Genomic DNA, 230,686 nt, shown 5'->3' with positions numbered 1-230,686 from the left:
ACATATTGTTTAACAAACTTAATCGTCGCCTCGGTAGCATCGGCTAGCGTACTAACACTTTCACGACAACGTGTAGTTAAGCCTGATTGACCATGGTGTTCGATACACCACTGACTCATATTGTCTAACACCTCATCACTTTGGTGAATAGCAAAAACAGGTCCTTGAGCTAAAATATTTAACTGACTGTCAGTCACTATGCTGGCAATCTCTAAAATCACATCTGTATTGGGTTCTAGGCCTGTCATTTCTAAATCTAACCAAATTAAATTTGTCTCGTTACCTGTCATGCCGCTTCCTTAAAAATGCCAACTGTTTTACTGATACCAATATCATTAAGTTATCACCCACTTGTGCCCCCTAAAGTACGCCAAGGCTAAGTTGCTCTTAATCGTAATAGCTCACGATTATTCAATCAAGCGCCTTATCTTCATTTGTTTTCTTCGCCACAGCAAGGTAACAAACTAAGTGAGACTGATATTACTATTACAAGTATATTAGATGAATGGTGATTTAGTCAGTATAATACGTGACAATGAACTGTGATTAAAACTTTTTGTCGCATTACCCTTTTAAAAGACGAGTGAAACTCCATAATTATCATGATAAAACTCCATGTCTAAGCTAAAAAAACTGACTAAAGGTCAGACAAGGCGCATTAAAGATAATCAAGCTAAAAAACTGCGTAATAAACCAGAGCAAGTGCAATGGCAAGATACTGAGTTGGGAGAGCCTGAAAACGGGACTATTCTCAGTCGCTTTGGCCAGCATGCCGATGTAGAAGCAGAAAATGGTGATTGCATACGTTGTAATATACGCCGCGGTGTTAAATCTTTGGTCTGTGGTGATAAAGTTTTATGGCGCAGAGGTAAAGAAACACAACACAGTATTTCAGGAGTCATTGAAGCGGTTCATGAGCGAACGTCAGTATTAAGTCGTCCAGATGTTTATGACGGTGTAAAACCCATAGCGGCAAATATCACACAAATATTAATTGTCTCTTCGGTGTTACCTGCCTTTAACCCTGATATTATCGACCGGTATTTAGTGGCGGCAGAGCAAACAGGTATCACCCCCGTTATCTTACTCAATAAAACTGATTTACTTGATAAAGCCAGTAAAGCTGAAATTGAGCAACATCTCGATATTTATCGTGAGATTGGTTATCAGGTGATTTATGTCAGTAATGAATCTCAACACGGTATAGAAGAGCTTAAGAAACAACTTAGCGAACATACCAGTATCTTTGTAGGTCAATCTGGCGTGGGTAAGTCAACACTTACTAACACCTTGATGCCTGAACTGGGTTTAATGACAAAAATAGTTTCTGAGAACTCTGGTCTAGGTCAACACACAACAACAGTTGCTCGCTTATACCATTTTGAACAAGGTGGTGATTTAATTGATTCACCCGGTATTCGAGAGTTTGGCTTATGGCATTTAACGCCAGCAGAAGTTTATGGTGGCTTTATTGAATTTGAAGATTACTTGGGTGGTTGCCGATTTAGAGATTGTAAACACCAAAATGATCCTGGTTGTGCATTAATAGCCGCCGGTGAAGAAATGAAAATACATCCAAAACGTTTAGCGAGCTTTCAACGAATTTTAGCCAGTTTAGGCGATAATAAATTAACCTCTCGTTTTAACGACTAAATTAATATTAATAATATAAAGGAAATTCAGTGCTTTTAAATAAATTAAAAATCACCCTTCAATACATTATGCCTAAACATTTGATTTCGCGTTTAGCTGGAAAATTTGCCGCTGCAGAATGTGGCCGAGTAACCACAAAAGCCATTGAAGCATTTATCAAGCATTACGGCATTAATATGTCAGAAGCAAAGCTTAAGAATGCCGAAGACTTTACCACCTTCAACGATTTTTTTACCCGCGAACTTGAAGATGGTGCGCGCCCTATTGATAACAATGAAACAACCCTCTGCTATCCCGTTGACGGTGCTATTAGTCAGCAAGGCGATATTGAAGACGGACGTTTAATACAAGCAAAAGGTTTTGATTATTCATTGGAAACCTTGCTGGGTGGTTCATATAACACCGCAAAGCCTTTTCAAGGCGGAAAGTTTTCTTGTATTTATTTAGCACCAAAAGATTATCATCGTATTCATATGCCGATGGCAGCAACATTACGCGAAATGATCTTTGTACCCGGTGATTTATTTTCTGTTAACCCATTAACCGCTAATAACGTGCCTAACTTATTTTCTCGTAACGAACGTGTTGTCGCTATCTTTGATACAAAATCAGGACCTTTAGCTATGGTCCTTGTTGGCGCAACCATAGTTGCCAGTATAGAAACAACCTGGGCAGGTACGATTACTTCACCTAGAGCCAAGGGAATTTTCAGAGAAAGTTACCCGGCTGACGGCGCTGATGCGATCACTTTTGAAAAAGGTGATGAAATGGGACGTTTTAAACTTGGCTCTACGGTAGTGTCAACGTTTGGTCCTGGCATGATCGAGTTTGATGTTGATGCTCATCCAGGTACAGTGACCCGTTTAGGTGAACTCTACGCCAATATTGTTAACGCTGATTAACCAAAAGTTATTGCTCATTAAAGAGCCAGTAGTGAATTTTCCTGAAATACGCTATTGGCTTTTTGCTAGATTTTAGTAAATGTTATGGAGCTTGACGTTCAGTAAGACCAGCAATCAGGGCAATAAGTCTGGGGCGAATATGCCTTCGTGATTAATAACATCGCTAACCACTCTCTTTAATGTCTTTTCTAGATCGGAATTATCACGATTCCCGATAAGTTCACGGCACCCTGTAATCACGGCGCTTAGCCAAACACCATCGAAAATCACCGGTCGATATTTAATTAATATCACACTAAAAATCGCTACCATTTTTACTAACTACCTCGCTCGTACTACATTAAACCTTGAGCAAATAAAAAATAAATTCAATTTAAAAACCTTTGTTATCATAGTGATATTTTAAAACAAAGCCACTAACAACAAAAGGTGTTGCTCATTTTATCAACACAAGATACGATTGCATTCGTATATAACTTATAATTATTCATAGTATTAAGGATTTTAGATGGCTCGAGATAATACAAATATCAAGCCTACAGAAGCAGAGTTAACTTTGCTTAATGTTCTCTGGAAAGTCGGTCCAGCAACAGTTCGTCAGGTACATGATGTTGTCAGTAAAACGCAAAAGACAGGTTACACCACTGTTTTGAAGATTTTACAAATTATGCATGAAAAAACCTTGGTCATTCGAGACGAAAGTAATCGTGCCCATGTCTATGCACCATCAAATAGTGAAACCTTTACACAATCTTCATTATTAAAAGACCTAGCTTCAAAGGCTTTTGGTGGCTCAACGTCAAAATTAGTGATGCGAGCTTTAGATGAATCAACCAGTAAAGAAGAAATTGCCGACATTCGTCAATTACTTAATGAGCTAGAAAAGTAAAAACTGCTACACTTGTTATAGTACAATCTAAAAAGTGCTATAACATGGAAGGATAATGTCAGATTAATTTAATGAGTAGTCCATTTTTATACAATTTATCGTTAACCCTTATCCATTTTCTTTGGCAAGGGATTTTCGTTGCGCTTGCGCTAAAGTTGGCATTAACGTTTACTTCTTATAAAAAACCACAATGGCGTTATGCGATGGCGTCATTGGCTATGGTAGCTAATTTATTACTGCCTTTTTTCACTTTCTATATTATCTCTCAAGCTGACTTTCCACAATTTGGTCCTTTATTAAATAACAGCATCTTGCTGGGCGACATCATAAATAATGACGCCCAAAACACTGCTGCTTGGTACTCCAATGCGGTTGAATTCTTACCCTATTTATCATTAACATGGGTAACAATAAGCTTTGCCTTAGCGCTAAAGCTGTTCATCGAATTATATAATGTTAACCAACTACCAAAAATAGGCACCTCGCCGGCAAATGCTGAACTTGAAGCCAGATTTCAGCACTTAGTTGAACAAGTAAAATTAACCTGTTCACCTCGACTATTAATCTCACTTAAAAATGATGTGCCTATGGCAATAGGTTGGTTAAAGCCGATAGTACTTGTTCCCGTTACTATGTTGACAGGTTTAACACCCGCACAACTTGATATGTTGATATTGCACGAACTGGCACATATTCGTCGACATGACTATCTAGTTAACTTCATTCAGACCTTGGTAGAAATCTTTTTATTCTTCCACCCCGCTGTGCGTTGGGTGTCAAAGCAAATGCGTAATGAGCGTGAATATTGTAGTGATGATATTGCTGTGCAGCATTGTGGTAACCCTGTTGCTTATGCGCACACTCTGGCAGATACCGCTTCAATATGTGACAGCCACCGTCATCATTCTATTCCCGCTATGGCAATGGCGGCATCGGGTGGTGATTTAAAGCAACGCGTTCTGCGTTTAGTTGACCACGACCAACACTGCTCAACAACGACTCACTCAGGAAAATGGTTAGCGTCTATCGTCATTATTTTCTCAATTATTGCTGTGGGCAGTAAAAAATACATCCAAATTCCTAGCTTAGATATAGGCACTGATACCATTCCTTTATACCGCAGCGCCGATGATGACTTCAAAACATACACAGATAGTGGCGATGAAATAGCGTTACCTTCTTTGGCGCAGCAATTATTACACCGAGGCAATGAAAGTAATGCCTTAGAAAACAAACTACCCGCAAAGATGATAGCGCCATTTTTTCCTAAAAATACCAATAAAAATCCAGTAAATGCTGAGCTCGTAGTCGCACAAGCTTACTTTGAGAACAACGACAGTACTAAAAACACGGGTAATGCCAACAATCCCCAAGAAAAGAATACTGTCGATACCTTAGCGACAGTCGTAAACAATAAATTAGTCGGGCTTAAAAAGGCTAAATCTGAACCTTTAAGTAATTTTACTGAATCTTTGGCTGTTCAAAAAAATCAAGCTGAACAGCCTAGTACTCAAGTAAAGGTAAACAAATCTTTAGCTCAATTGGCATTAAGTCAAACGGTTACTATGGGTAAATCGCCAGCAGAATTAGCCTTTGAGCGCACTGACTCAACCAAAAAAGCTTCATTATTAAAAAACCCATACGCTGCACAAATAGCTGATTTGACTAAGCAGCCATTAGCCATAAATTCGCACTTAGCGCTACCAACAACTCGTCGTTCACAGATGATAGAGCAAGTACTTTCCTCGACAAGTGAATCGACAACTAACTACATGCCAGAACACGCACCCGCGCAATTACTGACATCAACATACCCGAAATACCCTGCCAATGCTAAGCGAAAAGGTATTGAAACAGATGTAGAAGTTACATTCACCATAGATAAAAATGGCTATGTACGTGATATTCAATACGATGGTGAAGGCAGAGTCAGTTATTTTCGTAATACTATTCGTTCATCATTAGAAAAATGGCGTTTCACCCCGGCAAGTTATAATGACCAACCGGTAGAAAGCACCATGTCTAAAATATTTTCTTTCAGTATTGCTAGATAATAAGATTACTCAGCAAGATGCTTTCTTCTCCCATCATGCTTTTGATGTGACTGCATTTTTTCTTTTTGTGCCTCCGTTAATATCATCATAAAACTGTGTTCTTTCTTTGCTTTAATTAAGGCTTTTTGTGCAATAATATCTTGGTATTGACTTTGTAAATCAACAAAAGCTTGTTCATTAAAGTGCTCTTCCATCAGTAACGCTTTACGTTGTTGATGAAAACCTTGCATGCTCTCTTTCAATACTAAACCACTTGTTTTTGCCGTTTTATTTATCACCTTTGCCTGCTCACGTTGTTCATCAGTAAGCGCTAGATACTTCGCCATTCTTTTAAAGTCACTTTTCATGCCACGCTTTGATTTGTGCTGATGGTTACCGGTATGCTTGGCATCATGACGGTCATTGTTAACGCCATCGCCGTTATTAATGGCCAACGCTGCGGTACTTGCTAAGGATAAGGTTAATACTGCACTTGCTAATAAAACTGATAGTTTACTTTTCATAAGATTTACCTCTGGGTTAAATTGATAATAATATCGAATAAGTTAATCAATCAATTACTGAGCGAGCCCGGTGAATCGATTCATTCATCTAAGTGAGGTAACTATAAACCTTGCAACGCAAAGAAACGCAAGGCAGTGTAAAGTTTTTGTAAAGGCAACAACAAAGTCAGTTTTCTAATAACACTTAAGTTAATATTAAGATACGCCAAATACCGACACTAACAAAAGATAACAAAACCTCATGAGCAAACAGAAAATATTAATCATCGATGACGACAAAGAACTCACTGAGTTATTAACTGAGTATCTCTCGTATGAAGGATTTGAATTAGAAGCCTGTCATGATGGTGTTAGTGGTCTGGCACGTGCTTATGATGAAAAATTCTCACTGATATTACTTGATGTTATGATGCCAAAACTAAATGGCTTTGAAGTATTAAAAGCCTTAGGTGGCCAGCATAAAACGCCAATTTTAATGTTAACAGCTAAAGGTGATAACGACGACAGAATATTAGGCTTAGAGCTAGGCGCCGATGACTATTTAGCGAAACCTTTTCAGCATCGTGAATTACTGGCACGCATTAAAGCTATTTTACGACGTATTAAAATAGTTAAGTCCAATGAAAGTACTATCAGCCATCAGCAAATTAATGAGGTCAGGCTTGAACATAGCACTCGTCAGGCTTTTTGCCATCAACAGTTAGTTGAATTAACCGGTACCGAATTTCAAATATTGGCTTTGCTGATGAATAATGCCAGTCAAATCGTCAGTAAAAATGAAATATCAGAACAAATTTTGAAACGTAAACTGAGTGCTTTTGATCGCAGTATCGACATGCACATCAGTAATATTCGTCGTAAGTTACTCGAGTTTTCTGCAAGTGATAAATTAAAAACCATTCGCGGCGCGGGTTATATCTTCCTCACAGGAGAGAGCACGGGGATAAATGACTAATGCTCAATAAAATTAGACAGTCATTTTCATCGATTGGCTTTAAGATATTTTTATGGTTTTGGCTGTTCGCCTTAAGCTCTATTATAGCAACACGATTTATCTCAGCGCAGTTAGCACAGAACAGTATTGTTTTGCCTGCGCACCATGGTGACCTCAAAAAATTGAACCGTATCGCTAAACATATTGAAAGGAATAATACTTCAGCCGATGGACTTTTGCGATATCGAGGAAAATCACCTAATGAAGCTATTATTATCAGAAATATTGATAGTGGTCAGCTCACCACCGATAGTAGCCGTTTTTTAAAAGACTTGGTTAGCTACCTAGAAAAAAATCGCTTTTCAGCCATCACCTCGATTCAATTTCCGAGATCTCGTATTACCGGCCCTAAAAATATCATTTTAGATAATCAACCCGTCGAACTATATTTAGCCATTAAAGGTCAGTCTCGACATTTTGATTCTTTTATTATGCAACTGCCCAATTGGTTGAAACTTGCCATCCCCATTGCGGTCAGTGCTCTATTAGCCTGGTTATTAGCACGAACATTAATTAAGCCAATATTGGCAATACGACGTGCGGCAACCGATATTGGTAACGGTCAGCTTGATGCCCGTATCGAACATGCCAATAAAAGAAAAGACGAACTGGGTTCACTTGCCACCAGCTTTAATACTATGGCCGACAAGTTATCATTAAATCTAACCGCTAATCAGCGTTTATTAGCCGATGTTTCTCATGAGCTTCGTTCGCCGATGACTCGCTTACAACTTGCGGTTGGCCTAGCTCAGCAAGCGATTAACAAACCCGAGCTGCAAAAAAAGCATCTCGCGCGCTGTGAACTAGAAGTTAGCCGTTTAAATGAAATGATAAGCGATGTGCTTTCTCTTTCTCGATTAGAAAACACCTTTCAAAAAATTAATTTGCAAACCGTTCATCTCGATGAATTATTAGCCGATATCTGCCAAGACTGCCAGTACCTTGCTGACGAAAAACATATCTTAATTACTATGAAGCACTTTTTCTCTTTGGATCTACCCGGAGATCAAAATTTATTAAGCAGTGCTTTTAGTAATGTCATTATTAATGCCATTAAATATAGCCCAAAGCACAGTGAAGTGGTCATTTCTATGGCGAGTGTTATTCTCAATCAACAAGACAGTATCAAGATTATCATTAGCGATAGCGGTAATGGCGTTCCTCAAGGTACCATCGAAAAACTTTTTCAGCCTTTTTATCGTGTCGATGAAGCCCGAGATAGAAACACGGGTGGCACCGGCTTAGGCTTAGCGATAGCGCAGCAAGCAGTATTAGCACATAATGGTGAGATAAGTGCTAAAAACAACGACTCTGGTGGCTTATCTGTAACCATTACTTTGCCGATAAGCACAACACTGACATAAAACTGATGAGCATAAGTGAATTATCACCGCTAATGTCATGCGACCTTAGGATTAAACAACATGGCTTTAGCGAAAATCAATTGTAATGACTATGGCAAAGAAAGTGAGCTTAGTGCTCGCTTATCAACTGAAATAAAACAGTTTTGGCAACAAGGTTATTTTTCATCTTTTAGTGGCGTCGATAAAATAAGAATAAATTACGCAACCTTTACTGACTCCAAAAACCAAGAAAACCTTGTATTAGTTACTGGACGGTCTGAAAGCTATCTAAAGTATCAAGAGCTCGCCTTTGACTTATATCAGCAAGGTTATAATATATTTATCGTCGACCACCGTGGTCAAGGTTTGTCACAACGTTTGTTGAATGATAGCCAAAAAGGCTATGTAAAAAAATTTGATGACTACGCCGAAGATCTTAAAAAATTTATTGATGAAGTTGTTTTAGAAAGTGCCACAAATAATGCCAGTAAAACGCCCGCTAAAAAACCACATTTATTAGCACATTCGATGGGGGGAGCCATTGCTGTGCGCATGATGCAGTTATATCCACTGTCAGCTAAATCTGCGGTGTTAACCTCGCCAATGATTGCAGTTAACTACGGCAATATCGCTAACTGGCTTGCCAAAGGGATTATTTATTTAGGTGATTTCTTTAACGCTTACTTAGCTACTGAAGCTAATTTTTTTATTGGACAAACAGCCTTTAACGATACACCTTTTGCTAAAAATGAGCTTAGTCAATCGACTGTTCGCTACCAAGTTTTTGTGGAACTTTATCAGAAAAATAAAGAGATACAATTGGGCGGCGTCACCACTCATTGGCTCAAAGAAGCCATTATCGCTAAGAAAAATATTTTTGCAGATTTAGCTAAATTGACTACACCTATCTTAGTCATGCAGGCAGGTAACGACACGATCGTTTGTAATAAAGCGCAAAACACTTTCTGCCAGCAATTGCACCAATACCACCAACAGTCTTGCCCTGAAGGCAAACCTTTCACTGTCGACAATGCGCGGCACGAACTTATGTTTGAGCAAGACCAGTACCGCAGCCCCGCCTTAAGAAAAGCACTGCAGTGGTATGATACACATTCAACTTAATGTTATTTCTATTGCGGTTCTTGGTCGACATTAACCGTTTTAATGGCTACCACTGAAGTGGGATCATGATGAATAAACACTTCGCAAGGCGAGAATTTCGCTTCAATTTCTTCTTCTATCGCTTCACCAATATCGTGAGCTTCCAGTAAAGACAGTCGGTCATCGAGCTCTAAATGAAATTGAATAAAGCGATGTGGGCCTGATTGTCGGGTTCTCAAGTCATGAACACCTAAGGTCGAATCATGAGCAATGACAATAGCGGTAATTTCAGTCTGCTCTTCTTCACTCAGTTCATGATCCATTAAGTTGTGCACACTTAAGTAAATAATTTTTAAAGCGCCACTCAATAGCAACACTCCAACAAGACAAGTAAAGATGCCATCTGCATATAGAGAGTAGCCACTGCTTAAAATCAACGCCGCTAATACGCCAAGGTTTAATAATAAATCTGACTGGTAATGCAAAGCATCGGCACTGATGGCAACGGAACGGGTTTTGGCAATCACAAAACGTTGCAACACCACTAATAACAGTGTCATCACGATAGCTATAATCGTCACCACTATGCCTATTTCTGTTTTAACAACCAGTTTGGGGTGAATAATTCGGTCAAAGCCATGAAAGATCAATAACAAGGCAGAACCGGTCACAAAAGCGGCTTGTACTAAACCCGCTAAACTCTCGGCTTTACCGTGACCAAATTTGTGTTTTTCATCGGCGGGTGCCAAAGCATAATGAAGAATAACCACATTCATCAACGAAGCAAATAAATCCAACATCGAATCGGTGGCTGAAGCCAGCATTGAGCTAGCATCTGTTACCACCCAAGCATATAGTTTCAAAAGAAAAAGTAATAAGGCCGTTCCAGTAGCAGCGAAAGCAGCTATTCTTACCCAAAAACTGTAATCATTTTTTTTTGATAAAGCTTCACTCATAGTCATTACTTTTCCATGCTTGCTACTTAAGCGCTAATTTGTACAATATAGTAATTCGTTTGGTATAATACCTTATCATCTTCGAATTTAAGTACATTTTTATGTTAGACGTCGTTTTGTTTCAGCCACAAATTCCGCCGAATACCGGTAATATTATCCGCCTCTGTGCGAATACAGGCTTTAGGTTACACCTTATTGAACCCTTTGGCTTTGACCTAGACGATAAAAAACTTCGCCGCGCGGGTTTAGATTACCATGAGTTTGCAGCCATTAAGCGCCATAAAGATTACCAAGCTTTTGTCGAAAGTGAACAACCTGAGCGAGTTTTAGCGGTAACCACTAAAACAACCAATTACTATGGTGATATTGCCTTTAAACCTGGGGACTATTTACTTTTTGGCTCAGAGACCAGTGGTTTGCCAGAAGAAGTAAGACAGCAAATACCCGATGAAGATAAAATTCGTATCCCCATGCTAAAAGACAGCCGGAGTATGAATTTATCGAATGCCACCGCAGTGCTTATTTTTGAAGCTTGGCGACAAATGGGCTTTGAAGGCTCAGTTTAAATTTACAATAGTAAAGATAAACGGAGCCAAACAAAGTGTAAAATTATTCGACAGTACGGTCGCGGGACAGTAAATCAGCAGCGGCTAGCTTTGCTGATTTGCCGCAATAAAGTACCTGATAGACTTGCTCGACTATCGGCATTTCTACGCCCATACGTTGTGCTAACATATAAACTTCTTTGGTATTACGATAGCCTTCAACAACTTGGCCAATATCAGCCATCGCTTTTTCAACATCAACGCCGCTGCCAAGTGCTAAACCAAATCGACGATTGCGTGATTGATTATCAGTACAAGTTAAGACTAAATCACCTAATCCAGCCATCCCCATAAAAGTACTTGCCTCGGCATTAAGTGCACAGCCTAAACGTGTCATTTCAACTAAACCACGGGTAATCAACGCAGTACGAGCATTGGCACCAAAGCCAATACCGTCGGCGATACCAGCACCGATAGCGATCACATTTTTAACCGCACCACCAAGTTGTACACCAATAAAGTCTTTATTTGCATAGACCCGAAAGGTTTTGCCACAATGTAATAGATCAGAAATTTCAGTGACAAAATCATCATCAGTTGACGATAATGAAATAGCCGTTGGTAAGCCAGCCGCCATCTCTTTTGCAAAGGTTGGCCCAGAAAGCACGGCCAATGAAATATCATCCCCCAGAATATCACGGGCAACATCTTGCAGTAATCGTCCTGTTTTATGATCTAAACCTTTGGTTGCCCAAGCTATTTTAGCCTTTGGTAATAAGTAGGGTTTAATTTGGCTGAGCATTTCGCCGAAGGCATGACTCGGTACAACCACTAAAATGTTTTCACTCGCTTGAACAGCACTTTCAAGATCGTTAGTCGTTGTTAGTGAGGGTGGAAACTCACTACCCGGTAAATATTTCTCATTTGAGTGAGACGCTTGCATTTGCGCAATATGTTGAGGATCTCGTCCCCATAATACGGTTTTGTGACCATTTCGAGCGAGACAAATAGCAAGGGCAGAGCCATAAGACCCTGCCCCCAAAACCGTGATTTTTGCCGTTAATTTCGACATATCATCACTTCCATTTTATTGTTACTACTAGCCGATTTTGAAGAAAAACCGTTAATTAGTGAGTTTCACTGCTCGCAGGCATCTGTTCAGTTTTTGCTTGTGCGGCACGTTGTTGAACATATGAAGCAAATAGTGCTTCAAAGTTTACTGGTGCTAAATTAATTTGTGGAAATGAACCACGACTCACTAAATTCGCCACTGACTCACGTGCATACGGAAATAATGTTGTTGGGCAGAATGCACCAATAGTATGAGCAAGTTGTGCTTCAGGTAAATTACCAATAGAAAAGATACCGGCTTGTTGGACTTCAGCTAAAAACGCCGTTTGCCCTTCAACAGTCGCGGTAACGGTTACTGAAAGAACAACCTCATAAGTATCTTCAGCCAATTTATTTGATTTAGTATCTAAATCTAATTGAATTTCAGGCTTCCAATCTTTTTGGAAAATAGCAGGAGAATTTGGCGTTTCAAAAGAGATATCTTTTGTATAAATACGTTGAATAGCAAATTGTGGTGCGGCTTGTTCAGTAGCGGCTTCTGGCGCATCAGCGTTGTTAGTGTTCTCATCAGACATAGTTTTTTCCTATTGTATTTATTATTTTATATAATGATGACTTTTAATCTTTTGCTAAAAGTTCATCTAATTTATTAGCGGCGTGAAGTGCGAATAGTTCATCGCAGCCCCCGACATAATGATCACCAATAAAGATTTGTGGTACGGTTACACCGCCACTACGCTTGATCATGGCATTGCGCAATTCTGCATTATTGTCGATTTTAATTTCATTAAAGCTTACTTGTTTCTCTTCGAGTAAAGCTTTTGCTCGCATACAGTAAAAACAAGTTACTTTAGTATAAATATCAACTGTCATATCAAACCTTTATTAGTTATTAGCTATTATTTTTTAACCAGTGGTAAACCGGCATTAACCCAAGAATTCATACCACCCTTTAACAAGCTTACTTTAGTAAAGCCTGCTTTAAGTAATTGATTAGCAACCGGGGTAGCAGTAATTCCTGCGGTACATACAACTATGATGGGTTTATCTTTATAGTTTTCAAGGGTAGCAAAATCATTATTTGATACTTTCTCTTTCACTAAATTTTTCGAATCGATGATACGACTCGCTTTAAATTCTTTTTCGGTACGAATATCAACTACTACACCTTCTTCACGGTTTACTAAAAAAGTAAGTTCCTGTGTAGATATTTGCTTAATAGGAGACATTTGAATACGAATAGTCGTCACAATAATAAGAACGACAATAACTGCCCAAGCAGCGCTTAGTGCTGGATGATTACCAGCAAAAATAATTAATTGATCCATAAAAATAATAAATATTGGTTGAATAAAAAGTTGACGATAGTATACAGAATTACCAAGCAAACCCAAAAAGAACTTTACGTGATAAGCGATTAAATCAATGAAAAGGTTTTTTTTGTTGATACAACCGATTGATAACGAATAAAAGCACACAATTCATTTGAAATATTTTGTCTAATACCACACAAGCAATTCTTGATTTGCCTTGGTATACTGGTGAATAATTAGCTAATTTCACCGTTATGGAAACTAAAATGCCAAATAAAAAACCTACCGTATTACTGATTTTAGATGGTTGGGGATACCGAGAATCTACAGAATCTAATGCTATTTTTCATGCAAGAACGCCGGTACTCGACGATTTAAATGCTCGCTATCCACATATGTTAATTGGCACCTCAGGCATGGCAGTAGGTTTACCTGACGGACAAATGGGCAACTCAGAAGTGGGTCACGTTAATTTAGGCGCTGGTCGTATTGTTTATCAAGACTTCACTCGTATTACCAAATCGATAAAAGATAAAGAATTTAACAGCAACAAAGCACTTAATGATGCGGTTGACCAAGCCGTTAAAAATGATAAAGCCGTACATGTTTTTGGCTTATTATCACCAGGTGGCGTTCATAGCCATGAAGATCATATTTTTTCAATGCTCGAACTGGCTAAAGAAAAAGGTGCCCGTAAAATTTACTTGCACGCTTTTCTAGACGGTCGTGATACACCACCACGTAGCGCAGAAGCGTCATTGATTAAAGCACAAGAAAAATTCCAACAGCTAGGCTGTGGCCAGATAGCTTCAGTAATTGGTCGTTATTATGCCATGGACCGTGACCAACGTTGGGATCGTGTCGAATTAGCCTACAACTTAATGGTTAGTGGTGAAGCGCAGTATAAATATTCAAGCGCAACTGAGGCATTAGCCGCAGCTTATACCCGCGATGAAAATGACGAGTTTGTTGCCGCTTCAGCGATTGTAGACGAGAACAACCAAGCCATAGAAATTGATGATGGTGACTCCTTAATTTTTATGAATTTTAGAGCCGACCGTGCCCGTCAATTTACCCGCTGCTTCACTGAACAAGACTTTTCTGGCTTTAAGCGTAAGAAGTGTCCTGCTATTGCTGACTTTGTCATGCTCACCGAATATGCCGGCGACATAAAAGCCAATATCGCTTTCCCTAAAGTGGCACTTGAGAACGTACTCGGCGAATGGTTAGAGAAAAACAATAAAACGCAATTACGTATTTCAGAAACAGAAAAATATGCGCACGTTACCTTCTTCTTCAGCGGTGGTAAAGAAAGTGAATTTGTTGGCGAACAGCGTATTTTAGTACCTTCGCCACAAGTTGCCACCTACGATTTACAACCAGAAATGAATTCAGCATTACTCACTGATAAATTAGTCGCCGCCATTGAAAGCGGTGAACACGACTTTATCGTTTGTAATTATCCAAATGGTGATATGGTGGGTCATACTGGAAAGTTTGATGCTGCCGTAGCCGCTTGTGAAGCGGTTGATGCTAGCGTAGGCCGTGTTGTTGCCGCTCTAGAAAAAGTGGGTGGCGAGTGTTTAATTACTGCTGACCATGGCAATGCTGAACAAATGGTTGATAACAATTCAGGGCAAGCACACACAGCGCATACCTGTGAACCTGTGCCGCTAATTTATATTGGCCGACCCGCTCAACCAGCAGAAAATGGCGCATTGAGTGATATTGCGCCAACAATATTACAGCTGATGGATATAGAGCAACCCGAGCAAATGACCGGTCATTCGTTAATGAAGTTTATCTAAGAAAATTATTATTAAAATGAAATTTACCGTGAAAAAAATATCTTTATTTGCATCAATATTCAGCCTTAGCTGCGTATTGATGTCGGTGAACGCCACTGAACAGTCGTCGGATAATGGTGATACGACCAATAAAACCAATCAAGCATTGTCGAAAGTTCAGCAGCAAATAGTTGAGCAAGAAAAATCGATTAAACAAACGAGTAATAAACGCTCATCTTTAGAAAATCAATTAAGAAATGACGATATTTCAATCGCTAAAATCGTAAAGGCGATGATTAAAACCCAAGATGATTTTGAAGATACTCAGCAAACATTAAAAGAACTCGCGCAAGAAAAAATAACCTTAACGCACAAGAAACAACAGCAAGAAAAAGTATTAGCCCAACAATTAAGAGCCGCTTATACATCGGGACATCACGACTATATTAAATTATTACTTAACCAGCAAAGCCCTGCTAGCGTAGAACGTACCGTTACCTATTATAAATATTTGAACGATGCTCGCATCAAAGAAATTGACCAATTTCAGATTGTCTTAAGTGATTTGCTCGCCGTAACAACACAACACCAAGAGCAAGCCAAAAAGTTAAATCTTATAAAACAACAACAAGCCGAACAAAAAGTCGTATTTCAAAACACTAAGCAAGAACGAAAAAACACCATTCGCGCATTAAATAAAGAGCTGCTTGGTAGCAAACAGCTGTTAGCTCAATTAGTGGCAGAAGAACAAAATTTAGTGGTGGCATTACAACGAATCGCAGCATTAGCACAGCAAAGTGCGGAGTTAGTTGGCCTAAAAAAACTCAAAAGAAAACTTTCTTGGCCGGTTAAAGGCAAAATTAGCCACAGTTTTGGCTCTCGTAAACAAGGTTACTTAAAATGGAAAGGTATTTTGTTAGCCGCTCCTGTTGGTAAACAAGTTAAAGCCATTCATAACGGTACGGTATTGTTTTCAGATTGGTTAAAAGGTTATGGTTTAGTCACAGTGTTAGATCATGGCGCCGGCTATATGAGCCTATATGGCTATAACCAAGCGTTATTAAAGTCAGTAGGAGACCGGGTAGAAACCGGTGAACCCATAGCGCTTGTTGGACAAAGTGGTGGGCAGAGTCAATCTGGATTATATTTTGAAATACGTAGCGATGGTCAGGCAGTAAACCCTAAAGCTTGGTTTAAATAAAGTAAAAATATAGCGCCTACTGAGTCTTATTTTTTCTGCTAATAAAAACAGTCAATCCGCTGTAATTATTTTGAAATACGTAGCGATGGCCAAGCAGTTAACCCTAAAGCTTGGTTTAAATAAAGTAAAAATATAGCGTCTACTGAGTCTTATTTTTTCTGCTAATAAAAACAGTCAATCCGCTGTAATTATTTCGAAATACCCAGCGATGGTCAAGCAGCTAACCCTAAAGCTTGGTTTACATGAAGATAAAAAGTTAACTTCTCCTCGATTTTAACTTTTTCTACTGATAATCTCGGTCAATAATGATGTTTTCCAAATTAAGAGTTCTTTTGCCTTTATTCCCACGACTAATTATTTTATTGACGTTACTAAGCATAACGCCTTTAGCTACCGCTAAAAACGCACAAGTTGCCATTATTATTGACGATATTGGTTACCGAAAAAGTGATGCTGCCGTGCTAACCTTACCCGGCGCAATAACCTTCGCTATTCTCCCCCATACGCCTTATGGTAAAAGACTGGCTTTAGAAGGCTATCATAAAAATAACGAAATTATTTTGCATATCCCAATGGAAGCAGAAAATGGTAAAAAGCTAGGACCTGGCGCACTAACCGTTAAAATGAATGAAGAGTCAATCCGCCATCAGTTAGCACTTGCTTTCGCTGAGATACCTTTTGCTATTGGCATCAACAACCACATGGGGAGTAAACTAACTAAACTTTATAATCCAATGATGTGGACCATGCGCTTTTTAAAAGAGCGAGATTTAATTTTTGTCGACAGTGTTACTACCAACAAAACCAAAGCAGAACATATCGCCCTTCAGGTAGGCGTTCCAACAACCCACCGACAAATATTTTTAGATAACGAATTAACCACTGACTATATTGATCAGCAATTTATGCAGCTTATAGAGCACGCCCAGCAATATAAATCAGTGGTGGCTATTGCGCACCCTCACCCTGAAACGATCGCTGCACTCAATCGTTTAATACCGTTACTCGCAGCCCTTGATATTGACTTAGTGCCCGTTTCATCCTTAATAGACTCACCCAAAATCCTGCAAGACCTGACTGTCATAACTGAAGACTAAAAATTACTGATGAGTACCGAGATAATCAATATTATCTTTTTTTAGTAAGGCTAATAAATATTTAACCGGAATCGCGTATGTTATGCCACTAGGATTAGTAATAACCGCTTCCTTTGACTCCTGCACAAACACCTTATTAATAATACCAATCACTTCTCCTGAATCAACATCATATAAAGCACTGCCACTATTGCCAGGGTAAGCGGTAGCATCAAGTTGATAAACCAAATAAGGATTACGTAACATTTTCAACATCTTAATACTAATTTGCTGAGCATTATCCACCGGGATTATCGTTGGCGTAATACTGGCAATAATACCGCGGTGGGTCACTGGGTATAGGCCTAAAACAGCGCCTATAGGAAAGCCCGTAAATGCAACATAGCTGCCCTCTCGACTAAATTCTTTATTTGCAAGTTGCATCGCGGGCAGTGGCGCGCCATGGATTTTTAGTACGGCGATATCGTGCAACTGCGAACTAGCAACAATATCAGCGGTTCGCACTTTCGCCGCTTTCCCAGAGCCAGTAAACACCGCCATCTGTTGAAGAATATTTGCATCAAGTTCTTTGGGTAAAACGTGAAAGTTGGTGACCACATAGCGGCCATTACCGATAACAAAGCCACTGCCATTCAAACTATTTTGCTGGCGACCCGATGGTGTATGAACACCAATACCCACTACTGACGGTTTTATTTTTTCAACGGTATCCGCTAAATCGGCTATTACTGAGCTGGTATAAAAAATTAAATAAACACTTAATATTATTTTCAAATAACGCATCTTAAACCCTCCATTCATTATAAATATTATTTATCGTCAATAAGTTTACTGCGTTTTACTCGCAAAAACAGCTATGATTACTCATAATTAAAATAATCATAACAATATGTTATATCCCTGTAGGCAGCTATTTCTTAAGGTCGTTCAACAATATGACAAAAAAAACAGTAGTTCCTATCTTCGCAGGTGGCGGCACAAGACTGCCTGCGCACGTTGGTATCTTACATGCGCTACAAGCTTATGACATCGACTTCAATCACTTAGTAGGGGTTTCAGGTGGCAGTATTGTTAGCAGCTTATTTGCAGCTGGCTTAAGCCCAGCTGAAATTAAAGATATCGCTTTAAATACTAACTATAACAAGTTCCGAGAATTTTCATTATTAAAATTAATTCGCAACGGCGGTTTAAGTTCAGGAGACCGTTTTGAGCAATGGATGGATGGCCTACTCAATGGAAAAACATTTGCCGAGCTTGATTATAACTTACATATTGTTGCAACAGATGTCGCTAAAGGTACCCCCGTGATATTCAACAAAGAGCTCACCCCTGATGTAAAAGTATCACTGGCGGTACGATTCTCGATGTCTATTCCCTTAATATTTAGTTTCAAGACTTTTGGCGAACATGTCATGGTTGATGGCAGTATTTTATCTGAAGACGCCCTGCATAGAGACTGGGCAAAAGACGGGACACCGGTCTTATGTTTTCGCCTTAAGGGTGAGCATGAAAATAACGAAGTTAATATTAAAGGTTTTTTCCCAATTTATAAGTACGTGACCCTGCTTATTCGTACCTTTATGACCACGATCTCGCGCGAATATATTAATGAAGCCTTCTGGCACAATACCGTAGTAGTTAATATTGGCAATTACTCTGCCGTTGACTTTTCCATGACAACAGAACAAAAACAAAGCTTATTTGATATTGGCTTTAAAACAGCAGAGGAAGTATTACCGATAAAACTGGGAAAAAAATAAATTTTTTAACAGTTAATAGTAATATTTCTCCGGTATTAGGTTATATTAATAGTATGTCTCGTGACGCAATGGCTTCTATCACGAAATAACATGAAGACAAATGGATGAGAAAATGAGTCTAAGCAAATTAATATTAAATTCCCCTATCATTGGCGATGTCGCAAAAAAAGTGGCGTCGTTTAAGGTCAATCATGATGCCGGAAATATTGCTGAGCACTTTACCAAGTTTCTCAAGCCACAATACGCCTCTACTAACAGCCTTCGTAACGAAGTATTTAAAATTCGTCATAATGTTTATTGTGAAGAATTAGCCTTCGAAAATCAAAAAGACGATGGCATGGAAATGGATGATTTTGATTCTCACTCTATTTTTGCTTTAATTCAGCACAAACCAACCAATAATTACACCAGTTGCGTACGTATAGTTCGCTCAAGCAATGAAGATGAATTGTTACCGATTGAAAAGTTTTGTTATGACGCAATTCAAAACAAAGAATACGATCCTAAAAGATTCAAACGTGAAGAAATTGGTGAGATTTCTCGCTTGGCCGTAAAAGCTGACTTCAGGCGTCGTAAATCAGATCGTTTTAAGGGTTCTGCCATCGGTGCCATTAGTGAAAGTTCATATTCTGAATCAGAACTGCGCTGCTTCCCATTTATTGCGATTGGTCTATATATGGTTGCTGGCACTTTAGCTATCGATACCGGTATAAAACATGCCTATGTAATGATGGAGCCACGTTTAGCCCGTAGTATGAAGTTTGTTGGCATTAAGTTTGTACAAATTGGTGAGCCCATTGAATATCATGGCTTACGTGCTCCTTATTATATTAATGCTGAAATATTTTTAGAAAACCTAACAAGTGGCTTTAAAAGCTTGTATAAAGAAATACAAAAAGATATCCGTAGCCAGTTTTAATTAACTATGTCGAATATTCACTGTTCATAATATCATCAGAGAAAATACTGATAAAAGTAGCGAAAATAAAATGTACTTCTTCTCTTTTCGCTACTAATACAACAAACCTTCAACTATTCAGACAATTTCCTTTTTTTCTCTATTTGCTCCGCTGATACCACCGTTATTTCGCTCAATATACGTTGGGCTTCTACTCTATTATTATTTGCTAATAACGTTTCTACATAGTTTAAAGCAATATCAGTATCTTTCCCTTTAGACAAATCATAAGCTTCTTTTGCTTTTGCTAATGCTTCGACTTTATTATCTAACTTTAATAAGACCTGAGCGTAAGTATCAACAACATTCGGTATTGTCGAATTAATAGCGTAGGCTTGTTTCGAATATTTCAGGGCTTGTGAATATTTTTTATCTTCCATATACAGCCATGATAAATTATTTAATGCCACAATATTTTTCGGGCTAGCTTTAATAAGTCGTTCATATTCAATAATAGCTTTGTCTTTATGTTCAGCTAAATACATATTTGCTAAACTCAGGCTAACGCGAGGATCAATGTTATTTTCTATGCTTTCCTTATCAGAAAACTGCTCTAACACCTCAATAGCTTGCGATTTTTGATTATTCCCTTCCAAAGCAAAAGCTAAAAACGTCGCATTATTACTAGTAGGCCTGGCCTTATACTGCTGCTCAAGTTTAGGTATTGCATCAATAAAATTTCTTTCCAGTAAGAAAATCCTACCTTCTATTCCTGCTTTTAAATCTTCATTAACATCAAATTTTTCTAATGATTTAAACAAATCTTTCGCATCCGCTATTCCACCACTATCTAATAAAACCTGCATTTTCACCAAATTAATCATTAGATTGTTAGGATGCTTTTTAGAGGCTTCATCTAATACACCCAATGCTCTGTCAGGAAATTTTTTGCTCGTCCAATAATTTGCTAATAAAAAGGCAGGTTCAATATGATAAGGATTATTCTTAAACCACTTATCTAAAATTGAATAGACATCTTTAGCATCTGGCTGTTTAGCATTAGCCATAAGTACTAACTGCCAATAACGTTTTGGGGTTCTTCCACTTAATTGATAACCATTCAATATCGTACTAGCTTGCCTAAATTGATCTAACTGTATAAGAGCTTCGGCTAAAAGCATTCCATGTTTAACATTATCGGCATTACTTTTTTGAGCCTGAGCAATCACCTCTAAGCCTTCTTCATTTTTGTGAAACTCAAAGTATAGGCGAAGTACTTCAATATTATTCGGATGTGCTTTAAGTGCCTGCTCTGTCAATAACGTAGCTTGTTTGGTATCTTTTTGATAAGCAGCCAACTTTACAATTTCAGTTAATGCGTACACATTATTAGGCTCTAATGCTAAGCTTTTCTCTAATGCAGCCTTTCCTTCCTCAAATTTATTATTTTTGAATAAGATTCTCGCTTGTAAATTATGTCCCCCTGCTTTATTTGGGTATAACTCCAACCACTTGTCTGCAATTTTAGTAGCTCTAGCCAAGTTTCCAGACTGAATTGAAGCAAAGGCCAGTGCAAGCTCTGCTGAAATCAATTCAGGGTCTTGCTGTAAAGCTAATTCTAATTTTTCAATGCCAGAAGGATCATTCATCATTAGTTTTAAAATACCGGCTCTTGCAACTTCTTCAGCCGTCATATCCTCCGCACTAGAGGCATAATTAGCCATTTCTTGTGCTTTTTCGTAAGCCCCTACTTCTAATAATTCATAGCTTAATGTAGATAAAAACTGTGCGTTTTCTTTATTATTTGAGTCGTAACCATTTAGTGTTTCACTAATATCATCAATCAAACCTAACTGTAATTGACTTAACGCAAGCATTCTTTTGACCGGATGTTCTGCGGGTAAATATGAAATCAAATCTTTCAGATGACGATGGCTTTGCTCAAAGTTTTGCAAATAAAAAGCACTTGCCCCGGCAACTAATTTCAAACTAAAAGAATTAAACCCTGAACTTAACGATTGATTAGCAAGAACGTTTGCCGTTTTGTAGTCTTTATTTTCAAAGCGTGCCATCGCCTTAATATATTGTAAAAAAGGTTGAGTCGGAATTCTTGCTAAAATAACATCAGCAATGGCCTCAGCCTCATCATATTGGCCATTTTTGATGAGTGAATCAGCGATAAAAAATTGCACTTTACCTGAATTAGGTTGTAATACTTGATATTGCTTAAAGCTATCAACAGCTAAAGCATAGTTATTTTCAACCGTCGCAATCTGACCTTGTAACATAAGTGCATCAGCATTGTTTGGCGTTGTCGTTAAAATTTGCTTCACAAGAGAACTTGCGTGATCAATATTTTGTGTTGAAAAAGCTAAATAGGCATTCGCTAACTGGCTGTAGCCATCTGATCCAAATAGAGAAAGTGCTTCATCAACTATTACCTGGGCAAGCTCATTTTTTCCAGATCTCAATGATGCTAAAGTTTTATAGGCGAGGTATTGAGTATTTGGCATTGATAAAGACTTTTCGTGTATTTCAAGCGCTAAAACATCGTCATCAGATTCTGTCAATATATAGGCACGAGCGAGTAAAGGGAGAACTTTATCAAAGTCATATTTTAATTTATTAGCGCGTTCTAACTCCTTCACCGCGTTTTCGGCATCACCATCGTTTAAATATAACCGGCCTAGTAAGAATCGCGCATGTGCATTTTCACCATCAATTTTAAGGGCATTTTTTAATGAAATAATTGCCGCGTTGTTTTGCTTTTCTAAAATTGAGCTCTCTGCTTTGGTTATATAGGTTTGTGCCGACTCATTGTCAGAACATGCAGATAAAACCATAACAACACTTATACATATTATCGACTTTAAAAATTTCATTAAACTTCCTGTATCTTTTTGCTGGATTAAATACTTACATATGATACTAAAGCATTAAGTCATCTTTTTATATGAAATATAAATAATCACACTTCAGTATAAATATATATGACAAATGCTTTTATCGTGTGTATTGTTATTTGATAAAAAAACTCTCTAAATAAAAAGGAATTTATTATGTTTAAAATATTAGGCTTTATTGTATCTGTACTCTTATGTTCACTTCCCGTTTCTGCAAAAATTAAAATTGAGAAACACCAGCTCCCAATCATTAATTACGTAAGTATTCCCGTCCAAACACTTGAAGATAGCTGGCTAGTATCGGCAAAATTAAGAATTCCACGAACAGATAACGCATCAAAGATGCCTGCAGTAGTCATTATGCATAGCTCAGGCGGTATAGATAGCACGGGTGATTTTTACGCAAAGTCGCTTAATAAAAATGGGATCGTAACCATTGAACTTGATCTATGGGGCGCTCGCAACCTAGCCGGAGGAACCGACAGACCAGCAAGTCCACAAGAAACTTTACCCGATGCTATTGCTGCATTACATTATTTAGCGTCAAGACCCGACATAGACTCATCTAAAATAGGTATTATTGGATTTTCTTGGGGTGGAGTTTTATCTATGCTAACAGCTACTGAACAATATATGGGTATGACAGGTAGCTCTCTTCGATATGCCGCCCATGTTGCGCATTACCCTGTTTGTTGGGTATACAATAATGTTCCTGGTTTTGAATTTGAAAAACTCACCGGTGCACCGGTATTGATTCAAACCGGGCAATATGACGATTACGACTTACCTGACACCTGTTCAAACATGGTGAATAATTTGCCTGATATAGATAAAGAGTTAACTGACCTGAATGTATATAAAAAAGCTTACCACGCATGGGATAGACTTGAACCGACATTAATCGTTGAAGATCCTTTTGCACATTTAGGACAAGGCGGCACTGTTACCTTAAAGCCGAATAAGAAACTTGCAGTTAAATCTCGTCACAAGGCTGTAAAGTTTTTCAAGAAAGCTTTTGATCTTAATGAGTAATAATATTTAAAAATATCAGCAAATATAATAAATACCCTGTGATGCCGGTAGCTTTCAAAATAAAACGACTGGCATCACAATACGAGTTTTAAAAAAGCAATAACTCCCTCTACAAAATTTTATGAAACTGATGCAAGATCAATAAAAACACGAATTTATTGTCATAAAAATACAAATAAAATTGTAATCAAGCCTGCAAATACAGCGCAAGTTCAGCAAATAGTTAAAAAGATTAACCAGTATAATTTATCCAATGACGACTCAAAGTTTTCAATTAGCACGGTAAGCTCAGGAAAAAATTGGGGATATTCAGCGCAAGAACCAAGTTTTGATAATGCCATATTAATGAAACTTTCACGTATTAAAGAACTCGATAACTACGACGACAAGCAAGGTACGATTACCTTAACTCCAGGTGTAACCCAACAAAATCTTTACGAATACTTACAAGAACAAGGTGGAAAGTTCTGGATGGACGCCACAGGGTCGTCTCCGGAGTGCAGTATTACTATCAGTTTTTTTATCAATTGACGATAAGTGTCACTAAGGCAATATATACAGTAGCCACAATTTTACTCGTCACCTTTAACATAATTAACCACCAATGTTGGATGATAATCACAGTCGCAGTAAATTTTTCAAATCAAATTATAATTCAAATACCAATACTCTTCTCTGTTATTTAATTCGCTTCTGCTATGCTCCATTTAGGTACGTAACTGTATATTCAAAATTTATATAAAATGCATAGGTATTTAAAGTAATGGACACTCTATTCGAAAAACTTAGTAATATAATATCCTCAAACGCTAGCCTTCTAACGACTACAGAGCAAAAAGCGCCTTATTTAAGAGGCACAGAAGGACTAACCCGTAATATTACTGCAGTTGTAAAGGTCGCTTTAATTCAAGATGTTGCCGCGATACTTAAACTTGCCAATTATTCAGCTATAGAAAAACAAGACCAGTTTACAGTACATCCAATATGTTCAGGAAGAAATTGGGGGTATGGTACCGGTTTACCCCCAACAGATATACTGCCTGTTATTATTATTGATTTATCTCGACTAAAAAAAATACACCTTATACCTGAACTTGATTTGGTTACTATTGAACCGGGAGTGACTCAGCAAGATCTCTATGAGTTCCTACAAGAAAATAATACCAATTATATGGTTCCTACCACAGGGGCAGGGCCAGATTGTGCCATTTTAAGTAATGCTATCGAACGTGGTTACGGTATAACGCCTAATACTCAGCATTTTGATGCTGTTACTTCATTGAAAGGTTATTGGGCATCAGGCGAGTTATTTCAATCAGCCATTAGTGATCTCGATAAAAGTACACACCCTGACGGTAGTCATCGAGACTTAGTGGATAAAACCTATAAATATAGTCCAGGACCATACATCGATGGTTTATTTACACAATCAAGTTTGGGTATAGTTACTGAAATCACTATCAGATTGGCTAGAAAACGAGAAGCTTTTAAGTCTTTCTTCATCAAAGTATACAATGACGATTTACTCACTGATATTGTGCCGTTAGTACAAAAAACGCTTCGTGATTATGAGGGTATTGTTGGCTCAGTAAACCTAATGGATAAAAGTCGCATATTATCAATGTTTGCTGATAATCCCAATGGAACTGAACAACATCAAGTAATGTCTTCGCAACAAATTAATAACATTGCAAAACAGCAAGACACGCCTTGCTGGACAATCGTTGGCACAATATATGGAACGACTTCAGTTGTGAATGTTGTAGCGAAAGAAATTAAAAATCTTTTTAAAAAAATAGAATGTAAATTTATCTTTTCAGATAGCGCTGTTATTAAGTTAGGTAACTTAGTTATTAATAATATGCCTAATTTTATCTTCAAAATAAGCAATAAATTAGTTGATGTTAAAAAGCAATTAAATTCATTTAATTTAGGTGAAGAAATAATGCTCGGTAAGCCAAATCGAGTTGCTTTAAAACTCGCTTATTGGAGAAATCCCCAACTCCCTAGTTTCAATAAAGATACAAATCATATATTTTCAATTGCTAAAGACAAATGTGGTTTGCTTTGGTATGCACCGCTTATACCCATGATACCTGCAGAGATGGAGCGTTACGTTAGCTTTATTAGAGAAACGTGTCCTAAATATAATATAGAGCCTTTTATAACCTTTACTAATTTACGACATGATTGTCTCGACAGCACTATTCCGATCGTTTTCGACAGCTCTAACCCTCAAGCAGTTAAAGACGCGCATGATTGTTTAAAAGAACTGGTGCTAGAAGGGGCAAAGCAAGGATGGGTGCCCTACCGGTTGAATATTGATCAGCAGCAATGGGTACTCGATAAAGATAAACCGTTTTGGAAAGCCGTACAGTTATTACAAGATAGTTTTGACCCAAATAATATACTTAGCCCCGGTCGATATAATCCAAGATAAACTCATTTAATATTCTTTATTATTAGAAAAGCAAAAGGCCTCCAATTGGAGGCCTTTTAATATATAAACTTAGTTTATATGAATAATTAAGACTGCTTACGACGTGATGCCGCTGCAAAACCTAATAAACCTAAACCAAAGATTGCAATAGACGTTGGTTCTGTAACAGCGAAGCCATGGGCAGTTCCCGAACCACCAATAGAATATGTATCATATTCGCCATTTGTTTTAGCAAATTCGCCTGACAAACCGAAGCCAATCATATCTACAAAGGTAGTTAAGATAGGATTATTACGAATATCTCTTGCAAGTAGGAAACTATCAGCAGCAGTACCACCTGTAACGTCCAAACCAAAAGATGAATCAGCTCGGTTCAAACCAGCCACAGCTAAATCAGCTGCACTTGCAACAACACCAAAATCAACTTGTGTAAATGACAACTCTAACCATGCTTGACCATTCATTGCATTAGTTTTATTACCGACATCAAGGCCTAAATCTAAATCAGGGGTATTATCAAGATAAATATTCATGCTAGCGGTAGCCAAATCAAGACCTGGTGTGAAAGTAATTATTGTAGCAGAAGGGTTACCAGCAGCATTATCTTCTGCAGAACCAGGGAAAGTAGCCAGCGAACCACCAGCCAGAAAATGATTAAATAAAGCATCATTATAAACTGGATTAGCAATCTCTGAAGGCGTTAAAGATAAACCTAAACCTTCAAATGTAAATGTCATCTCACAGCCATTACACTGAAATGAACCTGTTGCAGAGTTAGTATTCAATTCACCGTAGCCAGTAAGGCTGTAATCAGTAAGACCATTAACATCTGTAGCAGGAATACCTCCACCAAACATAGTTGATAGGCTAGTAGCATTATTACTGCTGTCTTCCCACCACTGTACGAAGTCAAACGATGTTGAGAATGTGCCTTTCTTATGATCAGCATCAATATCGGTTAACTCAGTAAATGTAACTCCACCAGGTAGAGAAACTGTCCCTGCATTCGCAAAACTTGCTGTAGCTAGTATTGCTGCTGCTACCATTCCTTTATATAAATTTTTCATATCAATACCTTTATGTTGTTCGTTATATAATTATGTTTTAACTTCTACAGATTACAATGCAATTCGCCCGCCAACTTTTCAAACACTTGTTTATTATAGAATTATTTTACATCCATCAGATTAAAAACATATGATTGTAAAAAAACCTGACATCTTATTTATTAACATTCGTTAATAAAGCTTTGGCTTCTTCAGTTCTATTCATTTTAAGTAAACAATCTGCCATATGTTTTATGATACCTTTATCATCTGGTGCAAGCGCATTTGCCTGTTTATAGTAACCAAGAGCTTTAGAATAGTCTTTTTGTATATAACTCACAAAGCCCAGAGTATCTATAACTTGTGGATTTTGTGGTGCCAATTCAGCTGCTTTATTTACATGTTGAATAGCTAAATCCATATCATTAGTGTTAACCGCAGCATAAGCCAAATTATTATGAATTAGATAATTATTCGGCACCTTCTTAACAAGTAGTAGATATTGCTCTTTTGCTAAAGCAAGATCTGTCGACATATATACTTGTGCCAAATTTGCTCTCACATCAATATTATCTTCTTGTTCAAGAAAAGTAGTCAGTGTTGTAATAGTGCCATTAAGATTACGACTACCCGCATAGGCCATAGCTAGCATCAATACATTTTTTTTATTACTTTCTAATTTTACTAACTCTTCTAAGTAAATAATCGCCACATTAAATTTTTGTTGTGCTAAAGCAATTTGCCCACCTAATCGAGTGAATATAATGGGTTGATTATTGTCTTTAATCTTGTAACTGTTGAACTTAGTTTCAGCGAGTGCGATTTGATTGGTAAATAATAAATAATTGACTTCTAATAATTCTAATACACCAATTGAATTAGAATTATTTAAGCCCTTTTGAATAACTTCTAGTGCTTTTTGATATTTTTTCTGCATTTCAAGTGACAAAGCATATTTAGTAATCGCTTGTATATCTGCACTATTTTTGTCTACAGCCATACTATAAGCTTTTTCAGCTTCAACAATATCTTGAGCGTCTAAATAAATGTCTCCCATCAAAATATAATGGAGGCTACTCTGCTTGTTATCGACTTTGTCTAATAACGCAATCGATTTGTCATACTCTTTAATTGCAGCATAAGATTGTGCCAAAGCAGTTGAAAGTTCAATTGACTCATCTGCGGTCCACTTAGACAAGAGGTATTCTTGTACTTTTAGCTCTTTATCTTTTGATAAAGTAATCAAATTACTTAATGCACCACCGTGCTTACTATTAATTTCAATAATTTGTTTCAATAAGGCTAGTGCTTCGAGGTTATTGTTTTGCTTTTGTGCAAGTTGGGATAACCTAAAACGTGACGAAATATTCTTAGGGTATGCGTTTATTACTTCTTTAAGCTTAGACTCTGCTAAATCAAAACGTTGTCGTCTTATGTCAACTTCAGCCAATGCTACTTTTAAATCTGGCTCATTTGGATAACTCTGTATCCAAGTTATCAATAGCTTTTCAGCTTCATCCAATTCATTTTTTGAAATCAAAGATACGGCTAAAATGATTTTTGATTCTATATTCTGTGAATTTAAATCAACTGCCTTTCGTAACTCTTCTAAGCCTTCGGCATTATCTAGGGACAATTTAAGTAGCCCTAACTGAGTAAGTTTATCAGTATTGCTTATTTGGGTAATGTCTATATTGCGTAAAACTTCCTTTGCTTTTAATAGGTCACCTTTTTTTGCTATGGCTTTACTGGTCGCGGTTAACATTTTTATATCAAAATCTGTAATATCAGTGTCAACTGAATATTCACTGGCAATATCATTTAAATACCCTAATTTAAGACGAGTAATTGCCAATATTTTCTTGCCTATGTGTCCATGTTCTAGTTTTTTATCTAAAGTAACTAAATAACGATATGCTTGCTCAGTGTTGTTTAGTTTAAAGGAACTGATACCACCTATTAGCGTTGCTAATGATCTATCGGGATCAGCATTCATTGATTTTCGCGCATAAGCTTCTGCTGATTCAAAGTCATTATCATAAAATCGAGTAACCGCTTTTAATTCATTCAAAATAGGGTGATTGGCATATAAATTTAAAAGAAAATCAATTTCGCCTTCCGCTTCTTTAAATTCTTCTCCTTTTACTAATGCCGATGCTTTAAAAATTCTCACATGATGTGCTAATGGATGTAAGTTTAAATAGTCGTTATATACTGAAGCAGCGGCTAAATCGTCACCTTTTGATCTTAATAGATGCGCTTTCAATAATATTGCCTCACTTAGGGTATTATCAACTTTTAGCAGTTCTTCAACCGCAGCCAGCGCACCATCAGAAGAAGTACTAGACTTCAGCCACAACATACCCAACTTTGAATATAAGTTATCTTCACTTAGTTCACTTGCCTGTGCAATATAAGACTGTGCTTCTTCAATTTTACTGTTTTGAATATACATCATACCAATATATATATTGACTATAATTTGTTGTTGTTCATTCAAATTATTAATCGTTAACAATTCTTTAAGTTTATCTTCTTTATTTAATAATAAATACGTTCGAGATAATTCATGAATAATTGATTTAGCTTCTAGGCCACTAGTTATTGCTTTTTCAAATTCACTTTCAGCAAACAACACGTCTCCTGTTTGTAAATAGGATTTCCCTAATAGCCCCCTAATTTCAGCATTATTTGGATCTAATCTATGTGCATTTTTTAATTCTACAATGGCTGCCTTATATTGCTTGTTAACAATTAATTGCTTAGCTGAATCAATATATTCTGCAGGGTTGTTTTTATCACCGCAGGCTACAATACCGATCAAACACATGGATGTTACAATAATTGCTTTTTTTATTTTTAGATTATTTCTCATGCTTGTTCCCTGTTAATAAGTATTTTTCATAAACGATATTTATTTTGTCGAAAGCCTATTTCATTAACGTTAATAGTCCACAGCTGTCTATGATTGATTTTTGTGGCTTTAACGTTTTATAACATTCATGTCCAGTAACAAGCACAATCACATCTGCCCATTCGAGTATTTCCTCAATATTGTCAACTCGATCACATTCCCACGCAGGTACATATGGATCATGGTAACGCACCTCAACACCTGCCTGTTCAAAATGTTTTAATATAGGCTGTGCTGGAGTTTCTCTACAATCATCTACATTGGCTTTATAAGCAACACCGAGGATACCTATTTTGGTCCCCCCATTTTCTTTTAGTCGTTCAAGCACTTTTTCTGCCACAACAATTGGCCTTTCGTCATTAACTTTGCGTGCTAACCTAATAAAATCACCTGCTTTAGTATTTTCAACTAAAAACCAAGGGTCAATTGGTATGCAATGGCCGCCAACCCCTGGCCCCGGATTTAATACATTAACTCTAGGATGACGATTAGCTAACTTAATAACTTCATTCACATCTACTTTAAGCTCTTCACACACTTGTGCTAACTCATTAGCAAAAGCAATACCTACATCACGCGAGGTGTTTTCAACTAATTTGACACACTCCGCTGTTGTTAAATCGGTTAAAAACACCTGACCATCAACAAAGCTTTGATATATAGCTTTAACTTTTTGCTGAGCATTAGGATTCGACGCACCAATAATTCTATCGTTATGCACTAACTCATATAATGTTTGCCCAGGTATAGCTCTTTCAGGGCAATGAACAACATCAAGTTGTAAGCCTTTAGCTGCTAATCGTTTTTCAACTTCTATACTGGTTTGCGGTGAGATAGTAGATTCAACGATGACTGTTTGCCCGTTCTTAGCGACTTTTGCAATCGCATCAACCGCTGCAAAAACATAAGAGCGGTCACATTGCTTATTTTTATGAGGTGTTGGAACTGCCACTAAATAAGTTTCACAAGAAGGAATAGTCATTGAAGCCACTAAAAAACCTTGTTCTACAACTTTTTTTACCAGCTCTGGCATGCCGTCTTCATCAAAAGGACACTCTCCTCTATTAATTGAATCAACCTTGTCCTTACTTAAATCAACACCCGTTACAGAATAGCCTGCTTGAGCAAGTAAACTTGAAATAGGCAAACCCATATATCCCATACCAATAACAGCGAGCGTTTCATTCTTAGCAACTATAGGTTGTTCAATAAATTCAGTATTATCAGCAATCACTATATCAAGAATAGCCTCGGCTACATGACCATCACCAAAAGGATTATCCCAAGAGTAACTGTCACGGCTTAACCATTTTGCTGCCGCCTTAACCGCTTTTACAGCATCACGCCCAACAAGCTCACTTGCGCCAACTTCAACCGCTTCTGGGCGTTCAGTATTCTCTCTTAAGGTTAAACTCGGAACGCCTAACAAACATGCTTCTTCTTGAATTCCACCAGAATCAGTTAAAATTAATTTAGCGTGTTTCTGTAATTGAATAAAATCTAAATATCCAACAGGGGCAATTAATTGCAGGTAGCTAGGCACTTCAATATTGAATTCTTTTAATTTTGATTGCGTTCGAGGGTGAATTGGCCAAACAATGGTACCTGTATAATGCTTATGCATTTCATCAAATAAATGAAGTAACTCTAAAAGGTTTGATGCTATATCAACATTAGAAGCGCGATGAGCTGTAACTAAAAAATATTCACCTGCATGCAAATCTAACTCAGATAAAATATTGCTTGTTTTAGCCGAAATATCTAAATGCTGAAATAGGGAGTCAGAAACAGTATTACCTACTGTATATATTTTATCGCTAGCAATACCTTCAGACTTCAAGATTTTTTCTTGATTAGGACCTACTGCAAATAAGTACTCACTAATATGGTCCGTCATTATGCGGTTTGTTTCTTCGGGCATAGAACGGTCATAACTACGTAGACCCGCTTCAATATGGCCTACTTTAATATTTAACTTTGAAGCGGTTAGTGCGCCGGCTAAAACAGTATTAGTATCACCTTGTACTAAAACAACATCAGGCTTTTCTTCTAATAAAATAGGTTCCATTTTTATTAGAATGTTACCCGTTTGATTACTGTGTAACCCTGAACCAACCCCTAAATTATAATCAGGAGCAGGAAGGTGTAATTCGTCAAAAAAAATACTGTCCATTTCTTTTGAATAATGCTGATTAGAATGAATAATAAAGAAAGGTATTTCACGCTTTTGACATTCCCTTATCACAGGAGCCATTTTTATAATTTCTGGACGAGTACCAACGATAATGCCTATTTTCATTTTGATTTCCTATTCTCAACTATAGAGTATTTATCCATGTACGCTTTAACCATTTCTTTCATAGCGTACTTTTCATTAACCAACTGATAAGCATTGTTAACTTTTATTAATTGGCTTTCTTTATTATTTTTAACTTCATTTAATTTATTTGTTAGTGCATCACAATTATTAGACTCTACAAACCAGGCCTGTTCTTCCGTAATAAATTGAGAAATACCCCCAACGTTTGTACATATAACCGGGGTTTTATTCGTCATGGCCCCTAAAATAGTCATCGGCATCGCTTCATATACTGACGAAAATACAAATATATCTGAATTGTTAAGAATAGTAGTTATATCATCCCTAAAACCTAATAGATGTATATGCTTTTGCATTTTCAATGCTTCTATTTGCAGTTGTAGCTCATTAAATAAAGGACCATCCCCAACAATATTCAAACTACAGTTGCCAAAACTTGGTATCGATTTTACTGCCTGAGCAAAAGCATTAATTAACAATTTCTGATTCTTTACTTTGTCTAAACGGCCAACGGTAACAAACACTTTAGGCTCAGCGCTTACAAATTCTTTAGCTTGAGGTACGGCAACACCATTAAAGATCAAGGTAAGTTTTGACGACTTCACGTTAATATCGTTTAAAACCCATTGGTATAAATCATACGAAACAACAATATATTCGGTGATGAAATTCACAATGAATTTTCTAAATAGGTTGTGGGGCTTACTTTTACCCGCAGGATCATCGCCCCCTCTACCATGATCACTATGAACACGGATAGGAACGCCTGCCATTTTTGCCACTAAATGATATTCAATGGTGCCGAAGTTATATGTATTTACTACCCGTGGTTTAAGCTTTTTCAATAAAGAATATAACTTAACGTGTGTTTTAATATCGTTACCGGGCTGTTTATCAAGAACAAAAACTTTAATTTTTTCGTCTATTTGATCAACCATACTCATGTCATCAGTTAAAGAGACAAGTACATGTTCTACATCATACTGGGAAGAATGATTGATTAAATTGGCAATTACTTTTTCAAGGCCTCCACAGCCAAAAATATAGACAAGATGTACTATTATATTTGCCATTTTAAAATATCTGCTTTTCTCTTTAATATTTATGCTTTACATTCCAATAAACTAACAACACAATAAAAGGTAAGATTAATAAGTGTGACTATATTATCGTAATAGGTATCTAAATTGAATGTAAAAAATAAACAAACTCAGTTAAATACCGTTCAAATAACCATCAATCCACTTTTATCTAAACAAGTTATCGCTTTAAAAGAAAAGTGGCAAGCGCTAGAAGCTAAATCTTCACCTTTATTCTTTTTAAGTTGGAAATGGATTGGGCCTTGGTTAAAACAACTAGACGCGTCTGAAAAGTTAATATTAGTGCAAGCCACCCGAAACAATCAAATCGTTGGTTTAGGTGTTTTTGTTGAACAAAAAGTAACACGTTACACTGTACTTAAAAGTACACAATGGTTTTTAAATAGAAGCGGAGTTGGTAGTAGTGATCAAATATGGATTGAGAATAATAACTTTTTAACAACCGATGAAAACAAAGAACTAATAATAGAATCTATATGGCAAACCTTACTTTTACAACACAACAAAGTAGATGAATTTATAATCGCAATGTACCACAACACACCCAAACAATTTAAATTACCTGCATCATCAAAGTACAACATAACAAGAGCATACACTGAAAATGGCTACTATCTTAATCTAAAAGATACAGTCAGCCTTGATGATTATTTGTCTTCTTTATCTAAAAACACTCGAAAACAAATTAAACGAAGCTATAAGTTATTATCTCAGCTTGGAGCGTATGAGTTTTCGATAGCAGAAGATCCAGAAAAACAAAATAAAATATTAAAAAAGTGCAAGCAATGGCACGTAGAGAAATGGCAACGAACAGAGACACCAAGTGGTTTTATTAACCCTAGTTTCACCAGTTTTCATCACAACCTAATGAATGAAGCACACCCTACAAATAAAACCGTTATTGCTAATTTAAAAATTAATGGTGAATTACTGGGGTGTTTATACTGCTTTATTGATAACAATTGTGCTTACTTTTATTTAAGTGCCTTTAAACCAATTGAAGACAATCGCATAAAGTTAGGGCTAAGCCTGCATACCTTATTCATTCAGTGGTTAATTGAAAATAGACCCGCTATTTATAAGTATGATTTTTTGGCTGGAGAAGCAAGATATAAAAAGTCGTTATCAAGCCACCAAGATAATCACAGCTATGTGGTAGTACAAAAAGACTTAATAAAATTTAAAGTTGAAAATTCACTAATACAATTAAAAAACAAGCTAAAAAAACTATTCTCATAGTAAATAATTAGATGCCAGCTACATTCATCCCTACATCTAATTGTTCCTTCATACTTAAGAAAAATAACTCAATCACGAAAATATTTTTTAAGGTAAATTTTTAACCAAAAATGGACCTAAAGTATTAGCAACTGACAAAGGTAGTTTTTTCCACATTTTAATCGCCAAATCAAACTTTGCATTACTAGGAGATAAATTAGGTAATTCACCACCTTCAGGCACCCAATGATACCAATAGCATTGCTGTGGTTCGGCGCCCCACTGTTTTTTAAACTTATATGTTCCTGCATCAATAGTTGAGCGACCAAAATCAAATTCAGTACAGCCACTTTCAATAGCGTGAGACAGTATTTGCCAATAGATATACATATTTACTGAAATTCGGTTCGCATAAGAAAGCGTACTTGCCCAAGGTATTTCCATACGGTCTTTATAGCGGATTAAAAATCCAGTAGATACGGGTTTTCCTTGCCAATAAACAACAACTAAAGAAGCATTTTCACTAAAAGTTGCAAAAATATTTTTAAAAAATGATTTACTATAAACAGGTGTTCCAAGATCTCTCATGTTTTGACAAAAAACAGAATAAAAATCATCTAATAGCTCGATACCGCCAATTTTATGTTCAACACCCTCACGAATGGGGCGTTTAATTTGAGATCGTCGTTTAGAACCAATTAATTTCCCTAATGCATCAGCAGATTCAGGTAAAGTAAGTACCATATTCACTTTATCGGTGGATACGGCTATAGCACTATTTTTTCGTTCTGTTTGTTCCCGATACTGAATATGACTAACGCTGCTTTCACTGCCTTGTTGCTGCAAACGTGTATTTAAGCTATCGGTAATTTCTTGATTATCAGCCAGTACACCGCCATAATTAAAAAAAGGCATTGATACGATGTAATGTCCAAATAATATACTTTTTAAGTTTACGCTAGGTAGCACACCACAAATTTCATTATGTTCGTTAACGGCATAAAAATAATAGCATTTATGATTAAACGTTTTTTCTATTAATCCTTTCCAAGCGGATAGATGATAAATAGAAGCCCCTTCATGCTTGTTCACATAATCATCCCAACGCTGATTATTTTCAGTATCAAGCAGATTAAGTTTATAATTGAAAATGTAGTTTTTGAACATTTTTTTTCCGTAATTAGTTGTATTAAAACTAAATAATTATTGACTGGCCATTCTGGCTACTTTATAAATGTAATAATTCAAAAGATATAAACACTTCTTAAAGCTTAAGTCTGCTTAGCGAAAACTAACATGGTTAACGAAGCTATAATATATTTCCATGGTGTAATCGCATATGGTTTGAATCTTAGCGCTTGTAATTGTGCTTTAATACATTGGCTATACAGTTTGCCAGAATGATACAGTAAGTAACCATGACTAAACCATGCATCGTATAAATAACCACTAAATTCACTTCTACTTATTTCTTCACCGTTTTTACACTTTAAACCAAATTTCATTACATTTCGTTCTAAAACTATTGCGTGATAACATTTATTTTGAGGCTTTGTCATTATGCTATTTGGATGCCTTCTATAGTACGCTAAACAAGCGTCAAGAAAGGCAATTTGATAGTTCGCGGTAATTCTTAGCCATAAATCATAATCTTCAGCAATTTTAAGACCGCTATCAAAATAAATTTCATTTAAAACGTTTCTTCTAAACATTAAAGTAATAATATGAATATGCATCCCTTTGAGTTGTTTGCAGTAAACCCAGCCAGATTTTTCTAAATCTAAATTTTGAGATATAATAGACGCACTTCTTCCATTTATTTGAAAATCATGATCTACTTCAAGGTAATCACCACAAACAAAATTATATTGAGGATTATTTTCTAAAAACTCAACTTGAGCAGCTATTTTGGTAGCTGGCCAAAGATCATCCCCATCAAGAAAACAAATATAATCACCATTGCATTTTGTTAAACCATTATTTCGTGCTGATGAAACTCCACTGTTTACTTGTTTGAAATAAAAAACATTAAAAAACCTTTGAACTAGCTTCTGACTTATTGTTTCAGTTGAGTCAGAAGAGCCATCATTAATAATAATTATTTCAATATTATTATATGTTTGTTCTATTATACTTAATACAGTGGCTTTTAAATACTGTTCGCAATTATAAGCAGGGATGACGACAGAAATTAATGGAGATAAACTCAAAATTAAACCTTATCAATGTTTAGTAATGCTAAAAAATTTCTCACGCTTTTAATTTAGCTAAAATTGTTTTCAATTTATTCACCTGTTTATCTACTATTTCTCTATTCGTAATTACAAATAAATCATTATCAATTAAACTGGAAATTTGTTGACATATTTTATATATATCAGATTTTGAAGTTTTCCTAGGAAGAGGGGCATCCCAATTACTCGACCAAATTTTACAAAATTTAAGTAAATGTTTAACTTCACTTTTTATAATTTCTTTAGTATTTAAACTACTATAGCCTCTATAAAGGCTATTAATTTCTGTAAGAGCAACTTCATGATCTAAAACACTCAACCAATCATTCCACTTGGTGCCGTTAATATGCTCATATGCAGTATAGCCTTGCCAAGGTACACCAAAACAATCCGCAACAATCGCCCCATGCATTGCTTCAGTAATGATTATTTCACTTGCTTTTATTTCATTAACAAAATGCTCAGTATTATTTGTCCTAATATCAATTAAGTGAATACCTAGTAAATCACACACTTCTTCCCATTGACCAACACCTAAGCTAATTGCATGTGGAATTATAGAAACTTTATATTTTTTTTCTACATTTTCTTCAAAAAAATCTTTTAATAAATATGCAGGGTCAATTACGGCTTTATCTTCAGATACTCCTAATGCCTTACAGGTTATCTTTCCTCTTACACAGAGAATATTCCAGTTATCATTAACCTCAGGTGCAGAACCGTAGCCCCAACCTGAGCCAATAACTGTATACTTATCTGCTTTTGGGAGTTTATCATTTAAAATAGATCCAATACCAAGCACTAAATGAGAGCTATCATCGTCGAAAGCATTTGGTAAAACTTTAGGCCATATCCACTCATTTAGGTCATCACCAAAGTTAGCAATGTCCTCTTTATAAAAAAAAAGTTTCATTTTTCTATGTCTTCCACTTAGTAAGTTATTGTACTATAAAATTTTATCATAATAGTTAATCAGAAACACCGATGCCGCTATATTTTGTTATTCAAGAATAAAGAACAAAATTTAAACTACCTATATTGTCGACTTAATATGCTTAAAAGCATTACAATAATATGACTTACTTTTTAGACCTTCTCTTTAAGGAAGACAAATGCACTTATATAATGACCAATTCTCAAAAGAACACAATTTTAATGAGAATAACTCTCCTAATAAAGTTTTGATAATATGTTCAACACAAAGATGTGGCAGTCATATGCTAGGTCATGCCTTATTTGAAACAAAAGATTTTGGATTTCCCCTAGAATACGCTAATGCTGTAAATTTAGAAGAATGGAAAAAAAGATTAAAAACAAGTTCTATTGGAGAAACCATTAGCAAATTAAAAAAAATCAGGACTTCAAATAATTCTGTTTTTTCCATAAAGTTGCATTATCAACATATTGAACAGTTTGGTACTTTTGAACAAGTCCAAAAAGTCTTTCCTAACGCATATTATGTTATTCTTTCAAGAAAAGAACTTTTAAAACAGGCTATTTCATTAGTCATAGCTGATCAAACGGGTGTTTGGATTAATGGTCAGGAGCAAACATCTTCTACTGTAACGTATGATTCAAAAGAAATAGATAGACAATTACGTGTTGTAATCAAAGAAAACGCCTCTTGGCGATATACATTGGCACTCACTGGTAGTAATTATATTGAAATGAACTTTGATGATGTGAAAATTAATATGCCACAATCTATCAAAAAGATTGCAGACTTTATGGGCTTAAACATTACCAAGACCATAATACCTGAATCCCCTACCACTAAAAAACAAAGTTCAGCTATCAACAAAGAATGGGAAAGTCGTTTTTTAAATGAAAAACACTTAGTAACGCCTCTACACCATCCTAAATCATTTAGTAGTAAAGTCTTGTCAAAGATAAAAACTAGATGAATAAGTCCATATTATTAATCGCTTTTGATTCTTATCCAAGCCAAGCTGTATCCACTCAACGAACAATGGCTATGTTCAAATATTTAAATAAAATGGGCTATCACACGATATTATTAACAGCAAAAGCAAATACTTACCCTTTCAAAAGTGCGGATAACTCATTTGAAGTAAAAGAAAATCAGTATATATATAGAGCAAGTGCATTTAACGTTAAAGAAAAACTAGCAGTTAATGGGAAATATATTGGTGCTTTAGCTACTCCAGATCATTTTTCACCATGGATAATTTCTTCAATTTTACTTGGAAAAAAAATAATTAAAAAACATAATATTGATTTTATTTGGTCAACCTATCCGCTCCCAAGTGCACACGTAATAGCTAGTTTTTTATCCATAACTTATAAAAAAATCTGGTTAGCTGATTATAGAGATCCTGCTCCTTATATACATACAACTAATGGTAAGTGGTTAGATATGATCCACAAAAAAATAGATAATATTACTTTTGAAAACGCAAAAAAAATAATATTTACTACTAAAGAAAGTAAAAAATCATATGAAAAACACTTTGGTGTAAGTAATAAATTTTGCGTAATTGAAAATGGCTACGATGAATCAACTTACATAAAAGCATTAAAAATATTTAACTCCTCTCCTCAAAAAGAAAAAGAAAAATTCACTATCTACTATAGTGGTAGTTTATATAACAATGGGAGAAGCCCTGATAAAGTTTTTCACGCTATACATAAATTAAAACAAAATAACGTCATCAGCCAAATGAATTTTCAGTTAATATTTCAAGGTAATATAAATTTTGATGATTATTTGGAAATGATAACTGAACTTGGTATATCAGATGTTATAAAATTTAAATCACCTGTTTCTCATATTCACTGTATTGTTGAAATGCTCAATAGTGATTTATTGCTGCTTATCCAAGGAGAAAATTTTAATATTCACGTGCCTACAAAAATATATGAATACATAAGAACAGGAAAGCCTATAATTATAGATAGTCCTAGCAAAAGTGCAACAGCTCAACTTGCTAATAAATTCTCTCAATGTAATTTAGTTGACGGTGTTGATGAAATAATAGAGGTTATTACCACAAAAATACGTAGGAAAAAAACATCACATTTAACCAATATTTCTATTTCTAATCAAATTAACATGACCAAAGAATATTCAAGAGAATATAAAGCAGAGCAACTAGATAAAATTATTAAATCAATAATCTAAATTATTAGCCTTCCTTATTGTGAATGATTTTCATTACTTCACCCGCACACCAATCCCAATTATATTTTTTAAATAGCTTTGCTTGTAGTTTATTATCATGAGGCTTGGATAAGACATTAATTAATCCGTCAGACATTTCCTTTATATCCCCAGACTTAATTATATCTCCTAAACCTGGCTCTGACGCCATTATTTCTGGCACACTGCCCACATTTGTTGCTACTGCAGGCGTCCCACACGCTAAGGCTTCAGTTAAAACATTTGGACTCCCTTCTCCACGACTTGATAAGCAAAAAACATCTGCTGCGTTATACCAAGTAACTAATTCACTATTTGCAACAGAGCCAACAAAAACAACCTTATCATGCAGAAAATATTTTTGAATTATGTTGTTTATTTGGACTCGGCAATCCCCTTCTAGACCCTGAGAGCCTACTATATAAAATTTAGTGTTTTTTAGGTGTTCATTACTTATAACCTGAGGTAAGGCGTTTATTACAACGTCAAAACCCTTTCTGAAAATCAACCCTCCGATACCCAGTATTACTTTTTCGTTCGGTGGTAGGTTTAGTTTTTCCCGACATTCCTGCTTATCTTGGTAATAGAATTTTTCAGTATCAACTCCATTTCGGATCACATGAGTTTTCTTCCCAGTATCCGATAACTCATCGGCCTTTTTGGCCATTTCGTCGCTTAATGAAATAATACGGTTCGCTTTTTTAAGGTAATGGGCAACAATATACTTCCTTATACCTGTATCCCCTAGATGAAAAGCTTCCATACCGCGTAAGGTTACATTAAAAGGACAACCTATTTTATTTGATAACCAGCTCCCTGTAGGTAAATCAGGAAATGTCCAATGTAAATCAATTAAGTCAAAATCGTCGCCTATTTGCTTTATTATAGATTGAACAGCTTTACGGTATGTTAAAATCTCAATAGATTTAAGATGCCCTGGAATAGATAAAAATCTAGGATGATGAATATCAATACCTTGCAGTTGCTCAAATTTTGGAATCTTTGAAAAGTGCGAAAATTTATCTACATATTTATGTAGCGGCGAATTTGGGATTGGGTTAATTACCGTAATATCAGCGTATTTACTCATGGCTTTAAGCCGATTCAACACAAATATCCCATGATTAGGCTGAAGTGCATTAGGAAATAAGTAACTAATCGCTAATATTTTTAATTTTTTCATAGTTAATCTGTGTTTTTTCTTAACCATTCTTCAAGAACTACTAATTGCCATAAAACTCGATGATGATCGAATTTATCATTGTTATGCTCATCTATTAGCTGTTGGATGCGTGACAATTTAAAATATTCAGTCAAACGAGTTTCATCTGATAGTAACAAGCCTGCTGTATATTCACGTAGGTCATTTTGAAACATTAATTTTAGCGGAGTTGGAAAACCCATTTTTTTACGATAGATGATTTTTCGTGGCAAGATCCCCTCCATCATTTTCTTTAAAGGATATTTACCTTCGCCATTCTTAATTTTATGCTTACTTGGTATTGTTGCTGCAAATTCAACAAGACGATAATCGAGAAAGGGAACACGTAACTCAAGTGATGCAGCCATACTCATACGATCAGCTTTTATTAATAAATCGTCTGCAAGCCATGTTTTAGTATCAAAATATAGCATTTTACTTAACAAATCCTTCCCTTGGGTTTTATTAAATAACGAAGAAGAAAAATTTCTACTGCTAATCTGGCTTGAATGCTCTATTTCAGTTTTAAATTCTGATTTATATAGTGCCTCTTTATGATGTTCTTCATAAGTAGACATTCCTTTATAACGTTGTTCTATAGGTAAAGTTGCCATATTTAGATATTTAGATATTTTATGGCTTTTACTTAACAGCTTATTTGAAATACCGGCAAAGAGTTCACTCCCTTTTTGCCCGACAACAGCACGGTACTTTTCCAATACATTCATATATTGGTATAAATCGTATCCCGCAAAAATTTCATCTGAACCTTCACCAGATAAAGCAACAGTTACTTTTTCCTTGGCTAATTTTGAAACAAAAAATAAAGAAATAGCCGCTGATTCTGTAACAGGCTCATCCATTAAGCTTATAAATTCAGGGATAAACTCTTTAAATTGAGCTGGCGTAATTTTTATCTCATGGTGCTCGGTATTAAATTTATCAGCAACTTGTCTAGCATAAGGGGTCTCATCAAAATTTTTACCAAAATCATATCCTATAGAAAAAGTTTTAAGTGGCTCTTTTACTCTTTCCGCTAGCAAACCGACCACAGCACTAGAGTCAAGACCTCCGCTGAGGAATATTCCCAAAGGCACATCACTTCGTAAGCGTAAATCAATAGCGCTTTCCAATAACTTTTTACTCTCTTTTAGATAGAAATCAAAACCTTTGTCATCTTTAGGATCATTATCAAAGGTTAAATCCCAATATTGAGTAATATTTAACTCATTACCCATATCAGTATTTTCTTTGAGTACGGCATAATGACCAGGCATCAATCTTTTAATACCTTTGTGTAATGTATTCTCTCCGGGAATATAGCCAAAACTCATATAACTATCAATTAGCTGTAGGTTAAGGTCTGGTTTCTTATCTAAGCCTTTTAAAATAGCTTTAGTTTCTGATGCAAAAATGAACTCATTATCGGTATGAAGATAATAAAGAGGCTTTATACCAAGACGATCTCGCGCCAAAAACAACTCTTTTTTATTACCATCCCAAATAGCAATAGCAAACATACCATTAAAATGTTGCAAGCATTCATGACCATATTCAATATATGCTTTAAGAACAACTTCAGTATCGGTATGAGTTTCAAACTGATGACCTTTTGCAATTAATTGCTCTCGAACTTCAATATAATTATAAACTTCTCCATTATACGAAATAACACAATTTGAAGCTTTATCTTCCCTTGGTTGGTGCCCTGCAGGTGTAGGATCAATAATACTTAACCTAAGATGGCTTAATGCTAATTTTTTATCATCATCAAACCAAAACCCACTATCATCAGGACCTCTATACGGCATGGTGTCCAGCATAGAAGAAAATCTATCATTGTTTATTGTTAAAAACTTACTTTTTATTCCTAAAATACCGCACATGAACAGAAAACCTTATTAATTTAATTAAACCAATCAGTAAAAAACAGCCTCATAGATAACAAAAGAATAAATACCTACACCCATAACTTATGTTAATTATCTGACTACACCTTTAAAGGCAAATGCTAACCTCAAAACAAAGAAAGATTCCCTATCTTCCCAAGGTGTAAATCGAGGCAAAGCAAATAAATTACTTTTATTTTTATTTATCACCCCCCAATCAGAACTTAATGCTGCTTTAAATTTTAATTTCTTTAGCATATCAATATGACGTTCATCAAAGTCCAAGTTTAATTTTCCATTAGGATAGGCTAGAAGTTGTATGGGTTTTTGTATAATACTCTCAAGTATTACCTTACTTTTATTAATTTCTTGTAATGCCGTATCATCTGACTCTTTCATTAAAATAGGATGTTGATGGGTGTGTGCACCTATAAGCATTCCATTATCACTCATTTCTTTAATTTGGTCGTTAGATAAAAATCTATGGGGGATGTTGGGGTGACCACATTGATTATATATTATATCGATTAAATGATGACGCTCTTCTATCGTTTTATATTTTATTATTTCAACTAGCTTTGTTATTGATATTTTTTTATCTTCTTTTGTGCTGATGTTATAATTAATATTTAATAGTTTAAGTTTGGGTATATTAGTTTGATTAATTGCTTCTACTATTTTATCAAACCAAAGGCAGCCTTCATTTATGCCTGCTGTAGAAATAAAAAAAGCCCCTGAAATTCCATTTTCAATAAGAATAGGAAATATAATGTCATAGCTATCAACGTACCCATCATCAATAGTTATAGCGACCGCTCTTAATGGTAAGTTTCCATTCTCTTGAAGCTCTAAGGCTAAATCTAGCGGAAGGATATTGAAGTATTCTTTCAACCAAAAAATCTTTTTTTTAAAAAATTCTTCATCAAGAGCGTCAACAAAACCACAATTCATCTGCTTTGAGGGTAAGACACGATGAAAGTTTAAAACAATTAACTTTCTAGTCTGTTTCGAAGAAAAAGTATCTGAAATTAATTTAGTAACAATTTTAAGCCAATTCATTTCAATTTTGAACTAAAGATTTATAGAGAGGTAAATAATGATTCACGCTTTTTTCCCAATTCCTCTCTTTTTCAACATATTTTCGTCCCTCATATTTCATAGATGCTTGCAAATCGACATCATCAAAGATACACAACACTTCACTTGTTAAAGATTTAACATTATCACTTTCAAACAAACACCCATTTATTTTGTGAGTGATTAATTCCTGGTGTCCATCAACATCAGATGCTAAGACTGACTTGCCTTGTGCCATAGCTTCTAAAGGTTTCAAAGGTGTTACTAACTCGGTTAAACGCATTGATTTCCTTGGGTATACTAATAAGTCAATTAAGCTATAGTAGTCTGAAACAGTATCATGTGGCACACGACCTGTAAAAATTATATAATCATCAAGTGATAATAAGGCGACTTGTTCTTTTAACTTTTGTTCTTGCACGCCTCCTCCAACTAAGAGTAATCTAAAGCTATCATCTTCTTTAATTAATTCTGTCATTGCACTAATTAATAAATCTAAACCTTCATAATCATAAAAAGATCCAATAAATCCTAAAACTTTGCATTTGTTTAACCGTAGACTATTTTCTAAATCAGTTTTCTTTCCTTTGATTAAGTCGAATTGCTCTAAACTTACCGCATTGGGAATAATTGTTACTTCTCGTTTTGTAATTTTCCGCTTTTCTATATCATTCTTTAAGCCTTGGCAAATAGTTGTGATTGCGTCAGCCCCTTTAAGAACTTTGTTTTCTAATGCACGTGTTAGTTTATATCGAAAATCACCTTCTTTACACGAACCGTTATCAACAGCAGCATCTTCCCAAAAAGCTCTAATTTCATAAACAAATGGTAAGCCAAATTTCTTTGCAGCCATCATTGCAGCCATACCATTTAAAGAAGGTGAATGAGCATGAATAACATCTGGTTTTTCAATTTCGATAATATTCAAAATTCTTTTCTTTAAGGCTATAATCACCAAAAACTGATTGAATATAGGTATTGAATTCATGAAACCGCCAACAGGCTTGGTTCTATAAAAATGAAAGTCTTCAACTTTTTCTACTCCCTCCAAATAGTCGCCGTGCTTAGTGCTAGTTACATGGCAGGTATGCAGACCTAATCTTCGTTGCATTTTCAGTATAGAGCGTGTACGAAATGAATATCCATCATGCAATGGAATTGAGTGATCGAGTACATGTAAAATTTTCAAATTTACTTCCTTATTATAGCTCTCCTAGTTTTAAACTATGAATATGGAAAACTAAAGTTCCTAACAATTGATAACTACAGCGCTAACAAGATACTATCTTTCATGAAAGATGTATTATTAAATTTAATTAATTACAAATATTTTAACAAGTTATGGTCTTATTGAAGTGGCCAACTTATTTTGGCTACGGATTTGTACACAAGCTAGTATGTTACCTCTAATTCTTTTGGTATCTGGTGCACAACTGCACTACAGATAATGCTTTTAGCATTTACGATTTCATTGAATTCAATCCAGTCTTACACAAATTTGTCATGATAAAAGAACTTAATTTATTGAACAAAAAAAACTTACTCAGCTTATTCTTTAGAAGTTAGTGACTTTTCATAATATCCTGATATTTGTCGATAAGCGCTACGTATTGCTATTAACGATGGTTTCTCTACAAACCTAGTGGTGAAATAAGCTAATAATATAGAAACACAAATTGCTGTAATAATAGATATAATTGGATCAATACCAAGCCCATAAAACTTATTAATTATTACGTAACCTATATTCTGATGTAATAAATATAAAGAATAGGATATACCTCCTAAAAATATTAATGGCTTTACTGATAAGAACTTTAACCTTCCCGAAATTGCAAAAAAGAAAAACACATAAAACGCTAAAGAAATTAAAAATACCTTTTGAGAAAATACAAATAATGTAGATATTAAACATAAAGCAAGTATAGCGTATGTAAGCTTATTGGCTGATTTATTGACTACTTTGTAAAAACATATACCAGCAAGAAAATAAGATAAATATTCAAGAATAAAAAGTTTATTCAGCCAGAATGAAATTTCAATAAAACCTTGAGATTGTAATATAGAAATTAGAATTAACGGACTAAATAGATACTCAGTATACCTTAGTATACCAGTTACGAAGAAAGTGAATATCCAAAAATAGAAAGTTAGTTCAATCGTCAAAGTCCAATATACGCCATCAATATGCTTGCCCCCTATATACTCATGAAACATAAAGATATTCATGATAGCTTGATGTATATTAACTTCCCTTCCTGGCAACCCCCAAATAAATACAATAGTAAATGTTAATATGGCTGAAAACCAAAATGTAGGGTATAACCGAGAAAAGCGTGAAACTATAAAGTCCACTGGCTTATTAACCCTATTCAATGTCCAATAAATAACGAAACCACTAACCATAAAAAACAGTTGAACTCCGAACTTTCCTAGTGCTGCCCACTCTACTGATAAGGCCTCATGACCATAAATATTGTTATAGCGATAAAAGTAGTGAAATATAACTACAGCTAGTGCAGCTATCCCTCTTATAGCATCTAACTCTACAAGCCTATTATTTTCCATAAAATCCCACCCCCCATTGGTGTTGAATATACTGGCCTGTAGTGATAATTATGTTATGAACAACAATAATTAACACTACTATATTTTAACCAATTACACTACAAAATTGGTGTAAAGTAGCTATGCACACCCATTCAAAATTTTTGGTATCATAATATCACCCAGTTCTCTTTTGTAATGAGCAGGCTCCCAAAAATATTTTAATTCATTCTCTGTAAGCTTATCATCTGATTTTTCGTGGCCTAAATTAGTGAAATCGCAATAACTGATCTTACTGGAAAAAACATTTTTCATTAAGGTTCGCCAACTATTGAAAGAATCTAAAAGGTCATTTTCGGCCATTATTGTGTAGTATTCTCTATGGTAAGGGTTAATGAAAATGTTAACTTTAATACCGTTTTCCATCCAAACTCTTATGTATTTTTGTAATATAGATAAGTGGCTTTTTTCGTGTGTCAGCATTGATTTTTCATCCCAAACCTTATTTTTAAACATATTATTTAACATCTTAATTTTCTGTTTAAATAGAACGCCTTGACCTTCAAACTTGATTATTGGTTGGTAGTCGTTAGCTGGATTAAATCCATTTTTTAGTCTGTTGGCTGCAAATTGATTTTGTTTAAATATAGTTATTATAGAAGCTTTTAGTGAATCTAAAGACCAAAGCGCACCATATTTGTCAGATAATGGGCTAATATTTAATGAGGGTGGGGTGAACTTATAGTTCTTAGTTGTTAAAAAATCAGCAAAATCAATTGCTATAATTAATTCTTGTATATCAGAGTTTTCAATAACATTTTGAGTATATTGTAGTTGTGAAATCACTCCTATACCTGGAATACCTAAATTGTAAACTATTAACTTGTCATTAAAACTTCCATGCATTGGGTCTAGCCCCATTTCTACTCTTGAATTACCAACTATCAGTAAATTTGGATTAGCATATACAGGTTGATATTTTTTGAATATTCTAATTCGTTTCGAGGATTCAGGTTTGACAGTATTGAACCCAATAAATCTTTCTATATTAAAAATATTATATGGGTTAATAAAATAATTGAATGTACCAAATATAATAAATAAAGCTAATGAGATAGTAATTAAGTTTCTTAAGTAACGATAATGTGTCATATAAACATCCATATCAAAATTGAAAATAAAGAAATTCAGATACTTGAGACAATGTCATTATACCTGTAATTAATGCAACAGAGATTATTGTTGCCCATACTATATTTTCTTTCCATTGAATATCCTTACCTATTGAAAAATATAGCCAATAGGTGTTTTTTATCTCGTATGCTCTTGGGCTTAACGACCCTTTGTGTTTAGAAAACAAATCCTGTGTATTTGGCAACAATAAGGTCATTGGTAGTAATATTAATATCCAAATCCAAGTAAATACAAAGCTATTCCCACCACCTAAGTGTGCTTTTATACCTAAACTTGTAACTACTTCTTGTAATGAACCTAATCTAGTCATTATGGCATTCGGAATTGAAATTCCATTCACTCCACTCATACCTTGTAAAATAGTAATGGCAGCATCGAAAGTAGTGGCTCTAAAAAATACCCAACCTACGACTACAGCTGTGAAGGTTAATCCCCATGCAATTAATTTTTTAAATGAATTAGGAATAGGTATTGACCAATACTGAGTATACTTTACCCAAGCAAGATTACTCATTAAATAGAAACCATGTAAGGCCCCCCAAAATGCAAAATTCCAGCCAGCACCGTGCCAAACACCTCCAATAAACATGGTAAGAAATAGATTTTTATATCTAGAGAAAGTTCCTTTTCTGTTACCACCTAGAGCAATATAGACATAATCTCTTAAAAAGTTGGAGAGTGTAATGTGCCATCGCCTCCAAAATTCGGAGATATTTATTGCCTTATAGGGAGAATAAAAATTCAATGGTAAAATAATACCAAATAAACGCGCTAGTCCTATTGCCATATCTGAGTACCCAGAGAAGTCAAAATAGAGTTGAAATGTATAAGCTAAAGCACCTCCCCAAGCTATGAAAAAAGTTATAGGATCACCAGTGGTCGCTGCTGCATCGAATACTATATTTGAATATGGAGATATTCCATCAGCTAGTACCGTCTTTTTGAAAAAACCAATAGAAAAAATACTTAAGCCAATAACAATGTTTTTTAAATTGATCTTAAACCTATCATTTTGCATGAATTGAGGTAGCATTTCTTTATGATGAACAATAGGGCCTGCGATTAATTGCGGAAAAAAAGTTACAAATAAACAATATTGCAAGAAATCATATTCGTTGGTTTCATTTCTATATGAATCAACTAGAAAAGCTACTTGCTGAAATGTAAAAAAGGATATTGCTAGTGGTAATAATATGTATTCAAAGTTAAAACTTAGTTCTGTAACATTCTGCAATTGTTCAACAAAGAAATTAGCATATTTAAAATATGCTAATGATCCTATATTAACGGTGATTCCAAACCATAGAGTACATTTTCTTAATAAGGGACTATTTCCATGACCTAAGACGGTACCTAATGTATAGTTAAATATTATAGAAAATAAAATTAAGCTTAGATATGCAGGATTCCACCATCCGTAGAAAAAGAAGGAACATAGTACAAGCCATGCCATAGCTGGCCGGTGTTTATTCCGATTTCCTAGAGCAAAGAAAATAATAAGAGTTATAGGTAAGAATAAAAAAATAAATTCGAATGAATTGAAAAGCAAGTGAGTCCTTGTCCATTGTAAAAAATGTAAAACTGAAACTACTTTATCAGATAACAAAGGATTAGTAAGCCTTTAATATACCACATACGAGTATATGCTTCTGACGATTATCACTAAACAATTGTAAGCGTATAGCTAACGGCACCTGCTGTTAGCTATACGCTTACGATCTTGGCTGCGCATAGTTCCCATAAATTTCTCCAAAATTGTTTTGAAGTAATTTACGTAACCCAAGGATCATTTGTTAGATGCATTTAGCCAGACGCTCACCGTCAAAGTGACGATGATGATTTAACAGATTTAATGCCGTGGAATGTGCAGCTAGACTTCGATTATAGCTAAGCGCACTGCTTAATTGTGCGCTTACGAAGTAATTAGATGCAAGTATCTTTGTCTTATAGGGATCTAGTTAGGCAATTCGGCATAGTTTTTCTTTCGGTATAAACAGTAAAAGCCAACGGTTTGCTGGTCGACAACTATTTACAATTTTGTCTAGATGAACTTGCTAACAAGCCTGAAAGCCTTACTCATCTGCTGCCTTGGAACTTCAAGTAAGGCTAGATGCACTTCCCCAGACGCTTACTTTATATTAATATTAAAGTTCAAGTTCAAGTGCAAGTTGAGAGATATAGTAGTCCGTTATTGAGATTTTACAGACATACCACAACATATTAATTTGAGGTATTCTCTCTTAGGGTTTGCAAACTATCTTAGCATTACAGACTTATAATAGACTCTACTTATCAAGTTATATTGTTACTTTTCGCCCCCACTTACGTGCGGGTTGCTCTATATATCTAAATGAATAATGAGCAATAATGACCGAAACAATGACCAGAGAGAAACACTCAAAATAAACAATATAGTTGTCAGAGGTAGTATATATCCCCACAGATTTTAGCCAATTATTGATTTGAATAACTAACCAGTGCCACATATATAACGAATAAGATATATTGCCCAAATAAATACATGGACGATATGAAAGTACTTCCCCAATTTTACAATCCATCACAGATAAATATACTATCAGCATTACTGCAGAAGGTAAAAAAAAGAACCACAATTGCTCTATTAACATAGCGCTTACCATTATTGGCAAAATGAGGTAGCTTAACTTGAAAGTACAACATTGGAAGTACGTCTTTAATTTTAACCTTAAGAAAAAAAACAAAAAGCCCAAACTGAACTCAAAGAATACTCGAACCATTCCGCCTAGAGACATACCGCCATAGCTACTCCAATCGAGTACAAAAATAAACAAATGGTGTGCAACAAAACATAACAACGTCAGCATTATTATATGATTTGTATTGTTAATAAACGATTTAAAATAAAGCATAAAGGGAAATAATAGATACATGAAAAATTCAGCACTTATCGACCAAGATACTGTATTCCATGAAATATCTACCAATCCCCAGTTTTGAATCAAAAATACATTTAGTATGAACGATTGTAATGTGAAAAAATGTTCCGAATAACGCTCACTAAAGCCACTTAGCGTTAGCACAATTAATAATGTGAATAACAAAGTAACAATATGTAAAGGATAGATTCTTGCTAACCGTGCGCTCATAAAAGTCACAAAAAATGATTTAATTCCTAACTTACTAAAATTTTGCTCTTCATATACATAAGCAAGAATAAACCCACTAAGTATAAAAAACAGGTCGACTCCCAAGCTTGAATATTGAAATAAACTAAAAAATAACAAGCCTTGTTCTGCATACGTTGAGTTTATATGCATAAGTACTACCGCGATTGCTGCAAAACCACGTATGCTAGTTAAAGCTGGAATATTTTTTTTTGTTTTCTGGGGAGTAACCGTCATTAATCCAATCTTCCATCATATGAAGCGCCAATACCTTGACCTTGATCTAATCGTACCTCACCACCGCGGTCTTCATTGTATTGAAATAAAACAGGGTAGAGGGTTTTAGTTTTGATAAAGGCTTCATGGTTTAAGCTGTTAAATAAATTAAATTCCGTTTGGACAGAATTAATAATATTGTCATGCCCATCTAAAAAAAGGTTATTCATACCACTAATTCGAAATCTCTTACCCACCTTAGGGTATTTATCTGAAATAAGTTCTCCTGCACTAGGAATAGAGAATTTAAAATGAAATGAGTTGTTATAGGCGATCAATTTTATATTCTTTTCATCTAACTGAAAAAGGTAACTTTTATCAGTATTTGAATAAATACTATTATTATAGAAATATAAAGTTCCACTTCTAGGTACTTTAGAGTTATCACCACCAAAGTGTATAATTCGATAATTATTCACAGGGTCTTTCTTTATCAATGTATTGCCATATACATAGGCATTGGAAATTTTGCTTTTAGGACTCTCTACTAAGTCTAGAATGCTATTTTTCCCACCCTCAACCCAATTATATCTAAAAATCAATGTCTCGGCACGGGACTTAAACTGTTGTCCATCATTTAGAAGTTCTCCTATATAATTAAACTCTACTATTGCAACAGAGCCTTTTATGTTATCAAAATAAATATTGTGTGCTTGAGTGCTGTATTTCGATACACCATTATTATAAATCTTACTATTTTTTAACGTTATGCTGTCATAGTGACTAGCAAATAAACCATTCTCATTGTTATAACTTATAATTTTGTTCAGGGTAATTGCGCTCGCAAATCCAACTCGAATTCCTGCCGCATTATTTAAATACTTCATAGGCTTAATTGTACCTATAAACGGAACATTCTTAATTGCGTTTCTAACCTCAATATTTTCGACATAGATATGTTCTGCCTTCTGTCTGCCGTATTGACCAATTAGAATGATTTGGCGGTCCTCATTCCACAAGTACTTTCCATACATATTATTCGCAGATGCATTTTCACCATCGAAAATAGGCGGATTACCATATTTATCTGATATACCTATAACCAATATAGGCTTAAATTTTGTGCCCGTGCCAGTTATATAGAGTTTCTCATAATAAGCTGCACGGTCTTCTCTAGCAAAAATACGAACTACATCACCAGAATTGAGTTTATGTAAGGGTACTTCATGAGTAGAGTAATATTCTTTATTCGGTCCAATATTATATACACGAGCTGTTGGTTCAGTAATGACCACAACACTTTCAGCAACTTTCGAAAATTTAACATTTCCTTTATAAGCAGATATTTTAACATTATAATTACCCATTTTTTTGTAAATATGGATTGGTTTTTTTTCTGTAGAATCTATGATGCCATCATTTTCAAAATCCCACTCCCATCTACTAAATTCGCTTTCAGAAGTGTAACCAAATTGTATAGGATTATTTATTATTCCTTGGTCTTTATCGACGGTAATATTTATACTGAACTGATTAGGAATGAAGTTTGCGCTTATTTTCAAGTCCTTATTAAAAACAAATGAACATTCTGAGTTTAGACTACATAATGATGACCCTTCCCATTTATCAAAAATGCTACTTGATAAATTATGAACTGCCAAACTTACGTTCGAGTTTGACGGTATCAAATATGCACACTTTTCCCTACAATGTTCTTTTTTATTTCCATAAGAAACAACAACCTCGCCCCCTGACTGCACTACTAAATATAACTCATTGAATTCAAATTGATCTTTACTACACCCTAACAATATATTTAGGAAAACGAAAAAACATAAAAACTTACCGATTCTTTTCATATTAGTTATCACTACACCGATTTTTCTTTAATAAAAAAGTTAATATAAGTTTTTCTATTGTATTTGGCTTTCCAATAAAGAACCAAAATAGATAGATAATTACAGGATACACCACAAGCCAAAATATAAAACTAAACGTCAGGCTCATAAGGGAACTATCAAAAGCAAAATACTCTTTCATAACAAAAGCTAAATAATAAATTAATATACAAGCAAAAAAAGACGAAAGCACTTGATAAAGGGCTTGTCTTATATTGAAGTTCAAGCATTTCGACACTCTATAAAAAAAAGCGATTCCCATTACTATACTGCTTATCAATTTAAAATACAGCATCATATCTATACTTGTGTAATACATAGCCAATGGGAAACTAAATATATAATATATAACTAATATCCATTCACATTTTACTGCGAATAACAATTTCCCCTCTAGTATTAATATTTGTTTACTATATCCGGCAATTACATCAACAGAGAGAATAAGTGTTAAAATAGGTAAATATAAAGTAATTGTTTCCCACTTACTCGACAATGCAATGTCGACAAATTCAGAGCTTATGGTCAATAAACCAAAACAGGCAGGCCATACAATTAAGCTAACAATTTGTAGCCCTCTAGTCACATTTTCAATATATTCTCGCGGATATTTTTTATTTTTTGAAAGCGAAGGGATTAAACTACCAATAACGGGTGTTGTTACTTCCGTTGAAGGAATAGAAGCGACTGTTTGGGCCATTGTATAAGAGCCCAATTCTTCCGATGAATAATATTTACCAATTAAAATAGAGTCGAGTTTGTTTTTTATAAAGATAGCAAAGTTACTTCCAAGACTTAATTTAGAGAATTCCCATATTTCATTTTTACTCTTAAAAGAAAATTTAGGACGAAATGGGTGGATGAAATAACTAACGATTAATGAAGTAATTCTTATAGCTATTGTTCCATATACTAAAGCCCAATAACTTTCTAATAAAACGGCTAACGCTATATTAACAATCGAGCCAATTAATTTTGGAGTGATAATGTAAATTGAAACTCGGTTGAATTTGAGCTCTTTTTTAAGAATATCTGCACTTATATTTTCAAATCCACCTATCATTATTGATACTGAAATGAGCTTTATTGGGAGCACTAAATCTGGTGTGTCATAAAACTCGCCGATAAGAGGAGCAATTAAAAACAATGCACTGCCAATAAAGATCATTTTTAAAACATTAAATGTCCATGCAGTGTTTAAATCATCGGTAGTCAATGACTGTTTTGCGATGATAAACCTACCAATTCCAAGGACAAGTACAGTTTCTAGAAAACTCACGCTAATGTTAATTAGCGCCATTACCCCATAATCACTCGCAGAAAGGTAGCGAGCCAATATAATTATACTAAAGACACCAAGAAACCTAACTAGCCATTGACTCAGTCCAAGCCATACGGCTCCTGTAGCAGCGTCCTTTAGCATAATAAAATACGCATTATGTCAATAACGATTTATTTTTAAAGATATGTTCAGATAAGCCTTTAGCTTGACTGGCAATAGAAAAATTTTGCTTAACGTGAGCTGGCCCCTCGGTATAACAAGTATTCGCTAAAATATCATCATCTAAATATGTTTCGATCGCCTTAACAAATTGTGAAACATCCAATTCTGTTAGTATTGTCCCAGTTTTATCTACAATTTGATCTAAAGCACCTTGGCTATTAATTGTTACCACTGGCTTACCCATAGCCATAGATTCTGTAATAACATTACTTAGACATTCTAAAAAACACGCATGGATTACAACGTCGGCGACTTCAAAAAAAGGAAAAATGTTATCCTGTTTACCAGCAAAGGTGCAGCTATTAGTAAGCTGATTCATTTCTACGTAGCTTTTTGCTGCCTCCATTGTCTGCCCTTCACCAACGTGAATATATTGAATATCACTTCTTTTTTCATTTAGCGCTTTAATGACTTTCAAGATAAATTCTATATTTTTTTCTGGCCTCATTTGAAAAACACTTAACACTACTTTCTTCTTAGGGTCTTTTACGTAGATTATTGATTCTTTCTTAGCGTTTTCTAAATTAGAAGTATCAATACCATTTCTAATTAAGGTGACCTTAGAATCACTTATTCCTAAAACATCAGGAAAATTATTTTTTGCTTCCGTATTAATTACAATATATTTATCAAATGAAAATATTGACAGTTTATGTATTACTTTTTTAACAAAAGATTTAAATTTAGAACTTCGTAAACTTTCATAATCTACTGCATAACGGCTATACATAGTTACTCTGATATCTCTAAATTTGAAAAACAATACGTGAAGCCAGAAAAAACCTCTATCAATGTATATGACTTCCTTAATGTTTTTATCTTTAATGAACTTATCTAGTTTATTCTTGTTTTTCAAATCAAATTTATGACAATCTAATTCAACCACTTTTAAATAAGATTGATCATGTTCAAGGTTTACTTTAGGGTAAGCAATATAACAATCAATCCCCCTATTCCTCAGAATCTTAGCTACTTCGCTATACGACTGATGAGCTCTTCTAAGCATTAAGCCCGTACTATCAGCCCAATTCATTGCAAATAAAACACCCTTCATGGAGCATTCCTCTTTATCTAAAAATGTTATTAAGTAAATTAAATCAGCCTTATTAAACTACACTTTACTCTTTAGTTCACCGATCACTTTTTCGATATTTTTCAAATACTTAAGTGATGCGTATCTTGTTGGCCCTATATAATGTACGAACGTCTGGTCTAGGGTGTTTTGGTGAGGTACATCATAATGCGCGGTATTTAATACACTATTAGGTTCTATGTTAGAGACCATTACATTACTTGAAAATTGCTCTGTTCCCCACTCTTCCCATCTATTTCCAAGCTTTGAATAGTAGTGTTGACTAAGGTCTACAAGCTTTGTTTTATCTAATTTCCCTTTAGGAAAACCCGCAAAACCAGAACACCCTCTGACATACATTGAAAAATCTTCTGGTAAAGTAGTTAACAATGATTCACAGAGTAGTTGTATGTGCTTATTGCTGTCTTTTCTAGATTTTGCAAATTCCACACTTTCTTGAAGAGATTTAAATGCTTTCCCTTGGTTAGTACCCAAAGTGAAAGCTGTTTCTGATAAAACAGCCTCTATTACCTGTTCTGGTTTTTGGTTTGTAATTGTATCTGCATCTATTTGTATTATATAACCGTTGTTATTATTACTTGCGATAGCAAAAATACGTTCCCAAGTTCCTCCTCTTGGTATATTTGAATCAACCATTTCATCAGCTTTAATAAAAGTTACGTTTACTAAGTGATGCTTTAATAACTGTTCATCTAAGTCTGTAATATCGGGATCTTTTACAATCAGAACACCTTTGATAGGAACAAACCTGACAAAGCTCTTTAAAGCGATTAAAAGCATATTGATATCTTTGGATCTTACCATTGATAATATATATAAGTCGCTTTTATCATTGAAGTTACTTAATGGATTAGTTTCTAATATTTTTTTCGCTTTATTATTAAACCTAGACTTGATCAGCTCTTCTTTTATTCTATTTATTATTTTCAACATAGTTTTCAAAATCACCTAGTTATTCGTTATTTTACTATCTGCAATAGCTTCTATATTTATTCTTTCAATACAGACAAGAATACCAATTAATACATAAATTAGATCATAATATGCAAAGCTAAGCAAAGCTCCAGATGTCATATACACTAATAAAATTGTCTTTATAGCTTTAGCCAATTCCCTAAGCCAACTATGGGTCCCATTTTTGGCTAACCTTGCACTAAGCCGAAACGACTTATACAAAATCAAAAGAAATATGAAAAGACCTACAAAACCGGCATCCCCTAATACTTGAAAATATATGCTATGCGCGGCTTTCCCTTTTTGACTGGTTGTATTTTCTGATGTGATAAAATCAAATTTATGAATATCTATGTAATATAATTGCCACACGGCTAAATGCTGAACTGCATTTTGGCCTCCACCAAAAACTGGATTATCAATAGCTAAAAGTGTTGCCAATTTCCAAGCAGTTGTTCGACCAAGAAAAGACTTATCTTCTTCTGCATGCTCAATTGTTTGCATTCTACTCGTCCACTGGTCTGAATTAATAGTTAACGCTAGAGAAATAAAACTAAATGCAATAATTAAAAACAAGAGTTTTCGTTTCACTTTTAAAAAAATCTGCCATCCAACAATAATTAGACCAACAAATCCACCTCGTGAAAAAGAGCCAATAACACATACAACAGATAACCCGGCGAGTCCCAAGAATCCTAATTTGACATACTTGTACCGCACTTGAGATGCCATATAAAAATATAATGGTAGAACCATCAATATCGCTAGAGCAAACAAATTATTATCTGTCATCATCGAGTTCTCGATACCAACTATTGTATAGTTGCCAGCAGAAACTACATATTTCAACCCTTCAAAGAATATATTAAAACCAACCCCAATCAATAGAGCGATTAAAAATGTTTCTATCCGATTTTTTGTTGTCAACAACGTCATGACTAACATGCTAAATATGATAGCTTTAAAAAAGTCTGCCCATACCTGCCAAGTTAGATCGCTACTGCCCATTCTTAATGTATTCGAAATTGTAATATGAATTAAAAACAAAATAAGTAAATAAAATAAACTAGTAAAAGGAGGTTTTTTTAATGAATCTTTGTTAATAAGCATGGAGATAATAGTAATAATAGCTAGTAAAAGCGTGTAACGAATGTCTGTTGCAAAGCCCCATAGCATATTTTTAGGAACGGCCATAATGGTCCATATCCAGGCACATAAACCAATAAAAGGATTTCTAAGTGTTAAAAAAACAAATGGTAAAAATAATAAAATAAAAATTGTATCTTTCATTTACTTATCTTTCTCAATAACTTTTTTTTGATCTTTCCTGTCTTGTTGATCACCTTTAATTAAAAAAAAGATAACAAACATCATGCTTATAAGAAAAACTATTGAACTCATTTTAATTCACCAAATAATGCAAAGGAGTGATTTTTATAATAGCCTGAACATAGTCGAATATTGTATTATTTCGAAAAAAAATATTCATACTACTCATGATTTTGACCAGAATTTTTTTCGAGAAAAGAGCTAAAAACAAGTAATGACCATAAGGCTGTATCATTATTTTTTAGTCCACTGATATGTTCCTTAATAATTTTTTCAATATAGACCATATTAAAAAGCTTTGATTCTTTCATTACTTCAGAGGTTAATCGAGTTTGTATCATGTTAGATAAGGGCCCCCTAAACCAATCACATAAAGGTACGCAAAACCCCATTTTTTTACGATATAAAATATCATTTGGCAATCTTTTTTCTAATTGTTTTTTAAATTCAGCTTTAGTTTCTGAGCCAACAATATTTTTTGATGAGTCAATATTAAATGCCCATTCAACAAATTTATGATCAAGTAGTGGAACTCTAACCTCTACACTATGTTGCATACTAGCCCGGTCAACTTTAGTTAAGATATCGCCGGGTAGATAAGTTTTAAAATCTATATATTGCGCTCTTTTTAGAGAATCGTTCCCTTTAAATTTATTTCCATAATATTGAAATAGCTCCAAAGAAGAATACCCATTAAGGTTTTTCTTTAGAACATCAGAATAAAGAATATTGAGCTGGTCTTTTCTTTGAATTGACATTGTATTATGAAAAGCTTCAATGTCATCCATAGCCAAAGATTGGAAAGTAGTTTTTGCCCTTAAAAATCTAGGTGCCCAATCAAGTTTAGGATATATTTTAGCTAGAGTGCCAAAAACTATCTTTCTTACAGAACGAGGAAACCTATCTCTTATCTTTTGTTCGTTATTATGCATCAAATGGTTACGATATCCTGCAAACAATTCATCTCCTCCATCACCAGACAATACGACGGTTACCTTTTCTTTGGCTAATTCACAGACTCTAAAAGTGGGCAAGCTTGAAGGGTCTGCAAAAGGTTCATCATACCAATCAATAATTTGGTCTATCAGTTCAAAATCATCTTCATTAATCGTTCTAGTATGGTGACTAGTTTTGTACTGCTCAGCAACCTGTTTAGCGTATTCTAATTCATCAAACTGTTTATTATCGAAACCAATAGAACAGGTGTTGACCGGAGTCGTTTGTAGAGAAGCCATATGCGCTACAATAGCACTTGAGTCTATTCCACCAGATAAAAATGCACCAATAGGAACTTCTGATTCCATTCTAATACCCACAGCTTCAGATAAACGTTTATCAAACTCTTGCAGCTCAATTTTTTGTTCACTACTTTCATTTAATTGTAAATCCCAGTATTCATGCTGTATGATTTTTGTTTTTTTTCCTTGTTTTAAAAGAAGAAAGTGACCTGGTTTCAGTTTACTCACTTTACTGTATATTGTTTTAGGTTCAGGGATGTATCCTAAGGAAAAATAATCTTCTACTGCTTGATGATTAAACTCTTTATTAACTTTTCCACTTTGCAATAATACTTTAAGCTCAGAACCGAAATACACGGTCCCCTTATCTTCAAAGTAATACAATGGCTTGATTCCTAGTCTATCCCTAGCAATAAATAAGGTTTTTTTCTTGTCATCCCATATTGCAAATGAAAACATGCCCCGAAGTTGATGAACACATTCTTCTCCCCATTCAACCCATGAGTGTAAAATCACCTCAGTATCACTGTGGGTTTTAAATTGATGTCCTTTAATTTTAAGCTTTATAGCTAATTCTTTATGGTTATATATTTCACCATTAAAAACAATAGTGACAGTTCCATCACCAGTTGTTATCGGTTGATGACCAGAAGAAATATCTATTATAGATAAGCGTCTGTGTGCTAATCCAATCCCGTTATCATAAAAATATCCCTCATCATCAGGCCCTCTATGTGATTGAGCGTCATTCATCTTCTCCAATAAAGATATATCTACGTCAAGAGAAGAATAGTTAAATATACCAGAGATTCCACACATTTTAATTTACCGACTCATAAAGTTTTTTATAGTTTTCAGCCATAGCTTTACAACTATAATTACGTACCGCATCCTCTCTAGCATTAGCTGCTAAGTAGGTTCTTTTGTTTTCATTGTGATACAAATATATCACTCTTTCAGCCAATGCTTCTAAACTATTAGCCTCGAACAACAAGCCGTTTTTTCCATGATTGATCACTTTAGGAATACCACCAACATTAGAAGCAATAACGGGTAATCGACATGCCATTGCTTCCAATACGGTCATTGGCATTGCTTCATATTTTGACGGCTGAAGAAAAAGAGAAAAAGTATTCAGCTTTTCCACTATATTAAAGCTTTTACCTAAAAATAATATTTTATCGTCTAGCTTTTCTGAAGCTACTAAAGCTCTCATTTTAGAAAGTCCTGGTCCATCTCCAATTATTTCAATGGTAATATCTTCGAAAATAGATGGTTCATTTTCACGTAAATACTTACCTAAACGAATCAGTAACTCGTGATTTTTTACATCATCTATCCTACCAACAGCACCTATGACAAACTCATATGGTGTAACATTTTTATAACAAAAAACATTTGTGTCTATCCCGTTAGCTATAAATATAATTTTTTCAGCTTTTATTTTCAAAGTATCCTTTAACCAATTAGTTAAATCATTTGAAACTGAAACAACTTTAGTAGCAAAGGGGAGAGAGATTTTTCTTAAAAGGTTCCGTTTTCTATTTAATCCATCAATATCATCTACCTCTCTACCATGTTCAGCATGGATTCTAAGAGGAACTCGAGCTAACCATGCAAGTGACTGATATTCAACGGCTGGCAAATTATATGTTTGAACAACTTCAGGCTTATTCTTTAACAACCAAAAAAATATTTTCCTGTGAGTTTTAAATTCTCTTCCTGGCAGTTTTTCTAGCTCAATTATATCAACCTGTTTATTTAAAAGCTTACCAAAATCTGTTGCTATCTCTAAGCAAATAATACTGTGCTTAAAATTGTTAGGCATTGTATTTATTAAATTTATTAATACTCTTTCTAAACCTCCGACATCTAACCTCAAAATAATATGGCAAATATGAAATTGTTTCATCATTTGACTAACCAAATCTATTTAATCGTTTGTAAAGGTTGGTTAAACCCCAGAAATATTTATGCTTATTCATTAGATAAAAAAGTCCTTTTAAATGAGAAAAATGAAAAATTGAAAGCTTGAAACCACGAGACAACTCTTGGGCGTCATGAATGACTTTAGCTGAAGGAATATAAGTAATTTTAAAACCATTTTCCCAAACACGTAAACAATAATCTACGTCTTCTGGTGAATAGAATATATTCTCATCAAACAAGCCGATTTTATCAACTGCCTCTTCCGTTAAAAGCCAACAGGCTGAAATGGCATAGTCTACATTTGTAGGTATAGTAGTTGACTGTAATACATGTGGTTTTGATTCAATTTTTTTCAAAAATAAGAAACGCTTTAACTTATGAATAAGCGTTGGAAATACGTCGCAAGACAATTGAAAATTACCACTATTGTAAGAAAGTCTTGGTACGGCCATACCAACACCTTTGTTAGCTTCTAAGTAAGTAATTAAGCTTTTTATGGCATCGTGGTTAATATAAGCATCAGAATCTAATACTAAAACAAATTTTCCTTTGGCTTTTTTTAATGCGGCATTTCTAGAATAGGTAGTACCTGTGTTTTCACTAAAAAAGATAGGTTTAATTAACTCTGGATGTGATTCTTGATATTTATTCTCATATTGTTTAATTAATTCGACACTGCCATCTTTTGAGCCATTATCTACAATAAAAACTTCACTTTCTTCATCAAATTTTAAAAGCGAACTTATTAGTTCGTCTAAACATCGCTGTATTGGATTAACAGAATTATAAGAAAGAATAACGGTAGAAATGAGCATAATGTATATAATCCCTTATTTAGCCAAAGTTAGCTGTTGTTTAATATCAAAAAAGTGCTGAAACATAAATAAATCTAATTGTTTATCTGCTTCGTGCTTACTCGCTGAAGACAATACAATAACCTCTCCGCCAAAGTCAGTCATCATTATTTTATTCATAAGTTGTAATAACTTAAATTTAATTTTATTTGCTGATAAAATACTATTTACTTTATATATAACCCTAACCTTACGCTCTTGGCCTTGCATGTTTACAATAGTAAAAGAGCTATAAGGTATTAGCTCACCCTTTGCAGTTGTTATTTCATTAGCTGAAATACCTTTAATTGACCAGAAATCAACATCAAACAATCTGTTTTTATAACTGATAATTTCTTTATCATCAGTTTCATAAAGGTATTTAGCGACGAATATGTCGATATTACTTTCGGTTGATGATGAGATATAAGTAGCATCGGCATCAGGAAAGGTTGGCATCCAATTATGATTAAACTTAGTAAGAATCATTGAGCTCAAAGGAGAATGAGAAGCCGATTTATTGATTTGCTGAGAAGACAATTCAGCTATATGATTTTCATATTTATACTTTAATACGGGACCAATAAGTAAAAATGATAAAGCTATAGCGATGAAGGGTAATGAAGGAAACTTTTGAGAAGCGCATTTCTCGTTGGTGTTAATGGGCTTTTCTATTTCGTTTATTGGATCCGACATATAGTAGCCGATGATAAATAGAACAACTAAAATAATACTGAAAAACACCCCACCATAAACGAAGTGATCAAAACCTACGGCGGCTTGCATGTTAGACAAATGGCCAATAAGTATCATTAAAAAAGCTCTAAGGCCATTACCTACAATAGAAACAATGCAACAGAGTAATACAAAGAGTATTTGCTTATATAATTTATTAAAATTTAGGTAAGAATATAAAACACCAATGGTAATTGTTGAAATCAAAAAGCGTATGCCACTACATGCTTCTGCTACAAGAAAGTTTCCATTAGGTATTTGTATGTACATACCGTCTCGAAATACTGGTATACCAAATACTTTAATCATAAAAACAGATATATCGGCAGTAATAAACTGCAGATAAGGGATTAAAAAATCCCCTATAGGAATTGAAAGGTATAAAAATGCTAGAGGAAACTTTAACGATAGCACAATTTTCCAGCCAAAAAAGGCCCATGTTAAAACAATGAACAAACTGAATAAGGCAAATTGCTCAACAACATTAATATAAGATAAAGCACTAATAAACCAAAAAAATGAAGTTAAACCAACAAAGAACAGTGCTAATACAGAAGGTTGAGTGCCTACTTTTGCAAGCAAGTGTTTTTTGCGATACACCAACCATAAAACGATGGGTAAAATTAAAAAACCATGCCCATAGGTATTAGAGCTTTGCCAAATATCAATAAGTTTACTAAAAGAGCTATTAAAAGCAAAAAACATGCATAATATTATGCCACTGGTGAGTGAAACATTAGTAACAAACTTATTGTTTAGCATAGTTAAGTCATTCCATTTTCTTTGGTATTTTTATTTAAATAAACACTCTTCATTGTGTCCCACTGATAATCCTTTAGCAGTCGTTCTAATTTACCTTCCATACGCGACAAATTTATGTAGTGCCTGAACTTTGATTTTAGTGGCGCATCTTTCACTCTTGGTTGTTCTGGATCTATTTCCCAAGGGTGAAAGTAAAAGCTGTAAGGTTTTTGTTCCTGTTGGTGGAATTTATCAATACGTTTCTTAGAAAGCCAATATGGATATAAACGAAAATAACCGCCACCACCAATACCTGTATTGATATTATTCTTACGCAGGGTTGGTATGGGTATTTCAATTATTTTTTGTCCACCAAAGCTTTCTGAACGTTCATGTATAAAACGAGGCCAATTCGGCACCCCATATAAGTCGTGTTGAATGGGATAAGTACTCGAGCTATATTGGAAGCCTAATTCAATTAATTTTTCATAAACCCATGTATTAGTATCATTAAGTGAAAAACTTGGCGCACGATAACCTATAACTTCAGTGCCAGACAATTGTTCTAAAATATTTTTACTTTTTACAACATCAGTAACAAAATCGTCTTTACTCATTTCAGTGATACGCTGATGTGCAAAACCATGGCTTGCTAATTCATGTCCTTGGTCAACTATCGCTTTAATCAAGTTAGGGCAACGTTCTGCGACCCAACCTAATGTAAAAAAAGTACTTTTAACATTATGCTTTTCAAATAATTCAAGTAACCGATAAGTATTATGTTCAACACGTAATGGCGTTTTTTCCCAATCGGCTTTAGCAATAGTATTTTCAAACGCAGATACGTGAAAGTAATCTTCAACATCGACTGTCATCGCATTAATAATTTGGCTCACAAATATAACCCTTGTTCCAATATAATATTACTCACAGCAAGTAGAGAGAGCATTTTATTTATCTTCCTTTGCCAAATAAAACAATTTCAACCGTTCTAATTAAAATTAATAAGTCCAACATAAAGCTACGGTGCTTAATATAATACAAATCATATTTAAGCTTCTCTAATGAGTCTTCTTCTGTTGAACCATAAGGGTACTTTAATTGTGCCCAGCCTGTTAAACCTGGCTTAACATTATGACGTTCGTTGTAGTAAGGTAAGTTTTTAATAAGCTGCTGAACAAATTCAGGACGTTCAGGACGCGGGCCAACAAAGCCCATATCGCCACGTATTACATTGAGTATTTGTGGTAATTCGTCGACACGGTATTTACGAATGAATTTACCAATACTCGTAGTCCGATCATCATTTTCGGAGGCCATTTGAGCACCATTTTTTTCGGCGTCAATACGCATACTTCTGAATTTATAAATATTAAAAGCTTGTCCATCTAAGCCAACGCGCTCTTGTAGATAAAAAATAGGGGCTTTCATGCCTTCGTCTAATTTAATAAGTATGGCTGTTATTAGCATAACTGGCCAAGTAACTAAGGTTAAAGCAATAGCAATAGCCGCGTTAAAAACCCAATCTAAGGTATTGCGTAAATGGTTACCTGAAGCAAAACCATTTGAATAGATCACCCAACTTGGATAAATAAGGTTTACGGCAATTTGACCTGTTTCACGCTCGATAAAATCGAGAATTTCGGTAATTTCTACGCCACGTATTTTACAGGCAAAAAGTTCATCAACCGGTAAATTATCACGACGTTCATCACTAGCAACAACAATTTCGTCGATACCATGCTCTAGTGCATAATTAACCAGAGAACCTTCTAATGCAATCCTGTTTTCGTTAACTATGCCTGTTTCGGTGTCACCTGGCATAATAACAAAGCCGTGCATGTAAAACCCCTGCCTGTCGACATCTCGGCGCATACGTTTTTCGATAATAGAGGCTCGATCACCTGCGCCAAGCACTAATACCACTCTTTTACTGAAACCAAAAAAGTCAACTTGCAGGGTAAAATAACGAAAAGCACTATCAATAATAAGACTAAATAATGCCGCCAGTGCAAGTAATTCAATTTTTAAAGCGTGTTGACCATATAAGGGATTAATTAGGGTCACAATAAAGAAGCCAATCGCTACAGAAACAAGCAAACGCCTGACAATACCACGGTAATTTTCACGAAGCTTCGAGTTATATAAACCTAGAGCTAATAATGATAGTTGTACCATTAGCGCGAAAACAATCGCGCAAATAGCCAATAAATTAGTAGGTATGTTTTGATGCTCGACAAATAAAAACAAGCTATTTAAATAGACAGTCAGTAATAATGAACCCGCGAAAAAAATCAGTTCAATAATAACTAAAGATTTACTACCCGAAGATAGATCTCGAAACTTTGGGCTAGACATATGAATTAATTATTCCCTTTATTATTAACAGATTCAACTTGTTCATTTATGATTTTTAGTAAAAAACACCCAAAACATAAGCGTGTAAGATAATAGCAATAATCATAAGTTTTTTACACCTATTAAATGTTGTGCAACCTTTGTAAAAATCACATACAATCAGATAGCTTAGTATCAATTTAATAAATTCGATGTATAAAGAAGGTTATAACCATGGAAAAGAATATGCTCGGTCAACTAAAAACAGCAATACTACTAACTATAGCTTATGTTATTTCAGGTTGTAGTACATTAACCTTACCACCAGCCACCATACACCAATCGAATACGGTTGATGTTAGCACTTATAAATATTTAATTGGTGCCGGTGATGTTGTTAATATATTCGTATGGCGTAACCCTGAAGTTTCAGGCACATTTGTTGTGCGTCCCGACGGAATGATAACCACCTCTTTAGTTGAAGATATACCTGTATCAGGCAAAACACCTACCGAACTCGCGCGAACTATTGAAGAAATTCTAGCAACTTACTTGAGAGAGCCCGTAGTTACCGTAACCGTAAATAATTTTGTTGGCCCATTTAGTGAGCAGATACGTGTTATTGGTGAAGCTGCAGAACCTAAGTCAATCAATTATATTCAGCAAATGACATTGCTCGACGTAATGATTCAGGTCGGTGGCTTAACTGAATTTGCTGATGGTAATGATGCTATTTTAGTAAGAGTGGAAAATGGCAAACAAAAACAATATGAAATTTATATTGAAGACTTAATTAAGAATGGCGAGATAGCGGCTAACGTTGACGTTTTGCCCGGTGATATAATTGTTATCCCTGAAACTTGGTTTTAGTTTTAGTTAAATAAGAAAACAATCGCCTATTTTATTAATTGCCTGTATTTAGAGGTCAGGAATGCAAGAAACACTTGAACAAATTTTAGATTATTTAAAAGGTATGTGGATAAAACGCCGCTATCTTATGATTGCTACTTGGCTTATTTGCCCTTTAGGTTGGTTAGTAGTTTCACAGCTACCAGATACTTATGAGTCAGAAGCGCGAGTGTTTGCTGATACCCAATCAATTTTAAGACCTTTATTAAAAGGTATGACCGTTGAGTCAAATCCGGATGTACAAATTCGTTTAATGGTAAGAACTTTATTAAGCCGACCCAACTTAGAGCGTATATCTAGAATGACGGATCTAGATGTACAAGCTAATACGCCACAAGAGTTTGAAAATTTAATTCTTCGTTTGAGGGACAATATTTCCATAAATAAAACAGGTGGTAGTAAAGATAATATATTCACCATAAAATTTACCGATAAAGATCCAATAATGGCGCGTGATGTTGTTCAGTCTGTGATCACGGTTTTCATTGAAAATACCCGTGGCGAAAATCGTCGAGACTCCGATTCAGCGCAAAAATTTCTTGATAGCCAAATTAATGAATATGAAAATCGCTTATTAAAAGCAGAAGCACGGCTTACGAATTTCAAACAAAAGTATAGTGAAGTACTGCCTAATCAATACGGTGGCTATTACCAAAAACTTAATAATGCAAAAGAACAATTAAAGACTATTGAGCTTATTCTACTCGAAACAAAAACGCAATTAGCTGGTTCAAAAGCCAAGTTAGAGCAACCTGCTGCCGCTAACTCTTCTCAACAAAGTAATATCGTTGATTCGAATAGTGTTAAAACTACCTACGATGATCGTATTGCAGAGTTAGAAGGCCAATTAGATTCTTTACAACTTAGGTACACAGAGCAACACCCTGATGTAAAAGAAGTTCAGCGTCGCCTTGAGCATTTATCAAAGAAAAGAAATGAAGAAATTGAACAGTACTTATCGAGTAACAATGATGATAACAATGACTACGCACCAATTAGTCAGAACCCGGTAATTCAAGAAATTCAAATTCAAGTTAATCAGCTTGAAGGTCAAGTTGCTTCGATGGAAGTTAGAGCGAACGACTATAGAAATACGGTTAAGGAACTTGAAAATAAGATTCATACTCTGCCTGAAATCGAAGCTGAGTTAGTAGGCCTAGACCGTGGCTACGATATCACTAAAAAACAATATGAAGATTTACTTAATCGTAAAGAAAAAGCGCTGATCGGACAATCTGCTGATGAAACAACCAGTAAAATCAATTTTAAAGTGATTGATCCTCCTCTTGCACCATTAAAACCAGCGGGACCTAAACGTATTTTATTTTATGCCGTTATCACCTTTTTAGGTGTTGGCGTGGGTTTAGGGATTTCATTTTTATTCAGTCAAATAAACCCAGTGGTCACTTCAAGTAGCCAAGTAGCTCGGGCAACGGGCATTCCTATTTTTGGTATTGTTTCTGCTACTGAAAATATAGGCCTGCAAAGTAAAGATACTCGTAAAACTATTCTATTTTTTGTTTCTAATAGCTTGCTGATTTTACTGCTGTGCTTTTTTGTGGCTTACACGTTATTTCCCGATGTCATACAAGCGCCGATACATAGGATTTTTAATTTATGAGTACCATAGAAAAAGCGCTCGCAAAGCAAAAAATTGCTCAACAAGGAAATCCGACTATAGTCACTGAGGATGCAGTTATAGCTGCACCACAAAAAATAGCAGAAAGTGTAGCGAAGGATACAAGCTCAGAAAACCATAGCAATAATGAAATTTTAGAACTCAACAAAAAAGACCTAGAAAGTCGTGGTTTCTTAATCGATAACGGTACCAGAAAAAGTATTAAAGATGAGTTTAGGCTAATTAAACGTAAGCTCTTAAACAATGCCTTTGGCTCAGGCTCTAAAACGCTTAAAAACAGTAATTTGGTTATGATAAGCAGCTCTAAACCGAATGAAGGCAAAACTTTTATTTCAATTAACTTAGCGCTAAGTATCGCTTTAGAACAAGATAAAACAGTATTGCTAATAGACGCAGATGTTCTACGCCCAAGCATAAATAGAGAATTAGGTTTTAAGCAAGTCCCTGGCTTGATTGAATACTTACTGGGTGAGAAGCGCGATATTTCTGAAATAATGTACAGTACCAATATTGATAAGCTTAAAATAATACCTGCAGGTGAACCTCATCATCTTTCTAATGAGTTACTCGCCAGTGACCGTATGGAGTCTTTAGCTAAAGAACTTGCAGAGCGCTACCCTGACCGTATTGTAATATTTGACTGTCCACCGTTAATTGGCGTTACAGAAACGATGGTCTTAGCCAATTTAATGGGCCAAGCACTGGTCGTAGTTGAAGAATCAAAAACGCTCTTAGCAGATATTCAAAAAGCGACAGAAAACCTCAACGAAGATTTAGCACTGGGTTTAGTGCTAAACAAAGCAATCAGATCTCACAAGGATATGTATGGCTATTATGGTTATGGATACGGCACTAAATAAGACAGTATTAGCTGCAGCAATCTTTGCCATTTTATCTGCAAATACTTTCGCAGGGGAATGGCAGTTTACACCACAGTTAATTATTGATGAAACCTATACAGATAATGTTAATTTATCTGTTAACGACACAACAGCAAGTTTAGTTAGTCAAACAGGTGTTGAATTAAGTACTCTGTTTTCATCAAAAAAATTAGATTTTACCTTTGATGCAAAAAGTCTTTATGCAATTTACAGCCATGACCATGATTCCGATGATGACTATCATACATTGGACAGTTCTTTTCGCTTAAAGCTAGGCCCTAAAGGACTTGCTTTAATCGGTAGTGCTGCAATATCAAACCAAGCACGTAATAATTCCAGTAATGCGCTCGCAGATATTGTTTCTGGTGACACCATCAGAGTTGAAAATTATTCGGGTGGTTTTCAGTACACGATTAATAATAGTGATTTTATTGTTGGGTCGGGCATTCAATACCAAACAACTAAATCACAAGACGGTATAGGTGAACAAGAAGGCTATGCTGTACAGTTTTTAAGTGAAAATGGCTCTGCTGCTCGAAATGTATATTGGGATATGTCATCTGAATATTCTGATGCGACTAATCAAGGCAGAGACGGACAGTTATTTAAAGGCGAAGTTAAAATCGGTTTGATTACGGGCTATAAGATAACTCCGTTTATACGATATTATGATGAAACTAATGATGGTGATCTTGTTGATAATAGTTCATCACTTGAATCAGACTCTTATGGCGGCGGCTTACGCTGGTTAATAAGCCCTAGGCTCCTATTAGACCTATCTTATAACACACCTACCGGTACTCAACTAGACCTTGATGGTAAAGAACAACAAGACTATGCTGCGGCCACAATTCGCTGGGAGCCTAGCCAAAGAACGACCTTAATAATTGATTACGGCCAACGCTTTTACGGAGAAAGTTATGGGTTTGACTTTGTACATAAAAACAAGCGTTTAACCAATACCATTACTTATGTCGAAGAGGTTCAAGCATTTACCCGTAATAATTATGAAAGTGTCGCCTTAGGTAGCTTTTGGTGCCCACAAGGTGATATAGCTGACTCTTCAACCTGTTTTGTCAATAATAATGATAATATCGATTTTGATAATTATCAGCTAGTCAACTTAAATGATTTTGTTTTAGTGGAAGATTTAGGCCTTTCATTAAACAAACAGTTACTGTGGTCTTCAGAATTAGCACTACCGCGAACCACTTTCAGCGTTGAGCTATCAAAATTGACCCGCGAAAATTTAAATACCCGTACCCAAGATGAAAATAAAAAGGCATCATTTGCGATTAAACGCAAAGTGAGTGGTAAATCAAATATAAATTTCATGCTTGAATATACTGACACCCACTTTTTACTTGGGCAAGAAAATGGCCGTCAAGACCGCTACCGACGTTATAGTCTTGAGTATGACAAATCCTTAAATAGTAAACTGACCGTTAAATTAGGCGTAAGCCATCTTAACCGCAGTTCTACGACGCAATCATTCAATTATGAGGAAGACAGAATCACCCTCAAATTCAATAAAGGTTTTTAGCAGTATGTACGAAAATTATTATGGTTTTAAAGAGCGTCCTTTTCAGTTAAGTCCCGACCCACGTTTCTTTTTCGCGTCAAGCAACCACCAAAGAGCAATGTCTTATTTACAATATGGCTTAGATCAAGGCGAAGGTTTTATTGTAGTTACTGGGCCTATAGGCACGGGTAAAACAACAATAGCGCGTAACCTTTTAAACAATATTGCTGACGATTCAATTGTTGCCGCTCAACTTGTCACGACTAAGCTCGACCCGCAGGAATTACTTGAACTTGTTGCTTTTGAATTTAAGATCTCGGTTAAAGGTAAAAGCAAAGCTGAGTTACTACAGTCAATTGAACAGTTTCTTATTGATTTGAATCGCCAAGGTAAGCGGGCTTTGTTGATTGTTGATGAAGCACAAAATTTACCTATAGAAACCGTTGAAGAACTCCGCATGTTATCGAATTTTCAGCTGGATAATAAACCATTGATACAAAGTTTTCTTCTCGGACAAGAAGAACTTAAAGATATTATTCAAGCGCCTAATATGGAGCAATTTCGTCAACGTATTATTGCATCTGCGCATTTAAAACCACTGACTAGTGACGAAGTTAAAGAATACATTAATCATAGATTGCAGCAAGCAGGTTGTATTAAAGAGGCACTCTTCTCAGATGAAGGCTTTAACGTTATTCATGAAAAAACGTTAGGCGTTCCAAGAAAAATCAATATTTTTGTTGACCGTTTATTATTATTTGGGTTTTTAGAAGAGCTAGCTTGTATTGATGTTGACGCAATTAACGAAGTCGCGTTAGAGATGCAAGTAGAGTTAACCGGTTCACTTCATAAAGTACAATTAGCCAGTAATGAACCTAGCCAGGCTAGCGCACAGCTCATCGTTAATTCAACTGAGAATGTTGAAAACATGAAAGAAATATTAAGAGAAGTAGAAGAGATATTAGAGTCGTCGATTAAGCAGAAAATTAAAATGGCGCGTTATGTTGATAAACTCCTTAAGCAGAAGAGTCGTTTATATGCTGAAAGTAATATCGATGAAAGTATTGAAGCTAACTCAGAACTAACGGCTGATACAATTGCCGATACTAATTCTGAACGAAGTAGTGAAAACGATAAGAGTTAACATCCTTAATTAGTGGAGAAGATTTTATAACAAAACCTTCTCCGTATTTCAAATCATCTAGGTTTCGTTAATTGTTAGGCCATATTTTTCAATTAATGAATACAATGTTGGTCTAGTAACACCCAGTAATTCTGCAGCTTTTGACATATTGCCTTCGGCTAGCGCATAAGCTTTTTGAATAGCCAGTGACTCTGCTTTTTCTCGCACCGAACGCAAATTCAAAGACAACTCAAGTTCAGTATTCGTATGATCAAAAAAGCCTAAGTCAAAAGCAGTCACTTGTGTGCCAGTCGTCATAATTACCGAACTTTTTACTTTATTTTGTAACTCACGAATATTACCCGGCCATTTATGAGCCTTAATAGCACTTAAACCGTCTTCTGAAAAACTTTTTACATTACGTTTATATTCAAGTGCGTACATCTGTAAAAAATATTGAGCCAGAATTAATACGTCTTCATCTCGATCACGAAGAGGGGGTATATTTAAGGTTATTTCACTAACGCGGTAAAATAAGTCTTCACGGAAAGTTTTATCTTTAACCATTTGTTCTAAGTTTTGATTGGTTGCACAAACGACTCGAACATCCACATTAATTTCTTGTCGACCACCAAGGCGTTCAATCGTTTTTTCTTGTAAGAAGCGTAATAGTTTTGCTTGCAAGCTAAAGGGCATATCACCAATTTCATCAAGAAATAAAGTACCGCCTTCTGCACACTCTATTTTGCCTTTAGTCGCACGATGAGCACCGGTAAAGGCTCCTTTTTCAAAACCAAACAATTCACTTTCTAATAAGTTTTCAGGGATAGAAGCACAGTTAATAGCAACAAAGGGCTTATTACTGCGCTCACTGGCAATATGCACGGCATTGGCGGTTACTTCTTTACCTGTGCCGCTTTCGCCCAGTAATAAGGCAGTAATTTGGGTTGGCGCAATACGTTTTACCATCATGCGGAGGCGGTCAATAGCTTCACTGTTTCCAATAATGCCAATATCACTACCCGCAACTTGACGCATCTTACGGTTTTCTTCTTCAATTGCCGAAACACTAAAAGCCCGAGCAATAATGACATTGATCACATCAGCATCTATTGGCTTTTGATAAAAGTCGTAGGCACCCGCAGAAATAGCTTTTAACGCATTAGTACGATCATCATTGCCGGTGATCACTATCACCTTAGTATGAGGCGCTATGGTCAAAATTTCCTGTAATGCCGCTAAACCTTCAGTGGCATTAGCTTCATCTGGCGGCAAACCTAAATCAAGCGTAACAACTTTGGGTTCAAAGCGACGTACTGCAGCAATAGCACTTTCACGATCACCTGCTAATACAGCCTCATAATCAGATAAGCTCCACTTAAGTTGCTTTTGTATTCCTTTATCATCATCAATGATCAGTAACTTTTCCATACGACTAAAACCCTTTTATTATGTATACGCTTTATTTGAGCGCGTGACCCTGAATTCATGAACGCCGTACTCAATCTACGTACGTCATCCTGAATTTATTTCAGGATCTCAACCCAGATACTGAAACAAGTTCAGCATGACGGGAAAAAACCTGACCTATCGTCAGCCTGAATCCACAATCGTCATCCTGAACTCACGTACGTTATCCTGAAACCACGAACGTCATCCTGAATTTATTTCAGGATCTTAACCCAGATACTGAAACGAGTTCAGCATGACGGAAAAAACCTTACCTATCGTCGTCCTGAAACAACATATGTCATTCCGAATCCACGAGCGTCAGCCTGAACTCATGAACGTCATCCTGAATTTATTTCAGGATCTTAACCCAGATACTGAAACGAGTTCAGCATGACGGAAAAAACCTTACCTATCGTCGTCCTGAAACAACATATGTCATTCCGAATCCACGAATGTCACTCTGAAACCACAAACGTTATCCTGAATCCACAAACGTCATCCTGAATTTATTTCAGGTTCTTAACCCAGATACTGAAACGAGTTCAGCATGACGGAAAAAACCTTACCTATCGTCGTCCTGAAACAACATATGTCATTCTGAATCCACAAACGTCAGCCTGAATCCACAAACGTCATCTTGAACTCATGAACGTCATGCTGAACTCGTTTCAGGATCCCAGCCCAGATACTGAAACGAGTTCAGCATGACGGGGAAAAACAACCTTACCTATCGTCGTCATGAAACCACATATGTCATTCTGAATCCACGAGCGTCAGCCTGAACTCATGAACGTCATCCTGAATTTATTTCAGGATCTTAACCCAGATACTGAAACGAGTTCAGCATGACGGAAAAAACCTTACCTATCGTCGTTCTGAAACAACATATGTCATTCTGAATCCACGAACGTCAGCCTGAATCCACAAACGTCATCTTGAACTCATGAACGTCATCCTGAATTTATTTCAGGATCCCAACCCGGATACTGAAACAAGTTCAGCATGACGGGGAAAAACAACCTTACCTATCGTCGTCAAGAAACCACATATGTCATTCTGAATCCACGAGCGTCAGCCTGAACTCATGAACGTCACCCTGAATTTATTTCAGGATCTTAACCCAGATACTGAAACGAGTTCAGCATGACGGGGAAAACAACTTTACCTGTCGTCGCTCTGAATCCAGGTACATCGTCCTAAGTCCACGCACGCCTGCCTGATTCCGCGTACGTCATCCTAAATCCATGAACGTCATCCTGAATTTATTTCAGGATCTGTATTCCACCGTAATATATCATTTATAAACTTGGATTTATTGGTAAGTCTATTATAAAAACAGTGCCTTTATTTTCAATACTCTCGACTTTAATTATTCCGGCAATACCTTCAACAAATTGCTTGGCCTCGAATACACCAATGCCCATACCCGCATTACCTTTAGTGGTATCAAAAGGTTTGAATAGTCGATTATTAATAAAGTCTGCCGACATACCGCAGCCATTATCAGAAATTTTAATTCCTATATGGTTTTCTATCTGAGTAAGCTCTACTTTAACCCAGCCATCTTTGCTTGTCGCTTCCTGTGCATTCTGTATTAAGTGATTGAGCACTGAATGAAACGTTTCATTATCAATAGCCATTTCGCAATGGTTGATTTTATTAAAGCTCACTTTAGGTAACTCAATATTTCTCTGCTCTATTACACTGTTAATGATTGCTGAAATATCAACCAACTCACTTTTAGATTGAGCTGCTTGTTTATTACGTAATTGCGAAAGCACTTTAGATAAGCGTTCTGTCGCTGACTCTACCGTTTCAAAAACATCAGCAATAAACTCTGGGTTATCCCGGTGTTTTTCTTCATTAGAGGTAATAAGTGCTAACTGAGCTTGAACATTTTTCAAATCATGCACCAAAAAAGCGGACATACGGTTAAAGGCATCAAACTGTTTTGATTCTGCTAATTTATCATTAGCTTCATGTAAAGAAACGAAATTCCCTAACTGTTTAGATATAGCAAAAAGTAAATCTCTGTCTTCCCAATTTAATTGCTTAACTTGATTTTTTCCCGCTAAAATAAACATCCCATAGAATGCTTTACCAATAAAAATAGGGACTATAATTCTGATACTTTTGGTATCGAACAATGATAAGTCCAGAGATAAGCCAGGATAAACAGTTGGTGTTTGGCGATATTCTTCAACATCAATGATCCAGCCTTGGCGCTGACAAAAAAGACTGCACTCGACCAGTTGCTGATTAAAGGTATCATCTAGAAGCAATTTTTCAGAATATTGAACACTGAAACGTTGACCTGTTACTTTTTTCAAAATAGCGCCAGCATATGCATCTACTTTTGACATCATTATTTGAGTTGCCATTTGATAATAGCTTTCAGCATTGGTGGTTTCTATTTTTTCAATAAGGTTTAACCATTCATCGCGGTATTCGTATTTATTAGCAAAAAAGTTTTTTGCTATAAACACTTTTAATTTCCGGCGCAACGATTCGGTAATAAATAAAGCGACTAATACTAAAGCACTTAACATTAGAAAGCCGATACTAACAACGCTGCCCCACTCTCCACCTATGTAGTTAATAACATAGCCAGCAAAGGCCATAACCAACAAATATATACCGGCAATCATCAACATTGAGCTATAAAAAACAACATGTCGAGAAACAAAAATTCTTACTGCTCCATTACGAATCCGTCGAGTACTAATGAGTAATAGAGGCACAACAATAAGAGAGATAAAGCCACGACTAAACCAAAAATCAAAATCAATACCGTCAACCATAGTGGCTTGTGCATATAAAACAAAGTCAAAAATCGCAACGCTGGCTAATGCAATAACCATCGGCCAAATAGCCCAGCGCACTTGTGAATCAGCACTTCGGTATAACTGCTCTAGTAGCACTAAACTCCATAAATTAAGCACAATAAAAAGTAGAAATAAATACTCATAGGAATAATTCAATAAGACACTCGCCAACCAGCAAGCAACCATGAGTATGGTCCAAACTTTGATATATTGACGAATATGTGAATTAGCAATAACCGCCCGAAAAGAGCGTTGTTCTGTGTTACAAAGCAAGATTAATAACGACCAGCAAGCTACTTTAAAGCCATCTGCAAGCATCGCCCACTGCAGGCTAAAGCCTAACTTTATTTGTAAGGCAGCAACCCCATTAGCAATAACCGTGACTAATACAGAAACTAATACCCAGCGAGCGAGCGTTGTCTTATTTCGTGCAGCAAAAATCAGTAGCGCAAAAACTAAATATGCAATGCCAGCTAATGAATAACCAAATAGACCTAATGAATCCATAATATAAACTTCTTGTTGAGTTTTTGTTTAGTCGTTGTTTTGTTTTTTATCTTCAGTAAATACGTCGGTTAATACCGGTACTAATAAAAAGCTCGCGATAGCCGAGACACATAAGCCTGAAATAATAACAGTGCCTAAAGGCTGCCATAACGCACCACCAAAAATAGTTAAGGGCAACAGTCCACCAATAGTTGTTAGCGTTGTTAATAATATTGGGGTAAAACGGCTTGCGCTAGCCGTTATAATGGCTTCTTTTAAGCTAGCTGACTCTGCAAGGTTTCGATTGGTGGTATCAATTAATATAATGGCATTATTGACCACTATCCCAAACAGACTAATTAAACCAATAAATGCCATCATTGAAAAGGATTGTTCGGTTAAATATAAACCTATTATCGAGCCTGCCATAGCAAAGGGAATTGAAGTAAAAATTACGATGGGTTGTAAAAAAGACTTAAACTGTAAGACCAGCACCGCGAAAATACCAATAGCGGTAACAAGCATGATTTGAGTGAGCCCAGAAAAATTTTCTTGACGAGATTCTTCTTCTCCTCCCAAATTATAACTAACGCCGTTTGGCATTTTATACTCATCTAAGTACGCAATAACGTTAGCCGTAAGCTCACTTACCGTATAATTTTTATCTACATCTGCAGATACTTTTGCCATACGTAATTTTTGATAATGATAAAACTCAGTGCGACCTTTTTGCAGTTTAGTACTAATAAATTGATTAAGCGGAATAGCTTCACCTAATCGATTAGTAACATTAATATCAGCTAAACCATCAATATCTGGATTTTTACGACGCACAATAATGGGATAATTTTCACCGTTATCGTCATTAAATTGCCCTATGGATGTTCCAGAAAGTATCGTCTGTAAAGTAGTATCAAGGGTATTGATATCTATATTGCTTAAACCTGCTTTTTCATAATTGATATCCAGCAGAAGCTCTGTATTAGCAACACCAATTGGGTTATCAATATTTATGATGCCTTTTGTATTTGCCATCATATTGGCAAGATCATTAGCAACCAGCTCTAAGTCAGACAGTGACTCACTCATTAACCTAACGCTTATGGGTAAGTCAGTAACCGGACCTTGCGTAAACTCACTAACCGTAATTTTAGCTTCCTGCCACTGACCGAACTCTTCGCGCAGTTCACTAACAAAACTAGAGACTCTTACCGCGTCATATTCAGCCAATACAACAATAACCTGGCCATAAGTTGCCACACCACGTTTAGGAATTTGATTGTAATAAATACGAGGGTTGGCACTACCAACATTTAAAGCAACTTTTTCTACTAAATCATTTTTTTCGATGATTTTAGTCATTTTTTGCATAACTTTATCAGTATAAGCTAACGATGAATTAGGCGGTGTTTCAACATCAAGCATGATCATTGGCTTTTCCGCTTTAGGGAAAAGACTCACGCCCACCTTGCCAAATAATGACAACATGCCCACTAAGCATAAAACTGCAATAACAATAACAATCCAGCGTAAATTGATAAACCGACTTAACCATTTTGCATAAGTCTGCTCGGCAAATATATTCACATAATGCTGCAAAGTCTTTATTTTAGAGGTGTTTTTCTCTGTATTGGCTGCAAAAAATCGGCTCGCTAACAGTGGCGTTAACGTTAGTGCAATTAACAAAGAAGCGAGTAACACTAATACCACAGTAACAGGCATTGAGCGAACAAAGTCACCGGTACTGCTTGCTAACATTAGCATAGGTAAAAACGCTAACATCGTGGTAACAGTGCCACTGGTTATTGCCCAGCCAACCTTGCTTGTACCAGATGCTGCCGCGTCACTAAGAGGCGTGACTTTTTTCTTTTCGCGATGAATACTCTCGGTAACAACAATGGCATTATCAACTAGCAAACCTAATGCAATGATCAATCCAACAATCGACATTTGTTGTAAACCGAAGCCAATAAAATCTAACCAACCTATTGCCACTAAAAATGACAACGGAATCACCGCAATGACCACTAAAGATTCACGTAACCCTAAGAATATTAGCGACATAATGCCAACTAAGACTAGTCCTTGCCAAAGGTTATCAAAGAAACCATTTACTCTTGATTCAACACTATCCGCTTGTTTAAACAACACATCAACATTCATGTTGTCAGGTAAACTTTCGGTAAAACTTGCTATTTCATTATCGATATTTTCAGTTAGCGCAAAAATATTTGTATCGGGTCGTTGCTCTACGGTTAGAAAAATAACCGGCTTATTGTCATAATATGCTAAATAATTAGGCTCTAATCCAGAAAATTCAATTGTCGCAACATCTTTTAAACGTAGTATAAAACTGTCATCAGAGCGAATAACCGTTTCACCTAACTCGGCCAATTGCACAAAATTCCCACTGGCTTTTACATTAAAGCGCCTTGAACTTGCATCAACATAACCCGGGGTAATATTTACGGCTCGACCTTGCAAAATTGCGTTGATATCGGTAACAGATAAACCGTAATGCTTTAACAAGGCTAAATTAACGTCAATCGCAACAATTTGCTGAGGGTATCCCCAAATATTCGCTTTTCGAACGTCGTTAATCGCTTCTAAACGTTTTTCTAACTGTTTGGCGTAAAACTCCATATCTTTATAATCAATCGGCTCACTCCAAAGTGCCAGTTGCATAATAGCGACACCAGAGGGTGTTGCTTTTAAAACAAGTAAGTCATGAACACCTTGAGGTAAACTGGGTTTAACGGATGAAACCGCTTGCTTTACTTTGTTAAAAGCAGCTTCGGAGTCCGTGCCATATAAAAAGGTAATTTCAATACGAGCCCCACCATTTTTGACCTGAGATTCAATTTTTTTGATATTTTCTATATCAGAAAATTCTTCCTCAAGTGGATTTATCACTAAAGTTTCAATATCTGCGGGTGAGGCACCAGGATAAATCACTTCAATTAAGGTGATGGGCATATCAAATTGCGGGTCTTCTGAACGTGGCATTTGAAAGTATGAAACAATACCAACCAGTACTAATAGCACCACTATCGTTAGAGTAAACTGAGCGTTTTTTATGGCGAGTTTAGGTAGTAGCATAAAATTACTTACCTATTGAAATATGTTGCCAACCACTCGTCACTATTTGTAAGGGTTGGTCATCAACCGAAGCAAACAGATAAACAAACTGATTATCTAAACGGTAAATATCATAAGATTGATACTTAAGGTCTTGCTCATTCCTTACAATAAAAACGGCCTGACCATTATTATTAACAGTTACCAATGCCGATATCGGTAAGCGATAAACAAAGTTATCACTGGTAAAGTCGATGGTGATTTCAGCAATTTGCCCAGCAACAATACCATTGTTCAAATTAATATTTGGCAGTAACACTTCTATAATAAACATATTGCCATCGGTATTAGCAATAGCAGGTATTTTGCTTACCTCGCCAATAACACCGCCAAGTGCTTGTAAAGAAACATTCACCTTTTGACCTAAACGCACTTGGCTAACTTCGTTACCTGTTAAGGCAACTTTTACCACCCAATTTTGTTCTAAAGCGGCTATTTTTAGTACATTACTGCCTGGTGATTGTAGTTCACCTAGTTCAGTATAACGATTTAATACTACACCTGAAAATGGCGCAAAAATTTGTGCTTTTTCAAAATGATAAAAGGCGACTTGATAGTTAGCTCTGCTTGTTTCAACACGAGTTAAGGCCACATCAAGATCTTGTTCTGAGCTTAATTTATTTTCGAGTAGTTTTTTTTGGCGGTTAACTTCGCGCTTTGCTTGTAATAATTGAGCATAAGTAGCGTTTTTATTTTGCAGTAATTCACGAGTGTCTAAAGAAGCAATGAGCTGATCTTTTTCAAAGTACTGCCCTTCATCAACGGCTAACTTAGCTAAATATCCACTACTTTTAAATGACAAATTTAACGTTCTTTTAAAATCAAGTTTCCCTGTCCGTTTTATCGTGTCTGCGTAGGGCTCAACAATGATCTGTTCAAAATCGTAACTCTGTGACAATGTAAAAAATGATACGGAAAGTGTTATTCCAATCATCAAAAACTTAATAAAACTATTCCATGATTTCATATTCAATTCTATAACGCGTTAAATTAACTGATTTTATTATAGCCAATACTTTAGGGTTGTTGCGGAATAAAGTACATCTTTTTCCATTATTTATCCTTAGCTTGACTAAGAACCATAAAATTCCCTGCTGTACAGAAAATAAAGACGACAAAGCTAGACAATTTTCACGATTAATTATAGTATTTGCCGCGCTTAACACAGCAAACCACCCGTAGCTCAGCTGGATAGAGTTCACGCCTCCGAAGCGTGAGGTCACAGGTTCAAGTCCTGTCGGGTGGACCACTTTTTTCCTATAAACAAAAAACACGTTAAATAAACAGTTTCATTTTTACAGTGACCGCTTATCTATTTTATCACGTCACTCATTCGCTATAGTAAGCTGCTACTGCGGCTAAAAACGCTTCAATCTTATCTTTAGCAAGCGCATTGATACCAGCGGCAGCCGCACGTCCTCCACCTGTAGCAAACTGACTACAAATATCACCAGCACCTTGTTTATTCGCTAATGGCGCTCTTAAAGAAACCGTATAGGTGTTATCAGTATTTATTGTAAAAATAGCGTGTGCTTTCTTTGGGTTTATATTGGCTAATTCATTACCAAAAACACCACTTATTCTTCTGGCCCATGTTTCATCCGGTAATTCAAATGCGGTTAATAACGCTGTGTCATAAAATGCTTTGGTGTTAACGGCTTTTAAATGGTCTTGGTTATATAGTTTTTGCAAAATATAATAAGGAGAGTCTGCATCTTTAATCGCATCAAAAGGGCTAGAATAAGCTAACAGTAATTCGTATAACCTTGCCGGATGAAAATGCAAATCGTCAATATGTGAACCATAACCATTGTAGTTAATTAAGGTACCTAACGTTTCTAACTGCTCGCATTCGTTATCGTTTAAACCGGCTAAATTGGCTAACTTAGTCGCCTTAGCAATAAGATTGTCACCAAAAGCGGCACAAATTGCCCAATGATGAAACTTCCCAGCTAAAATCTTATCAACGATTAAAGCCGTACAAGTATTTGCATCTAAATCAATATGCGTTTGTAAATTTACATGTTCCGGAATGTCACCCGCACGGTGATGATCGATATAAGTTACGTTGACGCCTTCAGCTAATAAGGTATTCAATGCGTCTTTATTTTTTTCCATTGAAATATCTAAAGCGCGTATAACACTCTCGTCTCTACTATTGCCTTGGGCATTTGTTATTTCAACGACCTGTTGCAGTAAAGCAATATCACGTTTAACGCCGGTAATTTTGACACTTGCTGTCGGATTGGCTAATTGCAATTGCAGCAAGGCGATAATACCGTCGGCATCACCATTAAATACGTCATAGTTCACAGATAAATCCTTTATTTTTAGTCTTTACAATTATTTTTTTTCGATAAAGCCATGGGTAAAGACTATGATTTTATAATTTGTTTTTTTATTAAAGCGTTTATCACTAAATCAGCACATTGTTCAATAGACAAATGCGCTGTTTCGATATGTATTTCAGCAGTTTCAGGGGCTTCATAAGCCGAACTTATACCAGTAAAATTAGCGATTTCACCCGCTCTGGCTTTTTTATATAAACCTTTAGGATCACGGCTTTCACAAACATCTAAAGGCGTATCAATAAATACCTCTAAAAATAACGCGTCTTTAAGTAAGGCTCTGGCTTGGTCTCTGTCTTTTTGAAAAGGAGAAATAAAGGCCGTTGAAACAAGCAAACCTGCGTCTACAAATAACTTAGCCACTTCACCTATCCTACGTATATTTTCAATACGGTCTTCGTCAGTGAACCCTAAATCGTTATTTAAACCGTGGCGAACATTGTCACCATCAAGTAAATAACTGTGACAGCCACGTTCCAGTAATTTTTGCTCAACTGCGTTGGCAACGGTAGATTTACCCGAACCACTTAGGCCGGTATACCATAGCAATACCGCTTTATGGCCTTTTAATTGAGACTTTTGCTCAGCAGTGACACTCTGTTGATGCCAAACTACATCTGACGATTTTTCTGTGTTGTTTTTTTCTATATAAGGACTTGCTGGGTTATTTTTTTTCATAATTCACATTTATCATTGGACGCTATTAATAGCTAAAAAGGGAAGAAATATAAAATACTACAAATCGCAGTAGTGCAATATATAACGCTAATGGGCACACCTATTTTTATAAAATCTATCAACTGGTATTGCCCGGCACTAAAGACCATTAAATTGGTTTGATACCCATATGGGCTAATAAAACTAGCACTGGCACCAAAGGCTACGGCCATAATAAAGGGAGTAATATTTACACCATAGTTCAACGCTATACTATAAGCTATTGGGAATATTAGCGCGGCTGCGGCATTATTAGTGACCAACTCGGTTAATAATACCGTTAATAAAAATATAATAATTAAGGCGACGGTCGGCGTTATACTGCCCGACAAAGAAGTAATCGTTTCAAGAGACGTTAGTAATCCACTATTTATTAACGCACTGGCAAGCATTAGCGCCGTAGAAATAATCAGCCAAATTTGTATTGGAAAACGTCTAATCACTTCATCTTTAGACAAGCAATTCGACAATAAGAAAAAAGAAAATAGCACTAACATTCCTTTGAATAAAGAAATAATCCCTAGTGCACTTAATGCTACGGTTAAGAAAAAACTTATAATAACAAAAGGTTCTTTTTTACCGGTAAGTTTTGATTCTGGCTCAACGCCATTGACAACAATAAAGTTTTTATCAACATTATTTCTGGCTTTAAAATCTTGGCCAGTTGCTAACACTAAGTAATCACCCGGACGAATGCTAACATCGCCAAGCTTACCTGTAACGGCTTGCCCGTCTCTTTTCATTGCTACCACAGCAGCGTCAAACTTAGCTCTAAAGCCAACGCCTTTTAATGTTTTATTAATGAGTACACTTTCAGAGCGAACGAAGACTTCCGTTAAGTTGTCATCAGACAAGCCTTGTTTGTGTGCAAAAACAGTTAAACCATCAAACTGCTTAAGTTGGTTTACTTTAGTAACGTCACCATTAAAAATAAGCTTATCGTTGGCACTAATAACTTGGTCGGGAGAAACAGGCGTAATCGTTTGTCCCGCACGAATTATTTCAATTAAAAATAAAGAGTCTAAATGTCTTAAAGCGTTTTCTTCTACTGTTTTGCCAATCAATGCCGAATTAATTTCTACTTTAGCATCTAATAAATATGAACTTTCTAGCGTTGAATTAATATCTGTCTCGGGGAGATATTTAGATAAAAACCACAGCGCACAGCCACAAGTAATAACGATAAAAACACCTACCGGGAAAAAATCAAAAAAGCCTAAGGCAGGTAGATCAGCATTTAAGACTAAACTGTTAACAATTAAGTTAGTAGACGTGCCAATTAAGGTTAGCGTACCGCCAAAAATAGCCGCATAAGACAAGGGTAATAATAATCGACTAGCAGAATGATAAGGGTTGTTCCGAATCGGCGCCAGCATGGTAGAGACAACGGCGGTATTATTTAACAAGGCTGAAGAAACAACCGTTAAACTAAAAAGCCTGATCCAGGTTTTGCCATAACTTGAGAATAAAACTTTGCTGGCGAGTATACGCAGTAAGCGAGTTTTTTCTAACGCTAAAGAACACAGTATTAACAAAATAAGCGTTATTAAGCCTTTATTAGACATACTGGCTAACACCGCTTCATTTGAAACTTGTCCGCTAATAATAAGGGCAATAAAAGTAAAGCCAAAAACCTTTCCAGGCTGCTTCTGAAACTTTAATAAACCTATAATTGTACTAATAAATATTAATAGTACAAACGCTGCATCTATATTCAAATATATAAACCCTGTTAACTTTTAACAGCTAATCTTAAGAAAAAATTAAAGGCAAATAATAACTAAGAGCAAAGCGGCTGAGTAAAAAACTGAGATATTGCTAGCTGTTTTTTACACGAACCTCATTGCCCTTAGTTTACATCTTTTAGCCTCGTTACTTTTTAGCTAAACTTTTAGCTCCCCAATGAGGAAAGTGCTTACAAACAAAAGCATTAAGTTCAAGTTCGTAATCACTGTACTTTTTAGGCTGTCCTTTTTCCAATTGCGTCAGTTGTGAAGCTATCATGCCCGCGCCAACCGTTGCATTGGTTAAACGGTCAATAATAATAAAAGCACCTGTTTGACGGTTCTCTTGATAAGCATCAAACTGCACAGGTTCGTTTAACGTAAAGTTACAACGCCCTATTTCATTCAACGCTAAATGCTGTACGTCTTGCTTTTCCATGGTATTAACATTAACGCTATATTCTATTTTATCAACAGAGCCAAACGTAGCATGAGTGCCCACTTTAATAATGTATTCACGGTCTATTTGTAGTGCCGCTTCATCCATCCACACAACATCTGCACTAAAGGTATTAGAAGAAGCGGGTTGCTCATGCGGTCGCACAATCATATCACCGCGACTAACATCTATCTCATCTTCAAGCGTCAGTGTTACAGCCATATCGGCATAAGCCGTTTCAAGTTCGCCATCAAAAGTTACTATCGACTTAATTTTACTTTGCTTACCTGAAGGTAGCGCAACAATAGTATCACCAACACGAATTTCACCTGAGGCGATCGTACCGGCAAATCCTCTAAAGTCTAAATTAGGACGGTTAACGTATTGAACAGGAAAACGAAAAGCACTATTTTTTTCACCGCTAATTTGCACGGTATTCAATAACTTAAGTAAAGGTGACCCTGGGTACCAAGGCATATGCTCACTTTCGTTGACTACGTTATCGCCGCGTAAAGCTGAAATAGGCACAAAGCGAACATCTTCAATGTTTAATGATTTAGCAAATTCACGGTAATCACTTTTAATTTTTTGGTATGTCTTTTGATCATAATCTACTGCATCCATTTTATTAATAGCAATAACCACGTGCTTAATACCTAATAATGAACAGATATATGAATGACGTCGTGTTTGCACTTGCACGCCATGACGCGCATCAATTAATATAATGGCTAAGTCACATGTAGAAGCACCCGTTGCCATATTACGTGTGTACTGCTCATGGCCTGGAGTATCGGCAATAATAAATTTACGTTGCTCTGTAGCAAAGTAACGATAAGCAACATCTATAGTAATACCCTGTTCGCGTTCAGACTGTAAACCGTCAACGAGTAACGCTAAATCAAAATCACCATCTGTGGTATTAAACTTTTTAGAATCTTTTTCAATAGCAGCCATCTGATCTTCAAAAATCATTTTGCTATCAAAAAGTAAGCGGCCTATTAATGTCGACTTTCCGTCATCTACACTGCCACAGGTGATAAAACGCAGCATATCTTTGTTTTCATGCTGTTTTAAGTAGCCTTCAATATCTGTTGCCAATAATGTTTGTTCAGTGTTCATTAAAAGTACCCTTCCATTTTTTTCTTTTCCATTGAACCGGCTGAATCATTATCAATGACTCGACCTTGTCGCTCAGAAGTGGTTGTTAAAAGCATTTCTTGAATAATTTCAGGCAATGTTGTTGCAGTCGATTCAATAGCGCCGGTAAGTGGGTAACAACCTAGCGTTCTAAAACGTACTGATTTCATTTCAGGCACTTCGCCTTCGTTTAATGGCATGCGTTCATCATCTACCATGATTAACGAGCCATCACGTTTAACAACAGGTCTTTTGGCTGCAAAATAAAGTGGAACCATTTCAATATCTTCTTGATAAATATACTGCCAAATATCAAGTTCGGTCCAATTAGACAATGGGAACACACGAATACTTTCGCCTTGATCAACTTTAGAGTTATAAATATTCCAAAGCTCTGGACGTTGGTTTTTAGGATCCCAACGATGATTTTTATCGCGAAATGAATAAACACGTTCTTTAGCACGAGACTTTTCTTCATCACGACGGGCACCACCAAAAGCGGCGTCAAAACCATGCATGTCTAATGCTTGTTTTAAACCTTGTGTTTTCATGATGTCGGTATGTTTGGCACTACCATGGGTAAACGGACCTACACCCATAGCAAGCCCTTCAGGGTTTTTATGGACAATTAAATCGAAGTCATACTTTTCTGCTAGATTATTACGAAATTCAATCATTTCTTTGAATTTCCAATCCGTATCAACGTGCATTAATGGGAAGGGAATTTTACCCGGATAAAAAGCTTTACGCGCTAAATGCAAAAGAACAGAAGAATCTTTCCCTATTGAATACAACATAACAGGATTATCAAATTCAGCAGCAACTTCACGCATTATTTGAATTGATTCAGCTTCCAGTGCTTTTAAATGTGTTAATTTATTCTTATTCATATATGCCCTATTTTACATTTTTTATGTCAAAATCTTACAAAAAATTATATCAAACCAAAACGATATAGCGAAATAACTAAATAACTTAGGTTATAACTAGCTTGCAATAAACTAACTATAGATAAACTAAAGCTAACTTAGACAATTAAATTAAAACGACTAAACAAGAGTGAAAGCACGACTATTACAAACGCTATGCTAGAATTATTAAATATAGCTACCTTGCAATGATTATGGCGGTGGCGGAGTTATTCTGCAATTAAATATTTAGCTGATTATACTGATCTATTCTTCTATATTTAGCATTATTATTGAGCATTTCTGGCAAAAAAAAACCGATAGATAAATCTATCGGTTTTTATTCAGATAATAGTTACTGGGATTAGTTACCGCCAGTACCACCTGTACCACCTGTACCGCCAGTACCACCAGTAATGTCGTCATCTAAATCAACAGAAGCTGCGATATCATCAGGATTGATTACGTCAGGAATATTTACAATACCGACAGCATTACCTGTATCGCCTGCAATAACTGATGCTAAATCTTTAATTGCTTGCGAAACTTTAGCTTGAACAGCATTAATTCTTGCCATTGCCGCTACTGAGTCAGCATCTAATGCTGCACCAGGGTTATTAATAATCGCTTTAGTAACTAGTTTAACAGCAGCGATATAAGTTTTAATTGCATCAGCAAGAGTTTCATCAGTGCCTGGCTCTAAACCTGAAAGCGAACCGTTAATAAGCGTTAACGTTGCTGCTATCATATCGTCTGTTGATACATTTGCAGATACAGAAGCATCAACAATTACAACGTCAAAAATGTTAGTTTCAGATAAATCTAAACCTAAAGTAGCACCAATCACTCGAGAAGCATCTACTTGAAACGCTTCAAAAACTTCTGGGTCAGAAAGGTCGATATCTGCATCGTCTTCAATTACCGCTAAAATAGTTTCAGTTGCAAGTGTTGTTAATGCGTTAACTTCAGCAGAGATTGCACCGCTACCGTCAGAATTACTCATGGTTGAAAGTTCTAAGCCCACTAATTGTGATGCTGGAACAACTCCACCTCTAACTACGTCACCACAAGCTGGAGCATCACAAATCATTGTAGTATCTTCGTCAGCACTTACGCGTACGAAAAAAGTACCTGTGATTGCTTCACCAGAAGCATCAGTTAATGAAAGTGTGTAATCACCATTTTCATCTGTTTGAGTGTTAGCTAGAGCAGTTTCTACATCTGAGCTATCAAAAACTTCAACTAAAGCGTTAGCTAATACACCTTTGATACCAGAACCTGATACATCTAATGTAGAAGGTGTTGGTGGAACCGGTGGCGCTTGGTTTGGCGCAAGAACAGTACCATCATCTTGGTAACATGCCGATAAAGTCAAAGAAATTGCCGCAGCAACTGTTGTAAGCATAATTTTATTCATTGTTAATCCCTGATTTGAAAGTAAAAAACCTAACATTCCTTGTTATATAGATAAACAACAGAATGATCTTTGTAGTAAATATTAGCATCGACATCACGCCTGATCAACAAAAAGAATAACAATAAAATAAATATTTAACGGCTGATTTGCATTATTAAAATCTTAAGCCTTTATTGCATTTTTATTACGGTACCGGATGTTCAATAACTTAAATAAATCACCGTGATACAAAAGTAACTTCACGATATAAGTTGATATAAACTACTAAATAGTCAGTAACTAAATTCAATAGAGCTACTTTATAAATAGTAGCTATTACTGAGTAAATTACTGAGGATAATAAAGATAGTACAGATTAAAATAATAATGTTATTTTTTCTGTTAACAAGCCTAATTGGTCAAAAAGTACAAACTGCTGGTGTGCCTTAGCCATTAATTTTTGCGCTTGCTTGTGTTGATAGCCGGCCTCGAAGTACCACAAGCCATTAATGAGATAACAACAAGCGAGATATTCACACACTTTTTCTTTATCAATCGTCGCATTAGTAAATTGCAGATAGTCTTGTATTAAAGCATCTATATCGTTAACACTGAATTCGTTAATCGCGATAAACATAGCGAGATCATATTCGGCTTCAGCTAAACAACTGCATTCGAAATCGACTAACCAAGTATGCTTTTGCGGATTTTCATTATTAAACAGTGCGCTTACACGAATGTTTTCATAATTAACATCACCATGACAAAGTACTAAGTGATTATGCTTGGCTTGTGGAGGTGTTATTTCGCTGATTATTTTCTGTAGCGCGATATGCTGAGACTGCGAGAGTTTACTATTGGAGGCTTGGTGGTAAAGCAGCTCTTCAATGGCTAACACCGGATGATTTTCTGGCGGTGTTAGCTGATGAGTTTTTACCATTAAGTACATCGCCACCGTAACTTTGTTATTAGCTACACTGTCAGTTTGTTGCTTATAAATATCGCTTAATGAATCACCGGTAATAAATTCGGTAACAAGCCATGATGCTGAATGATAAATTATAGCCGGTGCTACACCGATTTCTGCTACTAATAAGTGACTGGCAATCTCGGCTTGTGCTGTTTGTTGATGGCCCGCGAAAGACTTTACAAAAAAATTTTGCTCAATAGTATTTTTGTTAACCGTCACTTTAAAACATTGATGACTTTCACCCCCTGTTAATCTCTCAATTTTACAATCGCGATGAATAAAACAAGGTAAGGCTTTAATCTCTTCACAGCTGCTGTTACTTTTTTGATTGATTAAAGCCGCCACTCAACTACTCAGTCGCCGAGGCTATATTGCCTGCTGCTTGTTGATGACTTTTTTGATATTTACTATACCAAATTGCATAACCGACCATAGCCATGACTACATATAAGCCAAATAACACAGCGGTAGGTTGCAAGCCTTTTTCTAAATAGAGATAAATGGAAACAAAATCGATGACTATCCAGTACAACCAATTCTCTAAGACCTTTTTAGTGACTAAATAGGTCGCAAACACCGCAAATACCGTAGTTGCAGAATCTAAATAAGGGAAGTGTGTTGGCGTGTAATTGTCCATTAACCAGCCAACAGCCAAAGAGCAAGCAGTTAGTAAGACCACTATTTTGATATGAAGGAATAGCGGCCAGCTTTGGATGGCCAATACCGTGCTTGTATTACTATTATTTGTTACGTTATTTTGCGGCGAAGAAACCTGACGCCAGCAATACCAGCCAAAGATGGCCATCGCTAAATAATAAACCTGCAATAAGGCGTCCATCCATAAATAAACATCATAAAAAATAACGCTATAAATAATGGTACTCACGAGCGCTGCTGGCCAACACCAAATATTTTCTTTTGCCGCTAACACCACATAAAATAATGCTGAAATTACCGCTAATAATTCCCAGAGAGGCAAATGCGCAAAATAATTGACTGTTGCTGATAAAGATTCAACCATTAGCTTTCAGCTTCGACTTCTGAGCGATCACCACCAATAAACTTACACACAAAAACAGCAGCATTTAAGGTTTGATGGACATGTTTTATTTCTGCCATAACATGATGGGTAGCTAAGTCGTAGTCTCCAAATACTTGTGTACTCATGCCATTAGTCACTACATTTAAGCCCGCTACATTTCGAAGGCGCTTAATGAATGCCCAAATTTCAGTTTTAAACTTTTCTTCAGCTAGAGGATACAAACTAATTTCTATAGATATTTTCATATTATTTCCTAATGGTATGCCACTTTTCCCAGTGAACAAAAAAAACCGTCATCCTGAACACCCCCCGTCATCCTGAACTTGTTTCAGGATCTCATTACTTTAAGTCACTAATACAGATACTGAAATAAATTCAGCATGACGACGTGTTACTTCATCATGACGGCATGTTAGTTCAGCATGACGACATGTTAGTTCAACATGACGGCATGTTACTTCAACATAACGCCAAGGCGCTTTTAATAACTGCTCTGCCAAGCTAAAAATCCCGTCATCCTGAACTTGTTTCAGGATCTCATTACTTTAAGCCACTAATACAGATACTGAAATAAATTCAGCATGACGACATGTTAGTTCAACATAACGGCATGGCGGTTTTTAACAACTGCTCTGCCAAGCTAAAAAACCCGTAATCCTTAACACCCTCCGTCATCCTGAACTTGTTTCAGGATCTCATTACTTTAAGTCACGAATACAGATACTGAAATAAATTCAGCATGACGACGTGTTAGTTCATCATAACGACATGTTACTTCAACATAACGGCATGGCGGTTTTTAACAACTGCTCTGCCAAGCTAAAAAAACCGTCATCCTGAACTTGTTTCAGGACCTCATTACTTTAAGCCACGAATACAGATACTGAAATAAATTCAGCATGACGACGTGTTAGTTCAGCATAACGGCAAGGCGGCTTTTAACAACGGCTCTGCCAAGCTAAAAAACGTCATCCTGAACTTGTTTCAGGATCTCATTACTTTTAGCAACGAATACAGATACTGAAATAAATTCAGCATGACGACATGTTAGTTCAACATAACGGCGTGTTGCTTCAGTATTACGGCATGTTACTTCAACATGGCGGCATATCAATTCAGGATGACCGCGTGTTAGCTGAAGAGCGCTTAGCTTTAAAAGTTATAATCAAACGTTACACCAATTTGTCTTGGTGCGCCAAAACGTTGATATTTTTTAGCTACCCAATCTAAATCAGGCTCATTGCCGAAGAAGAAGCCGCGTGTTGCGATTTTTTCATCGGTAATATTTCTAGCCCAAAGTGAAATAGACCAATCAGCGAGTTCATAAGCAACTTTCGCATTCAATAAGTTTGAACTTGACGCTTTTTCGTCATGGCTATCAGAGAAGAAAAATTCATCTTTTCCTGACCAGTTCACATTGAAAACAACGCCATTATCGCTTCGATACGTAGAGCCAAGGCTAAAGGTATAGCTTGGTGCGTGTGCTAAATCGCGTCCTGAAATGTCAATGTTTGTACCGTACTTGTCAGAATAGCCATAAACATCATATGTTGCGTTTAGGTAGCCCACTGTCGAGTCGATCGTTAAATTATTATTAACTTGGTATGTTAACTCAAGTTCCAAACCGTAACTGCTTGAACTGGTGGCATTTGCCGTGTAAATGGTAAATTGCTGTGGCTTATCAGGGTTCTGTTGAGAAGCATTAACTTGTTGATCTTGTCTGTCCATATAAAATAAGGCTAGTCGACTGACTAAGGTATTATTTAGCATATTCGATTGCAGACCTAATTCATAATTGACTAAGACTTCGGTATCAAATTCTTTAAATTGGATTAATTGCTCGGGTAAGTCCATATTAAAACCACCCGCTTTGTAGCCACGCGCGACACGAACATAAGCAGAATGCTCATTGTTAATGATCTTACTTAAGGCGATGTGTCCGCCCCACATGGTTTCAGACGGGTCAAACTCATCGCCAGCACTATCGCTATAATCGGTTGAACGTTTTTCAACGCGCAAACCTACTGATAATTCATGGCCATAGCTAAGAACACTGTCTAACTGGGTAAAAATTGCATAATTATTAGCTGAGTATGTAGAGTCGAGTATTTCGTCTTCCCAACCATTATAAAAAGAGTCAAGGTCGTTATCTTCATTCATTTTGCTAATGTAAGTACCCACTAGCCAAGCAGTTGTATTGTCAAAAATTCTTGAGGCGTCATTTGATGATAATCGAAACTCTTGTGACCAAACATCTCTATCGGCGCGTTTATCCCACAGGTAACTGTATTCACATGGCGCACCATCACAACTTTTACTTGCCCAATAATCTGCGTTTGCCCAATCACCATCATAAGCGTGCTGATGCTCTGTCGTGGTATAGCTGCTTATCGCTTCGAATTTTGCGAATGACAAACCTTCAAAACTAAATTTTAGTGCCCCGCCATGCGATTTTTGATTATCAACACCTGGGTTGTCCGTGATCGTATTAAAGCCGTTGTTATCTAATGTCCATGGGTCGAAACTATTATCGTTATCCGCAAATATATAAGTAAAATCAACACTTAAATCTTCTGTTGCCGTATATTGCAATTTGAACTTTCCAGAAAACTCGTCAATGCCATTAGTATCATCTCTATTTAGATAAAGATTGTCGCGATAACCGTTTTGTTGATGTTGCTCTAATGATATGCGGTAATTTAAGTCTTCGGTGACAGCACCAGAGCTATAACCGGCAACATTAATTAAGTCGTCATTGCCTAACGTTACTTTAAAACCATGCTCGGGTAATTCTGTTGCGTCTTTTGATTTTATGTAAATTAAACCCGCAAGTGCATTGGCACCAAAACGTGTACCTTGTGGACCTCTTAAGACTTCAACTTGTTGAACATCGTACATAGAAGCTGCCATGCCCAAGCCTGACAAATCGATATCGTCGACAATGAAGCCCACTGATGAGTTTGGCGCACCGCGGTATTCAGAGCGCTCACCGACGCCTCTAATTTGTAAATATTTCGGACGAGATGTTCCACCAGAGAAATTTAAGTTGGCGACACCATTAATAACTTCTTCAAAATGTTGAATGCCCTGCTCAGCTATTTTTTGTTGGTCGATGATTGCAATACTAGTAGGAGCTTGCGCTAAAGATTGCTTATTAAAACTGGAAGTGACGGTTATACGTTCAATATCAGTTGATTCATTTGCCTGCGTGACGCTAGCAAAAGTCAATAAAGTCGTAGTTACCGCAATTGAAATAGGAGATTTTATAAAATTCATACTGGGCTCTTTTTATGGCATGCAAGCAAAAAAGAGCAATAAGGTAAATACACCGTAAGTAAGCACTTACACAAAGTGTTTACGATAAGTATTCAACATATTAACCATTCCTACGCCGGCATTATCCGTTTCAGGTATTAAGGGTAAAAATTCTCAGCAATACAAAAGCCTATTAACAACAGCTTTTTATTGCACCCCTTGGTTTGTTCGGCATACTAACAATTTTATCATCAAAGTACAGAGAAATTATGGTTATTTAATGTCATGTATTTGCTTAATCTGATGATTTTCAGTAAATTAGCACTATAGTTTTTTTTATTAAATTGCCATGACAAATCATCTAAGCCAAAATCATTTATGTTCAGTAACCTTATTAGGAAATTTAGTTGCTAAGCCTGATATTCGTTATCAAGCAAACCCGGTCCTTGCTGTTGCTGAGTTAGTATTAGCGACCCATAGCCGATGGTTTGACAAAACGAGCCAACAGTTTAAAGAATGGACGAGTTATCATACGGTTAAAGTTATTGGTGATATTGTTGATCGTTCACTTATTCACTCGCAAAAGGGTGATGTTATTTTAGTGCAAGGCTATTTACTTAATAGTAAAAAAGCTAACCGTGAAATATTACACGCCACTTATGCACAAACATTTGCAAAGGGTTACGCCCAATCAATAAACCAAGTGCATATGAGTGGTGAAATAAGCAGCGATATTAATTTAGTACTAACCGAGAATAATAAAGAATTAGTCGCGCTTAACTTAACCGTTAATAATTTAGTGTATTCGCCTATAACACAGCAAACCCAAAATATTTCTATCGAACGTTCGGTACATATCTGGGGAAAACAAGCACATTATATTAAAGATAAGGCCGAGCTAGGCGACCAATTAGTTGTCGACGGAAGATTAAGCTATCTCAATGATAGTAAAAAATCACAATTTATTGATTCACACCAAGTCATTTTATTGAAACATTAAAACGGATTATCTATAATTTTATAAAATTAGGATTGTTGGCAAAATATGGACGTTTTTCATTATATAAAAAAAATAACTACGCAAACACTTCCAGTGTTGCTGGCTTTTTGCTGCCTATTAACGCCCTTAACAACGATTGCTGAAGAAGTTCAACTCGAAGTTTTAGCGCAGCTACCTAGCCTAAGTTCAACCAATAAAATAACCGTTATTGCATTACCTGTTAATAATGAGAATAAGCAACAATACTTAATTGCAGACGCTGCTGGCGAATTGTCTTTACTTAATAATGCCAAGCTCACTTTTTTAGCAAGCTTACCTCTAAATAATCATACTACCGATAAACAAGTTAAATTAACCGCGCTAACGTTACACCCCAGTTTTTCGTTAGCAGATAAAACTGGCTTCCAAAACTTTTTTACTGCACATATTGAGCCCGCTAAAACAAATAATAATGTTGCGCGATTAACGCTGTTAGCCGATCCCGTTGCATTGCCATTTGACGCTGTGATAACACAGTGGCAATACGACAACACAGCGGCAATTAAAATTGATGTGCAGCAACGCAGAGAAGTGCTGAGAATTGCGGTGCCAACTGCCACACATCAAATACAGAAAATTGCCTTTAATCCATATAATAAAGTATGGCACGATGATTATGGCTTAATGCTTGTTGCTTTATCTGACAGTAACGCTAGCTCAGCCAACGCTAGCGAAGGTGCTTTATATTCTGGCGTTGTGTTACGCATTAACCCTGAGAAATTTGGCTTAAGAAATTATAGGGTGCCCAGTAGTAACCCTTTTATGAAAACAAACGACGTTAACAATGAGATCTTTATTTTAGGCGCTCAAAGCATTAGTTCTTTTTCGTGGTCAAAAAAACATTATGGCGCATTACTCGTAGAACATGACTACGATGGCGGTCACCAAGTTGTTGTTGCTGATAAAGGTGCTGACTGGCGAGACTCTTACCAAAATAACCTTGTTTTTCCGCTGAAATCTACTCAAGGAACTGATGGAAATATTTTCCCTTATTATGGGCGAAACCTAGAAGCGTCAGTGGGAAGTGTCTTATATCTTATTAACGATGCAAAAAATTGGCAACTTGCCCAATTGAATACCACGATGGTAAATAGTGAGGCTCAAAGTCGCGCTGCATTACCTATTTTGTCGTTTAGTCGTGATGAGCTTTCTCCAAAAAATAAAGTGTCATTACTCTTTGATCACAACGGCGAACCCTTACTGTTAGATTTAACCAATAAACAATTATTATCGGTAAAGGCTATCCCGTTAAAAAGTGACAATAGTAAGAGTATTCAGTTAGAGAATAAAAGTGATGAACAATTGTTGCCACTCAACAATAGCGCTTATGGCAAACTACTGCTTACCCTGTTTATATTAGTGGTTGCGGTGGTGCTTTATCGAGTACGGCTAAAAACGGTCAATCAAAAAGCAAAATTAAGAGGTATGTTTGCACGCTTTGAACTCGATACTAGCCAAACAACCGTATCGTTTTACAAGCGCCATCAGTCAGAAATAGACAGTCAATTGGCTACTGCCGATATAGTTAAAAGTGAAATTTGGGTAAACGATAACAACGTCAGTATTATTAATGAAGATATTGACCATGGTTACAATGAGCAATGCGAGAACAAACTGCGCTTGTCATTTGATCAAGCGCATCGCCATAAGCTTATTGATGATGAAACTCGACAAGTCCTGCTTTATTTAACCGATAAAAACGCTAAAACATATGTTGTATGCTTATATTTTAGAAAAGGTAACCAGCGTCTAACCAAAGCTAAATATTTTGATATTTTAGAGTCATTAATTGATTGGAGTTGGTTTATTGCCAGCCAGCTGAATCCAGAAGCAACAACGGTACGACCGCTGAAAGTAACCATCGCTAAGAGCGCGATAAAAAAAGTTTTTAAGAAAAAAAAGGCCGAGCCTGAAAGCATTGATGCATCCGTAATAGAAGAACCGCTACCTAGTAAGCAAACCGCAGCGGTATTGCACGACATTGTTGTTCATGACTCCGAATTAATAAGTTCGCTAGACAAGCTTGTTGATTTAAAGCAACAGGGTTTTTTAACCGATGAAGAGTTTAGTTTAGCTAAAGCGAAAATTTTATCAGATATGATTGTTTAATATGGATAGAGATGCTGAGCAAACAAACTAAAACACTTTTTTTAATGACCACATTAATTAGTATTGCCATTCTTTTTAGCGTGTTATTTTCTTTAGATGTATTGAAAAACAACAACCTACAGCCACTACTTGACCAGTTTATTCCTCAAGGGTATCTGGGGGTGTTAATGGTGTTAAGCCTATTGGCATTACTGACCAGTATCGGTTTACCCAGGCAAGTCGCTGCTTTTTCTTGTGGTTACATCTTTGGCATTGTTTATGGGACGTTGCTGGCCACTTTAGCGGCAACACTCGGTTGCATGCTAACGTTATTTATCGCAAAAACCTTTTTTAGACAAAGGGTGCTTGACGCTTACCCCGACAAAGTAATGGTGCTGTCTGCTTTTTTCTCAACGGACACCTTCAGCAAAGCCCTAGTCATTCGTTTGTTACCTGCGGGCTCAAACTTTTTAACCAACATATTGGCAGGCATGGCTAAGGTAAAGTTTATCCCATATGTTACAGGCACTTGTGTTGGCTTTATTCCACAGATGTTGATATTTTCATTACTGGGCGCAGGTATTAAAGTTGGTGAGGAACAGCAAATATTACTGAGTTTATCTTTACTGGTTGTTGCGTTAATTTTTGGCTATTTATTGTATAAAAAAGAAAAAAAACGCAATAAAAAAGGAGCTGTTTAGCTCCTTTTTTATTGTCTTGCTAACGGTCATTTAGTTGAGTGTTAACAAGTACTTCACTAAGTTATTATAGTCAGCTTCAAAGTTGTTTTTGTCTAAACCTGCATTTTCAATTTTGTAGCGGCCATTAACAATAACGGCTGGCACACCTGTTAAACCACCACTTTTTGCGTAGTAGGTTTGCTTTTTCTTCATTTGTTTTACTTGGCTATTTACACCAAAGCTTTTCATTAATTTGTCAAACTTTTCGCCATCAGCGCCATTCAAAACAAAAACATTACGAATATCTTTTTCAGAAGTAAAGACTGCGCGCTGCACATGAATATAATTAAAAAGTGCGCCCATTAGCTTACTTTCCATGTCCATTTGCTCGGCAACAACTACCGCTTTACTTAACGTTTCCTGCATAACTTGAGAAGCGCCGCGTAAAAAATCAACGTGATTGAATTCAAATTTAACTCCTGCTGGTAACTGCTTTTTAACGCTAGTCATGAAAGGTGAAAACTTGAAACAATGTGGACAGTAAAATGAAAAGAATTCACGTACTTCAGGCTTTTTGGTCGCCTGTTCGCTCACGATCGTGTAATGCGTACCTTCTTGATAATTTGCTGCTGATGCCATTAATGGCAATAATAACATCACAAATAAACTCAATAATTTTTTCATTTAACGTTTTTCCTCAAACAATAGCCCTGCGCTATTAATAATTATGCAGGTAATAAACTTAATGGTGGCTGTTGAAGGGCAGACACTTGCTCTTTCAACATTAAAATTTGCTGTTCCCAATACTTATCGGTATTAAACCATGGGAAGTTATGCGGGAACGCTGGGTCTTGCCAGCGCTTACATAACCAAGCCATATAATTAACAACACGCATGGTACGTAATGATTCTATCAAAATAAGTTGCTTGGGTTCAAATGAATAAAACTCTTCGTATCCCGAAAGCATAGTATCAAGTTGTAATAACCGTTGTTGGCGATCACCTGAAAGCATCATCCATAGGTCTTGAATAGCAGGTCCCATGCGACAATCATCTAAATCGACGAAATGTGGACCTTTGTCTGTCCATAAAATATTACCGGCATGACAATCACCGTGTAAACGTATTTCATGGCTGGGTTGATATTGTTGCGCAGCAATATCAACCACTTGTTCTAAAATAGTAAAAAAAGCTTTGCTTAGGTAATGTGGCACAAAACCAGAGTCTTTTATAATATCGGTGGCCTGAAAAAGCATTTCTTGCTTGTTATAGGTCGGGCGATGTTTAAAAGGTTTTGTCGCCGCAACGGCATGAATACGCCCTAAAAATCGTCCCATCCATTCAAGCTGATCTAAATTGTCTACTTCGAAAATACGTCCGCCCCGACAAGGGTAGATAGCAAAATGAAAACCTTGATGAGAAAAAAGCGATTCACCACCAATTTTTAACGGCGCAACTAAAGGTAATTCATGTTTTGCTAACTCAAAAGAAAAGCTATGCTCTTCTCTAAGTTCAGCTTCGGTCCAGCGTTGTGGTCGATAAAACTTGGTGACGTATTTTTTCTTATCTTCGTCGTGAAATTGATAAACACGGTTTTCATAACTATTTAAAGCCAGCAAGCCACTGTCAACAAAGAGGCCAGTACTTTCTAGGCCATCTAAGATCAAGTCGGGTGATAGGGTAGTAAAATCAAATACAGACATTAGCGTTTATTAAAAAACCTGCTTTCATGTTCAAGAGAAACATCATCTTCCTCTGAAACCAACTCAATAACAAATGAAATATCGGTCATGTAACCTTTTAATTCATAGGGGTCTACGGACAGACTCATTGGTAACGTATACACAGCGGCGGCTTTTACCATGACTTCTTGTTCGCCATGCCACTTAGTGTTTTCAATACCCTTAACAGACAAGCGATAAACGTTATCAGTTTGCGATTTATTTAAGATTTTTAAGGTGTACACATTTTCTATATCACCGTTAAATTTTTCTTTGGCCAGTTCATTTCTGTCGCGAATAATGTCCATAGTGACCGGAGCTCGATTAACAATTTCTAAAACTAACAAGCTACACATTACTACCAGAACGATGGCATAACCCACTAATTTTGAACGAATAAAATGAACTTTTTTACCTTGTAACTCATGTTCGGTGGTGTAACGTATTAGCCCTTTCGGGTAATTCATTTTGTCCATAACCCCGTCACATGCGTCAACACATGCACCACAGTTTATACATTCATATTGTAAGCCGTTACGAATATCTATACCGGTTGGACAGACCTGCACACAAAGGTTGCAGTCAATACAGTCACCTAATTCTAATGATTCATGTGCTACTTTACGAGAGCGTGCACCACGGCTTTCACCGCGATTAAAGTCATATGAAACCGTTAAGGTATCTTTATCAAACATCGCTGATTGGAAGCGTGCATAAGGACACATATGTAGACACATAATTTCACGCATCCAGCCAGCATTACCATAAGTACAAAAAGCAAAGAACCAAACAGTCGCTGCTAAAGCAAACGAGGCCTGAAAAGTAAAAAAGTCAATAAACACTTCATCAACCGGTGCAAAATAACCGACAAACGTTAGTGCCGTTAGTATTGAGAAAAATAACCAACAAGTATGTTTTAAGGCTTTACGCCAGAATTTGTCAAAATCAAGTTCGCGGCTGTCCAGTTTTTTACGCTGATTAGCGGTACCTTCAATTTTTTCTTCAAACCAGATAAAAATAAAGGTCCAGACAGTTTGTGGGCATAAATATCCACACCAAACACGCCCTAAAAAGGTGGTAACAAAAAACAGTAAAAAAGCACTAAGAATACAGAGCCAAGCGAGTAAGGTTAAATCTTGTGGCCACAAGGTTAGTCCAAAGAGCGTGAAGCGTTGTTCGGCAATATCAAATAAAATGGCTTGATGATCGTTATATCGCAACCAAGGCAGTACCGCAAAAAGTGCTAAGAAAAAAAAGTTCATCCGCTGCCTAAGTAATTGGAAAATACCACTTACTTTGCGCACATAAATTTGATCACGAGGCTGGTAGGTTTCTACCTGATTGGGTTGATGTATTTTAATGTTTTTAACGGGAATTTGTATCTGCGCTTTTTTGATCTTGTCTTCTGATTTCACGATAAATCCTTGATATACGAGAGCCTCAAGATTATAACGATATTTATCTAAGAATACGTTATAAAACAATTAATATTAGTGAATAAGCCGAAAATTGATTATTCTTATATAATCATTCAATTATATAAAGAATTATGAAAAATTTATTGATCTTAATCGTCGCAGCGGCATTATTTTTACACTTTTATCCTCAACCAGAAGTAGACGAGTGGTTTTCAGAACAGAAAAACGTCATTTCTAATGCCTTTTCAGAAGCTACAGATACCAAAGTAAGGTTGAAGGCCGATAAAATTTATACTGACTTAAAGAGTCAGCTTGTCAATTTTAGTCTTGAAGAACAACAATTTTTAAAAGAAATAACCAGCGATAGAAAGTCGGTAAAAGCTTTTTTTACTGATTTTTGTAATGCCGAACAACAATCCCCACATTTGCACCGAGACAACCAAGCGAAAGTTTGTAAAACAATTGCTCAGTATAGTTCGTTGTTATAGGTAAATTAAAAAATTAATAACCTATAAAAGATATAAAGCTGTTATCGAGCAGTTCTAAAACTTAGATGTTCGATAACCGTTTAATGCTAAGCAGAAAGACTGGCCAATAGCTTAGAGAATGCTTGTTCAGACTCTTGCTCTAGGTGATGAACACCGCCGTTAATCACCCAGTGGCCATTAACCATAACGTCGTTAATCATATTATGCTGACTTGCAAAAATCATACTGTCTAATAAGTGTTGGTCGTGGTGGGCAAACAAAGCCACTTTTTTGGCATTAAGTACCAGTAAATCGGCTTGTTTACCTATCGCTAACTCACCGGTATTGCTATTTGTACTTTGAGCGCCGCCTAAAGCTGCTTGTTGCCACAAATTACGACCCACTGAAGGTTGATTTTCTGTTGCTAAAATAGCACGTTGTTGCTTAATTAAGCGTTGTGCGTATTCTAACCAGCGTAACTCTTCGATAGGATTCACTGAAATATGGCTGTCAGAGCCAATCGCTAAGGTGCCATTTTCTGCTAAAAATTCACTGGTGGGGAAAATACCGTCACCTAGATTTGCTTCAGTGGTTGGGCAAATTCCTGCAATCGCTTTACTGTCAATAATTCCTTGGCGTTCTTGTTCATTGATATGTGTTGCATGAATCAAACACCATTGCGGGTCTAATGTGACATTATTTAATAACCATTCCACCGGACGTTGACCATAATGCGCTAAACAATCATTGACTTCTTTTTGCTGCTCAGCGATATGAATATGCACTGGCGCTTTATGATCTAAACTACGAACATGTTTTACTGCTTGCTCTAACGACGTTTTGTCAACCGCTCTTAATGAGTGAGGCGCAATGCCAACATTGGTATTTTGATAATGAGCACTTAAGGCAAAGCAGTCACTGACCAGTTGATTGAATTGTTCTACTGAATTAATAAAGCGCTTTTGGCCGTCATTTGCCGGTAAAGGACCAAAGCCGCTGAAACGATAAAGTACCGGTAATAATGTTAAACCAATTCCCGATTGCTGACTGGCCTTAAAAATGGCTTTTGCCATGGCAGCAAGTTCATCATGGTTTTCACCATTAATTTCATGATGTAAATAATGAAATTCTGCAACACGGGTATAACCCATTTTAAGCATTTCAATATAAAGCTGTCGGGCAATTATTTCGGCATCGTTTACCGTCAGTTGATCGATAAATTTGTACATGATGCTTCGCCATGTCCAAAAACTGTCTTGCCCTTCACTACCTTGTTCACTGAAACCCGCAAAGGCACGTTGAAAAGCATGGGAGTGGCAATTAACCATACCAGGAATAACAACCCCTACTTGCTCAGCGCCGTCAATATGGCCTGATGCTATTGCGGTGATCACACCATTTTCTATGGTTAATGTTTGCTGCGTGTGCCAACCGCTGCTTAATAAAATACGTTCTGCAAATAACTTCATCGAAAATACCCTTGCTAATTTTTGTTGTAAAACCCAATCTACATTTACTGCCTTTGCCTATTCACCACTGATTAATGACTACGGCTAAGAAAATAGTTACCGCGACTCATTCATACGAGCACACTTACACTAGGCTTTTTGTTGTGAAAACTTAATCAAGGTTTCTACTAACTGTTTAAGCTTAGGAATAACCTCACTTGCCAACGCTTCATTATATTCTGGACTGGGCTCACTCATGTAAGTACGTTGTGAAAGCTCTAACTGTACCGCATGAATATTTTTTTGCGGTTGACCATACTCTCGGGTAATAAAGCCGCCTTTAAACCGCCCGTTAGTGATCATGCTATAAGGTGAGTAATCAAGTTTTTGTAGTGCAGTGATTAATTCAGGCGCGCAGCTTTTACCATCAGCTGTACCAAAATTAAAATCGGGTAATTGGCCTTCAAAAAATCTCGGCACGGTCGACAAAATAGAATGAGCCTCTAGTAAAACGGCTTTACCAAATTCATTCTGCATGTCAGCTAGAGTGCTTTTTAATGCTTGATGATAAGGCTGCCAATACGTGGTTACTCGATGTAATATTTCATCTTTGTCTGGTGCTTGTCCTTCAAGGTAAAGTGGCGCAAGGTCAAATGAAGTCGTCGGACACAATTCAGTACTGTTGGCACCAGGGTATAAATCAACACCTGCTGGATCTCGATTTAGGTCAATGACATAGCGGCTATATTTGGGCATGATAATATACGCACCAAGCGCTTGAGCAAACGCGTAAAGCTTGTCTTTATGCCAATCAGTATCAGCCACTTTCCTGCCTTGTTCAGTCATTTTATTGGCAATATATTCAGGTAAAGCCTCACCGTTATGCGGCATGCTGATAAGCAATGGAATTCGACCTTTTATTAACGTGTAAGTGTTAGACATCTTCAACCTTTTAATTGTATATACAACTTTAGGGGTAATTTATCATGCTGTTACTGTAGCAAGCAAATTTATTGCGTTGTGATGCTGATCTTTTTAGTTGCTTTACTTGTTGGCCGCTAAGGTTTATTTAATAAGCCCCCGGGCAGCAGTAGATCGTATTACCTAAAAAACATCTGATTTTCATTATATTAAATCAATCACTTATTTATTAAAATTTGCTGGTTTGCTACTTATAGCATAGAGTGTATTTATTAATACTTCACTTCTGCCTTCATAGATAAACTTAAATAAAAATCTAAGTTTTAAACCATGGATGATGACATTATAAGCGATATAAAGAGTATGTTATGGCCCTTGTCTACTTGGCTTAAGCGCACATTATTGTGCAGTATTTTGTTAGTCACTTTTAGTGTCTATGCAGAGCAACTATCCCACAATAAAGCGCCCCTTCGAATAGCTTTACCTGATAGATCGTCAATCAATGCAGCTTCTGGAGAGAAGTTTCAACTGCTGGTTAACTTTCTTAAAGAATATTGGCAAATTTGGGCAATAGATAATCAACGTGAAGTATCGTTTAGCTACATGCCAACAGAAAAGGCTTATCAATCGCTTGCTAATAAAAGTATTGATGTAGTCGCCGTTACTCGTTACCAGCAAAATCAAACAGGCGTATTTTTTAGTATTCCCTATGCTAAATTCAAACAAAAAGTGTTTCGTCGCATTCAAAGTAATAAAAGTAACGGCCTGCAAATAGGTATCTACTCTGACGATCAGTCAACTTTAAATTTTCTTAGTCGTCATATTGAACGCTATTATTATCAAGATATTGATAAGCTGCTTGGCGATTATCAAAAGTATGATGCCTTATATGCAACAAAACCCTGGTTACTTAATGAAAAGTTAAACGAATATAAGCTCAGTGGTGATTTTCATATTACTGAAGATGAAGCACCAGAAGCTTACTTTCGCTTTGCCGTGAATAAAAACAATAGAAGCTTGATGCATAAAATTAACGATGGCATTCGCTCAGTGAGTCGACAACAAGCCGAGTTGTGGAATAACAAATATATTACCTTAAATGAAGGAAATATCTCGTTAACTTTTGGCAGCTATTTTACAAATTTATCTGTTGCTGAAAAAGATTTTATTATTGACCATAATCAACTTTCCTTTCCCGTGGTGTCTGGAGGTTTTCCGCCCTACATTATTACTAAAAACTTTAATCACATTACCGAGCGAGGCTTCACCATTGATTTATTTACGCTTTCAACTGAGCGTACCGGTATTATCTATAAACCTGTTTATGTAAATAATATAGAGCAAATTTTTTCGTCTTTAGCACAGCAAAAAATTAATGTGCTGCCGTTGGTTGAGCGTAATAAAGACCGAGAGAAAAAGCTTATTTTTTCTGAGCCCTATTTGCAAGCCAGTTATAGTATGGTTTATCGCCATAATGACACGATAATAGATGGCTTAAGTGGCATAGGTGACAAAAAAGTTGCTGTGGTTAATAACTTTAATGCCACCCAATTATTAATAGAAAAACTTCCTTTTGCGCACCTTAATTATTTTGACTCGATGAATGCGGCCATTACTTCAGTATCCTTGGGTGAATCTGATGTCTTTATTGGTGGCTCTCTGATTTCTTCTTACTTGGTTAAAGAAAATCAACTCTCTAATCTCACTAGCCAACCATTAATAAACTTTAATGATAATGCTCAATTTTTTTTCGCGAGTAACCCCGGTAACGATATTATTATTAGCTTACTTAATCGCACCATTAAAAGTCTTTCTGCCACAGATTACGAAAGACTTTATGCAAAATGGAGTCAAACGGCTTTCCATGAAAATAATGCCGATAAACAAATTGCTAATGCTTATCGAAATGTTAGTTATTTGTTTGTCGCTATTATGCTTTTTGGGCTGATTATTTTTTGGATTTATTATCGACAGCTTAGGGTCAGAAAGCTTGCCCAACTAAAAATTGAACATGCATTATCAATTGCTGAGTCTGCAAAAATAGAAGCTGAAAAATCAGCTCAAGCGAAAATTACTTTTCTTGCGCGGATGAGTCATGAAATTAGAACGCCGATGAACGGTGTATTAGGTATGGCAGAAGCCCTTGCTTTCACACCTTTAAATAAAGAGCAGAATGATTTACTTGAAACATTACAAGGCTCGGCAACCAACTTACTCGCTTTGCTCAATGATGTGCTCGACTTTTCAAAGATGGACGCCGGCAAACTGACTTTAGAGTCGGTGCCAGTGAATTTTAATTTACTTTGTAAAAATATTATTAGTGGCTTCAATCACATTGAACACCACAAACCATTAGAAATTAACTTACACATAGACAATAAAATAAGCCACTGCTATTTAACCGACCCGACACGCTTTACTCAAGTGCTTAATAATTTGCTTAGTAACGCGATTAAGTTCACCGATAAAGGGCAAATCGATTTAATTGTTACGGTGGCTAGCAGTGAGGTTATCAATAAAAATACCTACGACACACTTTATTTTGAAGTAAAAGACACCGGCATGGGCATAGCGGCGGAAAAACAAACGTTCTTATTTACTCCCTTCATTCAAGCCGATGACGACATTACGCGAAAATATGGTGGTACGGGTTTAGGATTAAGTATTTGCCAAGAAATAATATCAGCGATGGGCAGCGAAATTAAGATTGATTCAACGCTAAACCAAGGGAGTTCTTTCCATTTTAGCTTAAAGCTAAAACAGTCAACTTTAGAAAGTTCCACCGATAACCGTCGCAGTAATACGCGTTTAATTAATGCCGCTGACGATAACCGTTTTCAAGATCTACGTATTCTTATTGCCGAAGATAACCTAGTAAACGTTAAAGTACTCTGTGCGCAACTTGCGCGTCTAAATATTAAAGCCGATATTGCTTACGACGGCCAAGAAGCTTTAGATTTACATGAAAAACAGGCTTATGACATTATTATATCTGATTGTCATATGCCAAATGTTGATGGTTTTGAACTCGCTCAAACGTTAACAGCAAGCGAGCAAAGCCGACCGCTTTGGTTAATTGCTGTAACCGCAGATGCTTTGAGTGGCGCGGCAGAAAGGTGTATTGCTGCAGGTTTCAATGACTATATGGCTAAACCTTGCCCACAGGAAGAAATAACCAACAAGCTCAACAATGCTTATCGACAGTTATTAAAGAAGCAGCAAAAAAACGACTTAACTAAACAAAATTTCAGCCTTTTTGATTTAGACATGCTGCTGAAAAATAATGAGCACGACATCGAACTGAGTAAAAATGTTGGTCGACTTTTTATCGCTTCATGGCAAAAAGAAAAAAAGCAGTGGCTAAGCGCCACCGAGAATTTTGATCATAAATATATACAAGCACTTGCTCACAAGCTAAAAGGCAGTACACGGTATTTTTCCCACCCTGAAATAGCTAAAACGCTCAATGAGGTTAGCCAGCAAGCCAGGGCTGAAAATAGTAAAGATATAAAAGCATCTGCTAGCCACCTTTATTTACAACTAGATATAATGACCGAAGAAATTAAACGTTGGCTATTGTCATAAGTCATGTGATTCTTTCATCATCAATCTAGATTAATTTTTTTATTATCAATCGCTTTAATCAATCATTGTGAATTGTTTTTATCACTTTATTAAATCAAGTTATTCACCCATACTAGTGCCACTTAATCGATTCAAATCAATCAAAGCGAGTGACTATGTTTACCAATAAAGAAACACAGCAAGTTCCAAACACTACTTTCCCTATTATTACTGCCGATGGTTGGGCAAGTCGAAACAGTGATGAAATTTTTGCTAATAAAACCGTCATTGTATTTTCATTACCAGGCGCATTTACACCGACTTGTTCATCTTCACATTTACCAAGATACAATGAACTAGCGAAAAAATTTAACGCTAATGGTGTTGATGAAATTGTTTGTATTTCTGTTAACGATACCTTTGTAATGAATGCTTGGGCACAAGACAAAGACGCAGCCAACATTAGTTTCATTCCTGATGGCAATGGTGACTTTACTCAAGCGATGGGTTTATTAGTTGATAAAAAAGAAATTGGTTTTGGTAAGCGTAGCTGGCGCTATTCAATGCTAGTAAAAAATGGCGTTATAGAAAAAATGTTCATTGAACCTGATTTACCTGGCGACCCATTTGAAGTATCTGACGCCGATACCATGCTCAATTACATTAATCCTGAAGCGGTACAGTCTCAAGAAATTACAATTTTCAGTAAGCCCGATTGTCCATTTTGTAAAAAGGCTAAAGCATTATTAACAAGCCAAGGTTTAAAGTTTGAAGAATTGATCGTTGGTAGCGACGTAAATACTTCAATGTTCCGTGCTATTACTAACTCAGATACCGTACCACAAGTATTTATTGATGGTAAAAACATTGGTGGTAGTGAAGATTTAGCCGCTTACTTTGGTTAAACTTTATTATTAGCCAGCACTCAACACTTATTGTTGGCGATACAATAAAAAAAGCTAGATAACTCACGTTATCTAGCTTTTTTTTACACTTGCTCGTTAGACTTTAAACTTACCCACTATATCATTTAAGCCGGTGAATTCTTGTTGTAAACTGTCACAAGCTTGCTGCGTTTGCTGTAAATTTTGTACGCCTTGCTGATTTAAATCCATCAAATTTAATATATCTTCATCAATTGATCTGATCACATTAACTTGTTGTTGAGTAGCTTCAGTTACTGCATGATTTTCATTATCAACCTGTTGTAACATATGAATAATTAATTGCATTTTTTCGTCAGCTACTTTGGCTTTTTGCACACTACTGGTACTATTTTTTTGACTTTCGTCCATAGAAATAACCACCGCGTCGGTGCCTGTTTCTAAGTTATCAATCATGGTTTCGATTTCAAGTGCCGCTTCTTGAGTGCGTTGTGCTAACTGTCTAACTTCATCAGCTACCACAGCAAAACCTCGACCTTGCTCCCCTGCTCGTGCCGCTTCAATAGCCGCATTTAACGCGAGTAAATTAGTTTGTGAACTAACCCCTTTAATAACATCTAAAATGCTGACTATATTTTTAGTTTCACTGCTTAATTTTTCGATTTCGCCGCTTGACTGCGTCATTATTTTCGACAAATGTTCAATTGACTGAATATTTTCATTGAGTGCCTCCAGCCCTTCATTTGACTGCGCTTGCATGCCTGATGTTAAGTTAGAAGCCGTTAGTGCGTTAGTCGAAATTTCTTGTGAAGAGTTATTTAACTCGGTTACCGCTGTCGATACACTTTCACCACGATTAAGCTGTTGATCGGCCATATCAATACCGACTTGTGAGCTTTGTCGAACTTGGCCAATCTGCTGTTCTAAATTTGCCGCTGACTCTTTAACTCGTCGCATCGAATGATGCATAGTTTCTATAAAATCATTAAAGTTTTCTGATAGTTCACCAAACTCATCGTGGCTCTCAACCGATAAACGTTGGGTTAAATCACCGTCGCCACGAGAAATACCTTTTATGGCAAGGTTTAAGGTATGAATAGGTTTCATTAAATAGCTAAACAATAAATGCATAAGAATAATCGTTGCAAGTAAGCTAGCTATAACCACAATAATGGCAATGTTTCTCGAATTCACCATGGGTTGGTAAGCTTTTTCGCTGTCAAGTACCACACCTACATACCAGTTAACCGAGTCAATGCCTTTAATGGGGATAAATGAAACTATGGTGTTATTATTAATCTCATTTAAGTCACTCGAAAATGGCGGTGTTTGACCTAATAATTCACTCACATCTTTATCGACATATTTCACATCAGGATGACTGAGAATCTTCCCTTTTGAAGTCATTAAATAGGCATAGCCTAAATCAAGAAAATCAATTTCATTCAGAATCGATGAAATCTCATCTAGAAAAATATCACCTCCTGCTGCACCAACAAATTGTCCATTTTTCAAAATAGGCGCTACAGCAGTCAATACTTTTTGATCCGTCGTGGCATCTATATAAGTTTCAGTAAAAGAAGACTTACGTCCTTCTTTTGCAAGCAAATACCAAGGGCGCTGACGAATATCAAAACCTTCTGGGAGTTGTATCGTTAAATCATCAAGAATAAATTCGCCGGTACTGGCTAGTCCAACAAAGGTATTTTTCATCTTCCCGGCTTTTACTGCTTGCTGAACCGCATGAAAAATTTCTTCATTACTATTAATGTCAGTAATATTAAGCGCCACTGCATCGATTATTTGTAGACGATTCGTTAACCAGTTCGCAATATTTCCAGAAACCGAACGGCCTATTTCATCGATGGCATTGTTAAGATTTTTTTGGGTGTGATCTTTTAAGAATATATAATTAATTGATGTAGATACCGACAAGGCTATTAGTAATAATACCGTAGTCACCATAATAATTTTATGGGAAAATTTTAATTTAATCACTGATGATCTCTCTTACTTTATTAGCTAACTTCATGGCATACCATAGCACTGGAAATATCTAGAACCAACTTCACGTTGCATTTAATCTTTTGAAAGCAACTTCAAAATTAATCTGATAAAATAACGCTATATTTTTATTGATAGTATCGCTAATTACTCTTATGGACAATCAACCTTTCAACCCATTACACGGCATTACCTTAAAAGCACTTGTTACCGAACTTGTTGAATATTTTGGTTACCCTGCGCTTAGTCAAAAAATAAAAATTAAATGCTTCACTGAGGATCCTAGTATCAATTCAACCTTAAAATTTTTACGTAAAACACCTTGGGCACGTGAAAAAGTTGAAGCACTTTTTATCAAAAATTATCATAAAGTGCATCAAGCAAATGATGAAAAAAATAGCGGTCAATAATCTCACAAGTTACTCATACTCAATAAAAATTTTAGCTTATAGCGCAATAAACTAATTGCTTGATTAAAAACCTGTCACACTGACTCCATATTCATTATTTTTTGGAGTCAGGTATGAAACCCATTAATCACTATATTTTAACTTGGCAATGCCCTGATACTTCAGGAGTATTAGCAAAAGTTTCTCAGAGCCTTTATCAACACGGCGCTTTTATTACTGAAACCTCACAGTACAGCGACCCGTATACCTCTATTTTTTTCTCGCGTATCGCATTTGATGACAGAAACTTAACCGTTTCAATTGCACAATTCCGTCAAGCCATAGCCGAATTAGCCCAACCGCTTGCGATGAACTTTCAATTAAGAGAACGTGATGATTTTCCAAATGTCGTTATCGCGGTATCTAAAGATGACCATTGCTTGGTGTCGTTATTAACTAAAGTTAAAGCCGGTGTTTTACCTATTAATGTTGCTGCTGTGGTTTCAAACCATCTGGACTGCCAAGCTTTAGTTGATTGGCATAAAATTCCTTTTCATCACTTACCTATTTCTTCTTCGACAAAAGCCCAACAAGAAAGTGAACTACAAGCCTTATTAATAAATTACAAAACAGACTTATTAGTGCTTGCGCGTTATATGCAAATTTTGTCTGATGATTTTTGTCAACAATGGCAAGGTCGAGCGATTAATATTCATCATTCTTTTTTACCGAGCTTTAAAGGCGCAAAACCTTACCATCAAGCCCACCAACGTGGTGTGAAAGTGATTGGCGCAACCGCCCACTATATTACTAGTGACTTAGATGAAGGACCTATTATTGTGCAAGAAGTAAAAGCCATTAACCATAGCCTGACGATAGAGCAGATGGTTCATAGTGGTCACGACATTGAAGCAACAGCTTTGTCTCATGCGGTTAGAATGCATGCCGAGCAGCGTGTCTGTTTGAATCAGGGCAAAACAGTTATTTTACTTTAGCGGTTAATTTATAAGGTAAACGTAACGAGTAAAGCACCCAATACGCTGGGTGCTTTACTGTTTTCATTCACTATTTCTGCTACATTAACCCATAACCTTTTGTCTTAATTAGTTGTCTTTTCCGATGATCCACTACCAAATAACGCCTCAAAATCTAAACAGTCATTTATTTTTGGTTACGCTTTCTTTTGCCACACAAGTGGATAAGACTTACCATTTATCGCTACCCGCTTGGTTACCGGGTAGCTATATGATCCGTGACTTCGCAAAAAACATTACGGAAATTAGCGCTTATAACAGCGATCAAAAAGCAGCTCAAAATACTGCGGCAATTGCGCTGAATAAAACCGACAAACAAACTTGGCAATTTACCGCAACAAGTGTCAACACTTCAATATGTTATCAAGTATTCGCTTTTGATTTGTCGGTACGCACCGCTTACTTAGACAGTGAACGTGGCTTTTTTAATGGCAGTTCAACTTTTTTACAAGTGCAAGAATTGCCAGATGAACGCTGTCAGTTAACTATTGCATTACCACAAGAATTAACGACTAAATCGTCGCCACAGTTAAAGAGTTGGCGAGTTGCCACGGGCTTAAGACGCGCTAAAGGCACTGATAAATATCAATTAGGTGATTATATTGCTAAAGACTATCAAGAACTTATCGATTGTCCTGTTGCCATTGGTCACTTCGATGCTTTTGAATTTGTTGTCGAAGGTGTCACCCATCACTTAGTCTTTACTAGCCAACATTTTGGTGATCGGGAGCGCCTAAAACGAGATATAGCTAAGCTTTGCCAGCATCATATTAACTTATTTGGTGAGGTCCCTTTTAAAGAGTACTGGTTCATTACCCATTTGTTAGGCAGCGGTTTTGGTGGGCTTGAACATAAAAACTCGACAATTTTACAAGCCAGTCGCTTTGATTTACCCAACTCTAATAGACCTGATGAAACGTCTGAAAATTATCAAACTTTTCTCAGCTTATGTTCACATGAATACTTTCACGCTTGGAATGTATGCCGCATTAAACCGAAAGAATTTATTCCCTACAACTTACAGCACGAAGTTCACACGAGACAATTGTGGGCCTATGAAGGCATCACGTCTTATTATGATGATTTTTCATTGTTTCGCAGTGGATTGATCAGTTTTGAAGACTATTTACTGCAATTATCTAAGACAGCTACCCGAGTATACCGGGGTAAAGGCGAACTAAAACAAAGTGTCAGCGACTCCAGCTTTGATACTTGGACCAAGTTTTATCAACAAGGACCAGATGGCGTAAATAATATTGTTAGTTATTATACTAAAGGCGCTTTAATTGCACTCTGGCTAGATTTAACGATTAGAGAAAAGTCAGCAGGTGTCTACAGCTTAGACACATTAATGCGTGAATTATGGATACATTTTGGTAGAACAAATATTGGTACCTGTGAGGAAGACTTTATAAACATTGCCAATATTCTCTGTAATGACGATATTACAGTAACTTTTCAAGCCTTACTTAACAATGCTCAACGTATTGAATTAGCCCCGTTACTTAAACAAGTAGGTATTGCCTTTACTGCTCAAAAGTTCAAAAAATTTAATAGCTTAGAGACTACTGACAATAACGCTTATTCTCCTTATATCGGTGCACAATATAGCGCGCTACCTTCAGGCGTGAAGATTACTCAGGTTATTGAAAACTCTCCTGCAGCTGGAGCCGGCTTGGCAGTTAACGATATTTTACTTGCCGTAAATAATATCAAAGTGACTGAAAAATCGTTGCAGCAACTGGCTGATCATTTACCAGAAAATACTGAGCTAACCTGCCACTATTTTCGTGATGATCAGTTAATGACCGGTCACATTGTTTTTATTGATTCACCACTGGCGGCCATCGCTATTACAGAAGTAGACAGAACGCTTAGCAAAAAATGGCGCTGTAAAAATTAACTGTAAATTTTTTGCCACAAAAAAGTAAAACGCTAGTGTAATTAAAAAACCACAAACTAGTAACAAAAGTTACTTTGTGCAAAAATAACCTTATTGCTTTCAAAACTAGAATATTAAGGGTTTAAAATGATCAAAATGAAACGAATTCACCACGTCGCTTATCGTTGTACTGATGCAAAAGTTACTGTTGATTGGTACAAAGAACATTTGAACATGGAGCTAACGGTAGCCATTGCTGAAAATGAGGTACCGTCGACTAAGGCACCAGACCCTTATATGCACATATTTCTAGATGCGGGCATGGGTAATGTTTTAGCCTTTTTTGAAATTCCTAATTCTCCAACCATGGGCCGAGATGAAAACACACCAACATGGGTACAGCACATCGCATTAGAAGTTGAAGATGTTGATGCACTTGTCGCCGCAAAAGAAGAGTTACAAAGTAAAGGTGTTGATGTATTAGGCCCAGTTCATCATGGTGTATTTAAATCAATTTATTTCTTTGACCCGAGTGGTCACCGCTTAGAATTAGCAGCGAATACCGGTACAGTTGAACAAATGAAAGAATTAAAAAGGGTTGCTCCTTTAATGATTGAAGAGTGGGCTGTTACTAAAGTTGCACCAAAACACGCGGCCTGGTTACACGAATAAAACTATTTTGCCCCTCGTTAATGGTCAAACAATATCCAATAAATAAAACTAAGCTATTATTTCTATTTAGCTTAGTTTATTGCGCACATGGTATAACCTAAAAATCACAACAAATTTCTCTCATTAACTGAACGAAATAGGACATTAGTACATAAAACGAAGGATTTCGTATATAAAGCGAGCGTAACAATGTACTCTATTTGTGATTATTTATGTAAGACATTAACCATAGAGAAAACATGTTTTTACCATTCATTAACTTTTAAATAAATCAATAGACTTTAAAAACAATAAGTTAACCTTTTACACTCAATGAATTGTAAATAAATGTATATTTATAACTTGCGACATTTATAAACTAAGGTAAAGTATTGTCCAGCTACTTTGTAGCCAAATAACAAAATGGATTGAATTGCACGGAAAGCCTTAACCTTCTCTTATGAGAGGTTACTTTTAAAGAATACGGATGATTAAGTTAATATCAGGATGATTGTTAATATTTAGGTCAATAGACCGATAAGGACAACCCAATAAAGTGTCAGGATGACCGATAAAAAATGAACCGAGTATTTAACGCAACATAAAAAATAATAATACGTTAAAGCTTATAAACGGAATTGCTAATAGGTTAGGATAACCACTTAAAGTTTGATGAAAACGATGACTTGTTCATCGTTTTTTTATGTCTGAAAATTAATCATGAAAAACACTATCGCTGTTTCCTACAATATAACGTAAAATAGAACCATTGAATTTAAAAACGAAATTATTTTATGTCTCGTACCAAAAAATCTAGAAAACAAGGCAATGGTCCTATCGGCGCAGTAAAAGATGATAAGAAAAAAGCCCTAGTTCCTGTTGATAGAAAACCAAAGAAGAAAACAGGAAAGCAAGCCGGCAACCGACAAAAAGAAGCTTTTGATGCAGGTAAAGAATCTCACTTACCTACAGAAAAGAAAGATCCGCGCATTGGTAGTAAAAAACCAATAGATCTTGGCGGACCGGTAACAGCGGCGGTGCAACCTTTTAAAGCCAAAAACAAAGTAAAAGCAGATAACTCTCCAATTGCTGCTATTCGTGTTGTTGAAGCTGATACCTCATTGCAACAAGAACTCTTCGCTATTGAAGAAGATAGCCGCTTGCAAAGTATCCTTGCCCAGCAAGATGAAGATATTTCGCTAAGTAACGAAGATGTTGATTATTTCAATGAAAAAATGGAACGTCATCAACAGCTACGTGAGATACTCGGCATAGAAGATGAAGATGACGACGACGAATCACCTGAAACGACAAGCAAAGCAAAATCTGGTGATGATCTTTGGGATAAATTTGACAACAGTGACCTGTCAAAATTCGAATAAGGCTTTATCATGTTTTCAACTCCTTGGATTTATATAGTAGTTGGCGGAGTAATTATTATTGCTGCGCTTGCTTTTTATGCGGTGAAATTATTAAACCAGCTAAAAGCGCAAACAGCTAAAATAAAACAGGCAGAGCAAGATAAAAAAATTGCCTTAGCAAAGCACGATAGTAAGATCCTTAGTAGTGTCGTGATTATTGCCCACGCAATGAAAGAAGAGCAATGTGATATCGCTGAGGGTTGTTGGCGATTGAGTGTATTGCTCGATTCTTTAAAGTTGAGCAGTGGTTTATCAGCAGAGTTTCCTGCAGTATTTGAACTTTATGATAAAATTAAACATATGCCTATTCTTGATGCAAGAAAGAAACTTGCCAAAAATGAGCGTATGAAACTTGATTTTGAACGTATGAAAGCAGAGAGCGATTTATCCGCACAGATAAATATTGACGTTATCTCTTTGCATCAATATGCTCAAGAACGTATGAGTGCACTAGCAAGTTAACTTTTTACTAAGTTAACTTTTTACTAAGTTAATAACGCTTTGTTGCGCTCGATCAATATTGTTAATGTTTGCATTGTTAAACTGTTGCTTAGCATATACCCGTTACCATTCAATCTATATTTTGATTGATAACGCGTATATAAGTAATGGCTAACTCGGTAACCAACCATGCAAGCAAATCAATTTTTTGACCCTAAATTACTGTCTAAATATAATACCAGTGGACCTAGATATACCTCTTATCCAACGGCATTAGAATTTCATGATGAATTTTCTGAACAAGATTTCATCCAAGCAGTGAAAGATTCACCCAACCGTGAATTGTCCTTGTATGTACATATTCCCTTTTGTCATAGCCTTTGCTACTACTGTGGCTGTAATAAAGTTATTACCCGCCACCGTGACAAGGCCGATACCTACTTAGAGTTTTTAGCGGAAGAAATTAGTTCACGAGCTGAATTTTTTACTGACTACACCGTTAAACAACTCCATTGGGGTGGCGGCACACCCAGCTTTTTAACCCATATCCAAATCACAAAATTAGTCTCTTTATTAAAAGAAAAATTCACTTTTGCTGAACATGTAGAAATGAGTATAGAAATTGATCCGCGTGAAATTGAAATGAACCTTGCTGAACACCTCTTTGATTTAGGTTTTAATCGTCTAAGTATTGGCGTACAAGACATTGATAAAAAAGTACAAGAAACAATTAATCGTGTGCAATCAACCGAATTTATTAGCGACTTTATTGCCCATGCAAAGGCAGTGGGCTTCAAATCAGTTAATATCGACTTGATCTATGGTTTGCCTCACCAAACTATAGAAACCTTTACAAAAACGCTTAACAAAGCTCATGAGATGGATGTCGACCGTATTTCATTGTTTAGCTATGCACACATTCCAAACCGATTTGCTGCCCAACGTAAATTACGTGACGAATGGTTACCCAGCGTGCAAGAAAAATTTGCCTTAATGAAACTTGCCATCGAAAAGCTTTGTGGATTTGGCTACGATTTCATTGGTATGGATCACTTTGCTAAACCTAATGACGAACTTTCTATTGCACAAAAAGAGGGTTCCCTACACCGTAATTTCCAAGGTTATACCACTAAGGGTGGTTGTGACTTGTTAGGATTAGGTGTTTCTTCTATTAGTAATATCGGTACTTCTTTCAGTCAAAATATTAAAGAATTGCAAGCCTATTATAAAGCGATAGATACTAGAAAAAATGCACAAGTGAAAGGGGTTAGCTTATCAACAGATGACGTGATCCGTGGCGAAGTTATTCGTGAATTAATGTGTAATTTATATATTGATAAAAAACAGATCAGTAAAAAGTACGACATTGATTTTGAAGAATATTTTGCTGAAGATTTACCACTACTGAAAACATTTATCAGTGATGGTTTGGTTGAAAATACGGCTGATTTTATTAAAGTAGATCAGAAGGCACGCTTGTTGATTCGTAATATTTGCATGAGTTTTGATGCTTACATGAAACAGCACGTTAACCAACAGCGCTTCTCGCGGGTTATTTAAGCGGAACTCTCACCTTTATAAAAAACAAATAACTATAAAGGTGAGAAATTTAATCAATTTTTCCTAAACTAAACTTATGGCCAGCACTTGAAAAAATTAATTCAACGCCTTTTTCTGTAACCTCTTCTTGTGCTAAATCGGCCCATTGGTAATAAACATTACGGTGAACTTTTGCCAATAAATTACGACGCACTAAAACATACAATTCGCCGTTAGCATTCATCGTTAACGGATGAGTTTCATCAAGCACGAATTCGTCATCTACATTGGTACTAACCGTCATTATTGATTTGTTATCATCTTGCCAAGCCCATTGCGTTAATACAAAAGGGGCGTCTTCAACGATAATCTTAACTTTTTCAGCGGGTGTCACTAAAAAGTACTCGTCGCGATCACCAGCGACTTCTCTTAATAAAACCGAAGCAAAAAGTTTAACTAACGATAACCGTTTAAATATTGTGCCGCCATAAAACCAGTCACCATTACCTTTGACCTGTAGATCAATTTCGCCACAATACGGTGGGTTCCATGATTCTATCGGCGGTAATTTTTTAGTGTTACCTGGTGTTAGCTTATTTAATTGTTCAGAAATTTTGTCTAGTGACATTTATACCGCCAAATTATCCGCTGGATAGTAATTTTAAGACCTAAGGTAAAAATACAGTATGAGGAGACATTAGTAAAACAGCATCTAAAATTAAGTTAATAATCAGCAAAAAGTACAGTTAAGCAGAATGTTGCCCATAAAACGCTTAAAAGCAAAAATTTTTCTTGTCAATCTGCTTAAAAATACAATATACTCTCCGCGCCTTATCACTGGGCGCTTCAAGTAATATCAGTGGTGGCTATAGCTCAGTTGGTAGAGCCCCGGATTGTGATTCCGGTTGTCGAGGGTTCAAGTCCCTTTAGCCACCCCATTCTTTATAAGTTTATCTCAAAAAAAACATCCATCCATCAGTGATGCCATTTTCGCTTACCGTGGATTCAAGTCCCTTTAGCCACCCCATTTCTGTATAAGTACACCTATAACATATTAAATAAAACCATCAGTGATTCCATTTTCACTTACCGTGGGTTCAAGTCCCTTTAGCCACCCCATTCTTTATTAGTTTATCTCAAATAGAACACACATCCATCAGTGATTCCATTTTCACTTACCGTGGGTTCAAGTCCCTTTAGCCACCCCATTCTTTATTAGTTTATCTCAAATAGAACACACATCCATCAGTGATTCCATTTTCGCTTACCGTGGGTTCAAGTCCCTTTAGCCACCCCATTCTTTATAAGTTTATCTCAAAGAAAACATCCATCCATCAGTGATTCCATTTTCGCTTACCGTGGGTTCAAGTCCCTTTAGCCACCCCATTCTTTATAAGTTTATCTCAAAGAAAACACACATCCATCAGTTATTCCATTTTCGCTTACCGTGGATTCAAGTCCCTTTAGACATCCCATTTCTGTATAAGTACACCTATAACATATTAAATAAAACCATCAGTGATTCCATTTTCACTTACCGTGGGTTCAAGTCCCTTTAGACATCCCATTCTTTATAAGTTTATCTCAAATAGAACACACATCCATCAGTGATGCCATTTTCGCTTACTGTGGGTTCAAGTCCCTTTAGTTATAGGGTTTTTCTAAATTTCTCTTTAAAACCATCTAATAACGCCTATTTAGGTAATTTGTCTAGGTGTTGCTGTTTTTTTTGATTAAACTAATAGTAATTAAAGTAAGAAGCACACTGTAATGGAAAAACATCAACAATTATTAATTGCCTTAAGGAAAGTCATCAGGGCAATCGATTTACATTCAAAACACCTTAATAAAACTTCGGGTTTAACCAGTCCACAATTATTAATTATGCTAGAAATAGATAAAGTTTCTGGTATAAATTCAAGCCAAGTAGCCAAAAATGTTAATTTAAGTGCTGCTACCGTGACCAATATTTTGGACAGGCTAGAGAATAAAGGCCTAGTTTCAAGAATACGTAGTACCCAAGATAAACGTAGAGTGAGCTTATATTTAACCGAAGATGGTAAAGCACTTTTACTCAATGCTCCCCAAGCTTTGCAAGAGCATTTTATTGATAAATTTTCGAATTTAGCGCAATGGGAGCAATCACAGTTGCTTTCATCTATGGAACGATTGGCTGGAATGATGGATGCAAATGAAATAGATGCGGCTCCGTTATTAGAGCTTGATGCGATGAGCGCCAGCAGCAGTAGTAAAGCTGACGCATCTAATAAGTAAATACAGCTCGGTTTAACCCGAGCTGTTGTCTATTAGCGTAACAAATGTAAGAAATGCAAATGCTTGTGGTATTGATCAATAATATTATTGATCACTGCCGTTTTCGACCAGCCCATAATGTCATAGTCTTGACCACCTTCGCCCAAGTGAACTTCAGCACGATAATAACTTTGCTCATCTTCCGCTTCATTGGCTTCAATAACATAGTCAGGTTGAGAGTACTTACGAGCTAACACCCGATAAACAAACTCTTGTGCTTCACCATGGTCGACAATTAACGTCAGCCCATCGTCATGTGAGATTTCAACATTGATTTGATTGGCTTGTAGCTCTTTAGCGACAGAATCAAATGCTGGAACGACTGTCTGCGTAACAAACTTACTGACATTAGCTTTGTTGGGGAAATCAACAACATTCTTTAAGCGCATTTGCCAACTATCACTATTCTCATTACCTGAGTGAGGTATTGCTGTGATTAGCTGACTATCCTGCTTAAAAGCTTCAACTCTTAACGATTTAATCAAGCCTGCAATGGCCAGTAATAATACGATAGTAAAAGGTAGAGCACTGGCAATAGTCATGGTTTGGAGGGCATTAAGACCACCAGCCAATAATAATATTGCCGCAACGATACCAATACCTACCGCCCAATAAACACGTTGCCATAGCGGCGTATCATTTTTGCCATGCGAGCAAAGCATATCAACGACCATAGCGCCTGAATCACAGGAGGTGACAAAAAATATCACAATCATTAAGACACTAAAGAATGACAACACCGAAGATAATGGGAAGTTTTCAAGAAAGACAAACAAGGCAACGGATGAGTCTTTACTGACCATCTCTCCTAATTCGACAATGCCTTGATTATAAACCAAATCAATCGCACTATTACCAAAAATAGTCATCCAAAATAAAGTGAAGACCGTGGGTATTAGCATAACGCCGATAATGAATTCTCTGATAGTACGGCCACGTGAAATTCTGGCAATAAACAAACCAACAAAAGGTGCCCACGCCAACCACCAGCCCCAATAGAAGATTGTCCAGCCACCTATCCAGTCAGTCTTTTTGTAAGCGAATAAATTAAAGGTGTTATGAACAATATCCGCTAAATAATCACCAATATTTTGTAAATAGGCTTGTAATAAAAAGACTGTCGGGCCGAGCACAAAAATCAAAAATAACAAGATCACCGCTAAAACCATGTTGGTTTCAGAAAGTATTTTAATGCCCTTATCTAGCCCTGTGGCAACTGATATAACCGCAAGTGACGTGATACCAAACATAATAATTATTTGATTAGTGACTGAGACTTCAATACCGAATAAATAACCAAAACCCGCATTAACTTGTGAGGCACCTAAGCCCAGCGAAGTAGCAACACCAAAGACCGTACTCACCACAGCAAAAATGTCGACCAAATGTCCTGGCCATTTATATATTCTGTCTCCAATCAAAGGATATAGTGCAGAGCGTAACGTTAATGGTAAATTATGACGATAACTAAAATAGGCTAATACTAAGGCAACAATGGCATAGATAGCCCAGGCATGAAGTCCCCAATGAAAAAATGTCATTTTCATTGCTTCTTGCACGGCTTCAACCGTACCTGTTTCTGCTGTTGGTGGTGACAAATAGTGCATTAAGGGTTCTGCGACACCAAAAAACATTAAGCCAATGCCCATTCCAGCAGCAAAGAGCATCGACAGCCAAGAGACTAAGGTGTAGTCAGGTGTTGAATGATCTGGACCTAAGCGAATATCGCCATAACGAGAAACGCCTAAAAAGATAACAAAAAAGAAGATGAATGCGACAGTCAGTACATAGAACCAACTACCATTTTCAATAATACTCGTTTGAATAAGTGTGAATAAACTTTGCGCCTGTTGAGGTAGTGCAGCGGTATAAACTAACAAGGCAATAATAATAGCGGAGGCACTGCCAAATACCTTCTTGTTTAATTGACTCTTAACGGTTGTAGGCAAATTCTTCCCCTGATTTTAATTAGTATTGATATTATATCGACTTAAGCCATGCTGTAAACAATTCTGTATACAACACAAGAAAATTTAAAGAGGAACAAATGCTCTATTAGAAACACAAATACACCAACTAATATATAAAGATTTGTAAAAATTATCTATAAGTCCTATTTTTTGTTAAGCTATACGCGAATAAATATAGTTAGAACTCTAATAATATCAACTCAAAACATAATTAAACACCAAGGGATACTTAATATGAAATTCACTAAGTTGCATTATGCTGTGCTTACAGCACTAGCTGCATCGAGCGCTCTCTCTGCTGAAGAAGTCACAAAGCAACAAAAAGCAACGATAGAAGTTATTGAAGTTACTGCAACTAAACGCACAGAGTCTATTCAAGATGTTCCTGTTACCGTTACCGCCTTAACGGGTGCTAGTTTAGAAAAACTTGGGGTGTCAAATTTTGACGAATATGTAGAATTTTTACCTAATGTTGTTTTTCAGGGCACTGGCCCTGGACAAAATGAAATATATATCCGTGGTGCAGCTACCGCACAAACAAACATATCTGTCTCGTCAGTACAGGCATTGCAACCGTCAGTTGCTTTTTACTTAGACGAACAACCCGTTTCCATGCAAGGACGTAACTTAGATGTTTACGCGACTGATGTTGAACGTATAGAAGTTTTACCTGGGCCACAAGGCACACTCTTTGGTGCTAGCTCGCAATCGGGCACAGTTCGCTTGATTACCAAAAAACCAAACCATGATGGTTTTTCTGCCGGTTTTGATACCAGCACAAGTACCACAAAAGGTGGGGACTTAAGTAATTCTGTTGAAGCTTATTTCAATATGTCTTTAACAGATTCACTTGCTGTTCGTGTTGCTACTTACAATGATCACCAAGGCGGTTGGATAGATAATATTCGCAATGTCCCTGGTCAAGGTGGTTACAACGGTAGTGCAGTAGTTATTGATAGAATTTCAGCTAATTTTGCTAAACTAGCTGATCCAGAAAATACTCCAACTACCGCACCACAAAACGATGCTTTAGTAGAAGACGACTTTAACACTGCTAATTATGCTGGTGCACGTTTTGGTGCCTCATACTTGATCAATGACGAATGGAACCTTTTAGTTCAACACACTCAACAGTCTCTCGATACTGAAGGTGTGTTTTCTTATGATCCAAATCTTGAAGGTCAAACATCAACAAACCGTTTTGTACCAGAAAATAATAATGATGATTTTGGTTTAACCACCTGGACACTAGAAGGTCGCCTTGAGCAACTTGATATCGTTTATACTGGTGGTTACTTAGACAGAGATATTAATTCAACGATTGATTACACCGGTTATACCAATGGTGGTCAATTTTCAGCTTATTATGTTTGTAACTATGCAAGTGCACCTGAAGCACAAGAGTGTCTTGACCCAACTAAGTATTACAAAGAAGAAACTAGTACCTCTCGTATGACTCATGAGCTACGTTTCAATACGCCTGCTGATAAAGACTGGCGTGTTACGGCTGGTGTTTTTTATGACACGCAAGAAGTATCATCAGTGGGTCAATTTAAAATAGCCAATACTGAACTTTTTCCTGATTTACAAAGAACTCTTGTTGGTAGTGAAGGTATTAACAGTAATGGTGGGCCTTTCCCTGCTGAAGTCAGCTTTGTTAATGATGTTACCCACACGATAGATCAAGTCGCGGTATTTGGTCAGTTTGCTTATGACATAACCGACACAGTTACCGCAAGTTTTGGTGCCCGTTGGTATCAAATTGATGACATTTATAAAGGGTCGACAACAACCGCTGATGTTAGTGGTCGATTACGTGCCTTTGGTGACGGAAGTGACGCTGCCTTAAACGAATTTTTTGGTGAAGAAGAAGCAACGGCCATTAAAGAAGCTATTGCTAGCGGTCAGTTAGACACAAGTTTACTTGATAATAGTGGTAAATTAACCGTAGATGATACGATTATCAAAGCCTCTGTTGATTGGAAAGTAACGGACGATGTGATGGTCTTTGCCTCATATTCAGAAGGTTTTAGACCGCCGGTTACTAACCGTGTAGGTGGTGGTTCTGCTGCAAACCAAGAAGGCGCTTTTGAAGGCTTCCGTATACCCGTATACTCAACTACCGATAGCTTAGATAACATTGAAGTTGGTTTTAAATCAACCTTATTTGACCAATCACTACGCTTTAATGCCACAGCTTATTATTCAAAAATATCTGATCTACAGACCTCACGCTATGACCCAACCAATATCAGTTTCTTAGTATTTACTGATAACGTAGGTGATGCAGAGATCAAAGGTATTGATGGTGATTTTAGCTGGGTAGTGACTGACAACTTAGTTATCTCGGGCGCGTTCAGCTTAATTGATACTGAATTAACATCAGTTAATGACGTACTTGATGGCATTGCACCAAGTGTTGGTAGTAGATTACCTTATTCAGCTAAATTTTCAGGCAACCTACAAGCAGAATATTACTATAATATCTCTGGCGATTTAACCGGTTATATTAACGGTTCAATCAGTTATACCGGCGAAAGACTTGCGGGTATGGCGATGGATGCTTACATGGTCGAAGATGCGACTAATTTAGTTTATGGCACAGGTTCAGGTTTAAGTATTCAAAAAGAAGCTGATGTCTATAAAGGTGTTAACTATCAAAGTAGTAACGGAGAAACCTTTGCCGGTGGCCGTTACATTCAAGATAGTTACATTTTGGCCAACTTAAGCTTTGGTGTGACTAACGACGAATGGAAAGCAGAATTTTTTATCGATAACTTAACTGATAAAAGTGCCATTCTATACGTAGATACACAACAATATACGCCAAAAGTTGTTTCTAACAGACCTCGTACTGTAGGTTTTAGATTCTCGTATGATTTTTATTAAGCGTTAATGTTAATTAACTTTTAACTAAAAACTAAATAAAGCCGCTTGAACTTTGTATCAAGCGGCTTTTTATTGATAGAGTATCTCATCAGAGCAAGACCACTTGTTAAACTGCCTTGGAGCAAAATCGTTGAACAACACAACTGTCCCCCCGATTGAAACACACTTAAAATCGATTCAAACCTTAATCCAAACGGCAAAATTTAGCGAAGCGATTGCACAAAGTAAAGCACTGCAACAACAAGTCACCGAACAGCAAGACCACATTGAATTATGGTATTTAATGGCTATTGCCCAGCGCTATAGCAAAGAGTTTACCCAAGCACTCACCAGTATTAACGCGTTACTTAAACTTGATGCCCTGCACAGCCGAGCAAATCAAGAACAAGGTTATACGCATTTAGCCTTAAACAAGGTTAAGCAAGCTAAATTATCCTTTGAAAAGGCCGTACAACTTAATCCAAGTTTAGTGGGTAGTTGGCATGAGCTAATTCAACTTTATCGACAAGACAGTCAACAAGAACAAGTGCAAAAGGCAGCTAACCATCTCGAAAAATTGAAAAAATTACCGCCGGCATTACTGGCAGTTACCGAATTAATGTATGAAGGGAAATTATTAAAGGCAGAGCAAATTTGTCGACATTTTTTACAGAACAACAAGCGTCATGTCGATGGCATGTGCCTACTTGCTGAAATAGGTATGGAGCTAAAAGTTTATGACGATGCTGAATTTTTGCTGGCTAGCGCCCTTGAATTAGCCCCTGATCATATTCATGCACGCTCTCAATATCTAAACCTTCTTATCCGTTTAGGAAAATATAAAGCCGCAGAGCAGCAGGTTGAAATATTACTACTGACACAACCAGACAATCTTAGCTATAAGATCGCCAAAGCCAATACGTTGACCGGCTTAGGTAAAATAGAACAAGCTATAACTTTGTTTGAGCAAGCCATCAGACAAGATAGCAAGATCCCCGGTTTCTATTTACAACTTGGTCATGCGCTAAAAGCTCAAGGCGATATCAAAAAAGCGGTTACTGCTTACCAAAAAGCTTATCAATTAAACCCCAGCTACGGTGATGCATTTTGGAGTTTAGCCAATACGAAAACCTACCGCTTTAGTGATGAAGAAATCACCAAAATGCAACACCAGCGTACGGATGAGAATTTGGCGATAACCGACAAAGTGCAATTACATTTTGCTACTGGTAAAGCCTTTGAAGACAGAGAAGACTATCAGCAAGCCTTTGAAGCTTATCAGCAAGGTAATGAATTACAGCATGCTAGCAATGGCTTTGACATTAATAAAATAGAACAACAAGTCGCTGAACAAATAAAATACTGTACCCACGAGTTATTTGAAGTTCGTCGCAATTTAGGCCTTAACTCACCTGATCCTATTTTTATTGTGGGTTTACCCCGTGCAGGTTCAACCCTGCTTGAACAAATACTGGCTTCACACAGTCAAGTTGATGGCACGATGGAACTGCACAACATTTTAGGCTTAGCGTCGAGGTTACGCGGGCGCGAGAATAATAAAAATGAGCAGGAAAGCCATAAAGAAAGCCAATACCCCAAAAATTTAGCTGAAATTAATCCGACATATTTTAAACGCTTCGGTCAACAATTTATTGATGAAACACGTGTCTATCGTGAACAGGCACCCCTTTTTATTGACAAAATGCCCAACAATTTTTTACACATAGGTTTGATTAAATTAATACTGCCAAACGCGAAAATTATTGATGCAAGACGCCAACCAATGGCTTGTTGCTTTAGTGGTTTTAAGCAATTATTTGCCGAAGGACAAGATTTTAGTTACCGCCTTGAAGACATTGGCCGTTACTACCAGGCTTATCTGAAATTAATGTCTCATTGGCAGCAAGTACTGCCGGGATTTGTTTTAACGGTTAATCACGAAGATGTTGTTGATGACTTAGAAAAGCAGGTCAGAAGAATACTTGATTTTTGTGGCTTAAGCTTTGAACAATCTTGTGTTGATTTTCATAAAACCAAACGCACCATTAAAACGCCAAGCTCTGAGCAAGTCCGTCAGCCGATTTATAAAAGTGCTACCGAGCAATGGCGTCACTTTGAACCTTACTTAGCACCATTAAAAAAAGTATTAAACATCGAATAAACGGTTGTTATTAAGAGATTAGTAAATATTTAAAACCATTATACAAACTGTTATAGTGAACAAATAAACAGCGAAATAACACCTTCGCTAAAAAGGATTTTGTGAGAATAAGCTAAAATGAACCACTTTGATAACGAAAAATTTCATCAACCTCATGTCATTTCATTATTTGCATTAGTAGGTATGTCGATAACGGCTGTTATGGGAATTGTTGGTCTTTTTAACAAAAACTTTGTTTTAGCGATATCATTATTCATCGCCAGCTTGATTTATTTCATCGGTTATTATGCCCACAAAAAATTTAACAACATTAAATTAAGTTCTGCAATTATTCTGTATTCTTTATATATATTAATGTTTTACCTTATATATACTGGTGGCGTTGAGAATACAGGTCCACTATGGATATTTATTGTTGCTCCTGTCTCAGTATTTGTTCATGGCCTAAAACGTGGTCTGATAGAGATTATGTTCTTTGTAATAATATCTATTGCAATCATGAGTATACCTACGGAAATCATTCCTCATACTGCCTACAGTACTGAATTTAAATTACGCTTATTATACTCTTTTTTAACCGTGACTTTTCTTTCTGCTCTATATGAATATTCAAGAGATCAATCTTATCAGCACACCTTAAAACTAAGTGAAAAATATCAACGCTTGGCGCATTTAGATCCCCTAACCCAATTATCTAATCGCCGTGCTGCGCTTACTCTGTTAAAACGAGAACAAGCACGTGTCATTCGAAGTAAAGAATCTTTATCTATTATTTTATGTGACATTGACCACTTTAAAAAAATTAATGATAAGTACGGTCATAATGCGGGTGATGCAGTATTAATTGAGTTGGCAAAAATATTTACCAATGGTATGAGGGAGCAAGACTGTATTGCTCGTTGGGGTGGAGAAGAGTTTTTATTTATTTTACCGCAAACCCAAGCCAAAAGTGCCCATGTTTTAGCAGAAAAAATCCAAGAAAAACTCCAACACCATATTGTTCATTATGAAGGCCATGATATTAATGTCAGGATGAGTATGGGCATTGAGCAATTCAAAGACAACCAAACCATTGATGAAATGATCAACTGTGCAGATAAGCAGCTTTACCAAGCGAAAAATGCTGGCAGAAATCAAATTTTTCCAAAGTTTTAAATTTGCTGTTTTATCACAAGATAATCAAAGGATTATCGCGCCTGCTCAACATAACTTAAAATCGAAATATGCCCATCATACAATGTATTTAGTACAAGCCTCGTAAAGCTCTTGTAGCTGTACAGGTTTACTTAGCACGCGATCAAAGCCTATCTCTTTGTATAACTCAACATCTTCACTCATAACATTTGCCGTTATCGCAACGATCGGAATATTAGAGCTTGCTCTAATAATTTTACAGGCTTCAACACCATCCATTACCGGCATTTGAATATCCATAAAGATAACCTTAGGATGATGAGTTTTAAACAGCTCGATACATTCAGCGCCGTTTTTCGCCATTAATATATTGGCACTGGTTGGCGCCATTAACTTATTAAATATGGTGCGATTAATAGCAGTATCCTCAGCAAGTAAAATAGTGATGTTTTTTAATTGCGGTGTCGCCAAAAGTGCTTTTTCTTTCAATATTTTCTGTTTATTTGTTCGAGTCAAAGGTAAAGAAATAACGAAACAACTCCCTTCACCTAGCTTGCTTTGTACCTCTATATTACCCCCCATCATTTTAGCTAAATTCAAAGCGATATTAACACCTAAACCGGTGCCACCGTATTTTCTGGTCGTCGACTTATCCGCTTGTTCAAAACGGTCAAAAATACTGTTCAATGCATATTCAGACATGCCTATGCCCGTGTCGATCACCTTAATAACGACTTCTTGTGAGCCACTAATATTAATATTTACGCTACCTTGATGAGTAAACTTAAGTGCATTAGAGATAATATTAATCAAGACCTGCTTTACTCTCGTTAAATCACCTAGCCAATATTGATGAAAATGATCATCAAAATTCAATGCTAATGTGATTGAGTTTTCGACCGCTATCGGTTTAAATTCATTATAAAGATTGTTGAGCAGTTCCTTTAAGTCAAAAGAATTGGCCTCAAACTCTACTTTGCCTGCCTCAATTTTAGAAAAATCCAAAATATCATTCAAAATGGTTAACAAGCTTTTACAAGATGACAATCCGGTTAAAATAATCTCATGTGATTCTTCATTGTCGACAGAGTTTTGTAAAATCTGCAGCGAGCCAAAGATACCATTCATTGGAGTACGTATTTCGTGACTCATGTTTGCTAGAAACTGTGATTTATAATTACTTACCCTTTCTAATTCTGACGCTTTTTGTTCAATTTCTTGATATGAACGTTCAAGTTCCAAGGTACGTTTTTTTACTTGAAATTCCAAATATTGTTGATTATCAAGCTGAGTAAAAATTAGCACCAAAAGTTGAGTCAAGGTTTCTATATATGAGTGATCAGCCAAAGATAGTGGGGTTTCTTTTAATAAGCCTAGTGTGACGACACCCAATAGCTGGTTTTTTGACATTAAGGGAACAACAAGCTCAGACGACATCTCATTTCTCACCATAAAGGCCTTTGCTGCTAACGCTTGATATTTTACAGGCAGTTGATCAGTGGTCTCTTCACTACATTTAATAAAATGAAGTAATGAATGGCCTTTTATCACTTCAGCGCTTAATTGATAATTTACATGAGTAAATTCATTGGCACTTTTAGTGATCCGATTCAAATAAGTAATCGTTAACTGACTAGATTGCAAGGTGTCGACACCTTTGTGTAAAAACTGTACATACTGCTTAAATAACGCTTCTTTGTCATTTACCTGCATCATTTCTTGGGCACTTAACAGTAATTGTTCTAGGTAATTATTTGCATGATTAAGTGCAAAGGCACTTGCTTTTATCTCTTGAAGTGAACCGTTAAGGCGAAAAGCCATTTGATTAAAACTATCGGCAAGTACATGTAATTCATTTCGTTTAGGAGAGTCTATTTTCAACTTAAAGTCGTCTAAATCATCAACATTTAATTTTTCTACGCCATGGCTAAATTCTTCAAGGGGTTTAATTAACATGGGTCTTACTAGCCAAAGAAATATCCCCCAAAGCGCCAGCGTTTTAATAATTGAGTTAATAATAATTAGCGTAAAGCCGGTACTTAACTTACTCAGTATGACATCTCTATCTGAATAGAATACGCCAACACCCACTAATGAATTTTCGTCTTCACGACGATATTCAATATCAAAATAATGATCGATTAAAAAATCAACCGCAATGATTTCGTTAGAAGCAAGATGAACGTCACTTGTTCGTTGAGCAATAATATTATTGTTTGTATCAAATATCTGCACCGATGTTATCGAAGGCAGTTTAATAACGCCATCGATGATGGTGTTTATGCGGTCTTCGTCAAGATCCCACAGAGCATCAGATAAAGGCTGTTCGTAAGTGGATTGATAAAGCACGAGATCATTTTTAATCATTTGTTTTACATTGAAATATTCTATTGTCATATGTGTCAAAGTGACAACAATCGCGACAATAATATAAATAGAAAAAACACCACGTAGTAGAGTAAAACCAATGGAATGATTAATTGAAATTTTATTTTTTTTCACTCGAATTAACCTGTTATTTTATTTGTTATTTGGCACGATGGTGAAATCCAAGACTGCCAAAGCTGTTGATTGTCTGCCAGCCATTGTGTTGCTGCTTCTTGATAGGTCGATTTGTTTACATCTACTTCGTACGCCAACTTAGCTAACATTGCGTTACTAAAGTTAATTTTAGTGAGTGTTTCGAATGCGCACGGCCATTTTATTGGCATTTCATGCCAAGCGACTTTTTTTAACCAACCATCGGTAGGATTTCCGCAATCGTGCAAAAAATTCTTATTTGCGCCCCATTCAGGTTTTGTTTCACAGTCAGAGTGGTAGCGTGGAAACTCAACAAATTGACCTTTATATTTTGCTTCAATCCAATTAGGTGTCCAATTAAATAACACTATGGGTTGCTTATTACGTATCGCTTTATCGAGTATTTCCCAAAGCTCATCACTATTGTTAGCAGTAACTACTTTAAATTTAAGGTCTAGTGCTCTTATTTTCGCCCCATCGGGTTTCTCCCAAGGTCCTCCAAGATAGCGTCCCCTCGGTGAGGTTTCTTTAGTTTCAAATAAGTGCGCACAACTATTTAGCGCCCGCCAAGAGGGTAAACCCGGACAGAGGTCCAGCACATAATCAGGGAACCACCATTCTTCACGCGTTGTCGCATCATGAGAACCTGCATCGATAATGCCACCTTCATCTATCATGCGGGTATACATTTTCTCCATGGTGCCTTGCCACACTTCCATTTGTACATGTGCTAAACCACGTTGCAGTGCCCCCCATTGAGCACCTGTGGTTTTTTTTGAAAAAATAACAGAGTAGCCCATGCCCTCAAATAATTCTGCTGTAATATGAGATAACACCAACTGACTTGTCCAATCGTTTAAGACAATTTTTATCGGTTCGTCATTACGAAGGGTCTGCGCTTGTGGGGAAGTAAACGTCAGTAGGTTAAAAATAATGAATAACAACAGTATAAGTTTTTTCTTGCTATACATGTGAGCCCTAGAGTTTTGTTTTGTTTCAATATTGCACTAACTATAGACAGGTTTTCAATAAATCATAGACAATAATTATGTGAAAACCTGACTTTTAGCGCTGATAACAACACAATCTGTCTTTGGTCGTAGATATTTGATTGTTTGCCGATTTTACTTTTGTGTAATGGGCCATATCAAGCTAATCTAGGATCACACAAAAATAGGATAGTACTTATGAAACAGTCGATGATAATCAACGGAAAAGCCCATGAAATTACGGTAGATGGTGATATGCCACTTTTATGGTTTCTTCGAGACAACTTGGAGTTCACTGGCACCAAATTCGGCTGTGGTAGTGGTTTGTGTGGTGCTTGTACCGTTCACGTTGATGGCCAAGCCATACGTTCATGTATTACTCCAGTAAGTACCTTGGTTGATAAAAAAATTACCACCATTGAAGGACTATCCGAAAAGGGTGACCACCCGTTACAAAAAGCTTGGTTAAATAATAATGTTCCCCAATGTGGATATTGTCAGGCCGGACAAATTATGAATGCGGCGAGCTTGTTAGCGGTTAATGCTTCCCCCACTGAAGCTGAAATTGATACGGCAATGCAAGGTAATATTTGTCGTTGCGGTACCTACCAACGCATTAAAAAAGCCATCGTTGAAGCTGCTGACACGTTAAGTAAGGAGGTTTAGTATGACCATTTCAAACGTAAGCCGTCGTAATTTTTTAAAAACAGCCGGTCTAGCCACCGGTGGTTTAGTGATAAGTGTTGCTTTACCGATGAATGCCTTAGCAGAAAAGGGCATTATCAAAGACAGTGGTGATGGACTTAACGCTTTTATTCACCTGGCTGAAAATGGCGATACTATTATCTATTGTGGCCGCTGCGAAATGGGCCAAGGTATTAGTACTGCCCTGCCTTCTGCTGTCGCTGATGAAATGGAAGCTGATTGGCAGCGTGTTACGGTAAAGCAAGGTGACGCCGACGAAAAATATGGTCCGCAAGCAACAGGTGGCTCAGCGAGTATCCGCGTAATGTACCAGCCTATGCGTGAAGCTGGAGCGACAGCAAAAGCGATGTTAATTGCCGCAGCAGCAAAAGTGTGGAAAACCTCTCCTGAAAACTGCTTTGCTCAAGCACATTTTGTTATTAATAAAACTAATCAACAAAAACTCGCTTATGGTGAATTAGCAAGTATTGCTGCCAATATGCCGATACCTGAAAAACCTGTGCTTAAAAAGAAAAGTGATTTTAATTACATAGGTAAAGAATTACCTCGTCATGATCAGGCAGCAGTGGTGGTCGGTAAACGTATTTATGGTGTCGATACTAAACTACCCGGCTTAAAATATGCGGCCATGATCCATTGTCCTGTTTTAGGCGGCGCCTTAAAAAGCCTTGATAAAACCGAGGTTTTGAAAATGAAAGGTGTTATTGACGTTATCGAAATTCCACGTTTTAACATCCCGTTTGGTTCTATTGGCGGTGTTGCCGTAGTGGCTGACAATAGCTGGACGGCACAACAAGCGGTGAAAAAGTTAAAAATAACTTGGGATTTAGGCGAAAATGCTATTTACGACACCAAAGAATATAAACAGCAACTGGTTAAAAATGTTGAAAAACCAGCAACGTTAGCCGCTGAACGTGGTGATATTGAAAAAGCGTTTGGCGCAGCAAAACATAAAATGTCAGCCACTTATACCGGAGGACATCTTTCACATGCACCGATGGAGCCTAATGCGAGTGTCGTATGGGTGCAAAAAGACTCCTGTGAAGTATGGGCGTCAACACAAAGCCCTGCCGATATTCAAAAAGTATTAGGGCAATACTTAACACGCGAGCCAAAAGATATCGTGGTGCATGTAGCAATGGCCGGTGGTGCTTTTGGTCGTAAATTTAAGTGTGACTACGTTCATGAAGCCGCTGTTATTTCAGAAAAGACTGGTGTGCCAATTCAGCTAACGTGGACCCGCGAAGAAGATATGCGTACGGGCTATTATCACTCGATAAATGCCCAACACATTGAAGCATCTATGGACGACCAAGGAAACGTGACCGGTTGGTTACATCGCGCCGCCTTTCCGTCAATATCAACCTTATTTGACCCTTCGTTAGTTAGAACACCGGCGAATAGTTTAGAAGATATTACTAATCATTTATTTGGTATTGAGAATTGTCGTGTCGAATCAGGCGATGCCAAAGCTCATACGCGTATTGGTTGGTACCGGGCAGTTTATGCTATTTTCTATGGTTTTGCTTTTAGTACCTTTGCCGACGAATTAGCGTACAAAGCAAATAAAGATCCTTTGTCTTTTGTTAATCAACTTTTTGATAACAATAAAAATAAAGAACAGCAAGCAAACGTCAAACGAGCTAAAGATATTCTCGCCATTGCTGCTGAGAAATCAGGCTGGGAGAACCGTAAATCACTACCAAAAGGCCAAGCTATTGGTTTAGCGGTGCACTATAGTTTTCAAAGCTTTGTTGCCATGGCAGTACATGTTGAAGTCAACGGTGATGATATTAAAGTATTAAATGTAGACTGTGCGATAGATTGTGGCCAAGTACTTAACCTTGATGGCGCAACAGCGCAAATGGAAGGCGCCGTTGTTATGGGCATGTCATTAGCATTAAGCACCGAGATAACCTTTAGAGAAGGTGCCGTGGTTAATTCAAATTTTCATGATTACCCCGTTATGCGTATTACCGATATGCCAAATGTTAGGGTTCATATTCCTGATTCAGATGAAAGCCCAACAGGATTAGGCGAACCCGGTGTTGCTCCTTTTGCACCCGCATTAAGCAATGCTGTCTTTGCCGCTTCAGGTAAGCGCTATAGAGATTTACCTTTTAAACCGATGTCAGTGTAAGGATTAAATGAACGTTTTATTGTTAATTTTTTTATATTGTTGTAGCAATTTCGAGCAACAACACGTATTGCTCAGCAAGGACTTTTTCCTATGAGCAATCATTTATCGCACTTATTAGCGCAATGGTACCCGCATCGAGATAACGCTGATTGGGTACTTGCTACTATTTACCAGACCGAAGGCCCGTGTTACCGAAAACCCGGAGCTATGATGTTATTTAGTAGCCAAGGTGATCAATTAGGTATGCTAAGTGGTGGCTGTTTAGAGTCAGATATCGGTGTTAATGCCAGAAAAGTTATGCAAACAAACAAGTCAATGTTGGTTTGCTATGATGGAACTGACGAAGATGATTTATCTTTTCATCTGGGTATTGGTTGTGGCGGCACGATTTATATAATGTTGCAGCAAGTCCATGCCGCTAATGCCTATTTATCATTGGCGCAAGTTTACGACGCACTTAAGCATCGTATTTCTGGCTACCTTTATCAAAGTATTGTCGAGCAAGGCAATGATGCGCAAGCTTATTTCGAAGCGAAAAAAGTCACGAATATAGCGGCAACAGCGACATTAATTCCCTCCCCCTTAAATAACGATGACAAAACAAACTGGTTAGCAACCCCGATTGTACCCGAACCTCATCTGCTTGTTGTTGGCGGAGGTATTGACGCACGTCCGCTGGTCAATATGGCTGAACAGTTAGGTTGGAAAGTATCGTTGTGGGATCCACGTCCCGCCAATGCTCGAAAAGAATATTTTTCAAATGTTAGCCATATTATAAAAGGCGAAGCCGAAGTACTGACCACCTTTGCTGCAGAAAAAGATGTTAACGCCGCCATATTGATGAGCCATAATGTCTCGATTGATGCCGCGGCGTTAAAGGCTTTAGCTAACACCAATATTCAATATTTAGCTTTGCTTGGTCCAAACAATAGAAAACAGCAAGTTATTACTCAGGCTGAAGTTGTCGAGCAATCTTTATCGTTTACATTCGCTGGCCCTGCGGGTCTTGAAATCGGTGGAACCTTGCCTGAGAGCATAGCCTTATCGATACTTGCCGAGTGCCATGCCAGCCTATTTAACAAAAGTGCTCAGTCGATTAGCCATGTACTTTAGTCGTCGCCATCGAACAATAACACCATGAAACGCCCTGATTATAACTTGAAAATAGTGCTACTGGCGGCAGGTAAAAGTGAACGCTTTAACGGTATTAAGGTACTCGCAAAAGTACAGCGACAAGAAACGTCAATAACTTTACTCGAGCATGCTTTACAACAACTGTCTTTGGCACTTAATACACTGAATATCAGTAACAAAAATATTCGTGTCGCCACAGGGCGTTATCATCAACAAATAAGCGAATTATTAGACGACCCCGACCTCTTAGATTATTGCGAAGCCGCACATTTAGGCTTAGGGCATACTATTGCACAGTCTGTTGAACACATGCTAAATGATGCACAGGATGATGAAAGTAGCATCAGCCATATTTTGATAGCATTGGCTGATCAAGTTGCTTTAACTGCAGATGACTATATCGCATTAATAAAACAGTCTTTAGCGTTACCAAACACGTTAGTTTGTGCAAAAGCAGGGCAAGAATTCATGCCACCAGCTATTTTCCCCTCAGTTTATTTTACCGACTTAATGCTCTTAAAGGGTGATAAAGGCGCTAAGTCCGTTTTATATACTAATAAAGAAAACCTTCAAACAGTAAACCTTCCTCATACCGAAAAAGATATCGATACCCAGCAAGATTTGGCTGATTGGTATAGCAATACATAAACGTTCTAATATTTAAAACACAACCTCTTACATTATATAAGCCTAATTTTTCGACAATTTAACGCTTTGCTGTTTTAATAAACTCATCTATTGGTTAGTTTAGAGTAAACCGATTAATTAGCGGGCCAGCCAAAACAGCAGGAAAATTTATGAACGCTTTTATAAAAATAATATCTGCCGCGTTATTTGCAGTTACCGCATCAAGTCAGGCAACTGACCTTACGTTAACCACCGACCAAGGCTTTGAATTAAAAGCGAGTTATTACCCGAGTAATAAAACCAGTGATCGCGCGGTATTGTTATTGCACCAATGTAATTACAATAGAACCATGTATAACGACATCGGCCAGCAATTATCAGACAAGGGCATTCATGCCTTGAGTTTAGATTTCAGAGGCTTTGGTGACAGTGCTAACGATGAATTTAGTGTTGAAAAGGTTCAAGCATTACCAAGAGAATCACGAAGTGCCACTTGGCAAAAGGTGTCTAAACATTGGCCTAGTGATGTTCAACTCGCTTATGACCATTTGAAAAGTAAAATGTCAGACAAAGGTATAGTCGGTGTAGTTGGCGCAAGTTGTGGTGGTTCTCAAGCCATTATTTTAGCAGAAAATAATCCTGTAAATCTCATTGGTTTTTTCTCATCAGGTCAGCCTGATGAAAACATTGCGCGCTATAAAAAGATGCTAGCGGACAAACCTACTCTGATCATCGCTTCAGAAATGGATACCAGCACTTACCTTAGTGCGCAAAAATTATTTACGGCGTCTGAAAGCATGAATAGTAAATTTATTGCTTATAAAGGGTCTGCACATGGTTACCCTTTACTTGACAGTGATACGCAACTAGCCAGTTATATGGTGAGTTGGTTAGATAGTAATTTAGTGAAATAGCTTAAGAATAATTATGACAACAACTTTAAAAAAAATAACGATATTTATCGTTGGAATAACACTGATAGTTGGATGCAGTAACAACACCACAGCTAAAGATTTAACGAGTCAAAGCGTTAAAGAATACACCAAGTGCGTTGTTCATAAAAACAGTATTTGTAAAACTGATTTACACCCAAATAACGAACTTATTGCCACAGGAAGTTCAGGACCTAACGTTGAAATTTGGAATAGATATACCGGCAAAGTATTACAATCGCTTAAACACCCAGAAGGAGTGCCTAGCGTTAAATTTAGTCATGACGGCAAAATCCTCGCTACTGGCAGCTATGATAATAACGTAAGAATTTGGCAAGTTTCCAGCGGAACGTTACTTAATACATTTTCTGGTCATCAGGGCATGGTCGTTAAATTAGCCTTCAGCCCCGATGGAAAAAGCTTAGCCAGTGTAAGCGCTGACGATACCGCCCATCTTTGGAACTTAACGTCTGGTGAATCAAAAACCTTATCGGCACACGAAGGCGATGTATGGGGCGTGGCCTTCACTCCTGATAGTAAATCTCTGTTAACCGGTGGCGAAGATAACATTATTAATGTGTGGAATGCGTTCACTGGTCAGCATGTAAGAGCATTAAAAGAACATAACCAAGCGGTTTTAGATTTAGCCTTTAGTCACAACGGTAAGCTTCTAGCTTCCGGTGGCGATGACTATACGATAAAAATATGGGATACCACTAATTGGCAAGTACTCAATACATTAGAAGACGATTCATATTCTATCTACGACTTAACATTTAGTCATGATGACTCCTTTTTAGTAAGCGGTGGTCGCGACAAAGGCATGTTCAGTGAATTTCTTCAATATCAATGGGCATACGAGACTGATGAAAATGACATTACCGTTCGAATTTGGGATGTTAAAACAGGGAATGTAATACAAAGACTTAATGGCCATAAAAACGATGTTGGTAATGTAAATCTATCGTCTGACAGTAAAGTGTTGATCAGTTCAGGCGCGGATGGAAAAGTTGTGATTTGGGATACAACATCATTGCTAAAACGTTAATGCTAAACGTTATTATTGAGAAGGCAGTGTGATATGAAAATTTTATCACACTGCACAATTATGATTTAGCGATGGACTTAACCTTCAAAATAGAGATTATTTTCGGCTAGGTTCAAAAGCATCGTATCTTGGAAGGTTTTCATCAAGATCTTCCCAGTTTGCTTTTGAAGAGACAAAATTATGCGAGCTGGGTCTTTCTGAAATGTCAGAATCAACTATACCTAAACGAAGTCTCAGCCTTGTTGGGTCTTGCTCATTTGAACTAAAAACAGGCGAACCACATTTTGAACAAAAGTGACGGTTTCTACCAGGCTTGAAGGCAAAGGTTGTTAAAAACGCTTCACCTGAAGTGATCTCAAAATCAGCGGTATTAATAAAACCGTTGGTAGCAAAAGCCGACCCGCTATTCTTTCGACATAATGAACAATGACAGTGAATAATATCACTTATTGCCCCACTAATTTTAAGGTTTATCGTGCCACACAAGCACTGACCTAAATACATATAATCCACCCTTTGATTTGTTTTTATAAGACACAACATTCGCCTTGAGTCTTGGTAATCGTTATAGATTCTATCAATAAGTTGTCATTATTATTATCTAAAAACAAGCAATATAGATAAATGGGCCGTTTTATCCCAAACCCAGTAATTATCTGCTTATTATTACCGATATAAACCACAGATAGGGTTCACCTCCTTATAAATAACACGGCTACAAATAGCGCATTATTCATCGTGCTTTGTTAATGCATAAAAGTGCCCTAATAAAAAAGCACTTAACCTTATCGGCTATTTATATTAAAATTGTTAGCTTAAGCAGCGATTGTCTGCACGTTTTATGCTTTAGGATTTTAATGCGTTTTTTTAAATTATTACTACTTTTCATCTTTATTTCAGGTTGTGCAACGATCACTTATATTGAGCTTGATGACCGTTACGGCTTTTCAAACCCAATTCATCGCAGCAATGTTACGACTATAACGCCACAACAAAGCGAGCTGTTTCATAATCAAGTGCGACCAATTTTAGAAAATCGCTGTATTGTTTGTCATGGCTGTTACGATGCACCTTGCCAATTAAAAATGGAATCTATTGCTGGTATTGAACGAGGCGCCAATAAAACTGTTGTTTATGATGGTGCCCGTTTACAAGCGATCCCGGTAACTAATATCCAAGGTAACCCTAAAACAATTGACCAATGGCGTAGTGAAGAGTTTTATCCCGTTTTAAATGAACGCCAGCAATCACCACAAGCCAACTTAGCCAGCAGCTTGATGTATCAAATGCTACAGCTAAAGCGTAATAATCCCTTACCTGACGAGGTGATTTTATCGAAAGCATTTGATGTTCGTCTAAACCGCCAGCAAGAATGCCCCACCATAGATGAATTCAAACATTATCAAGAAAATAACCCTTTAGGTGGCATGCCTTACGCTTTACCTAATTTACCTGATGATGAATACCAACAATTAACGCTATGGTTAGCTGAAGGTGCAAAAATGCCTGCGCCTACTGCACCAAGTGCGACTGAGCTTGTTATGGTTGAAAAATGGGAGACTTTTTTAAATGGCGACTCTAAAAAAGAACAGCTCGTTGGCCGATATCTTTACGAACACTTATATTTAGCCAATTTATATTTTGACGCTAGCCAGCAAAGCTTTTTTAATATCGTTCGTTCAAAAACACCACCCACACAAGCGGTGCAAATTATTACCACTCGTCGCCCATTTGAAGACCCTAACGTTGAGCGCGTTTATTACCGTTTACAGAAAAAACAAGCCACCGTTTTAGCAAAACGTCATATGCCTTACCGTTTTGATTTAGCGAAACTTACTCGCTATAAAGCGCTGTTTTTTAGCCCCGATTACACGGTAGAGGAACTCCCTGGCTATAAACTAAAATATGCATCAAACCCTTTTATTACCTTTCAGGCATTGCCTCTTGAATCTCGTTATCGTTTTTTGCTTGATGAAGCGCAATTTTCAATTATGAATTTCATTAAAGGACCGGTTTGCCGAGGCCAAATTGCCCTGAATGTTATTGAAGACCAATTCTGGGTGGCTTTTGAGAACCCAGAGAATATTGATATGTTTGGTATTAACAAGTTTTTAGTTGAACACAGCAAACTCTTACAATTTCCAGCAGCAACCAGCAGCAGCGTATTATCGATTCTAGATTGGCGCGAATATGCCAGTCGACAAAAAGAATATGTCGCAGCGAAAAAAGCCTTTATTGAAAGCCTTGATCTTCGAGCTGGCAATATTGACCTTGATTTAATTTGGAGTGGTGAAAATAATCCTAACGCTGCACTGACTATTTTCCGGCATTTTGACAGTGCTTCAGTGGTTAAAGGTTTTGTTGGCAAGCCACCCAAGTCTGCCTGGGTGATTGGTTACCCACTACTTGAGCGCATTCATTACTTATTAGTTGCTGGATTTGATGTTTATGGCGATGTTGGTCATCAATTAAAAACCCGTTTATATATGGACTTTTTACGTATGGAGGGTGAATCAGCTTTTTTAATGTTATTGCCCCAAAAAGTTCGAAAAGAGACCCACGACCTATGGTATCGCGAGACAAGTTCGGATGTTAATGACTATAATTTTTTAGCTAACTTCGCTGATTTGCCCGATTCGGGGATTGAATACCAAACTGACCAACCCCAAGCAGAGTTATACCAACTGCTCAAAGAGCATACCGCAACAACACACAATAATAGTCATCAATTAACGTCGTCAATTAATGACTATAAATTCAAACGCCTGGAAAATTTAACCGGTAAAAGTGTTTCTTTACTACCAGAAGTCAGCTTTGTTGTCGTAAATGATAGCAACACAAGTCAGGTATTTACCCTGTTGAGAAATTCTGCCCATAGTAATGTAGCGCATTTGTTTGCAGAGAAAAAGCGTCGGCTACAAGCAGAAGATACGCTCACCGTAGCCAGAGGCGCCATAGGGACTTACCCGAAAGCGTTTTTTAATATTAGTCAGCAAGAAGTGGCTGAATTTATTGTTGCTATAGAAAATATGAAAACAAAAGATGATTACTTTAATTTGAAAAGTCGTTATGCGGTCAGACGTACCAATACAGACTTTTGGACGTTTTCCGACAAACTACATCAGCAACTAAACAATGATCAAGGTATTGAGTTTGGTTTATTAGATTACAATCGTTTGGAAAATAAGTAATAGCACTGAAAAAAAGGCAAAAAAAAGGCGTTTCTTGAGACCAAGAAACGCTTTATAAAAACATAAACACTAAGGGAAATAAACTCTCGTATAATAAGAGCCCCTATTGCCTGATAAGTTCAAATTAATTTAAATAAATTATTTATTTATTTCAGCGTGAAATCAAAAATAATTTCATAGCCCTCTTCACTGTATATTCCTCGACGATAACGCCATTTTGATAACGCTTTTCTAGCAGAGATATTAAGCTCGCGATTAACACTCGACTCGACAGTGCTAATATTTAAAACTTCACCTTGTGGCGAAATACTATAAGCCAGCTTTACGGTACCTGATTGTTGGGCTCTAATTGCGTCAACCGAATATTTTGGTTGCTCTTGATAGAGTGGCACCAAAGATAACGTGGGTGGTTTAATATCGGCGGTCACTGAAACAGTGACAACATCAATAGGCAGTGAAACAATTAACATCTCCGGTCGATTATTAGCTCCAAGAGCAACTTCATTCTCAGATTGAGCAGGAACAACATAGGGTTGTTTGGGTGCTAATGGCGGTATAACAACCGCAATAAATTTATCTTCTGGGGTTATTTCTTGATATTCAACAACACTTAGCTTTGTTGGCGATTTTGGCGCTGTTTGGAGGTTCGCTTGCTTAGAAAAATGACTTATCACGGCTAAAATACTAAAGGAAGCCACGCCTCCTAAAAATAAGATGCTCAATAACTGCATTAGGGTATATCGCGATTTTTTACTTTTTTGCAAAGCTGACAAGTGAATTTCTGGTGCGATGACTTGTTGCTTTCTTTGTTGATAAAGTGAGGCGATCTCTTCATCACAGGATGGGTGTTTCATGATTTATCTTCCAATAAATTTTTAATATAAGTTCTGGCATAACGCAAACGGCTTTTAATCGTTTCAAAGCTTTCACCGGTTAATTCGGCAATTTGCTCAAGTGAAAAACCTTCTTGTTGAAAAATAAAAGCTTCTCGCTGGTAAAAAGGCAATAAGGTAATCGCTCGATTAAAAAGGGCTAATCTATCGATATACTCAAATTGTTGCTCTAGTGAGTGATTATTGGTCTGCGACAATAGTTGTATATCTGTGGCCGCCCCCTGCTCATCAAGGGATTGTGTTTGCCAACGATTTTGCCTTCTTAATTCATCAATTAAGGTATTTCTAGCAATGGTAAACAACCAACTTTTAACATTACTGTGTGCTGGATGGCTCGCTTTAATGTTCATCACCTTTAACCACATCGACTGAATAATATCTTCAGCGGTTTCTTTATCAGACTGGCTCAGTAAATAATGATAAATTGGCTGATTAAATTGCTTCACCAGCAAAGTAAAATATTTATCTTTGCTGGTGGCAATATAACGCGTTATTAATATTTCAGGGCTGATAGTTGGATTAAACCAACCCTTAACCATAGAAGGTAACTTCAAAGGCGCATCCTAACTTTGTTGGTCCATAGAAAAATCTAATTGTACGGTACGACCCTTTTGATAGACCGCAGCTCCATCAACCGATTTTGCCTGATATTTCCATTTTCTTAAAGCATGTCTAGCCGCTTTATCAAAAATACGTTTTGGCTGAGCGTCAATCACTGAGATATTAACAACTTTACCGACTTCATTAATATCAAAAGCTAATTGCACCCAGCCTTCAGTTCCTTTTCTCATGGCTTCTATTGGGTATTTAGGATTAACACGCACGATGGGGCGAGCCTCATTATTATTCATCCCTTGGTATTGCTTAAAGCCAGTACTCCCTCCCGTCATTGAGATTGGAGCTGATTGGTAGGATAAATTGTGCGTGTCACTTGCAACATCAATCGTCACAACATTTCTTGGCATAGGCTCTGGTGGTGCTGGTGGTTCAAGCTTTACCTTATCGATTTCAATAACTTTTGAATCTTCAGGTAATTGTGCCACTTCAACAATAACATCGGTTAATGGCTTGGTAATATTTATACTGTCGCTACTGATTAAATACGCCATAAAAGCAAATAAACTAAAAGTAATAATAACTGCCAAGCTGATATAAGATAATAATTTAGCCATAGTAATTCCTTTATTTAACAAACAAAAAACAGATATAAGCGCTAAAATTGCGACTTATACAGATAAAACGTTTGGAAAAAGTAAAAGGGGTTAAATTATTTTTAACTAAATGGATATTTATAAATAACCTGGTGATTGCTCATCATTGACTATATTGTAAAATGAGGTTGGTTGGTTCCATAAATATGACATTAGCTACTGTTCAAAATAGAAATAAAGAGTATAGTTAATGAGCGCTTATTGTTCTTTTATCTACCAAAGCGCTTTATTTAAGACAAGGAGCAGTTATGATGAATTCAAATATTTTCTTAGTAAACCTACCCGATCAGGTCTCTAAAAGTTTGCTCCCCGTATTACAGGGCGAAAATTTAGGACATGTCGAATCATTCATAGCTGATGACCTCACCCAACCCCTAAAAGTTGCTATAACACACACTGATTATCTCATTCTTTATATTGAAAAAATTGATGAAGAAAGTATTAGCAGACTTAAATTAAAACAAAATGTACCCACTTTATTGATAACCCGTTTTCTTAATTTTGAAATGGAAAGAACCGCTAAAGAACATTACATTGATATGGTGGTCAATGAAAATGATAGCGAATTAAGCTCTCTTATTTACGGTTTTATTAGACAACACGATATTTATCGTTTTCAACACGCACTGGTTGTGGATGACTCAAGAGTTGATAGCCGTATTGTTGCCAATATTTTGAGTAGTGAGTTTATTCATAACGACACTGAGCTCAATAGCGAGCAAGTAATAGAGCGCTTAAGATTAACACCCACAATTAATATTCTGATTCTTGATTATGAAATGCCCTCTAAAAATGGCTGTGAATTAATGCAAGAAATAAAGGAAACTTTTGTAGATCGATCTTTTATTTTTATTGGCTTAACCGGTAATAGAAATGGTGCGATTAAATTTTTAGCCAATGGTGCTGATAATGTTTTTATTAAGCCAATCGATAATGAACTCTTTATCTTAACGCTTAGAAGATTGATCTTTAATGCGCATAAAATGAATAAAGATCAATGTACTCTCAACGACTATAAAAAAATCATTAATAATATGACTAAGGAAATTTCTGACCCTATTTACGTGTTAACAACGGTGAACGATTGTTTATTAGAAGGAAAAGTCAGTAAGGCACAATACCAAAATTTTAAAGAACTTAGCCAGTTATCCAAAGAAAAATTAACCCGTACTTTTGACAGTTTTTTAAATTATTTTGCCATTTCTAACTATATGCAAAGCTCTGCTTTAAAGTCATCTTCGTTGCAATCAATGATAGCAACACAACTATACCTTGAATCAAGCAGAGATAAATTACGTAATATTATCGTCAAAAAATCGATTGATGACGATATTAAAAACTTATGTGTTCCAGAGAAGATTGGTCAAGTTATCAATCAATTGACTCATGATGCCGTGATGCGGTCACAAAACGGTGGTGAACTTAAAATTCGACTTTATACAAAAAATGAGGATATTGTTTTTGAAGTAGAAGACGCCTCACCTTTAGATAAAGCCACTCCGCTGACATCTGTAGGAATAGAAAAGTCCCCTGAAGGTCTAATACAAACACCTATTTTAAATCAATTACTTTGCCAAAAAATTATCAATGAATACGATGGTTCTATAGGGGTTCATCATGAAAATAGTGGCGACGTACATTTTTTTAAAATTCCCAAAAAGACATTTTATTTAGGTGAAATATATCATTAGCTTTATTGGCTAATCTTCTTGCTAGTAAAGTAATAAATTGATTATTTTACTATTTATTATCAACGAACAACGACAACCCACTCTGATTTTACTATAACGGTATCACCATATTTTGATGACAACATTTATAACAATATAGCAACATAAAATAGTTTATTTTATGTTGCTATATTGTTAAAGTGCAAACTCTTTAATACCACTTAACGTTTATGCAAGTAACGTTAAACAACAAAATATAATTTATGTGTGTGCAGTCGATGAGTCGTAGTCGTAATAAAGGTTTTACTTTAATTGAACTGGTCGTTGTCATCGTGATATTGGGCATATTATCTGCCACCGCATTACCTAAATTTATCAGCATATCAAAAGACGCAAAAATAGCCGTTTTAACCCAGTTTAGTGTCAGCGTAAAAGCCGCTAATAATTTAATCTTTTTAAAATCGAAGATGCCAAGCTATTCTACATTTCCAGTTCCTAGCCGCGCGGATTTAATTGATATAGATATAGACCGTAATGGCGTTATTGATCTTAATGGCGTTGATTTAAGGCTGTTGCACTCTTACATTGATAATCATGAAATTTACAAGCAGATTGATGTTTCTGAGGAGTTTAAGCTCTCGGGGGGCAAGGTTTTCGAAGAGCAAGGCGCAAACTTCGTCTTTATTGGTTACGATGTCAATGGCAACAATAAAGTCAGTGACGATAATTGCTATTTTAGATATACCCAAGCGCAATCTGCAGCAATAGGTCCGGCGTACGATATTATTGCTGACGGTTGCTAATTTAGGCAATCAGTAGACTCAATAATTCACTTATGCATTTGATTAATTAATTTCTTCAAATGCGACCACATAATAACCGTCCATTAGCGCGCTTTTCAATTCGGTATAAACTTTAAATCGCTTAACGCCATGGCTCTTGGTCTGAATATTCACTGTCACCGCAACAAAGCTATCTTTTTCAGCATCTATTGATTCCATACTCAGTTCCCATAAGCTTTCAACGACCTTCTGATAATGGGGATCTGGATAGGCTTTTTGCCACCAGTGATTTTTATCCGGTATATCGGCTAAATCCCAACCAACAACGTTAATAAACTCCTGATTTAAATAAACAATAGTATGATTTAGCGCTTCTTTATTAAGCTCAACAACCATAATAGGCAGTGGTAACAGATCAAAAGATGTTGTTGGAATTGGCTTAAACAAAGTAGTACCTCTAACCTAAAAGGTTATAAAATTAATAAACAGGAAAATGCCACAGCTCTAAAACGCCATCACTATTACTGGCATTAATAAACTTGATCGTTTTAGCATCTTTGATAGTTCCGCTATCCCCATCATTCATTGCGACACTTAATACCGATGCTCGGCCATTTTCCATGACTGATTGCCACTGGGCAAGTAATGCGCCATCAGCCACTCGCCATAACTGTAATACTTGCCTGGGTGAGCCAGTTAAAAATAGTTGTTTGTCGGCAGAAAAAACAGAGTCATTCACTTCCATAAATTTTAAATAAGTATCTAATTCAGCAATGAGCTGGCCTGTTTGTAGGTTCCAAAACTTGCGATCTTTAACCGCGTCAATGCTAAAGCCAACCAAACCGTCGCTACTGATATCAACATGATTAACGCGACTGGCATGACTAAATTCAAACAGGGTTTTACCCGTTGAAGTATTCCATAACTGGGCCACTTTATCGCTTGAGCCGGTAAAAGCAATTTGACCGTTTTCAGACAGACTCACCGCGTTTATATCTAAACGATGTTTTTGAAAAGTAGTGACCTTATTCGCTTTGGTATCAATAATACTGGCTTTACCGCTACGAAATCCTAATAACAGTAACTGACCATTTTTAGATACTGACATATCATTAATTATATTATCTGCGACTTGCCACTCACCGACTATTTCAAGATTATCAAGAGTATATTGCTTTACAGACACACGATTAGAAAGATATAAGAACTGATTGTTATTACTGATATAAGCGATTTCAATATGTTGTGCATGATCCGCGGGAAGGCATTTAGGTAATATTGATTGCTGACTGTTTTGCCAAAGACAGACGCCATTACCATTAATAATCGCCGTTAACTTACCATCATCTGAAAGTGCTGTGGTTGCTATCGCTGATTTACTGTAACTGCTTTTGCTAACCGCTGCAGAATTATAGACGTCTTGTTGACTACAGGCTGATGCAAGTAAAGAAAGCATCAGTAATATCAGAATTTTCATTGCCTAATCATTTTATTTCATCTGTATGATACTACTACTATCGCACATATTTAATAAAAAGCGGATGATTTTTGTTCACTGGCGATCAAGGGTATATGGCAACATTAGCAATCATTAAGATATGGCCATTAATCATTGGCGACCACAGGCTGACTGTTATTTCGACAAGCAAAGTTACATTAGTAACCAGTCATCAATCGGAAAATAATCATCCGCCGCGTTAATTAATGAGTTAGCGGTTAAAGCTGATACACCATAAACATGTGTGGTTACTCCATAACGCTCTTTAACTTTGCGAAGTAGTAAATCAAAGTCGCCATCGCCAGATAGTAATATAACGGTATCAACATCGCCGGCACTTTCCATGACATCAATGGTAATACCGACGTCCCAGTCACCTTTGGCAGAGCCATCTCGACGTTGAATAAACGGCTTAAGCTTTACCTCAAATCCAATATGTTTTAACGCTTTTTGAAATTTATGTTGAGCATCGTCACTGCGTTGAATGGCATAGGCATTGGCGATAACAATATCGCCCTGCTCACTAATTTGTTGCCAAAACTTTCGGTAGTTAAACTGCCTTTGAAAGCTATCACGGGTGGTATAGTAAATATTTTGTACATCTACAAATATAGCTATTTTGTTCAGTTGGCTTGTCATTTATTACTCGATGATAAAGGAAGGGTGTTGGTGATGGCCACCATTACCAAAAACCATAGGCAACATGCTACAATAAAGCTACTATTAAAAACATGTCTAAAAGTATAATAATTCAGAGAAAATTCGATGTCAGCCATACGTTCATTATTCTATTTCTTATTACGTTTCCCGATAAAATTGCTTGTTCGCAGTAAAATTGTTCCTGACAACTATTTAGAGTCAGAAGAAGTAAAACTTGAACAGCCACAGTTTTATGTTATTCGTCATCAATCTGCCAGTGATCTACTTGCCCTACGAAAGGCCTGTAAAAATTTAAAATTACCCGATCCACTAAGCCTGGTAACTGTTAATGGGCAAAGTTTTTCACGTTTATTGTGCTTAGAAAAACCTACACCGCTTTTTCGTTGGCGAAAAGCAGGTCATACCGAAGCGATTACCCAAGGCTTCGAATTATTAAAGCAGCACAGCATCGACGAAAAATTAGATGCTCAGCTCATACCTGCTCATGTTATTTGGGGCAGAACACCAACCAAAGAACATAATAATGCCAATATAGGGACTGTTTTAGCGGATCAAGAATCACCTTCGTGGTTACGTAAGTTTTTCATTGTATTATTTTTAGGGCGTAATTCTATTGTCCGATTTAGTGAAGCGATTTCTTTTCGTCTTATGGCAGACAGGCATGGTACTACGCAAGCAAGTGCACAAAAATTAATGCGTATTGCTCGTTTTCACTTTTACCGCCAAACGATTGCAGTAACGGGCCCAAGGTTAATGCACCGTCAACAAATGTTTGCGACACTGCTTGCTAATCCATCGATAAAACGCTTAATCAGCGACGAAGCCAAAAGCAAAGCGATCAGTGAAGAGCAAGTGAAAAAACAAGCCCTCGCCATCATGGATGAAATTGCCGGTGATTACCGTGACTCTATGGTTCGCTTGGGCGCACGTATTTTAACTTGGCTGTGGAGTCGCTTATACAGCGGTATAAACATCAATAATGCAAAAGTGCTGCGAGATCTAGCTCAAGAAGGCCATGAAATTATTTATGTGCCTTGTCACCGAAGCCACATGGACTATTTACTACTTACCTATGTCATTTTCCAAGAAGGCTTAGTGACTCCTAGAATAGCCGCTGGTATTAATTTAAATTTTTGGCCAGCAGGCCCTATCTTCCGCAAAGCTGGTGCATTTTTTATTCGTCGTAGCTTTAAAGGCAATCGCTTATATTCCACCATTTTTCGCGAGTATTTAGGCTTATTATTTGAACGTGGCTACTCAGTAAAATATTATTCTGAAGGCGGGCGCAGTAGAACTGGCCGTTTACTACCCCCTAAAACAGGTATGCTTGCCATGACGATACAAAGCTTGCTTCGTGGCATTGATCGTCCATTAACCTTAGTGCCAGTTTATTTAGGTTACGAGCATGTTATGGAAGTCGGCACCTATCATAAAGAATTAAGTGGTAGCCAGAAGAAAAATGAATCTATCTTTGGTGTTATTAAAGCGATTAAAAATTTACGAAATTATGGAAAAGGTTACGTGAATTTTGGTGAACCTATCAATATTAACCAGTTCTTAAATAAACAGGTCCCTAGCTGGAAAGACGATATCGACCCTATTGATCCACAAAAGCCAACATGGTTGACACCAAGTGTTAATATTCTGGCTGATCAAGTAATGACGCATATCAATAAAAGCGCCGCCATTAATGGTACGGCTTTAGTCGCACTTATTCTGCATGCTTGTAATAATAAAGCACTCGCTAAAACAGAATTAATAAGCCAGCTTGATTTATTTTTAAACCTACAGCGCAATGCGCCTTATAGTCAGCAGTTGACCATCCCCTGTGAAGATGGCCAGCAACTGCTTGAAGAGGTTATCTCTCTTAATAAAGTCACCGTAAATCAAGACAGTTACGGCGACATTATTTCATTATCTGAAACAGCCATTTTAGAAATGCGTTATTACCGTAATAATATTTTACATAGCTATATATTACCTGCGCTCATTTGCCGGATATTGGAACGCCATAGCAAAATAGATATCGACACTTTATTAGAACAGGTGCAACGGATCATCAGTTTAGTGAAAATTGATTTATTTTTATGGCAAAGCGAAAGTGATGTTGTGGAACAAACAGAGCAAATAATAAAATTTTTAATGGCCGAAGGTCTTATTCGAAAAAGTAAAAGTGGCTTTTTAAGCGTGGTAAATGACGTTGAACAGACCAGTAATATTCGTTTAATCGGCGAATGTATTAATGAAACCGTACAACGTTTTACCATTATCTGTTCATTAACACATCGTTTATCCCCCATTAGTAAAAATGACCTTGAAGACAAAGTTGTTGCTATTGCTAAGCGCTTATCGGTATTAAATGATATTAATGCTCCTGAGTTTATTGATAAGAAAGCCCAGGGAATTTTAATTAAAGCCATGATTGAGCAAGGCTATATTAATAAAGATGAAAACGACCAGCTCGTTGACAGCAGCACTTTAGGTTTGTTGAAGTCGTCGGTCACTCAACTGATAGATATTGAAGTTTTACAGAGTATTATTCGTTAACTCTTGCACGAATAAAACGGGCTACATCGTCATCCTGAACGATTATCAGGATGACGCACCACAAGCATAATGTTGGATCTCATGATTATCGGACCCGTAGTAACTAGAGGTACTCTATTGATATGCCAATAAAAATCACTAAACCTACAAAATGATTATTCAAAAAAGCTTGAAAGCATTTATCACGCTCTCTATCGACAATTAAAATTTGTTGATAACAAAAAAATCCGGCCGCAATAACAAGACTCAGTTGATAAGGCCAACCAAATGCGAGCATTTCACCCACGCTCATTAACAAAGCTAGTGTAGCCAGTTGAAGAAATAGAATAATACGTTTGTCATGGCGACCAAATAGAATGGCCGTTGATTTTATGCCAATTTTTAAATCGTCGTCGCGGTCAACCATCGCATACATAGTATCGTAAGCTACCGTCCATAATAAGTTAGCGCTAAAAAGTAGCCAAGCAACTGTGGGGATTTCACCCATACCTTCGGCAAACGCCATAATCATCCCCCAGCTAAACGCTGCACCTAATACCACTTGGGGTAACTGGGTATAACGTTTCATAAAAGGGTAACTTGCTGCCAGTAACACCGCAACCACTGACAATTGAATGGTGAACCAACTTAAGGTTAAAACTAAGCCGAGCGCGATGCCAATCAACAAACCAAATAACGATAACGCATCGTTTGGCGTTAATATGCCAGTAACTAATGGCCTATGCTGGGTACGTTTTACTTGTCCGTCTACTTTACGATCTGCCCAGTCATTAATAACACAACCTGCGCTGCGCATAACAAAAACACCTAAGGTAAATACAGCTAGCCAATGTAAGGGTGGAAAACCATCGCCGGCTATCCATAATGCCCAATATGTTGGCCATAATAGTAAGTAGGTACCGATCGGCTTGTCGGCGCGAGTAATTTTTACAATGCCTTGCCACTTATCTGCAAAAGAATTTGTCATGTATTTTCCTGAAGATTTTTTATTTCTTTTTTATTTATCATAATTGATCAGTTTGATTAGTTTGATTAGTTTGATAAGCGAAGGCATTCGGTAAAAATATTTCAGCAACTAATAAAGGTTTATCATGCAGCATAAACGTTGAACGGCGTCCCCAGAGCTCGGTTTTAACTGGTAATTTAAGATGTTGTGCTAATGCTGATACGGTAGAGATTGGAGAAAAAGACGAGATTTCAATGCATTTACGGGTTAACTCTTTTTTGCTAAACAGCACCTGTCCTAACGATTGGTTACCTAAGTGTGCTAACTGCTGCTCTTCACCGGTTAAGCTTTTTAAAGGCAGTAAGCTGCGGGCAAAGACTTGTGGCACATTGTCGCAATATAATATCACCTCACGCACTAACACTTGTTCACCTACATTAATGTCTGCCGTTGCTTCTTCTCTTGTGCAAGGCTGAATTTTTTGCCCTAATACTTCAACACGAAAATGTTGGCAACATTGACTTAATCGAGCAGTCAACGAGCTTGGGTCGAGTAACCAACTTAATAGCGTTTCATTAAGCGATACTCCTAAAGGAGACTGCCATGCTGTATCGATAGTAATGGGAAATAATGGATGCGACTGGGTCATAACAACTAATTAATAACTATTTTATTAGACAATAACCTGCATATCATATCAGTATTGTTTAATTTATGCCGCTGGTAATTTGGTACACCTTGCCGACCAAATTCAAGTGGTGATTTCAAAGGTAGACGAGCTCGCATCAATAGGCCACACGAAATAAGTTAGCCTATCAAACGGGTTATCCTTGAGGGGGTTTTAGCGCTTAGCGTTATAAAAATAAATAAAGCGAACAAATTTGCTAATAAAAGCTAATGATTCATTGTAATATAGTCGATAGTCTTTTCAATTCTCCAGTTAAATAGAGCGGCAAAATGAAAAATACCTTATTAATATTAGCGACATTATTGTCGTTCTCTTTTCCTTTATCTTCAGTAAAAGCGGCGGACTATGCTTACTTTGGTTTTGAACCCGCTATTATCACTAACTATGTAGCGGTAAAAAAGAAACTAGGCTATGTTCGTCTCACCGTTGAATTGATGATTGAAGATTCGGCAAATTATGAAACGGTTGAGCATCATGCACCGTTATTGCGCGATGCTATTATTGCTATTATTGGTCAGCAACCTGAAGCAAAAGTAAAATCGATTAATGGTCGCCACGAAATCCAGCGTTTATGTGAAGAAAAAGTGAAGAGTCTTTTGACACAAGAAACAGGTCAGCCACTAATTAAAAAATTATTATTTACCCAGTGGCTAGACAACTAACAGTATATTAAAAGATCCCCGTAGGTCGGTAAAACTCAACCTACGGTTTTTTAATAAAGACCTAATGCCTTTTCATCAACAACACCTTGACTGCCGCTAACAAACAGCCGCTGACTAAGCCTAATCCGAATGAGCGCGCAGTATTTGCCATCATATTAACCGGCAAAACATTAGTCTAGCCCTGTTAATACAGAACTAATGCCTTTTCATCAATAACACATTGACTGCTGCTAACAAACAGCCGCTGACTAAGCCTAATAAGTGCGCTGTATTTGCCATATTAACCGGTAAAACATCGGCATAGCCCAGTAAAAGCCAAAACAGTAAAAAGCCAATAATGGGCTTAGAGATCATTAAACCTTTTTCAGGTGCTAGCCAGCCATACCACCAAACATAACCCACTAAGCCATAAACCACACCAGACAGGCCGCCAAAGTTAGGACCTGAAACCATAAACTGCCCGAGATTAGAGAGCAGTGCGGTGATCAAAAATAAATTAATTAACGCCCCCTTCCCTAAAGTACGTTCAACACTGCCACCTAATTGCCACCACCACATAGTATTAAAGACAATATGTAACCATGAAAAATGAAACAGGGCGGGCCCTAAAAGACGTAATGGAGAATCAAAAAAGGCCTCCATCGTTAACTTAGGATAGAAATGTAATAATTCAAAAGTAGGTCGAGCGAAACCCAACAAGCTCGCGATAAAAACTAACCAGCACAAAGCAAAAACAGTTAAGGTTACCACACCGGCATGAGCCAAAAACTGCTGTTTAAAGCTTGTTATTAATGACGGAGAGTTGTCTTGAACTTGTGAAACTTGTCCACTTTGCCATGCAGCTTGTTGATATTTTTCTTGGTAAGGGTCGGCAATAAATTCAGCAAAAATTTCTTTTGCTTGAGCTATTTTATGGCTTGCACAATAAATAACATAGTCGCTGTCATCCTTTTGCACTTTAGCATCGATATCTAAACTGGTTAAATAATTCGCAAACAACAAGGCAATGTTATGTTGTTTAACTTGTACTAAGGGACTTAGCTCATTTGCTGAATTATATTCCGACATTATGCTCAACTATTTAGTGTTCTATATCTTGTGGAAAACGTAATTGCCAATCAGTAAAGCCGCCATCGAGTGAATAAACATCACTGAAGTCTTGGCTAATAAGAAACTGTGCAGCTTGTTGGCTAGAAATACCGTGATAACAGCAAACAACAACGGGGGCATCTAAGTCGGCTTCACGAATGAAGTCGGCAAAGTTTTCATTACTCAAATGAATAGCACCAGGAATATGATTTGCTTGAAAAGAAGCCGCGTCACGAATATCAACAATGACATGAGTTTTATCAGTTAAACTCTCGTGTAAGGTGGCCAGTTGCATATGTTTGAAATTGGTTTGTTCAGTCATTTTTTATTTCCCTAAAAATTTACGCCGTTAATGTAGCATAATTTTACATCTAGACGTTACCATTCAAAACTCAGCAAAATACATATTGATTGGTAATAGCGATAAGACAACAAATATATTCTTTGTTGTTTACCATTTAAAGCATGTGCACTTATCGGTAACATAGACAATTAATAGCTTTATCGCTAACAACAATTTAATACAGGAAAACCCATGGGCTTTAAAATAGCAAATAATTCAATTCTCCGTTCAGATAATTACGCAGAGTTAGTACGTGGAAAAACCTATCCCTTTGAGAGAAAGGGCCATCAGCATCTTGCTGACAATGTTCCTCTATGGTTAACAGGTACTGACTGGACTGCTCGAGCAGAAATAAGCGTTGTAAGCCAGGCTATTGAAAATAACAATATTAAAGGGATATTTCGTGTTGACTACCTTTACCAGAAAGATGAGCAACAAATACTAACGAATACTTTTATTCGCATGTATGCAGGGCTAAATGATCCGTCTATCTATTTACTCTCATCAAATGCTGAATATCAACAAGCACTAAGTGCAGGTAAGCTAACGCGTGATTCGCTAACCAGCGAAGGTTTTATTCATGCGACGCCAAAAAGTCAGTTAAACCGTCTTGCCAATAAATATTATAAAGACAAAGAGCAGCCACTTATTTTGATTGTTGATAAAGAGTTAGTTATACCAGAAATAAAATGGGAACCTGCAAGCGGTGGCTTATATCCTCATATATATGGTCCATTAAACATCAATGCGGTCACTCGGGTTGAAAAAATATCACTTAATGAGGATGGAAATTTTTACCTCTAAAGATAGCCGCTTACTCACATTATCAATTGGCTAGTTAACCAAAAACAATAAAGCCAAAACACCGAGATGTTTTGGCTTTAACTCTTTCTTAAGCTCTAAAGCTGTTAACGAATCTTAGCGCCTATAGAACTTTCGCGATAGATTTTGCTAAGTAATCAACATTACTATTCGCAATACCCGCAATACTCATACGGCTTGAACCGACCATATAAATACTATATTCATCTTGTAACTGTTGCACTTGCTCAGGGGTTATACCTAAGAATGAAAACATCCCCATTTGACGGGTAATAAAGCTGAAGTCACGAGTCACACCGTTTTCGACTAACTTATCAACCAATAGTTGACGGTTACCATTAATACGGTCTCGCATTTCTTTTAATTCTACATGCCACTGGGTACGTAGTTCATCAGAACTTAAGATTGTTTCAACCAATGCGGCACCATGTGCTGGAGGCATAGAATAAATAACACGGATCACATAAAGTAATACGGACTGTGCAACATCAACTGCGGCAGATGTTTCGCCAATAATAGTACAAGCGCCAATACGTTCGCGGTATAAACCAAAGTTTTTCGAACATGAACTACAAACAATCATTTCTTTCGCGTGTTCGGCCATTAAACGCAAACCATAGGCATCTTCGTCTAAACCAACACCAAAACCTTGGTATGCCATATCGATAAGGGGTAAAAAACCAATGTCTTTAGCCACTTCAACAACTTGTTGCCACTGCTCATTGTTTAAATCCATACCACTGGGATTATGACAACACGCATGTAACAACACAGCATCATCGCTGCTGACTTCTTTTAATGCCGCTAACATGCCATCAAAATCAAGCGTTTTGTTTTCGTGGTCGTAATACGGATAGGTTTTAACGGTTAAACCAGCGGCTTCAAACAAACCGGTATGATTTGCCCATGTTGGGTTACTCACCCAAATAGTGGCACCAGCTTTACAAGACTTAATAAATTCAGCCGCAACACGTAATGCCCCAGTTCCACCGGGAGTAGAAACCGTGCGAGCTCTATTTTCAAGCAGCACTTTATGGTGACCGAAAATTAATTTACTCATCTCTTCATTGAATACAGGTGAGCCGGTAGGACCAATATAAACTTTGGTATCTTCGTGATCGTTACGATATTTTTCCGCCGCTTTCACACAGTCTAAAATCGCTGTATGACCTGCTTCATTTTTATAAACGCCCACACCCAAATCAATTTTATGTGGGTTTGAATCTTCACGATATTTAGCCAACAAGCCTAAAATAGGATCGGCTGGCAAAGCCTTTAAGCTACCAAACATGTCTCCGGTTACCTTATTCAATGACGGGATGTTCTTAATTGGGCGATTTCGCTCAACAAGAGAAATAAATCCCTGTGTTTAAAGCGCAAGCATAGCCCCAATAAGGTGAAATTTAAAGCGTTTAAACTAAAAAATTGCAGGAACTAATAGCACAAAAGGGACTAAGGAATAACAAGGATAACCTTGTTGTCTGTAATGACAAGTTTCGCAACAAATTATATCCAGCGTTTGTTGCGAAATAATCGCTGATAAAATCTTAGAAATTATTAGTAACTGCGGCGATAAAGCCAATAATACCACCAAATACACCTCCCCAAACAACCAACCAACCTAAGTGTTTGCGGATCATCGCTTGGATAATTTCCTTGACCAGTTGTGGTGTTAGTTCATTTAACCTTTGATCAATAATTTCACTGACTTTATCACGCATATCCGCCATAACACTCGGTTGCTCTAACTCATCCTTGAGGATATTGTTAAATTCTTCACTTTGTGAAATTTTACCGACGGTGATTTTCATTTTTTCAATAAACGGCTCTCGTAACGGCTGTAATGCTTCGCTGCCACCAACCATCGCTAACATGCCACCAAACGATGACTTTTCAATAACATCAACTAAGTCATCAAAAGCAGGATTCAAGTCTATTTTTTCAATGACGGGTGTTAAGTCTAAAGACACTAAACCACCTGAACCACCCGACAAAAATCGGTCAATATTTTCTTCAGTGAAAAACTGTTCCATCATCAGCTCTTTTATGGCTTTTTTAAAATCTTCAAAGCGCGCAGGAATAACACCAGAGCCATATAAAAAGGGTACTTTTTCAAAAAGCATATGTATAGCAATCCAATTAGTAAATGCCCCCGACAAGGCAAATAAGCCTATGGTAAAGAGTAAAGACTGCTCGAAAAAATAACCCGCTAAAGTAGCAAGCAAGGCGATAATATTAGTCATAAAGCTTTTATTCACTGAGTACCTCAAAATTAGTGTTGGTTTCTATCGCGCTATATTAACAATTGCATGGTTTTGCGCCAACTCTTTTACTGTATAGTAGCGGGTAAACAATAAAGATTAAGGAAACGTCATGAAAATCAGACTTATTTTAGCCATGAGTACATTACTGACTATTTTTAGCGCTGCTGCACAAACATCAAAAGTAGCTGATGAATGGCGAGCTTTAGATGTTGCAAGAACCGTATTACTGACACTACCACACGGAAAAGTTGTCATAGAACTGGCACCACAGTTTTCGCCTAAGCATGTCGAACAGTTTATAAAACTGACCCAATCAGGTCATTATGATGGTAATAAGTTCTATCGAGTGATCGACGGTTTTGTGGCGCAAGGAGGTCCTGAAGACGGCAGTCGTCAAGATAAGTTAGTACCAACATTAATCATGGAAGGTGACTTTACTACCGATGAAAACTGGCAGTTCACTAAAATTCAAAACAATGATTTATTCGCTGAACAAACAGGTTTTAAAGACGGATTTTCATTAGCTCATAACCCGAGTGAAAAAAAAGCTTGGTTAACGCACTGCCCTGGTGTCATTGCAATGGCTAGGGGGAATGACGCCGACTCCGGCACCAGTCATTTTTATATTGTTAATGGTCAAGCCACTCGCTATTTAGATCGAATTATGACTATCTTTGGTCGTGTGGTTTATGGCATGAACCACGTACAAGCCATAACTAGAACATCGGTTATTGAGGGTGATAAGCCTGTTGCTGAAAAAGATTATACCACCATGACAAGTATGAAAATGATGAGTGATGTGCCCAAAGAACAACAAATTTTATTAGCCGTAAAAAATACCGAGCACCCCGCTTTTAGTCAAATGATAGAAAAACAGAAAAAACGAGAAAATGCATTTTTCTACAAAAAACCACCACCCGTTTTAGATATTTGCCAAACGCCAGTGAAAAGCCGGATAATTAATTAAACCTTATCTAAAAGGTGGGGATGGCTTTGACCTTGAAAATGTTTTGCTATAAATTAACATGCAATGTAATAAATAATCTTGGTGAAATATGGACATAGCTAGATTAAAAAAACTATTATCTCATCAACAAGATATCTTATCTAAAATTGCCTTAGGTCGGCCTTTAAATGATGTGCTAAATGATATTTGTTTATCTATAGAAGAGCTTCTCGATGACAAGTCAGCGAGGTGCTCAATATTATCGATAAAGGACGAACAACTTTTTCACTGCGCTGCGCCAAATATTGATGATAAGTATTGTCAGGCTATTAATGGCGTACGCATTGGTCCAAAGGTAGGCTCTTGTGGGACGGCAGCATTTAGAAAGTCTCGAGTCATTGTTGAAGACATCGCAATATCCCCGTTATGGCAAGACTTTAAAGCACTCGCATTGAGCTATGGTCTTAAATCGTGTTGGTCAACCGCCATTATTTCCACACAGTCCAAAACTCTTGGTTCACTTGCCATTTATCATAGCTCTTCTAAATCCCCAACGGATAAAGATTTAGAGTTAATCGACTACTTCGTGCATTTTTCAAGCATCGCCTTAGAAAAAAATGTTGAATCACTTAACGCCAAACGACTGATTGCGGATCTACAAAAAAGTAATCAAAAATTCCAAGCTTTTACTCAGGTTATGCCTGATTTAACCTTAATATTGAGTGAAGATGGCGTATATACTGATATTTATGGCTCAGCTGATGAATTGTTATATGGTTCAGTTAACAAACTCATTAATAAAAATGTAAATGACGCCTTACCTAAAAAAGATGCACAGCCAATCATGTCGGTCATTGAAAAGACCTTAGCCACCAATGAAGTGCAAATTTTTGAATATCAGCTTGACGTTCTAAAAGGTAATATGACTTTCGAGGGGAGAACAGCCCCCCTTGACCATTATCAGCCAAACTTTCCTAATAAAAGGCATATCGTCTGGATAGCTAGAGATATAACGGTGCGTAAAGAGGCAGAAAAGGCGATTGAAAAACTGGCCTTTTTTGACCCATTAACCAACCTTCCTAATAGACGAATGCTCAACGAAAGATTGACAATGTGTATTGAAAGAATAAAACGTTCAAGCAAGACCGGCGCTTTATTATTTTTGGATATAGATAACTTTAAAAGGATTAATGACTCACTAGGACATAGCGCCGGAGATCAAATTTTAGTCGAATTATCGACAAGGCTTAGCGCCACTATAAGGGCATCGGATACTTTAGCTAGAGTGGGTGGCGATGAATTTATTATTTTATTGGAATATGTCGGTGAAAATAATGAGCAGGCCATTATAGAATCTGAAAAGGTCGCTCAAAAATTACACAGCGTATTCGATGAAAAATTTGAGTTAGGTGAATTAGCATTTCAGGTCAGTTGCAGCATAGGTATTAGCCTAGTTAACAATGGTAACTCATTAGTAGATAACATTTTGAAGTTTGCAGATACCGCTATGTATCGCGCAAAAATGAAAAAAGGTAATAGTTATAATTTCTATGATCCCAAATTACAAACCTTACTAGAAAAGCAGGCTGAACTCGAAACTGACCTTGTTAGAGCAATAGCTAATGATGAATTTTGTGCCTATTTTCAGCCGCAAGTAAACACCTCGGGTAAAGTCATTGGAGCAGAGGCACTTATTCGATGGAATCATCCCAGTAAAGGGCTGATCGCACCCAATGAATTTATACCTATTGCCGAACAATATGGGCTTATTCAAAAATTACAAAACATTGTCTTGCTTGATATTTGTATATTAATTGCGCAACTACGTACCGATAATATGATTGACGAGTTGTTCAGTGTTTCAATCAATATAAGTCATTGCCAATTTAACTCATCTACTTTAAAAACTGAGTTACTTAATGCCATGGCTGGCTTCGATATACGACCATCACAGATTAAGTTAGAGATTACTGAGTCGATGTTGGCTGGAGATATTGATAATACCATTCAACAAATGCAAGAAATTAAAGCAAAAGGCTTTACCTTCTCCATAGATGATTTTGGTACTGGCTACTCTTGTTTAACACACTTAAGTGCTTTCCCGGTCAATGAACTTAAAATTGATAAAAGCTTTATCGATAAAATCTTAGATAATGGCACCGGCTTTAGTATCGTTAATACGATAATAACCTTGGCTAAAAGCCTTAACATAACCGTGGTTGCTGAGGGTGTAGAAGCGTTAGAGCAGCACGAGTTACTCAAAACGCTACATATTGATTCAATTCAAGGTTATCTAATTGCTAAGCCTATGACTAAAAGTGACTATCTAGCGTGGCATAAAATTAATATTGACCATCACCAGCCGTTTATTAATACCACCCACTGATTTATATCTGTTGATTCTACTTAAATTAATGCCGCTAAAAATTCATTTTTTAGCGGCATTTTTACAATAGAAGCGATAATCCTGGTATCTAGGTCGCTAATGTAAACTACAAAAATTACCAGCCTTTAATAATAGACTACGTTTTAAAAGCTCGTTACCAGCCCTTTTTAACAATAAAGTGGTGCTATCTTATTTTTATTTAATAACGATTAAACATTACCTTAGCCGTTAAACGCTTGGCCTAAAGCGCTAAGCGCATTGGCTCTTTTTTTAATGTTTACCGTCTCACGTTCAACCGTATTTGTTTGTTGAAGATTATTTTGAGAAGCATCACTGATGTTAATAATATTGCGGCTAATTTCCTGAGAAACCATACTTTGCTCTTCTGATGCTGTCGATATTTGAATAGCTAAATCAGAAATATCAGTGATCAATGAATATACCTTATCAACAACATCATGAGCTTCTGTTGCTTTTTCCACACAACTGTCCGCAGACTCTTTGCCTTTTGTCATAGTTTGCACCCATGATAAAAGTGTATTTTGCATTTCTGATATTGAACTTTGTATTTGCTCTGTTGCCGCATGGGTTCTACTTGATAACGCCCTAACTTCATCGGCCACCACGGAAAATCCTCGACCATGTTCTCCTGCGCGTGCGGCTTCGATTGCCGCATTAAGTGCTAATAAATTAGTTTGATCGGCAATGCCTTGTATTTCATGCATTATGCTGCCAACTTTTTCAACCTCACTGGCGAGCTCTGTTGCCGAAGACGCTGAATTTGCGACTTCTTCAGCCAATATATTGACTGTTTCCATGGTAGTGTGCATGGCTTTTGTGGCAATTTCACAATCTGAATGTGCTTGATTAACTTTTTGTGAAGTAAATGTGGTGTTCTGGGCAACCTCATCGATTGTTGCAACCATTTCTTCAACAGCTGTCGCGACTTGGTGTAATTCAGCCGTTTCTTGTTCAACACCTTCTTTAGCTATTCTCGCCGCTTGCTCAAGCGTACTCGCGCCTTCACTGAGTAAATCACTACTGTCGGTAATACGGCCTAAAATTGTTTTAATTTTACCTTCAGCCATTTTCAAATGAAAATCGGCAATACCTTGAGGTTTGCTTCCACAATAAATTAACCGTGAAAGACTGTCATAGTCTCTGCTGAGTTTTTTAAAATATTTAGGCGTATCGATAATTTCATTTTTATAAATTATAAAGGGTAATAAAGGCAACAAAAACATCATGTATGGATAATAAAGAGCACTGATCAGTGTTGTTAGACTTGCGCCAAAGTAGGCTGAATTTTTAATACTGGCATTTTCGTACCACTTATTTAAAGACTTGCCCGCTTGTAGTGCTTGATAAGATAATATGGCATTACTTTTAGTTTTCTCGTCTAAGCGTGTTCTTACTGATTGAAAACCAACTAGCTGACCTGACTCAAAAACAGGGGTAATAAAAGCATCAACCCAGTAATAGCGACCATCTTTGCAGCGATTCTTCACGACACCTCGCCAAGGTAAGCCCGATTCTAAATTAGTCCATAAATCTTTAAAAGCAGCCTTAGGCATGTCTGGATGCCTTACAATGCTATGATTTTGTCCAACAAGTTCATCAAGGGAGTAGCCGGCAATTCTACAAAAGTCTGGGTTCGCGTAAGTAATGACACCCTTTTTATTGGTTGTTGAAATTAATTCTACACCGTTTTCAAAATTAACTTCTTCATTAATAATCGATTGCTTTTGTCTTGTCATAGATACATCCTTTTGTATGAGTTTGTTGTCTTTATATTTTAGTTATTAAAATGACAAGATCAACAAAATATACTGAGTTTTAAGGGATATAGCATGAAAAAATGAGAAACTGAGTCACCTTGGCGTTTTAACAAAGGCAAATAGAACAATCGATGTTTAAAGCACGATAAACCTTAGTACTCTTGTGTGCTGTTTATTTATACCAAATTTTTATAATATCAAAAACACGCTCACCTTCGGGCGTCTGTACTACGACCTCGTCATCAACACACTTACCTATTAATGCCCTTGCCATTGGTGAATCAAGACTTATTTCACCTTTTTTAACGTCCCATTCATCAGGCCCCACCACTCGATAGGTGAGTTCTTTGTCGTCTTCATTAATTAGCGAGACCCAAGCACCAAAATAGACTTTACCTTCTTGCTTAGCATCATAATAGACAATCGTTAAGTCCTCGGTTCGCTTAACTAAAAATCTTACGCGTCGGTCAATTTCACGCAAACGCCTTTTACCATAAATGTATTCTGCATTTTCACTTCGATCGCCCTGAGCAGCGGCTTCTGAGACAGATTTAGTGATAAGAGGACGCTCTTCCTTCCATAAATATTTCAGTTCTTTATCTAAGCGATCCCAGCCTGCGCGGGTAATATAGTTACTTCGTTTCATATTTGTTTAAACACGGATAAGCAGAATATTTATTGTGACAGGATTAAGCTGATCTGGCCATACTCAGCAATAAAAAGATAGCAGGTTTAAAATAAGCATCATTGCTCTTTGTAATCCGTAGCGACTCGACATTGTCTACATGGATCTAGGACTATGATTTGTCTAGAATAAAATGACGTGTAAGAAGTACTAATGCAGCGAAGGCTTGGATGCCTAAGAGCTGTTATGAACGTTCATCCTGAACATAAAAAGCCTTAACGTTTATCGTTAAGGCTTTATATCAATCACTCAAAGAGCGATGAGTCAGATTAGATTTCGTAATCAATCACTTCATAACCTAATGCTTTTAGTTGGGGTTTCAATGTTTTAGCATCACCAACAACAACCATTAACATTTCCGCTAAGTTTAAGTGTTTCTTTGCTAGCGTATTTATTTCTTCTGCACTGATTGTTTCAACAATCTCTGCTCGCTCTTGCACAAAACTTGGCTTTAAATCGTATTCTAATATTTGCGCTAAGAAACCTAATTTTGCCCATGGTGTTTCATATTTCAACGCATCTCTTTGATTAATTGAATTACGCATAAAGCTTAATTCTTCCGCGGTGATACCTTGTTCGTTGTAGCCTTTTATTTCGTTAACAAACTCAATAATTGATTTATCGGTAACATCAGCACGAACTTCAGCAGAGGCGGTAAATGTACCAGAGAATTTGTCAGCACTAAAACCAGAACGTGCGCCGTAGGTATAACCTTTATCTTCACGAAGGTTTAGGTTTATACGACTATTAAATGCACCACCTAAGGTGAAGTTCATTAAATAAGACTTGTAATACTCGCCGGTAATATCTTGAGTCATAGAGCGTTTACCAATGCGAATCGCCGATTGCGCGGCCCCCTCTTTATTCACTAAATAAATAACACCCGCTTTTGTCTCAGGTTTAGCCAGTGTTAACACTAAGCTTGATCCTTTACCTTGCCAGCTAGAAAAGACGTTAAGTGATTTAATTAGCGCTTTTTCTTTCAAGTCTGATACGACGATTAACTGACTATCACTTGGTTTTACTTGCTGTTCGTAGAAGGCTTTAACATCTGCTAAGGTAATATTATTGAGACTTTGCTCGGTACCTTGGCTTGAAGTTGCTGCAATGTTGTCAGCTTGCAATAATTGACGATAAGCTGTTGAGGCTAAATAACCTGCATCTTTCTTGCTATTAATTGCGCCCTGAATAGCATTACTTTTGTTCCGTGAAAATTCCACTTCAATGAATGCTGGGTGCATTAATTTTTCATTAACCAGTGCCATTGTCGCATCAAGATTTTTAGTTAGTGTACTGACATTAACATTCAAGTATTGATTACCTGCATAGATAGCGATTGAACTACCTAATTTTTGTAATTCATTGCTCATTTCTTCGGCGCTACGTTTGGTGGTCGATTCATTTAATGCACTAGCAAGTAACGAAACAACGCCTGCTTTGTCTTTGTCAGAATAATAATGACCTGCAGGAATCTTTAACAATAATGATGTCGTTGGAGTTTCAATGCTTTGCGTACCCAGCACTTTAATACCATTGGCTAACGTTTTGTTCCACATCTGTGGTACAGCGACTGATTTATTGGCACCTGAGATTGGCATTTTACTGCGATCAAAATTATCTTGCGCTTTGCGTACCACTAAACTCTCTGCTGAGGTTTCAGATGTCTGACCTTTACTACGCGGTGCAGGAATAAAATTATCTTGTGCTGCAATTAGATCAAGTTTGCCTTTAGGCACTATGCTCATGATTACCGCATGTTGGTCTTTAATATACTTTTTAAAGACCCGCATAACATCAGCCTTAGTAACATTGGCATAACGTGCGATATCTTTTTCGATGTAATTTGGATCGCCCTTAAATGTTTGATTAGCCGCAAGTGTACTCACTTTGCCTGAAACACTTTGTAAACCGAAGATGAAGCTTGCTTCCATACTCGCTTTAACTTTCGCTAGATCGTCGTCTTGTACGCCACGCTCTTCAAATTCAACTAAGCTATCGCGAATCACTTTTTCTATATCTGCTAATGTTTTTCCTGAAGCCGGGTGTGGTAACGCTAACAAAGTAAAGGTACAAGCCAGTTCTGCGCAGGGATGCCCCACTGAAGCTTGAACCGCTAATTGATTTTTCACTAAGTTTTTATAAAGCAAAGATGTTTTACCGCCACCTAAAATACTTGATAAAACGTCAAGTGGGGCTTCATCTGCATGGCGAACAGAAACGGTCGGATAAGACATATACACTAAAGGTAAATGAACATTATCTTCCATGGAAATATAACGATCTTCGTTTATGGTGAATGTAGGTTTTTCAGGCATAGCGATTTCAGGTCCGCGTGGGATAGACCCGAAATACTGTTCCACTAAGGCTAACGTTTCTTTTGCGTCAATATCGCCACCTATGGTTAAGGTTGCGTTATTTGGACCATACCATTTTAAGAAAAATGCTTTTAGGTCGTTAACATTTACACGATCTAGATCCTCTAAGTAACCAATGGTTTGCCATGAGTAAGGATGCCCTGCCGGATATAACGCTTCAGCAACTCTCTCTCCTAATAAACCGTAAGGACGATTATCATAACTTTGTCCTCTTTCATTTTTTACCGTTTCACGTTGTACTTCAAATTTTTCTTGCGTTACCGCATCAACCAAAAAGCCCATACGGTCTGACTCTAACCACAACATTTTTTCTAGTTGGTTAGCTGGAACCGTTTGAAAATAATTAGTTCGATCACCGTTAGTTGTCCCATTTAAGGTACCACCAGCTTCAGTTATTAATTTAAAATGCTGTTCGTCGGCTACGTTTTCAGAACCTTGAAACATCATATGTTCGAAAAAATGAGCAAAACCTGACTTACCTAACTCTTCGCGAGCAGAGCCAACGTGATAGGTCATGTCAACATGAACTAAGGGATCAGAAGCATCTTTATGAAGAATAACCGTCAAACCATTACTTAAGGTATATTTTTGATAAGGAATAACAGTTTTACCCGCTTCTGCCGTTACTTGCTCAACAAAACTCACACCTGCTGGTAATGTTACTTCAGCCATGGTGGTGGTTGGCGCGGTTTGTTCACATGCTGCTAAACAAGTTAATAGCAATGGGATGCTCCATTTTTTCAATTTATGCTCCTTGGTGGCTTAATTATTTATATAAATATATTTTCTCGCGCTGAACTTCTGCGCCAGTATCTAGCTCTAATATATGATTTGCTCACTTGCTTTGCCAATGATATTTCTGTTTTGCAATACTTTGTTACTTATTTGTTAACTTTTAAATTTAGAACAAAAAAAAGACAACGGCTGTTGTCTCAATGCTTGTCAGGAAGAATATTAACTACTCTTCTGGTTTCTTATCTTGTTTTTTATCTTGTTCTTGCTGTTCTTTTGTTTCAGTTTTCACTGGTTCATGACCTTCGCCGCCACAGCCTCCGCAACATCCCATTGTATTTTCCTGTTGAATAATGTTGGTAAGATTATAGCTAAGCCTCAACTCTCCAAAATTGATCAAAATCATCAAACGTTTAATAACTTCATTTTTTTACTAACACGTAAACTTTTATAAATATCTTATTTAATGAATATTGCTCTGCTAAATACTTGCATTAAACAACAAGTGATATCATAATGATATCACTTGTTAAAATCTTACTGAGAATAATATGATTACGGAAAAAGAAATCAAAGCGCCTAATGGCATTATGTTTATTTTTGTTTTATTGGCATTACAGATTGGTACTTTCACCTTGTTAATTAATAACATAATAAATAACAATGTCACACTTGCCATTATTAGTTTACTGGTCACCCTTGCTACTTTTATTTGCTGGTTTGGTTTTTTTATGGTCAACCCCAAAGAAGCTCGGGTTATGCAATTGTTCGGTAAGTACGCGGGTACCGTTCATGATTCAGGCCTCCGCTGGGCTAACCCTTTTTACACAAAAATGCGCGTCTCTTTGCGGGTTAGAAATTTCGAAAGTAGTAAACTAAAAGTTAATGACAAAAATGGTAATCCCATTGAGATTGCTGCGGTTATTGTCTGGGAAGTAACAGATACCGCTGAGGCCGTTTTCCAGGTTGATGATTATGAGGATTTTGTCTCAATTCAAAGTGAATCCGCATTACGTAATTTAGCCACAAGTTATGCGTACGATCATCACGAAGATGACGATATTTCTTTACGCAGCGATCCGACTCAAATCTCAGCAGCATTAAAAATTGAAGTGCAAGACCGGTTAGAAAAAGCTGGCGTCACTGTGATTGAATCTCGTATTAGTCATTTAGCTTACGCACCAGAAATTGCCAACGCTATGCTAAGACGCCAGCAAGCCATGGCAATTATTGCCGCACGTAGAACCATAGTCGAAGGTGCTGTCGGTATGGTAGAAATGGCATTAACAAAATTAGAAGAGCGTCAAATTGTAGAACTTGATGCAGAAAGAAAAGCTGCTATGGTGAGTAACTTATTAGTTGTTCTATGTAGCGACGAAGCGGCACAACCTGTAGTCAATACCGGCAGCTTATACTAATCGTCAATTGAGTGAGAAATATTGTGGCAAAAAAAGCATATCCTCTTCGCATTAATGAAGAAATTCTTTCTGCCATGCAACGCTGGTCTGATGACGAATTACGCAGTTTAAACGCACAAATAGAGTACGTGCTGCGTGATGCCTTAAGAAAGTCTGGCCGAACTAAGCCTAAACCGATAGAGGCTATTATTGATCCTAAAAGTTAATCTTGTTTTTAAATACCCGTAAACGGATGATCGACAGTGATACGTTATTAAGTGGTGTCGATCATTCATATACTGAAATATAATTACATAAGATATAGTTGTCAAATTTTAGACAAAAAAATACCGATGACAATGCCATCGGCTTATAAGCTATGAGGAGAGCTTGAATATACAAATTATTACAACAAGCGTTCACAAAAGAACAATTACATTATAGAGTAATCATTCTACTTTTGTAAAGTGCTTTATGTAATTAAATTACATTTTAGTTTTAAAAACACCAAAAAAATAATATTGCATAGTTAATGCGCCTGCTCCCAGTTATCACCAATACCTGCCTCAGCAATGAGGGGGACTTTTAACTTCACCGCACCATTCATAATTTCAACAAGCTTCGCCGTTGTTTCATCAACGATGTCTTGATGAATTTCAAATATCAACTCATCGTGTACTTGCATTGTCATTTGAATACGTGGGTCTTGCTGGATTTGTATCCATTCATCTACAGCTAACATCGCTTTTTTAATAATATCAGCGGCAGTGCCTTGCATAGGTGCATTAATAGCGGCACGTTCAGCGCCTTTTCTACGCATCGCATTTTTAGCTTTAATATCAGGTAAATATAAACGACGACCAAAGCATGTTTCCACAAAACCTTGCTCTGCAGCTTGCTGACGCGTGTCCTCCATGTAAGCCATAACATTAGGGTAACGTTCAAAATACTTATCCATATACTCTTGCGCGCGATGGCGAGGCACATCAAGTTGTTTTGCTAAACCAAACGCTGACATTCCGTAAATCAAACCAAAGTTTACTGCTTTAGCGCTACGGCGTTGATCAACCGTTACCTCGGCCAAATCGACACCAAATATTTCAGCCGCTGTTGCTTTATGCACATCTCGCCCTTCTGAAAAGGCAGAGACTAATCCTGGATCATCAGATAAATGCGCCATAATACGCAGTTCTATTTGAGAATAATCTATCGCGACAATTTTGTGATCTTTGGGCGCAATAAAAGCTAAACGAATTTTTCGACCCTCTTCACTACGAATTGGGATATTTTGAAGATTTGGATCGGTCGAAGATAAACGCCCTGTTGCCGCAACGGCTTGTTGATAAGAGGTATGTACTCGACCTAACTTGCACACTAACAAAGGAAGCTTGTCAGTGTAAGTCGATTTTAACTTACTCAATCCTCGGTTTTCTAAAATAACTTTCGGTAAAGGGTAATCTAACGCCAGCTCTTGTAACACTTCTTCTGCGGTTGAAGGTGCACCTTTGGGCGTTTTCTTAATAACCGGAATTTTTAACTCTTCAAACAATATTTTTTGTAGTTGCTTGGGTGATGATAAGTTAAACGTTTGTCCGGCAATATCGTGTGCTTGAATTTCTAATTCTTGTAAGCGCATACCAAGTGCATGGCTTTGTTCATTCAACAAATCAGAATCGATTAGCACACCGTGTTGCTCCATACGCGCTAAAATAGGTAACAAAGGCATTTCAATGTCGGTAAATACTGATAATTGATCTTTATTTTTTTCTAACTTAGCATAAATGGCTTGGTGCAAGCGCAAGGTAATATCGGCATCTTCGGCGGCATAATATCCCGCTTTTTCAATTTCAATTTGGTTGAAAGTTAATTTTTTAGCGCCCTTACCAGCAACTTCTTCAAAACTGATCGTCTTGTAGCCTAAATATTTAGTCGCTAATGCGTCCATATTGTGGCGAGTCGCAACACTGTTTAAACAATAAGACTCGATCATGGTATCAAAAGTAATACCTTGCATTTCAATATCGTAACGTGAAAGCACGTTAACATCATACTTTAAGTTCTGACCGACTTTTGCTTGATTTTTATCTTCGAGAAGTGGTTTTAATTTCGCCAAGACCCAGTCACGGTCGAGCTGTTTGGGCGCATCAGGATAATCATGCATAAGCGGCACATAAGCGGCAGTTCCAGCTTCGATAGAAAACGATAAGCCCACTAACTCTGCTTTCATATAATCGACACTGGTTGTTTCGGTATCAAAGGCAAAGAGATCCGCATTTTTTAATTTAGTCAGCCATGAAGTAAACTCAGCTTCGCTAAAAATAATTTGATAGTCAGTTTCAATATCATCTGCTGCAGGTGTTTCTTCTACAATCGAGTCAACACTTGAGGTTTGCTGTCCGGGTGAACCCGCAATAGCAGATTCACCATTTTGTAAGTCTGCTAATAACCGGCGCAATTCAAATCGAGTGTATAGCTCAGTTAATTTTTCAACATCGGCAACGCCTGGCTGTAATTGATCAGCGGTTTGCTCAAGCGGTACATCAAGTTTAATGGTTGCTAATTCATAAGAGAGGGGTAAAAACTCAAGTGCTTCACGTAAATACTCACCAATCTTACCTTTTACGTTTCCGGCATTAGCAATCACATTTTCTAAATTTTCGTGCTCAAGCAACCATTTTACTGCGGTTTTGGGACCACACTTATTAACCCCTGGAATATTATCGACTTTATCACCCATTAACGCGAGGTAATCAATAATTTGATCTGGGCGGACACCAAACTTTTCAATAACACCATCAACATCCATTTTTACATCGGTCATGGTATTAATTAGCGTGACATGCTTATCAACGAGTTGCGCCATGTCTTTATCGCCAGTTGATATAACGGTATCGATACCCGCTTTACTCGCTTGTTCTGCCAAAGTACCAATAACGTCATCGGCTTCGACGCCATCAATCACCAATAGCGGTAAACCCATAGCGGCAACAATTTCATGGATTGGTGCAATTTGAGTACGAAGATCGTCGGGCATTGGTGGACGATTCGCTTTATATTCAGGATACATGTCATTACGAAAGGTCTTTCCTTTCGCATCAAATATCACAATAACATTGCCATTTGGATAATTTTTTTTCAGACTTTTTAGCATGTTTAACACGCCAGTAATCGCACCGGTAGGTTGACCATCTTTTGTCGATAATGCTTGTAAATATGGAACATGATAAGCACGGAATAAGTACGAAGAACCATCTACTAAAATGAGTGGCGATAAAGCAGAATTTGTCATGATGATATGTGACTAGAAGTGAAATTTGGCTAAGGATGCCATACTCAGTACATTCTCTCCACTTAATCTATAAAATTAGTCGCAAAAGATCGTTGAAATTGTGGATAAGTATGTTGAAAACAACGTAGAAAACCATAACAACCAAATGGCTATTACAGTAATTTTATAGGTAACATCTTATTTTTATTGAGAAAAGGTAGTTTGAAATTCCTTTTTCACATATTTATTATTATTTTTATTTATGTGGATAAAAATTTATCCTGTACGTTTTCAGCATCTTATTAATTGTGTGTTTTTTGTGCTGCTTAAATAAACGAGGTAAGAGAGTACCAGAATTTTCTCTCAATACCAGACAATTATTAAATTATTTTTAGTGGTATATTTCTGCTTTAAATAACTAAAAAACATAAGCGAATAACAGTAAGACTTAGCGCGATTTTAAAGATAAAAAAAGCTGAATTAATTTATCTTTAATTTGAATAAAAGCTCAAATTACCAAAAAATAAATCATCAAAAATATTGCTTTATTATTCTTGCTTTATTTTTATAATTAATATTTAATTTTCAATGTTGTTACGGGAGCTTTTTAGCTAAGCCATCTGGTCATACCTTTATTGAGTAGAGAAGATTACCGTGATACTGTAATTAAACTTAAGATATGGATGTCTTTTAGGCCAGTAGGTCACCCTTTAATTTAATTTGGTTTAATTGTTAGGTAAAACGCTTTTATCTAAGACATTTTAATAATAAATGCACACCTTTATCACATTAAGTAAATATCGGATTACAATTAAAGGATGAGCAACGTAACACAAGGCTTAATTTATGCTGAATCTCACCATAAAACAAAAAATCATCTTTGGTTTTACTACGATTGGATTATTATTATTAACGGCAAGTAGCTTTTTTTACTATTCATTAAGTAAAATTTCTGACGCCAATAATAATGTTGAAACATTAGCCGTTCCTGTGCAAAAACAAAGTGGCACGTTACAAGTTCAATTGCTGAAAATGATGAAGCAAGCGGCTGTCGCTTATACACAATCCGATGCTAATGAGTTACAGGAAAGTTTAGAGCAGTTTAATCATCTACAAAAAGATTACCAAGCAACTGTTCAGCTATTACGCCTGAAAGTGACTAAGCAAGCAAAAATGCAATCGGCTCTTGAAGAAGCACAAGTCCAATATCAACAATACTCAACCGATATTCAAGCAATGTTCTCAGCTAAAATAGGGCATCAGCAAGCAACAAGAGACTTCCAAGCTGACTATAAAACTTTTGAAAATGCTCGTTATCAAGCAAGCACCTATATGCTTGATTTAGAAATTATTGAAGCGACGGGTCAGGAGAAGTTACTTGATGAAGTTATTGGTACAGGTACGCGCATTGATGACTCACTTTTTAGCTTAAAAAACACTATGTCAGGGCTTGACCGAATAGAATCAACAGACTTAGTGACTAAACACCAAGATGATATGATTTTTTTAATCAATAATATTGAAACTAATTTTGCTTATTTAGTCCAGCAAGCTGAGCCACTTAATGCTAATGAACTGTTAAATGACTTTAAGCAGAACTTGACGCTGATGCAAGAATCAATTCAACAACCAGGTCGTTTATACCAACTACAACTACAAACAATTAATCTACAATATCAAGCAAAAGAAGCTTATCTTTCTGCAACCCAATCTTATAATTTAAGCTATGCCAAGCTAGATGAATTAGTTTTATTAGCGAATAAACGTTTTGCTCATTTTCAAAACAATGCCCAAGAAGAAATTGAAAGAGGAAAAACTTTAGCCATCGTTTTAGCGTTAATATTTATTGTTATGGCGAGCTTTATTACTTATGTCACAACTAAAGCCATGATTGGTCCATTACGGGCAGTAAACAAAGCCTTGGCATTAATCGCCAGTGGTAACTTGTCAAAGCGCATGGAAAAACGCAGCGATGATGAGTTTGGCGGGCTGATTACTAATATTAATAAGTTATCTGATGATCTAACTCAATTACTTAACGCCATTAATAAAGACGCCCATTCGCTTGATGAATCTGCGGCGTTAACCAATCAACAAAGTTTGTTTATATCAGAATCCGCCAGTCAACAAATTACCCGTATTGATAATGCCAAACAGCTTGCTGAACAAATGTTTGCTAGTTCAAGTATGGTAAAAGATGAAGCAGTGACTACCGCTTCCCATGTCACTGAAGCATCACAACGCAGCCAAGACATTAATAATATTGCTAACGATAACAGCCAGCGTATTAAGCAATTATCAACTCGACTGGGTGAATCCGTGGAAGTCATGGAATTACTTAGCCAGCATAGTCGCAGCATAGGTAGTATTTTAGATACCATTGGTGGTATTGCTGAGCAGACTAACTTACTCGCTTTAAACGCGGCTATTGAAGCAGCAAGAGCCGGAGAGCAAGGTCGTGGCTTTTCAGTGGTTGCTGATGAGGTAAGATCATTAGCTTCTCGCACTCAGGCGTCCACCGCTGAAATACAAGTGATGATTAATAATTTACAAAAAGATACTACTATTGCGGTCAAGGCGATTTCTGAAGGCCAAACACAAGCCAGTGAATGTGTGGCTCAAAGTCAGCAATTAAGCCATGCCATTAACCAAATTGAGGACACCTTAAAAGCAATTGACTCGATGAGCAAAAGTATTACTACTGCAGCACAAGAGCAGTTGGTTTATAGTGAGCAAATTGAACAAACAATGAATGAAACGGCTGATGCGGCAAATAAGAATGCTATGGAAGCGAGTAATATGCACAAAAGAAGTGAAGATGTCAGTACTTTAGCGCATTCTCTAACCAGCTCAGTAGAGCGTTTTACACTTTAAGCGGCGGATTTATTAGCGCTAGTTAAAGTAGTGTCGAGCGTCATCATTAATAGCCAGAAGATGACGCCAACACAACTTTGTATGGTGTGGTTAACGCCACTTAATTCATGGTAACAAACTCTTCTGCACTTGTTGGGTGTATCGCAATAGTGTTATCAAAGTCGGCTTTAGTTGCGCCCATTTTCATGGCAACCGCAAACCCTTGCAACAATTCATCACTACCAAAACCAATACTGTGAATGCCAACAATTTTTTCTTCTTTACCAACACAAATAAGTTTCATACGCGTAGGATCACGATAATCTTCAGTCATCGCCTGATACAAAGCAGTGAACTGTGAATTGTAAACCTTAACCTCTTCTACGCCGTATTCGTCAAGCGCTTCTTTTTCTGATAAACCAACCGTACCAATAACTGGGTGACTAAACACAACCGTGGCAATATTTGAATAGTCTAAATGCTCGTCAGGTTTATTATTAAATAAACGTTCACATAAGCGACGACCTGCGGCAACAGCGACCGGTGTTAATTGTGCACGACCGGTATTATCACCTACTGCATAGATACCTTTAACATTCGTATTTTGGTATTTGTCTGTTGAAATAAAGCCTTGTTCGTTCATTGCGACGCCAGCCAACTCAAGATTAATTTTATCTGTTGCTGGCTCTCGCCCTATTGCCCAAATTAAAGAATCAACAGGCCCAACAGACTTACCATTTTCCAAATGGATGGTCAGTTGACCATTATCGTGTTTTTCAACATGACTGGGTGTACTGTGGGTATGCAGTGTTGGACCATGTTTTGCCATTTGTTCGACTAACGTGTCACTGAGCATATCGTCAAAACCACGTAGTGGCTTTTCTTTACGCACTAATAAATGTGAGGTGGTGCCTAAAGCATGAAATACGCCAGCAAGTTCTACGGCAATATAACCCGCCCCAACAACCGCAACACTTTTCGGTTGTTCTGTTAATGCGAAAAAGCCATCAGAATCGATACCATGCTCTGCACCTTCAATACTTGGAATGCTCGGACGACCACCGGTAGCAATAACAATATGGTCAGCGGTAATTTGTTCGCCATTAACTTCGACAGTGTTTTTATTGATAAATTTGGCAAAACCATCAATGACAGTAACACCGTTGCTGGCAAAACCACGAGCATAGGCTGCATGAATGCGCTCTATATAAGCTTCCCTGTTTTTAACTAACGTGCTCCAATTAAAACCTTGTAACGGCGCATTAAAACCGTAATCAGCAGAGTAGTGTAACGCATCGGCAATTTGCCCGGCATACCACATGGCTTTTTTCGGCACACAACCCACATTGACACACGTGCCACCAATTTGCTTAGCTTCTATTACTGCTGCTTTTTTACCGAGCTTTGCTGCGCGATTTGCAGAAGCAATACCGCCACTTCCTGCGCCAATGGCAAGAAAGTCAAAATGTTGAGTCATGTTATTATTCCTAAAAAAATGTATGAGTTATATATGTGGCTAAACAAGCGTTATTCAAGCCAATTAGCTATTCTGGCTTATTCACTTTTATCGCGATAATGTCATCATGCAAAAATTGTTCAATTTTAGCAGCTCCAACTGGCTTACTATAAAGGTAGCCTTGGATAAGGTGACAGTGTTTTTCGCCTAAAAATTTCAGTTGTATTTCATTTTCTACACCTTCGGCAATACAAATCATTTTCAAGTTTTTTGCCAAGACTAACGTCGCAGCAACAATCGCTTCATCAGCAGAGTTAATGCCAATGCCAGAAATAAAGCTCCGGTCAATTTTTAATATTTTTAAAGGTAGCTTCTTTAAATAAGACAAGGATGAGTAACCGGTACCAAAATCATCTAAAGCAAGTACCACACCTAATTTATCAAGCGCGGTCATAGTTGCAATAGCTTTATCAGGATCAGAAATAAGCATGCTTTCAGTGACTTCAAACTTAAGCGCTTCAGCGGGTAAATTATGTGTTTGTAAAATACTTTTCAAATAAGGAATTAAATTGTCTTCAAGAAAGTGCTGAACAGACAGATTAATCGATAAGTACATATTAGGACGAATAGCTCGCCATTTTTTCAAATCTATCACACCACGTAAAATAGCCGCTTCAGTCATAGATATAATCAAACCCAGATCTTCAGAAAGTGGAATAAAATTATCGGGTGGAATTAACTTGTCGCCACTTTGCCAGCGTAATAATAATTCGGCGCCAACGGCCTTACCTTTATATGAGTCAACAATAGGCTGATAATAATTAATAAATTCGCTGTTTTCAAAAGCCAACTTAAGCGTTGATTCAGCAAGTAACCGCTCACTTGCTTCAACATTCATACGGGGTGTATAAAATTGAAAGGTATTACGGCCAAGTTGCTTAGAATGATACATAGCGACATCGGCGTGACGAAGCAACTCATCACTATCTTTGGCATCTTCGGGGAAAAGTGCAATACCTATACTAGCACCAACACTGATGGTATTGCCGTTTAATAGCACCGGCTCGCCAACGGCAGTAATCACCTTCTGTGCAACTCGACCCAGCTGACCATGGCCGCGAAAAGACTCTAGCAGAACAACGAATTCATCACCGCCAATGCGAGCAACGGTATCATCAACCCTCAGAACTGCTTTTAAACGCCTGGTGACTTCTTGTAAGAGCAAATCGCCACAGTCATGACCCAATGAATCATTAACTTGTTTAAACCTGTCTAGGTCAATAAAAAACAAAGCAATGGATTGTGACATGCGGGCAGAATAGTCCATTGCATGTTTTATTCTGTCGAGCAATAATGAACGATTAGGTAAATCCGTTAAATGGTCATAATTGGCTAAATAACGCAGCTCTTTTTCTGCATGCTTTTGCGCGGTTATATCGGTAAAAATACAAACAAAATAAATACTATTGGTTGACTCATTAAGGCTGGCACTGACCGTTAAAATAACATGGAATTCTTCACCAGCCTTTGTTGTTATTAGCTCTTCACCTCGCCAATCATCCCCAGCCTTTAAATGAGAAAATAAGGTCTTATAAAACTCAAAACGATCGTTTGTTAATCCAAATAATTTCGCATCGAAAGCGAACTCTTCATCTTGCCAAGCAAAAACCTCACGCAAGGACTCATTCGCGATGACCCGACTAAAGTTGTCACTAATAATTAAGACCCAATCTTTGGTTTTCTTAAAAGCTTCACCATAGAAGTGAGCACGTTCGGCGTCGGCTAACGATTGGGTAATATTTGTATACGCGCCAGTAATTCTGGTTGGCTTGCCTTTAGTGTCAGTTGCCACAATTTTTCCAAGGTCTTTAAACCATAACCACTGACCATTGGATTTTTTCATTCGGTAACTACATGAAAAACTTACCTTAACATCAGCCGCGCCCAAAAACTGTAACCATCGTGAATGAAACAATTCACGTTCATCTTTGTGAATTAACGACAAATGCTCATTAAAGCTATAAGAATATTTAAGGTCGCTATAACCTAATTCTTCAGAGGCTCGTTTAGCGAACATTAAGTTATTATCGCTTTGCCAATCCCACACTTCACTATTACTACCAGTTAAGGCTAGCTGCAATCTATTTTCTCGGTATTTTACCTCTTCATGTGCGGCAAGTAATAAACGCGTATTTTGTTGGCGCTTTGCATACCACAGCATAAATAAAGTCAACAAGAGCACAATATAAACTAAGTAAGCTAGCGGCGAAGACCAAAGAGCATATTTCACCACGAAGTTAATAACAAAAGCTTCAGAATATTTTTTAGTTTCAGCTGATTGGATACGCACTACCAGCGAATGCTCCCCTGAAGGTAAGCTCGGAAAAGTAATGTGATTTTCAGTGGTTAATGGATAACTTATGTTATCAGCACCTTGTAACTTGTATTCAAACAGGAAATTATTCGTGTTGTTGTAAGATAATGGCGAGAAGTCAATACGAATACCGACATCATCATAGTTTAACTGAACGGTATCACCATTACTCAGCACAAAAGGCAAAGCTAAATCACGAGACAACACGTTAATATTAGTGGCATGTACACTCAGTTGCTCATCATCTTGTTTTGTCTTTAAAACCAGAGGGTCAAAAATGGTTAAGCCGTTCATGGCACCATAGGCAAATGTATGATTATACATTTCGTAGAAAGCACCACTATTGAATTCTTTACCCACTAAACCATCACTGATACCAAAATTACGAAGATGGTGTGTTTCAGCGTTTAGCATATAAATACCGTTATGGCTGGAAAACCAAAGATCACCTTCAGGGTCTACCATTAAACCGTAAATATTGAGTCCCACATTGGAATTATTTTTGTCATATACATATTTTTTTTCAAACGTTTTACTGTCTAAACCAACCAGTTCTTTACCAGCAAAACTAAACCATAGCAGGCCTTTTTTATCAAAAGCCACATTTTCTATAGATATCCATTCACTTTCTTTAATCTTAAGATTTTGATAAATCATGGTACTTGTTCGTGTTTCAAGATCAAAAAACCATAATGAATTATTGGTAGAAAAAAGCATTTTATCACTATTAGGTAAATAGCCGAGTAAAGTAAAAACCTTATCTTCCGCAATGCTCGCAGTCATTTCATCAAGTGGGTCAATAGCGCCCGTTGTTAATGAAATACGATTGACACCTTTTTCCGTAATACTCCACAACGTATTATAACGATCATAAAAGAAATCATACTGACCTAACGCAAGCAGCTCTTTTACTTTAACGTCATACGGAATATCAATAATTTTTTTGAGCGCTATATCAAATAACACCACCCCTTTACCGGTAGAAAGCCATAAGCGTTGCTCCAAATCTTCATAAAGATGATCTATGTTCCCACGATGATAAATCGTTTTAGGGGTCTCGGTTGTTAAATAGTGCAACATTGTATCGTGACGCGTATCGAGTAAATTAAGACCATTTTGAGTGCCTATCCATAACTGTTCAGGGTCACTCCTTTTCGCCGTAATAGACCAAACAAGGTTGTCTGTTAAACTTTTTTCACTGTCTTTTTTATAACGATAGTTGGTTACTAAGCTCAGTTTAGGATTCCATTTATAAAGACCGGTAGCCTGAGAGCCCAACCAAAACGCCCCTTGTTTGTCTTTCATAATAGCAACTACATCACTGCTTTTAATATGGTCAAAAAACTCATTAAACGAAAAAAGAAATTCTGTGGTGTCTGTTTTTGTATCAATAGCAGACAACCCTAAATGACTGCCTTGATATACGTTATCGCCATCGTCATAAAACTGCCAACTTGAAACACCGTCAGTCACCATTTTGTAAGTGGGTAATTGAAGATCACCCACTAAATAATTGTTAATTTTACTAACCGGCAAGCTATAAACACCATTGTCTGTACCCAAATACAAATGATTATTCGCACTTACATGCAAGTTAAATACTTTATTCGCCCCTACCGCACTAAAGCTGTCTGAGCTAATTTCAGTCGCGGTAATGGCAGGTAATTTTTTCCATTTTTTAGTGTCAACATTTAAGGCAAAAGTGCCAATACGTGTCGCAATATATAAAATATTTTGATGTAACAATATTTCATAAATATTATTAACCGCAGGAAGCTCATTTGATAAATCTAATAGACGCGTACTTTTTTGAGATATTTTGTTATACACGATGATAGTTTTTGCACTGGCAATAAAAAAGTCATTATTGTTGCCCTCGATCATATCCGCTATATAATAATCTTTATTTAGCGGATCTGTTTGTAGAATTTTTTGGTAGGTATCTGTTTTTTTATTGTAAGTAATTAGCCCTTTATCAACGATGTTGATCCAAAGTAATTTGTCCTTATCTTGAATAATCCGGTACGTTTCATAATTTTCAAAATCATTATCTGGCCCAGGTAAACTGCGAAAATTATAACCGTCATACATATTCAAACCATTTTCAGTGCCAACCCAAATAAAACCTTCATCATCTTGAAAAATAGTTTTAACCGAGCCTTGAGACAAGCCATGCTCAACTGACAAGTTTTCTAAATATAAATTATTCACCTCTGCTTGTGCAGTATTTGTGAAAAGCATAGCGCACAGTAAAAAAAGTGAATATAAGGAATTCACAGAAAAAAAACGAAACATAACACCTCGAGAAACTCATGACGAAGACAAATCATATATTTTTAGTATAAGTAAAATACAATTAAAATAAATATTTATCCGAACTAAAAGGGTAAATAAAGAGCCTAATTAACAATAACAAACAACGTATTAACATAGACAGTAGCATTTATTTTTTTAAGGTGATCAATTTTAAGTAAAATAGATTGAAAACAAAAAGCGCTACACCTTGAATCTTTCCCATTAAGGTCTTACATCTACATCATCATTTAATAAAGAATACCGCATTATGAGCAATCCATTATTAACAGTTTCAGATTTACCCCAGTTTTCTCAAATAAAGCCTGAACATATCAAGCCTGCTGTTGAGCATGCGATAGCAGAATGCAAAAAAGTGATTGCAGCAGTGCTTGAAGAAAAAACATTTACCTGGGCAAACTTAGTTATGCCTACGGACGAAGCTGACGATACGTTAAGTAAGCTGTGGTCGCCGGTATCCCACATGAATTCGGTGGTTAATAGTGACAAATTACGTGACGCATACGAGTCATGTTTACCACTGTTATCTGAATACAGTACTTTTGTGGGACAGCATCAAGGGTTATATCAAGCCTACCAACAATTTGCCAACAGTGATGAATATTCACAATTAAGTATTCCTCAAAAGAAAGTCATTGAGAATGCCTTACGTGATTTTAAATTGTCGGGCATCGCATTAAACGATAATGATAAAAAACGATACGGTGAAATCGTTACTCGTTTATCGGAGTTAAGCTCAACATTTGGCAATAATGTACTCGATGCTACGCACGCTTATAGCGTTAATATTACCGATAAAAGTGAACTTACTGGCTTACCTGACAGCGCTATAGAAGCCGCAGCAGAACTAGCAAAAGAACAAGAAAAACAAGGCTGGCTATTCACCTTAGATATCCCTAGTTATTTACCCGTAATGACTTATTGTAGCAATGCGACATTACGTGAACAGCTCTATCGTGGCTTTGTTACTCGCGCTTCAGACCAAGGTCCCAATGCCGGAAAATTCGATAACAGCGACATCATGAACGAGCTATTACTACTTCGTCATGAATTAGCACAGCTATTGGGCTTTAATAACTTTGCTGAGAAATCAATTGCTACCAAAATGGCATCATCAACCTCTGAGGTTTTAGACTTTCTAGAAAACCTAGCGGTAAAATCGAAGGTTCAAGGTCAACAAGACTTAGATGAAGTTAAAGCTTTCGCTGAAAAAGAATTTAACCAAACAGACTTACAAGCTTGGGATCTGCCCTACTATAGTGAAAAATTAAAGCAAAGCCGTTATGCTATTTCAGACGAAGAATGTCGCCCTTATTTTCCAGAAGAAAAAGTTGTAGCTGGCTTATTTGAAGTTGTTCATCGTTTATTTGGCATGACAATTAACCAAGTAGCTAACATCGACACTTGGCACAAAGATGTGAAGTTTTATCAAGTATACGATCGCGATAATAATTTGCGTGGCCGCTTTTATTTAGATTTATACGCCCGCGCCCACAAACGTGGTGGCGCATGGATGGACGATTGTAAAAGTCGTCGTGAATTAGCCAATGGTGATATTCAATACCCTGTTGCCTACCTAACCTGTAATTTTAATAAGCCTATTGGTGATAAGCCTGCGCTATTTACCCATGACGAAGTGGTTACTTTATTTCACGAATTTGGCCATGGTATTCACCATATGCTGACACAAATCAACACCAGTGGCGTTTCAGGTATCGATGGTGTGCCGTGGGATGCAGTAGAGTTGCCTAGCCAATTTTTAGAAAATTGGTGTTGGCAGCCAGAGGCATTAGCCTTTATCTCAGGACACTACCAAACGGGTGAACCACTACCGCAAGCTATGCTTGATAAAATGTTAGCGGCAAAGAATTACCAATCTGCGATGCAAATGTTACGTCAATTAGAATTCAGTATTTTTGATTTTAAAATGCATAAAGATTACCAACCTGCACAAGATAACTCTGGGTATATTCAGCAAACATTAAATCAAGTGCGTGAAGAATATTCAGTATTGAAAGCCGCCGACTTTAATCGCTTTCAACATGGTTTTGGTCATATTTTTGGTGGCGGTTATTCAGCCGGTTACTATAGTTACAAATGGGCAGAAGTATTATCTGCAGATGCCTTTAGTCGTTTTGAGGAAGAAGGCATTTTTAACCCGAAAGTGGGTAATGATTTCTTAACTAATATATTAGAAAAAGGCGGGTCTCAAGAACCCAGTGTCTTATTTAAAGCCTTTCGTGGCCGTGAGCCTGAGATTGATGCTTTACTCAGACATTGTGGTATTGAAGGATAATGAGTGGCCCTAAATAATGGAAAAATTTGACTCACTTTATCAACGCGCCGCCGAACGTAAAGGTGGTGCGGCTATACTCAACCTCTTATTAGGTGATAACCAAAAAGATCATTTAGTTGCCAAGTTAGGAGACGATAGAATTTTATCGGCCTTTAGCAAAAAGATCTTTCAAAGTGGTTTTGTCTGGCGTGTAGTAGAAAATAAATGGCCAAACTTTGAAGAAATGTTTTTTAATTTTGATCTCGCTAAAGTCTTAATGATGCCCGAGGAAATGCAAGAACGTAAAGCGGCGGATGCGCGAATTATTCGCAACTTTAATAAAGTAAAAACTATTCAAGCTAATGCCCATATGATGTTTGATGAAATACATAGCGATAATAGCCAGCACGATAGTTTTGCTAAATTTATTGCGGCATGGCCAAGCAATGACATGATAGGTTTATGGGATTACTTAAAGAAAAAAGGTCAACGTTTAGGGGGCAATACTGGCCCCTACGCTTTACGTGCTATCGGTAAAGATACCTTTTTACTTACCCGTGACATTGAAGCCTATTTCCGTGCCAATAAAATTATTGACGGCGGACTGCAAAGTAAAAAAAGCTTAGTTGCCATTCAAAATGCTTTTAATCAATGGCAAAGTGAAAGTGACTTATCACTGAGTCAACTCAGCCGCTTAGTTGCCTATGCAACCGGCGATAACAATGTTCAAGTAGAGTTTGATTAATGGATATGTCTAGAATAGCGGTTGGGTACCTTGATAAAACCGATGTTGATTTAGCTAAAAAAATTGCTAAAAAATGGCAATTAGCCTATATCGGTGACAGCGCTTCAGTTACTAAGCATCCAAACTTACTGTTTTTATTACAAGTCAACTTTCAAGAATTAGAACTGATCAAGCTTGATGAGCCTAAACTCGGTGGTATTAAAGTAGACTTTGTTGATGGCGCGGTTGCCCACCGACGAAAATTTGGTGGTGGACGCGGCCAAGATATAGCTAAAGCGATAGGACTAAAACATGGTTTTACTCCACATGTACTAGACGCTACCGCAGGCTTAGGACGAGACTCTTTTGTATTGGCAACCTTAGGTTGCACAGTAACCATGAAAGAACGTATGCCTATTGTCGCAGCACTGCTAGAAAATGGCTTAGAGCGCGCTAAATTGAACAGTGAGGTCAGTGATATTGCCAGTCGTATGTCACTAGTTCATGCGGCAACGATTGAAGAGTTGTCATTCACTCAACAACCTGATGTTATTTATCTCGACCCTATGTATCCACATCGTGAAAAATCGGCCGCAGTGAAAAAAGAAATGCGCGTATTCCAATCACTCGTCGGTGAAGACTTAGATGCGGATGATTTGCTTGAACCGGCATTGAAATTAGCAAAGTACCGTGTTGTGGTTAAACGTCCAAGCTATGCGCCACCATTAAATAACAAATCGCCTTCAACCAGTATAAAAATGAAAAAAAATCGTTTTGATGTTTATGTCAACCAAGCGATCCCAAAAAATAATTAGCGATACTCGTTTACAACTTACTCCCTATCTAGTGCTGAAAATCTTTCAAAATGGTATGGGCTAAAATTGTAAACGAACTTCCTTCCAAGCCCATCCAAGTAATTACCTACACGGTTTACCCTTTCGTTCAATCTATAGATCTATAGTTTATGATTTCTCAGTGTAAAATCAGTTAGAAAAACAATCATAATTTCTGATATTCAACCAACACTCTAAATGAGCACTCTGTCCACATTGTTGAGGATAGTGGTTGGCTTTCTTTAAGTCAGCAGTCGCTAGTTGCTGACATTTTTTAATATATTTTAGAACTTCATAGTGAACACTTTTTAACTTTCTGGCCTTATGATCGGTTAATATCAGTTTATTTAAAAGTCGACCGTTTTAACATCACCTTTGATAATGCCTACTGTAGCTAAATTTCCAACAGGAGAAGGTATGGTTAAGGCGTTATATTGAATGTTGTCATCGATATTTGTACCACACATTAGTGCAACAGTGTAACTTCCTGTTGGAACAAACCCTATGCTGTAAGTTCCATCTACGGCTACTAGTGTTGAAATAAGTGGTGCCGTCGCTGTCGGTGCATCACCGACGAAAGTTTCATCATCTGCATCATAACTATCACCTAATTCGGTTGGTTCACCTTCATATAGATAAACGATACAGCTACCTAAATTAGTATTATCAGCAGAAACATTACCCTTCAATGTTCCATATTCACTAACAATGTGAACGCCATGAGGTTTAATAATAAAACCATTTTTTGTGGGTGCATTACCGCGCATCACTAATGACTCGCGTAAACTAAATTCAATAGTATAAGCTGGGGTATCGCCGACTTGGATAGAAGTTGACGCAATTTCAAAATCTCCTAAACGTAGTCTAGAGCTAGGGACTTTAATAGAGTATTCGGTCGCATCATTTTCAAGCAGTACATATGAGCCGGCATCGACTACCAGTAATTCCATCGAATAGGTGCCTGGGGCCATAGTTACACCTTGAGCTTCATCAACAATTTTAAGTTGGTCTGTACCCTGAAAATCAAGTAAGTTAACTTTAATGGTTTCTACAATTTCATTATTGTCATTAGTAAATTCAGTAATGACTGTAGACTCTGTCCCTGAAATAGTAATTTCATCTATTTCAATAAAGACTGAATCCGCCTCATCAATAGGTGCATCACTAATCCCTAAAGAAAATTTTGCTTGCTCAGAGGGTTGTGGTGATGAATTATCACTGCCCCCACAAGCGGAAATTGCCAATATAATAGGGGTGAATAAAAATGGAATTGTAAAGTTTTTGTTAAACATAATATTTACCTTTATTGCTACTTTAGTTAATTAAATTAATAAGTCTAAGGTAAAGTCATACTATGCAAAGCTGGTGCTTTGTTGTTTCATTAATATATTAACAAAACTCACTGATAGACTTTTTCTATAGAAAAAATGAAATCGATTATAGATTCAATTTCACGATTGTCTTTTGACAATTTATCAATTACCAAGTGATTATAATGTAATCACTTACAACATGATAGATATAGTGTTACCAACAAAAATTAATGGCCCTATGCCGTTTACTAGATACTCGAAAGGTAAAACTCATATTACATGGCAACAGTGTAAACGACGTGGTTATTTTATAAATTAATGATGAAACACATATACAAAGACAAGTGCTGGAAGTTGTGGGATTTTTAAATCTAACATATAGTTGTTTATACTTACCTAAAAGTATTATCTTACTTTTATTGTTCAGAGCTAATAAGTAGTGGTATTAATTTGAAATATACTCAACCTAAAAAAAGTTACTTTAATGTAATCAATTTTATAGTTGCCGTTATTTTATTATGTCCAATAATTAGTTATGCAAAATTTAACAAAATAACACTCGATCAAATTACGGTTAAGGACGGGCTATCCCAAGTATCTATTAACAGTATTAGTCAGGATGATGATGGATTTCTTTGGATATCAACAGAGTCTGGCCTTGAAATATATGACGGATATACCTTCACTAAAATAGAAGGACCTGATAACGATTTTTCACAATATAGTGCAGGAAAAACAGTCCAGTCAGCGAATGGATTAATGTGGTTACAGCTCTATGGTAAAGGTTTATATAGCTTTGATAAAAGCACTAATGAGTTTGACTTGCTCTTAAATACTAATCAATTGGAGCCTGATGATTGGGTTATAGATTACTTGCCACAAAAAGATGAAACCGTTTGGGTTGCGACAAGTAAATACATAGCGACAATTGATGTTAAAACTAAAGCTTATAAACAAATTGTTAACTTAAAAAAGTATCTAGGTGATTCTGCAATACAGCAAATTATTTTACATAACAACTATCTATATATAGCCAGTAAAGAAGGCACTATTGTTTATCAATTATCAACAGGCCAAGTAGCTAAATTACCTCAAATCACCAAGGTAACTGCGCAAAGTGCTGATCTAAAGCCTATACAAGCAAATAAAATTTATACCTTAAGTATTCTTAATCAGACTTTGTTTTTGGGAACAAATGATGGTGTTTACTCATTAAATATTCAACAAATCGACTCGCTTTTTGCAATGGGAGAAGAGAATGAATTACCGCATTATCAAACTATTTTTAAACATCTATCGGTGTGGGATTTTTTTATAGAAAAGGAACTATTAATTATTGGTGCAACGGATGGGCTTTATCGATATAACGCTGTTACGCAGCAAGGACAATTCTTATTCAGTTTTGATGAATATGCTCCCTCTTTTGCGAATAATACGGTTAAGTCATTAATTGTCGACCAAGATGGCTACTACTGGCTAGTGAGTAATAGCCAAGGTTTGTTAAAATGGAATCCTAACTTAGGCTTAGTTGAGAATTATGATTATTACAAAGGTCGTGACAACAGCTTAACCAGTAATAATGTTACTGGCATTTTGCCTGATAAAAACGATGATAACTTATTCTGGATTTCAACCGATAATGGTTTAAATTTACTGAATAGAAACACCCAACACGTTGAACAATTCTTCGCCCTGAAAAACTCAAAGACGACATTTACCGCAAGCAATATAGTTTCATTACACTATGGTAGCAATAAAACTATTTGGTTAAATACTTCTGTAGGATTAAGACTTTTTGATATTAAAAGCAAAGCAATCATACCAATACCTTTTGAAGCAAGTTTTTTAGAAAAGCTAACTGTTGATTACCCCGTTTATTTCACTACCGATAAATACCTTTGGTTCACTCAAACGGATCAACTACTTATGATTGATCAAGAATCTGGTCAATCAACTGATTTCAGTAAAGTAATGACTGATGCTGGCATTAAAGATATTTGGTTTTTTTTCAAATCACCAAATCAGGATAAAGAAATTTGGTTTAGTACAACAAAAGCATTATGGATGTTTAATACTCAGTATCAAACGTTTAAGAAAATATATGAACATATCAACATGAGCGAAACTGAGTGGTCTTTTATTGATAGTTTTGTAGTTGATGCTGAAAAATCTCTGCTATGGGTAGCCCATACATCAAAAGGTATTTATGGTATCTCCCTAGAAACACAGGAGGTTCTTCATACTTTCAACAATCAAAACAGTATTCTAGACAACAATCTATATGGTCTACAGCAGGACTCACAAGGAGACCTTTGGATCTCAACTCATGATGGTATTTATTCGATTGATACACGCTCTTTTCATATCAGAAAATTTGGTATTCATCATGGCTTTTTAGGTATGGAATTTAATGGTGGCGCGCATGCAAAATCATCAACCGATGAATTGGTTTACGGTTCGGTGAATGGCGTTTCTTTTTTCGATCCTTTGGCCTTAAAAGAAAAAGGCCTGACCAAAAATAAAAATGTTTTTGTCACTAAAGTTGATTTACTCACACGGCATTTAGAAGATGCTTATATATTTAACTCAAATAAGGTAGTAGAACTTAAATATGACGATGTGGGCATTAGGGTTGATTTTACCACCTTTGATTTTTCAAAATCTAAAGACATAATGTTTGAGTATTCTTTAACAAGTAACAGCACTGTGAACTATCCTTCGACCTATGAAAATCATATTATTTTTCCAAGTTTAGAGTCAGGGAAGCATACTTTAGCTATTCGAGCTAAGTCGCCTATTACAGGCGATTATTCACCACTAACTTATATTAAATTTAACGTTTCTTATGCACCTTGGGCATCACCTACCGCCTATATTCTGTATTTTATTTTAGTTATCTCTGCATTCAGTTTTTGGATAAATAAAAGACGTAAACAACGTGATGCTTTGTTGGCTGCTCATGAACAAGTTGTCTTTAGAGAAAACCGTTTACAGCTAGCATTAAAAGGTAGTAACAGTGACGTATGGGATTGGCACGCTCAGACGAATAGTTTTTCTGCTAATCGTTTTAAACATAATGTAAGCCTAATAGAAAATGCCTATACCTTCCCTATAAAAGTATTTATCAATGATATTCATCCAGATGATAAAGCAACCTTTCTTGCTGCTTGGCAACAATTTATTGATAAAGCTGATGTTAATGTAACCTTTACTTTTACCTATAGATTAAAAGGTGAACACAATGAATGGCGATGGTATAAAGATTTAGGGAAAATTGTAGAAATTGATGATAATAAAAAGCCTATACGGGTTACGGGTTCCTATACCAATATCACTCAATCTAAGGCTGATGAAGAACGTGCCCAATATTACGGAGAAGCATTTAGACATACAAAAGATTGGGTCTTAATTATTAATCAAGATTTTACCAAGGTGACTTCAAATCAAGCAATGAGGAATATATTTGGTTGGGAAGAAGAGCAGCCCTTTAATGATTCATTAATTGGTATAGACAGAAAAAAGATAAAATATTATAGCGATGTAGCATTAAGTTTAGGTGTAAATGATCATTGGCGTGGAGAAGAGCTTGTTACTTCTGCAGCAGGAGATAAATATAATGTACTGGTCAAAATTAATGTTGGTATAAACAGTAATGACAGTCTTCATTATATTATGGTGATGACCGATATTACCGCTCAAAAGCTCGCTGAAAGCGAACTACGCTATATGGCTAATTACGATCACTTAACGGGGCTACCTAATCGGAGTTTACTCATTGAACGGATTGATCATGCAATAGAATTATCAGCAAGAAACAAAAATATTTTAGCTATATTTTTTATTGACTTAGACCGTTTCAAACAAGTCAATGATACGCTAGGTCATGATGTTGGTGATCGATTATTGAAAGTTATCACACAACGATTAACCAAAGTCTTTCGCCAAGAAGATACTCTGGCAAGACTTGGGGGTGATGAGTTTGTCGTATTGCTAGAAAGCTTTTCATCAGTAGATAAGCTTTCACAAATTGCACAAAAAATTATCGATACCATTGAGCAACCGATAACACTACAAGATACCATGGTCTGTATTGGTTCAAGTATTGGTATTTCTATTTACCCTGAAGATGGCATGGATTCAGCTGAACTTCTAAGAAATAGCGATATTGCAATGTACTGTGCGAAACAAAATGGTCGAAATATCTATCAATATTTTGAACCATCAATGACTGAAGCAGCAGCTAAACGACTTGCTCTTGAAGCAAATTTAAAACAAGCCGTAAAACAGAAGCAATTTATCAATCATTACCAACCCATTGTTGATGCACATTATGGCAAAGCGGTTGGCGTAGAAATGTTAATGCGCTGGCCTACCGACAAAGGCATGATTTCTCCCATGGAGTTTATTCCTTTAGCCGAAGATTTAAATCTTATTATTTCGATGACAGAAGTGGCGTTAAAGACAGCATTACAAGACTTAATAGTATGGCGTAGCTTTCGAACTGATTTTTATTTATCCATTAATATTTCTGCTAGTCATTTTAGTAAAGGAGAACTTGTCACTTTTATTACGAGAATATTAAATGAGTTTGATTTACCTACCTCAGCAATAAAACTAGAAGTTACTGAATCTGCATTTATCTCTGAACCTGAAAAAGCGATTGAGAAAATGAATCAGCTAAAAGCTATAGGTATCAAGTTATCGCTTGATGATTTTGGCACCGGTTATTCGTCTCTATCTTACTTAAGATTACTCCCGTTAGATGTTATAAAAATTGACAGAAGCTTTATCTCTAACATTGGTGAAAACAACGCAGACGAAGCGATAATAGAGGCGACGATAAGCCTTGCACAAAAATTAGGCATGAGTTGTGTTGCTGAGGGTGCTGAAACCAAAGAACAAATTGACTTCCTGGTTTCTAGAAATTGTCATTACATTCAAGGGTATTTTTACAGTAAACCCGTATCCAGTGAACAAATTATTTCATTGTTAGAAATGAATAAACCTGAATATATATCACCTAGGTGATTTTTTTAAACGTGATCTCTTGCGTTTAATAAAGCTGACACCCACTTTATTAGCAGATTTTCACGCATATGAGCACACCAGACGCTCCTCCTTTAACTACTTGATTGTAATCACATATATGGCTAACTGCTCAACTTTATGAGTAACTGCTTTTGTTTCTTTGATAAGTGTTCGAGTTGTTTTGTATAGTTTTCTTTTGATTCTTAGCTTTTTTTTGAAAAAATTTATGGCCAAAATCGTATATAACTCAGTGCGAAAGAATTCAATTTACCATAGGTTCTTCACTCACCTATCATACGAAATTCATGTGTTTAAAAAGCTTTTCAGATTGTTTTTTTTACGAGTGGTAGAAAATAAATAGTCAAACTTTGAAGTGATTTTTTATCTGACAAAAATAATTATGTTACTAGAAGAAATGCAAGAACGTAAAGCGGCTGATGTTCGAATTATTGGTAATTTCCACAAAGTACAAAAGCTTAACCGCCACTTAAATCGCCTTCAACCAGTATAAAAATGAAAAAAATCGTTTTGATGTTTATGTGAATCAGGCAATTCCTAAAAACAATTAACCTTGTATCCCTCGTTTAAACAATCGTTAAGATGAATAACGGACTACGCTGTATTTACGCAAGCCCTCGAAACACTTTTCACTGGGCTTGCGGTACATTTTAGCCTCTTGAGTTAAAATCAATCAGATCTAACCACAACACACTTCATACTTGTTCAGTAAACATTTGTCATAAAACCGCAACAAAGATCAGTAAGAATCGGCATTAATTTATCTGTGAATACCCTTCAAGGATTGACTATGCGAGTATCAAGTTTTTCACGACTGTCTGTTATTGCCATTAGTATTTTTGCCGTTATATTCGTTGCAACTATGTATCATGTTGGAACTTCTCTTACATCAAGTCGGGGCCAGTACGCTGAATATCATGCATTAAAAACGTTAACCACCGTTAAGTTTTATCGCACCATTGCAACCTATCTACAAACTGGTGATGCCAGCATGCTTAATGCCGCACAAGAGCAACTCAACGAAATAATTACACGATCAACAAGCTTGGATATTGGTAACTTAAGCCATAACATTACTGAAGAAGCGGGCAAACTTAATAAAAATATTGAAACAAAGTATCGTGCCATGGGTAAGTTAAGTGGTAACCCACTCGCTTTGCTTCGTAACAGCGAACAGAATATGGTAGCTATTACTCACTCGCTGATAAAATATGCCTCTGAAAGTGAGGCGCTAGACGAACAGCAGCGCATAAATTATTTAGTAACAGTGAGCAATATTGCTCGCGCATTAAACCATTTAATCAACACGCGTGAAAAGTTGTTCCTTAGCCAAAACATTAGCGATACCGGCTTTAAAAATGCTTTACAAGAATTAGCACAACGGCATCAACAATTAACAAATTATCCTTTATTGGCTATTTTCCTTGAAAGCGACGGTAATACTGATGAAGATGACTTTTTTTCCAATGACGATGACAAAGAAGACATCAGTGAAGAAGCGATTGATGAACTCAATTCACTCATTAATCGTTATCAAAGTGAGTTTGAAAACACCCTAAATTCACAGAATCAGCGCACCGCTGGCTTAGCACTACTCAAGAAAAATGTTACTGCATTAGAAGATATTATTCTTATCGCTGAAACAGAAATACTAAAAAAACAACAAGTGTTGGATCAGCAACTTTATCGAATAGTTATTGGTTTGCTATCCTTTTTAATCTGTTTCTTAGTCGCCAATTACTGGTTGCAACGCAGTGTTATTTTAAATCCGTTACGTAAATTACGAAATGGCTTTGTTCAACTTGTTGAACAAGGAAAGGTTGATAACATTACTGATATTTCGGCGGAAACTGAGCTTGGAGAAATATCGTCCAGTTTTAATAAAATGGTCAACAAACTTGCACAAGATGATAAAGCAAAAGCACAACAGCTTGATTTGGTCGCCAAAGCATTAACAACCATGGAAAGCCAAGTTAAAAACATTTATCAATCGTCAAATAGTACCAGCACGCATGTGCAAGGTGCTCGTGAAATTATGAATGCATTAGGCCAAGCGACTGAAACGGTAAACACGTTGTCCGAGCAGGTTGTAAACAACGCACAAGCGACTCAACAGGCAATGGAAACAAGTCAAAGCCGAGTTGCACAAGTGCTCGCCGCAAGCGACTCAACCAGCATCGCGGCACAACAAAGTAAAAGCGCAATAACCTCACTCTTTCAATCTGTTGATAGTGTTACCTCTATTGTTGACGTTATTAGTGCCATTGCCGACCAAACTAACCTACTGGCTTTAAACGCGGCAATTGAAGCCGCAAGAGCGGGTGAACACGGCAGAGGTTTTTCTGTCGTTGCCGATGAAGTCAGGCAACTAGCCGGTAAAACTCAAGATTCACTTAAACAGATATCACAACGCTTAGACCAACTGCAAAGTGCCAGTAATTCAATTGAAAAAACAATTATTGATATAGAAACAGCATCCCTCAATCAAAAAACAATTGCTGACCAATTACAAGAAACTGCGTTAGAAGTGACCGGACAGGCTAAAATATCCGCCACGGTCGCACAAGACTCTCTGACGCAAATAACGCTGCAACGCCAACATTTTATCGCTTTTGAGCAAGCGATGAGTAATGTTGATGAAGAAGTGAGCAACTCTCAAAAGCTTGCTAATATCATTTCAATTGATGTGAATAACCATGTTAGCGATATTGGCTTAACGCTCGATAAAAGCGCATAACACTTAATCATGCCGCTAATTAATTTAACCGTTTTTAACGATAAATAGATGCATGTCGGTGCGCTATATCCTAAAATGAAACAAGTAATGAGATTCATTTTAGGATAGTTTATGGCAAAGGCGCTTTGTAAGTGGAAAAAAAAAGACATAGAAAAAAGTCTTCACGAACTTGCTCGTATTGTTGATAAACCATGTTTTATTTGTAAAGACTGTGCGCGTTCTGCAAACAGCAAAGATTTTTTATGTAAAGCGATAATACTGCCTTTACCCCATCAACATAGTTAACGTTAAATGAGAAGAATTTTATGATTGAAGAAAATAAACCCATGCCTTCAGGCGAATTGTCACAGTTAAAAGACGGCAACATGATTACCCATAATACCGATGAGCTTTTTGCCAACAAAAAAGTGGTGCTATTTGCCGTTCCCGGTGCTTTCACCCCAACTTGTTCAGCCGCTCATTTACCCGGCTATGTGGTATCAGCGGATGAATTAAAAGCTAAAGGTGTCGATGCCATTATCTGTTTATCGGTAAATGATGCTTTTGTAATGAATGCTTGGGGCGAAGCACAAAATGCTGAAAATATTATGATGCTTGCTGATGGCGACGGCAGTTACACTAAAGCACTTGGTTTAAGTATGGAGACCGCAGGATTTGGTGGTTTACGTTCTCAGCGTTATGCTATGGTCATTGAAAACGGTACAGTAACGAATTTACATGTTGAAAAGCCTAAAGAATTTGAAGTAAGTACCGCTGAATCTATTCTAAAAACACTATAGATAAGATGTAATGAAAATGATTTGTGTTATTTATCATATTGTTTTTTATGACTTTTAAATCTTAAAAATCAAAAATGTTACACTTTATAGCTTGTGTCCCAGCCATAGAACAGGCAAAATTTACTGATATTTTTTAATGAGGTACCAACATGTTAAAACCTGAAATGGTCAAACAACTAAATAAACAGATCAACTTAGAGTTTTACTCTTCCAACTTGTACTTACAAATGAGTGCCTGGTGTGAAGAAAAAGGCTTTGAAGGTGCAGCAATATTTATGCGTAAACATGCGGCAGAAGAAATGGACCACATGACACGCTTATTTACTTATGTCAGTGAAACAGGGGCATTACCTATTATAGGTACCATAGATGCACCGCCACACGAATATAAGTCATTAGCTGACGTTTTCGAAAAAACTTATGAACATGAATGTTCAATTACCGAACGTATCAATTCTTTAGCGCATCAAGCCTTTACTAACCAAGACTATTCAACGTTTAATTTCTTGCAATGGTATGTAGCTGAGCAACATGAAGAGGAGACTTTGTTTAAAAGTGTCTTAGATAAAATTAACTTAGTAGGTCAAGACGGCCATGCTTTATTTTTTGTTGATAAAGATTTAGCCGAAATGGCTAAAGTAGGTACTACAAGTATCATGACGGGCGCACCCGTTTAGTCACAATCAATAATATACCGCATAAAAAAGGCTTCTATATGAAGCCTTTTTAAATAATAACCTCTCATTATTCGTTAAAAAACATATCCTTCACCACGAAAAGTTTTAATCCGTGATTTGTCAGTGTTCACCAATAACTTTTTCCTGATGGTTGAAATATGCATATTAATACTTCGATTAGACTCGACCAGGCTACGCTTAAATATATGCTCAGCGATACTTTCACGGGTAACTAGTTGAGGAAAATCACTCATCAGCAACCACAATAAATTAAATTCTAATCCGGTCAGTGTAACCAACTGGTTGCAGCAATAAACTTCTCGACTACCCGGAAAAATTTCTACATCGGCGATTATAATTTTATCAGATACCAACATTATATTGTTTGATCAAACAAACTCACTTTATAACCAGTAGGAGCAGTATCATCAACTTCAACAACCATAAATTGCTCTTTCGATTCTTCATCTAGGATGAGTTCAAAAGCATTTAAGATGATCTCACTGCTGTTGTCTTGAGCAACCACATAAACTTGGTAGGTATTATTTTTTAAATACACGAGTTCGCTGTTGGCAAAGCTAACGGCTGTTTTATAAAAAGCACTTTCAATGGTTTCATCACTTCGGACAAAATAAATAGTAAACGCACCAAATTCAGTACTGTCGACAAGATTAACCATTTTAATTTCATGATCATAAATACTCGTTCTACTACTATTGCTAACGACTAACGAATGCACATCTAGCTGTATCTCATCAATATTACCATCACCGTCTTCATCAACATCACCATCTCCATCGTCATCGACGGCCACTTCATCAATATAAAAGAAAGCGGTTTTATGGCTATTTTCTCCTAAAGAAAGTAAATGGTTTTTCAACAATACCTCATTTCCATCACCGACAACCAAATCGACACTGTAGTCTCCTTTAGCAAGTTCAATAGGCTGACTTAACACACCTAACGATAAGGCTTCAATTTCTGGAGAGTCGTCTATACCATTTAAATATAAGGAAAATTCACCTTGATAATCAGGTAGCAAGTCATGCTTACCAATCGCATTGTACGCATTAAGTTTTGCTTCTGAGTCGGTATTAATAAATGATTCTATGAGTGAATTAGACATTTTATCAAGCATATATGGTGAGCTTCCCACACCATCATTTTCACGTATTGCGATGATATATTGGCTACTGTATGAAAAGCTTATATCATTCGATTGAAACAAAACTTCAGTGCTTCCTGGTGTCGTGATATAAAAAATATAATCATCTTGGTCAAATTTTTGATTAACCGATAATTCTTGATAACTGTAGCTACCAATAAAGTTAGCTTCATTGAAGGTTTCATCGGCTTTAGATAAATAGACATCGATACCTTCGCTATCGTTATGCATGTTCAGCACTCTAAAATTGAAGCGATCGTAGGTATCATCATCTTCATCATCAATAATATCTATATCGTAAGTGGTCACTGAAGGCGCTAAAATATCTTCTCCGATAACAATCAATTGAATCGCATCATTGTTAATTTTTATACTATCGGTATAAACGACCGTTAAGTCGCTACTGTCTGTACTATCGCCATCTTGCCACGCCAGCTCATAGAAGTAAGAACCATTATCTACAATGTTTGCGTTTGATGCACTGCCATAAGGGACACCGTTATAAGTAAACTCAATGTCATCGTCACTGGTCGAAAAATCTTCATCTATCGTTAAATAGATCGCAGGAGAATTCTTTGTGGTGTTGTATAGCTTCACATAACCTTCTGCATTAGAGTCACTATCAGACCCACCGCAGGCTGAAAGACTTAATATTACCGTCGTTACCATTAAAAACTTTATTCTTTTAATGCAAAGTATGTACTTTTTAGTATTCATTGACTCACCTAACTCTTTATTGTTGTCTGCGCTTTATTAGCTGTTTAAATATTGCCAATGAAATTTTGGCAGTTTCAATGGCAATAGAGTCACGTGCTGCTGATTAGTTCTGACCTTTACACAATCTTTGCATTTCTTTATCTTGGCGGCTTTTTGTTTAAACAACATCTCGTGTAATAACACGACTATTCAAGATATAATGATTTATAAGAAATAAAGTAAACTTAAAATCATAGGAAAATGCTTTGCAAATTGACGTGTTAGTTATTGGTGCCGGTGCTGCAGGATTGATGTGTGCCGCAACAGCTGGTTATCGAGGCAAAAAAGTCGTTGTCGTCGATATGGGCAAGAAACCAGGCCGTAAAATACTGATCAGTGGTGGCGGACGCTGTAATTTCACTAATGAAAATGCCGGTGCTGAACACTATATTTGCCAAAATCCTCACTTCATAAAATCAGCATTAAGTCGTTATTCAGCACAAGACTTCATTGAACTTGTTGAACGCCATGGCGTAAATTATCATCATAAAACATTAGGGCAGTTATTTTGTGATGACAGTGCAAAAGATATTGTTGACGTTTTGATGACCGAATGTGATTGGGCAGGCGTTGAAGTTAAAATGCGTAATGAAGTACTTTCAGTCACTAAAACTGACAGTGGTTACCAAGTCCAAACAACAGAAGCGAGTTATAGCTGTAAATCATTAGTGGTCGCCTCTGGTGGTTTAACAATGCCAAAGCTTGTCGCAAGTCCTATTGGCTATAGGATAGCAGAACAGTTTGGCTTGAATGTATTACCAACAACAGCGGCATTAGTGCCTTTTACTTTACATGATCACGATAAAACCCGCTTTGATGGTTTATCTGGTATAAGTATATTTACCGAAGTAGCTAGTGACAGCGGCGAAACCTTTAAAGAAAATATTTTATTTACCCATCGAGGTTTGTCTGGCCCCGCCATTTTGCAAATATCCTCTTTTTGGCAAGCGGGTCAAGCAGTAACCATTAATTTGTTACCCGATCACAGCTTAAATGACATCATCGCTGAATGGCGCCAGCATCAAGCGCAAAAATCGCTTAAAAATTTGCTCGCGACCTTACTACCAAAAAGGTTCATTGAGTGCTTAGTTGAAAGCAAAGACATTCCTGACAAAGCGGTTAACCAACTCAACCATGCAGAAATTCAAGCCATTCATGCTTTTATTCACCAATGGCAAATCAAGCCTAATGGCACTGAAGGTTATCGAACAGCGGAAGTTACACTTGGCGGTGTTGATACCGACGAATTATCTTCAAAATCTTTTGCCGCCAAAAAGAGCGATGATTTGTATTTTATTGGTGAAGTGATTGACGTTACGGGTTGGTTGGGTGGTTATAATTTTCAAGCGTGCTGGGCTCAAGGAGTGGCGACCGGCTTGGCAGTAGTGTAATAAATAATAGTATCTTAGTCTGCGCTATTCGAGTTGTTATTCTCACGTCTACTGACTCGACTAAGAACTACGCCCTATAAAGCACTACTCATCAGTAGATATGCAGATTTTTGTTAACTCCCTTCTTAACAAATCTGGTTACGACCATTACATTTCGCTTGGTATAAGTGTTTATCTGCATTATTCATTATTTGGTCAATCGATTTGATCTCATTTGAATTTTCTACCACACCCACTGATACTGTGATCTTTAATGATTGATTTTCAAAAGGAATAATAAGGGTTTCTATTGATGCTCTTATTCGTTCGGCAATGATACTGGCATTATTTTTGTCGGTATTAGGCAATAATATGGCAAATTCTTCCCCACCCACCCTAGCAAAAGTATCATAGCTTCTGAGGTGCGTCTGAACATTGTCTGCAAAACCCTTTAAAAATGCATCACCGGCAGCATGACCAAATTTATCATTAATATGCTTGAACTTATCTAAGTCCAAAAACATTATTGAAAATATTTTGTTTTTCCTGCTACTTCGATTGAACTCGGCCTCAGCTTTTTCATAGAAATAACGGCGATTATAAATACCGGTAAGAGAGTCGGTAGTAGCAAGCTTTTGAAATTGTTCAGACATAAGCTGTAACGCTCTCGCGTTTGCCTTTTTTTCTGTAATATCTGTGATGTACATATAAAGGTAATCATTGTGAACAATCTGTTCGATAACGAGAAACCACTTACCTTCTTGGGTATCGACTTCAAACGCTCGATAAGGACAACTTCTTCTCTTCGCTGAGGCATGAGATAACCAAGCTTCTAAAGTTGTAAATTCAATATTAATCCCTTTTGAATTATTGAAGCAGTCTGCACTTAGCTCAGAAAAGCTTTTGTTAAGCGCCTCTTTAGCAGACATACCAAATAATCGACCAATAGCATCATTACAATAAATGAGACGATCATCTCTATTGAAAATTCCTACTCCATCTTTAGTTAATGCTAAAGACTCAATGATTATCTTCTCAATTGAAATATCCATCATTTACTTATCCCATAACAAAGATACCGCTAACGTATCTTAGATAACTCCCAAAGTGCTGTTAACTTATCGACAAATAATTTATCGCCTGCATTTGTCGAAGCAACAAACAGTTTAAAATTAGTGTCATCAAGACGAGTAACCGTCACTATGGTATTTTCATCTGTTGCTTTGCCATAAGTAACACTGATGTCTTTAATCTCATGAAATTGGACTTTTTCAAGCTGGAAACCATCATTGTCATCTTGCCAATAAGAGAAAACTTCTTTATCGGTAAAGCCATTTCCGTCATCACGAATAGTTAGAAAAGCATCACTATAAAAATAATGGATCGTTTCATCGGCAGCAACAACATTCTGTCGATAAAGATATTTCATGTCGTGTTGCATAATTTCATTTTGCGAAATAACCGAATCACTTGGCAAAAAAGGCGTTTCTTGGGCGACGGTTAAACTCAGCAGTGGTAAACATAATATAATCGCAACAATGCTGTGTATATTCCATCTTGAATTGTACTGAATGGCCTCACTGTTTCGATCGTTAATACTATTAATGTATTTTACAAAAGGAATGAAGAGTAAAGGTAATAGCATTATCAATACATTCAAAACCTTTTGCTCTGTATAGTTACCCACTAATGAGAGTATTAAATATACCAATGCAAAAATTACCGCTATAAAAGGCAGCATCACTTTGTTTTTATCAAAACGTTCAATACTGTCATTTTTTAATGCTAAAAATAGTGGATAGAACCAAATGATAGAAAAGAAACCTCGTACGATTGGCATGATATCGCTTTGCTGTTTTTGCTTAATAACCTGCCAATTTCGATACATCCAATAGGTACTATAAAGTCCAAAGGTAAAAAATGACAGGGTAATAAATTTAACTAATGCTACAGGAAAAAAATGACTATTAGCAAATACCGGTCGTTTATTAGACTCGATTCGCCAGCTAACAAGAATAGCAACCAAGCCGATAGCATAAGTCCACATTGCGATAAGCATCCAACTCGCTAAAGGGCTTTCTTCATCGTCAACGTCAACCGTACTGGTTGTCTGTTTCGCATATTTAGTAATGCCATAGTAAGCTTTACTTCTTAACGTTTTTCTTGCAGCAAGATAACTTTCCACTTCATTTGCCGGAATATGATCAGTCTTAGAGCGGTATTCAAAGGTTAAGTTTAAGATATTATCGGTAAAGGAAACATCGCGTTTAAAAAAGAAAAAGTCGTTGTCTTCAACGAAGCTTTCATCATCAAATTCCCAGTTTTGTTCTTCGAATTCTAAGGTGATTTTATTAATAATATTATTTGGGTAAGCGAACCACAGCGGTGCTACTCTTGCGACTTGCTTGGGCTTATAAACAGCATTTCTGATATCCGTAGGATAGAAGCTTCTTTCATAATCAACCTCTCCTTTTTTCCAAAATTCGTTAATCGTGTAGCTTTCGGCTAATTTCAACACGCCTGTTGAATAATCTGTTGTAATATCAACGGCGGAAGTGGCTGTTAATTTAGGATAGGTACTTTGATAAAAGGTTTCATAGTCTGTGGAAAGTTTCTTTTTACCCGCTTGTTCAATTTGACTGTGCTTAGTTTGCGCGGTATCACCTAAATATTCACTGACAATATAATAGGGCACTGCTTGCTCTACATTTTCGCCAATAACATAACGGTCTTCAACATGAGTATAAGAATTTGACTGACTATTAGCCATTGATGTTAATGCTGTTTCTCCCGATTTAACTACCAAGGCAAATCCATAATCCGGTTGAAAAAGATACGCTAAACGCCCTTCTTGATAACTTAACGTCGGATCTAACCAAATACGTTTACCATTAAATTCTAAGGTAACAATAACGTGATCAAACAAATTAACCGCAGGGAGTTGTTCAACAAGAAATTTAGTTTCTTCGGTATTAACTAAGGCGGGATATGCATCAATGCCCAATGCCTTCAACAGCGTAATAAACAATAAGGCTTTGTCTTTACAGTCGCCATATTTCAACGCTAAGGTTTCATGGGCCGGTGTCGGTAAATGGGAATTAACCCCCATTTCTAAGCCAACATAGCGTATATTGTCTTGCGTATATTTTAATGCTGCTGCAATTTGCTCTGCTTGGCTTTTATTTTTTTGCTGAAGCTCATTAGCAATTTCAATAATCGTTTTATGTTGTTCACTCGGTTGATATAAGGTTTCAGCCCAGACAGCAACATCGCCCCAGTTTTTACTTTCACTAAATGATACTAAGCCATAAGGTTCATACCAACCCGGCACTTCGCTTGCTGATGACAGTGTTTCAGCGTTATGCATATGCACTTGGTATTCGGTGTACTCACCCAGCTTTTTTTCTGTAATTGGCACTGACACATTGCGCGTGCTGGAAAATAAAGGCTTACTTTTCCCCCAAAGCACTCGAACAAATTGATCTCGTACTGGCACACTCCAACTCAGTGTTCGGCTATAAGCAAAAATACCTTTATAAACCGGGTTGTCGCCATAACGCGTAAAACTATAATCAAGGGTGTCACCCTCTTGAATATCGTCAATAAGGATATTGAGTGTTAAGGAGCCATTGTAAATTTGATTTTCTAATTCGGTTTCTCGGTTTAATAATGAAATCTTTGCACTCGACAATTTGTCAATACGTTGCCCATCTCGAATAACGAACAAGGTATTGAGTACCAGCTTTCGGTAAGTAGGGTCAAAATCGAGATTTATTTGCGAGATATAATCAACACCAGCTTGGTTTACAACTGTTTGAACATAGCGAGAATACCAAGCACTTTGTTGTTTTTCAGATAATTTCCTTTGTGAATCCAGTAATTGATAAAATACACCATCGGTTATTTCGTCTACGGGAATGTCTTTTGTTAGTGTGATATCACGAAACTCAACCCAAGTAGGGGCTGCTTCAATATAAATGTCATCATATTTTTCGCCGTGCGTTAAGCCGCTCAGTAAGAGTAATAAGGCACTAACGATAAATATTTTTATTGGGGGTAAAGAATTGAAAATACGCAAAAAAAATCCTTTTTGTTTTTATTATCTAGCTAGTTTGCCTTTAATGAGGTCAATAAAGCAACATTTTTAACAACATTAGCCATGCGAATCAAAAAACTCCACTACCCATAAAAGTAAAGTCAGCTTAGGTTTTTCTTGCTATGCTTGTCGAGCTACACTGTCGCCCTACAATTCAAGCGTAAATAATCTATGACTATAAATATAGAGACCAGCAACTGCCCTCTTTGCCAACAAAAAAATCGTTGTGATGTCAATTCACCTCAGCAATGTTGGTGCACTTTAGAAAAAGTGCCCAAAGCCTTAATTCAACAAGTTCCTGATAAAGCCAAGGGTAAAAGTTGTATCTGCCAAGCATGTATTAGAAAATTTAATTTAATTGAAAAAGATAACTTCACCGCACTTTAACGAAATTCTCAACTCGCTAATCTTTTAAATATTTAGCACTGCAAGCACTTAATCAACAGAGAAAAAAACACTTTCCCTATTTACTGTAAATGTTACTACTGAGTGTTTTCTCTTTATGTCCTAATACCAAGGAAAAGCAATGTTAGCTGATGCACAAAAAATAGCGGTAACATTAACTGAAACTCGTCGCCCGTGGAGCGCTAGTGCAACGTTAGGGTTAACCTTACTGTTTTTTATCCTCTACTTTATTATTTCGATTACTGTTCTTGCTATAGCCGCAGGCATAGAAGTCGCCGCACCAGCAATGAGTATAGATCGCGTCCTAACCGCTGGAGTAAAAATAAGTCAAAGATTAGCACTCGATGGTGACTTTAATGCGATTAACTATCTGATCACGGCTTTATGTTTAACCCCCTTGATCTTTTATTGCGCAGCAAGAAGAAAGCTAACAACAGCTGCGGCCTATTTAGGTTTTAACAAATGGCCAAATAAAGCCAACTTCATTAATTATAATCTTGCCCTAATAGGTTATTTTATCTTTTCTTACTTTGCCTCAGATGCCTTAGGTATAAAAACGCCACAAAGTATGATAAATATTTATAACACTACTGATTATCTATTCTTGCTCTTTATTGCCGTCGTGATAGCCGCCCCATTTTTTGAAGAACTTATTTTTAGGGGCTTTATCTTTAAAGGATTAGCAAGCTCGCCTTTAGGTGTTATTGTTACGATTATTATAACCAGTGTGTTATTTACTTTAATTCATGCGGGCCAGTACGATATAAACATACTCGTGGTATTATTTCCTTTAGCCATGATTTTAGGTGTATCACGCTATAGTAGCGGTGGTATTTACCTACCGATTTACCTGCACTTTATAAATAATTTATACTCCAGTGTAACTATGTATTTATTCATGAACTAGCTAGATAGCGATAACATTAACCCTAGTGAGATTAATTCATTTCATTATTAACGATGAGCGTAGCAATGAACGAACTTTATCCAGAAATCACACCTTTTGATCATTTTTTATTACCCGTTGGTGACCAACATAAACTCTATGTAGAACAATGTGGTAATCCAAAAGGACAAGCCGTTGTTTTTATTCATGGTGGACCAGGAGCCGGGAGTTCAGCCAATGACCGACGTTTCTTTGATCCTGAGAAATATCTCATTATATTATTTGACCAACGTGGCTGTGGTCGTTCGTTGCCTTTTGGTAGTTTAGATAATAATAATACTCAGTTATTAGTTGCCGATATTGAGAAAATTCGTCTAAAGCTAAAGATTAAAAAATGGCATGCTTTTGGTGGTTCTTGGGGATCAACACTGGCTTTAGTCTATGCACAAACTCACCCTGAATCAGTGATCAGCTTAGTATTACGCGGTATTTTTTTAGGGCGTGCCGAGGATACTCGATGGGCATTTGAAGGCGGAGGTGGTACTCGAATTTTTCCTGATTATTGGCAAGAGTATCTTGATGCTCTGCCTAATGGTGAAATTCAGACCGGTGTTAAAACAGCCTACGACATTATGACAGGTGACGATAAAATAGCCGCAGAGCGAGTTGCACAAGCATGGGCTAAATGGGAGATCCGTTGTTGCACGCTAAAGCCTAACGAAGAGTTTGTTGCTGCACTCACCGGCGATGATTCTTCTTGGACTCTCTCTCGTCATGAGGCTCATTATATGGTGCATGGCTGCTTTTTATCGGAAAATCAGATACTAAAAAATTGTCATAAGATTGAAAATATTCCTATGGTTATTGTTCATGGCCGTTACGATATTGTCTGCCCTTTTGACAATGCTTGGCTCTTACATCAACAACTGCCAAATTCTACATTGTTCAGTACAATTGCTGGCCATGCTTCAATTGAACCTGAAACAAGAGATCAGTTAATTAATGCCACCAATAAAATGCTAACGCTATAATATTGTTTATTATGAGCTTTTTTTTAATGATATGGCTTGCTTACTTTCATTATTGTTAAAAGTACTACTGTAAAAAATAGTAATAATTCTCTACACTAAGCCAATAATTATACAATATAAAACGCTTAGGATTAAAAAATGAGAATTGCCCCCACAGTTCTTTTAGCATTAATAGTGGCTTTTTCAAGTCACTCATTACCTGTTAAAGACAACGTTACACATTATAAAGTGACTTTCGAAAACGCGGTTCATCATGAAGCGCGAATTTCGGTAACCTTTCCAGACATTGAAAGCCAAGTTTTGACCGTTCAAATGAGCCGCACCTCTCCAGGGCGCTATGCTTTACATGAATTTGCTAAAAACGTTTATAACGTGACTGCTGTAAACAGTATGGGCGAGCCCTTAGAAATTACGCGACCTAACCCTTATCAGTGGGCAATCGACAATCACGATGGTGAGGTAACCGTAACGTACACCTTATTTGGTGACCGCGCTGATGGTACTTATGCTCAAATAGACAGAACACATGCTCACTTGAATATTCCTGCTACGTTTATGTGGGCATCAAACCATGAGAAGCGTCCTATCAAAGTAACATTTGAACCTTTTAGTTCAACATGGAAAGTGGCCACTCAGCTACAAAAAACCCAAGATAAATATACCTTCACTGCCCCCAACTTAGCCTATTTTATGGACAGCCCAACAGAGCTTAGTGACCACCAAGTAAAAAGCTGGACTGTTCACTCAAGTGGCAAAGATTACCAAATTAACTTAGCTGTGCATCACAATGGTCTAGAGGAAGATTTAGTTGAATTTACCCGTCAAGCTAAAGCTGTAGTTGCTGAACAAATTAAAGTTTATGGCGAATTACCTGCTTTTGATTACGGAGAATACACTTTTATTGCCTGTTATTTACCCCACGTCAATCGCGATGGCATGGAGCATAGAAACTCAACAATTCTCACTAATACTCAATCATTAGATGAAGGGAATTTTTCACAATTAGGCACCTTATCACATGAGTTCTTTCATGCTTGGAATGTTGAACGCATAAGACCTAAAGCATTAGAACCTTTTAACTTCAGTGCTCATAACATGACAACAAACTTATGGTTCGCCGAAGGTTTTACTTCTTACTATGACAAATTAATGATCCGCAGAGCGCAAGAGTCTACGGTTGATGAATACTTAAAAGCTGTTACCAAGACGGTTAATCAGGTTGAGCAAGTACCTGGTCGAAAATTTTTCACCCCTGAAGGTGCGAGTATGCTGGCAACGTTTACCGATGCGGGTACTGCTATTGATAAAACTAATTTTAGTAATACCTTTTTCAGCTATTACAGCTATGGCAGTGCCATGGCATTAGCACTAGATTTATCTATTCGCCAGCAATTTCCAGGAAAATCACTTGATGATTTTATGAGAAAAATGTGGACAGATTTTGGTAAACCAGAAATTCCTTACACCCGTGAAGATTTGCGCCATACCTTAGGGACTTTATTAAATAATGATACCTTTGCTAAGCAGTTCTTTGAGCAATATATTTATGGACAAGTAAAACCTGATTACGCATCACTATTAACTCATGCTGGCTTAAAAATAGTTAGTGCTCACCCAGGTGATGCTTTTTTAGGTCAGGTTAAATTTAATTTTAGTGGCGAAGCTGCCATTATTGAGAAACCAATAAAAATTGGCTCTCCTCTTTATCAAGCAGGTCTTGAACGTACTGACCAAATAGTTAAAGTAGGTCGAAGAACTATAGGTAACGACAGTCAATGGACAAGTGCATTAGAGCAATTTAAACCGGGTGAAAGTACAACGATTGAATACATTCAACGTGGCGAAAAACTATCAACCACGATTACCTTTATTGAAAATCCAGAAGTGAAAGTAATAGCCCTAGATGATGAAGAGATAAGTGAATCACAAAAAGCATTTTTATTGGCATGGCTTGGCGCAGATAAACCAGAAGAAAATAGCGATAAAAATAAATAGAGTCCTGACTCCTAACCTGTAAAAGTTATGCGAGAAGTAAAGTTAACCTAACCATTAACTTTACTTCTTTCAATTGCTTATTGTAAGTTTACATTTTAATCACTTTTATATTACATTTATTACAAATGATAATTATTACCAATAAAGGCTTTATTTTTATGGTGATTCAGTTGTAATATATCGGCTATAATTTGTTGTTATGCTAAGAGCTAGTTTCTTTTTAGCGTATTTTATAGGACTTGTTTGTGTCATATTGCCAAGAAAAAATCGAAGAGTTTACTCATCCCATAATTCATTTATTAGGCGAGCAATTAACATGGCGCTGGGAAGACAGATTTTCCGCTATGCTGTCTGAATTCTCTCGTGATAAAAAAGATAAAACGCTAGACGCACTTCGCCAACAATTTCAACATGAATGGAATAAAAAAACGGCAAAAAAAGCACCACAAGAAATTAAAGAATACTTAGGTCCCTTAATTAAACTTAACAAAGATCAACTTATTTTAGCTCGACCTGCCACAGATTCAACACCAGCGATTATAGCGTTATGGTGGCCTTGGGGACACGGAGGCACGTATTCATTGCGTTTAGCCGTATTAGATTCACCTTACGAATACGATGAGTCTGCGCAAAGTGATGGAAAGCTCCTTAGCCGCATAAAGAATATGTTTTCTTAATGAACATCGACAATAAATACGATATTGCAGTCTCTTACTTTTAAATCTATACCCACCAAGTCTATTTAGGTTCTATTTGTCTATATGAAAATTAACACCTTGCTCTGATAATACCTTGATAAAGTCACTTTTACTGCACTGTGCAACTTGCTGGCAAACAATAAGGTATTTATCTATGGCGGGTTGGTGGTCTTGTAAGGCCGCTTCTTGTAACCAAAATAGTGCTTGGTTTAAGTCTTGCTCACCATGCTTACCTGTGATGTAAAGTTCAGCTAAATTAACTTGCCCAAGCTTATAGCCTCTTTCAGCTGAGAGGTTGAATTTTTCAAAGGCTAATTCGATATGGTTATCTATATAGCTCGCTTCTAAAAAAGCTAAACCTGAATTGTTCTGTCTTGCGCCAGGGAAGTAAGTACTACTTAAAAAACGCTTTTTCGCGGTTACAACGGGCTTACCCCTTAATTCATTTTTAATCGGTCTTTCAACCCGATAAATAGCACCTTGCGTGCGCATTTTATGTAATTCAGCAAAACTGTAATGATATTCTTTTCTTGAAAAAAAACTAAAGTGAGTTACATGCCCGACTCTAATGCTTTCATCTGCACCATGCTGCATTCGATAAAATAATCGGCTATAGACCACGGTTGCTACATCACCGGTAATATCAGTAACCTTCCCAACACGGTATTTTTCATTGGGTCGTAACTCACTAGAAAGATACCGAAAATCAACATGGTAGAAGTCATTAACAGCAGGGTTTTCGATAAACTGATCAGACAATTGATGTTGCTTGATTTCACCTTGTACTAAGTAACCTAGGAACATTAACGTTAAAAGCGACCCTAAAAATTTACTGGACAATCGCCAAGCGGGAAATAGATTTTTTGACAATTCTTTGACACGCTGTTTTGGTAAAGTAGCTGCATCGGTTTGAACCCAGCATTGCTGACATTGAATAATAGTACTTTTTTTAACCGGGTAAAATGGAATAGACTCAATAAAAAAGAAGGCATATTTAATCACGCCTTTCACCTGATGATGCTTACAACCACAATCAGGGCAAGTTAACTCATTGATTATACTACCTTCAATTATTGATTCACTGTATTCCATTTTATACTCTTTTTTTATTCCATTATTTTTTATACCATTGGTACAAAAATCATACAAGCATTAATTACGAAAAGATTAGTAGACGCATATAGAAATAAAGTCGTGATAGTGAACGTCATTATTAGCTACCCTTTAATGCATGGATCACAGGTTTGTTAATGTATTGTCGCAAAGGAAAGTAGCAGGCAAATAACGACAGCATGCTGATCATCGCTAAGGTCACTATAAACACCGGCAGTAATTCTAAGGTGATGTAGTGGCTGACTTGTTCACTAAAACCAATGGTTAATAGAGACAACACGCCAACACTCAGCAGTACGCCCAATAATATTGCACTGGCATTGTCTTTAATAATCAATTTAATTAAGTCGCTTCGTTTAGCGCCAATGGCCATGCGTGTTCCAATTTCAAAACGGCGCATTTGGGTGCTGTAACTTAAAATGCCATACAGACCAATCGCTGACAAAACGAAGGTAATAACCGTGAGTGTTGCAGTAGTAATTGCCGCCGTATACTGGCTAAATAATCGTTGAGCCTTTTGCTGCGCTAAGGTTGAGAATTCAAATAAACTGATCGATTTACTGGTCGATTTAATCGCAGACACTAACTGTTCTCGCGTTAACGTTTGATTGTCTTTTAGTTTAATCAGTAAGTTAGAACGACTTAAATTAGGCATGTAAACACGTGTTGGAATAGATGTTTTTCCCGGCAATTTATGATCGTTAACGATACCTATAATGGTATACGCGCTAGGGCCACCAAAAGAAAGCTGCTTACCGAGTGCTGCACTTAAATTACCTTGTTCCTCGGTAACTAATTGCTTGGCGAGTTGCTCATTAATAATCAGTACTGGCGCTCGGTCAGTAAAGTGACTTTCAATGAAGTTATCGCCCATTAATAAATTCTGTCCCATTAATGAGAAATAATGACTATCGACGCTTTTACCCAGCGGTAATACGGTTTGATTCGAGGTTACTTCGGTTAGCGACCAAGTACCTTCACCATCGGTTAACGGTGAACTATTTCTACTCGCCACACTCACTTGCGGTAATTCTGAAATTTTTTGTTGAATCTCTGCGGTAATAGCAGAGCTCTCTGCGCGCGTTAATTCAACGGCATCAGATTGAGTCAGTACTACACTGCTTAATTGCTCAACGTTCATCACTGACGGATCGTAAATAGTTTGTAATGATGTTTTTAATAAATTTATATTAATAAAAATTAATACGGTAGCCACGGTAACTTGACTGATCACTAAGAAAGTACGCATCCCTTTCGACACTTGCAGCCCTGTTCCTTTACCGCTGGTTTGAATGCTGTTATTTAAGCGACGTAAGTCTATCGCTCGGTAACTTAACAAAGCAAATAGAATGGCTAAGAGCAAAGAGGTTATTACCGCGCTGGTTAAGGTGAATAAGCCAAGGCTTAGCTCATTAACGCGAGGCAATACCTGTTGCAAGTTTGTTTGCAATACACCAAAACCTACTTGCGCAATAAGTAAGGCGAGTAACAATACACCAAACATCAGCAGAAATGATTCAGTAAAAAGCACACTAAAAAGGTCTTTACGTTTAGCACCAACCGCTGCACGTAAAGCTAATTGGTTCTTTTTTTCAACCGTGCGTGACAGTTGTAAGTTAGCGATATTAATAAACGCGATGGCTAACAAGCCAATAACGCCCAATAACAACAAATATGCGCTACGACCACTTTCGCCTAAAATTACCGATTGAAAAGACAATAAAGGCGTTTCGATATGCCAACCTTTGTTGTAGCCATTTTGGTCGATATTCTCTTGCCAGGTTTCATTCACTAGCTGGGTAACTTTCGCTTGCGCTTGTGCAACATTTTCATCTTTAGCAAGTTTGCCAATAAAGGTTAAGTTATTCGCCCTGTCCCACCAACGTGCTCGATACGTTTCGCCGCCAGCATTAAAGTTAAAAGGTAACCAAACGTTGGTTTCTCGGCCAATGGTTGATATTTTAGGTTCAATAAACGCTGACGACAAAACACCAATAACCTGAAAACTTATACCACGAAAAGTCACTTTTTCATCGAGAATATCCGTTGCTTCAGCAAAGTCATTCACCCATGTTTGATAACTTAATACCGCAACAGGAATATTACTATTAATGTGCTCAGACTCAGAAAATGGTCGCCCTATAGTCATACTTGCCGCAGTAAGCTTAAACCATTCAGGGGTAACATAGGCGGTTGATAATGTTGGCTGTGTGGCGAGTGACGTTAGTACTTCATCGTCATAAATTGATAAAGCCACTTGGTCGAAAACCTGCTGGTTCTTCTCTTGCTGGTACCTGTATAAATGCACGAGACTCGGGTAACTAAAAGCAGTAACATTTAAAGCGCCAGCAGCATCAAACTGTTGGCTGTCGACACGGTATAATCGGTCTTGATCAGGATACGGCAAGGGTTTAATTAGCATTACATAGGCCAGTGTTAAGACGCATAACAAAGCACCTAAGGTAATTCCCATTGTTGAAACAACACTAAAAACAAAGCCCGGTTTTTTCTTCAAGCTTAAAAATGCTTGTTCTAGTTGATAGGTAAATAAGTTCATTATTCACTTCCTTGTAAGTTGCTTATCGCAGGAGAATTAATAAATCGTCTTAAGGGTAAATAACAAGCCAATAACGAAAGAGTAGAAATTAATACAAGTGTCACAAGAAACAACGGCGTTAATTGCGCTGTGATATAAGATGAAAGCTCTACACTAAAAAAGAAATACACACTCAATAAAATAACTAAGCTGAACAATACGCCAGCAATAATAGGCTTCACGTTTTCTTTTATAATCAGTAATATTAAGTCACCACGTTTAGCACCTATTGCCATACGTGTTCCAATCTCAAAACGGCGCATTTGGGTGCTGTAACTTAAAATGCCATAGAGACCAATACCCGCGAGGAAAAAAGTGATTAACGTTAAAGCTGTCGTTGTCACCGCGGTAGTAATTTGAGTAAACAAGTTTTGAGTAAGCATTTCATCTGCTGATTTGAAGCTAAATACAGAATATCTAGCGTCAACTTCGGCTAATAATTTGCCCAACTGTTGACGACTAATAGACTGGTCAGCCTTTATTTTAAGTATAAATTTGTTGTCGTTTAGATTATCAGGCACATAGGCCCTTGGTATAGGCGCAGCTACATCGTCGCTGCCAAACGGAGTATCGCCGGGAATAGCAATATCTTTAACAATACCTATTATTTTAAATTCAGGCTCATTTATCGATACTAGCCGCATACCTATGACATCACCGTCAGGTGTTAACTGCTTAGCAAACGCTTGGTTAACAATCATCGAATAGTTGTTATCTCGTCTATCTAGCTTGGTAAAATTTTCACCTTGTAATAGCGGTTGTTCAATTAGTTTAAAATATCTATGATCAATTCTTTTTAAATACGGTGAATGCCCTTCATTATCATCAAGTTTGGTTAGCAATTTAATACCAAAGCCATCTAAAGGTGAACTCCCATGCGCAATGGCTTCCACCTGTGGTAAGGCTTTAAGCTTTTCTATGATCTCAGCCATAATGGCGATGACCTCTTCCTGGCTAGATAATTGGGTTGAAGAGAAGTTTAGCGTTAAAATCGAGATATTATTGGTGCTAAAACCTATCGGTGCATTAATGGTTTTAACGGCATCTTTAAGTAAGCTCAAGTTGGCAAATACTAATAGCGTCGCTAATGCCACTTGGCTGGCGATTAAGACTTGGCGTGTCTTTATTGATACCTGTAAACCACTGCCCTTACCACTACTTTGTAAGCTAGCATTGAGTGCACGATAATTGATAATACGAGTACTTAATTTAGCAAAAAACAATGCAAGAATAATGGTTGCTAGTGCCGCACAGCTAAGCGTTATCGGATTAAGAGATAGCTCGTCAACTCGCGGTAATACCAAGGCCAAATATTGCTGCATAATATAAAACCCGCCCTTAGCAACTATCAAGGCGAGTATGATCGACATCAACATCAGTAAACTGGTTTCAGCCAACATCGCTTTAAATAAATGTTTCTTAGTGGCACCAATCGCTGCTTGAATCGCCATTTGACGTTGCTTTTCTGCAGTACGTGCGATAAACAAATTAGAGATATTTGCGCAGGCAATCAATACTAAACCAATCACACCCGCTAACAGCATTACCGCAATAGACTCACTATCCCCGAGCATAACGTCCTTCACTGAGCGGACTCGCATATCGATTGACCAATCCTTGAAGAATTCCATATCAGCAACACCTTCTTGCCAGCGTTTACTCACTAAAGGGGTTAAAAGTTGTTGTGCTTGGCTTTTGCTAAGCCCTTTTTTCAATTGACCAATAAATTTAAAGTTACCTTTTATGCTCAAAAAACTTTTTCTGCTTACTTGGTCAGTCTGATTATAATCCCATGGCAGCCAAACTTGCGTTTCACGCCCAATTTCAGCTAATTCAGGTTCAACAAAACCTTCTGCCAATACACCAACAATGCGATAACTAACACCCCTGATATTGATTTTTTGTTCAAGAATATCCGCACTGCCATCATATTTTTGCTGCCAAGTATTATAACTGAGCATAGCTACTGGATTATTGGCATCCAGAGCTTCGCTAGCCGTAAACATTCGACCTGTTGCCATAGTCGACGCTAACAGTTGATGTAACTCCGGCGTGGTATAAGTGGTATTGACGAGTGGTTGGTTAAGGTGAGAAAGGATCACATCTTGGTCATAATACATGATGGCCGCTTGTTCAAATGCGGCTTTACTCTGGTATAAATGCACCAAGCCAGCATAACTATAAGCAACTGTTTTGGTCTCTTTTTTATCGCCAAGAACCTTATGCTCAGCAACAAAAAGTCGATCTTGCTCAGGGTATGGCAATGGCTCAATCAACAATAAATAGGCTAGTGTTAACACACATAACAACGCGCCTAACGTAACGCCCATGGTTGAAACAACACTAAAAACAAAGCCTGGTTTTTTCTTAAGGCTTAAAAATGCTTGTTTTAACTGATAGATAAATAAATTCATTATTCACTCCCCTTTAAGGCATGAATAACGGGGTTTTTAATAAACGGGCGTAACGGCACATAACAGGCAAGTGATGAAAGCAGTGATATTGCTCCCACTGTGAGAATAAATAACGGCAAAAGTTCTAAACTAATATAAGTATTTAAACTGTCACTAAAACCAAGATACAAAACAAGTAATACAACAAAACTTACCACTAAACCAATGCCTAATGCGCCAGCATTATCTTTAAAGACTAAGCTAACAATATCTTTACCCTTTGCACCAATAGCCATGCGAGTACCAATTTCAAAACGACGCATTTGGCTAGAATAGTTAAGAATACCGTACAAACCTAAACCTGATAGTAATAACGTTAAAATAGCCAATACTAGTGTCGTAACGGCTGTAGTTACTGAAGAAAATAATCGACGGTCTTTATATTCATTGAGTGATGTGAAGGTGAATAAACTTAATTTTTTATCAACGCTTTTCATCGCACTAATCATTTCATCACGATTAAATATTTGCCCTTGATGCTGTTCTATTAGCAACATATTTCTTGCCAAACTTGCGGGGTAATAAAAACGAGACTCTACTCTCTGTATGCCAGGCATATTAATACTTTTTACAACACCAATAACTTCAACACCATTTTTAAATTTAAAGCCAATCGCACTGCCATTTGGCGCTAATCTTTGTGCAAAAACATCATTAACAATCATCACTTTTCTGTCGTCTTTAATATCTGCAGCACTAAAGTTGTCACCTTCAATAATCGCTTGTTTGAGCATGCTAAAGTATTGATCGTCAATATCTTTCCCTAGCACAGTATAACGATTGTCTGTTTCCATAGCTGTTAATGCCAAAGTACCAAAGCCTGTGGGTCGCATCGCTTGGCTTACCTTTTTTATTTTCGGATGGGCTAATAACTCAGCTTTAAGGGCAGTGAGTTTTTGTGCTTTTATCTCGCTTTCAACATTGGGTAATGCCAATACGACCGAGGTAATGTTATTTGTTTGATAACCCAAAGGTTGGTTTACTAATTCACTGGCGTCTTTATACAAAACGACATTAATAAAGACTAAGGCGGTTGCTGTCGCTATTTGACTGCTAATTAAGATGTTTCGCACACGCTTTGATACTTGAATACCACTGCCTTTGCCACCTGATTGCAACGTAGCGTTAAGTGCATGATAGTTGATCATTTTCAAACATAAATGTGAGAAGGTAAGTGTTAACAAGACTAAAAGTAAAATAGAAGCTGAAAATGAAAATGCATTGAGTTCAAGTTCATCAATGCGTGGTAGAAAATCACCAAGGTAATATTGTAAAACACTAAAACCAACAAAAATAACAACCTGCGCGAGTATAATAGCGGCAAACATTAACAGCCCTGTTTCAGCTAAAATATTGCGAAATAATTGTGCTTTAGAAGCACCAACAGCCGCAGAAATAGCAAGTTGCTGCTGACGCTCTACTGTTCGTGAAACAAATAAATTGGCGATGTTAGCGCAAGCAATAAACAGTAAACCTAATGATCCAATCAATAATAAGTAAACGCTACGTTCACCATCGCTAACAATAAAAGATTTTAATGTTTGTGTTTCAAGTACGATCGACCAATTTTTAAAAAAGTCATGACCCGATACCTTACTTTGCCAATTCTCATTGACGACCTTTGTTAGTATTTGATCAATTTGTGGCTTGGAATATTCCGCATATTGCTTATTCAGCTTACCAACATATATCAAACCGCTATCATCATTTCCCCAACGTTTTCGTTCTCTTTCACTTACCGAATTATAATCCCATGGAAGATATAACTCGGTTTTAAAACCAGCGCCGGCGAGTGGCGCTTCAATGTTATTTTCTGCGAGTACACCAATAATTCGGTAGTTATTTCCGCTTAACGTCAGGCTTTTTTCAAGTACATTAATGTCGCCATTAAACTTATTTTGCCATGTTTCATAAGTTAAAACGGCAACGGGGTTATAACTGTTAACTTTTTCACTTTCTGCAAATCCCTTCCCTAACTCCATTTTTGCAGAGAACAATGAAAACCATTGCGGCGTTATAAATGATATTGCCACCATGGGTTCGCTTGGCAAAGAAGTAATGACCCCGCCATCAACATACATTAAAACACTTTGCTCAAATAACGATTGCTGGTTATATAAATGCATTAAATTAGGGTAAGTAAAAGCGCGGCCATCAATAGCATTTTCATTACTGATTAATTGATGTTCAACATTATATAAACGCTCTTGGTCAGGATACGGTAAGGGTTTTATTAACATGACATACGCTAAGGTCAGCACACATAATAATGCACCTAAGGTTACGCCCATGGTAGAAACCACACTAAGCACAAAAATCGGTTTTTGCTTTAAGCTTAAATATGCTTGTTTGATTAAATAACTGTTCATTTTTCATGACCCTATCTTCTGACCATCACCCTGAATAAGGTTCAGGGTGAGTTATCTCGCTAGTTTTACACCCAGCGGGTCTAAAATAGCGTCATCCTGAACTTGTTTCAGGATCTGGTTTTTAAACTTTTCAACAACTTTAGATACTGAAATAAATTCAGTATGACGGTAAAAAGTACTTATTGAGTTAGCCGACTTAACCGACTAGTTTTACACCCAGCGAGTCTAAAATAGCGTCATCCTGAACTTGTTTCAGGATCTGGTTTTTAAACTTTTCAACAACTTTAGATACTGAAATAAATTCAGTATGACGGTACAAAGTACTTATTGAGTTAGCCGATTTACCCGACTAGTTTTACACCCGGCGAGTGTAAAATAGCGCCATCAAGAAGCTGTACTTTAGTACGTGCCATATCTGCATAGCGCGGATCATGCGTTACCATACAAATGGTTGTACCCGCTTTATTTAATTGGTCCAGTACATCCATAACTTGGTCAGCACTTTTTGAATCAAGGTTACCCGTTGGTTCATCCACTAATAGCACTGCAGGGTCAGCAACTAACGCACGAGCAATAGCAACACGTTGTTGTTGTCCGCCAGAAAGTTGGTTTGGTTTGTGACTAATACGGTGTGACAGGCCTACTTTTTCTAAACATTCTATGACACGTTTTTTGATTGTCGCGTTATTGGGTTTATCAGCATGGTAGCGCAGTGGCAAAGCCACGTTGTCGAAAACTGAAAGCTCGTCTATTAAATTAAACGATTGAAATATAAAACCAATCTTTGCATTTCTAACTTCTGCAGCTTGATCCAGTGATAGGTCAGTAACATTGACACCTTCAATGAAATACTCACCACTGCTACTTACATCAAGTAAGCCCATAATTGATAAAAGTGTTGATTTACCACAGCCAGAAGGACCAGATATTGAAACATAGTCTCCTTTATTAACGGTTAAGTTAATTGATTTCAAAGCATGTGTTTCAAGTTCTTCGGTTTCAAAAATTTTACCGATATTTTTTAATAATAAAATGGCTGTGCTCATGTACCTATCCTTTTGTAATTTTATGACTCAATTATAAAATCGAAATTTTGGCTGTTTTATAGTTACTTAAATCTGAAATAATAAATTGGTCGCCCAAGTTGGCTCCCGCACTTATTTCAATAAATCGTCCAGTTTTTTCCCCAAAACTTATATCGACTCTTATAGCTTCAGACATTTCTTTATTAAGCCGATACAGCGAAGTTTCACTCTGCGCTTGCACATTGGCAGGTCGGTCGATGTAGTAAATGTTTTTGAGTACTTTAGCCGTGATCACCGCATCAATGTTTTGTTCGGGCCTTGCACTTTTAGGTAGTTTCCCAGGGAATGATATTTCAACCTCGACGGTGTTTTGGTCAACAATAGGGTCAATACGCTTAACTTTCCCCTCAATGAGTTCTTGTCGGGTATCAACGATAACGTTCTGACCAATTTTAACTAATTGCACTTGGTTTTGTGGCACGCGGATCAACGCAATTAATTCGGTAACACTACCAATTAAGGCAACTTCTTGCCCTGGAGACAAGCTTTGCCCTAAATTTACAGATAAACGTTGTAGCACACCGTCAAAACCGGCCTTTACCACTAATTTATTTTTCCGCTCTTTAGCGATTGTTAGTCTTTGTTCAACTTGCTTAATTCGTTCTAGTTGTATATTTATCGCCTCTTTATGTACTTCTTTAAGCTGTTCATTACGTTCTTTAAAAATTTCAATTCGTTCTTTTAACTGATCTTCACGCAATATGCTTTCTTGATAGTCTATTTGTTTGACAATACCGCTTTTTACCAATTTATTTTGTGCCGTTAACGTTAAACGAGCCCCTTTATGCTGTGATACAAGTTCTAAATAATTTGACTTTTCGGTGAGTGTTTCGCGTCTTTGGTTTAATTTTAGTTGGCGTAAATTGGCTCTTGACTCAGCTACTGAATATTCAGCACTTTGCACTTGTTGCTGCAGTTCTGGGTTTGCTAATCTTACGATTACGCTTTCTTTGGTAACAGTAGCGCCAGGTTTCAATACGATTTCTTCAACCGTTGCTTTGGTGAGGGTAGTAATTAATTGCAATTTATCTGAGGTTAATTTGCCGTATCCTTCTACGGTAACGTCTATATTTCCTTGCTTTACCGTTGCAAGCAATAAATCTTTTCTCGCTAGGCTGACACTATTAAGTGACGCTTTTGCATAACTTACCAATACAATAACAATAACAACGGCGATCGTTACTATTAGTCCTTTGTTATTGAGCAATGTTTTTTTAGGCTTCTGTTTTAAAATATCCACATTATTCTCTTGGTTGTTGCTTAACCGTCTTTCTATATATTGATATAGCTAATTTCGTGCCAATAATATTTCCTATATAAATCAATGTAAAACATTAAATCGACAACCTTATTTTCGTACTAGTTCGATAATGAACTCAAAATATTTCGTTATTGATGTGAAGTAATTCGGTGATTCCTTTTTACTTCATAATTTGTAGCCATTACAATTAATACTTTATTTCTATTTGGGATAGACTCTTGCTGAAACATGTTCTTATTTGGGATTTACCTTTACGACTTTTTCATTGGTTATTTGCCTTTACTGTTATTGCCTCTTGGTACACTTCTGATCAAGACAATGACCTGATTGATATTCATATGAAACTTGGCTATTTCGCTTTAGGCTTACTTGTTTTCAGAACTTTGTGGGGATTCTTCGGTACTAAACACTCGCAGTTTAGATCTTTTTTTCCAACACCTAAGCGCCTTATTAACTACATTGGTGATCTAAAAAACAATCAAGTTAAAAATAGTAGTGGTCATAATCCATTAGGCAGTTTGATGGTTTTTTTGATGATTTTTCTCATCAGTTTACAGGCAATAAGTGGTTTATTTATCAATGACGATGTATTTTCTTCTGGACCTTACTACGATAGTGTTAGCAAAGAAGTCGAACAAGTGATGATGTTTTTACATCACAATGTCTTTGATTTAATGATTGCAGCCATTGCTATGCACCTATTGGCAATCGCCTATTATGAGCGAGTGAAAAAGCAATCGATAATACTCCCAATGATCACAGGAAAAAAGCTTGCCGCTAAAGTAGATAAAACAAATGTGATCAAACACTCTAAGTTATGGATTGCGCTTTTAATGGTAATAGTGGCTGTGGTTTTTGTTTATTGGCTGGTGGTGCTGAATGCACCTGTTATAGAAGAATATTACTACTAATACATTTGTTATTTTAACGATAGGTGATTACAGGATGTTTTACACCGCTGAAATCACCTATTAATTTATGTTAATAAACCCCTAAACCATCAGACTTTAAAGTACTAAAGTCGTTTAAATGGTCACGGGTTAAGCACTATTCTGCTTTAAAATCATCATGGCAGCCGCCGCAGGTTTTACCTACACCACCAATCGCTTTTTTAATAAGACTTTCATCTCCGCTTAAAGCTGCTTTTTGCAAATTAGCCGATGCTTGTGTTAAGTCATCAATACGTTTTGAAAATGCATCAGGTTGTTCCCAAATTTTGTCGAGTGCTTCAGTCTTCACTTTATGTGCCGAAGTGTTCGTGCGGGTATAGTCGGCAATCATCAGTGATAATTGATTAATGCGTAAAGCATGCGTTGATACTTTTTCCGCATCAAAATCAATTTTTCCTTTAGCCATACCGCCTAAAGGACCCATGTTGCTGCCCAACAAACTAAATATTGATTGGCGTAAATCAGTCGCTTTTTCTGCATGTTTTAAAGAGCTTGCTGAGTTAGCGATTGCACCTGTTGCTAATACAGTAAAAATACTCGCGGCTACTATTTTTGTAAATAATTTCATTTTATTTATTGTCCTTATGGTAATTTTATCACTATAGCAAAACTTCACTATCAAATGACAATAAATATTATTTACAAATCAACATATTGTTAAACCAGTTTCATTGGTTCAGCTTACTCAGATAAACAAAAGTTCATTTTCGAACTTTTACCTAGTTCATAATTGAACTCACTGCTAACCCCTGTTAATGTTGGGCTTAGGGAGAATCATCATTACGGTAACGCCTGATTGCAGTTGACCACTCTCGTTATTATTATGCAGTTCCATTACCCCATGATGCTGTTCAATGATATTACGACAAAAGCTTAACCCTATTCCTTGCCCTTGTGGTTTAGTTGAATAGAGCGGAACAAATAAGTTGTTCATGTTAGAGAAACCATGGCCATCGTCGGTAATTTCAATAATGTAATATTGATCTTCTAAAGCAAGGCTAACCGCTATTTCAGTGGCGCCTGCCTCTTTAGCATTTTTAAATAAGTTAATAAAAATTTGTTCTATAAACTCGCCATCTGCCCAAAATTCATTAACACGCGCGTTGAGGGTAATATTTATATCGGAGAACAAACCCGAAACAGACTTAATAACGTGCTCTACAGACAACCACTGGCAATTTATTTGTAATTTTTGTGATAACGACGAGTAACGGTTCACAAAAGATTGTAAATGCAAACAACGCTCGGTAATAACACCAAGCACCATTTTGTCTCTTTCGTTGCTTGCTTTGTCTGCTAGTGTCTCTGCCATCGAAGATACTGGTGTTAATGAATTACGGATCTCATGGCCGAGTACGCGAATGATTTGCTGCCAGGCATTTAATTGGCTTTCTCGCAATGCGGGTTCAATATCAATAAAAAGCAGCAGTTGATGATTTTCACCATCATCTATAAATTCACTGTGACGTATTTGCCAGCGGTTTTGTTTCGCTTGTTCTATGAACTTCCAGTGTCCGTCATTGTAATGTAAACCCAATAAATCGGCAGTGGCGTGACGAAACATTTGCCATGGTTGCTTAAACAGATAATAAAACGCTTCGTTACCAAGTGTAAGCTGTTGTTTTTCATTAAATATCAAAACTGGTGTATCTAACTGTGAGATCAATTGATAAACCAGAAAAGCCTGCTGATCATAATGAGACTTTTGTGTTTGTAACTTTTCACTCAGTTGTTTCAATTGCTGATGAAATTCGCTAACTTTACCCTTTGGGAAAGTTGATTTTCCAAATTGGTTATAATCTTCTTGAGTAATGGCATCTATATGTAAAGAAGCACGAGTAAAAGATCGCATCACACGCTGCTTTATTGACAAAGTAAAGCCGAAACAAATCGTAAAAAGCACTAATTCAACAATAACGATCCACTGCCACTTTATCGTTAAAAGCCAAAAAATATAACCACTTAACAACAAAATAACAGTACAGAGTATAGCAAGTTTTTTTTGTATAAAGCTTTCTAGAGAATTAGTTTTTAGCAAGGCCATATTTCTCCACACGTCGATACATCGACGCTTTTGTCAAACCCAGTAATAACGCGGCTTGAGGTACATTTCCTGCGCTTTGTTTGAGCGCTAATTTAACCATAGCAACTTCCGCTTCAGCCAATGTCATTAATGGTAATTGATTACTCGGCCCATTATTTTGAAGCGCATTATTGGCTAAGTTTTCGACTGCCCCCGCAGGACTGACATTTCTAATGTGCAAATCTTCTGCCAATAACTGTTCATGTTCAGCTAACAATACCGCTCGTTCAACTAAATGGCTCATTTCCCTCACATTTCCTGGCCAATGGTAATCAAGCATAGCTTGCTGTGCACCGTGCGATATAGAGCGAACAGACCTTTGATATTTTTTAGTGAATTTATCAACAAAGAATTGCGCTAACAATAAAATATCTTCCGTGCGTTCTTTTAACGACGGCACTCTAAATTCAATAGTATTAAGACGGTAATATAAATCTTCTCTAAATAGCTCAGTACTTAGTAACTGAGTAAAGTCACCATTAGTCGCTGATATTATACGAGTATTTGTTTTTTGTGTCAGGCTTGACCCAAGGGTTTCGTATTCTCCATTTTCTAATACACGTAGTAGTTTAGCTTGTTGGGAAAGTGGAATATTGGCGATTTCATCCAAAAATAAAGTACCATTTTCAGCGAGTTCAAAACGCCCAATACGGTTTTGTTTGGCATCAGTAAAAGCGCCTTTTTTATGGCCAAACATCTCGCTTTCAAACAGTGACTCGCTGATAGCGCCCATATTTACGGCAATAAAAGCTTCGTTATTACGCGGTGATTCTTGATGAATAAAACGAGCAAGTTCGCTTTTACCTGTGCCATTATCACCGGTTAATAAAATACTGACATCGGTATGTGCCACCGCTTTTACTTTTTTCAATAATTGCGTCATAACGGGTGATTGCCAGACATAATCGTCACAATTTTCATTGATAAGTTGTTGTTTTAATTTTTTATTTTGACTTGAAAGGTTTAAAAGATTGAGCTGCTGCGCCACGGTGTGTAATAAGTGTTTATTACGCCAAGGCTTTTCAATAAAGTCGTTGGCACCTAAGTTCATTGCTTTTACGACTAGGTCTGTGTTCGACCAAGCGGTCATTGCTATTGTTGGTGTATGTCCAAATGAAGAGTTTTGTAACCAGGTAAGAAAAGCTAAACCTTCTTCACCAGACGTTGTGTCTAATTGATAGTTCATATCAAGCAATATCAGGGATATAGCATGGTTTTTTAATTTCACTTGTGCAACTTGAGGGTTGTCGGCTTCAATAACGGTGTAGTGATGATCTTCTAACAATACCGCTAAACTTAGACGGATATCTGGACGGTCATCAATAACTAAAATACAGGGCATCTACTGATATTCCTTAGATAAATGTAACGAAAGCAAAATTATCTTAATAATACTTTCGGTGCTGAGCTTGCCATTTCGGCGCGCACCCAGTCAATAAAAACCTGAATACGTTTGCGCTTGGCTGAATTAGGATCGTAGGCCAAATAGCGTTTCCAAATCACTGGATGCTTAATTTTAAAAGGCACAACTAATTGCTTAGTCTGAATGTATTGTGAAAACATTGCACTGGCAGCAAGTGTAACGCCATGACCACTTAATACCGCATTTAAGGCCATGTCGCTCGAGGTAACTTCTGTTTTCTTAGTCATGTTTTCAAAGCCTTTGACGCCTGCATGCTCAAACCATTTATCCCAAGTAACTACCTGCTCATTAGCTAAGCTAACTAAGGTGCAGTCTAGGAGGTCTTTGGGGCTTTGAAGCCACATGTGCTGTAATAACTTGGGGGAGCAAACGGGATAAACAACGTCTTCACCAAAATCTTCCATGACGAGATTGTCAGCGTTGGACACTTGTTTTTTAACACCAAAGCGTATCGCCAAATCTATATGTTTTTGTTGTAAATCTTCTTTCTGATTTGAGCCTAATATGCGTACATTAACATCCGGATGTACTTGAGAAAATTTATATAAACGAGGCATTAACCATAAAGAACAAAATGCTTGTGTTGACGTAATCGTTAAATCGCCAGCAATATCTTCTTGTTGAATACTGTTAAGCCCTTTTATTAATGTGTTAAGCGCTTGATGTGTCGACTCATACAAAGTCTCACCGCTTGGCGTTAACAACATTTTACGGCCGGTACGAACGAATAATTTTACGGATAAAACGTTTTCCAATTGCCGCATTTGTTGGCTAACCGCCGCTTGAGAAACAAACAACTCCTCTGCCGCTTGGCTATAACTTTTATGTCGAGCAGCACTTTCAAAGGTACGCATTGCATTTAAATACTTGAGTCGTTGATCCATCTTTACTTATTTTCCATAAGTTTTACTTATATTAAGTGTAAGTTTATATCGTTGGTTTGTCATTTTTTGTTTTGACAAAATAGTCTTACACAGATAAATAAGGATAGATAATGGAAAAGCCAAAAAAAACATTAACCACTGATAATAAAGAAATTAATAAACCATTTATTGATAACAACAGTAATATAATAAAAAATAAAACAGCTACAATTCAACGACGTTTAGCTATTATTTCAAATAATTTAAACTTATGTCTTTTAATTCATTTTAAATAATGACTTTCGATAAAAAATTTTCGTAATAAACTTTTACATTTTACGATGAACCGACGCTTTTTACTTTGGTCTATACTCGCAACAATAAAAATTAATAAATGATTCTCTGAGGATAACCATGAAAGCTCTTAAAACACTATTTGGCGGATTCATCGCCTTGACCTTATTCGCTGCGACAGCGGTTGCAGCACAAGACAGTAAATTTGAAGAAGGTAAGCACTATACGGTTATATCTGAACAAACGACCAACAAACCTGAGCTGCGTGAATACTTCTCTTATTACTGTCCTGCGTGTCGCGCTTATGAACCCTATTTAAATGAATTCGAAAAGGTATTGCCCAAAGGGGTGAAGCTGGAAAAAACGCACGTGGACTTTATGCAACAAACTGCGCCAGAAATTCAGTTTATGCTAAGTAAAGCCCTTATTATTGCCGAGAAGACGGCTGTTGCTAAAAAATTCTCTCCTGCCATTTTTAACTATTTACAGACCGAGCGTGCAACGATAAATAGCGAAGAAGATATTCGTAACATTTTTGTATTGAGTGGCGGAGATGGTGCTAAATTTGATAAAGGCATGAAAAACTTTAGCATTATTAGTGAAGCTAAGCGTAATAAGCAGACTCAGGATAAGTTATCAGCGGCTCGTCAATTAACCGGTGTTCCGACTATGGTGGTTAATGGTAAATATTTGATAAATTCTAAAGCCCTTGATGATAAAAACTTTTTCGCTGACTACACCGCATTAGTCGCGCACCTCTTTACCTTGTAATATGTAAAGAAGACCTAGAAAATATTCACTGCAAATTAAGAATCTATTGTTTAGAAACTCAATTGCAGTGATATGGCGTTTAATACGCTAATTATCTTCTGGTGTATTTATTTTTCGGTCCTGAGCGTTTTTTAGCGTCACTATGCTCACCTAACGCTTTTTTTCTATCGCGCTGTTTTTGGCCACCTTTACGGGCGGGCTTTTCTGTTTTTGTTAAGTCAGGTTCATAACCAGGATACCATTGCTGCAATAAGCGCGTATCGAGTACCTTTTCAACCGCTTCTAATAACCACTCTTCGCTAGGGCTCATCAACGAAACAGCTACCCCTTCATTACCTGCTCGACCCGTTCTTCCTATTCTATGAATATAATCTTCAGCAATATAAGGGAGTTCGTAGTTAATGACATAATTTAAGTTTGCAATATCTAAACCACGAGAGGCAACATCTGTAGCCACTAAGGCACGGGTTTTTCCTTCTTTAAACTCTGCTAAGGCTTTTTCTCTTGCGCCTTGAGATTTATCGCCATGAATCGATTGCGTTTTAATACCGTCTTTACACATTTCTTTCGCTAATGCGTCGGCAGTTACCTTAGTACGGGTGAAGATAAGTACTTGTTTCCAATTCTTTGAACCGATTAAAAATGAGGTTAATTCACGCTTTCGATCACTATCAACGGTATAAAGAATTTGCTCTACTTTTGCTGCCGCTGCATTTCGCTCACTGACTTCAATTAACTCAGGATCGGTTAATAAGTTTTTACTCAGTTTAAAAATTGCATCGTCGAAAGTTGCTGAAAACAAGAGGGTTTGGCGCTTAAGTGGTACCCGATTTAAGATACGGTCTATCTCATCTTTAAAGCCCATATCTAACATACGGTCAGCTTCATCAAAGACTAAAAATTCCAGTTCCGTTAACGCTAAAGAGCCATTAATAATATGGTCAAGCAATCGTCCGGGGGTTGCCACTAATACATCCACACCTTTGCTTAATGCCGTGATTTGTGGGTTAATACTGACACCACCGTAAGCAACGGCAATATTGAGTTCTGTGTTTTCTGCATAACTAACAAAGCTTTTATAGACTTGTTGAGCAAGTTCACGTGTAGGCGTTAACACTAAAGCTCGAACAGGACGATTTTCAGGAAGTGTTGCCATTAACTTTTGTAAAATAGGTAAAGCAAAGGCCGCTGTTTTTCCTGTTCCTGTTTGCGCTCCAGCCATAATATCTTTTCCAGCTAAGATCGCAGGAATAGCTTTTAACTGAATAGGGGTGGCTTCATCATAACCAAGTGCTTTTACAGCGTTGGTTAGGCTCTTATCTAATGCTAAAGAAGTAAAACTCATGTAATTAACGCTGACCTTTGGCTGATTGATTTTTTTGTTTGTTTTTTAGTTCTTGTTCAAGCTCATCTGGGTAAAAAACTAACCCTTGCTCATTTTGACTAGGAAACACCACTAAGGCTAATTCATCGTCTGCCAAACCATGCGACCAGTGACTAAACCATTTACTTAATGAAATAGCTTCTGGCTGACATTCTTGCCATTCATCTGTGGCCCAAGCCTGGGCAAATTCTTTATTTGGCCAGACAGGTACGCAATCTTCATCTTCGGTATTAAGCATCACACAGCCGTGCTCGTCTTTTAATATCCAAATTTCATTATTTACGACAACTTCTTTCAGAAAGTAATTGGCTCGTTGAGCATCATCGTAATTTAAAACAAGTTTGATTTGTTGTTCGTCTAGAGCTTGCACTATAAAATATTCCTATCAGATTTGTATTAGGTTACATACTATTCTACAAAGATTTGCATTTCTTCGCCGATGAGTTTACGCATTTCCATTAATTTTATCGCTGACTCATTTTGTTTAATATCTTCTGGCGACTCAGGGATCCATTTAGGGATTTTTTCTGACTTACCGTTTTCGTCAACAGCCACCATAATAACAATACAATGGGTTGTTAATGTGCGATTAAGTAACTTTGGATCACAGGCATTTACTTCTAACGCGATATGCATTGATGAATTACCGGTATAAATGACTTTAGCCTCTACTTCAACTAAGCTGCCAACATGAATTGGGGCAATAAAACGTATCCCCCCTGCATAAGCAGTTACACAATAACGACCACTCCAACCGGCTGAACATGCATAAGCGGCTAAATCGATCCATTTCATTACGGCACCACCGTGAACTTTACCACCAAAATTTACATCTTGTGGTTCAGCTAGAAATCTTAGGGTAATATCTCTTTGTGGTTTGTTCATTGGTTAACTCTCTTGTTAAATATTTTTATCGTACTAAGCAGGTATCGTTCCAGCTTGGTATATATATTATTATCTGAAATCTATTAGGTATAACAGCAATCATCAGATTAAAATAGCAATAGTTTGCACCTAACGAGTGCAAAAAATAAATGTAATAGGGAATATAATGAAAATTTGGGTCGATGCCGACGCTTGTCCAACTGTTATTAAAGAAATATTATTTCGTGCTGCTGAACGTGCAAAGATTGAAACAATCTTAGTCGCTAATCATTTCATTAAAACGCCACCCTCAAAATTTATTTCTTTTATACAGGTTAATGCTGGTTTTGATGTTGCCGATGATGAAATAGTTAAGCGTTCAGCAAAGCATGATTTAGTGATCACAGCAGATATTCCCTTAGCAGCAGAAGCTGTAGAGAAAGGCTGTTTAGCCCTAAACCCTCGTGGCGAACTTTATACCGAGAGTAACATCAGGCAAAGACTCAACATGCGTGACTTTATGGATACTTTACGTTCTAGCGGTATTCAAACTGGCGGTGCACCCCCGATCAGTCAAGCTGACAGACAGGCTTTTGCAAATAACCTAGATCAACTATTAGCAAAATTAAATAAGGCTCATTAAGAGCCCTAATTTAATTTTCTAAACTAGCGTGACGCAGAGTATGGGTCGCTATTACTTTTTGGTGCTGTACTTGCTGGGTTTTTACGACGACCACCTGCATTCGAATCTTTATTCGCGTTACTGTCATTTCTATGACGAGGATTTTTACTTTGCGGCTTATGACCTCGTGCATTATCGGCAGAACGTTGTCCGTCATGATGTTCAGTTTTTGCTTTTTTAGGCTTATTTGCTTTTAAAGGTCTTAAAGGACGTGATTCTAATAAAAAATTAAAAGGTTCAAATCCTGGCACTATTTCACGAGGTATATGGGTTTGAATTAAATGCTCTACATCGTTTAATAAATCAATTTCTTCTGAACAGACTAATGAAACCGCTTTACCACTTGCACCCGCTCGACCAGTTCTACCGATTCTATGAACATAATCTTCTGCAACGTTAGGTAATTCAAAGTTAACAACTTGTGGTAACTGGTCAATATCAATACCGCGCGCTGCAATATCGGTAGCAACTAAAACATTCACTGTACCATCTTTAAAGTTAGCTAATGCTTTAGTTCTAGCTCCTTGGCTTTTATTACCATGAATAGCCGCTGCTCTTATACCTTCAGCCTCTAATTGTTTGGTTAACTTATTTGCTCCATGTTTAGTTTTCATAAACACTAAGACCTGTGGCCATTCATTATCTTTAATGAGTGCTGTTAACAAGGCTGGCTTTTTCTTTTTATCAACAGGATAAATTACCTGTTCAACTTTTTCAGCGGTGGTATTTCGTGGGCTAACAGAGATCTCAACAGGATTATTTACTAACCCTCGCGCAAGATCACGGATATCTTCTGAAAAGGTTGCAGAGAATAAAAGATTCTGACGTTGCTTAGGTAAGACCGATAATACCTTTTTAATATCGCGAAGAAAGCCCATATCTAACATACGGTCCGCTTCATCTAACACTAGTATTTCAAGTTGCTTAAAGCTGACTGCTTTTTGATTATATAAATCAAGCAATCTTCCTGGTGTTGCCACCAATATATCGACACCTTGGCGAAGGCGCATCATTTGTGGATTAATTTTCACACCACCAAAGACCACTGTCGCAGTTAAAGGTAAGTACTTACCGTACATTTCAACATTTTCATATATCTGTGCCGCTAACTCTCGTGTTGGCGTTAAGATTAGTGTGCGTACTTGATTAGCCTGTGGCTTGTTGCCACCTGATAAACGCTCTAATATTGGTAGTGTAAACCCTGCTGTTTTACCGGTTCCCGTCTGTGCTGCTGCCATGACATCTTTCCCACTTAGTACGGCGGGAATTGCTTGTGCTTGAATTGGTGATGGTTCGGTATAACCTTTTTCAGCAATCGCTTTTTGAATCGGGGCAGATAAGCCCAACGAGGTAAAACCCATAGATAAATCTCTTTATAAAAAGTGGAAGTTAGCCAATGTACAGCGGCGTTGCAGAATACAGTATAGCTATTATAAGTGCAATTACGAGAAGGGTTATCTGCAAGCAAATAAGCTATATATCCTAATATTTAATTATTGTCAGTTGCAAAGCTAGACAAGTGGTTTTAATTCCGCTAAAAGTCTCTACAGATAAAAGAATATTCAAGGGAGTTTATGAACAAGATTGCATACAGCAAGATGCGTTTTTTAATCGTTGAAAGTATCAGCCAATCACGTGATGCATTGAAATTATTCGCTTACACGCTTGGTGCTCTTAGTGTTGATACGAGTAACCGCGCCTCAGATGTATTAATACTTTGTGAAAAAATTCAGTTTGACGTTATATTATTAGGTTATGACCTGGGCGAAGATAAAAAAAATGGTCAACATATTCTTGAAGAATTAAGGTCTAAAAAGTTTATCTCACGTCATTGCGCTATCGTTATGATAACCGCTGAGGTTTCACAAGCTATGGTGTTAGCTGCCCTCGAACATAAACCCGATGAATACCTTGCTAAGCCATATACACTTAACGATCTTAACATTCGATTAGCGCGATGTTTCGCTAAAAAAACAGCTATGCTTGATATATATAACGCGATGGATAACAACGACTCCCAAGAAGTTATTTCATTATGCCAAGATATTATCTCCATAAATTCAATTTATAAAAATGAATGTTTAGGAATTCAATCTAGACAATACTTTGAGTTAAAACAATTTGATAAGGCCCGAGATATTTACGAGACTTACGCTTGTTCTCCTAATTGTCAGTGGGCGGCAATTGGCCTAGGAAAGATAGCATTACTCGATCATGATTATAACTTGGCCGCTGATTGTTTTAATACGGTAATAGAAAATAATCCACTTTATTTGTCAGCTTACGATTGGCTAGCCAATACCTACCAATTAAATAAAGAACCTCTGTTAGCAGAAGCAATTTTAGAAAATGCTTTGGTTGTTTCACCTCTTTCTGTACCACGTCTAGAGAAATATGCAGACTTATGTTTAACAAATCAGAACTTCGATAAAGCAACACAAGCTTTTGCTAAAACTGCAGCGCTTGCCTTTCACTCTGTTCATAGAAAACCTGATAACACCTTACATTTTGTCGAAGCGCTACTTGAGTCCATGACAGATCTAGAACCTCAAAAATCACGCAGACTAAGTAACAAAGCTTTTAAATTACTTACTGATATGGTCAGGGACTTTAATACCATAGAGATTAAGATTCATAGTAAATTATTAGCAGCAAGGTTGTATGATAAAATTAAAGATCCAAGGCTTGCTAAAGAAGCACTAAAAGAAGCTGAGTTGTTACTAATAAACTGTAAACATCAAATATCATCAGTAGGTACAATTGCAATAGCCAAATCACTCATGGCTATGGGAAAGAAGTCTTATGCTGATAACCTACTAACTGAGCTAGCTCATGTAAATCAAGATAATTCCCCAATACTGACACAATTAAACACTATTGCAGATAAGCCTTATTCTGACCATGAAAGGATTGCGGCACAAAGCGCATTAGAGTTAGGTGTTAGTCTATATAAGAAGCATAAATACAGTCTGGCGATTGATAAACTCAATAATGCACTGGTTCATTTTCCTAATCACACTGGGATTAAGTTGAATTTATTGCAAGTGTTACTTGTTTCGTTTGAAAAAGATAATGAGAGGGTTGGCGATCTAGCACAGGCTGAGATATTAATTAAAGCATTAACCTTGATCGATTCTACTAGTGAGTTTTATATTAGGTTTAAAAAGTTAAGTGATAAGTATTCAGATATGATAAAAATTAGCTAGGCGCTAATATTATTAAATAGTAAGGATTTATGTTTGAATAAAGTGGTGGAGGGAGGTGGATTCGAACCACCGAAGGCTGAGCCATCAGATTTACAATCTGGTCCCTTTGGCCACTCGGGAACCCCTCCACGGGGCCGATAATTCAACTTGTTAGTTGTATTATCTTAAACAGCCGCTTAACAATACCATTTAAGTGGTTATTATTAAACTTAATTAGGAGCCTAGCAATGTCCTACTCTCACATGGGAACTCCCACACTACCATCGGCGCTACTGCGTTTCACTTCTGAGTTCGGAATGGGATCAGGTGGTGCCACAGTGCTATTGTCGCTAG

175 protein-coding genes, 3 tRNA genes, 1 rRNA gene and 1 riboswitch (1 of these 180 cut by a window edge) are annotated in these 230,686 nt (G+C 36.9%); of the genes, 79 read left to right on the top strand and 100 right to left on the bottom strand.

Annotated elements, in window-relative coordinates; translation table 11 throughout:
* Nucleotides 1-290, bottom strand: the 5' portion of a protein-coding gene (gene orn / locus H4J69_RS02250) for an oligoribonuclease (protein WP_182216055.1). 256 nt of this gene lie to the left of the window's left edge; only the first 290 of its 546 coding nucleotides appear in the window; its start codon is at nucleotides 288-290; its stop codon lies beyond the left edge, outside the window.
* 325 nt (nucleotides 291-615) lie between these two features.
* On the opposite strand from orn, the gene rsgA reads away from it, so the two are divergent.
* The 4 genes from rsgA (at nucleotide 616) to H4J69_RS02230 (ending at nucleotide 5,498) form a co-directional block, all read left to right on the top strand.
* Entirely contained in the window at nucleotides 616-1,653 is a 1,038-nt protein-coding gene (gene rsgA, locus H4J69_RS02245) for a small ribosomal subunit biogenesis GTPase RsgA (RefSeq protein ID WP_182216054.1), read from the top strand.
* Nucleotides 1,654-1,721: 68 nt separating this feature from the next.
* Nucleotides 1,722-2,555, top strand: a complete 834-nt coding sequence (gene asd, locus H4J69_RS02240; RefSeq protein WP_182216110.1) for an archaetidylserine decarboxylase — start codon at nucleotides 1,722-1,724, stop codon at nucleotides 2,553-2,555.
* Nucleotides 2,556-3,063: 508 nt separating this feature from the next.
* Entirely contained in the window at nucleotides 3,064-3,444 is a 381-nt protein-coding gene (locus H4J69_RS02235; protein WP_070375106.1) for a BlaI/MecI/CopY family transcriptional regulator, read from the top strand.
* Between the two features lie 71 nt (nucleotides 3,445-3,515).
* Nucleotides 3,516-5,498 (top strand): M56 family metallopeptidase, encoded by a 1,983-nt coding sequence (locus H4J69_RS02230; RefSeq protein ID WP_182244305.1) that lies wholly within the window; start codon nucleotides 3,516-3,518, stop codon nucleotides 5,496-5,498.
* Between the two features lie 5 nt (nucleotides 5,499-5,503).
* On the opposite strand, the gene H4J69_RS02225 is transcribed toward H4J69_RS02230, so the two are convergent.
* Nucleotides 5,504-6,001, bottom strand: a complete 498-nt coding sequence (locus H4J69_RS02225; RefSeq protein WP_182216050.1) for a Spy/CpxP family protein refolding chaperone — start codon at nucleotides 5,999-6,001, stop codon at nucleotides 5,504-5,506.
* Nucleotides 6,002-6,242: 241 nt separating this feature from the next.
* On the opposite strand from H4J69_RS02225, the gene H4J69_RS02220 reads away from it, so the two are divergent.
* Genes H4J69_RS02220 through H4J69_RS02210 form a run of 3 tightly spaced genes read left to right on the top strand, consistent with a single transcriptional unit; the run spans nucleotide 6,243 to nucleotide 9,460 of the window.
* A complete protein-coding gene (locus tag H4J69_RS02220; protein WP_182216048.1) occupies nucleotides 6,243-6,956 on the top strand; it encodes a response regulator transcription factor in 714 nt (237 codons plus the stop codon).
* Complete coding sequence (locus H4J69_RS02215) at nucleotides 6,956-8,359, top strand: ATP-binding protein (RefSeq protein ID WP_182216046.1); 1,404 nt, start codon at nucleotides 6,956-6,958, stop codon at nucleotides 8,357-8,359. Before H4J69_RS02220 ends, H4J69_RS02215 begins: the two co-directional genes overlap by 1 nt.
* A gap of 60 nt (nucleotides 8,360-8,419) precedes the next feature.
* A complete protein-coding gene (locus H4J69_RS02210; RefSeq protein ID WP_182244306.1) occupies nucleotides 8,420-9,460 on the top strand; it encodes an alpha/beta fold hydrolase in 1,041 nt (346 codons plus the stop codon).
* Between the two features lie 8 nt (nucleotides 9,461-9,468).
* Here H4J69_RS02210 and H4J69_RS02205 read toward each other — a convergent pair whose 3' ends face one another.
* Entirely contained in the window at nucleotides 9,469-10,401 is a 933-nt protein-coding gene (locus tag H4J69_RS02205) for a cation diffusion facilitator family transporter (RefSeq protein WP_259367697.1), read from the bottom strand.
* 95 nt (nucleotides 10,402-10,496) lie between these two features.
* Between H4J69_RS02205 and trmL the strand changes: the two genes are divergently transcribed.
* Nucleotides 10,497-10,961 carry a tRNA (uridine(34)/cytosine(34)/5-carboxymethylaminomethyluridine(34)-2'-O)-methyltransferase TrmL gene (gene trmL / locus H4J69_RS02200; RefSeq protein ID WP_182244307.1) on the top strand — a complete coding sequence of 155 codons (465 nt, stop codon included), beginning with the start codon at nucleotides 10,497-10,499 and terminating at the stop codon, nucleotides 10,959-10,961.
* Between the two features lie 43 nt (nucleotides 10,962-11,004).
* On the opposite strand, the gene gpsA is transcribed toward trmL, so the two are convergent.
* The 4 genes from gpsA to H4J69_RS02180 are packed head-to-tail and all read right to left on the bottom strand — an operon-like array spanning nucleotide 11,005 to nucleotide 13,339.
* Nucleotides 11,005-12,012, bottom strand: a complete 1,008-nt coding sequence (gene gpsA / locus H4J69_RS02195) for an NAD(P)H-dependent glycerol-3-phosphate dehydrogenase (protein ID WP_182216042.1) — start codon at nucleotides 12,010-12,012, stop codon at nucleotides 11,005-11,007.
* Between the two features lie 55 nt (nucleotides 12,013-12,067).
* A complete protein-coding gene (secB, locus tag H4J69_RS02190; protein ID WP_182244308.1) occupies nucleotides 12,068-12,586 on the bottom strand; it encodes a protein-export chaperone SecB in 519 nt (172 codons plus the stop codon).
* A gap of 43 nt (nucleotides 12,587-12,629) precedes the next feature.
* On the bottom strand, nucleotides 12,630-12,884 hold the full coding sequence (gene grxC / locus H4J69_RS02185) for a glutaredoxin 3 (RefSeq protein WP_182216038.1): 255 nt from the start codon (nucleotides 12,882-12,884) through the stop codon (nucleotides 12,630-12,632).
* 26 nt (nucleotides 12,885-12,910) lie between these two features.
* A complete protein-coding gene (locus H4J69_RS02180; protein WP_182221512.1) occupies nucleotides 12,911-13,339 on the bottom strand; it encodes a rhodanese-like domain-containing protein in 429 nt (142 codons plus the stop codon).
* Nucleotides 13,340-13,590: 251 nt separating this feature from the next.
* On the opposite strand from H4J69_RS02180, the gene gpmI reads away from it, so the two are divergent.
* The 3 genes from gpmI (at nucleotide 13,591) to H4J69_RS02165 (ending at nucleotide 17,409) form a co-directional block, all read left to right on the top strand.
* Nucleotides 13,591-15,132 (top strand): 2,3-bisphosphoglycerate-independent phosphoglycerate mutase, encoded by a 1,542-nt coding sequence (gene gpmI / locus H4J69_RS02175; protein ID WP_182244309.1) that lies wholly within the window; start codon nucleotides 13,591-13,593, stop codon nucleotides 15,130-15,132.
* A 28-nt stretch (nucleotides 15,133-15,160) separates the two neighbouring features.
* Entirely contained in the window at nucleotides 15,161-16,312 is a 1,152-nt protein-coding gene (locus H4J69_RS02170; protein ID WP_182242092.1) for a peptidoglycan DD-metalloendopeptidase family protein, read from the top strand.
* Between the two features lie 332 nt (nucleotides 16,313-16,644).
* A complete protein-coding gene (locus H4J69_RS02165) occupies nucleotides 16,645-17,409 on the top strand; it encodes a divergent polysaccharide deacetylase family protein (RefSeq protein WP_259367696.1) in 765 nt (254 codons plus the stop codon).
* A gap of 3 nt (nucleotides 17,410-17,412) precedes the next feature.
* Here the strand turns inward: H4J69_RS02165 and H4J69_RS02160 are convergent, their stop codons facing one another.
* Nucleotides 17,413-18,192: a serine protease gene (locus H4J69_RS02160; RefSeq protein ID WP_182244310.1), complete on the bottom strand. Its 780-nt coding sequence runs from the start codon at nucleotides 18,190-18,192 to the stop codon at nucleotides 17,413-17,415.
* Between the two features lie 152 nt (nucleotides 18,193-18,344).
* Here H4J69_RS02160 and H4J69_RS02155 point away from each other — a divergent pair, with 152 nt between their 5' ends.
* Together H4J69_RS02155 and H4J69_RS02150 are read left to right on the top strand one after the other, a co-directional pair.
* The gene (locus H4J69_RS02155) at nucleotides 18,345-19,169 is read left to right on the top strand and encodes a patatin-like phospholipase family protein (protein ID WP_182244311.1); all 825 of its coding nucleotides are present in this window, start codon (nucleotides 18,345-18,347) and stop codon (nucleotides 19,167-19,169) included.
* Between the two features lie 112 nt (nucleotides 19,170-19,281).
* Complete coding sequence (locus H4J69_RS02150) at nucleotides 19,282-20,088, top strand: PEP-CTERM/exosortase system-associated acyltransferase (protein WP_182244312.1); 807 nt, start codon at nucleotides 19,282-19,284, stop codon at nucleotides 20,086-20,088.
* A gap of 113 nt (nucleotides 20,089-20,201) precedes the next feature.
* Here H4J69_RS02150 and prsT (H4J69_RS02145) read toward each other — a convergent pair whose 3' ends face one another.
* Nucleotides 20,202-22,949 carry an XrtA/PEP-CTERM system TPR-repeat protein PrsT gene (gene prsT, locus H4J69_RS02145; protein WP_182244313.1) on the bottom strand — a complete coding sequence of 916 codons (2,748 nt, stop codon included), beginning with the start codon at nucleotides 22,947-22,949 and terminating at the stop codon, nucleotides 20,202-20,204.
* 177 nt (nucleotides 22,950-23,126) lie between these two features.
* Between prsT (H4J69_RS02145) and H4J69_RS02140 the strand changes: the two genes are divergently transcribed.
* The 3 genes from H4J69_RS02140 to H4J69_RS02130 all read left to right on the top strand — a co-directional run bounded on the left by H4J69_RS02140 (nucleotide 23,127) and on the right by H4J69_RS02130 (nucleotide 26,442).
* A complete protein-coding gene (locus H4J69_RS02140) occupies nucleotides 23,127-24,002 on the top strand; it encodes a dienelactone hydrolase family protein (RefSeq protein ID WP_182244314.1) in 876 nt (291 codons plus the stop codon).
* A gap of 99 nt (nucleotides 24,003-24,101) precedes the next feature.
* Nucleotides 24,102-24,533 (top strand): FAD-binding protein, encoded by a 432-nt coding sequence (locus H4J69_RS02135; RefSeq protein WP_182244320.1) that lies wholly within the window; start codon nucleotides 24,102-24,104, stop codon nucleotides 24,531-24,533.
* 232 nt (nucleotides 24,534-24,765) lie between these two features.
* Nucleotides 24,766-26,442 carry an FAD-binding oxidoreductase gene (locus H4J69_RS02130; protein ID WP_182244315.1) on the top strand — a complete coding sequence of 559 codons (1,677 nt, stop codon included), beginning with the start codon at nucleotides 24,766-24,768 and terminating at the stop codon, nucleotides 26,440-26,442.
* An 86-nt stretch (nucleotides 26,443-26,528) separates the two neighbouring features.
* On the opposite strand, the gene H4J69_RS02125 is transcribed toward H4J69_RS02130, so the two are convergent.
* The 4 genes from H4J69_RS02125 to H4J69_RS02110 all read right to left on the bottom strand — a co-directional run bounded on the left by H4J69_RS02125 (nucleotide 26,529) and on the right by H4J69_RS02110 (nucleotide 33,795).
* The gene (locus H4J69_RS02125; protein WP_182251918.1) at nucleotides 26,529-27,509 is read right to left on the bottom strand and encodes a PEP-CTERM sorting domain-containing protein; all 981 of its coding nucleotides are present in this window, start codon (nucleotides 27,507-27,509) and stop codon (nucleotides 26,529-26,531) included.
* Between the two features lie 154 nt (nucleotides 27,510-27,663).
* The gene (gene prsT, locus H4J69_RS02120) at nucleotides 27,664-30,363 is read right to left on the bottom strand and encodes an XrtA/PEP-CTERM system TPR-repeat protein PrsT (protein WP_182244322.1); all 2,700 of its coding nucleotides are present in this window, start codon (nucleotides 30,361-30,363) and stop codon (nucleotides 27,664-27,666) included.
* Between the two features lie 55 nt (nucleotides 30,364-30,418).
* On the bottom strand, nucleotides 30,419-32,701 hold the full coding sequence (wecB, locus tag H4J69_RS02115; RefSeq protein ID WP_182244323.1) for a non-hydrolyzing UDP-N-acetylglucosamine 2-epimerase: 2,283 nt from the start codon (nucleotides 32,699-32,701) through the stop codon (nucleotides 30,419-30,421).
* On the bottom strand, nucleotides 32,698-33,795 hold the full coding sequence (locus tag H4J69_RS02110; protein WP_182244324.1) for a glycosyltransferase: 1,098 nt from the start codon (nucleotides 33,793-33,795) through the stop codon (nucleotides 32,698-32,700). The genes wecB and H4J69_RS02110 overlap by 4 nt, the downstream gene beginning before the upstream one ends.
* 114 nt (nucleotides 33,796-33,909) lie before the next feature.
* Between H4J69_RS02110 and H4J69_RS02105 the strand changes: the two genes are divergently transcribed.
* Nucleotides 33,910-35,061, top strand: a complete 1,152-nt coding sequence (locus H4J69_RS02105) for a GNAT family N-acetyltransferase (protein ID WP_182244325.1) — start codon at nucleotides 33,910-33,912, stop codon at nucleotides 35,059-35,061.
* An 87-nt stretch (nucleotides 35,062-35,148) separates the two neighbouring features.
* Here the strand turns inward: H4J69_RS02105 and H4J69_RS02100 are convergent, their stop codons facing one another.
* From H4J69_RS02100 to H4J69_RS02090, 3 genes are all read right to left on the bottom strand, one after another.
* Complete coding sequence (locus H4J69_RS02100; protein WP_182244326.1) at nucleotides 35,149-36,207, bottom strand: FemAB family XrtA/PEP-CTERM system-associated protein; 1,059 nt, start codon at nucleotides 36,205-36,207, stop codon at nucleotides 35,149-35,151.
* Between the two features lie 104 nt (nucleotides 36,208-36,311).
* Nucleotides 36,312-37,250 carry a glycosyltransferase gene (locus H4J69_RS02095; protein ID WP_182244327.1) on the bottom strand — a complete coding sequence of 313 codons (939 nt, stop codon included), beginning with the start codon at nucleotides 37,248-37,250 and terminating at the stop codon, nucleotides 36,312-36,314.
* 40 nt (nucleotides 37,251-37,290) lie between these two features.
* On the bottom strand, nucleotides 37,291-38,187 hold the full coding sequence (locus tag H4J69_RS02090; protein ID WP_182244328.1) for a polysaccharide pyruvyl transferase family protein: 897 nt from the start codon (nucleotides 38,185-38,187) through the stop codon (nucleotides 37,291-37,293).
* A 199-nt stretch (nucleotides 38,188-38,386) separates the two neighbouring features.
* Here H4J69_RS02090 and H4J69_RS02085 point away from each other — a divergent pair, with 199 nt between their 5' ends.
* Nucleotides 38,387-39,178 (top strand): Stf0 family sulfotransferase, encoded by a 792-nt coding sequence (locus H4J69_RS02085; protein ID WP_182244329.1) that lies wholly within the window; start codon nucleotides 38,387-38,389, stop codon nucleotides 39,176-39,178.
* Nucleotides 39,175-40,416, top strand: coding sequence for a glycosyltransferase (locus H4J69_RS02080; RefSeq protein ID WP_182244330.1), 1,242 nt, complete (start codon nucleotides 39,175-39,177; stop codon nucleotides 40,414-40,416). The genes H4J69_RS02085 and H4J69_RS02080 overlap by 4 nt, the downstream gene beginning before the upstream one ends.
* A 4-nt stretch (nucleotides 40,417-40,420) precedes the next feature.
* Here the strand turns inward: H4J69_RS02080 and H4J69_RS02075 are convergent, their stop codons facing one another.
* The 19 genes from H4J69_RS02075 to H4J69_RS01985 all read right to left on the bottom strand — a co-directional run bounded on the left by H4J69_RS02075 (nucleotide 40,421) and on the right by H4J69_RS01985 (nucleotide 66,316).
* On the bottom strand, nucleotides 40,421-41,617 hold the full coding sequence (locus tag H4J69_RS02075) for a glycosyltransferase (protein WP_259367695.1): 1,197 nt from the start codon (nucleotides 41,615-41,617) through the stop codon (nucleotides 40,421-40,423).
* Nucleotides 41,618-41,619: 2 nt separating this feature from the next.
* The gene (asnB, locus tag H4J69_RS02070) at nucleotides 41,620-43,521 is read right to left on the bottom strand and encodes an asparagine synthase (glutamine-hydrolyzing) (protein WP_182244332.1); all 1,902 of its coding nucleotides are present in this window, start codon (nucleotides 43,519-43,521) and stop codon (nucleotides 41,620-41,622) included.
* Between the two features lie 96 nt (nucleotides 43,522-43,617).
* A complete protein-coding gene (locus tag H4J69_RS02065) occupies nucleotides 43,618-44,583 on the bottom strand; it encodes a polysaccharide deacetylase family protein (protein ID WP_182244333.1) in 966 nt (321 codons plus the stop codon).
* A 1-nt stretch (nucleotide 44,584) separates the two neighbouring features.
* Nucleotides 44,585-45,790: a TIGR04063 family PEP-CTERM/XrtA system glycosyltransferase gene (locus H4J69_RS02060; protein WP_182244334.1), complete on the bottom strand. Its 1,206-nt coding sequence runs from the start codon at nucleotides 45,788-45,790 to the stop codon at nucleotides 44,585-44,587.
* A 359-nt stretch (nucleotides 45,791-46,149) separates the two neighbouring features.
* Nucleotides 46,150-47,169, bottom strand: a complete 1,020-nt coding sequence (locus H4J69_RS02055; protein WP_182244335.1) for an acyltransferase — start codon at nucleotides 47,167-47,169, stop codon at nucleotides 46,150-46,152.
* A gap of 120 nt (nucleotides 47,170-47,289) precedes the next feature.
* Nucleotides 47,290-48,300, bottom strand: coding sequence for a hypothetical protein (locus tag H4J69_RS02050; RefSeq protein ID WP_182244336.1), 1,011 nt, complete (start codon nucleotides 48,298-48,300; stop codon nucleotides 47,290-47,292).
* Nucleotides 48,301-48,313: 13 nt separating this feature from the next.
* Nucleotides 48,314-49,795, bottom strand: a complete 1,482-nt coding sequence (locus H4J69_RS02045) for an MBOAT family protein (protein ID WP_259367694.1) — start codon at nucleotides 49,793-49,795, stop codon at nucleotides 48,314-48,316.
* Nucleotides 49,796-50,639: 844 nt separating this feature from the next.
* Complete coding sequence (locus H4J69_RS02040) at nucleotides 50,640-51,725, bottom strand: acyltransferase (RefSeq protein WP_182244338.1); 1,086 nt, start codon at nucleotides 51,723-51,725, stop codon at nucleotides 50,640-50,642.
* Nucleotides 51,725-53,563: a hypothetical protein gene (locus H4J69_RS02035; RefSeq protein ID WP_182244339.1), complete on the bottom strand. Its 1,839-nt coding sequence runs from the start codon at nucleotides 53,561-53,563 to the stop codon at nucleotides 51,725-51,727. Before H4J69_RS02035 ends, H4J69_RS02040 begins: the two co-directional genes overlap by 1 nt.
* 1 nt (nucleotide 53,564) lies before the next feature.
* On the bottom strand, nucleotides 53,565-55,025 hold the full coding sequence (locus tag H4J69_RS02030) for an oligosaccharide flippase family protein (protein ID WP_182251917.1): 1,461 nt from the start codon (nucleotides 55,023-55,025) through the stop codon (nucleotides 53,565-53,567).
* 13 nt (nucleotides 55,026-55,038) lie between these two features.
* Complete coding sequence (locus H4J69_RS02025) at nucleotides 55,039-56,160, bottom strand: glycosyltransferase (protein WP_182244341.1); 1,122 nt, start codon at nucleotides 56,158-56,160, stop codon at nucleotides 55,039-55,041.
* Between the two features lie 57 nt (nucleotides 56,161-56,217).
* Complete coding sequence (locus tag H4J69_RS02020) at nucleotides 56,218-57,132, bottom strand: hypothetical protein (protein ID WP_182244342.1); 915 nt, start codon at nucleotides 57,130-57,132, stop codon at nucleotides 56,218-56,220.
* 15 nt (nucleotides 57,133-57,147) lie between these two features.
* Nucleotides 57,148-58,443 (bottom strand): putative O-glycosylation ligase, exosortase A system-associated, encoded by a 1,296-nt coding sequence (locus H4J69_RS02015; RefSeq protein WP_182244343.1) that lies wholly within the window; start codon nucleotides 58,441-58,443, stop codon nucleotides 57,148-57,150.
* 200 nt (nucleotides 58,444-58,643) lie between these two features.
* Nucleotides 58,644-60,539, bottom strand: a complete 1,896-nt coding sequence (locus tag H4J69_RS02010; RefSeq protein ID WP_182244344.1) for an XrtA/PEP-CTERM system amidotransferase — start codon at nucleotides 60,537-60,539, stop codon at nucleotides 58,644-58,646.
* A gap of 1 nt (nucleotide 60,540) precedes the next feature.
* On the bottom strand, nucleotides 60,541-61,635 hold the full coding sequence (locus H4J69_RS02005) for a glycosyltransferase (protein ID WP_182244345.1): 1,095 nt from the start codon (nucleotides 61,633-61,635) through the stop codon (nucleotides 60,541-60,543).
* A gap of 4 nt (nucleotides 61,636-61,639) precedes the next feature.
* Complete coding sequence (locus H4J69_RS02000) at nucleotides 61,640-62,464, bottom strand: glycosyltransferase family 2 protein (protein WP_182244346.1); 825 nt, start codon at nucleotides 62,462-62,464, stop codon at nucleotides 61,640-61,642.
* A 15-nt stretch (nucleotides 62,465-62,479) separates the two neighbouring features.
* Nucleotides 62,480-63,979 (bottom strand): exosortase A, encoded by a 1,500-nt coding sequence (xrtA, locus tag H4J69_RS01995; RefSeq protein WP_182244347.1) that lies wholly within the window; start codon nucleotides 63,977-63,979, stop codon nucleotides 62,480-62,482.
* A gap of 2 nt (nucleotides 63,980-63,981) precedes the next feature.
* Nucleotides 63,982-64,833 (bottom strand): XrtA system polysaccharide deacetylase, encoded by an 852-nt coding sequence (locus tag H4J69_RS01990; RefSeq protein ID WP_182230745.1) that lies wholly within the window; start codon nucleotides 64,831-64,833, stop codon nucleotides 63,982-63,984.
* 79 nt (nucleotides 64,834-64,912) lie between these two features.
* The gene (locus tag H4J69_RS01985) at nucleotides 64,913-66,316 is read right to left on the bottom strand and encodes a TIGR03013 family XrtA/PEP-CTERM system glycosyltransferase (protein WP_182174157.1); all 1,404 of its coding nucleotides are present in this window, start codon (nucleotides 66,314-66,316) and stop codon (nucleotides 64,913-64,915) included.
* 213 nt (nucleotides 66,317-66,529) lie between these two features.
* Here H4J69_RS01985 and H4J69_RS01980 point away from each other — a divergent pair, with 213 nt between their 5' ends.
* The 5 genes from H4J69_RS01980 (at nucleotide 66,530) to H4J69_RS01960 (ending at nucleotide 72,390) form a co-directional block, all read left to right on the top strand.
* The gene (locus H4J69_RS01980) at nucleotides 66,530-67,165 is read left to right on the top strand and encodes an XrtA/PEP-CTERM system exopolysaccharide export protein (protein ID WP_182230736.1); all 636 of its coding nucleotides are present in this window, start codon (nucleotides 66,530-66,532) and stop codon (nucleotides 67,163-67,165) included.
* A 61-nt stretch (nucleotides 67,166-67,226) separates the two neighbouring features.
* Entirely contained in the window at nucleotides 67,227-68,825 is a 1,599-nt protein-coding gene (locus tag H4J69_RS01975) for an XrtA system polysaccharide chain length determinant (protein ID WP_182244348.1), read from the top strand.
* On the top strand, nucleotides 68,822-69,703 hold the full coding sequence (locus tag H4J69_RS01970) for an XrtA-associated tyrosine autokinase (RefSeq protein ID WP_182244349.1): 882 nt from the start codon (nucleotides 68,822-68,824) through the stop codon (nucleotides 69,701-69,703). Before H4J69_RS01975 ends, H4J69_RS01970 begins: the two co-directional genes overlap by 4 nt.
* Complete coding sequence (locus H4J69_RS01965) at nucleotides 69,669-71,267, top strand: TIGR03016 family PEP-CTERM system-associated outer membrane protein (protein ID WP_182244350.1); 1,599 nt, start codon at nucleotides 69,669-69,671, stop codon at nucleotides 71,265-71,267. The genes H4J69_RS01970 and H4J69_RS01965 overlap by 35 nt, the downstream gene beginning before the upstream one ends.
* A gap of 4 nt (nucleotides 71,268-71,271) precedes the next feature.
* Nucleotides 71,272-72,390 (top strand): XrtA/PEP-CTERM system-associated ATPase, encoded by a 1,119-nt coding sequence (locus H4J69_RS01960; protein WP_182230740.1) that lies wholly within the window; start codon nucleotides 71,272-71,274, stop codon nucleotides 72,388-72,390.
* A 57-nt stretch (nucleotides 72,391-72,447) separates the two neighbouring features.
* Here H4J69_RS01960 and prsR read toward each other — a convergent pair whose 3' ends face one another.
* The 4 genes from prsR to H4J69_RS01940 all read right to left on the bottom strand — a co-directional run bounded on the left by prsR (nucleotide 72,448) and on the right by H4J69_RS01940 (nucleotide 81,237).
* Complete coding sequence (gene prsR / locus H4J69_RS01955) at nucleotides 72,448-73,800, bottom strand: PEP-CTERM-box response regulator transcription factor (protein WP_182244351.1); 1,353 nt, start codon at nucleotides 73,798-73,800, stop codon at nucleotides 72,448-72,450.
* Between the two features lie 1,319 nt (nucleotides 73,801-75,119).
* Nucleotides 75,120-77,153, bottom strand: a complete 2,034-nt coding sequence (gene prsK / locus H4J69_RS01950) for an XrtA/PEP-CTERM system histidine kinase PrsK (protein ID WP_182244352.1) — start codon at nucleotides 77,151-77,153, stop codon at nucleotides 75,120-75,122.
* Between the two features lie 27 nt (nucleotides 77,154-77,180).
* Entirely contained in the window at nucleotides 77,181-80,231 is a 3,051-nt protein-coding gene (locus H4J69_RS01945; protein WP_182244353.1) for an efflux RND transporter permease subunit, read from the bottom strand.
* Nucleotides 80,232-80,235: 4 nt separating this feature from the next.
* Nucleotides 80,236-81,237 carry an efflux RND transporter periplasmic adaptor subunit gene (locus tag H4J69_RS01940; protein ID WP_182244354.1) on the bottom strand — a complete coding sequence of 334 codons (1,002 nt, stop codon included), beginning with the start codon at nucleotides 81,235-81,237 and terminating at the stop codon, nucleotides 80,236-80,238.
* 205 nt (nucleotides 81,238-81,442) lie between these two features.
* Here H4J69_RS01940 and H4J69_RS01935 point away from each other — a divergent pair.
* Nucleotides 81,443-81,519 (top strand) — tRNA-Arg (locus tag H4J69_RS01935).
* A gap of 80 nt (nucleotides 81,520-81,599) precedes the next feature.
* Here the strand turns inward: H4J69_RS01935 and H4J69_RS01930 are convergent.
* From H4J69_RS01930 to H4J69_RS01880, 11 genes are all read right to left on the bottom strand, one after another.
* Nucleotides 81,600-82,583, bottom strand: coding sequence for a DHHA1 domain-containing protein (locus H4J69_RS01930; protein WP_182244355.1), 984 nt, complete (start codon nucleotides 82,581-82,583; stop codon nucleotides 81,600-81,602).
* 62 nt (nucleotides 82,584-82,645) lie between these two features.
* Nucleotides 82,646-83,296, bottom strand: a complete 651-nt coding sequence (gene cysC / locus H4J69_RS01925; protein ID WP_182244356.1) for an adenylyl-sulfate kinase — start codon at nucleotides 83,294-83,296, stop codon at nucleotides 82,646-82,648.
* Between the two features lie 32 nt (nucleotides 83,297-83,328).
* Nucleotides 83,329-85,053 (bottom strand): SLC13 family permease, encoded by a 1,725-nt coding sequence (locus tag H4J69_RS01920; RefSeq protein ID WP_182244357.1) that lies wholly within the window; start codon nucleotides 85,051-85,053, stop codon nucleotides 83,329-83,331.
* A 154-nt stretch (nucleotides 85,054-85,207) separates the two neighbouring features.
* The gene (gene cysN, locus H4J69_RS01915; protein ID WP_182217921.1) at nucleotides 85,208-86,620 is read right to left on the bottom strand and encodes a sulfate adenylyltransferase subunit CysN; all 1,413 of its coding nucleotides are present in this window, start codon (nucleotides 86,618-86,620) and stop codon (nucleotides 85,208-85,210) included.
* Complete coding sequence (cysD, locus tag H4J69_RS01910; protein ID WP_070375155.1) at nucleotides 86,620-87,528, bottom strand: sulfate adenylyltransferase subunit CysD; 909 nt, start codon at nucleotides 87,526-87,528, stop codon at nucleotides 86,620-86,622. Before cysD ends, cysN begins: the two co-directional genes overlap by 1 nt.
* A 382-nt stretch (nucleotides 87,529-87,910) precedes the next feature.
* Complete coding sequence (locus H4J69_RS01905; protein WP_182244358.1) at nucleotides 87,911-88,963, bottom strand: hypothetical protein; 1,053 nt, start codon at nucleotides 88,961-88,963, stop codon at nucleotides 87,911-87,913.
* 355 nt (nucleotides 88,964-89,318) lie between these two features.
* Nucleotides 89,319-90,257 (bottom strand): phosphotransferase, encoded by a 939-nt coding sequence (locus tag H4J69_RS01900; RefSeq protein WP_182244359.1) that lies wholly within the window; start codon nucleotides 90,255-90,257, stop codon nucleotides 89,319-89,321.
* A gap of 4 nt (nucleotides 90,258-90,261) precedes the next feature.
* Complete coding sequence (pnuC, locus tag H4J69_RS01895) at nucleotides 90,262-90,933, bottom strand: nicotinamide riboside transporter PnuC (protein ID WP_182244360.1); 672 nt, start codon at nucleotides 90,931-90,933, stop codon at nucleotides 90,262-90,264.
* On the bottom strand, nucleotides 90,933-91,199 hold the full coding sequence (locus tag H4J69_RS01890) for a hypothetical protein (protein ID WP_070375159.1): 267 nt from the start codon (nucleotides 91,197-91,199) through the stop codon (nucleotides 90,933-90,935). Before H4J69_RS01890 ends, pnuC begins: the two co-directional genes overlap by 1 nt.
* Before the next feature lie 99 nt (nucleotides 91,200-91,298).
* Nucleotides 91,299-91,454: a hypothetical protein gene (locus tag H4J69_RS01885; protein WP_182244361.1), complete on the bottom strand. Its 156-nt coding sequence runs from the start codon at nucleotides 91,452-91,454 to the stop codon at nucleotides 91,299-91,301.
* Nucleotides 91,455-92,106: 652 nt separating this feature from the next.
* A complete protein-coding gene (locus H4J69_RS01880) occupies nucleotides 92,107-94,230 on the bottom strand; it encodes a TonB-dependent receptor (RefSeq protein WP_182230577.1) in 2,124 nt (707 codons plus the stop codon).
* A 90-nt stretch (nucleotides 94,231-94,320) separates the two neighbouring features.
* Nucleotides 94,321-94,439, bottom strand: a riboswitch (TPP riboswitch).
* 119 nt (nucleotides 94,440-94,558) lie between these two features.
* Here H4J69_RS01880 and H4J69_RS01875 point away from each other — a divergent pair.
* From H4J69_RS01875 to H4J69_RS01865, 3 genes are read left to right on the top strand one after another with little or no spacing between them, the layout of a single operon-like run.
* Nucleotides 94,559-95,209 (top strand): single-stranded DNA-binding protein, encoded by a 651-nt coding sequence (locus tag H4J69_RS01875; protein WP_182218189.1) that lies wholly within the window; start codon nucleotides 94,559-94,561, stop codon nucleotides 95,207-95,209.
* 45 nt (nucleotides 95,210-95,254) lie between these two features.
* Nucleotides 95,255-97,357 (top strand): SHOCT domain-containing protein, encoded by a 2,103-nt coding sequence (locus tag H4J69_RS01870; RefSeq protein ID WP_182230579.1) that lies wholly within the window; start codon nucleotides 95,255-95,257, stop codon nucleotides 97,355-97,357.
* A gap of 11 nt (nucleotides 97,358-97,368) precedes the next feature.
* A complete protein-coding gene (locus H4J69_RS01865) occupies nucleotides 97,369-98,037 on the top strand; it encodes a TVP38/TMEM64 family protein (protein WP_182230580.1) in 669 nt (222 codons plus the stop codon).
* Between the two features lie 30 nt (nucleotides 98,038-98,067).
* Here the strand turns inward: H4J69_RS01865 and H4J69_RS01860 are convergent, their stop codons facing one another.
* From H4J69_RS01860 to ccoG, 3 genes are read right to left on the bottom strand one after another with little or no spacing between them, the layout of a single operon-like run.
* On the bottom strand, nucleotides 98,068-98,700 hold the full coding sequence (locus H4J69_RS01860; RefSeq protein WP_182218184.1) for a thiol:disulfide interchange protein DsbA/DsbL: 633 nt from the start codon (nucleotides 98,698-98,700) through the stop codon (nucleotides 98,068-98,070).
* A 41-nt stretch (nucleotides 98,701-98,741) separates the two neighbouring features.
* A complete protein-coding gene (locus H4J69_RS01855; RefSeq protein WP_070375165.1) occupies nucleotides 98,742-99,719 on the bottom strand; it encodes a serine/threonine protein kinase in 978 nt (325 codons plus the stop codon).
* Complete coding sequence (gene ccoG, locus H4J69_RS01850; protein ID WP_182221460.1) at nucleotides 99,719-101,152, bottom strand: cytochrome c oxidase accessory protein CcoG; 1,434 nt, start codon at nucleotides 101,150-101,152, stop codon at nucleotides 99,719-99,721. The genes H4J69_RS01855 and ccoG overlap by 1 nt, the downstream gene beginning before the upstream one ends.
* A gap of 134 nt (nucleotides 101,153-101,286) precedes the next feature.
* On the opposite strand from ccoG, the gene H4J69_RS01845 reads away from it, so the two are divergent.
* Complete coding sequence (locus H4J69_RS01845; RefSeq protein ID WP_182244362.1) at nucleotides 101,287-101,643, top strand: hypothetical protein; 357 nt, start codon at nucleotides 101,287-101,289, stop codon at nucleotides 101,641-101,643.
* Nucleotides 101,644-101,729: 86 nt separating this feature from the next.
* Here H4J69_RS01845 and H4J69_RS01840 read toward each other — a convergent pair whose 3' ends face one another.
* Complete coding sequence (locus H4J69_RS01840; RefSeq protein ID WP_182244363.1) at nucleotides 101,730-103,091, bottom strand: formimidoylglutamate deiminase; 1,362 nt, start codon at nucleotides 103,089-103,091, stop codon at nucleotides 101,730-101,732.
* Between the two features lie 129 nt (nucleotides 103,092-103,220).
* The gene (gene hutG, locus H4J69_RS01835; RefSeq protein ID WP_182244364.1) at nucleotides 103,221-104,012 is read right to left on the bottom strand and encodes an N-formylglutamate deformylase; all 792 of its coding nucleotides are present in this window, start codon (nucleotides 104,010-104,012) and stop codon (nucleotides 103,221-103,223) included.
* A 309-nt stretch (nucleotides 104,013-104,321) separates the two neighbouring features.
* Between hutG and H4J69_RS01830 the strand changes: the two genes are divergently transcribed.
* Nucleotides 104,322-107,576 carry an ATP-binding protein gene (locus H4J69_RS01830; protein ID WP_182244365.1) on the top strand — a complete coding sequence of 1,085 codons (3,255 nt, stop codon included), beginning with the start codon at nucleotides 104,322-104,324 and terminating at the stop codon, nucleotides 107,574-107,576.
* A gap of 155 nt (nucleotides 107,577-107,731) precedes the next feature.
* Nucleotides 107,732-108,460 (top strand): glutathione peroxidase, encoded by a 729-nt coding sequence (locus H4J69_RS01825; RefSeq protein WP_070375171.1) that lies wholly within the window; start codon nucleotides 107,732-107,734, stop codon nucleotides 108,458-108,460.
* A 96-nt stretch (nucleotides 108,461-108,556) separates the two neighbouring features.
* Here the strand turns inward: H4J69_RS01825 and H4J69_RS01820 are convergent, their stop codons facing one another.
* Nucleotides 108,557-110,437, bottom strand: coding sequence for a methyl-accepting chemotaxis protein (locus tag H4J69_RS01820; protein ID WP_182244366.1), 1,881 nt, complete (start codon nucleotides 110,435-110,437; stop codon nucleotides 108,557-108,559).
* Between the two features lie 161 nt (nucleotides 110,438-110,598).
* Between H4J69_RS01820 and H4J69_RS01815 the strand changes: the two genes are divergently transcribed.
* The 7 genes from H4J69_RS01815 (at nucleotide 110,599) to hemN (ending at nucleotide 117,821) form a co-directional block, all read left to right on the top strand.
* Complete coding sequence (locus tag H4J69_RS01815) at nucleotides 110,599-110,853, top strand: VF530 family DNA-binding protein (protein ID WP_182244367.1); 255 nt, start codon at nucleotides 110,599-110,601, stop codon at nucleotides 110,851-110,853.
* Nucleotides 110,854-110,966: 113 nt separating this feature from the next.
* Nucleotides 110,967-111,827 carry a formyltetrahydrofolate deformylase gene (purU, locus tag H4J69_RS01810; RefSeq protein ID WP_182230585.1) on the top strand — a complete coding sequence of 287 codons (861 nt, stop codon included), beginning with the start codon at nucleotides 110,967-110,969 and terminating at the stop codon, nucleotides 111,825-111,827.
* Between the two features lie 124 nt (nucleotides 111,828-111,951).
* Entirely contained in the window at nucleotides 111,952-113,769 is a 1,818-nt protein-coding gene (locus tag H4J69_RS01805; RefSeq protein WP_182244368.1) for a M61 family metallopeptidase, read from the top strand.
* 126 nt (nucleotides 113,770-113,895) lie between these two features.
* Nucleotides 113,896-114,420 (top strand): VOC family protein, encoded by a 525-nt coding sequence (locus tag H4J69_RS01800; RefSeq protein ID WP_070375174.1) that lies wholly within the window; start codon nucleotides 113,896-113,898, stop codon nucleotides 114,418-114,420.
* Nucleotides 114,421-115,193: 773 nt separating this feature from the next.
* A complete protein-coding gene (gene yihI, locus H4J69_RS01795) occupies nucleotides 115,194-115,781 on the top strand; it encodes a Der GTPase-activating protein YihI (protein ID WP_182244370.1) in 588 nt (195 codons plus the stop codon).
* 9 nt (nucleotides 115,782-115,790) lie between these two features.
* On the top strand, nucleotides 115,791-116,282 hold the full coding sequence (locus tag H4J69_RS01790; protein WP_182244371.1) for a DUF2489 domain-containing protein: 492 nt from the start codon (nucleotides 115,791-115,793) through the stop codon (nucleotides 116,280-116,282).
* Nucleotides 116,283-116,450: 168 nt separating this feature from the next.
* On the top strand, nucleotides 116,451-117,821 hold the full coding sequence (gene hemN, locus H4J69_RS01785; RefSeq protein ID WP_182244372.1) for an oxygen-independent coproporphyrinogen III oxidase: 1,371 nt from the start codon (nucleotides 116,451-116,453) through the stop codon (nucleotides 117,819-117,821).
* A 49-nt stretch (nucleotides 117,822-117,870) separates the two neighbouring features.
* Here hemN and H4J69_RS01780 read toward each other — a convergent pair whose 3' ends face one another.
* Entirely contained in the window at nucleotides 117,871-118,428 is a 558-nt protein-coding gene (locus tag H4J69_RS01780) for a DUF1285 domain-containing protein (RefSeq protein WP_182244373.1), read from the bottom strand.
* Nucleotides 118,429-118,662: 234 nt separating this feature from the next.
* Here H4J69_RS01780 and H4J69_RS01775 point away from each other — a divergent pair.
* Both H4J69_RS01775 and H4J69_RS01770 read left to right on the top strand, forming a co-directional pair.
* Nucleotides 118,663-118,738 (top strand) — tRNA-His (locus H4J69_RS01775).
* Nucleotides 118,739-119,570: 832 nt separating this feature from the next.
* Nucleotides 119,571-120,074: a MarR family winged helix-turn-helix transcriptional regulator gene (locus tag H4J69_RS01770; protein ID WP_070375187.1), complete on the top strand. Its 504-nt coding sequence runs from the start codon at nucleotides 119,571-119,573 to the stop codon at nucleotides 120,072-120,074.
* Nucleotides 120,075-120,106: 32 nt separating this feature from the next.
* Here H4J69_RS01770 and H4J69_RS01765 read toward each other — a convergent pair whose 3' ends face one another.
* Complete coding sequence (locus H4J69_RS01765; protein ID WP_182215383.1) at nucleotides 120,107-122,062, bottom strand: choline BCCT transporter BetT; 1,956 nt, start codon at nucleotides 122,060-122,062, stop codon at nucleotides 120,107-120,109.
* A 255-nt stretch (nucleotides 122,063-122,317) separates the two neighbouring features.
* Here H4J69_RS01765 and H4J69_RS01760 point away from each other — a divergent pair, with 255 nt between their 5' ends.
* From H4J69_RS01760 to H4J69_RS01750, 3 genes are all read left to right on the top strand, one after another.
* Nucleotides 122,318-124,972 (top strand): TonB-dependent receptor, encoded by a 2,655-nt coding sequence (locus H4J69_RS01760; protein ID WP_182230588.1) that lies wholly within the window; start codon nucleotides 122,318-122,320, stop codon nucleotides 124,970-124,972.
* Nucleotides 124,973-125,102: 130 nt separating this feature from the next.
* Entirely contained in the window at nucleotides 125,103-127,112 is a 2,010-nt protein-coding gene (locus tag H4J69_RS01755; RefSeq protein ID WP_182245114.1) for a tetratricopeptide repeat-containing sulfotransferase family protein, read from the top strand.
* 117 nt (nucleotides 127,113-127,229) lie between these two features.
* Nucleotides 127,230-128,267, top strand: coding sequence for a GGDEF domain-containing protein (locus tag H4J69_RS01750; RefSeq protein ID WP_259366358.1), 1,038 nt, complete (start codon nucleotides 127,230-127,232; stop codon nucleotides 128,265-128,267).
* A 75-nt stretch (nucleotides 128,268-128,342) separates the two neighbouring features.
* Here the strand turns inward: H4J69_RS01750 and H4J69_RS01745 are convergent, their stop codons facing one another.
* Both H4J69_RS01745 and H4J69_RS01740 read right to left on the bottom strand, forming a co-directional pair.
* Nucleotides 128,343-130,748: an ATP-binding protein gene (locus H4J69_RS01745; RefSeq protein ID WP_182251916.1), complete on the bottom strand. Its 2,406-nt coding sequence runs from the start codon at nucleotides 130,746-130,748 to the stop codon at nucleotides 128,343-128,345.
* A 5-nt stretch (nucleotides 130,749-130,753) separates the two neighbouring features.
* Nucleotides 130,754-131,737: an ABC transporter substrate-binding protein gene (locus tag H4J69_RS01740; protein WP_182245018.1), complete on the bottom strand. Its 984-nt coding sequence runs from the start codon at nucleotides 131,735-131,737 to the stop codon at nucleotides 130,754-130,756.
* Between the two features lie 216 nt (nucleotides 131,738-131,953).
* Between H4J69_RS01740 and H4J69_RS01735 the strand changes: the two genes are divergently transcribed.
* The 6 genes from H4J69_RS01735 to H4J69_RS01710 all read left to right on the top strand — a co-directional run bounded on the left by H4J69_RS01735 (nucleotide 131,954) and on the right by H4J69_RS01710 (nucleotide 138,341).
* Nucleotides 131,954-132,421, top strand: coding sequence for a (2Fe-2S)-binding protein (locus H4J69_RS01735; RefSeq protein WP_259364808.1), 468 nt, complete (start codon nucleotides 131,954-131,956; stop codon nucleotides 132,419-132,421).
* A 1-nt stretch (nucleotide 132,422) separates the two neighbouring features.
* Nucleotides 132,423-134,600, top strand: coding sequence for a xanthine dehydrogenase family protein molybdopterin-binding subunit (locus tag H4J69_RS01730; protein WP_182245017.1), 2,178 nt, complete (start codon nucleotides 132,423-132,425; stop codon nucleotides 134,598-134,600).
* A gap of 90 nt (nucleotides 134,601-134,690) precedes the next feature.
* Entirely contained in the window at nucleotides 134,691-135,713 is a 1,023-nt protein-coding gene (locus H4J69_RS01725; protein WP_182245016.1) for an XdhC family protein, read from the top strand.
* Nucleotides 135,714-135,737: 24 nt separating this feature from the next.
* On the top strand, nucleotides 135,738-136,382 hold the full coding sequence (locus H4J69_RS01720) for an NTP transferase domain-containing protein (RefSeq protein ID WP_182245015.1): 645 nt from the start codon (nucleotides 135,738-135,740) through the stop codon (nucleotides 136,380-136,382).
* A 149-nt stretch (nucleotides 136,383-136,531) separates the two neighbouring features.
* Nucleotides 136,532-137,275: a S9 family peptidase gene (locus tag H4J69_RS01715; protein WP_182245014.1), complete on the top strand. Its 744-nt coding sequence runs from the start codon at nucleotides 136,532-136,534 to the stop codon at nucleotides 137,273-137,275.
* Nucleotides 137,276-137,288: 13 nt separating this feature from the next.
* On the top strand, nucleotides 137,289-138,341 hold the full coding sequence (locus H4J69_RS01710; RefSeq protein WP_182245013.1) for a WD40 repeat domain-containing protein: 1,053 nt from the start codon (nucleotides 137,289-137,291) through the stop codon (nucleotides 138,339-138,341).
* Between the two features lie 96 nt (nucleotides 138,342-138,437).
* On the opposite strand, the gene H4J69_RS01705 is transcribed toward H4J69_RS01710, so the two are convergent.
* Nucleotides 138,438-138,845 (bottom strand): GFA family protein, encoded by a 408-nt coding sequence (locus tag H4J69_RS01705; RefSeq protein ID WP_182245012.1) that lies wholly within the window; start codon nucleotides 138,843-138,845, stop codon nucleotides 138,438-138,440.
* 353 nt (nucleotides 138,846-139,198) lie between these two features.
* On the opposite strand from H4J69_RS01705, the gene H4J69_RS01700 reads away from it, so the two are divergent.
* On the top strand, nucleotides 139,199-141,532 hold the full coding sequence (locus H4J69_RS01700) for a fatty acid cis/trans isomerase (RefSeq protein WP_182245011.1): 2,334 nt from the start codon (nucleotides 139,199-139,201) through the stop codon (nucleotides 141,530-141,532).
* A 146-nt stretch (nucleotides 141,533-141,678) separates the two neighbouring features.
* Here the strand turns inward: H4J69_RS01700 and H4J69_RS01695 are convergent, their stop codons facing one another.
* The 3 genes from H4J69_RS01695 to H4J69_RS01685 are packed head-to-tail and all read right to left on the bottom strand — an operon-like array spanning nucleotide 141,679 to nucleotide 143,597.
* The gene (locus H4J69_RS01695; RefSeq protein ID WP_182245010.1) at nucleotides 141,679-142,386 is read right to left on the bottom strand and encodes an energy transducer TonB; all 708 of its coding nucleotides are present in this window, start codon (nucleotides 142,384-142,386) and stop codon (nucleotides 141,679-141,681) included.
* A complete protein-coding gene (locus H4J69_RS01690) occupies nucleotides 142,383-142,979 on the bottom strand; it encodes a sigma-70 family RNA polymerase sigma factor (RefSeq protein WP_182215361.1) in 597 nt (198 codons plus the stop codon). Before H4J69_RS01690 ends, H4J69_RS01695 begins: the two co-directional genes overlap by 4 nt.
* 9 nt (nucleotides 142,980-142,988) lie before the next feature.
* A complete protein-coding gene (locus H4J69_RS01685; protein ID WP_182245009.1) occupies nucleotides 142,989-143,597 on the bottom strand; it encodes an energy transducer TonB in 609 nt (202 codons plus the stop codon).
* Nucleotides 143,598-143,884: 287 nt separating this feature from the next.
* Between H4J69_RS01685 and H4J69_RS01680 the strand changes: the two genes are divergently transcribed.
* On the top strand, nucleotides 143,885-145,327 hold the full coding sequence (locus H4J69_RS01680) for a response regulator (RefSeq protein WP_182245008.1): 1,443 nt from the start codon (nucleotides 143,885-143,887) through the stop codon (nucleotides 145,325-145,327).
* Between the two features lie 257 nt (nucleotides 145,328-145,584).
* The gene (locus H4J69_RS20300) at nucleotides 145,585-146,109 is read left to right on the top strand and encodes a type II secretion system protein (RefSeq protein WP_182245007.1); all 525 of its coding nucleotides are present in this window, start codon (nucleotides 145,585-145,587) and stop codon (nucleotides 146,107-146,109) included.
* 42 nt (nucleotides 146,110-146,151) lie between these two features.
* On the opposite strand, the gene H4J69_RS01670 is transcribed toward H4J69_RS20300, so the two are convergent.
* The 3 genes from H4J69_RS01670 to H4J69_RS01660 form a co-directional block, all read right to left on the bottom strand.
* Complete coding sequence (locus tag H4J69_RS01670) at nucleotides 146,152-146,535, bottom strand: hypothetical protein (RefSeq protein WP_182245006.1); 384 nt, start codon at nucleotides 146,533-146,535, stop codon at nucleotides 146,152-146,154.
* 31 nt (nucleotides 146,536-146,566) lie between these two features.
* Nucleotides 146,567-147,565, bottom strand: coding sequence for a WD40 repeat domain-containing protein (locus H4J69_RS01665; protein ID WP_182245005.1), 999 nt, complete (start codon nucleotides 147,563-147,565; stop codon nucleotides 146,567-146,569).
* A gap of 174 nt (nucleotides 147,566-147,739) precedes the next feature.
* Nucleotides 147,740-148,213, bottom strand: a complete 474-nt coding sequence (locus H4J69_RS01660) for an NYN domain-containing protein (protein ID WP_182221539.1) — start codon at nucleotides 148,211-148,213, stop codon at nucleotides 147,740-147,742.
* Between the two features lie 138 nt (nucleotides 148,214-148,351).
* Here H4J69_RS01660 and plsB point away from each other — a divergent pair, with 138 nt between their 5' ends.
* Nucleotides 148,352-150,793: a glycerol-3-phosphate 1-O-acyltransferase PlsB gene (gene plsB / locus H4J69_RS01655; protein ID WP_182245004.1), complete on the top strand. Its 2,442-nt coding sequence runs from the start codon at nucleotides 148,352-148,354 to the stop codon at nucleotides 150,791-150,793.
* Between the two features lie 103 nt (nucleotides 150,794-150,896).
* On the opposite strand, the gene ubiA is transcribed toward plsB, so the two are convergent.
* Together ubiA and H4J69_RS01645 are read right to left on the bottom strand one after the other, a co-directional pair.
* Nucleotides 150,897-151,760 (bottom strand): 4-hydroxybenzoate octaprenyltransferase, encoded by an 864-nt coding sequence (gene ubiA, locus H4J69_RS01650; RefSeq protein WP_182215350.1) that lies wholly within the window; start codon nucleotides 151,758-151,760, stop codon nucleotides 150,897-150,899.
* A gap of 37 nt (nucleotides 151,761-151,797) precedes the next feature.
* Nucleotides 151,798-152,388, bottom strand: a complete 591-nt coding sequence (locus tag H4J69_RS01645; RefSeq protein ID WP_182245003.1) for a chorismate lyase — start codon at nucleotides 152,386-152,388, stop codon at nucleotides 151,798-151,800.
* A gap of 308 nt (nucleotides 152,389-152,696) precedes the next feature.
* On the opposite strand from H4J69_RS01645, the gene H4J69_RS01640 reads away from it, so the two are divergent.
* Nucleotides 152,697-153,089, top strand: a complete 393-nt coding sequence (locus H4J69_RS01640) for a flagellar basal body-associated protein FliL (protein WP_182215347.1) — start codon at nucleotides 152,697-152,699, stop codon at nucleotides 153,087-153,089.
* Nucleotides 153,090-153,284: 195 nt separating this feature from the next.
* Here the strand turns inward: H4J69_RS01640 and glpG are convergent, their stop codons facing one another.
* A complete protein-coding gene (gene glpG / locus H4J69_RS01635) occupies nucleotides 153,285-154,157 on the bottom strand; it encodes a rhomboid family intramembrane serine protease GlpG (RefSeq protein WP_182215345.1) in 873 nt (290 codons plus the stop codon).
* 13 nt (nucleotides 154,158-154,170) lie between these two features.
* Nucleotides 154,171-154,500: a thiosulfate sulfurtransferase GlpE gene (glpE, locus tag H4J69_RS01630; protein WP_083277969.1), complete on the bottom strand. Its 330-nt coding sequence runs from the start codon at nucleotides 154,498-154,500 to the stop codon at nucleotides 154,171-154,173.
* Between the two features lie 213 nt (nucleotides 154,501-154,713).
* On the opposite strand from glpE, the gene H4J69_RS01625 reads away from it, so the two are divergent.
* Entirely contained in the window at nucleotides 154,714-155,325 is a 612-nt protein-coding gene (locus H4J69_RS01625; protein WP_182215344.1) for a DUF952 domain-containing protein, read from the top strand.
* A 121-nt stretch (nucleotides 155,326-155,446) separates the two neighbouring features.
* On the opposite strand, the gene H4J69_RS01620 is transcribed toward H4J69_RS01625, so the two are convergent.
* Nucleotides 155,447-156,634, bottom strand: a complete 1,188-nt coding sequence (locus H4J69_RS01620; RefSeq protein WP_182172491.1) for an amino acid aminotransferase — start codon at nucleotides 156,632-156,634, stop codon at nucleotides 155,447-155,449.
* Between the two features lie 256 nt (nucleotides 156,635-156,890).
* Entirely contained in the window at nucleotides 156,891-157,601 is a 711-nt protein-coding gene (locus H4J69_RS01615; RefSeq protein WP_182215342.1) for a DUF445 family protein, read from the bottom strand.
* 115 nt (nucleotides 157,602-157,716) lie between these two features.
* Here H4J69_RS01615 and H4J69_RS01610 point away from each other — a divergent pair, with 115 nt between their 5' ends.
* Together H4J69_RS01610 and H4J69_RS01605 are read left to right on the top strand one after the other, a co-directional pair.
* Entirely contained in the window at nucleotides 157,717-158,574 is an 858-nt protein-coding gene (locus H4J69_RS01610) for a peptidylprolyl isomerase (protein WP_182215340.1), read from the top strand.
* 88 nt (nucleotides 158,575-158,662) lie between these two features.
* Complete coding sequence (locus tag H4J69_RS01605) at nucleotides 158,663-160,939, top strand: EAL domain-containing protein (protein ID WP_182244557.1); 2,277 nt, start codon at nucleotides 158,663-158,665, stop codon at nucleotides 160,937-160,939.
* A 221-nt stretch (nucleotides 160,940-161,160) separates the two neighbouring features.
* Here the strand turns inward: H4J69_RS01605 and H4J69_RS01600 are convergent, their stop codons facing one another.
* The 3 genes from H4J69_RS01600 to H4J69_RS01590 all read right to left on the bottom strand — a co-directional run bounded on the left by H4J69_RS01600 (nucleotide 161,161) and on the right by H4J69_RS01590 (nucleotide 166,521).
* Complete coding sequence (locus H4J69_RS01600) at nucleotides 161,161-162,696, bottom strand: PAS domain-containing methyl-accepting chemotaxis protein (protein WP_182244556.1); 1,536 nt, start codon at nucleotides 162,694-162,696, stop codon at nucleotides 161,161-161,163.
* Nucleotides 162,697-162,889: 193 nt separating this feature from the next.
* Nucleotides 162,890-163,363 (bottom strand): transcription elongation factor GreB, encoded by a 474-nt coding sequence (gene greB, locus H4J69_RS01595; protein WP_182244555.1) that lies wholly within the window; start codon nucleotides 163,361-163,363, stop codon nucleotides 162,890-162,892.
* 308 nt (nucleotides 163,364-163,671) lie between these two features.
* Nucleotides 163,672-166,521, bottom strand: a complete 2,850-nt coding sequence (locus H4J69_RS01590; protein ID WP_259367693.1) for a pitrilysin family protein — start codon at nucleotides 166,519-166,521, stop codon at nucleotides 163,672-163,674.
* Between the two features lie 539 nt (nucleotides 166,522-167,060).
* Between H4J69_RS01590 and H4J69_RS01585 the strand changes: the two genes are divergently transcribed.
* Nucleotides 167,061-167,927 carry an SPFH domain-containing protein gene (locus H4J69_RS01585; RefSeq protein ID WP_182244554.1) on the top strand — a complete coding sequence of 289 codons (867 nt, stop codon included), beginning with the start codon at nucleotides 167,061-167,063 and terminating at the stop codon, nucleotides 167,925-167,927.
* Nucleotides 167,928-167,950: 23 nt separating this feature from the next.
* Nucleotides 167,951-168,133: a hypothetical protein gene (locus tag H4J69_RS01580; protein WP_220465239.1), complete on the top strand. Its 183-nt coding sequence runs from the start codon at nucleotides 167,951-167,953 to the stop codon at nucleotides 168,131-168,133.
* Nucleotides 168,134-168,435: 302 nt separating this feature from the next.
* Here H4J69_RS01580 and polA read toward each other — a convergent pair whose 3' ends face one another.
* Nucleotides 168,436-171,195, bottom strand: a complete 2,760-nt coding sequence (polA, locus tag H4J69_RS01575) for a DNA polymerase I (protein ID WP_182244553.1) — start codon at nucleotides 171,193-171,195, stop codon at nucleotides 168,436-168,438.
* A gap of 825 nt (nucleotides 171,196-172,020) precedes the next feature.
* Between polA and H4J69_RS01570 the strand changes: the two genes are divergently transcribed.
* Nucleotides 172,021-174,048, top strand: coding sequence for a methyl-accepting chemotaxis protein (locus tag H4J69_RS01570; RefSeq protein ID WP_182215332.1), 2,028 nt, complete (start codon nucleotides 172,021-172,023; stop codon nucleotides 174,046-174,048).
* A gap of 100 nt (nucleotides 174,049-174,148) precedes the next feature.
* Here H4J69_RS01570 and gorA read toward each other — a convergent pair whose 3' ends face one another.
* Together gorA and H4J69_RS01560 are read right to left on the bottom strand one after the other, a co-directional pair.
* The gene (gene gorA, locus H4J69_RS01565; protein WP_182215330.1) at nucleotides 174,149-175,504 is read right to left on the bottom strand and encodes a glutathione-disulfide reductase; all 1,356 of its coding nucleotides are present in this window, start codon (nucleotides 175,502-175,504) and stop codon (nucleotides 174,149-174,151) included.
* A 67-nt stretch (nucleotides 175,505-175,571) separates the two neighbouring features.
* Nucleotides 175,572-180,098, bottom strand: a complete 4,527-nt coding sequence (locus tag H4J69_RS01560) for an EAL domain-containing protein (RefSeq protein ID WP_182244552.1) — start codon at nucleotides 180,096-180,098, stop codon at nucleotides 175,572-175,574.
* A gap of 322 nt (nucleotides 180,099-180,420) precedes the next feature.
* Here H4J69_RS01560 and prlC point away from each other — a divergent pair, with 322 nt between their 5' ends.
* The 3 genes from prlC to H4J69_RS01545 are packed head-to-tail and all read left to right on the top strand — an operon-like array spanning nucleotide 180,421 to nucleotide 183,984.
* Entirely contained in the window at nucleotides 180,421-182,466 is a 2,046-nt protein-coding gene (prlC, locus tag H4J69_RS01555) for an oligopeptidase A (RefSeq protein ID WP_182215327.1), read from the top strand.
* A gap of 16 nt (nucleotides 182,467-182,482) precedes the next feature.
* Nucleotides 182,483-183,190, top strand: coding sequence for a DNA-3-methyladenine glycosylase I (locus H4J69_RS01550; protein WP_182244551.1), 708 nt, complete (start codon nucleotides 182,483-182,485; stop codon nucleotides 183,188-183,190).
* Nucleotides 183,191-183,195: 5 nt separating this feature from the next.
* Nucleotides 183,196-183,984 (top strand): class I SAM-dependent methyltransferase, encoded by a 789-nt coding sequence (locus H4J69_RS01545; protein ID WP_182215390.1) that lies wholly within the window; start codon nucleotides 183,196-183,198, stop codon nucleotides 183,982-183,984.
* 365 nt (nucleotides 183,985-184,349) lie between these two features.
* Here the strand turns inward: H4J69_RS01545 and H4J69_RS01540 are convergent, their stop codons facing one another.
* Nucleotides 184,350-185,294: a DUF4382 domain-containing protein gene (locus tag H4J69_RS01540; RefSeq protein ID WP_182244550.1), complete on the bottom strand. Its 945-nt coding sequence runs from the start codon at nucleotides 185,292-185,294 to the stop codon at nucleotides 184,350-184,352.
* Nucleotides 185,295-185,765: 471 nt separating this feature from the next.
* Here H4J69_RS01540 and H4J69_RS01535 point away from each other — a divergent pair, with 471 nt between their 5' ends.
* The 5 genes from H4J69_RS01535 to ftnA all read left to right on the top strand — a co-directional run bounded on the left by H4J69_RS01535 (nucleotide 185,766) and on the right by ftnA (nucleotide 194,554).
* Nucleotides 185,766-190,343 (top strand): EAL domain-containing protein, encoded by a 4,578-nt coding sequence (locus H4J69_RS01535; protein ID WP_182244549.1) that lies wholly within the window; start codon nucleotides 185,766-185,768, stop codon nucleotides 190,341-190,343.
* A gap of 808 nt (nucleotides 190,344-191,151) precedes the next feature.
* Nucleotides 191,152-193,098, top strand: a complete 1,947-nt coding sequence (locus H4J69_RS01530) for a methyl-accepting chemotaxis protein (RefSeq protein WP_182244548.1) — start codon at nucleotides 191,152-191,154, stop codon at nucleotides 193,096-193,098.
* 111 nt (nucleotides 193,099-193,209) lie between these two features.
* Nucleotides 193,210-193,383, top strand: a complete 174-nt coding sequence (locus tag H4J69_RS01525; protein WP_182215318.1) for a hypothetical protein — start codon at nucleotides 193,210-193,212, stop codon at nucleotides 193,381-193,383.
* Nucleotides 193,384-193,403: 20 nt separating this feature from the next.
* Complete coding sequence (locus tag H4J69_RS01520; RefSeq protein WP_182242010.1) at nucleotides 193,404-193,877, top strand: peroxiredoxin; 474 nt, start codon at nucleotides 193,404-193,406, stop codon at nucleotides 193,875-193,877.
* Nucleotides 193,878-194,026: 149 nt separating this feature from the next.
* Entirely contained in the window at nucleotides 194,027-194,554 is a 528-nt protein-coding gene (gene ftnA, locus H4J69_RS01515) for a non-heme ferritin (protein ID WP_182215314.1), read from the top strand.
* Between the two features lie 74 nt (nucleotides 194,555-194,628).
* Here the strand turns inward: ftnA and H4J69_RS01510 are convergent, their stop codons facing one another.
* Together H4J69_RS01510 and H4J69_RS01505 are read right to left on the bottom strand one after the other, a co-directional pair.
* On the bottom strand, nucleotides 194,629-194,931 hold the full coding sequence (locus H4J69_RS01510) for a winged helix-turn-helix domain-containing protein (protein ID WP_182215312.1): 303 nt from the start codon (nucleotides 194,929-194,931) through the stop codon (nucleotides 194,629-194,631).
* The gene (locus H4J69_RS01505) at nucleotides 194,931-196,436 is read right to left on the bottom strand and encodes a hypothetical protein (protein ID WP_182244547.1); all 1,506 of its coding nucleotides are present in this window, start codon (nucleotides 196,434-196,436) and stop codon (nucleotides 194,931-194,933) included. Before H4J69_RS01505 ends, H4J69_RS01510 begins: the two co-directional genes overlap by 1 nt.
* Before the next feature lie 245 nt (nucleotides 196,437-196,681).
* Between H4J69_RS01505 and H4J69_RS01500 the strand changes: the two genes are divergently transcribed.
* Complete coding sequence (locus tag H4J69_RS01500; RefSeq protein ID WP_259367692.1) at nucleotides 196,682-197,866, top strand: NAD(P)/FAD-dependent oxidoreductase; 1,185 nt, start codon at nucleotides 196,682-196,684, stop codon at nucleotides 197,864-197,866.
* Between the two features lie 125 nt (nucleotides 197,867-197,991).
* On the opposite strand, the gene H4J69_RS01495 is transcribed toward H4J69_RS01500, so the two are convergent.
* Nucleotides 197,992-198,900: a diguanylate cyclase gene (locus H4J69_RS01495; protein WP_182244546.1), complete on the bottom strand. Its 909-nt coding sequence runs from the start codon at nucleotides 198,898-198,900 to the stop codon at nucleotides 197,992-197,994.
* 26 nt (nucleotides 198,901-198,926) lie between these two features.
* Nucleotides 198,927-201,923 carry a DUF3857 domain-containing protein gene (locus H4J69_RS01490; protein WP_182244545.1) on the bottom strand — a complete coding sequence of 999 codons (2,997 nt, stop codon included), beginning with the start codon at nucleotides 201,921-201,923 and terminating at the stop codon, nucleotides 198,927-198,929.
* A 189-nt stretch (nucleotides 201,924-202,112) separates the two neighbouring features.
* Between H4J69_RS01490 and H4J69_RS01485 the strand changes: the two genes are divergently transcribed.
* The 5 genes from H4J69_RS01485 to H4J69_RS01465 all read left to right on the top strand — a co-directional run bounded on the left by H4J69_RS01485 (nucleotide 202,113) and on the right by H4J69_RS01465 (nucleotide 206,935).
* The gene (locus H4J69_RS01485) at nucleotides 202,113-202,328 is read left to right on the top strand and encodes a cysteine-rich CWC family protein (protein ID WP_182244544.1); all 216 of its coding nucleotides are present in this window, start codon (nucleotides 202,113-202,115) and stop codon (nucleotides 202,326-202,328) included.
* A 139-nt stretch (nucleotides 202,329-202,467) separates the two neighbouring features.
* The gene (locus H4J69_RS01480) at nucleotides 202,468-203,253 is read left to right on the top strand and encodes a CPBP family intramembrane glutamic endopeptidase (RefSeq protein WP_182244543.1); all 786 of its coding nucleotides are present in this window, start codon (nucleotides 202,468-202,470) and stop codon (nucleotides 203,251-203,253) included.
* Between the two features lie 65 nt (nucleotides 203,254-203,318).
* Nucleotides 203,319-204,263 carry a prolyl aminopeptidase gene (pip, locus tag H4J69_RS01475; protein WP_182244542.1) on the top strand — a complete coding sequence of 315 codons (945 nt, stop codon included), beginning with the start codon at nucleotides 203,319-203,321 and terminating at the stop codon, nucleotides 204,261-204,263.
* Nucleotides 204,264-204,401: 138 nt separating this feature from the next.
* Nucleotides 204,402-206,258 (top strand): M61 family metallopeptidase, encoded by a 1,857-nt coding sequence (locus H4J69_RS01470; protein WP_182244541.1) that lies wholly within the window; start codon nucleotides 204,402-204,404, stop codon nucleotides 206,256-206,258.
* 245 nt (nucleotides 206,259-206,503) lie between these two features.
* Nucleotides 206,504-206,935, top strand: coding sequence for a hypothetical protein (locus H4J69_RS01465; RefSeq protein WP_182215298.1), 432 nt, complete (start codon nucleotides 206,504-206,506; stop codon nucleotides 206,933-206,935).
* Between the two features lie 72 nt (nucleotides 206,936-207,007).
* Here H4J69_RS01465 and H4J69_RS01460 read toward each other — a convergent pair whose 3' ends face one another.
* From H4J69_RS01460 to H4J69_RS01435, 6 genes are all read right to left on the bottom strand, one after another.
* Nucleotides 207,008-208,048, bottom strand: a complete 1,041-nt coding sequence (locus tag H4J69_RS01460; RefSeq protein ID WP_182215297.1) for a tetratricopeptide repeat protein — start codon at nucleotides 208,046-208,048, stop codon at nucleotides 207,008-207,010.
* Between the two features lie 121 nt (nucleotides 208,049-208,169).
* Complete coding sequence (locus tag H4J69_RS01455; RefSeq protein ID WP_182244540.1) at nucleotides 208,170-210,626, bottom strand: ABC transporter permease; 2,457 nt, start codon at nucleotides 210,624-210,626, stop codon at nucleotides 208,170-208,172.
* A complete protein-coding gene (locus H4J69_RS01450; protein ID WP_182215293.1) occupies nucleotides 210,626-213,079 on the bottom strand; it encodes an ABC transporter permease in 2,454 nt (817 codons plus the stop codon). The genes H4J69_RS01455 and H4J69_RS01450 overlap by 1 nt, the downstream gene beginning before the upstream one ends.
* A complete protein-coding gene (locus H4J69_RS01445) occupies nucleotides 213,079-215,487 on the bottom strand; it encodes an ABC transporter permease (protein WP_182215291.1) in 2,409 nt (802 codons plus the stop codon). Before H4J69_RS01445 ends, H4J69_RS01450 begins: the two co-directional genes overlap by 1 nt.
* A 341-nt stretch (nucleotides 215,488-215,828) precedes the next feature.
* Nucleotides 215,829-216,533 (bottom strand): ABC transporter ATP-binding protein, encoded by a 705-nt coding sequence (locus tag H4J69_RS01440; RefSeq protein WP_182242000.1) that lies wholly within the window; start codon nucleotides 216,531-216,533, stop codon nucleotides 215,829-215,831.
* Between the two features lie 31 nt (nucleotides 216,534-216,564).
* A complete protein-coding gene (locus H4J69_RS01435; RefSeq protein ID WP_182215288.1) occupies nucleotides 216,565-217,812 on the bottom strand; it encodes an HlyD family efflux transporter periplasmic adaptor subunit in 1,248 nt (415 codons plus the stop codon).
* A 239-nt stretch (nucleotides 217,813-218,051) separates the two neighbouring features.
* Between H4J69_RS01435 and H4J69_RS01430 the strand changes: the two genes are divergently transcribed.
* Nucleotides 218,052-218,744, top strand: coding sequence for a cytochrome b/b6 domain-containing protein (locus H4J69_RS01430; protein WP_220467876.1), 693 nt, complete (start codon nucleotides 218,052-218,054; stop codon nucleotides 218,742-218,744).
* 136 nt (nucleotides 218,745-218,880) lie between these two features.
* Here the strand turns inward: H4J69_RS01430 and H4J69_RS01425 are convergent, their stop codons facing one another.
* The 4 genes from H4J69_RS01425 to H4J69_RS01410 all read right to left on the bottom strand — a co-directional run bounded on the left by H4J69_RS01425 (nucleotide 218,881) and on the right by H4J69_RS01410 (nucleotide 223,173).
* A complete protein-coding gene (locus H4J69_RS01425; protein ID WP_182215286.1) occupies nucleotides 218,881-219,351 on the bottom strand; it encodes a cytochrome c in 471 nt (156 codons plus the stop codon).
* A 174-nt stretch (nucleotides 219,352-219,525) separates the two neighbouring features.
* Nucleotides 219,526-220,827: a PAS domain-containing sensor histidine kinase gene (locus H4J69_RS01420; RefSeq protein WP_182215284.1), complete on the bottom strand. Its 1,302-nt coding sequence runs from the start codon at nucleotides 220,825-220,827 to the stop codon at nucleotides 219,526-219,528.
* The gene (locus tag H4J69_RS01415; protein WP_182241998.1) at nucleotides 220,808-222,208 is read right to left on the bottom strand and encodes a sigma-54 dependent transcriptional regulator; all 1,401 of its coding nucleotides are present in this window, start codon (nucleotides 222,206-222,208) and stop codon (nucleotides 220,808-220,810) included. Before H4J69_RS01415 ends, H4J69_RS01420 begins: the two co-directional genes overlap by 20 nt.
* Nucleotides 222,209-222,246: 38 nt before the next feature.
* On the bottom strand, nucleotides 222,247-223,173 hold the full coding sequence (locus tag H4J69_RS01410) for a LysR substrate-binding domain-containing protein (protein ID WP_182215281.1): 927 nt from the start codon (nucleotides 223,171-223,173) through the stop codon (nucleotides 222,247-222,249).
* A gap of 110 nt (nucleotides 223,174-223,283) precedes the next feature.
* Between H4J69_RS01410 and H4J69_RS01405 the strand changes: the two genes are divergently transcribed.
* Both H4J69_RS01405 and H4J69_RS01400 read left to right on the top strand, forming a co-directional pair.
* The gene (locus tag H4J69_RS01405) at nucleotides 223,284-223,448 is read left to right on the top strand and encodes a hypothetical protein (protein WP_182215279.1); all 165 of its coding nucleotides are present in this window, start codon (nucleotides 223,284-223,286) and stop codon (nucleotides 223,446-223,448) included.
* Nucleotides 223,449-223,566: 118 nt separating this feature from the next.
* Nucleotides 223,567-224,217, top strand: coding sequence for a thiol:disulfide interchange protein DsbA/DsbL (locus H4J69_RS01400; protein ID WP_182215277.1), 651 nt, complete (start codon nucleotides 223,567-223,569; stop codon nucleotides 224,215-224,217).
* 91 nt (nucleotides 224,218-224,308) lie between these two features.
* On the opposite strand, the gene H4J69_RS01395 is transcribed toward H4J69_RS01400, so the two are convergent.
* Genes H4J69_RS01395 through H4J69_RS01385 form a run of 3 tightly spaced genes read right to left on the bottom strand, consistent with a single transcriptional unit; the run spans nucleotide 224,309 to nucleotide 226,486 of the window.
* A complete protein-coding gene (locus H4J69_RS01395) occupies nucleotides 224,309-225,562 on the bottom strand; it encodes a DEAD/DEAH box helicase (RefSeq protein ID WP_182215275.1) in 1,254 nt (417 codons plus the stop codon).
* A gap of 4 nt (nucleotides 225,563-225,566) precedes the next feature.
* Entirely contained in the window at nucleotides 225,567-225,974 is a 408-nt protein-coding gene (locus tag H4J69_RS01390) for a DUF2750 domain-containing protein (protein ID WP_070375250.1), read from the bottom strand.
* Nucleotides 225,975-226,009: 35 nt separating this feature from the next.
* The gene (locus H4J69_RS01385) at nucleotides 226,010-226,486 is read right to left on the bottom strand and encodes an acyl-CoA thioesterase (RefSeq protein WP_070375251.1); all 477 of its coding nucleotides are present in this window, start codon (nucleotides 226,484-226,486) and stop codon (nucleotides 226,010-226,012) included.
* Between the two features lie 166 nt (nucleotides 226,487-226,652).
* Between H4J69_RS01385 and H4J69_RS01380 the strand changes: the two genes are divergently transcribed.
* On the top strand, nucleotides 226,653-227,108 hold the full coding sequence (locus tag H4J69_RS01380) for a YaiI/YqxD family protein (RefSeq protein ID WP_070375252.1): 456 nt from the start codon (nucleotides 226,653-226,655) through the stop codon (nucleotides 227,106-227,108).
* 23 nt (nucleotides 227,109-227,131) lie between these two features.
* Here the strand turns inward: H4J69_RS01380 and H4J69_RS01375 are convergent, their stop codons facing one another.
* Nucleotides 227,132-228,508: a DEAD/DEAH box helicase gene (locus H4J69_RS01375; protein WP_070375253.1), complete on the bottom strand. Its 1,377-nt coding sequence runs from the start codon at nucleotides 228,506-228,508 to the stop codon at nucleotides 227,132-227,134.
* Between the two features lie 213 nt (nucleotides 228,509-228,721).
* Between H4J69_RS01375 and H4J69_RS01370 the strand changes: the two genes are divergently transcribed.
* Nucleotides 228,722-230,353, top strand: a complete 1,632-nt coding sequence (locus H4J69_RS01370) for a tetratricopeptide repeat-containing response regulator (protein WP_182215273.1) — start codon at nucleotides 228,722-228,724, stop codon at nucleotides 230,351-230,353.
* 43 nt (nucleotides 230,354-230,396) lie between these two features.
* On the opposite strand, the gene H4J69_RS01365 is transcribed toward H4J69_RS01370, so the two are convergent.
* Nucleotides 230,397-230,481, bottom strand: a tRNA-Tyr gene (locus H4J69_RS01365).
* Between the two features lie 91 nt (nucleotides 230,482-230,572).
* Nucleotides 230,573-230,686 (bottom strand): 5S ribosomal RNA (gene rrf, locus H4J69_RS01360).

This window comes from Colwellia sp. BRX10-9 (assembly GCF_014077405.1).
Classification (GTDB): Bacteria; Pseudomonadota; Gammaproteobacteria; order Enterobacterales; family Alteromonadaceae; genus Colwellia_A.
The sequence above is the reverse complement of the archived record's forward strand: the minus strand, read 5'-3'. Positions and strand labels throughout refer to the sequence as shown.

Excerpts from the sequence above, each read along its gene's own strand:
- xrtA (WP_182244347.1), bottom strand. The coding sequence starts at position 63,979 with ATGCTAAACAATAAGTTTGTTACTAATGTTTCACTCACCAGTGGCATA.
- H4J69_RS01710 (WP_182245013.1), top strand. The coding sequence starts at position 137,289 with ATGACAACAACTTTAAAAAAAATAACGATATTTATCGTTGGAATAACA.
- H4J69_RS01890 (WP_070375159.1), bottom strand. The coding sequence starts at position 91,199 with ATGAAAATATCTATAGAAATTAGTTTGTATCCTCTAGCTGAAGAAAAG.
- H4J69_RS01740 (WP_182245018.1), bottom strand. The coding sequence starts at position 131,737 with ATGTATAGCAAGAAAAAACTTATACTGTTGTTATTCATTATTTTTAAC.
- H4J69_RS02045 (WP_259367694.1), bottom strand. The coding sequence starts at position 49,795 with ATGGCATGGCTTGTACTATGTTCCTTCTTTTTCTACGGATGGTGGAAT.
- H4J69_RS01730 (WP_182245017.1), top strand. The coding sequence starts at position 132,423 with ATGACCATTTCAAACGTAAGCCGTCGTAATTTTTTAAAAACAGCCGGT.
- hemN (WP_182244372.1), top strand. The coding sequence starts at position 116,451 with ATGCAAGCAAATCAATTTTTTGACCCTAAATTACTGTCTAAATATAAT.
- H4J69_RS01875 (WP_182218189.1), top strand. The coding sequence starts at position 94,559 with ATGACAAATCATCTAAGCCAAAATCATTTATGTTCAGTAACCTTATTA.
- H4J69_RS01770 (WP_070375187.1), top strand. The coding sequence starts at position 119,571 with ATGGAAAAACATCAACAATTATTAATTGCCTTAAGGAAAGTCATCAGG.
- H4J69_RS02055 (WP_182244335.1), bottom strand. The coding sequence starts at position 47,169 with ATGGAAAATAATAGGCTTGTAGAGTTAGATGCTATAAGAGGGATAGCT.
- H4J69_RS01645 (WP_182245003.1), bottom strand. The coding sequence starts at position 152,388 with ATGACCCAGTCGCATCCATTATTTCCCATTACTATCGATACAGCATGG.
- H4J69_RS01440 (WP_182242000.1), bottom strand. The coding sequence starts at position 216,533 with ATGAGCACAGCCATTTTATTATTAAAAAATATCGGTAAAATTTTTGAA.
- trmL (WP_182244307.1), top strand. The coding sequence starts at position 10,497 with ATGTTAGACGTCGTTTTGTTTCAGCCACAAATTCCGCCGAATACCGGT.
- H4J69_RS02090 (WP_182244328.1), bottom strand. The coding sequence starts at position 38,187 with ATGAAACTTTTTTTTTATAAAGAGGACATTGCTAACTTTGGTGATGAC.
- H4J69_RS01685 (WP_182245009.1), bottom strand. The coding sequence starts at position 143,597 with ATGGCTAAATTATTATCTTATATCAGCTTGGCAGTTATTATTACTTTT.
- gpsA (WP_182216042.1), bottom strand. The coding sequence starts at position 12,012 with ATGTCGAAATTAACGGCAAAAATCACGGTTTTGGGGGCAGGGTCTTAT.
- H4J69_RS01945 (WP_182244353.1), bottom strand. The coding sequence starts at position 80,231 with ATGCTACTACCTAAACTCGCCATAAAAAACGCTCAGTTTACTCTAACG.
- H4J69_RS01560 (WP_182244552.1), bottom strand. The coding sequence starts at position 180,098 with ATGCTTTTCACAAATACTGCACAAGCAGAGGTGAATAATTTATATTTA.
- H4J69_RS02025 (WP_182244341.1), bottom strand. The coding sequence starts at position 56,160 with ATGAAGGGTGTTTTATTTGCAATGAATTGGGCTGATAGTACGGGCTTA.
- H4J69_RS02015 (WP_182244343.1), bottom strand. The coding sequence starts at position 58,443 with ATGAAAGATACAATTTTTATTTTATTATTTTTACCATTTGTTTTTTTA.
- H4J69_RS01860 (WP_182218184.1), bottom strand. The coding sequence starts at position 98,700 with ATGAAAAAATTATTGAGTTTATTTGTGATGTTATTATTGCCATTAATG.
- H4J69_RS02110 (WP_182244324.1), bottom strand. The coding sequence starts at position 33,795 with ATGGCAAATATAATAGTACATCTTGTCTATATTTTTGGCTGTGGAGGC.
- H4J69_RS01725 (WP_182245016.1), top strand. The coding sequence starts at position 134,691 with ATGAGCAATCATTTATCGCACTTATTAGCGCAATGGTACCCGCATCGA.
- H4J69_RS01990 (WP_182230745.1), bottom strand. The coding sequence starts at position 64,833 with ATGACAGTCGATGTTGAAGATTACTTTCACGTATCTGCGTTTGAAAAT.
- H4J69_RS01530 (WP_182244548.1), top strand. The coding sequence starts at position 191,152 with ATGCGAGTATCAAGTTTTTCACGACTGTCTGTTATTGCCATTAGTATT.
- H4J69_RS01550 (WP_182244551.1), top strand. The coding sequence starts at position 182,483 with ATGGAAAAATTTGACTCACTTTATCAACGCGCCGCCGAACGTAAAGGT.
- H4J69_RS01460 (WP_182215297.1), bottom strand. The coding sequence starts at position 208,048 with ATGGAATACAGTGAATCAATAATTGAAGGTAGTATAATCAATGAGTTA.
- H4J69_RS01720 (WP_182245015.1), top strand. The coding sequence starts at position 135,738 with ATGAAACGCCCTGATTATAACTTGAAAATAGTGCTACTGGCGGCAGGT.
- H4J69_RS01525 (WP_182215318.1), top strand. The coding sequence starts at position 193,210 with ATGGCAAAGGCGCTTTGTAAGTGGAAAAAAAAAGACATAGAAAAAAGT.
- wecB (WP_182244323.1), bottom strand. The coding sequence starts at position 32,701 with ATGAAAATAGGCATTATCGTTGGTACTCGTCCAGAAATTATAAAAATG.
- H4J69_RS01940 (WP_182244354.1), bottom strand. The coding sequence starts at position 81,237 with ATGAAATCATGGAATAGTTTTATTAAGTTTTTGATGATTGGAATAACA.
- H4J69_RS01625 (WP_182215344.1), top strand. The coding sequence starts at position 154,714 with ATGGGCTTTAAAATAGCAAATAATTCAATTCTCCGTTCAGATAATTAC.
- gpmI (WP_182244309.1), top strand. The coding sequence starts at position 13,591 with ATGCCAAATAAAAAACCTACCGTATTACTGATTTTAGATGGTTGGGGA.
- polA (WP_182244553.1), bottom strand. The coding sequence starts at position 171,195 with ATGACAAATTCTGCTTTATCGCCACTCATTTTAGTAGATGGTTCTTCG.
- H4J69_RS02020 (WP_182244342.1), bottom strand. The coding sequence starts at position 57,132 with ATGTTGAAAATAATAAATAGAATAAAAGAAGAGCTGATCAAGTCTAGG.
- glpE (WP_083277969.1), bottom strand. The coding sequence starts at position 154,500 with ATGACTGAACAAACCAATTTCAAACATATGCAACTGGCCACCTTACAC.
- H4J69_RS02030 (WP_182251917.1), bottom strand. The coding sequence starts at position 55,025 with ATGCTAAAGGACGCTGCTACAGGAGCCGTATGGCTTGGACTGAGTCAA.
- H4J69_RS01620 (WP_182172491.1), bottom strand. The coding sequence starts at position 156,634 with ATGTTTGGTAGCTTAAAGGCTTTGCCAGCCGATCCTATTTTAGGCTTG.
- H4J69_RS01425 (WP_182215286.1), bottom strand. The coding sequence starts at position 219,351 with ATGAAATTATTTACAAAAATAGTAGCCGCGAGTATTTTTACTGTATTA.
- prsT (WP_182244322.1), bottom strand. The coding sequence starts at position 30,363 with ATGAGAAATAATCTAAAAATAAAAAAAGCAATTATTGTAACATCCATG.
- H4J69_RS02235 (WP_070375106.1), top strand. The coding sequence starts at position 3,064 with ATGGCTCGAGATAATACAAATATCAAGCCTACAGAAGCAGAGTTAACT.
- H4J69_RS01975 (WP_182244348.1), top strand. The coding sequence starts at position 67,227 with ATGCAAGAAACACTTGAACAAATTTTAGATTATTTAAAAGGTATGTGG.
- H4J69_RS01705 (WP_182245012.1), bottom strand. The coding sequence starts at position 138,845 with ATGTATTTAGGTCAGTGCTTGTGTGGCACGATAAACCTTAAAATTAGT.
- H4J69_RS02225 (WP_182216050.1), bottom strand. The coding sequence starts at position 6,001 with ATGAAAAGTAAACTATCAGTTTTATTAGCAAGTGCAGTATTAACCTTA.
- cysD (WP_070375155.1), bottom strand. The coding sequence starts at position 87,528 with ATGAATAAGAATAAATTAACACATTTAAAAGCACTGGAAGCTGAATCA.
- H4J69_RS01830 (WP_182244365.1), top strand. The coding sequence starts at position 104,322 with ATGGATGATGACATTATAAGCGATATAAAGAGTATGTTATGGCCCTTG.
- H4J69_RS01600 (WP_182244556.1), bottom strand. The coding sequence starts at position 162,696 with ATGACAAGACAAAAGCAATCGATTATTAATGAAGAAGTTAATTTTGAA.
- H4J69_RS01965 (WP_182244350.1), top strand. The coding sequence starts at position 69,669 with ATGGCTATTATGGTTATGGATACGGCACTAAATAAGACAGTATTAGCT.
- H4J69_RS01420 (WP_182215284.1), bottom strand. The coding sequence starts at position 220,827 with ATGGCCTTGCTAAAAACTAATTCTCTAGAAAGCTTTATACAAAAAAAA.
- H4J69_RS01505 (WP_182244547.1), bottom strand. The coding sequence starts at position 196,436 with ATGAATACTAAAAAGTACATACTTTGCATTAAAAGAATAAAGTTTTTA.
- H4J69_RS02150 (WP_182244312.1), top strand. The coding sequence starts at position 19,282 with ATGAGTCTAAGCAAATTAATATTAAATTCCCCTATCATTGGCGATGTC.
- H4J69_RS02155 (WP_182244311.1), top strand. The coding sequence starts at position 18,345 with ATGACAAAAAAAACAGTAGTTCCTATCTTCGCAGGTGGCGGCACAAGA.
- H4J69_RS02035 (WP_182244339.1), bottom strand. The coding sequence starts at position 53,563 with ATGAAAAGAATCGGTAAGTTTTTATGTTTTTTCGTTTTCCTAAATATA.
- cysC (WP_182244356.1), bottom strand. The coding sequence starts at position 83,296 with ATGAAAAAAAATAACCCAGCAAGTCCTTATATAGAAAAAAACAACACA.
- H4J69_RS01680 (WP_182245008.1), top strand. The coding sequence starts at position 143,885 with ATGATGAATTCAAATATTTTCTTAGTAAACCTACCCGATCAGGTCTCT.
- asnB (WP_182244332.1), bottom strand. The coding sequence starts at position 43,521 with ATGTGCGGTATTTTAGGAATAAAAAGTAAGTTTTTAACAATAAACAAT.
- H4J69_RS01695 (WP_182245010.1), bottom strand. The coding sequence starts at position 142,386 with ATGAAACACCCATCCTGTGATGAAGAGATCGCCTCACTTTATCAACAA.
- H4J69_RS02125 (WP_182251918.1), bottom strand. The coding sequence starts at position 27,509 with ATGAAAAATTTATATAAAGGAATGGTAGCAGCAGCAATACTAGCTACA.
- prlC (WP_182215327.1), top strand. The coding sequence starts at position 180,421 with ATGAGCAATCCATTATTAACAGTTTCAGATTTACCCCAGTTTTCTCAA.
- H4J69_RS01700 (WP_182245011.1), top strand. The coding sequence starts at position 139,199 with ATGCGTTTTTTTAAATTATTACTACTTTTCATCTTTATTTCAGGTTGT.
- purU (WP_182230585.1), top strand. The coding sequence starts at position 110,967 with ATGAAACCCATTAATCACTATATTTTAACTTGGCAATGCCCTGATACT.
- H4J69_RS01495 (WP_182244546.1), bottom strand. The coding sequence starts at position 198,900 with ATGATGGATATTTCAATTGAGAAGATAATCATTGAGTCTTTAGCATTA.
- grxC (WP_182216038.1), bottom strand. The coding sequence starts at position 12,884 with ATGACAGTTGATATTTATACTAAAGTAACTTGTTTTTACTGTATGCGA.
- H4J69_RS01405 (WP_182215279.1), top strand. The coding sequence starts at position 223,284 with ATGGAAAAGCCAAAAAAAACATTAACCACTGATAATAAAGAAATTAAT.
- H4J69_RS01395 (WP_182215275.1), bottom strand. The coding sequence starts at position 225,562 with ATGAGTTTTACTTCTTTAGCATTAGATAAGAGCCTAACCAACGCTGTA.
- cysN (WP_182217921.1), bottom strand. The coding sequence starts at position 86,620 with ATGAACACTGAACAAACATTATTGGCAACAGATATTGAAGGCTACTTA.
- H4J69_RS01485 (WP_182244544.1), top strand. The coding sequence starts at position 202,113 with ATGACTATAAATATAGAGACCAGCAACTGCCCTCTTTGCCAACAAAAA.
- H4J69_RS01570 (WP_182215332.1), top strand. The coding sequence starts at position 172,021 with ATGCTGAATCTCACCATAAAACAAAAAATCATCTTTGGTTTTACTACG.
- H4J69_RS02230 (WP_182244305.1), top strand. The coding sequence starts at position 3,516 with ATGAGTAGTCCATTTTTATACAATTTATCGTTAACCCTTATCCATTTT.
- H4J69_RS01545 (WP_182215390.1), top strand. The coding sequence starts at position 183,196 with ATGTCTAGAATAGCGGTTGGGTACCTTGATAAAACCGATGTTGATTTA.
- H4J69_RS02210 (WP_182244306.1), top strand. The coding sequence starts at position 8,420 with ATGGCTTTAGCGAAAATCAATTGTAATGACTATGGCAAAGAAAGTGAG.
- hutG (WP_182244364.1), bottom strand. The coding sequence starts at position 104,012 with ATGTCTAACACTTACACGTTAATAAAAGGTCGAATTCCATTGCTTATC.
- H4J69_RS01455 (WP_182244540.1), bottom strand. The coding sequence starts at position 210,626 with ATGAACTTATTTACCTATCAACTAGAACAAGCATTTTTAAGCTTGAAG.
- H4J69_RS20300 (WP_182245007.1), top strand. The coding sequence starts at position 145,585 with ATGAGTCGTAGTCGTAATAAAGGTTTTACTTTAATTGAACTGGTCGTT.
- H4J69_RS01640 (WP_182215347.1), top strand. The coding sequence starts at position 152,697 with ATGAAAAATACCTTATTAATATTAGCGACATTATTGTCGTTCTCTTTT.
- H4J69_RS01375 (WP_070375253.1), bottom strand. The coding sequence starts at position 228,508 with ATGGGTTTTACCTCGTTGGGCTTATCTGCCCCGATTCAAAAAGCGATT.
- H4J69_RS02215 (WP_182216046.1), top strand. The coding sequence starts at position 6,956 with ATGCTCAATAAAATTAGACAGTCATTTTCATCGATTGGCTTTAAGATA.
- greB (WP_182244555.1), bottom strand. The coding sequence starts at position 163,363 with ATGAAACGAAGTAACTATATTACCCGCGCAGGCTGGGATCGCTTAGAT.
- H4J69_RS02000 (WP_182244346.1), bottom strand. The coding sequence starts at position 62,464 with ATGCTCATTTCTACCGTTATTCTTTCTTATAATTCTGTTAATCCAATA.
- H4J69_RS01735 (WP_259364808.1), top strand. The coding sequence starts at position 131,954 with ATGAAACAGTCGATGATAATCAACGGAAAAGCCCATGAAATTACGGTA.
- H4J69_RS02005 (WP_182244345.1), bottom strand. The coding sequence starts at position 61,635 with ATGATGAAACAATTTCATATTTGCCATATTATTTTGAGGTTAGATGTC.
- H4J69_RS01480 (WP_182244543.1), top strand. The coding sequence starts at position 202,468 with ATGTTAGCTGATGCACAAAAAATAGCGGTAACATTAACTGAAACTCGT.
- H4J69_RS02040 (WP_182244338.1), bottom strand. The coding sequence starts at position 51,725 with ATGACGGTTACTCCCCAGAAAACAAAAAAAAATATTCCAGCTTTAACT.
- H4J69_RS01415 (WP_182241998.1), bottom strand. The coding sequence starts at position 222,208 with ATGCCCTGTATTTTAGTTATTGATGACCGTCCAGATATCCGTCTAAGT.
- H4J69_RS02220 (WP_182216048.1), top strand. The coding sequence starts at position 6,243 with ATGAGCAAACAGAAAATATTAATCATCGATGACGACAAAGAACTCACT.
- H4J69_RS02065 (WP_182244333.1), bottom strand. The coding sequence starts at position 44,583 with ATGAATTGGCTTAAAATTGTTACTAAATTAATTTCAGATACTTTTTCT.
- H4J69_RS01585 (WP_182244554.1), top strand. The coding sequence starts at position 167,061 with ATGATTACGGAAAAAGAAATCAAAGCGCCTAATGGCATTATGTTTATT.
- glpG (WP_182215345.1), bottom strand. The coding sequence starts at position 154,157 with ATGTCGGAATATAATTCAGCAAATGAGCTAAGTCCCTTAGTACAAGTT.
- H4J69_RS02010 (WP_182244344.1), bottom strand. The coding sequence starts at position 60,539 with ATGTGTGGAATCTCTGGTATATTTAACTATTCTTCTCTTGACGTAGAT.
- H4J69_RS01815 (WP_182244367.1), top strand. The coding sequence starts at position 110,599 with ATGGACAATCAACCTTTCAACCCATTACACGGCATTACCTTAAAAGCA.
- H4J69_RS01800 (WP_070375174.1), top strand. The coding sequence starts at position 113,896 with ATGATCAAAATGAAACGAATTCACCACGTCGCTTATCGTTGTACTGAT.
- pnuC (WP_182244360.1), bottom strand. The coding sequence starts at position 90,933 with ATGGTTGAATCTTTATCAGCAACAGTCAATTATTTTGCGCATTTGCCT.
- H4J69_RS01760 (WP_182230588.1), top strand. The coding sequence starts at position 122,318 with ATGAAATTCACTAAGTTGCATTATGCTGTGCTTACAGCACTAGCTGCA.
- plsB (WP_182245004.1), top strand. The coding sequence starts at position 148,352 with ATGTCAGCCATACGTTCATTATTCTATTTCTTATTACGTTTCCCGATA.
- H4J69_RS02075 (WP_259367695.1), bottom strand. The coding sequence starts at position 41,617 with ATGAAAAAATTAAAAATATTAGCGATTAGTTACTTATTTCCTAATGCA.
- prsT (WP_182244313.1), bottom strand. The coding sequence starts at position 22,949 with ATGAAATTTTTAAAGTCGATAATATGTATAAGTGTTGTTATGGTTTTA.
- gorA (WP_182215330.1), bottom strand. The coding sequence starts at position 175,504 with ATGACTCAACATTTTGACTTTCTTGCCATTGGCGCAGGAAGTGGCGGT.
- H4J69_RS01470 (WP_182244541.1), top strand. The coding sequence starts at position 204,402 with ATGAGAATTGCCCCCACAGTTCTTTTAGCATTAATAGTGGCTTTTTCA.
- H4J69_RS01880 (WP_182230577.1), bottom strand. The coding sequence starts at position 94,230 with ATGAATTTTATAAAATCTCCTATTTCAATTGCGGTAACTACGACTTTA.
- ftnA (WP_182215314.1), top strand. The coding sequence starts at position 194,027 with ATGTTAAAACCTGAAATGGTCAAACAACTAAATAAACAGATCAACTTA.
- H4J69_RS01380 (WP_070375252.1), top strand. The coding sequence starts at position 226,653 with ATGAAAATTTGGGTCGATGCCGACGCTTGTCCAACTGTTATTAAAGAA.
- H4J69_RS02080 (WP_182244330.1), top strand. The coding sequence starts at position 39,175 with ATGAATAAGTCCATATTATTAATCGCTTTTGATTCTTATCCAAGCCAA.
- H4J69_RS02180 (WP_182221512.1), bottom strand. The coding sequence starts at position 13,339 with ATGGATCAATTAATTATTTTTGCTGGTAATCATCCAGCACTAAGCGCT.
- H4J69_RS01825 (WP_070375171.1), top strand. The coding sequence starts at position 107,732 with ATGTTTACCAATAAAGAAACACAGCAAGTTCCAAACACTACTTTCCCT.
- H4J69_RS01985 (WP_182174157.1), bottom strand. The coding sequence starts at position 66,316 with ATGTCTAGCCCAAAGTTTCGAGATCTATCTTCGGGTAGTAAATCTTTA.
- H4J69_RS01750 (WP_259366358.1), top strand. The coding sequence starts at position 127,230 with ATGAACCACTTTGATAACGAAAAATTTCATCAACCTCATGTCATTTCA.
- ubiA (WP_182215350.1), bottom strand. The coding sequence starts at position 151,760 with ATGACAAATTCTTTTGCAGATAAGTGGCAAGGCATTGTAAAAATTACT.
- H4J69_RS01960 (WP_182230740.1), top strand. The coding sequence starts at position 71,272 with ATGTACGAAAATTATTATGGTTTTAAAGAGCGTCCTTTTCAGTTAAGT.
- prsK (WP_182244352.1), bottom strand. The coding sequence starts at position 77,153 with ATGGATTCATTAGGTCTATTTGGTTATTCATTAGCTGGCATTGCATAT.
- pip (WP_182244542.1), top strand. The coding sequence starts at position 203,319 with ATGAACGAACTTTATCCAGAAATCACACCTTTTGATCATTTTTTATTA.
- H4J69_RS01840 (WP_182244363.1), bottom strand. The coding sequence starts at position 103,091 with ATGAAGTTATTTGCAGAACGTATTTTATTAAGCAGCGGTTGGCACACG.
- H4J69_RS01905 (WP_182244358.1), bottom strand. The coding sequence starts at position 88,963 with ATGAATAAAATTATGCTTACAACAGTTGCTGCGGCAATTTCTTTGACT.
- H4J69_RS01370 (WP_182215273.1), top strand. The coding sequence starts at position 228,722 with ATGAACAAGATTGCATACAGCAAGATGCGTTTTTTAATCGTTGAAAGT.
- H4J69_RS02130 (WP_182244315.1), top strand. The coding sequence starts at position 24,766 with ATGGACACTCTATTCGAAAAACTTAGTAATATAATATCCTCAAACGCT.
- H4J69_RS01665 (WP_182245005.1), bottom strand. The coding sequence starts at position 147,565 with ATGAAAATTCTGATATTACTGATGCTTTCTTTACTTGCATCAGCCTGT.
- H4J69_RS01520 (WP_182242010.1), top strand. The coding sequence starts at position 193,404 with ATGATTGAAGAAAATAAACCCATGCCTTCAGGCGAATTGTCACAGTTA.
- yihI (WP_182244370.1), top strand. The coding sequence starts at position 115,194 with ATGTCTCGTACCAAAAAATCTAGAAAACAAGGCAATGGTCCTATCGGC.
- H4J69_RS01715 (WP_182245014.1), top strand. The coding sequence starts at position 136,532 with ATGAACGCTTTTATAAAAATAATATCTGCCGCGTTATTTGCAGTTACC.
- H4J69_RS01805 (WP_182244368.1), top strand. The coding sequence starts at position 111,952 with ATGATCCACTACCAAATAACGCCTCAAAATCTAAACAGTCATTTATTT.
- H4J69_RS01790 (WP_182244371.1), top strand. The coding sequence starts at position 115,791 with ATGTTTTCAACTCCTTGGATTTATATAGTAGTTGGCGGAGTAATTATT.
- H4J69_RS02160 (WP_182244310.1), bottom strand. The coding sequence starts at position 18,192 with ATGCGTTATTTGAAAATAATATTAAGTGTTTATTTAATTTTTTATACC.
- H4J69_RS01855 (WP_070375165.1), bottom strand. The coding sequence starts at position 99,719 with ATGTCTGTATTTGATTTTACTACCCTATCACCCGACTTGATCTTAGAT.
- prsR (WP_182244351.1), bottom strand. The coding sequence starts at position 73,800 with ATGGAAAAGTTACTGATCATTGATGATGATAAAGGAATACAAAAGCAA.
- H4J69_RS01845 (WP_182244362.1), top strand. The coding sequence starts at position 101,287 with ATGAAAAATTTATTGATCTTAATCGTCGCAGCGGCATTATTTTTACAC.
- H4J69_RS02100 (WP_182244326.1), bottom strand. The coding sequence starts at position 36,207 with ATGTTCAAAAACTACATTTTCAATTATAAACTTAATCTGCTTGATACT.
- H4J69_RS01605 (WP_182244557.1), top strand. The coding sequence starts at position 158,663 with ATGGACATAGCTAGATTAAAAAAACTATTATCTCATCAACAAGATATC.
- H4J69_RS01385 (WP_070375251.1), bottom strand. The coding sequence starts at position 226,486 with ATGAACAAACCACAAAGAGATATTACCCTAAGATTTCTAGCTGAACCA.
- H4J69_RS01610 (WP_182215340.1), top strand. The coding sequence starts at position 157,717 with ATGAAAATCAGACTTATTTTAGCCATGAGTACATTACTGACTATTTTT.
- H4J69_RS01450 (WP_182215293.1), bottom strand. The coding sequence starts at position 213,079 with ATGAATTTATTTATCTATCAGTTAAAACAAGCATTTTTAAGCCTTAAG.
- H4J69_RS02050 (WP_182244336.1), bottom strand. The coding sequence starts at position 48,300 with ATGACACATTATCGTTACTTAAGAAACTTAATTACTATCTCATTAGCT.
- secB (WP_182244308.1), bottom strand. The coding sequence starts at position 12,586 with ATGTCTGATGAGAACACTAACAACGCTGATGCGCCAGAAGCCGCTACT.
- H4J69_RS02205 (WP_259367697.1), bottom strand. The coding sequence starts at position 10,401 with ATGACTATGAGTGAAGCTTTATCAAAAAAAAATGATTACAGTTTTTGG.
- H4J69_RS01510 (WP_182215312.1), bottom strand. The coding sequence starts at position 194,931 with ATGTTGGTATCTGATAAAATTATAATCGCCGATGTAGAAATTTTTCCG.
- H4J69_RS01780 (WP_182244373.1), bottom strand. The coding sequence starts at position 118,428 with ATGTCACTAGACAAAATTTCTGAACAATTAAATAAGCTAACACCAGGT.
- H4J69_RS01980 (WP_182230736.1), top strand. The coding sequence starts at position 66,530 with ATGGAAAAGAATATGCTCGGTCAACTAAAAACAGCAATACTACTAACT.
- H4J69_RS01870 (WP_182230579.1), top strand. The coding sequence starts at position 95,255 with ATGGACGTTTTTCATTATATAAAAAAAATAACTACGCAAACACTTCCA.
- H4J69_RS01970 (WP_182244349.1), top strand. The coding sequence starts at position 68,822 with ATGAGTACCATAGAAAAAGCGCTCGCAAAGCAAAAAATTGCTCAACAA.
- H4J69_RS01410 (WP_182215281.1), bottom strand. The coding sequence starts at position 223,173 with ATGGATCAACGACTCAAGTATTTAAATGCAATGCGTACCTTTGAAAGT.
- H4J69_RS02140 (WP_182244314.1), top strand. The coding sequence starts at position 23,127 with ATGTTTAAAATATTAGGCTTTATTGTATCTGTACTCTTATGTTCACTT.
- rsgA (WP_182216054.1), top strand. The coding sequence starts at position 616 with ATGTCTAAGCTAAAAAAACTGACTAAAGGTCAGACAAGGCGCATTAAA.
- H4J69_RS02085 (WP_182244329.1), top strand. The coding sequence starts at position 38,387 with ATGCACTTATATAATGACCAATTCTCAAAAGAACACAATTTTAATGAG.
- H4J69_RS01400 (WP_182215277.1), top strand. The coding sequence starts at position 223,567 with ATGAAAGCTCTTAAAACACTATTTGGCGGATTCATCGCCTTGACCTTA.
- H4J69_RS01865 (WP_182230580.1), top strand. The coding sequence starts at position 97,369 with ATGCTGAGCAAACAAACTAAAACACTTTTTTTAATGACCACATTAATT.
- H4J69_RS01540 (WP_182244550.1), bottom strand. The coding sequence starts at position 185,294 with ATGTTTAACAAAAACTTTACAATTCCATTTTTATTCACCCCTATTATA.
- H4J69_RS01445 (WP_182215291.1), bottom strand. The coding sequence starts at position 215,487 with ATGAACAGTTATTTAATCAAACAAGCATATTTAAGCTTAAAGCAAAAA.
- asd (WP_182216110.1), top strand. The coding sequence starts at position 1,722 with ATGCCTAAACATTTGATTTCGCGTTTAGCTGGAAAATTTGCCGCTGCA.